This is a genomic window from Pedobacter sp. NJ-S-72 (assembly GCF_053890575.1).
The window spans coordinates 5355382-5579634 of the sequence record NZ_CM132681.1; the positions used below are offsets into that span (position 1 = coordinate 5355382).

Sequence of the window (224253 nt, forward strand, 5' to 3'; positions counted from 1 at the left end):
TGTTTTTCCCAAACTGATGTTTAGTCACCAGATCACAAGAAACAAGTAACTCCAGTGTATTGTACACCGTAGCCCTGCTAACTCTGTATTTCTTTTTTTTCATATGGATGTAGAGGGTCTCTACATCGAAATGATCATCTCTGGAATAGATTTCTTCTAAGATGGCAAAACGCTCTGGCGTTTTTCTCAGACTTTTATTTTCGAGATAAGCTTCGAATATTTTTCTAACCAACTCGCTGTTATGGTTTGTAGACATAGTTTTAAAACTCCTCTCAAAGGTATCATTTTTTATATAGAACCCCATGAAACTGTTTGAAATTTATCTGTTTATTGCTTCATTTTGACTCACAAGCAATTTAAACAGATAAATTTAAACGGTTTCTTTAATTTATTCAAATTTAGGCATCAAAACGTGTGACACCTGTCACGCCTTTTACTTCCAAAAGATTTTTGATCAGGTTATCCAGATGCTCTTTGTCATTGACAAAAATCATAATCGAACCATCAAAAATACCATTATCAGTATCTACGGTAATAGAACGCATATTCACTTTAAAATCACCGGAAATTACTTTAGTAATATTATTGATCAATCCTACATCGTCAATTCCTATGATATGTAATCCAGTAAGGAAAGTAAGTTCCTGTTGTTTGTTCCATTTCGCTTTCACTACCCTGTAACCATAGTTTGCCATCAGCTGTGCTGCGTTCGGGCAATTGGTACGGTGTATTTTAATCCCTTCACTTACCGTTACAAAACCAAATACGTCATCCCCTGGAATCGGGTTACAGCAGGCTGCAAGCGTATAATCGATCTTTTGCAGATCTTCACCAATCAATAAAATATCAGACTCAGGGCCTTTTACTTTATTTAACAGGGCTTCTATCTGTTGTCCGTCATTTCGTTCTGTACCTCTGTTTTCGATTTCTTTTTCACTGGCCAGGTATTCTTTTAAGTCTTTCAGTTCAATCTTTCCGGTAGCCACAGCAATGAAAAGCTCCTGTGTGGAGGTCAGCTTGAAGAAATAACTCAGTTTATTGAGATTATCTGTATTGTAGGTGATCTTTAAAGATTTAAGCTTACGCTCAAGCGTTCTTTTTTCCTCCTTCAGCAATTTTTCTTTTTTCCTCTTTCAGAGAAGACTTGATCTTAGATTTGGCTTTTGCTGTTACAACAATATTCAGCCAGTCTTCTTTCGGGACCTGTTTGCCCGAAGTAATGATTTCTACCTGATCTCCATTCTGCAATTTATAAGAAAGTGGAACCAGTTTATGATTTACTTTCGCACCGATACATTTTGCACCTACATCCGTATGGATTTCAAAAGCAAAATCTAACGCTGTTGCACCCAATGGAAGCTGTATTAATGCTCCTTTTGGGGTAAAGATGAAAATCTCATCCGAAAACAGGTTCATTTTGAAATCATCCAGAAAATCAAGTGCATTGGCTTCCGGGTTGTTCAGCATCTCTCTGACTTTCAGAATCCACTGATCAAGACCATTATCATTACTTGATTCTTTATATTTCCAGTGTGCTGCGAAACCTTTCTCAGCAATCTCATTCATTCTTTGTGTACGAATCTGTACCTCAACCCACTGCCCTTTAGGCCCCATTACTGTAGTATGCAAAGATTCATATCCGTTTCCTTTAGGGGAAGACACCCAGTCGCGTAAACGATCCGGATTGGGGCGGTATAAATCAGTAACTATGGAATAAGCTTTCCAGCAATCTGCTTTTTCATTTTCAGGAGAACTGTCCAGTATAATCCGGATAGCGAAAAGATCATATACTTCCTCGAAAGGAATATTTTTCTTTTTCATTTTATTCCATATCGAATGGATAGACTTGGGGCGGCCATATATACTCGCTACAAAACCTTGTTCAGCTAAAATCTCATTGATAGGATCAACAAAATGTTTAACGAACAGTGTACGTTCTGCTTTTTTCTCATTCAGCTTGGTGGCGATAAATTTATAAGTGTCCGGCTCCAGATATTTCATGGAAAGATCCTCCAGCTCAGACTTTATGGCATATAAACCCAGCCTGTGTGCTAAAGGAGCGTACAAGTAGATAGTTTCAGATGCGATCTTTTACTGTTTGTGCCTTGGCATAAAATCCATGGTACGCATGTTATGAAGACGATCTGCCAGTTTAATTAAAATTACCCTTACATCATCGGCCAGGGTAAGCAGCATTTTCCTGAAGTTTTCGGCTTGTAAGGAGCTGTTATAATCAAAAACACCTGCTATTTTAGTCAGGCCGTCAATGATCTTGGCAGTTTTCTTTCCAAACTCTCTTTCAATATCCTCGAGCGTAATTTCAGTGTCTTCTACTACATCATGCAATAGCGCACATACGATAGATGTTGTTCCGAGTCCGATTTCCTCAGCAGCGATTTGAGCCACAGCAATAGGGTGATAAATATAAGGTTCACCAGATTTTCTACGCATATCTTTATGACTTTCAAGAGCCATATCGAATGCTTTTCTGATTTCTTTTTTATCTCCTTTTTGTAATGTTGGCTTACAGGCACGCAAGAGGGCACGGTATCTCTTCAGGATTTCTTGCTTTTCTGCTTCTAAATCAATCACTAAGGTATTCTTCATTTGTATTATTTTCGTAATAATTATAGCTTGTTAATCGTTTAAGAATATATTAGATTTAGTTATAAACCTAATGTATTAAATTTGCTTTAACTTCGTGGGAGTATAAATTTATGAAATTTTGCAGTTTATTTATTCTGTTATTTGTCATTATTGCCGTAGGTGAGCTAAAGGCCCAGGAAAGTTCTGTGCCTGTCAAGTTCCCTGTAAGAGGCAAAAATGATACCATCAGAGTAGCCTCTACGAACGAAGACGGCGAAATGATTCCGTGGATACCTCTTAATGAGGTGGTTATCTACGGTGCCAGAATTTTTAAAACTCCGGCAGACCGCGCTGCCTTCAACAGACTCCGTTACAATGTCCTAAAAGTTATGCCTTATGCCCTTTTTGCAAAAAACAGATACGAGCAATTGGAGCGTGACCTTGCGGTAACCACAGATCGCAAAGAGCATAAAAAACTGGTCAAAGCCTGTGATGCTGAAATCAAGAAAATGTTTAACACCGAGATTAAGGAGCTGACAATTACGCAGGGCCAGATCCTTACCAAATTAATTGACAGGGAAGTAGGACGTACGACTTACGAAATCGTCAAAGAAACACAAGGAGGTGTAAAAGCCTTTATTTATCAGTCCGTTGCGAGAGTAGTGGGCCATAATTTAAAAAGTACTTATAACCCTGAAGAGGAAAGAGATATCGAATCTATTATTCAGAATTCGGGATTTTATCGTCAATAAGCAATTTTATAGTCAATAAGCATGGAAGAAAACCCTCAGAGTATTTACCAGTTCAACGCAAAATTAATTGATGGAAAAGATAAAAAATTAGCTGATTATAAAGGTAAAGTACTTCTGGTCGTAAATATTGCTTCGGCCTGTGGTTTTTCTCCTCAACTGAAAGAACTTCAGGAGCTTAGAGATTCATTGAATAACGAAGAATTTGAGGTTCTGGGATTCCCTTCCAATGATTTTGGCGGGCAGGAACCTTTAGAAGGAACTGCTATATCTATGAGTTCTGCGAAGCGAATTATGGCGTTACATTTCCCGTGTTCGATAAAATTATGGTCAGAGGTTCTCAGGCCAATCCAATTTATAAATTCTTAAGTAATAAAGACCTTAACGGTCATATCAAGTCCACCCCAAGATGGAACTTTCATAAATATCTGATTAACAAAAATGGCGAAGTAGTAGACTACTTTTTTCCCTTTACCAAACCTTTATCTTCAAAGGTCAGAAAGAAAATTCAGCGCCTTCTTTAAAGCTGTGCGTAAGCGCTCACAAATTATAAAATAAATGAAATTAGATATATTAGTATTAGCTGTACATCCGGATGATGCCGAATTAGGATGTTCAGGGACAATTTTGAAACATATTGCCGATGGTAAAAAAGTAGGCATTATTGATTTTACCAGAGGAGAATTAGGAACCCGCGGAACTGCTGAAACACGTGATCAGGAAGCTGCAGATTCGGCAAAAATCCTGGGTTTACACGCACGTGAAAAATCTAAGATTCAAAGATGGATTCTTCAAAAACGATGAAGAACATCAGTTAGAGGTAATCAGAATGATCCGTAAGTATCAGCCTGAAATTATATTAGGTAACGCTATACGTGACCGTCATCCAGATCATGGAAGGGCTGCTTCGTTAGCAAGTGATGCCTGCTTCCTTGCTGGTCTTCCTAAAGTTGAAACTATGGAGAATGGTGTTGCTCAGGAAGCATGGAGACCACGTTTATTCCTGCAATATATTCAGGACACCTATATTAAGCCTGATATTATCGTTGACATCACCCCGTATATAGAAACGAAAATTAGTTCTATCAAAGCTTTTAAGACACAGTTCCATAGTCCTGAGCTTAATAAAAATCCTGAATTGGATGGACCAGTAACTTATATTTCCTCGCCAGAATTTTTTGAAAGTGTAATTGCCAGAGCAAGAGAGATGGGAAAACCAATCGGTGCAACCTATGCAGAAGGCTTTACTTCCAATAAACTTTGCGTAGATAATCTTTTCGACCTGCGTTAGGGAACAAAATAGGGTATTAGCTGTTCTATATAAAAACAGCTTCAATTATGGCCGGTATATTCTCTAAAATAAAAAATGCCTATACACTTTTCCAAAGTGTGGATCTCGAAAAACTGGATGCACTATCTAAAAAGGTAGATCTTAAAAAGATAGTGGATTCAGTTGCAGGGTTGGATGAAACACAGCTTTCAGGTTTAATGAAAATGCTGGGAACTCCTCATAAAAAGAAGGAACTTCCACCCATTAACGGTGATTTTTATCATTTAGGAGACACTGCATTAAACGAAGAAGATCGTGCACTCCAGTTAAAGGTGCGTGCATTTTTAGAGAAAGAGGTTAAGCCTCTGGTAAACGATTACTGGCTGAAAGCTGAATTCCCTTTTGAACTGATCCCTAAGATTGCGGAGCTTAACATTTGCGGTTTAACTTATCAGGGCTACGGTTGTCCAGGTAAATCAAACGTGTGATGGGAAGGTATGCTGCTGGCCATGGAAATGGCTAGAGTGGATACCTCAATGTCTACCTTTTTCGGAGTTCAAAGTGGTTTAGCTATGGGCTCTATCTATCTTTTAGGCTCAGAGGCTCAGAAACAAGAGTGGCTGCCAGATATGCAGCAAATGAAAATCATTGGGGCTTTTGGTTTAACTGAACCAGAAGTCGGTTCAGCAGCTGCGGGAGGACTGACTACTACAGCCAAAAGACAAGGGAACAAGTGGATATTGAATGGTCAGAAGAAATGGATAGGTAATTCTACCTTTTCGGATGTGACAATCATCTGGGCGAGGGATGTGGATGATAATGAAGTAAAAGGCTTTTTGATCAGAAAAGGAAACAAAGGTTTTGCTGTTGAGAAAATGCACGACAAAATGGCTTTACGGATTGTTCAGAACGGCCTTATTACCCTGACCAATTGTGAGGTAGATGAAGAAGACCGTTTGCAAAATGCCAACTCCTTTAAAGACACTGCCAAAGTGCTGAGAATGACCCCGCGCGCAGGAGTTGCCTGGCAAGCCGTAGGCTGCGCGCGCGGAGCTTACGAAAGCGCTTTAGCCTACACGATGACCCGTAAGCAATTCGGCAAACCCATAGCTTCTTTTCAACTGATTCAAAACCATTTGGTAGAGATGCTGTCTAATCTGACAGCAATGCAAACCCTTTGTTTCCGTTTATCTCAATTACAAGACCAGGGATTATTGACCGACGAACATGCTTCGCTTGCCAAAGTCTTTTGTTCATTGCGTACCCGCGATGTAGTCAGCAGGGCCAGAGAGGTAATGGGTGGAAATGGAATCCTGCTTGAATATGATGTTGCCCGTTTTGTGGCTGATGCAGAAGCTATTTATTCATACGAGGGGACTAAAGAAATCAATTCCCTGATTGTGGGCCGTGCAATAACTGGATTTTCTGCTTTTGTTTAGGAAAGAATATCATCTGAATTTAGATAACTTCTTAATAAATGATACGTTTAGCGAAAATAGTTCGTTATATTTTGGTTACATGAGACCATCATCTGATATATTCCTTTAATTTTGGATATACACATGTATAAAACTAACACCTAAAAAATAAAATAAATGAAGAGATTAGTGCTGTCACTACTAATGACTACTCCAGCTTTTGTGTTCGCGCAAGCAGGAGATTTCACATTGAATGGAAAGATCGGTGCGCTTGGCGCTCCGGCAAAAGTATATCTTACTTACAGAAGTGGTGATAATTCAGTACTGGATTCTGTCGTAGCTAATAAAGGTGCATTTGTTTTTAAAGGAAAAGTGGCAGGGCCAACTATGGCAAGGGTTATTGTTGACCATAAAGGCGAAGGCTTGAAAAAACTGGGAAGATCAGCAGACAACGTTGTAGTTTATCTGGAACCAGCAACCATTAATCTGACTGCCAAAGATTCAGTGAAAACAGTAGTTGTTACCGGTTCAAAACTAAATGACGAGAATGCACGCTATATGAAACACATAGCTGCACCTTTAGCGGTATTAACTGCAGTAAACAAAGAATACGGCGATGCTTCAGAGGCACAGCAGAAAGATGAAAAATTCAGAAAATCACTGGAAGGCAGATATGAAAAAGCAGAAGCAGAGATGAATGGTCTTCAGGCAAGTTTCATTAAAGCCAATCCAGATTCTTACTTCAGTCTTTTGGCTCTTCGTGAATCAGCTGGACAATCAATCAACGTTGCCGAAATAGAACCAGTATATAAAGGTCTTTCAGAAAGAGTAAGAGCTACTCAGGCAGGTGTTGAATTAGCTAAGGCTATCGATGCAGCACGTGCAACGTCAGTAGGTGTAATGGCTCCTGACTTTACACAAAATGATGTAAACGATAAGCCGGTGACGCTATCAAGTCTCCGTGGTCAATATGTCCTGATAGATTTCTGGGCTTCATGGTGTGGGCCTTGCAGAGCTGAAAACCCTAATGTGGTTGCCGCTTACAATAAATTTAAGGACAAGAAATTCACTATCCTGGGTGTTTTTTTAGATCAACCGGGTAAAAAAGATGCATGGTTAGCAGCAATTAAGAAAGACGGTTTGGTTTGGACGCAAGTTTCTGACCTTAAGTTCTGGAACAACGAAGCAGCAGCACTTTATGGTGTGAGAGGTATTCCTCAAAACTTTTTGGTTGATCCGGCGGGTAAAATCGTCGCCACGAACTTGAGAGGAGAAGAGTTACACACTAAGCTTGCGGAGCTGTTAAAGTAAAAGGCGCTGTCTAATTGGGTGCATCGAAGTGTATCCTGATAGCTATCAAAAAAGGCCGTGCTATATTCGGACTACGTTCCATTCTGGAACTGATGTCCGAATATAGCACGGCCTTTTTTGATTCCTCAGGGTTCCCCCCCAGGATTGCGCTGCCTTAGAAGAACCTTTTACTTTAGCAGTTCTACAAGCTTCGCGAACGTAAACTTTAGGCTCCTCTTTGCGATTTGTTAAAAAGAGAGCCAAATAAAGCGGCCAGGTGCGAGTTTGATTTATGATGAGCTGGTGACCGGAGTTCTGGATATTGATTTATTATAATATTTAATTGTGATCTTAGGGGAAATTATCGAGGGTAAGCAGTTTTACCATTAAACGATTAAAAATCTTAATTTTAGAAAAAAAACTCAATGAAAAAGGTGCTCTTATCCATTACAATAATCTTAACAAACTATTGTGTATACGCACAAACTAATAAATTTCCTCCGGATGGTTTTGTAGGAATTGGTACGGACAACCCTTCGGAAACATTAACTCTACGGGATCCAAGAATCCCGTACGATTCAGGTTCTGGAATTGTAAAAATACGCTTTGAATCAGGTGGTGGTGGTGGCGGGCTTGGTTTTGAAAAAGAAACCTATAATACGGGGGGGCTGCGTTTTTATACTCAATATGGTTACGGTTCCATGCTGGAAAAATTAAGAATTACGGCTAATGGGAATGTAGGCATAGGTACAACAACGCCTGATGCTAAATTGGCAGTAAATGGACTGATTCATTCATACCCAGGAGGTTAAAGTAGATATGAATGGATGGGCCGATTATGTATTCAAGCCAGCTTATAAGTTATTATCCCTTACGGAAGTTAAAACTTACATTGATAAAAACCATCATTTACCAGAAATGCCATCTGAGCAACATGTAATCGAAAATGGCATTCAATTGGGTGAAATGAATAAATTGATGGTAAAGAAAATTGAGGAGCTTACCTTGTATCTTATAGATAAAGACGAAAAGGTAAGTACACTTGTAGCTCTTCTTGAGCAACAACAAAAAGTGAGTAAGATTCAACAGGAACAGATCAATCAGCTTCAGCAGCAATTGAATCATATTTCAAAATCAACTAGCCGCAAAATCCGTAATAAATAGACAAATACTGGCTTCAAAGGATTTTTGTCCTGCAAAAATCCTTTGCTATGATTGATTAGCTTTTATCAATTATTAACCAGATTCAGGCTAATCAACAACTCTTTCTTTCTTTCCTTCCTCTTTACAAATAAACGAAATCGCCTAAAATATTCATTGGAATAGGTACAGGGATTTTCCAGGGAAGGAGAAATTCTTAGGAAAATAAAATAGCCGTACTGTTTTTATGAACATTGCTCAATCGCTCTTCGCGAGAGAGCGCGGTTCATAAAAACAGTGCGGCTATTTTATTTCTATTTTCCCTGCAAAAAACTGTATTTATTTAAATGGCCGTTTAGAGATACTCGTGTAACCAGTGGCACTTTTTTCGTACAATCCTACACAAGAGCTGTTGAATTTAGGATCGAAATTAACTCCTCCGGCTCCTAAATCAGTTGGCACCTGCGTCCCTTCCATAAAGTAATAAACCTTAGTATTCCCGCCTTTGTGATGAGGCTTATAGTTTCCATAGGTTTCCATTTCCGACCAGATTGTATCCTTCACCGTTACGGCAAATACATATTGAATCGGGCCGGTATTATTCTCGTTTCTGTAGTGAGCAACCTCTTTGAAGCCGGCTTTAAGATCACCGGCTCCTGGTTGAAAGAACGTACCCTTAAGCATCCATACCACTAAAGCAAAAACGAGGATACCCAGGAAAATATTGATTTTTTTATTGCGCATTATATTTTATAAATCTGCTAGTATTTTATTTATAGATCAGCTAGTATTTTGTGCATGACGTCCAGGCCCTGATCAATATGGTTTTTCTCAATAATCAGCGCAGGACGGAAACGAACAGTTTGCGGGCCGCAACCCAGGAACATTACATTGTTTTCCATACCTTTTTGAATAAATGCGTTACGCATCTCTCCGCTAGGGAAATCAAAAGCACATAGTAATCCTTTACCACGTACGTTACTTACTTTATCGTATTTCTTAGCTAATCCATCCAGATTTTCTTTCAGATATCCGCCGATTTGAGCAGCATGGTCGCATAGTTTATCCTCTTCAATGATTTGGAGGATTTGTGTTGATCTAACCATGTCAACCAGATTACCGCCCCATGTAGAATTGATTCTTGATGGAACACGGAAAACATTGTTTTCAACTTCATCAACCTTTTTTCCTACTAATATGCCGCATACCTGCATTTTTTTACCGAAGGCAATAATATCTGGACGGGCTTTCTCACTATAATGCTGGTGACACCAGAATTTACCAGTTAATCCGACACCAGTTTGTACCTCATCATAAATCAGGAAAGCATCATTTTCATCAGCAATGCTGCGGAGTTGAATTAAGAACTCTTCGCGTAAATGGTTATCACCACCTTCAGATTGAATGGGTTCGATAATGATTGCACAGATATCATCTTTATGATCAGCAAATGCTTGCTTAATCTGGGCGATTGATATTTCTTCAGTACTGATTGCCGTAGCTAAATTATCATTCTCCAACGGAAACTTTACCGTAGGGACAGAAACCCTTGGCCAGTCAAACTTGGCGAACCATTTGGTTTTATCAGGCAATGTATTTGTTAAGCTTAAAGTATAGCCGGTTCTACCATGGAAGGCTTTTTCGAAATGGAGTACTTTAAATCCTTTTTCTTCTTTATATCCTTTGGAAAAGTTTTTCTGAACTTTCCAGTCCATCGCAACTTTAATCGCATTTTCAACAGCTAACCCACCGCCTGCTATAAAGAAAGCATGAGGAAGATAAGAAGGGATGCCTATCGCGCCAAAAGTTTTTACAAATTCTGCATACTGCTGTGTATATACATCCGAATTTGAAGGGTTAGCCATTGCAGCTTGCAACAGATTTTGTTTAAAGGCGGCATCATTAACCATTTTCGGATGATTGTATCCAAGAGGAACAGATGCGAAACAAGTAAAGAAATCCAGTAATGTCCGCTTGTACTTTGAGTCGTAAATATATGCTCCCTGGCTTTGTCCCATGTCGTAGGTCAAATCATATCCATCTGCTAAAACATGCTGACTTAAAATCTCATTGACCTGCTCAGGAGCTACAGTAAGTTGGTACATAATTCTTATATTTTGGTTTATCCAAATTTAGCAAAATGCGCCTAAATAACAAGTAGGGGCCATATTTTGAGTAAAAAACCAAAACCATGGTTTAAAGTGTTTAAACTATGGTTTTGGTTTTAATTTTTGAATTTTGACGGAAGATGACATTTTAATTTCATGTGTTTCTTCTTTTTATTACAGTTGTACCTGTGTATAGGTCACTTTATTTGATTCTTTTAAACTGTAATTATTGTCTTTTTGAGAAAGATAAAATTTGCCTTTTTTCCATACAGCATTCACTTTATCACCCGTCCTGTTGAGTATAATGCTCGATTTTGAATGCGGAACAAATAGCTCTGCTTTTTTGTTGTCTGAACTAAAAATGACCGTCGCATTTGAAGTATAAGAGCCTTTAGGATTAACCTCTTTTAATTGGATCTTTTGTTCGAAAAGCCTTACGCAGTCATTTTTTATAACAGAGAACGTATAACCGGCCGAACCAATACAACCATGTTTATCCCGGTCTCCACCAAGTGCTTTTGGAGATGGTTTCGCTGTTGACTGAGCGAATGTTAGTTAGTGTACAGAACATGGCAAATGTTAGACTGAGTAATGTTGTTTTTGTGATCATCTTTAGCATAGTGTTTTTTTTGTCTTTACATAAATCATGCCTGAATAGATATTGGCAGGGAAGGCTGCTAAACGAATTCCAAAATAAGTTCCTAGTAAACGGCTACTTCATCGCTGAATACAAAACCAGTCGTTTCATTCTTTCCTGTTATCCGTATAAAGCGTGTGGATACTCCCTTTAGACCTAAATCAAAAGTCTTGAATCTTAATGACGAATCTGTAGCAGGAACATCATTATCTATTTTTCTGATGGTTTTGAAATCTTTACCGTCTTTAGAAATGGATTCGCCTGAATACCTAGCACGTGTCTGAATTTTTATAAGATAAACCAGAGCAGGATAAATTTGGATAAACAGCTAATACCTCTTCACTATGCCCTGGCATTTTAATTTGAAGAATAATAGTAACCCCTCTTTTTGCAGCGTACTTAACCAGATCTCTTGCCTGTTCCCGGGTGTAAAATCCACCATTGGCATCTGTGGTTCGCCCATGTTTACATACTGGCGTCCATTATTCCACCAGTCTTTCCAGTTATGGTGTGTTCTTCATGCTGCTTTTTGGGTGAGTTCAGGATGTTTTTTAATCTCCAGCCTGCGCCATCAGTTAAATGCCAGTGAAAGGTGTTCAGTTTATATAAAGACATAATATCGATATATTTTTTTAGAAAACTGATTGGGAAAAAGTGACGGGAAACGTCTATCATCAATCCGCGAGAGCCAAATGCCGGGCTGTCTTCAATGAGGACCGCAGGAATTTTGTTGCCGTTTTTTCGCGTATAAGCTATCTGTCTTAAGGTTGAAATTCAATTGAGAATAGCTGCGTAGTTATGTGCAGTAATGGTAATTCTTTGGGTTTCTACCTGCAGCCGGTGACCATCCTGAGGCATAGGGTCTTTTGGAGCCGCCAGCAATAGTATAACTCTCTGTTTAGGGATCGGTTTTCCTTTGGTCAGCAGGGTCGCTGTTTTGAAATGTATGAAAGGATGCTCATGCAGTAAATTGGATGCTGCCAGAAATGTTTTGCTAACAAAGACTTTTTCCTGAACGGGGTAGGCTTAAAATCCTGGTTTTGTAATTTGTATGAGAGGTTTTGGAATGATAAACAGAGAATCCTGAGCAAAGAGTAATTGAGAGAACAGAATGATAAAGGATAGCAACAGGAGGTATCGTGTATATTTCATTTGGTTAGGCTTGTTAGTCGAATTTATCCTTCATCCCCATGATCCCGAGTAATCCTCCTGTATGTAAAGCTACAATTTTTTCCTCTGGGCCGAAATAGCTCCGCCCGGCTAAATCATCAAGAGCAAAGAACATTTTTGCAGTATAGACAGGGTCAATTAGAATTCCTTGTTTAGCAATAAAATTCTTCATGAAATTCAGTAATTCGGGTTTCGTTTTTGCATAACCGCCAAAGTGATAGTCCGTATGTAAAATCAACCTTTCGTCTTCTACAGAAACATATTTGCTCATTTCTTCCCTGATGAATTCACCGCCCTTCAACACCGGGATCACATGAAGTTTCGTTTTCAGACCCGCTTTTTGAATTCCCTGTAGTAAACCTGCCGCCGTTGTACCGGTTCCTGCTGCACAAAAGAGATGAGCTGCATCTTGCGGAAGCTCATCAATAATTTCAGCGCAACCTATCACTGCTTCGGCAGAAGCTCCGCCTTCGTCAATAAAATAGGTATCGGGGTGTTCTGCTAAATAGGTAGTATAAAAAGCTTGTTTGTCTTTATAAGCTTCCCTGTCGGTGAAAATCAATTTCATACCATACAGGGAACAAAGTACCAGCATTTCGTTGTTTACCTTTTCTCCTCTTACAAAAGCTGTCGCTTTTAATCCTGATCTCGCAGCTGCGGATGCGGTAGCGACAAGATGATTAGAATAAGCTCCGCCAAAAGTAACCAGGTGATTCTTGTTCTTTGCAGCGGCGTCCTGTAAAATATATTTCAGCTTACGCCACTTATTTCCCGAAATATAGGGATCAATTAAATCATCTCTTTTAACCCATAGCTGAGATAAATTAGCATGTTTTAATTGTTGTAAAGGGCTGTATAAATCTGTAAACATGAAGCAAATATAAATTAAAATAGATTCTACGCCCTTAAAGCCTAATTTCTTTCAGAAATGTCAACTTTTCTAATAGTTAAAGATTAGTTTTGTAAAATGGAATTAGTATAGGGTCTGCTCTCTTAAAGAGAGATAGGCTGTGTATTTGTCCATAACATTTGATAAAATAAATAATGGAAAACAATAACAGCGGACTGGAATTAGAAGAGCAGGATTTATACGAACATTTTAATATTGTTGTAGATAAAGGACAGTCCTTATTGCGGGTAGATAAATTTTTGATGCAACGTCTGGAAAATGCTTCAAGAAACCGCATACAAAATGCGATTGAAGCAGGTAACGTACTGGTGAATAAAGCAACAATAAAACCCAGTTATAAAGTTAAACCAGCTGATGAGATCTCTATCGTGTTCCCTCATCCGCCAAGAGATACAGAAGTTTATCCGGAAGATATTCCATTAGATATTGTCTATGAAGATGACGATTTATTGATCGTAAATAAGGTTGCAGGTATGGTTGTACATCCTGGATTTAACAATTATACAGGTACACTTGTCAATGCATTGGCTTTTCACTTTGAGCAATTGCCGCAATTACCTGGTAATGAAGGTAGACCTGGACTGGTACACCGTATTGATAAAGATACTTCAGGTTTACTGCTGATCAGTAAGAACGAAATTACGATGACTAAACTTGCTAAACAGTTTTTCGACCATAGCATCACCAGAAAATATATTGCATTAGCCTGGGGTGATATTAAAGAAAACGGTACAGTTTCTGGATATATCGGCCGCAGTGCCAAAAACAGAATTGTCATGGATGTTTATGACGAGGAAGATAAAGGAAAGTGGTCAGTTACACACTATACAGTTTTAGAACGTTTAGGTTACGTTTAGGTTACGTAACTTTAATAAGCTGTCAGCTTGAAACGGGACGTACGCACCAGATCAGGGCGCATATGCAACATATTGGTCATCCGTTATTTAACGATGCAAATTACGGCGGAGATAAGATCCTTAAAGGAACTACGTTTACAAAGTATAAACAATATGTAGCCAACTGCTTTGAGATGTTACCAAGACAGGCATTACATGCTCAGACTTTAGGTTTTATACACCCGACGACAAAAGAATACATGGAATTTGAAGCACCATTGCCTCCTGATTTCGATTCTGTACTTAATAAATGGAGAAACTACATCGTACAGCAATAAGAATTTAATGCAACAAGAATATATTTTACATAACGATCAGTACATTGCGGTAGACCAAGCTATCCTGACAGCCAAAAATAGAGGCTTCAGGTATGGTGACGGACTATTTGAATCTATGCGGATGTCTGGCGGCAAACTGAAGTTTGCTGAGTTGCATGCTGATCGTTTACAGGCGGGAATGAATGAATGCGTTGAAGATGGACGGTGGAATTTTGTTTGATGACTATTTCCTGAAACAGAAGACCGCAGAACTTTGTAAAAGAAATAAACTGAAAGATAATGTACGGTTCCGCCTGTCTGTTTACCGTGAAGGTGAAGGACTGTATACACCTGATAATAATAAATCGGGGTATATCCTGGAAGCCGGGCAGCTGGCCCCGGGTGGTTATGAACTCAATAAGAAGGGACTGATCATCAATGTTTATGATGAAATCACTAAACCGATTAACAAACTTTCAACTTATAAGACAAGTAACTCTTTACTTTATGTCATGGCTGGTTTATATAAACAACAGAACAGACTGGATGAAGCTTTTATCTTAAACCAGCATGGTTTTCTTTGTGAAAGTATCAGCTCGAATGTCTTTGTTGTTTATGACAAGCAAATTTATACTCCAGCTCTTTCCGAAGGATGTATAGCCGGGGTAATGCGTAATGTCGTGATGAAGGTGGCTAAAACTAACCAGATTCCTGTGATCGAAGCTCAGATTAATCCTGAGGTCTTAAATGAAGCAGACGAGGTTTTTATTACTAACGCGACATCTGGCATCCGCTGGGTGATGGGTTATGGTAAAAAACGTTATTTTAATGAAGTAACAAAATCTTTAAGTTCTTTACTCAATGCGTTATAGCTTAAAGCTATAAACGCATTCCTCTTAAAAATTCATCAACCATCATTCTTTTTTTACCCTCATATTGTAGATCCAGCAGTGTGATAAAGCCATCCTGAGCAGCAAATTTCAGATATGTTTTACCGTCGGTTAAAAATGTTCCAGGGCCCACCAGAGGGGTTGTTTCTTCATATCCTGCTTTGAATATTTTTACAGTCTTTTCGTTAAGTTCAGTAAATGCGGTAGGATAAGGGCTGAGACCCCTGATCAGGTTATAAATTGTTTTTACAGAATTATTCCAGTCTACTTTACAGAATTCTTTGAAAATCTTAGGGGCATGTTTTAGTTCTGCTGAAAATAGCTGAGGTTGTTCCGTATAGTTGCCAGCTTCAATAGCTTTTACTGTTTTAACCAATAAACCAGCTCCTGTTTCCATCAGATTGTCATGCAGGTCGCCAGCAGAATCGTCTTCAGCAATAGCTACCTTCTCTGAAAAAATAACGTCTCCGGTATCAATTTCATGGGTCAAAAAGAAAGTAGTTACACCGCTTTCAGTTTCCCCGTTAATGATCGCATGATTGATTGGTGCAGCACCACGGTATTGCGGTAAAAGAGAGCCATGTAAATTAATAGTGCCTTTAGCTGGCATATTCCAAACGATTTCCGGAAGCATACGGAAGGCAACTACTACGTGTAAATCTGCATTTAAAGCTTTCAGCTCCGCTATGAATTCAGGATCTTTTAATTTTAATGGCTGCAATACTTTTAAACCTTTTTCTACAGCATATTTTTTAACAGCACTTTCCTGTAATTTCTGACCTCTTCCTGCTGGTTTATCTGCTGCGGTAACGACACCGACGATTTCAAATCCAGCTTCTACTAAAGCATTTAAAGAAGCAACGGCAAAATCGGGCGTTCCCATGAAAACTATTTTCATATGTGTTTGTTTGGTTTATTCGTGATAATTATTGTTGTTATGGAACGTTGTGATGATTTGTACATCCTTCATTCTGTAGCAAAGTTAATGCATATTTTGCTTAATCTATATGGTACAGACTCCTGAAGAAATAAAAGAAATTGGTTTGGTATATGTTACTGACAGTATGCCTGGTCTTTACCGGAGGGGTAAACCAGGGAACTTTCATTACGAAGATCTAAATGGTCAGCCTGTGGAAGATGAAGTGCAGCTGGAAAGAATAAAAGCATTGGTTTTGCCTCCCGCATGGACCGAAGTCTGGATTGCAGCTAAAAAGAATGCTTATTTACAGGCAACCGGGCTTGATGTAGCAAAACGTAAGCAGTATCGTTATCATTCAAAATGGACGTCCAGAAGATCCGATCTTAAATATTACAGATTACTGGAGTTTGGGAAGGTTTTACCACAAGCCAGAAAGAGGATCGCTAAAGATTTAAGAAGACCCACGTACGATGAGCAGAAAGTTTTGGCTATTTGTGTACAACTGATGCAAAAAACGCTTATTCGTGTGGGGAATGAGGCCTATGCAGAACTTTATGGGAGTTATGGGTTATCTACCTTGAGGAATAAGCATGTTAAAATAAACGGAAATGTACTCAGGCTACAATTTGTGGGTAAGAAAGGGGTGAAGCAGGAGGTTGCATTGAATGATAGAAACATGGCAAAAATGGTGAAAAGGTGCATGGAGATTCCAGGACAGGATTTATTTCAATATTATACAGAGGGAGAGGTTCATAAAAGTATAGACTCAGGAATGATCAATAACTATATCAGGGAGATTACCGGAAGTGACTTTACTGCTAAAGATTTTCGTACCTGGGGTGGGACGCTTGAGGCTTTAAGACAACTGGCTATTTGTACCGGAAATGTAGAAGAAGAACGATCTAAGAAAAAAATCATTACCGAAGTTTTGAAATGTGTAGCCGGTAAGCTGGGTAATACGCCTGCGGTCTGTAAAAGTTCTTATGTCTATCCGATGTTGTTAGAAGCTTTTGAGAATGGCCAGCTGGCAAAATATCTAAAAAAAATACATGTTGGCAGCTCCGGCACTATTCAAGAGATTGAGAATGATGAAAAGGTACTTATGCAATTTCTGAAGGCAGTACAGAAAAAATAGTTATTTTGTTTATTCCAGCCTGATTCCCAGATCTCTGTAGCTTTTAAGGTTTTCGTGATTCGGGTCAGTATCAGTAATGATGATGTCCAGATCACTTGTACTGGTAATGTAGTAGGAGTCAGTTGTGTCTAGTTTTTCGAATGTAGCAATGGCGATGACCTGTTTAGAAGTTTCAATCATTGCTTTTTTGATCTGACAATCTTCATAGCCTCTCCCGGTAACTCCCGAAATCAGATCTATACTGCAAATTCCCAAGAAACAAATATCAGGACGGATACCTCTGATAGTTTGAATCACTTCAAAACCTGTAGTGGAAAAAGATGATTTATTTAATCTGCCTCCTAAAAAGATAACGTCTATGAGTGGATGATCTTCCAGTACGGTGGCCACAGGAAAACTATTAGTCACTACAGTAATTTGCAAATCTCTTGGCAAGTGTGTAGCAATTGCAAGTACCGAAGTACCGGAGTCAAATAAAACTACCTGTCCGTTTTTAATCAGCTTTACTGCTTTTTGCGCTATGATTTCTTTATGAGATAGATCGTAATGCTCTCTCTCCCGGAAATGCTGTGGAATAGAGGAACGGGAAATTGCACCGCCACGTACAGCTTTTAACAGACCTTGATCTGATAACTCTTTAATATCGCGTCTTACGGTATCTTCAGATACCTCTAATAGCATACTTAAATCCCCTAAAAGAACTTTTCGTTCCTTACGGATATGCTCAATAATCAGTTGTAATCTTTCTGCCTTAATCATCTTAGTTGCAAATATACAAATAAAAACGAGCGTAATATTGCAATATGTTGCAATGTATTGCTATATTTGTTGCAATAACTTACGAATTATGAATAGAAATAGAAAAACAATAGCTATCGATATGGATGGTGTAATTGCCGATACAGAAGCCCAGTTTATGAATTGGTACGAAAAAGAACATGGAATTATGGTTCCAAGAGAAGAAAGATTGGGTGTGCCGGAACCAGATGGATTTCCAGATAAAACTGCAATCAGAAGATATGTATATACTCCTGGGTTTTTCAGGACAATACCTGTAATGCCAGGCGCAATTGAAGCTGTAAAGACTTTAATGGAAGACTATGAAGTTTTCATCGTATCTGCCGCAACAGAATTTCCACAGTGTTTATCAGAGAAACTGGAATGGTTAAATGAATATTTCCCGTTTATCAACTGGACCAATATCGTTTTATGTGGGGATAAAAGTATTATCGATACTGATTACCTGATTGATGATCATTGTAAAAACCTGGATTTTTGCAAAGGAAAGCCCATTATGTTTAACGGATCGCACAATGTAAACCAATTACACCATACCCGTGTGATGAACTGGGATGATGTATTGGATTTATTTGAAAAAGAAAAAGTCTCAGCTGCTTAAATCTTAAAGACCTTTATTGGGTGCTTTTTTAATAGATTCAACTGGCTGCTCTTCCCGTTCTCTCTTTTTTGCAGGATCTTTAAAATGAGGTTCGTCTTTTGTGTAATCTTTATCCTCTGGTTTTTTTACCGCTTTATTACCTTCATCAACATCAGGAATAAGTTCCTGGAAGTTGCTGCTTGGTTTTTCGTTTTTTCTTTTAGGGTCCTTATTCATCAATGGTCAATTTAAGGTTAAGGATACAGCAAGTATTTCTTGCGCATCTTTTTATACTGACTTAATCCTGGTTCCCAGCTTGCCCTGATTTCTTTTTCAGATTTACCAGCAATAATTTGTTCTTTTAAACTATAAACACCTGCAAGCTTATCAAAGTTATTCATCTGCTTGCTTAGTTTGAAATTGAAAAAATCAGCTTTATCAGGATAAGCGTTGTACAATTCTATAAGCCAGTTAAGGTTTAACACTTTATCCTTCCTAAGGTTTGAAATATTATAATTTCTCAGATCCAGACCGTAACAAGCCTGATCCTGATGTAAAGGAGTTTCTGCCATTCCTTTGATACTTTTAGGAGTGAAAGAAAAACTATATTTCCCTTTTAAGGCAGGTGCACCCAACACGGTAAAAGGAAACTGAGTTCCGCGGCCCTGGCTAAGATAAGTACCTTCAAAAAGGCATAATGTGGGATAAAGCAGAATAGATTGCTGTGTATTTAGGTTAGGAGAAGGTTTTACAGGTAAATCATATGCCATATCATGAATATAATTAGCAACCTTAATAATGGTGATTTTACATTTCACTTTATTTTTCAGCCAGCCTTCACCATTTAGCATTTGTGCATATTCTCCAACGGTAAGTCCGTGTACAATAGGGATTGGTTTTAATCCAATACCCGATACGAGCCTTGAATCCAGGATAGGGCCATCTATATAAAATCCGTTGGGATTTGGTCTGTCCAGAATAATTAACTCTTTATTGTTTTCGGCACAAGCCTGCATTACATATTGCAAGGTATTGATGTAAGTATAGAAACGTACGCCAACATCCTGAATATCAAAAACCATGATGTCTACGTCAGCCAGATCTGCTGGAGTAGGAATTTCATGTTTACCATATAATGAAATGGCCTTAATTCCGGTTTTCTGATCTATATCATCAGCAACCTTAATTCCTGCGCTGGCATTCCCTCTGAACCCGTGTTCAGGACCAAAGATTTTAACAATCTTTATACCTCTTTGTAAAAGACTATCCACAGATGTAGTGTTCTCTATTACTGAAGTAGGGTTGACGACCATTCCTACCCGTTTTCCTTTAAGCAGCGGCAGATATTTTTCAGTTTGTGCTGCTCCGGTCAGAATTTCACCCTGGTGCAGTTTTATCACTGGCACATGCCTTTACACTAAGAATAGCCAGACAAATTGGAAGTATTATTGCGAAGGATAGTTTCATATTGACCTTTTTTTACTAATTATGGTTGAATTCAAAATCAAATAACCATTTTTGCTAAGTTACAAGTTTATCGAAAATTTTGAATACAGAATACTTTATAGCCAGGCGTATTGCCATTAAATCAGAACGTACATTTTCTAAGCTAATTGTCCGCATTGCTATTGCGGGGGTTATGCTCAGTCTTGCTGTGATGATGCTCTCGGTTGCCATTATTAAAGGATTTAAAACAGAGATACAGGAAAAAGTAAGAGGGTTTGTTGGTGATGTCAGGATTTTTAAACTGGACTTAAACAATTCATTTGAACTCACCCCTTTTGTTGCCAGTCCTAAAACGTTGTCTGATCTTAAAAAGAATAAAGATATAGCTTATTTTCAGCCTTATGCGACTAAACCAGCTATCATTTCGGCAAATGACGAGGTAGAAGGTATCAATTTTAAAGGTATCGACGGAAATTATAACTGGGATTATATCAGTAAGCACCTGGTTAGCGGCAGGATTATCAATTTTGCGGACAGCGCCAAAGCCACTAAAGAAATTTTAATCTCTTCTTTTACAGCCAACCGGCTGAAACTTAAAACCGGAGATAACTTTATCATGTACTTTGTACAAAATCCCCCGCGCAAACGTCCATTCAAGATTGTAGGGATCTATAATATAGGAGTCGAAGAGATTGATAAAAGTTTTGTACTTGGAGATATCAATATCATCAGGCGTTTAAATAACTGGCAGCCCAACGAGATTGGCGGTATAGAAATCAAACTTAAGGACTTTGGACGATTGCAAACTGCATCTGATAAGATATACTCGACTATGGAGATTAATTTGAAATCAGAGTCTGTAAGAGAGTATTTTCCAAACATTTTTACCTGGCTATCATTACTTGATGTCAATACAAGAGTGTTGCTCTCATTGATGATGATTGTAGGGGTAATCAATATGATTACAGCACTGTTGATTATGATTTTGGAAAGGACAAATATGATTGGTATGCTAAAGGCATTTGGGATGACCGATTACAGTATCATGAAGATTTTTTTATACAATGCACTGTACCTGGTTGGGATAGGCTTGTTATTGGGAAATATCCTTGGATTAGGATTGGCCTTTATACAGCAGTATACACATGTCTTTAAGCTTAATCAAGGTTCTTATTATTTGTCTTATGTGCCAGTAGAGTTACATTTTACAGATATACTGCTACTTAATGCTGCTACAATTGTTATATGTTTTACGGTATTGATTTTACCTTCGTTGCTGGTTAGCAGGGTATCGCCGCTAAAAGCGATACGATTTAAATAGATCTGTAAAATAGGTGTAAGAAAAGAGCGATGTCTTCCGGAAGACATCGCTCTTTTTTATTACACATCAGTAAATTATATACTGATTTAACCCTTTCTATTTTGCATTTTTACATACTTATCTAACCACGTATTCATTTCCCATAAGGTATGTAGAATATTTTCTTTGCCGCGGTAGCCGTGTGCTTCATAGGGTAAGAACACAAATCTTGTTGTTCCGCCGAAGCCCTTAATCGCGTTGAATAAACGTTCACTGTTCATTGGGAATGTACCCTGATTATCATCAGAATCACCGTGAATCAGTAAAAGCGGTGTTTTAATTTTATCAGCATAACTGAACGGACTCATTTCATAATATAACTGTGGAACTTCCCAGTAAGTACGGTCTTCGTTCTGAAATCCAAAAGGAGTTAAGGTTCTGTTATAAGCACCACTACGTGCAATACCGGCTTTAAAAAGATTGGTATGTGCTAATAAGTTGGCCGTCATAAAAGCTCCATAACTATGTCCGCCTACAGCCATTCTGTTCCTGTCTCCAATACCCAGATCTGCTAATTTATTAATAGCCGCTTCAGCATTTAATTTCAGCTGATCTACAAATGTATCATTAGGTTTTTTTTTCCTTCTTTCGCTACAATCGGCATCTCTGCATTGTCAAGTACTGCATAGCCTTGTGTCACCCAGAAAATAGGAGAGCCCCATTTGATTACCGTAAAACGGTTTTTAGAACCTCTGATCTGTGCAGCATCAGCTGCGGAGTTGAATTCTCTTGGATAAGCCCAGATTAGTGTTGGTAAAGGACCATCTTTAGCTTTATCGTAACCTTTTGGTAAATATAAATCACCCGTCAGGTCTACACCATCTGCACGTTTGTAAGAGATTTTCTCCTTAATAACTCCTGCAAGATCAGAATATGGATTAGTGAAATCAGTTATCTGACGATCAGCCATTCTCAGAACCAGGTTTTTGATGAAATAGTTAGGTACATCTTTTTGTGATTCTTTTCTGGTCAGCAAAACTAATTTATTTGCATCGAGTACATCAACAACATATTCATAGCTGTCTTCGGCACTACGCCAGATAATCTCATTCTTTTTGGTAGTCAAATCGAATTTAGCAAGAAGGAATGGAAGGTCTCCTTTTGGAGAAGAGCCAGCTGCATTGTTCATTAATAACTTACTTCCGTTATCTGTTGTCAATACGACCTGGCGTCCAAACGCATTTTTCTCTGTAACTGGCGTCCCGGGATTATTATATTTATCATTCTGGCTTAGCTCATACAAAGTCTCCATTGTTCCTGTAGCGGGATTATAACGGCTTACTTTTATGGTTTGTTTACTACGTAGTCCTTCTTCAACAAGGGCAAGCGTTGGATTCCCCCATCTGATGTTGCGGTAGCGTGTTTGTGTTTTAAACAATTCTTTAGCCTGACCATTGAAAGGTGCGTTCATCGCATAAACAGCATCATGGAAAGGAACTTGTTTTTTGATCAGTCCGCTGTCTAATGGTTGTGCCCATGTAATTGTTGCAGCTTCGTCGTCTCTCCAGTCATAGTCACGGGGGATATTTTGAGTGTTGTCATATCCAGATGGTCTGCCTTCAGCAGATGGAAGGTTGCTAAAACTTTAATCGATTTACCTGCCAGGTCAGTGATTTTTATTGTCGAAGGAAATCCCTCGAAGGGAACCAGGTAAGAAAAAGGTTTACTGATTGTTTCCTGCAGCAGATATTTTTTATCCGGAGAAACTTTTATAGTTGTATAAATAGCCGGCTGACCAATCGGGGTCTGCACACCATTTTTATATTGTATCAGTTGTGAAGTAGCAAGGAATTCAAATAGTTGCTCATCAAAAGGAGTTTTGATTAAATCCTGATAAGTTGGATTTGGCGCAGCTTTACCCAGGCTTTCCTGTATTGAGGGACCTTTAGGCATTAATGGCTTAACAGGAATTGAAGAAGCTGGTTTTGTTGCAACTCTATATAGTAATGTAGTTCCGTCTATCCAGGTAGTCCCTTTTCCAAGGACCACGTTTAACGGTTGTTTATTCACTTTTACTGCCTTTAACGTCGCAAGGTCTATGATATATAAATCAACACCTTTTGAAGTTGTTTGTGTAAAAAAGAGATCTTGTTTTGTCCAGGGTTCCATGTGGTATCAGCGGCAAATAGAGGGCTTGGCAGGCCAGTAATTGTTGCTGTTTTTCCTGTTTTTATATTTTTTAAAGCAAAGCTGCTGATGAATGTCTTTCTGCTTGGCGAAAAATTATCCGGATTGATACGTAATCCTGCAATGCGGAATTCAGGTCTTGCCAGTTCTTCGACCGAAGGATAAGAATATGGGGTACTTAATAACATCCATTCTGCTTTGCCATCTATGCTTACTGAAGGAATAGGTTTTGCAAGTAACAGGTCAGCTATTGCTTTTGGAGGCTGCTGGTAATTGACCGCATCTTGTGCAAATACAGCTGCTGAGGCAGTGAATAAAAATAAGGTCAGGAATGTTTTCTTCATATAAAGGGAATTTGATAATCTGGTAAAACTACGAAATCCCTGTTCTCAATGGCCTTTAATCATATCAAAATGTTGATACAATAGGAATTTAGACGTGTTTTTTGATGTTTCGTACAGATCATACCGGATATTGTGCTTATTTCCGTAAATTTGGCCGAATATCAATTTTAACTGAAATACTGTGTCGTTAGATAAATTAAAACTAAGTAAGCCCCTGATCACAGCAATGACTGATGCCGGGTACTTAACCCCCAAAGAAATCCAGGCGAAAACTATGTCTAGAATTCTGGGAGGGCAGGATATACTTGCTGTAGGTCCTGAAGGATCAGGTAAAACAACAGCCTATATTCTTGGCGTTTTAATGCGTTTGAAGTATACGAAAGATGATGCCCCAAAAGTGTTAATTCTTGTGGCTGATAAAGATCGCGCAATTGCGGTAATCGAGCAGTTTATTTCTTTGAGTAAAAACAGAGATCTTAACATCGTTGGCCTTTATGGTACAGGCGGTGTTGAAGCCGAAGTTAATGAATTGGTTTTGGGTATAGACATCGTTGTTGCTACGCCAACAAGAGCAAGAGCAATATACTTGAAACTAGGTTTAAACTTAAGTAAGTTAGTTACAAACTTTTATTGTTGATGATGCTGCGCTGATAGTACAGCAGGGAATGCAATTGCCTGTATGTGAATTAGCGAGAAGTGCTGGTAAATGTCAGCATTTGGTGTTCACTGAGGTTATCCATGAAAAGTTAACCAAAATGACAGACCAGTTCCTGAATTTCCCTACAGTAATTGAAGTCGAGGATTTTGGTGATACACAAACCGAAACTGTAGCCCAGGTGCTTTACCAGGTTCCAAATTATAAAACTAAAGTCAATCTGCTGCGTCATTTGCTGCGTGATGATGAAGTATTCGATAAAGTAGTAGTTTTTGTAAATTCAAGACTGACTGCCCAGAAAGTAGCCATAAGTATTGCAAGCCCTAAAGAAATGGAATTCTCGATGTTCAGACCTCTTCATTTCGATGAGAATGGTTTTGATGATTTTGAAGATTTCAAACAAACTCCCGAAGCAAGAGTACTGGTTGTAGCCAATCAGGGTGAAGGACCGACCGTTGATTTAGATGGTAGATGGTATTCCATTTATTTTCCATTTTGATGTACCTGAAGAAAAAGAAACTTTCTTAAGCCGTATCATTAAAAATAAAGAAAATGCAGAAGAAGTTGTAGCGATTACTTTTGCTACTGATATGGAATTAAGTCAGGTTAAAAAGATTGAACAATCAATTGGTCAGAAATTAGAACTGATGGATTTACCTGAAGAGATTTTGGTAGAGAAAACACTAAGACCAAAAGGTTTGGATAAGAACCGTATTGTAAAATTAAAAGCTGATGAACCAGCAGGCGGCGGTGCTTACCATGAAAAGAAAGAGAGTAATTCAAAGAATTACAATTATGGGATTGGCCAGAAGGCTAAAATGACCATGAAAAAGAAACACTCTTAATCCTTTTTAAGAATCAAAATATACTAAGAAACCTGTTTATTTCAAATAAACAGGCTTCTTTATGTTGCTTAGTTACGGACTATAATTTCTTGGCCTCGTTCCAGTAAACATCCATTTCGCTAAAGTCATATCCTGTAATGCCTTTCCGGTGTCCTTTGCTTTACTTTCAATATACTGGAAGCGCTTGATGAATTTTCTATTTGTTCTTTCCAACGCATTTTCGGGGTTAATCCCAATGAAACGCGCATAGTTAACTAAAGAAAAAATCAGATCTCCGAATTCAGATTCAGCTTTTTCAATATCTATTGCTTCATTGTCAATCACGTTATATTCGTTTTTGAACTCTTGCAGCTCCTCTTCTACCTTTTCCCAAACCTGTGTCTTGTTTTCCCAGTCAAAACCAATTCCTCTGGCTTTTTCCTGAATCCTGCTCGCTTTGACCAATGCTGGAAGTGAAGCCGGAACACCACCTAATACAGATTTGTTGCCTTCCTTAAGTTTAATTTGTTCCCAGTTACGTTTTACGTCATTCTCATCCTGTACTTTTACGTCGCCATAAATATGAGGGTGACGATTAATCAGTTTATCACAGACACTATTAAGTACATCCACTATAGTGAAATCATTGGTCTCAGAGGCAATCTTCGCATAAAAAACAAGGTGCATCATGACATCACCCAATTCTTTTTTGACTTCCGTTAAATCTCCATCCAGAATGGCGTCAGATAGCTCGTAGGTTTCTTCTATCGTCAGGTGACGCAAAGTTTCCATGGTTTGCTTCTTGTCCCACGGACATTCTGCTCTTAAAGTATCAAGTACAGTTAATAGCCTTTGAAAGGCAGAAGAAGGATCAGCTGCGGTTACAGGAGGGATGTTGTTTGGCATGGGTTTGTGTTTGAAATATAAAGCTCTAAAATACCAAACCCATCCTATTTAAAAGAATGGGTTTGGTATTTTAGTATTTTATATCGTATTATTCGGGTTCTTCAAGCTGAATCTTTTTAGTGATGCGATATACCTTTCGTTTTCGTTTTGGCTTTTCCTCTTCACCCAGTAAAACACCCCAGGGCTTTAATTCATCGACACGGTCAAATATAATTTTCAGCATCGCCAGGTATGGAATACATAAAAACATACCTGAAATTCCCCAGATCATTTCCCCAACAACAATTCCGACAAAAGCAAATAATGCATTGATCTTTACTTTGGAACCTACTACCAGAGGCATCAGGATATTACCATCTAAGGTGTGGATAGCTACATAAGCAATGATCACGAACAAAACCTTGGTTGCACCAGCAGTTGCGAAAGTAATCAGTACACTGATCAGTAAGGAAGAAAAAATACCAAGATAAGGTACAAGGTTAAAAATCCCTGTAATCAGCCCGAGTAACACCGCGTATTTTACTCCTAATAGTGATAAAACGATAATAGTCAAAGCAGTAACGATCAGCATCTGAAGGAACAGCCCCAGGATGTAACGCTTAATAATGTACTGAATTTGCTCCACTATTTGTTTAACTTTTTCTGAATGTTCTTCCTTAAAAACGGTAATCAGGAAAGTGAAAAGGATGCGGCGATAGTTTAAAATAAAGAAAGTGAACAGTAAAAGGAAAGCCAGGAATAAGAGCGTAGAAGACAAAGTCATTAACGTAGCGCCCACAACTGTAGCACTTGAGGCTAAGGCCTTGGTTGCACTTTCCTGTAGGTAATCAATTTGTTTATGTGCATTTACATTGAAATTCTGCGAAACCCAGACTTGCAGGGCTTCAAAGGAATGTACTGCCTGTTGCTTCAATAAAGGCCAGTCCTGACCTAAATCGCTCAATTGGCTGGCTAAAAAGAACATAATACTTGAGATTACAGCAATCATCAGGACAACTGAGACAATCGAGGCTAAACTCCTTTTAAACTTCCATTTATTTTCCAGAAAATTTGCCAGTGGTAATAAAAGCAATGCCAAAAGAAAAGACGCCAGTAACGGAGCAAGGAGGCTATGGCCTAAAATAGCCAGATACCCAAGGCAGATAATCGAAAATAAAACCAAAGCGAGTTTGGCATAGAAAGGAGGGGAGATGTATTTCATGTGTAGGTGAATTTAATAATAAAGTCTTGCTAAAAACAAATGCCCTGCCAAAATAATTGGCAGGGCATGATAAATATCTTGTTTTTAATGCTTTATTTCCACGCACTTGCTTCGTCCAGAATAGAGATATCCTCTACGTCAAGTTTTAAAGCTGCTGCCCTTGTCAGGTCTTTTAACTGCTTTAAGCTTGTTACACTTGCAATCGGCGAGGTAACTGAAGGTCTTGCGATTAGCCAGGCTATAGCAACACTTGCAAGAGAAGCATTGTATTGTTCTGAAACTTCATCCAGCGCTTTTAAAATTTTGAAGCCTCTTGGATTCATATACTCTTTTACAGTACTGCCTCTTTGACTTTTGCTCAGATCAGCTTCAGAACGGTATTTTCCTGTAAGGAACCCACTGGCTAAAGCATAATAATTGATTACGCCAATCTGATGGTCAAGACAAATCTGTTCCATCTCTTTTTCAAAACCTTCTCTTTGATATAAATTATATTCAGGCTGAAAAGTCTGATATTTTGGTAAAGTAAGACGTTCACTGGTCTCCAGAGACTCTTTAAATCTTTCAGGACTCAGGTTTGACGCACCAATCCAGCGTACTTTTCCTGCTTTGATCAATTGATCATAAGCTTCCAGTGTTTCCTGTACCGGAGTCACCGGATCATCATAGTGAGTTTGATAAAGATCGATATAGTCAGTTTTTAACCTTAACAGCGAAGCATCAACCTCTTCCAGTATATATTTTTTTGAAAGACACTTTTCCCCGTTTGGGTCCATATTACTACCTACTTTGGTAGCTAATATAATCTGACTACGGTTATTGCGTGCTTTCATCCAGTTCCCAATAATAGTTTCAGATTCACCACCTTTATTCTCGGGGACCCATCTGGAATATACATCCGCAGTATCAATAAAATTAAAACCCGCTGCTATAAAACCGTCAAGAATCTCAAAAGATTTCTTCTCATCTAACGTCCATCCAAAAACATTTCCCCCAAAAGTTACTGGCGAAACCAGTAAATCTGTATTACCTAATTTTCTTTTTTCCATCTGTAAATATTTGCTTTTCGTAGTAAATTGTCTTATTCGGGATCGCCATAATTGGTTTTCCAGAACAGATTTTTCAGGATTCAGATTAAAGAACCTGCTGAATTTTAAGATTACGCTAAAAACAAATTTAAATGGCAGAAGTTCAAGTTTAGTCTGGATTTTGTAAATTAAACCTCTGTTTGTTCATCCGGAACTTTAATCGCACGCAACATTTCTCTTTTTCCAGGTGCACCAGGAAGTTTTTCGATTTTCATACCGCAGCTTTTTAGTGCCCGTTTTAATTTTCCTGTAATTGCATAGGTAACAAAGATCCCATTTGGTTTTAGAAATGAGCAAACGTGGCAAATGATCTCGTCTGACCACATTTCGGGCTGATGCTGTACAGAGAACGCATCAAAGTAAACCAGGTCAAATAATTTTTCGGATTTAAAAGCATCCAGTGTCGTGTGCGCTATAGTCAATTCCTGATCTGCATTTAAAGCAGCAGCTGAACATAATGCATTTGCATAAACATTCATCAGGCTATTCCAGATCGGAGCAGGGACATATTGATTGTACTGGGTAGAGATAAGCTCTTCCTTACTTAAAGGATAAGCCTCAATTCCAGTGTAATTGAGTGAAAGTCCCTGTTCATCGGCATAGGCCGAAGTCAGCAGGAAATTTAAACCTGTACCAAAACCAATTTCCAGTATCGAAATGGTTTGCCCGGGGAAATTTAATTCAGCCAGTTTTAGTCCGGCATCAATAAATACGTGTTTACTTTCCTGTAATGCACCATGTTTGGAGTGGTAATGTTCACCGATGGTTTCATTATATAATGTGTTAGAGCCGTCTGCGGTTTGGGTGATGATATTCATTTCTACAAATTTAGAACATAAATTCTAAACAAGCTTTGTAGATTAGCACCGAATTATCAAGTTAAATTACATTTTATGATTAAAAAAGTCTACCTGATTATTATTGTTTCAATATTTTCAAGTACTATAGCATTAGCATTCGCGCAAGGAAGCCTGGATATCCATTTCAATGGCATGGGCTTTATGGATAACAGAGAGTATAAAGACTATGTATCCAGATCTAATACCTATTCTGGTACAAGACTGGCTCTTGATCTGGGGTTAAATCTTGACAGTAACAATCATTTTATTGTTGGGGTAAACGCATTGCATGAATTTGGTTCCAGGCGGTTCATGAAAGTTGATCCGGTTGCTTATTATAACTATACAAACAAGAACTGGAATTTTAATCTCGGTGCATTTTCACGTGAGGGTTTAATCAGCGATTATCCCCGTGCTTTATTAAATGATACTTTACGCTATTATCGTCCAAACGTACAGGGGATGCTACTGAGCTATAAAAATGAGCATTTCACGGAGACTGTATGGATTGATTGGCTGAGTAAACAAACAGCAACAGACCGGGAACAGTTTTTAGTTGGACTATCAGGTAAATACCGTCCTGTTACTACAGGGCCTTTTTATGTATCTCATTTTTTCCAGTTAATGCATAATGCCTATACCTCGAATGAACAGGCAGGTGATCATATAGAAGATAATGGAGGTTTACAGGTGAAATTGGGACTGGATTTTAGCCACAGGACCATATTAGATTCACTGACTATTGAAGCTGGAGCTATGATGTCTGTTGAAAGAATCAGAGATGTAACAGACCTGAATACACCAAAAGGATTTGTAGCCAGCGCTTACCTGGGATACAGGCGTTTTGCTTTATTTGATGAGTTTTATAAAGGTCAGGGTTCTCATATCAATTACGGAGATGGCTTCTATCAGAATAAAACTTATAACAGGCTTGATTTAATCTATACGCCCCTGATTTTTAAAAATATTAAAGGATCTTTTGTTTTTAGTTTACATAATACGCCATCACGGATGAGTAGTCAGCAGGCGTTCAGATTGACCTTTGATCTGGGCAGAAAAGTATTAACCAGGTTCTGACAAGGTTTTAGACTTTTGAACAAAAACACATAAAAAAGCGCCGCTCCGGGATTATACACTGCCCCCAAAAAGTTAGACATTATTTGGGGGCAGTGTAATTAACCAGAGCGGCGCTTTTTGCTAGCAAACCATTACCAGAGTCTGATTCTGTCTTCAGGTTTCTTGTATAATTTATCACCAGGCTTTACATCAAATGCTTTATACCAGGCATCCATATTTACAGGAGCACCAATAGTTCTGAATTCTCCAGGAGAATGCGGGTCAGTTTTAATTAACTGTGCAGCATTATCTGGTAAAATATTACCTCTCCATACCTGTGCCCATGAAAGGAAGAAACGCTGATCAGGAGTAAACCCGTCAATTTTCTCTTCAGACTGTCCTTGTTTAGTCAGCTTGAATGCCGTATAAGCCGCATTTAAACCACCTAAATCACCAATGTTTTCACCCATAGTCAGTTTACCATTCACATGAATTGTGTCCAGCACTGCATATGAATCATATTGCTCACCTAAAGCTTTTGTTTTCGCTTCGCTTCAAATTTAGTACGATCCTGATCTGTCCACCAGTTGCGCAGGTTACCATCTTTATCATATTGACTTCCGCTATCATCAAAACCATGAGACATCTCGTGACCAATTACAGCACCGATACCACCATAGTTAATCGCATCATCCGCATTTGCAGCAAAGAAAGGGAACTGTAAAATTCCGGCAGGGAATACAATTTCATTCATTGTAGGGCTATAATAAGCATTCACTGTCGGTGGAGTCATTCCAAATCTGGTACGATCTACTGGCTTACCCAACTGACTAACCATGTCATTATATCCCCACGTGCCTACATTTCTAAGATTCTGAAAATAAGTTTTACGATCAATATTTAAACCATCATAAGTTTTCCATTTATCAGGATAACCGATTTTAGGTACAAAGGCATTCAGTTTGGCTAAAGCTTTTTCTTTAGTTACATCACTCATCCATTCCAATCCTTTGATTCTGGTTTCAAATGCAGTACGCAGATTTTTGATTAGTTCTGTCATACTACGGGCTTTAGCCTCAGGTTTGAAATATTTGGCTACATATAACTGTCCTAGTAATTCACCTATAGATCCATCAGTTTTGGAAGACATCGTCTGCCATCTTGGTGTCTGTACTTTCTGGCCTGTTTGTGCCTGGTTAAAAGCGAAATTTGCTTTCACAAAAGGAGTACTTAAATTAGATGCCGAATTTTTAAGGATATTCCATTCCAGGTAAGTCTTCCAGTCTGATACCGGAACAGATGTCAGCATTTCATTCAGACTGACAAAGAATTTAGGTGATCCAACCAGAACAGTATCCTGTCCTTTGACCAGTAGCTTTGGCAAAGTGGCGGTCCAGTTAATATTTGGGGTTGTTTTATCGAAATCCGCAACCGTAAACTTATTATACGTTTTATAAGGATCACGCATTTCAAGACGAGACATCTGAGCCTCAGCAAGTTTTTTCTCTATCGAAAGTACGGTGTTTGCTTTTTGTTTCGCGTCAGTTGCAGAACTACCGGTCAGCGTAAACAAAGTAGTCATGTAGTTTAAATAAGCTTCGCGGATTTTTAATGTTCTGCTATCATCTTTCAGGTAATAATCACGATCAGGTAAAGTCGTTCCGCCCTGACCAAGTTGTGCAACATATTTATTTACATTTTTTCTGTCCTGTCCAACATAAAAGCCATATAGCGGAGCACCGATGCCCGAAGTGCGCATAGTGATAGCTTCGTCCAGTACACCTTGAATATCTTTAATTTTATTGATTCTTGACAAATCGGCTTTAATAGGCGTATAACCTAATTTTTCTATGGTTACGCTATCCATCGCAGCTGCGTAAAAATCACCAACGCGTTTTTTTGGAGAACCAGCAGGAGCAGAGCGATCTGCAGCAGCATTTTCAACAACACTTTTTACTGCATTAATATTAAAATCTCTTAGTTCATTGAAGCTTCCCCAGCGTGTTTCTTTGGCAGGAACAGGATTGTTTTTGATCCAGTTTCCACTTGCATATTCGTAAAAATTTATCTCCGGGTCTTACTGTAAGATCCATGTTTGCAGGATCTATAAAATTCTTGGGAGCTGTTTGTGCGTAGGAAGAATAGCTTGCTGCTAATATTCCTAAAATGGCAAAATAACCTTTCAGGTGTTTTGTATTCATCTTTTGTTTTTAATAAGGAGGCAGTATATGCGCTCAAAATAACAAATGAGATTTACAAAAGCTTATTCTATTAAAAATATTACTGAATGGGGGGCTTAATCGAATTACTTATTGAACCAGTAGTAGAGCTTGGTCAATCCCAGTTTTTTGATAATTAATCCTGGAAGAAGGAATACTTTGATCGTTTTCATAAAATGTAACCTGATGAACTGATACTGTATTAACATAATTTAACATTTATTATTGTGCAGATGTGAAAAATTAGATTATCAGAATATATTTCAAATTGGGTAAAATTCACCCCCGTGCACCATAATTGCTATATTTGGCCATTAAATTTAAATAAATGAAGAAACTAGTTTTATCCCCTCTTCTTGTTACTTTCTGCTACTGGAATTGTAAACGGTCAGCAGAAAAGCTTGAGTATGCTTGATGCGATGTCTAATATACGCACTACACTTGCTCCTGAAAAATTAGAAAAGCTGCAATTCCTTTATGGAACAGAAGAGTATGTATATATCAAAAAGGTCAATAACGAAGCGGTTTGGTTTAAAGGAAGCGCAGATGGAAAGGAAGATCAGCCTTTTCTGACTTTAAATCAACTCAATCAAAAACTAAGTTCAGCACAGCAGGCTACTCAAAAAGTAATGCCGGTTATTGAATTTAATAAAGGGAAGGATTGGCTTATTGATTCGAATGGCTCAGCTTTAGCTTATAACCCTGTGAAAAACACTTTTACTGTCCTGATGGATAGTCAATTGGCGGGTAAGGATAAAGCAGAAAGAAGTGTTGCGGGCTATACAGCTTACCTTGAACGTTATAATCTATTTGTGAGCGATGGTAAAACAGCTAAACAAGTAACCACTGACGGGACGGGTAATATCGTTTATGCTTCTTCCGTACACAGAGATGAATTTGGTATTTCAAAAGGAACTTTCTGGAGTAATAATGGAAAACAGCTTGCTTTTTACCGTATGGATCAAAGCATGGTTGCAGATTATCCTATTATCGACTGGACTAGTCGTCCGGCAAAAAATATCAATATTAAATACCCTATGGCAGGAGATAAAATCCATGAGGTAACAGTTGGTGTCTATAACACGGAGACTCAGTCCGTTATTTATCTTAAAACCGGGGAGCCCGCAGAACAGTATCTGACAAATATAGCCTGGAGCCCGGATGATAAATTTATTTATATCGCTGTTTTAAACCGTGGGCAAAATCACATGGAACTAAAACAGTTTGATGCGCAAACTGGTAATTATATAAAGACCCTTTTTGAAGAAAGAGATGCTAAATATGTAGAGCCACTAGTTCCTGTATTATTCTTGAAAAATGATCCGCAGCAATTTATATAGAGGCAGAGTAACCGTGATGGCTGGAACCACTTATACTTATATAGTACAAACGGTAAATTGATTAAACAATTGACCAAAGGCAATTGGGAAGTTCTGGAAGTGAAAGGTTTTGATGCAGCAGGAGATAACTTATTTTATGAATCTGCTGAAGAATCACCAATTACAAAGAACCTGTATGTTGTCAATATCAAATCTGGTAAATCAAAAAGAATTACCACAGGTTTTGCTGTACATAAAACAGAAGTAAGTACTTCAGGAAATACTGTTCTTGACTTGTTCAGCTCAACAAAAAATCCAGGAACTGTTGATCTGATTGAAGTGAAAAATGGCATAAAAAAACAATTGCTTCAATCAGCAAATCCATTAAAAGATTATAACCTGGGAGAGTCTTCCATTTTTACAATCAAAGGCAAAGCCGGAGATCCGATATACTGTAACCTGTTTAAACCAGTAGAGTTGGACAGCAGCAAAAAACATCCTGTTATAGTGTATTGGTATGGTGGCCCGCATGCACAGCTAAGCTAATTCATGAGCAATGGAATAGCGGTTCTGGTAATTATTGGTTCCAGTATCTTGCCGAACAAGGTTTTGTCGTGATGGTGATTGACACTAGGGGAAGTGATAACCGCGGAAAAGCATTTGAGCAATCTATGTTTAGAAAAGCGGGCGACGTACAAATGGAAGATATGATGACAGCTGTAGATTACCTGAAAGGGTTATCCTATGCAGATGAAAAAAATATGGGCCTGTTTGGATGGAGTTTCGGTGGATTTGGCACAGTAGATTTTATGCTTAACCACCCAGGCGTATTCAAAGCTGCGGTTGCAGGCGGAGCGGTAACAAAATGGAATTTCTACGAAGCCATGTATACAGAACGTTATATGGATACACCTACAGAGAATCCGGAAGGTTATGCAGCAACAGATCTGACCAATCAGATTCAGAAGCTGAAAGGCAAATTATTACTGATTCATGGATTACAGGATAATGTTGTTCTGCAACAACATACTGTTGACCTGGTTAAGAAAGCCGTAGATAATAATGTGCAGCTGGATTATATGATTTATCCAGGTCACGAACACAATGTAATAGGTAAAGACAGAACACATCTTTATCAAAAAGTAACAGATTATTTTATGCAAAATCTTAAATAGAGCATGGTAGTATTGAAATTTTTTACAGAAAGATTAAAACTGAGATTAGTAGAAATGGCTGATCTTGAAGCGATTCATGTATTGCATCATTTAGCAGAAACAGATCAGTATAATACATTGGGTATCCCTAAAGATCTGGAAGAGACTAATATAATTGTAGACGGCTGGATTAACGATCATCAAAAAAAAAAACGATAAAGAATTACACTTTCGCTGTTGAGTTTGAAAAAGGAGGTTTCATCGGACTGGTTTCCTTGAAATTATCCTCTTCTAAATTCAATAGTGCAGAAATATGGTATAAAATAAATGTAGATTTCTGGAATCAGGGATACGCTACAGAAGCTATCAGGGCAGTCATCAGGTGGGGTTTGACCGTTTAAAATTACATCGCATTGAAGCCGGTTGTGCAGTCGAAAACTTAGCCTCAATCCGTGTATTGGAAAAAGCCGGAATGACTCAGGAAGGTAGAAAACGACAAATTTTGCCTTTAGTAACCGGATGGATGGACAGTTTTGAATACGCCATTCTGGACGAAGAGTGGAAAGCCTAAATATTTTCCCTTAAAAACCTTATTTTTGCATTTTAATCAGCACCTTATAAATGAGCATTTCTACTAAATACGATCCCGCCGAAACCGAAGACAAGTGGTACAGCTATTGGCTGTCTAAAAAGTTCTTTCATTCTGAACCAGATGAACGTGAGCCTTATACAATTGTAATACCTCCGCCAAACGTCACTGGTGTTTTACATATGGGCCATATGCTTAACAACACCATTCAGGATGTGATGATTCGTCGTGCACGTATGCAAGGTAAAAATGCATGCTGGGTTCCGGGAACCGACCATGCTTCTATTGCTACAGAAGCAAAGGTAGTTGCTATGCTGAAAGAAAGAGGCATCAGTAAAAAAGATCTGACAAGAGAAGAATTCATGGCCTACGCATGGGAGTGGAAAGAAAAATACGGAGGTATTATCCTTGATCAGCTGAAAAAACTAGGTGCAAGCTGCGACTGGGACCGTACCCGTTTCACGATGGAAGAAGATCTTTCTGAATCAGTAGTTGACTGTTTTATTGACCTGTATAAAAAAGGTAAGATTTACCGTGGTGTCCGTATGGTCAACTGGGACCCTGCTGGTAAAACAGCTGTTTCTGACGAAGAAGTAATTCGTAAAGAAGTAAACCAGAAGCTATATTACATCAAGTATTCAATCTCGCCAGCTACAGGTGCAGATACAGAATTCTTAACAATTGCAACAACACGTCCTGAAACAATCATGGCTGATGCAGCGATCTGTGTCAACCCTAATGACGAGCGTTATACACATTTGAAAGGAAAAAAAGTATTTGTTCCTCTGATCAACCGTGAAATTCCGATTATTGAGGATGAATATGTAACAATGGATTTTGGTACCGGCTGTTTAAAAGTAACACCTGCACATGATCTGAATGATTATGAGCTGGGTGTCAAGCATAAACTTCCGGTAATCGATATATTAAATGATGACGGTACTTTAAATGAACTTGCCGTAATTCTGGTAGGCGAAGACCGTTTTATTGCCCGTAAAAAAATTGCCAAGCTCTTGGATGAGGCTGGTCATCTTGAAAAAGTAGAAGACTATAAATCACAAATAGGATTCTCTGAGCGTACAGATGCAGCTATCGAACCTAAGCTTTCTTTACAGTGGTTCTGTAAAATGGACGAAATGGCTAAACCCGCTTTAGCCGACGTATTGAATGGCGACGTAAAACTTATCCCAGAGAAATTTACCAATACCTATCGTCACTGGATGGAGAACGTAAGAGACTGGAATATCAGCCGCCAGTTATGGTGGGGGCAGCGTATTCCAGCCTGGTTTGACGATAAAAAAGGAGACTGGGTGGTTGCAAAAACCAAAGAAGATGCCTTAAATGAGTTCCTGAAACTAAAAGACATAGACGGTAAATTCACTGAAGAAGAAGCGCATGGCTTTAAACACCAGTTAGCTGCTTTCATCAGACAGGATGATGACGTCTTAGACACTTGGTTTTCTTCATGGTTATGGCCAATATCAGTATTCAATGGCCTGAAAGATCCGGGAAATAAAGATATCAATTACTATTACCCAACAAACGACCTGGTAACAGCCCCTGAGATTTTATTCTTCTGGGTAGCGCGTATGATTATGGCAGGCCATGAGTTTATGGGTAAAAAGCCATTTACAAACGTTTACCTGACCGGTATTGTTCGTGATAAACTGGGGCGTAAAATGTCTAAATCATTAGGTAACTCACCTGACCCTATTGGTTTGATCGAAAAATATGGTGCAGATGGCGTAAGAGTAGGGATGCTATTGTGTTCTCCTGCCGGAAATGACCTGATGTTTGTGAGAGCTACTGTGAGCAGGGGAGAAACTTCGCTAATAAAATCTGGAATGCATTCCGTCTGGTAAAAGGATGGGAAATAGATGAAACTTTAGCGAATCCTAACGAGCAGGCCATCTTGTGGTTTGAAAACCGTTTCAATGAGGCCTTAGCTGAAATTGAAGATAACTATAAACAATACCGTTTATCAGAAGCCTTAATGACTACTTATAAACTGGTGTGGGATGATTTCTGTGCATGGTACCTTGAAATGGTAAAACCTGCTTATCAGCATCCAATAGATCCTGCGACCTTGAAAGCAACACTTGGCTTTTTTGAGAAGATCCTGAGTTTATTACATCCATTTATGCCTTTCTTAACAGAAGAGCTATGGCATGACGAGATCTTTGGAACAAAAGGCGAGATGGACTGTATTATTGTAGCTGCATATCCTGTAATTGGAACCGCAGATGTACCATTGTTGAAGGATGCTGAAATTGTAAAAGGGATAGTTGCCGAAGTACGTAAAACATCCGTAACACCAAGCAAATTTCTCCAAAAGATGATTTACCATTAAGTATCAGAGTGAACTCTACAGTAGCTTACGATAAATGGGTAACCATTATTTCTAAACTGGCGAATATCGCAGAAATCAACTTTGTAAATGATAAAGTGGCCGGTGCTGCTGCATTTATGGTTGGGAACGACGAATTCTTTATACAATTGAATGAGACAATTGATGTAGATGCTGAGCGCGAAAGATTGAATGGAGAACTTACCTACTTACAAGGATTCCTGAAATCTGTAGACGCAAAACTGAGTAACGAAAGGTTTGTGCAGAATGCCAAACCAGAGATTATCCAGAATGAGCGTAACAAAAAAGCAGACGCTGAAGCTAAGCTGACGATCATCCGGGAGTCTCTTCTAAGTTTATAATAAAAAAAGCAGGTGCTGTATTTCGGGCCGACTTTCCAATAAAATGGAAAGATGCCCGAAATACAGCACCTGCTTTTTTTATTTCTATTCCTGCCTTTTCGAAATCTGACCTGGATGATGGTCAATCAGGAGCTTCCAGGTCTGGATTTTTGCCGGGATCATTTATAGATTATCAATTAGGTTACTGCATTCAGCTTTTAGAGTTGGGGAACGTGCAGACCTGTTTTGTGTGAATGATTAGCCATATAGATATTTAGATATAAGAAATTGAAAGCCTTTTTTTTTTTTATATGTTTAGATATCTAGATTTCTATATATAAGTATGCATATATGGTATAATGTCCGTTATTTCCTTTTAAGATCCTACTTGCAGATTTTCATGTCCGGCTAAATCTATGGCTATGGTACTTTTCGCGAATATTTTTCAATTATATAGGAAAATTGGTTTTTTATATAAACATGAATCCAGATGTGTTGATATCTAGATACTTTTAAGTCTAGATATCGTAAGTTTGATGTCGTTGAATTTTTAAGTAGGTGTATTTATGTATAGATATCCAGATATATTAGTTGGCTAGATGTCAGGACATCAATATATTTAGACAGTGTGTTCTATTAATTCTATAATTAGAAGCGTATGTAAACATGTATTGATATCTCTATGTATTTACATCTATCTATGCTGTAATGACTACTAAGAGGCTTTTTCTATTTTAAGAGTAAGATTGTACGTTGATTCTTCTATATATAGGTGTTTAGATATCTATATATAAATTCTGCCTGAAAGTACTGTCTAAGCTTTATCTGAAAAATACTATCTAATAGGCTCTATCTAACTAATAAACATTATCTAATAAAAACATACTAAAACAACCGCAAACCAGGTTTCCAAATAGGCGGAGTGTAAGTTTTCTGTGGATGATCAAATCTTTTCGGCTGAGGGATTTTCTGGGGGTATTCCTTTGGGGTTATAAAAAAACATTGCCAGGCTTTAAGACATTCAAGGCCCCTTCAGGTCTTGGCGGTCTTAAAGCCTGGCAATGTTTTTTTATAACAGAGAATACTCCGGAAGCTCCTCAACGAACAAGAATTGTGAAGAAGAAGCGTGGTTAATGATAGCGTAGCAATGTTTTAAGCCGTTGGTCACGACAAGCCACTTTGCTTTGTGCACAGAGTTATATCTTGATGCCTGATCAAACACCCCCTGAGAAATCTTAATTGACGGAGCCTTACACTCTATCACCATGATCCTTTCCCCAAGCGTATTAAAAATAACTATATCAGTTCGTTTTTGCAGTTGATTTAAACTCAGTCCTCCCTCAATCTGTATCAGAGATTTAGGGAACTTCTTATCATTGATAAGGTAATGGATAAAATGCTGTCTTACCCACTCTTCAGGGGTTAAAACAAGATGTTTCTTCCGCACTTCATCAAAAATAAAGTACTGCTCTTCCTTCTGGGTTATCCTGAAAGGGTGATGCGGTAAATTCAATGCTGTAGGTATAAATGCCATTTGTGCAAAAATAACCTTTAATAATTAGTAATTAGCCGTTACATTTGGATAATTATGACTGCTGCTGATATTATCAAAGACCTTAAAGCTAAAAAATTCAAGCCTGTTTATCTTCTGCATGGTGAAGAACCTTATTATATCGATCAGATTATTCATTATATGGAAGACCATATATTAAATGATATGGAGAAAGGTTTCAATCAGACCGTATTGTATGGGAAAGATACCGACATGGCTACTATCTTAAATGCGGCTAAACGTTATCCGATGATGTCAGATTATCAGTTGATAGTCGTGAAAGAGGCGCAGGATCTGCGGTGGTCAAAAGAAACAGAAGGAAGCAGTAAGGAAGCTGAGTTTATCCAGAATTATTTTGAGAAGCCATTAGACAGTACCATCCTGGTTCTTGGTTATAAATATGCCAATTTTGATAAGCGTAAAAAGATCTTTAAATCAATTACTAAAAGCGGCGTTGTTTTTCAGTCTGATCCCGTAAGAGATTACAAATTAGCACAATGGATCGAAGAGCTGGTGAAAGATATGGGCGCGAAAATTGCGCCTCAGGCATCAGCTTTAATGGCAGAATATTTAGGTGCGGATTTATCCAAGATCTCCAATGAAATAGAGAAACTATTACTAAATATCAGTAAGGAAACCACGATTGATACGGATCTCGTACAGCGGAATATAGGGATCAGTAAAGAGTATAATGTCTTTGAATTGCAGAAGGCACTGGCTTCCAGAAACGTACTGAAATGTAATCAGATTATTAATTACTTCTCTGATAACCCGAAGGCCAATCCGATGGTGATGGTTATGGCGAATCTGAATAGCTATTTCTCCAAGATATTAAAATATCATTATTTGCAGAATAAGGGAGACGCAGCCAAAGAATTAGGCGTAAATCCATATTTTGTGAAAGATTATGAGACTGCTGCCAGAAATTATAACCTCAATAAAACTTTTGATATCATCAGCTTACTCAGAGAATACGATTTGAAAAGTAAAGGCGTTGACAGCACAGGTAATGTAACAGACGGAGAATTGTTGAAAGAGCTGTTGTTTAAAATGATTCACTAATGGGTTATTAGTCTGATTTTTTTAGCGTGCAACAAATTGATTGAGTATTTGTCTTATATTCAAATGTAAATCAATCTGTTAAGGAAAATAACGTTGTCTCAAATGCTAATAAAAACTTTAATCTATACTTTTGTATCATTTGTACACTCCTACTATTCTTCACAGCTGCGACCAGGTCTTCTGCTCAGCAGCGTATCAACAGAATTGACGGGACTAAAATCAGTGCTGATTCCCTGAATAAATATCTTCCGGAACTGATTCGCAAAGGCAAAGTTACAGGATTAGGGATAACCATTTTTAATCAGAATCATATCGTCTATAAAGAAACTTTTGGGTACAGCCGTGCTGATCAGAAAAAACCATTAAAATCAAATACAAATATATACAGAGCTTCTTTAAGTAAATCTGTTTTTGCCGTTCTGATTATGAAACTGGTAGAACAGGGGAAACTCGATCTTGATAAGCCTTTACAGGATTATCTACCAAAACCTATTTATGAATACAAACATCAAAAGCGGTGGCATGATGACTTCAGCAGTCTCAAAGGCGATACATTATATGCGAAAATTACTGCCAGAATGTGTCTTGATCATACTACCGGCTTCGCGAACTGGAGATGGGATATGCCCGATCAGAAGTTAAAGGTTTTACAGATACCGGGCAAAAGATATAGTTATTCCGGTGAAGGTTTGGTGTATTTACAGGTGGTTCTTGAAAAAATGCTGGGTAAATCACTGGAGCAACTTGCTGATGAAATCATATTTACACCATTAAAGATGAAAAACTCAGCTTATACATTTCTTCCTGCCTATGAACAGGATTATAGTTTCGGACATAATGAAAAGGGCGCGATTTATGAAAAAGATAAAGATAATGAGGCGAGATCAGCAAGCACACTGGAAACCACTTTAGATGACTTATCTCTCTTTTTTGAAGGCGTAATGCAAAAGAAAACTATAAACAACAAGTATACAAATGAAATGTTCAGTCCGCAGATCCGTATCCATTCTGTAGAACAAATGGGGCCTTTATCAAGACGGGATACGACCGCAAATGATGCTATAAAATTAAGTTATGGTCTGGGCTTCGGTCTTTTAAAAACACCCAATGGATGGGGTGCATTTAAAGAAGGGCACGGAGAAGGGTTTCAGCATTATGTTATACTTTTTCCAAAATCAGGAACTGGAATATTGATTATGACTAATAGTGATAATAGTGAAAGTATATTTAAAGAGTTATTGGAGCTGGCTATTGCAGATAAATATACACCGTGGAAATGGCAGCGGTATTTTCCTTATAAAAATTAAGAGCATTATCTAAATATTTAACCACATATCCTTTCTCTTTTATTAGTTTTGGATTTGAATATACAAGCCCGGGAAGATTGGTCATTTTAACAGATTCTGTTTTCTTCCTGTCAGCTTTATTAAAGCAGATACATAATGAATTATTTCTTAGTCAAATCAGAACCTTTTAAATATAGCTGGGAACAGTTTAATAAAGAGACGTACCTTTTGGGATGGCGTACGCAATTATCAGGCACGCAATAACCTCAAATTGATGAAAGAAGGAGATCTTGTTCTTTTTTATCACAGTAATGAAGGTAAACATGTAGTAGGAATTGCTAAGGTGGTCAGAGAATTCTACCAGGACCCGACCACAGATGATGCAAACTGGGTTGTTGTAGACCTTGTTCCGGTAGAAACATTGAAACATCCCGTTACCCTGGAGCAGATTAAAGCTGAAGAAAGTCTTAAGGATATTTCATTGGTCAGACAGGGGCGTTTATCTGTAATGGAGCTAAGAGCTACTGATTTTGATAAAATACTGGAAATGGGCAGTTAAGCAGGCTGTTCCACTTTTATCATTTTTTTACTCGCCAGCAGACCTACACTCATCACTAAACTTGAACCTAATACGACAAGAAATAAGAAAGAAGTACCGATCTCCGGCAGTCTCAATGATGGAGGTAAATTATAATACAACAAGATACTGATCAGTCCGCGGGGAGCAATTACGCTCTCTGTGCCACTGTTCTCTTTTCTGAATAGCTTCAGGTAAATGATCCGGATCAGGTAGATGGTCATTAGAATGAATACCCCATTCATGATCGTTATACCATTGTTCAGCTCATAGATATTCATGGTGAAACCAAAGATCACAAAGAAAAAAGTACGGATAATAAAGGCCGTTTCAGCAGATAACTGATGCAGTTGTTCAAGATCCTTCGATAAATTCTTGTAGATAAAAAGACTCCTGAAATAGAAATGTTCAATTGCATCTGCATTGTTCAGAAACAATCCAAAAGACAATACCAGGACTAATGATGACAAATGATAAGACTGTCCTACTGCATAAACCAGGATCAGAATAGAGATGATCAGAAAGAATTTTATATGATGCGATATCTTTCCCATCAGGTATAGCAACAGGATACAGGAGATGATTGATAAGACAATAATGAGCAATGTGCTTAAGCCCAATCCTATAAATGACGATACAGAAATGTGTGAGGGTTGGAAACCGCAAAATTGAATAAAATAATTCCCAGGATATCTGAGAAAGAGGATTCATAGATAATAAACTCTTTGCTTTGTCCCATTAAGGCAGCAGCCGATGGTATTGCTATTGCCGAACTGATTACACTAAAAGGAATGGCATTTGTAAAACAGCGGTAAAAGTCCTGTCCTGTAATCTGATGGATGATGAGCGTGATTACCGAAACCGTTGTCGCCAGAATAAAAAAAGCAGAGAAAAAAGCCCCCCTGATCAGCTTATTCTTTTCCCGTTCATACCTTAATTCCAGAGCTCCTTCGAAAACAATTAAGATTAATCCGACTGTACCTAAAGTTGGCAGAACCTTTAAAAAATCAAAAGTCTGGAAATGCAGCTGATCAACTAATACACGTAAACCTATCCCCAATAACAGGAGGAGTAATACAGAAGGTAATTTTGTTTTGCTTGCTACTAAATCAAAAAGGTAAGAAAATATGACCAGTCCGCTCAGAATAATCAGTGTAGTGTACGTGGTCATATCATTCGTTTAAAATATTGAAACTCGTTTAAATTTATCAGATAAATTTAAACCGCCTGATTACTCGTTGAAGAATAAAGCTTTCAGCTCAATAGCATCATTAGCTTTCATTTTACCAGCTAAGATTAAACGTAATTGTCTTCTTCTTAATGCACCAGCAAATAATTCAATCTCATCTTCTGTTTCAGGTAACAACTCGGGAACAGGAATTGTTCTGCCGCTCTGGTCTACCGCTACAAAAGTATAGTAAGCTTCGTTTGATTTAACACGGGTTCCTGAAGGGATATTTTCAGCCCAGACATCCATTCTGACTTCTACAGAAGTATGAAAAGCACGGGTTACTTTGGCTTCAATCGTAATTACATCACCTAATTTAATAGGTTGTTTAAAAGATACATTGTCTACTGAAGCAGTCACTACAATCCGGTTACAGTGTTTCTGTGCAGAAATCGCAGCAGCGATATCCATCCAGTGCAGTAACCTGCCACCCATTAAATTGTTTAGTGTATTGGTATCATTGGGTAGTACCAATTCATTCATTACAGTGAATGAATTTTTAGGATTTTTAACTATTGTGCTCATATTGCTACAAAAGTAAACAAAATGTGAGACTTCATGTTATTCTATTGTTTCCATCCAATTAAGAAGCACACATCAATTATTGGTTTAATTTAACAGCTCCACGGGTGCATGATATAAATATGAGCAATCAGACCTTAATACAATATTTTCACTGGTATTACAACGAAGAAGAAAAGTTATGGCAAAAAGCTGCACATCAGGCTCCTGCACTTAAAGAGATAGGAATAACAGGAGCCTGGTTTCCGCCATCTTATAAATCTACAGAGGGTGCAAATTCTGTTGGTTATGATTGTTATGACCTTTTCGATCTGGGTGAATTTGATCAGAAAAATAGTGTGTCCACCAAATATGGTACTAAAGATGAATATTTACAGGCCATTCATGCTTTGCATGAGCAGCAGATCATGGTTTTGGCCGATGTAGTCTTTAATCATAAAGCAGGAGCTGACGAACTGGAAAAAATAGCTGTACGAAGGGTCGCTACAGAGAATAGAGAAGAATATACTTCTGATATTTTTGAGATTGAGGCCTGGACTAAATTCAATTTCCCGGGCAGGCAGGGTGAGTATTCAGAATTTATCTGGGATAAAACTTGTTTCAGTGGATTGGACTGGGCTGAAGATTTACAGGAGACAGCTATATTTTCTATACAAAATGAATATGGAGCAGGTTGGGAAGATGTACCTTCCAATGAACTGGGCAATTACGATTACCTGATGTTTAATGATATTGAATTCAGGAATCCGGCTGTTCGTGAAGAATTGAAAAGATGGGGAGAATGGTATTATGAAACTTGTGGTGTGGATGGATTCAGACTGGATGCGGTTAAACACATATCTCCGGATTTTCTGAACGAATGGCTCGATCACATGAATGCAAAGTACAATAAAGAGTTCTTTATTGTGGCCGAAAACTGGGTTGAAGATGATGTTATCCATTTAAGGAATTATATAGAGCTTTCTGAAGGCCGGATGCAGCTTTTTGACTCCATGTTACATCTTAATTTTTATAAAGCAGGGAAAGCCGGTGAAGCCTATGACTTAAGTACGATATTCGAAAATACGCTTGTAGAGTCTCATCCGCACCTGTCTATTACTTTTTTGGATAACCATGATTCACAACCTTTACAGGAATTGGAGGCCTATGTTGAATTTTGGTTCAGGCCGCTGGCTTACGCTATGATTCTGTTAAGAGAGCAGGGGATACCCTGTGTATTTTATCCGGATTTATATGGTGCTAAATATACAGATCAGGACGAAGATGGAAATGATACAGAAGTAGATCTGGTTAGTATTGACAGCCTGCCTTTAATGACTAAAATCCGCAGGGATCTGGCTTATGGTTTTCAGCGTGATTATCTGGATCATCCAAACTGTATCGGGTGGACGAGGGAGGGAATACCTGAACTTGAAAAATCAGGCATTGCTATTGTTTTAAGTAATGGTGATGACGGAGCTAAGAAAATGGAAATGGGTATTAGCCATGCGGGCAAAGTATTTATTGATGTTATGGGATACAGACAGGAAGAAATTACTATTGATGAAGATGGTTGGGCAGAATTCTTCTGTGAGGCTGGAAAAGTCTCTGTCTGGATTACAAAAGGTATTTAAGCTGAATATTATTTTTGTATATTATTAAACAGGCTATATCCGATGAGTTCATCCCATCTGCTGCCTGGTCTGCGGAAATATACAAAAGCCTGGTAGGTGTTTTCTGTCTCAAAGAAAGAACCTTCAAGCACAGTATTGTCAACATTTTCAGTAGTATTATCTTTCCATACATACTGATAATCATAGATACCCTGTTTCAAATACAAAGTGGCATAGTACTTCTTTTTAGACGCAACATAGTTCATTTTGTTTTCTTCAGTAAGTGTGTAATTGTTGAACCTGCTGCCTACTATATATACATCGCCATTAGCTCCTGGAGCAACGGTGTTCAGGCTAAATTGAATGCGGCCATAATCACTATCAGTTTCGTTATCTCTGTTATCCTGATTACGGATAAAGAAAGCGCCATTCTCATCAATTTGCTGGGTATATTTTAGTGCAGTGCCATTCTGATCAGTAAATAAGATAATGTTATTGGTACTGTCCATAAATACATCCTGTACATGTGCACCTTTATAGCGCAGACTGCGGAAATCAAATTTTCTGAATTCATTGCTTCCCTTATAGTCATTGCTACCTACTTCATTATAGATTAGTGAACCTGGTTTAACATAAGTAGGCTTGGAATTCAGTTTTGCAGTAATAGGATTTCCATTCTGCATCAATACCAGTTTAATATCCTGATATGGATTTTGTATTGGGTTTTTATGAAGAATAGTAATGTTTACTTTCTGGTTGCTGAACCTTAATGCAACGTCATTACTTGGGATTACCTCAGGCTAATATTTACTTGCTGGTCAGTAATATAAAAACGCTGTGATATCACAGGTTTGTTAACGTCACCATTCTCATAGACTTTTAACAAATAATTACCTGAAATTTTAGGTTTAATCTGATCGTTGGGAAAAGAAAGCGAGTAGTGTGTGAACTTTTGAAGTGTTTTTGAAGAGTAGGCATAATCAATAATCCTGTCCTCATTCATGCCTTCCAAATAATCGAGCGCAGATAAATTGGATGATTTCCAATCATATGTGCAATGTTCTACTGTATACCAGTAGTTTTTGCTTCCGCCTCTCAGGTCGTCAAAAGAGAAGCTCAGCTTCTCTGAAGTCCCAAGGGCAATTACCGGGATGGATTGCTCTTTTTGTGTATTGTAAAGCTGGACAGTCTTTATTTCTGTATTATAAACTTTGTTATCGTACTTAAATTCCTGCTGTGCCAGTGCTATTTGCAAACTAAACAAACATAAAAAGAGCAATACTCCGGATTTGATCATAATATTTATTCTAATTCCATGATTTCAGCTGCGAGATCTTCCCATTTATTCTGAGCACTATCTAACAATTGTTTTGCAGCTAAATATTTTTTATTTGCTTCAGCAAGTTTAGCCTGATCGCTGTATACAGATTCCTGCGCGAGTTCAGTTTCAATTGCCTTTACATTTATCTCTAATTCTTCAGTTTCAAGTTCTATTTTCTTTAACTGATCATTCAGCTTTTTCAATTGCTGCTGACTGCTTACTGTAACAGGTTTTACCTCCACTTTAGGTTTTACTTCCTTTTCTGCTTTCACAGGGATGTCTTTTGCCGGTGGAATAATTCTTTTACTGTTCCAGACTTCATACTCTGCGTAAGTACCTGGATATTGTTTGATTTGCTCTTCTTCGATAAACCAGATTTTATTGGCTACATTATCTAAGAAGTAACGATCATGGGATACTGCAATGAATGTACCTTCAAACTGGCACAAAGCCTGAATCAGGATGTTTACAGAGATTGTATGTCAGGTGATTCGTTGGCTCATCCAGGATCAGGAAGTTGGAATCAGTAGTCAATGACTTCGCCAAAGCAACCCTTGATTTCTCACCTCCTGAAAGGACTTTGATTTTCTTAAACACATCATCTCCTGTGAAAAGGAAACAACCCAGGATAGAACGAAGTTCTGTGTCTGTATGTTTAGGAGCAAAAGCCTGTAACTCTTCAAGAATTGTGTTTCCAAGGTGTAAAGACTCCAGCTGATGCTGAGCAAAGAAAGTCGTCGTTACATTATGTCCTGTTTCACAAGATCCTTCAAATTTTTCAACGCCTGCAACCATTCTCAATAAAGTAGACTTACCCTTACCATTGGCACCGATTAAAGCAATTTTATCTCCTTTTTCAATGACTGCTTCTGCATTTTCCAGAATGTCAATATTAGGATATCTCTTTGTTGCGTTCTCAATCCGGATCACGTGACGGCCAGAAGGTTTAGTGAACTTGAAACTGAAGTTTACAGTTGGATTATCATCATCCACATCTTCTACACGCTCCATTTTATCCAGAGCTTTCATACGTGACTGAGCCATTTTAGCTTTACTCGCTTTAGCTCTGAAGCGTTCAATCAGTTTTTCTTCCTGTTTGATCTTAGCCTGCTGATTCTTGAATTCTCCTTTTTGGATCTCTCCGCGAAGTGATTTCTCTTCCAGATAGAAAGTATAATTACCAGCGTAAGTAGTTAATTTTCCTTTCCGGGATTCTACAGTACGGTTAACGATCTTGTCAAGGAAATATCTATCGTGAGATACAATTACAATAGCACCTTCAAATCCTGCAAGATAAGTCTCTAACCATTTAATGGAAGGTAAATCCATGTGGTTGGTAGGCTCATCCAATAGTAAAATGTCCGGAGTCTGTAACAGAATCTTCGCAAGCATCACACGCATTCTCCATCCCCCTGAGAAAGTATTCAGTGGACGATGCTGATCGGCCGTGCTGAATCCTAAACCCGCAAGGATTTCATTTGCTTTATATTCAATGTTATAACCATCCAATGCTTCAAACTCCTGTTGCTTATCGCTCAGTTTGTTTAATACCTCTTCAGAATAATCTGTTTCTATCTTTTTTAATAGTTCTTCAATCTCATCATGTATCTGGTTTTGGCGTTCAAAAGCCTCCATTGCAACATGTAAAATGGTATGGTGAGATTCATACGAAAGCAAATCCTGGTTCAAATAGCCTATTTTTAAATCTTTAGACATTGAAATTGACCCGGATGAGGGTGCGTACTCTCCTACAATTATTTTTAAGAGGGTAGATTTTCCCGTTCCATTGGCACCAATAAGGCCAATTCTTTCTCCCGGTTTGATGTGCCAGTTCGCCTCGTCGTATAAAGCCCGGGAACCTATAAGGAATGTTAAGTCGTTTATCGAAATCATGTTGGTGCAAAAATACAATTTTTAGGCGCATATTGTTTGAACACAGCACATATAGCAAAGGATTTCTACGTTTTTTTACAAAGTTCATGCTATTTTTGTCTGAAAAAGATGGATACAGCAATTGTAATCCTATGAAATCGTTCCTATCTTCGCACTATGTATCGTTTAATTAAGCCTTTATTTTTCAAATTTGACCCTGAAAAAGTTCATTATTTTGTAGTCCAGAGACTCAAATGGTTCCATGAACATTTTCCATTAGGCAAAACCATCATCAGAAGCACCTTTGATATTCATATCAAAGGTCTGGAACGTGAAGTTTTTGGTATCAAATTCAGAAATCCTGTTGGTCTTGCCGCTGGCTTTGATAAAAATGGAGAATATATAGAAGCATTGAGTGATCTTGGGTTTGGTTTTATTGAAGTAGGAACGGTTACGCCATTGCCTCAGCCGGGTAATGATCAGCCAAGGATGTTCAGGCTTGCTGAGGATGAAGCGATCATTAACAGGATGGGTTTCAATAACAAAGGGGTGGATACGCTGGCTGAACGCCTTCGGGTCTTGAAGCTGAAAGATAAGAGCATTGTTATTGGTGGTAAACATCGAAAAAAAAACAAAAATACACCTAATGAAGACGCTGTTTCAGATTATGTAAAATGTTTCGATCGCTTATTTGATGTGGTAGACTATTTCGTAGTCAATGTAAGCTCGCCAAATACACCTGGTCTTAGAGCTTTACAAGAGAAAGAACCTTTAACATTATTACTTAAGACTTTACAGGAGCGTAACCATAAAGATGGTATCTCCAGACCAATCTTATTAAAGATTGCACCAGACCTGACCAATGAGCAGCTGGATGATATTGTTGAAATTGTAATGGAGTCTGGTATTGCTGGTGTAATTGCAACAAATACAACAATCGACAGAACGGGTTTGACTACAGCCGCAGAAATAGCAAACGAAGCGGGAGGACTAAGTGGCAAGCCTCTAACTGTTCGTTCAACTGAAGTCATCAGGTATTTATCTCAGAAATCAAATAAAGCATTTCCAATTATAGGTGTGGGCGGGATTCATTCACCACAGGATGCAAAAGATAAAAACTGGAAGCAGGAGCTTCTTTAGTACAATTATATACGGGCTTTATTTATGAGGGGCCGGGTATCGTGAAGAGAATTTGCAAAGCATTGGTTTAACAGACGAATGCACATGAAAAAAAATAAGAGACATAAAAAAAGCCTTTCTGAATATTCAGAAAGGCTTTTTTTATGTCTTAACTTTAGAACTTATGCTCTTAAAGCTGCAGAAAGTTGATCTAATAAAAGATTGTTTTTAGCTAACTGATCTTTTTTAGGTTGTTGTGAACGACTACCTAATTCAATGTTTGTAGCTAGTTTCAAAGTTTTAACTTCTAAACGTGAAGTTGTTTTATTCTTTCTGTCTTTTCTTTTTAGTCTTGTAACTGCCATGGTCTTAACCTTTAGTTTTTTTAATTTTATTATAAATCCTGAGGTCGAGAGCGGATTCGAACCGCTGTACGAGGTTTTGCAGACCTCTGCCTAGCCACTCGGCCACTCGACCTGTTTTTATTCAGGTTGCAAAAATAGCAATTAATACTTAATCCGCAATTTATTTCTGCAAATTTCTACTAATATCTGCACAAAAGATTGCTGCCGACACCGCAACGTTCAATGACTCAGCCTCTCCAACCCTTGGAATGGTCACCGGATTATTAATTAAAATATTCACTTCGTCACTCACTCCCTGTCCTTCATTGCCTAAAACAACGAGACCTTCGGTACCCCATTTTGTTTTGTAAAGACTATTTCCGTCTAACATTGCACCAAAAACAGGAAGTTTAATGTCTTTTAACCATACCGGCAGATCCTGATAACTTACATTCACCCTGCATAGTGAACCCATGGTTGCTTGTACTGTTTTAGGATTATAAACTTCTACAGTGTGCATAGAACAAATTACATTTTTAAATCCAAACCAGTCTGCGGTTCTGATAATAGTGCCCAGATTTCCCGGGTCCTGTATCCCATCAAGGACAAGTGAGAAGTTGTTATGCAGCGTACTTTTGTCGAATGTAGTAGTTTCAGTATATTTTACCAGTGCCAGAATACCTTGTGGCGCTTGTAGCGTACTAATCTTCTCTAATTCGGCATTGTTTACTTCAAATAACTTTATATTTGGAGGTAATTTAGGTAGTAAAGAATGATATTGGGCCAGAAAATAGATACTATGGATCTGGTAAGCGGAAGGAATAAATTCTACTATTGATTTTATTCCTTCAATAATAAATAACCCATGCTCTTTGCGGTACTTTTTTTGATGTAACGATTTTATAAAACTTATCTGAGACTTTGAAAGCATATTCTATTTATAAAGAGAAATTCCAGTTTCCCGCAATATTACTATTTATTATTCTTTTTGCTGCTGCCTGCTCCTCTACAAAATTCATTGAAGAGAATCAATCGATCGTGAAAGTTGTTGCAATAGACAGTATTCCTTCCAAATATAAAGAAGAAGCATTGAATTATATTCAGAAAGATATTCGTCCTTCATCCCGGTTAGGGATCAATGTAGGATTGTACAATATCTTCTATACTTTATTTAAAACAAAATCCGTGGGTAAAAAAGCACCTGTGCTGGATAGTACACTGGTTGAAATTTCCAGAGGACAGATCGAAAAATATCTGATGAGCAAGGGCTATTTTATGGCGAAAGTAAGAGCAGAGATTAAGGTGAAGAATCAGCGCGCCCAGGTCGATTTTATTGCAAGTACCGGACCGTCGTTTTCTATAGGTAAATTAAGTTATAATATTCCTGACCCGGACATCAGGGCGCTTTATATGGGCAATAAATCTTTTAGCAGCCATTTGCATGAAGGAGTACGGTACGATGATGATTCTCTTTCTCTTGAAAGAGAGCAGATCTATCAAATGATGAAAGAGCATGGCTATTATGATTTTTCCAGACCCTATGTGAGATTTGAAGTAGATTCTTCGCTGAATAAAAGTCAGGCTAATGTGGGACTCCTCATTGATACTCCTGCAAATGGAAAACATATACAATATGTAATTGGAGAAACGAATGTGTGGTTGGTTGCACCCTCAACCGAAGGTTTTACAGACTCGATAACCTTAAACCCACGTATATACAGAGGGATACGTTTTACTGATATGTCTAAACGTTTCAGGAGAAACCCGATTGTCCGGTATGATTTTTTAAAACAAGGTGAGACCTATGATGTGACTAAAGAGAGCTTGACCTATAATCGTTTATATGAGCTTAATGTTTTTAAAAATGTAAAGATTGAATATGTAAAATCTAAAGACAGTTCAAATGTACTGAACCCGTTAATTCAGTTAACACCTCAAAAGCGGATGAGTAACCGGGTAGAGGGAGAGGTGCCTTTTAATGCTGGTACTGTTGGATTTACAGTAAGTAATACTTTTGTAAATAATAATATTTTCAGAGGGGCTGAGCGTTTTGAGTTCCAGATCAAAGGGGGGCTGCAATCCAGAATCGGACAAGGAGGTAAATTGTTTAACGATATTTATCAGCGCGATTTCTCAGTAAGTGCTAACCTGGCAGTACCGCGCCTGATGGTTCCATTTAATATTCCGCTAATGGGAAAAAATGGGATGCCTTCTACTACATTCTCGACAAGTTATATCTACTCCCTGCAAAAAGACTTCTTTGTACGCAGGGTGATATTGAACTCGATTACTTACGACTGGGTAGAAACAAAATCGAAATTACATTCATTTACACCATTGAATTTTGAATACAGGTTTGGAGGATTACTTATTGATACGACTACCATAGATGGGAATAGTACCTATAACAGGAATAAATACAACATAAATCTATTGACCAGGAAAGATCTTACTATTGGGATGAAGTATGCGTATACGCTAAATGCAAATAAGCTGCTGCTGAACAAGAGCTTTATTTATTTTAGGGGGAATATAGATATCGCAGGAAATATGCTGTATGGGGTATCCAGGATTATTGATACTAAGCATGATCCTTCTAACGGGGATTATGCTAATATTCTGGGATTGCCTTTTAATCAGTATATACGTCCTGAAGTTGATGTACGCTGGTATAAAAGTTTAGGTGTTGATAAACAGTTTATTGCAAGGCTTAATGCAGGTGTTGGTTATGCCTATGGTAATTCTGTGTCTATTCCTTTTGAAAAGTTATTCTTTGCAGGTGGTGCCAGCGGGGTCCGTGCATGGCAAGCCAGAACCTTAGGGCCAGGGAATTACAATAGAGGGAACACATTGACTTCAGAAGAGCAAAGAAAGGTGTCTTATGGTATTGATCAGCTGGGGCAGATGCATATTGAAGCTAACCTGGAATACCGTTTTAAATTAATTGATAAGTTTTTCGGGGCAAAGCTTAAAGGTGCGGCGTTTCTGGATGCTGGTAACGTCTGGAACATTGCTCCGGGTAACCCGAATCCTGAAACTTATTTCAAATTCAAGAACCTTGCAAACCAGATTGGAGTTGGTACAGGAATGGGACTAAGATACGACTTGCAGTATTTTGTATTCAGATTTGATGTCGGTCTTAAATTAAGAGATCCTCAGTTTGCACCAGAAGATCAGTGGGTGATTACGAAATTGTTTAGCGGGAGGAGAGAGTTTCAGAATACATACAATACAGCAAATAGTCCGGATACTTACCGGTTCTTCCAGTATAATTTTGGTATAGGCCTGCCATTCTAAATAAAATCTTTTAAAACAGAAAGGGTGATATGTCATAATTGACATATCACCCTTTCTGTTTTAAAACAAGATCTGTTAACTAAAATGCTTTTTTCAGTGTGTCAAATATGGTTTCAAAGAAGGTTGATAAGTTCAGGCCGTTGCTGTGATTGAAGTAAATGAAGATCAGTAAAATAATAACCGCATAAATAATAAGTTTTCTGAAAGCGAAGGCAATGAAAACCAGCAATAACGGGAAAAGGACCATCCACATGCTATTGATAGTGAAAGGGTTCAGGCTTCCTTCTTTTTTATAAATATAAAGCAGTTTGCTATGCGTGCCTTTGTCGTTTTGATGTTTTACATAAACGAAAGCAGACTTATCAATTTTTGCAATGGCAGTATAGCAACACCATCGTTAAATTTCAGGGTTTGTGTAAAACCGCTTATAGTGAAAGTATAAAGTCCATTGATTTTTTCAAGCGGCTGATCAAGGGAGTCTGCGGCAATAATAGCTAGTTTACTATTTTTGAGCAGGCTTTCTTTAACAATAAAATTGTTGATGTCAGCTTTTTTTGAGCGTAGCCTGTGCTGGAAATTAATAGAAATAGTAAGCAGTAGTATATTGTTTTCATTGTGTTTTTTAGGGTTTATCCAAGAGCAGATGCCGAAAGACGATTACTCAATGGAGCGTTTATTGTAAATAAGATACCCCAAATGTAGTAAAACGCCGTTTCTTTTTATCGGATCATCATATAAATTATAGCTTAGGCTAACCGGACCCACCGGTGTATGATAAACCAACCCTGCTGTTCCTGCATAATGTATATGGTTAAAAGTAGAAGCGTTGTCAATCTTTTGAAAGCCATTTTGAGCAAATTCCTGATAAGGCATGCATGAAAAGGAAAGCCTCTACTCTGAGATCTAAGTTCTTATGTAATTTGTAAATATTTTTTAACCCACCAGCCAGGTAAGTGCTTGCTCTGAATTTTTCAAGGAAGAGAGACCTGCTGTCTTGCAGCGGGTAAAAGGCAGGGGCCGCAAGCAGGGTAGAGTAATAATTTGAAAAAAGAGGCTGATTTGAAATTACACCTTCTACCAGATAGCCAAGGGTGTACTTACCTTTGTGAAAGAAATAATTTTCGTCGCTTAGTTTGATGTTGAACCATTCCCGGTGTTTACGATTCTCTTCTATATCAGCTGACGCACCACTATTTCTGGAGATATTACCTGGGGTGTAGATCTCTCTGCCGTTAAAATAATTGAGACTGAGCAAGAAGTTTCTTCCTCTGGTAGCATATTGCTTACGGTTAAACGTGTTTTGTTCAAAGGCAACAGTAGTTCTTGATCCGTTGAAAACAGTTTTATCTAATATGTCACCAATGTTAAATGAATTGGTCGGGCTATAGTGGTCATTGTTATTGATGAAAGAAGTGCTTAATGTGATCCTGGTGTTCCTGTTGAGGGGGATTCCGCCTTTTAATTCAATCTTTCGGTCTGACTGTTCAATATAGGTAGGATGCGGGTTCTCAATGAAGATCTGGCTGGTATTGTAAAAGTTAAAGTGATTGTAAGTTACTTCGCCACTTAAAAAGAATGGTAGTTTTGAAGGGTAATCAATACGGCCATTGAGCTGAATAGACTCATAAAAGCGACCAGAGTAGAAGTTTGTACCGAAAGTATAAGCCTTTCGGTTAAGATAATTGTACTGTAAGCCAAGAAATACATTACTGATAGGTCTGCTGGAGATATTTCCTCCAAAATCAAGTTTAAAGCTCCTTTTAGGTTTTGCTATAATCCCAAAAGTATAACTGTCAGAAGCTGGATTATAACTTATCTTCGGATAAATGGTTTCGAAAGTTTCATCTGCTACCAGTTTATAATAACCTTGTTTGATATCAGCTAAATCAAAGGTTGGTTTGTCGCTTTTGAATAAACGTTCGATATAACGTTTCTGCTGTTTGTTTACGCCGGTTACAGCTACGTCGCTAAAAACCAGCTGAGGTTTTTTATTGTTAAAGCTATTTCTTTTGAGAACGATTTCTTCAGTACTGACTCTCCGTTTTACGGCATTTAGTATTTTAGGCATATCAGCCATTGTTGCATCGTATCCTTTTTTGATCAGGTCGGCAACGGGGCTGAAATTACTAGAACTAAAATCTTGTAAATCAGGCTGAATATAAACGCCGTTTTTTTTCCCTATCAGGGTAGAATCAGACTTAGACAGAAACATAAACAGCATTAGCCGGTTGACAAGCCGCTCGTCTCCGCTTTTAGGATATTCTTTGAAATTTTTGGAAGATACATTAGCCCCAATGATGTAATCAGGTTTGAATTCCTTCAGCATGACGTCGGCTGGGAAATTATTATATAATCCGCCATCAAATACATATTTGTTATCCAGCTTGATTGGTCTGTAAATTAGTGGAACAGTCATGGTAGCTCTCACGGCTTCGGCCAGACTGCCGTTTTTTTACAGTGATGCTTGTTTGTGAGAATACATCAGACACCATACAGCGATAGGGGACGAAAAGATTATCAAAGTTATCCTTTGATATAGCTGATGCCTGTGATAAGAGTTCAATTAAAGCAAAGTTTAACGGGATGTCATTCACCAGGTTAGATCTGAAATTTACTCTCAATGATGTGTCTACAGAAAGTTTTGCCGTAATGAGCGAGGCGTTAGTGCTGCCTTTCTGAAAGAAGAAGCTATAATCACTTTTGAATCGCCCGCTTACCCAATCCTGGAAATCATTAGTCAGGGCTATTTTTTCAATTTGCGCCGGAGAGTATCCTGCTGCGTACAGCGCCCCTACAATACCACCCATAGAAGTTCCTGTGATATAATCAATAGGAATATGATTTTCCTCCAGTGCTTTCAGTGTACCGATATGCGCCAGTCCTTTAGCTCCTCCTCCGCTGAGAACTAATCCTACCTTCTGTGCATTTGCCTGGAATGCACAAAAACAGAGTAAAACAAGAAGTAATTTTTTTAAGGAGATCACTTTCCTAAATTACACGTTTTCTTTTAGAAGCCTAAAGAATCGGGCCTTTTAATTTAACAGGTAAATGTTATAGGTTAGCAATGTCGCAAAGCACACCCATAAAAAATAAGGGATAAAGAGTAGTCCTGCAGTTTTGTCAATTTTATAGAAAACTATGCCATTCACAAGAATTGCTGCCAGCAAAGCTATGATTTCAATCAGAGAAGCACCGATCAGGTGATGGTAGAAAAATAAATAAGACCAGCATAAATTCAGGATCAGCTGAATAAAGTAAATGGCAATAGTTCTGGGAAGATGTACGATTTGTGATCTTTTAGACCATACCAGGTAAGCAGAAATCCCGATAAGAATAAATAATAAAGACCATACCGGAGGAAATAGCCAGTTTGGCGGGATTGAAAGAAGGTTTTTCGATATAAGGGTACCATGTTTTGATACTCATCTTGGTGATCAGGCCACCCACTACACCAAAACTTAGCGGAATCAGAATATTTATCAGGAATGCAACGAAACTAAAGGTTTTTTTTTTTGGCAATGGTCATGTACAGGTATTTATTTTCTTTTCGATCAATAATCATGCCCGCCAAATTTGTCTGTTTTGCAAAAAAAGCTAAATTGCAATCAAAAAATATAACATGTCAGCGTATAAACCAGTAGCAAGTTCTCAGATTACCTTAACAGAACTGATGATTCCGTCTTATTCAAATTTTGGCGGTAAGATACATGGAGGGATCATCCTTGGATTGATGGATAAGGTCGCTTATGTGTGCGCAGCAAAACATGCTGATGGCTATTGTATTACTGCCTCTATTGATGTGGTCGATTTTCTGGCGCCGGTAGAGGTGGGGGAGATTGTTTCGCTGATGGCATCTGTGAATTATGTTGGGAAAACGTCTATGATTATTGGGATCAGAGTAGTTTCAGAAAATCTTAAAACACATGTGATCAAGCATACCAATACCAGCTATTTTACTATGGTGGCTATAGGAGAAGATAATAAGCCAAAAGAAGTTCCTGCATTGATTTTGAAAAGCCGTGATGATATCAGACGTTTCTTTCAGGCAATGAACAGAAAGGAGCTTAAAAATACCTATAAAAAAGACGAAGCTATGTTGAAACAAACTGCTTACGAGCACCATAGTTTTATGGATGCGTTAAGCAGGGAGCGTTGTAAAGTCGAAATGGAATAATTTTCTGAAATGGTACTGGCCGGACCTAACTTCTTTCTTTAACAATGGTTACACTAATGCCCTTGTTTTCCATTAATTTAACCAGGGCTGGAGAGATCCCGTCATCAGTAATCACGTGCTGAATCTGGTCCATTGAACAGATCTTTCCTAAACCCCGTTTTCCCATTTTGGAACTGTCGGCCAGTACGACTGTAACCTGTGCTGCATTAATCATTTTTTTTGATTCAGGCGGGCTTCCATCAGACTTGTGGTGGTTAATCCGGTTTCGATATCAATCCCATCTACTCCTAAAAAAAAAAAAGCATACTACAAGAAACGTCAGCTAAAATCTGTTCTGCATAAGGCCCCATTACCGAAGATGAATTCTGTCTGAGCTGACCACCAAGCTGTAAAACCTCTACATGCAGGTGATGAGATAATTCCAGTGCAACATTTAAAGCTGAAGTAATCACGGTCAAATGTTTTTCCGGATGTATTGCTCTCGCTAAAGCTAACATAGAAGTTCCGGAAGCAATGATGATCGAATCATTATGACCAATCATTTCTGCGGCTGCGGTAGCTATCAGCCTTTTTTTATCCGCATGAATCTGTTCTTTCTCTGCTACAGGCTTATCATTTGTATAAGGGTTTGTTTTGGAACCGCCACCATGTGTCCGGAAAAGCAATTTTTTGTCTTCCAGAAGCTTCAGGTCCTTCCGGATGGTAACATCAGAAACTTTCATCATTTGTGCGCTGAGTTCCTGTACATTAACTGACCCGGTTTCCTGGAGTTTTTTTAAAATTAACTGATGTCTTTCGGTTATACTCTTCATTCCGGTTTGGTTAGTTAGGGGTTGCTGAATTCAAAAATAAGCAAAAACCATAAGTTTTTTTTTACAGATCGTCCTTAAATATTTTATCTGATGTTTCGTTTTGTTTCGATTTAAGGTTGTTGTTTTCTTCTTTTTGTTGATAAACGTTCTTTATATTGCGTTTATGACAGTTTTTGAAATAAATGAAGGTTCTTATTGATTTTAATTTGTTTTGAAATGTTTTATTTTATAAATTTGAGATACAAAGCGAAACAAATCGTTACAAAAAATATAAGGAGGCCCCAGAAGATGAACAAAAGTAGAAAAGAACTCATAGAAAGTATTGTTGATCCGGCAAAGGTTTGGGATGTAATTGTAGTTGGCGGTGGGGCAACAGGTTTAGGCGCCGCACTTGATGCAGCAGCCAGCCGTGGTTATCAAACGTTATTATTAGAGCAGGCCGATTTTGCAAAAGGGACCTCCAGCCGAAGTACCAAATTAGTTCATGGAGGCGTGCGTTATTTAGCGCAGGGTGATATCGGACTGGTCAGAGAGGCATTATATGAACGTGGTTTGCTTTTGAAAAATGCAGCTCACTTAGTAAAAAACGAATCCTTCATTATTCCTAATTATGAATGGTGGGGTGGTGCTTTTTATACCATTGGATTAACCCTTTATGATCTCTTAGCCGGTAAACTTGGTTTTGGCCGTGCAAAAAAACATATCTAAAAAAAAGATGTGATCAGTAAACTTTCTACGATCCAGCCTGAACACTTATACGGTGGGGTAGTTTATCATGATGGGCAGTTTGATGATGCCCGTCTGGCTGTAAATCTGGCTCAGACTAGTTTGGAGCAAGGTGCTACCGTTTTAAATTATATCAAGGTTACAAGCTTAATTAAAGATGCTAAAGATAAAGTAGCCGGGGTGATTGAATGATGTAGAATCAGGGATAAGCTATAACCTGAAAGGTAAAACTGTAATCAATGCAACCGGAGTATTTGTAGATGATCTTTTACAAATGGATAAACCCGGTAAAAAACCATTGGTCAGATCAAGTCAGGGGGTACACCTTGTTATTGAGCGTACTTTTATGCCGGGTGAAGATGCGATCATGATTCCTAAAACTGATGATGGCAGGGTATTATTTGTTGTGCCATGGCATGATAAATTAGTGGTAGGAACTACAGATACCCCACTTGATAAACACAGTCTGGAACCAGTAGCCCTGGAAGAAGAAATTGAATTTATCCTGCGTACAGCAGCAAAATATCTGGTTAAAGCACCAACCCGTAAAGATGTATTAAGTGTATTTGCTGGTTTACGTCCTTTGGCAGCACCAGAAGATGGTTCTTCAAAAACAAAAGAAATTTCAAGAAGTCATAAACTGATTGTTACGGCATCTGGTCTGATTACGATCACCGGAGGTAAATGGACAACAACATACCGCAGAATGGGAGAGGATACGATTGACAAAGCAATTGAAGTTGGTCATTTAGCTTCCCGTCCTACAAAAACAAAAGAACTTTCTATCCACGGTAGTAAAGCAGATGTTGACCGCAATGATCACTTATACGTTTACGGAAGTGATGAAGCGGCGGTGTTAGCTTTAGGAGATGAGAATCCTGTCTGGAAAGAAAAGCTTCACGTTCGTTTACCTTACCTGAAAGCCGAAGTCATCTGGGGTGTCAGACATGAAATGGCCCGTACTGTAGAAGATATTTTAGCCAGAAGAGTAAGAGCCTTATTTTTAGATGCACGTGCAGCTATTGATATGGCACCTGCTGTTGCAAAACTGGTAGCCTCAGAACTTCACTATGATGAAGCATGGGAAAAAGAACAGGTTACGGCTTTTAGAAAACTTGCTCAATCTTATTTACTTGTACCTTATACTCCTGAATAGAAATTATTTAGCGTCAATTAAAACCAATATAAATCAATAAGTTATGGAAGATTACATTTTGGCTCTGGACCAGGGCACAACGAGCTCGCGTGCGATTATTTTTGATCATAAAGGACAAATTAAATCTACAGCACAAAAGGAATTTACCCAGATTTTTCCACAATCAGGATGGGTGGAACATGACCCGAATGAAATTTGGTCGACTCAGGCCAGTGTAGCAGCAGAAGCAACCGTTAAAATGGGGATAAATGGGTCTAATATCAAAGCAATTGGTATTACCAATCAGCGTGAAACGACCATTGTATGGGATCGTGAAACTGGTGAACCTGTTTACAATGCGATTGTCTGGCAGGACAGACGTACAGCAGAATTCTGTGATCAACTTAAAAAAGACGGTAAAACTGATTTAGTCCGTTCTAAAACGGGATTAGTAATTGACTCCTATTTTTCAGGTACTAAAATAAGATGGATCCTCGATAATGTTGAGGGGGCGCGTGACAGGGCAAATAAAGGTGAGCTGGCTTTCGGAAGTAGATAGCTGGCTGGCTGGTATGGAAATTCACAAGAGGTCATGTACACGTTACTGATATTACCAATGCAGGCCGTACTATGCTTTTTAACATCCGTACCCAGCAATGGGATGATGAATTGCTGGAATTGCTGGATATTCCAAAAAGCATGCTTCCGGAAGTCAAACAATCAAGTGAAATATATGGTGAAACTACAACCACCATTTTTGCTTCTAAAATACCTATTGCAGGTATTGCGGGAGATCAGCATGCGGCGCTTTTCGGACAGATGTGTATAGAGAAAGCAATGGTTAAAAACACCTATGGTACAGGCTGTTTTATGCTGATGAATATTGGTGATGAATTTATCGAATCAAAAAATAACTTATTAACTACTGTTGCCTGGAAGATTAACGGTAAAATACAATATGCATTTGAAGGAAGTATTTTTATCGGTGGTGCTGTTGTGCAATGGCTTCGTGATGGTTTAGGGATTATTAAAAAATCTGCTGAGGTGGAAAAACTTGCCGCAAGCGTTAAAGATACTCAGGGTGTTTATTTTGTACCAGCTTTTGCCGGTTTAGGAGCTCCTTATTGGAGACCTGATGCCAGAGGTACAATTGTAGGACTGAGCAGAGGAACAACTTCTGCACATATAGCCCTTGCAGCGCTTGAATCTATTGCTTATCAGACAATGGATGTTTTAAAAGCGATGGAAGCCGATGCCGGAATGGAGATTAAAGAATTAAGAGTGGATGGTGGTGCAACAGCGAATGATTTGCTAATGCAGTTTCAGTCAAACTTGCTGAATTGTAAAGTTATACGTCCAAACGTAGTAGAAACTACTGCTTTAGGTGCTGCTTATTTAGCAGGACTGGCTGTGGGTTTCTGGGATAGTGTTGAAGAGATTCAGCAGTTATGGAAATCGGAGAAAGAGTTTGTTCCTTCTGGAGATCCTGCTGTCATTAAAAAAGGAATCAAGGATTGGAAGAGAGCTATTCATGCCACACAAAGCAAAGCTGAATGATAACTTCCTGAAACTGATTCAAACTAATTATTTACCTTAATTTTAATAGAATGAGTCCATTCATAGCAGAGCTTATAGGTACGATGTTACTTATACTTTTAGGCGATGGCGTAGTAGCCAACGTATTGTTAAATGATACCAAAGGAAATAATGGCGGCTGGATGGTAATTACCACGGCCTGGGGACTGGCAGTTTTTTTGTAGGGGTGACGGTGGCCGGCCCTTACAGTGGTGCACATTTAAACCCTGCCGTAACTATCGGTCTGGCCATTGCAGGGAAGTTTGCCTGGGCAAGCGTTTTGCCATATATAGCTGCACAATTAATTGGAGCGGGTATGGGAGCATTCCTGGTTTGGGTTATGTATAAAGACCATTTTAACCGCAACAATGATCCGGGAGCTATGCTGGCCTGTTTCTGTACCGGTCCTGCAATTCGTAATTATACATCTAATATAACCAGTGAAATTATAGGTGCATTTGTATTGGTATTTACGGTTTTCTATATCACCGGGTGCTGAAATTACACCTACAAAAGTACCAGTAGGTTTAGGGTCTGTTGGTGCTGTTCCAGTTGCCTTTTTAGTATGGGTAATAGGTCTGTCATTAGGCGGAACTACAGGATATGCGATTAACCCTGCACGTGATTTGGCACCGCGGATTATACATGCCTTAGTACCTATTAAAGGTAAGGGCGGCAGCGACTGGTCTTATGCCTGGGTGCCAATTGCAGGTCCTGTAATCGGGGCGGCAATAGCAGCGCTTATTTATATGCAGCTTCACTAATTATCAGCTAAATAAAAAACAGAATTCCTTAAACAGATTTTTATGAAAACTATTTATAAAGGTAGCCTTGGGGCTATACTGGGGCTATGCCTTTGCCTGTCCGCGATGGCTCAGGATGCTAAGCCATTGAAAATTGATACCATGCCAGTTAAAAAATATAAACCTTTTGATGTAAGCCTGCAGGTGCGTAATTTATACTTGTGGCGTGGATTTAAGGTTTCTAACAGTCCTATCACTGACGTTGATATGCATTATACGACCAAAGACGGGAGCTTCTCGGCGGGTATATGGGGCGGAGCAGGTTTTAATGGAGAATATAAAGAATTCGATTACTATGTGAGTTATGTTAAAGCCGGATTTAACTTTTCAGTCTGGGACATCAATAACTTCACTGATTTCCCTAACGCTAAGCTATTCGATTACAAAAGAGGGACTACGTCTCACTTTATTGATGTAACTGCCGGATATCAGTTCGGAGACGCCTTCCCGATTAGTGTTAATTGGAGTACCATAGTACAGGGACGTGATACACATGTAAAGAGTAATGGCGAACTGGCTAATAATTACTCCAACTATGTAGTGCTGGATTATAGAGTATGGAAAGAGGGAACTACCAATGTCCATCTTTTCGCTGGCGGCGGATTTGCTTTTGGCAGAGACGAAAACTTTTACGGATCTAAACCTAATGTTGTAAACGCCGGAATAACACTGAATAAAGAATGGTGGTTTTTTTTAACCATCATATGCCAGTTGCAGCTACTGCAATGTTTAGCCCTGAACATAATCATGGAGCGATCCAGTTGATCATCAATGCATTCTAGTTGTAAAGAGCTAATCTAATTCCTTTTAAAACACAAAAAACCAGCCATCCGGCTGGTTTTTCTGTAGTGTATTATATGTACATTACTGTCGTGTGTGTTCCATAGGTAGATGATTCACAATTCAATATTAAGCTTATCATATGATTAATCATTTCATTATTACACCAACGGCCGTTTTCCTTACGTGAATGGAGCATAAATCTCATATTTCTTCTGATAAATCGATATTTCTTAGGCTAAAGTGGTAACATTCGTTGTATTTGTTACGTTAAATATTTGGCAAATTCAATTCTGAATATATAGAACTATGTTTTTAGTTATTCTGAATCCCTAATTCTTTTGATTAATAACTTATAAAATTTACAGCTCAGTTCCGTTTGAATTCTCTCTCCAGGATTTACAAAGGGGAAAGGTGTGTCGGAGCATAGAAATTAATGAAGAGAGGTGTTAGAAAAGCCTGTTAAAAGGGTATTAGACCGACATTGGAAGGGGGTTGGAAGGACCTGGGTCATTGCAAGGTCCTTCCAACGTCCTTCCAACCCCCTTTCAACGTCTTTTCAACAGGGTTTCAGACCTCTATTCTTACCCTTGTTCTATGCCGAACCGCACGTAAAATAAAAGGCAAAAAAAAGAGGATATCCTGTTAACCGGGATATCCTCTTTTTACGTCATTTAAATCCTATCTTGGAATTGTAACTGTCATTTTTCCTTCTTTAGTTCCTAAAAAGAAATTTGTGCGTTTGTCTAATTTCCGGCCTTTGTATTTGATAGTGATCTCGCACTCGCAAAACATAGTATATGCGATATCAATGTTGTCTCCAGGAAGAACATCTTCGGTTTGATAATCTTCAGTACGTTTATCCCGTATACTTAATATGTTTCTTCCGGTTCTAAGATTAAAAACGTCTACTACGTAAGGGTTTCTGAAATCCCATGGGTCGTTGTTGCTGATTTCTACTTTTAATTTATTGGAATTTAAATCTTCTTTTTTGCAGCTGGTAAAACAGAATAGCAGGATTACTGAAATTGTGATCAGGTTTCTCATGAGCAAACATTTGTGTTTTGTTGTCTTTATTGTATTTTCTTAATTAAAGACGTTGTTCCTGAGGATACCCCTATTTGATCTGGCTGAATTTTTTATATCAGACCTTGCTGACACGGAGGGCATGTCCATAAAAAGACCTCTTAACAATCTTGTTAAGAGGTCTTTTGGTGTTCCCGAAGGGATTCGAACCCCCATCTTTGGTACCGGAAACCAAAATTCTATCCATTGAACTACAGGAACATTTCGGCGAATATAGGCATTCAAATGATTATTCCGTATGTTCGATTGAACATTTTTATCAAAGTTTGACTAAAGTTCCTCTTAGAGATAAGGTTCTGTCTGTTTAGGATTGTTTTTATCTGCTTAAGCCCTTAAGCCCCTTTTCTATCCTCCAGGCTTTTCATGAGCTGACTGTACAGATCGTCATTAGTCTGTTCACGGGGAGGTAATTTCTTAACAGTTGCCCTTTTGCCTTTAGCTTTGGCTTTGATGATTTTCAGGAGTTCTTTACTGTATTCATCTTTAAACCCTTTAATATCAAAGTCAGAAGTGTATTGTTTAATTAGCGCGAGGCCAACCTCGAGCTCTTTTTTGGTAATGGTTTCAATCTCAGGGATTTTAAGTTCTTCCTCAGACCGTATTTCTTCGGCAAAGCGTATTTTTGTGACCACCAGGATATTATTTAAGGGGTGTATCACGCAAAGGTTCTCTGTATTCCTTAAAACAAACCTTGCTACACCAGCTTTTTTAGCTATTATTAAAGCCTTTAATAATAATGCATATGCTTTTTTACCCTGTTTTTCAGGTTGGGCATAGTAAGACGTTTCATAATAAATTGGGTTGATTTCATTGATATCTACAAAGTTTCCAGTTCTATCATCTTTGTCTTTTCAGGTGATGCATCCTCAAAATCCTGATCATCCAGTACTACATATTTATCATTCAATAAAAATCCTTTGACAATTTTATCAAATGGAACTTCCATTTTCGTTTGCTCATTGATACGCTGGAACCTGATCCTGGAATGATCTTTACTATCCAGCATGTCCAGATCAAGCTGACTATTCTGCACGGCAGAAAAAAGTTTTACAGGGATATTTACCAATCCAAAACCAATTGCCCCATTCCAAAGTGATCTCATAATAAATGCTTTATGTCTGATTTAACAACGAGTTGTTTCTTTTGTTTAAGAGACCTGGTTTAAAATATTTTAAACAGACTCTCAAAACTTTGAATCTTTCTTGTTGTTATGCTCCTGATCCGAGTTTATAAACAATTGTTATATGAGTTTAGCAGCCTATAAAAAGAAACGGTCTTTTAATCAAACACCTGAGCCCAAAGGTGGAAAGGGAAATGGAGAAGAATTGCGGTTTGTCATTCAGAAACATAATGCATCACATCTGCATTACGATTTTCGACTTGAGATGGGAGGGGTACTAAAAAGCTGGGCAATCCCTAAAGGGCCGTCTACTGATCCTGAGATTAAGCGTTTGGCTATGATGGTTGAAGATCATCCCTACGATTATAAAGATTTTGAAGGGATTATTCCAAAAGGAGAATATGGAGGGGGGACGGTTATTATTTGGGATGAAGGAACTTATGAACCAGAGGAGCCGGTGGAAGGAGATCTTGAAAGTCAGGATAGAAATCTCAGACATCAGCTGTATGGCGGTAAAATTGGTTTCATCTTACATGGTAAAAAGCTAAAGGGATCTTTTGCCCTGGTTAAGGCTCCCGGACTTGGAGAGAATAGCTGGCTTTTAATCAAACATAAAGATAAATATGCAAAGGGGGATGATATCCTGCTGAAAGATAAATCTGTGGTTTCAAAAAAGACTATTGAGCAAATGACCAGTAAGCCGGATAAGGTTTATGCTCAAAAGACCATGAAACCGGATCATAAGATAAAGAATGTCAAAACTCAAAAAACTCCTTTTTATTGGAAAGTAAAACCAATGTTAACTACGCTTGTTAGTAAGCCAGTTGAGGAGGAAGGATGGGTGTACGAGGTTAAATGGGATGGCTATCGCGCAATCGCTTTGATGAATAAAGGAAAGGTCGAGTTTAAATCCAGAAATGATAAATCCTTTAATGATAAATTTTATCCGGTATACCAGGCGCTGCGGGAATGGAAAATTAATGCGATTGTGGATGGGGAGGTCGTAGTTGTCAACAAAAATGGGGAAGCTAGTTTTGGTGCTTTGCAAAACTGGCAGAGTCAGGATGAAGGGGAGCTGGTTTATTATGTATTTGATCTTTTATGGTATGATGGATATGAGCTGACCGGACTGCCTTTGATACAAAGAAAAAAGATTCTTTCAGAGCTTGTACCGGAAAATTCATTGATCAGGTTCAGCAAGGACTTTGAAACTTCGGGTGTAGAATTTTTGGAGGCAGCAAAAAAGGCGGGGCTGGAAGGTATTGTTGCCAAGCGCAAAGACAGTCTGTATCGTCCTGGTGAACGTACAAGTGACTGGCTTAAAATTAAAGCAAACAGGAGGCAGGAAATGGTCATTGGAGGGTATACGAATAATGCAGCTAGTGATAAGCCTTTCAGCTCACTGCTGGTTGGTCTATTTGATCAGGGGAAATTTATTTACACCGGAAAGATTGGTACTGGTTTTAATATCAGAACACAGAAGGAGTTACTTGCTCAGTTTCGGCCGTTGATTATAGTTAAACCAGCGTTTACTGACAATCCTGATGTGAATAAGCCGGGACCGTTCAGAGTTAACCTGCCAAAAACGAAAATAACCTGGTTAAAACCAGAACTTATTTGCGAGGTGAGTTTTGCAGAGATGACTGCCGGTGGGTTAATGCGCCATCCATCTTTTGCAGGTATGCGTGGAGACAAAGAACCTAAGTATGTTATTCTGGAAAAACCTGTGAATATGATTTTACTTAATTCTAATGAGGGTATTCAAGAGAAAAAAATAAACGGTCATACACTGAAATTTACTAATCTGAGTAAAATATTCTGGCCTGCTGAGAAAATAACCAAACGGGATCTGATCAATTATTATTCGCAAATGGCTCCTTTTATATTACCATATATGAAAGACCGGCCACTTTCATTAAATCGTTATCCTAATGGGATAAAGGGCAAGAGCTTTTATCAGAAAGATGTGACAGGAAAGGTGCCTGGCTGGATCAAAACCTATCTTTACCATGCCGAAGGAAATGAATCCGATAAACATTTTATGGTAGGCGACGATGAAGCGACTTTGTTGTATATGGCGGGTTTAGGCTGTATTGAAGTCCATCCCTGGAACAGTACAATCAGAAAACCTGATTATCCGACCTGGTGTATTATAGATCTTGATCCGGATAAGAATTCTTTTAACCAGGTGATCGAAGCGGCGAGAATGACTAAAACTGTATTGGATGATATGGGAGTGCCTTGTTATTGTAAAACGAGTGGTTCTACAGGGCTGCATGTTTACATTCCATTGGGCAATGAATATACTTATGAACAGAGTAAAGAATTTGCAAGAATAATTGTGACGTTGGTGAACCGGGAGATACCTGGGTTTACCAGCCTTGAACGGACTATTGCTAGCCGCGAAGGGAAAATGTACCTTGATTTTTTACAAAACCGGTCTCAGGCAACTATTGCAGCCCCATACTCTTTGCGTCCAAAACCAGGTGCTACGGTTTCTATGCCATTACACTGGGAGGAGGTGAAAAAAGGATTGAAAATGAAAGATTTTACGATTACCAATGCATTGGCAAGAGTAAACGAAACGGGAGATATTTTTAAACCAGTAATAGGTTCTGGAATTGATTTAAGAAAGATTCTGGAAGGAAAAATTAAGCAATAAAGATGTTCTATTAAACCTCTTTATTGCTGTTTACCTAAGTTTCCTGTTATTGATAAAATTTCAAAAGTATACGTAAGTTGTGTTTTGTTTTTTTCGTAACACTGCAATGCATCCCATAAACTTCTGAATTTTATAGGATTTAGGTTATTCTTTACGTCCCGGCAAAAAGCGACTACACCGTGATCTTTCCACTCGTTACTACTCGTAGAAAGTTCTACGAAGGGATAAGATTCTCCTTTTGATAGTAATGATATTTTAAAACTATCAAGGATATCTTTCAGCAGACGGAAACAAGACTCGCTGTCTCTGTATAAATCGGGATATAGCCCATCTTTGTGAATGCTTTCAATGTTTTGCTCGAGCGTTATCACCTGCCTTAAAAAGGCTACTCTGATCTGATCTGCTGATTCATCAGGAGTAGACAATTCATCTTGAAGTGTTTTTACTGTTTGCAGCGATTGTGCCATTGACTTCCTTGACTCCTCCGTGTTTTTTTTGAGAAAAAGCTTATGTGCAGATTGAAAGTTTTCGATTGCTTCCAGGTCTTTACCAATACTGAAGGAGCATTGTAATAATTTTTGGTAGAAGGTTTCATAAATGATCTATAGCTTACAGTTTCATTTGAATTTTCATAAAGAAAATGCACATGTTACCACTTACGTAAAAATAGTAATTTTGTTCAATGCATATCTTATTTTTTTAATTAAATTTTATCAGAACATATTGTTTTGAGTGGCATAGTAAATTGATGTGTCAATTGATTATACCGGCTGAAATTGATTCTTTAATTTGCCTATTTTCATCTTGATCCGCTTGGTCAGAAAATTATACATAATCATTTCATGCATACGCTGATTATCGTGAAAAAGCCTGTTTGTATGCATGTGAAATAAATCCGACAGCACACTGTTTTTTTCTTCCTGTTTACAGGCTTGTAAAGTATTTAAAAAAGCATGCGCTGTCTGCATTGCTTTTTTCTTCTGTAATTTATTTAATGCTATGGTAATTGCATCGAAATTGAAATCCTTATAGCTCTGATTAATCTTTTTAGTCCCTTCAGATTGTATCTCAAATTCGGCAGCAAAATTAATATGCATCCGTTCTGCATATTGTAATTGTTCTTCTAGTGTATATCCGGCATTATTTAAGACATTTTCAATCAATGTAATCGATAGGATATAGAGGTCATTAATTTCAAATGGTTTTGTAATAATGGTTAGCGTAAAATCACTGTCAATTCCGAAACAAGTCTCTACCAGGTTCATCCTTTCCAAGCCATAACGCTCTGTTTCCTGCCGGTAGATTTTAAGCTGAAGATCTGCTACTATACCAGAAGTAATATAGGGTGCAATTAAGTCTGAAAGACTGGCTGTCAATTCATGTCCATCTTTGATCTCTTTTAGCTGGAACCTCAGGCGGATATGATCGGCCGGATCATTATAACGGATAAAGAACCATTTTTTTATCTTTTTTCTGAAAGGAAAAATAAAGTGTCTGCTGATATGAAGAAGGAGTGCGTTGGATTTAGAAGAATGGCAGTAAATTTCAAAGTATAACCACTCTTCGCCGGGTAAAAACAGATTGGAAAAATACTGCTCACTGTTCCATAGGCCTCTTAACGGATAAGGTATATAAAGTAGTTCCTTATGTTCAATATTCACAATGAATTCCGGGAAATAGGGTTCGTTGTTCTCATCAATTACCTGGGGAATGACAGGAATAAAAGTTTCCTCGATATAAAGTTCTTTTTTATTCCTGCAGAAGAGCATAAAATAATGCATATCTTCTTCTATTTCTGGCTTAAAGATCAGAGTCTGATCACCATCGCCGCATTTAAAAGGGTTTTGTAAATTAATGTGTCGCAACCAATTGTATAATTCTGTTAAAGATGATGAACTTGATTCCTGGCAGACAGATTTAGGAACTAACCATTTTTCTGGAGAGAGAATTACATTTTTATATTGTACCCTGGGATAATGTAAAAGTCCTGGGAAAATGCCGGAAAGATTGATTCCTAAACTTGTGCGCAGACCCTGGTGTTGTATATCAGACAGGAACCGGTAAACAGGAAGATCTGAGCGTGCATAGTTATAGGCAGATGCTAGCTTTGGTATCATCCGTTTACCGTGTTTTACGGAATGGAGTACCAGCTCTTCACCTCTCACACTGACCATGATATCATCAAGGGCTAAAATATGTTTACTTTCTGGCCAGCTCAGTATTGGCAGTTCGTAATCGTAAATGGCTTTTCTCCTATTGATATTATCAGCATGTTTCTCAATCTGATAACCAATATCAAAAAATAGGATACCGGGATTCGCTTCCTGTTCAATTTGAACAAACCTTTGGCCAATTTTTGTGACTTCCTCACTTGCCAGGGAAAACCTTCCCAAAAGTGAGTTTGCAGTACAGCCACCAAGACTCCCTATAATCAGGTGTTCATCCGTACATTGCAGTAAAACGCTCATTGTATTTGGAAGTGGAAGTTGCGGAAATGTTCCCGAATCTTTAAAGTCATTTAACTGAACAGTTTTCTGCTGTATCATCTGGTTTAGCATGAACTGATACAAGGGAGTATAAGGGATATTGTATGTCTGTTTGTATGACCGGTTTTTTTTTTTTAGGTCATTAATCAGCTGTCCCTCATCCTGATTCACTGTCATTGACCTGTAACCAATTCCTATTTCGGGATCCATTGCAATTTGCAGGGGGACTTCTTTGTGTTCGAACTTCTTCTTGAATTTATGTCTGAAATCATCCAATGAAGAATTCGTATTAATTTCAGTATGTTTAGAAAGAAATTCGATCAGCTCAGTAAGTATCTGAAGCCTTCTCTCGGACAACTGTCCTTTTATTCTTTTTCTTTCAGCAATGATATAATCATTTTTCTTTTCGGTTTGTGTATAGCCAATACGTCCATAATAATCGGGGCCAATAATATTGGGCTGGAAATTCGTGATCAAAAGCTGAAAGGAAACCAGTTGTTCGAGGAAATAGTTAGTCATTGCCGGGCTTAGGCTATATTCACTGCGCAAAAAAAACTGTATTTCTTTAACAGTTCGTTTAGTACGGCAATAGTCTAAGGTCGATTGTGTTGTTTCTTCGGTCCCAATGGCTGAGAGCTCAAATGAGCCATTTTCGGTATTGATATAGCGCAGTTCATCACCTCCGGTATAAGCGGTGGTGTTGGTGGTTAAAAAGCCTGCATGGCGGATGAGCCACTTGGAATCAAAATTTAAATTTTCCTTCTCCTGCCAATTGATAAATCGATGAACGATGTGTTGTTTTGATAGAGTGACAGGGGCTGTGCTGTTTTCATAGCTGACCGGAATAACCGAAAACGCCGCGAAATTTCCGTAAGGCGTAGCTCTGAACTTTGCCCGGTTGAAATATTTCCAGATGGTAAATCTGATTTTCGGTTCCAAAGACTGTAGATCTGAATAGTCATAGTCTTTGATCATTTCAAAGAATGAAGGAGAAGACTCATGGATATAGTCTTTAAGTTCATTCCACACCATACATAGATCCTTTTGACAGGGAAATACGGCGTACGGGTGATACTCATGGGGGAGATCGTTAATTTCATAAAATAATGTCTAGATATTTATGTAAATAATTAAACAATAAGATACTTGTTTACCCCTGAATTTTAATTAACGCCTGAGCGTTATTTCGAGTTCTGTTTTAAATAGGTTGTCTGTTATAGTGTGGCTGAATTTGTAATCATTTTTGTAGAACTGATCCAGACGGGAGGTGATATTGGCTAGTCCTGTTTTACTGCTTTCTAGTGTGGTATCATAGTTAGGCAGGTTACTGGTTTGTATAATTAAATGTTCGTCTGTTGATTCAACCCGGATTTCTGCCGGATAGTCTTTTTCCAGCAGGTTACCGTGTTTAAAGATGTTTTCTACGAGTGTGAGTATAATTATAGGAATAATAGTGACCTGAGTATTAGCTAAGTTGATTACATAGTTAATTTTTAAAGTATGATTGAATCGCAACTGGTTTAAATTGATGATATTTTCTACCTGTTCCAGCTCTTTTGATACGAGGATGGTTTGACTATTGTTTTCTAATGCAAAACCCATGATGCCAGATAATCTCATAATGGCTTCATTAGCTTCCTCTGGATTTTTCTTAGCCGCATATTTAATAAAACTAAGAGTGTTGAATAGTAGATGAGGATTGATTTGTGCACGCAGGAAATCTTGTTCTGCACGGAGAAGGTCATTTTTTAGCTGTTCATTTTCTATGGTTTTAGTTAGTGCAGTTTGTCTTTTTCTGTGGTAGCTAAGAAAAATGTAATACGCTGAGGCATAAAGTATAAAATAGATTCCGCGCCAAAGCGTAATTCCGAAAAATTTACTGTTAAAGTATTCAATCTTTACCGGTTCACCTGCTAATACCATCGTTAGACTGCTTATAGCTACGGCAATTGTACAGTAAACGACAAGTTCCAGCGATGTAAATAAAGGAATGAACCATAAATAAGATATTGACTTTGTAGATATACGTGGCAGCACTAGCTGAGAATGGATGTAAAACAGGATAATAATATTCAGCAGATAGTACAATACGGTATGAAGTAAAGGACGTGGATTTCCGTATATAATTTCTAAAAGACTTATCTCATAAGAAATGAATATAAACCAGCACAACACGTGTATACGGATCGTTTTTGTTGGCTTTAGAAGGTCTTTATATAATAATTTTAGCATGTAATATAATAAAGGTGTGTAGTTTTTTTTGAAGGGATAACATTGGTTATAAACTAAAAAAAAATATAGCCATGAGTTTGACCAAAAAGAAACTAACACTAACAAAAAAAACTTTGTTTTTATATCAAAAACAATCAGGTGGTCGTCCTACAGTTGCACCACCTGATCCATCCGGAACATTTGCAGGAACTAGTATGTCAGGACTTTTAAAAGTATAAATCACCTGAAAAATGAATCTATCTAAGTATGAAAGTGTGTTTCTGAACTTGGTGATGAAGCACACTTTATATATTGTAACTTTTATGATTTCAAAGTGTGTTTCTTTAAGAAATCAAGGAACACACTTTTGTATTTATCTCCAATCTGATAACTTTCTCCATTAGATAGTCTTGCAATATTTCCGTCTACGCGATCAAGATGGTTCAGGGAAATAATAATGGACTTGTTTATTCTAAAAAAGATATCCATTGCACTTAATTTATCTTCCATAGCCTTCAGCCCAATGTAAGTTATTTCATTACCACTTGTAGTGTGAATCATGATATAATTCAGCATCGCCTCGATAAAAACAATGTCACTATATTTTATCTTAATATAACTGCTTTTCTGTCCGCCTTTAATAAATAAAAATTGTTGTTCATCTCTTTGCAGTTTGATGATATCCTGATATTTTAGTGACAGATCTTCTACTTTTTGCGTGAATGACATATAGCTAACGGGTTTGAGCAAATAACCATCTGCTTTAGCCTGAAATGCTTCAGGAGCAAAATTTCTGTGTGCAGTCACATAAACTAAGAAGTGACAATAGTTGTTTAATATTTCAGCAGCTTCTATTCATTCAGAACCGCCATACTGATATCTGAAAAGATAATATCTATATGTTCAGCTTCCTGCAAATAGGCAATAGCCTGTCTTGCATCCGAGAAACTCTCTACGAGATTCAGATGAGGTACCAGAGCAATCAGCTCACATAATTCATCAATAGCGTGGGGTTCATCGTCAATAACAATACAGCTCATAATCATATGCTATCCTTTTTTTAGTTTGAGAGATATTTAAGCAGTATAAATATACAAGCATTAATACAATGATTGCTTTTTTTGGTGAAATTATACCCTTTTATATAAAAAACGATCGGGTTAATATAAAATTTTCTTATTCCGTACCTCTGAATTATATCTTGTACGTAAACTGGCAGATCAGCTGCGGGGTACAATTATAGCAGAGTTTTGTGATCCCAGAATGAATGATAACCTACCTGTCTATTAGATAAACACTGGTGAAAAACAGTATATGAACCTGCATGAGTTTGCTAATAGCAACGCTCATATGCTTCATTGCTAATAAAACCACGTTTGCTCTTGAGAACTATTAAAAAATAAACACCACGAAAAAAATAATACCTGGCAATGAAAAATAAGGAAAATACAAAAAGGAAATTATTAGATGCAGTAGGAGTGATTCTTAAAAAAGATGGCTTTAGTGGATTAGGTGTTAATAAAGTTGCTAAACTATCAGGAGTATCAAAAATTTTGATCTATCGCTATTTTGGTGATTTTAATCAAATGGTCAGAGCGTATGTTGTAGAAAATAATTTTTGGACAAATAACCTGGCTGAGCCTTCAGTATCTGAAGGTAGTACGCCTTCGATTCAGGAATTGATTAAGACACTTTTAAAAGAGAGATTTAATTCTTTTTATGATCATTGTGAAATGGAGGCCATGGTACTGAACGGTACTTCTGGTTATAATATCGTTATTAAAAAAAAGTCTAATACAAGCCGTTTGCATAACCGAAAAAAACGCAGCCGATAAAAGAATCAGGTTTTAATAATTGTATCACTTATTTTAATATCGTTTCCACTTTACTTGTTGCTGGCACTAACCATCTTATTTTGGGAGGCTATACTGAAAAGAGGAATGAATTATTAAATTCTATAGAAAAAATCATAGAATGGACTTTCGGAGATAATCTAAAGGATAAGGATTACAATTAATTGTTTTTGCGTAATGCGTTTTTAAAAATAAAACATCACTTTTGCAATCTTGGTAAAGCAAAAGAAACATGTAAATAATAAAAGCGCTATTTATGGAAGAAAAAGTTGTTGAAGAAGTAGTTGAACTAATTGAGCGTGATGGTGATGGACAATTAAGGGAATATTTAGATGCGCTTAATATCTCGGACGTCGAACATCTTATAGACGAACTTCCTCAATATGCGGTTAAATTCATAGATACACTGTCAATTAAAAGGGCAGTTAACGTTTTTAGAATCCTGGATTTTCCTACTCAGGAGAAAATTATAAAGAAACTTCCCGGCGAAAAGCTTGCACAGCTGATCAATTTACTGCCTCCTGATGACAGGACTTCCTTGTTTTCTGAGCTGAAAGGGGATGCTGTAAAGAAACTGATTATCTTATTACCTGCCAAAGACAGGGTCGAGGCTTTGTCGCTGTTAGGTTATAAAGAAGATAGTGTCGGACGTTTAATGACGCCAGACTATATTGCTGTTAAGACAGACTGGACGGTTAAAAGGGTATTAGAGCACATCCGGAAATACGGAAAAGATTCAGAAACTATTGATGTTATTTATGTCATAGATGAGAGTGGGATTTTATTGGATGATATAAGAATCAGGGAAATTCTGCTTGCTAATCCTGATGTTCCTGTTGGTGAACTTACTGATAACAGATCTATTGCATTGAATGCAAATGATCCGCAAGAAGAGGCAATTAATGTCTTTAGGATGAATAACAGGGTGGCTTTACCAGTAACAGACGATAATCATGTATTACTTGGTATTGTAACTGTTGATGATATTTTGTGGATTGCGAATGAAGAATACACAGAGGATATGCATAAAATAGGGGGCACCCAGGCGCTGGATGAACCTTATTTGGATATGCCTATTTTTGGTCTGTTTAAAAGAAGGATCGGCTGGCTGGTTGTACTTTTCCTTGGGGAAATGCTAACGGCAACAGCGATGGCGCATTTTGAAGCAGATATTGCTAAAGCGGTTGTGCTTGCTATGTTTGTTCCACTGATTATCTCTAGTGGGGGTAACAGCGGATCTCAGGCATCAACACTGATTATTCAGGCAATGGCGTTAGGAGAGATTACAATTGGTGACTGGTGGCGTGTAATGCGCAGAGAGATCATCTCTGGATTGATGCTTGGTCTTGTTTTAGGTTCGATTGGTTTCCTGAGGATTTTTATATGGACTTTATTCTCTAATTTATATGGGCCGCACTGGGCATTGATAGGTGTTACCGTAGGTGTAGCACTGGTTGGAGTGGTATTGTGGGGTTCTCTTGCAGGTTCTATGCTGCCATTGTTACTGAAAAAACTTGGGGCTGACCCCGCAACTTCGTCTGCTCCTTTTGTAGCAACATTGGTTGACGTTACAGGATTGATTATTTATTTCTCGGTAGCGGTGATGTTCCTGACAGGGGTGTTGTTGTAAAAGACCTGATGAGAAATTTAAGGGATTTCTCCTAAAATAACAAAGGGCAAATAACTATCAGTTATTTGCCCTTTGTTATTTTTAATATTAACGGCTGCTTCTTTTATAACCTGGGTGGTTACAGGTTATAATTCTTCTACTTCATTTAATTGTAAATCCATAATTTCAGCTATCTGCTGAACTGATAATCCATTCTCTTTCATTTTGAGAACAGCTACACGGATTCCTTGTCTAACGCCTTGTTCGATGCCTTGTTCAATGCCTTGTTCACGACCTTCCTCAAGTCCCAGTTCAAGACCTTTCTCCTTTCCTAATTTTATCCCCTTCTCTGTGGCCTCCTCAATAGCCTTCCGAGTCTCCTCAATAGTCTGCTCAATAACCTTCCGAGTCTCCTCAGCAGCTTTCTCAGCAGCCCTCTCAGCCTCCTCAATAGCATAATCACTTGCATTCTTATTGTCCCATCTGCGTTTTGCATCGATATCCCACATCGTTTTTTCCTCCTTTGTTAGATTAGTAAATTGAGCAATATTAAATAATTTTTCAAATATTGGCTTACGAAGATAGACTGGTATTTTGTCCATACTACTCATGTTTTTGAGTACAAACAGCCATTTATCCAAACCCGTTTCCAATTGATCTGGTGTCTTTACAAACTTATGTAATTCAATGTAAATATAGCCCAGTCTGTCGTAAAATATTTCCCCGGTGTCCCTGTCACAGAGACAAATATCATGGAGAAACTGATCTTTGGGGAAATCATTAACTACTGAATCTTCCATTAAGGCAATCAGAAAAACTTCAGTCAAATCATATCTCCACTCACTCCTTTTACCTTTTGGTGCCTGATCGCTAATCAAACGGCTGGTGTAAATAACGAACGCTGCTTAAAATTTGGCTGTTTGCTACGCTGTATCTCAATAATAAAATGGTCATTATTATCCCCTGTGCAAAGTAAATCAAATATGACACCGCCTTCGTTCTTCAAATCGCCCGGATGTTCATTTTTATTGTAAATCAAATCGACAATATGTTTTCTGCCTCTAAAAACTTCATTCAGAAAATCGATCAATAAGTCTTTGTTAGGATCAGTCCCGAAGATTTTTTTAAAAGCAAAATCTATCAGAGGATCTATATATTTTGTGGCTTGCAGCATGTAAATAGGTTTAAAAGAAATATCTATATTTCTTTGCTGCAACTTAATCCCGTTTACGATAATACTGGTAATAAATAAATATTTAGTTATTGAGCCAATTTCTAAACAAGGAGAAGGTAAATTTATTGATCGCGATGATTTTAAAGCGCTGCTGGCTTTGAAAACCAGGACAATATAGCTACGAGAACCGTAGGATATTATGTTTAAAAGCGGTCTGCCCTCAGACAAACCGCAACTTGTTATTATTTACACGTTGAAACGGAAGTGCATAATATCACCATCCTCAACTACGTAAGTTTTACCTTCAACACCAAGTTTTCCAGCATCCTTACAAGCATTTTCTGATCCTAAAGTAATGAAGTCATTATATTTAATTACCTCAGCACGGATAAATCCTTTTTCAAAATCTGTGTGGATTACACCAGCTGCCTGAGGCGCAGTAAAACCTTTAGTAATTGTCCAGGCTCTTACTTCCTGAACACCTGAAGTGAAATAAGTATATAAGTTCAGCAAACGGTAAGCTGCAACGATCAATTTATTTACACCAGATTCAGCTAGTCCTAAGTCAGATAAAAATTCCTGACGTTCTTCATAGCTTTCCAGTTCAGCAATTTCAGATTCAATTTTAGCAGAGATAATCAATACTTCCGCATTTTCACCTTTAACATTTTCCTTAACCAGGTCAACGTAAGCATTTCCTTTAATTACAGAGTTTTCATCTACATTACAAACGTACATTACTGGTTTCTGCGTTAACAAACCTAAGTCCTGAATAAAGTCAAAATCTTCCTGTGTTAATGCTGCCGAACGAACTGATTGTCCACTTTCTAAATGTGGTTTGATTATACTTAAAATTTCGAAAGTCTTTTTCGCGTCTTTATCTGATTTTGCCAGTTTCTCTACTTTCTGAATACGTTTTTCAACAGTATCCAAATCCTTAAGCTGCAATTCAGTATCGATGATTTCTTTATCACGGATCGGATCAACAGAACCATCCACATGGATTACATTTCCATCGTCAAAACAACGAAGAACATGGATGATTGCGTTAGTTGCCCGGATATTTCCTAAAAACTGGTTTCCCAATCCTTCACCTTTGGATGCACCCTTTACCAAACCAGCGATGTCCACAATTTCGATTGTATTCGGAACTACGCGATTTGGTTTTACCAGCTCAGCAAGCTTGGTTAAACGATCATCCGGAACCGTAATGATACTATATTAGGTTCGATTGTACAGAAAGGAAAATTAGCAGCCTGAGCTTTTGCGTTTGATAAACAGTTAAATAAGGTAGATTTTCCAACATTTGGTAAACCAACTATCCCACATTGTAATGCCATGAATGATTTTTTTCTTGATTTGGCGCAAAGGTATCAATTTTTTTAAATCCATCCTGCAATAAACTTGCGCCACGACCAAATATTCTTTATGTTTAAAAAATTAAAATACATTTTTTAATACATTAAAAGATCATGGACAACTTTGAAGAAATAAAACCTGAATTGCAGGAGGATGCGGAGGTAGATGCATTATGGATTACTGAAGATATACGCAGTTATATCTATGATGCGGCGAAATGGACTAGATTTCTATCAATTGTAGGGTTTGTACTTACGGCAATGTTTGTGATGTCTGCCTTTAGCGTAGATGCCATGTTATCCACTTTAAGTAAAACAATGCCGGGTAACCCAATGCTGGGTTTGGGATCTGCCTGCCGGGTTACAATAATTTATTTATTGTTTGCATTATTACAATTCTATCCGAGTTTTTTACTTTATAAATTTTCTACTTCGGCCAATAAAGCTGTTTTATTTGCTGATCAGCCGAGCTTAGGTGAAGCTATAAGCAAGTTGAAATCATTCTTTAAATTCTGGGGGATACTAACCATTGTAATCATCGCACTTTATATACTGATGATAGTTATGTTTGTTGCTTTTGCGGGACATACTGCTTAAATCATTGATGAAATTACCTGTATATATTTTATACAGGTAATTCTATCTGATGTTTGAAGGCCTTGATCTCTTTAGTCAGCAAATGCTCTAAATAAGGATTTAATAACCTTCCAATACCTATTCCTAAACCTCCTGCGGGTGGATGATAAGATATGACTATCTTAAGGATTGTACCAAGCCCATCTTGTGTTTCCTCAAACTCAACCTTTCCAACATGGCGTAGTACCGAATCAGCGGTAGATCTCCAGCCAATCAAATGTCCGGGTTCATTTTACAATTTCTGCCTTCCAGTCTACAGGGATTAAATTACCCAGTACTTTACTCTTCCAAAGGGATAAATTTTCATCGAGCATTTTAACATCCATCAGATGATTTAAACTCCCTGGCAGATTATTCAGGTTACGCCAGTGACTGTATACTTCGTGTGCAGGTCTGTCGATTACAAATTCACCGCGAACGTTTATCGCCTGTGGCTTTCTGGCATCGATACCTAATTGCTCATAAAACAGGCACTGGCCGGTGAACCCTCTGTAAGTGAGATATGCACCATATAAGAACTTGGGTTTAAAAGGGTTTCTTAGCCCTTTACTTAATAATATCGCTCCGGCAAATACAGATACAAAACGTTCTGTCAAACCTACATTTGAATACTGATGTTTTTCAATGGAAAATTTGCCTGAACGTAACTTTAAATGGTGTGTTTTATGCTTCTCCATAATTATGATCTATTTTCAATTGCGTGTGCAATAATGTTAATGTCATTGATTGAGTTTACCCCATAACTGCTCCCATCTGCCATTCTCCTCTTTTCGGATCTGTGTAACCTGCTCACCATTTGATTTACATATAAAATACTCCACACCATCAGTAGTTTCATCGGGTTGTACCTGAATCGTTTTATTTGTGCCACTCAGTTCAATTGTAATTTCAAATTCCGGATTGTGTAATTCTAAGTCTGCCATAGCCCTGGGGTTTTATTCTTATTAGTTAACAGTTCAAAAGCTGGACTGTTTCACAAAACATATATAAATTTAAAAAGGGGTATCCGCTTTCGCGGCACCCCTTTAAAGTGTTTGCACAGATCAAGCTTTAAAAATCTGCCAATTCTTTTGCTTAATGCAAACACAACCCTAACCAACTGAAAAAAATCTTTTTATATGCTATTCAAAATATGTTCTTAATGATGTGCAACCCCAGCAGTATCCCTGGTTTCTGTCAGGTGTCTTGCTTTTTTATGATATGCCCAGTAAAACACTATCGGGTACACAAACAAACTAAATAATGTATTCGTAATTAAACCACCAATAACTACAATAGCCAAAGGTTTTGATGCCTCAGAACCAATACCGGTTGAAAGGGCTGCTGGCATCAGGCCGATAGCGGCCATCATTGCAGTCATAATTACCGGACGCAGTCTGGTGGCAATACCATCTTTCAAAGCATCAGGAAATGTCCAGGTAGGATGGTACTTCAGCTCTGCGATATTCGATTTAAACTTAGTCAGTAAAATCACTCCGTTCTGTACGCATATTCCAAACAGGGCTATAAAACCAATACCCGCAGAGATATTAAAGTTGACACCAGAAGCCAATAAGGCTAAAACACCACCAACCATGGCAAAAGGAACATTGTTTAATACCAGGAGCGAATCTTTGATATTTCCAAACAAGATAAACAGGATAAAGAAAATCAGTAATAAACTGATCGGCACTGCCTGAGATAATCTTGCCGTTGCACGCTGTTGATTTTCAAAATCTCCTGCCCATTGCAGTTTATACGCTTTAGGTAATTTGATTGCTGCATTTACTTTGGCCTGTGCCTCTGCAATAGTACTTCCCATGTCTCTGCCACGAATAGAGAACTTGATTGCACCATATCTTTGATGTTTATCACGATAGATAATACTTGGGCCTGTTACTTTTTTAATTGTAGAAATTTCACTCAAAGGCACTTTTGCACCAGAAAGACTTTGGATTCTCAGGTTACCAATAGATTCCTCATTCTGTCTGAATGAATCCGGATATCTGATTCTGAGATCAAACTTACGCTCACCTTCATAAATCTGGGTAGCTGCTTTTCCGCCAATTGCCATCTCGATAACTGCGTTTGCATCTTCAGTTCTGACTCCGTATAAAGCCATTTTAGTCTGATCAAGATTGATTTGTAATTCGGGCTGACCAAGATTTCTTAAGATCCCTAAATCTTCTATTCCTTTTACTGATTTCAGGATACTTTCAATCTTTTCTTCCTGTTTCTCAATGAAAACAAAAGTCGTTTCCAAACATCTTCACTACAATCGATCCTTTTACACCAGAGACCGCTTCTTCTACGTTATCTGAGATCGGCTGAGAAAAGTTAAGACTGATCCCCGGATAGCCTTTTAATCTGTCCTGCATGCGCTCGATCAGTTGTTCTTTAGTCTCATGGCGTTTCCATTCATCCTTTGGATAGATGTCTACCAGGAATTCCATATTGTAAAATCCTGTAGCATCTGTTCCATCATTAGGTCTTCCTGTTTGAGATACTACTTGTTTGACCTCATCAAAATGGAGGAAGATCTTACGGATCTCGTTAGAAAGTTTTTTAGTTTCATCTAATGAGATACTTAATGGGGCACTTGCTCTTACATAAATAGATCCCTCATCAAGCGAAGGTAAAAACTCTGTTCCCAGGAATTTGAAACTGAATAAGCCCAGAACAAGAATCACCAGTGATATACCGAATACCATTTTCCTCGCTTTGAAACAGGCATTGTAGAATCTGATTGTTCCGTTTGTAATTGCTCTGAGGAAGAAGTTGTGTTTCTCTTTTACATTTTTATTTAGCAGAACACTTGCCAGTGCAGGTACCAGCGTAAAAGTGAGGATCAACGCTCCCAATAAGGCAAAACTTAACGTCCATGCCAATGGTGAGAACATTTTTCCCTCTACTTTTTCAAAGGTAAAAATAGGTAGTAACCCTGTAATGATGATTAATTTGGCAAAGAATATACCTTTACCATTTTCTAAACAAGCTCTTTTAATAATCCCTAATTTACTCAGACCATTAAATTTCTGCATTCCGGTAGCCTGTGCACGATGGTCTAAAGCGACAAAGATCCCTTCGACCATGACCACGGCCCCGTCTATGATAATACCAAAGTCAATCGCCCCCATCGATAGTAAGTTGGCTGACATTCCCTTTAATTTTAAACAGATGAAAGCGAATAATAAAGCCAGAGGAATGATAATAGAGACGATCAGCGTTGTCCGCCAGTCTGCCATAAAAATAAGAACACAATAACGGTAACGAAGATGATTCCCTCCATCATATTGTGCATTACGGTATGGATAGCGAAATCGACCAGGTTCTCTCTGTCATAGAAAGTATTGATCTTCACATCTCCGGGCAGGATGTTATCATTAATATCTTTAATCTTCTCTTTTAACCGGGTTAGTACTTCGCTTGGGTTTTCCCCTTTACGCATGACTACAATACCCTCTACGACATCAGGATCATTATCCCTTCCTACTTGCCCTAGTCTTGGCAAAGCACTCTCAGTAACGTCCGCAATAGTTTTAACATATACGGGTGTACCGTTTACATTGTCAACAATAACATTATTGATTTCATCAATATTATTCAGTACGCCAATTCCACGAACCACATAGGCCTGCCCACCCTGGTTAATCACATCACCACCAACGTTAATATTACTTTTAGAGACAGCTTCAAAAAGTTCTGATGCTGTTACTCCATATTGGATGGATTTCTGCGGATCGACAGTGATCTGGTAAGTTTTAACCTCACCACCAAAACTTACTACATCGGCAATGCCGGGTACAGAAAGTAATTCTCTTTGAACTACCCAATCCTGCAATGTTTTGAGTTCTCTGACAGATTTTTTATTACTTTTTAAAGTGTAGCGGAAAATTTCACCTGTAGGTCCGTATGGAGGTTCAACTTCTGGATTTACGCCAGCAGGAATATCTGCTTCTGCAATGTGATTGTTAACCTGTACTCTGGCAAAGGCATAATCTACATCATCTTCAAAAGTTATTTTTACAATGGATAAACCGAACAGGGAAGAAGAACGGATACTTGTTCTTTTCTCAGTCGGGTTCATGGCAATTTCCAGTGGTCTGGTCACAAACTTTTCTACCTCTTCGGCACTGCGCCCAGGCCATTGGGTAATAATTGTAACGTTAGTATTGGTCACATCAGGAAATGCCTCAATGGTCGTGTGCTTAAAGCTCAGGTAACCAGCCAGGATCATCACCAGGGTAGCAAAGAAAATGAAGATCTTATTTTTTAGGGAAAAACCTATGATCGTCTTAATGAATTTATTCATTATAGTGGATTTTTATCTGGTGTAAGAAAATTAGTCTTTAAGGCTTTCGTAAAGGAATACCTGTTTTGAAGCAACGATACGGTCGCCAGGTTGCAGTCCTTTGCTGATATAGGCCTTATCTCCCGATTTTCTCCCTATTTCTACTTCTTGTATACGTACTTTTTTTACTTTATCCAGCACCAGTACATAATTCTTATTTTCATCAAAAATGATGTTATTGGTATTGATGGATGGCAGGCTGATATCTGACTTTGAAACAAGCTGAACGGTGGCCATCATACCTGGTTTTAATAAATAACCAGGGTTAGGAATACTTACTCTGGCATGCATTACTTTACTATCGGCATCCAGTATATTATATATCTTATCCACCTTACCTGTGAAAACTTTATCCGGGTAAGAAAGGATTGATATTTTAACAGGGTCACCCTGTTTCACGCTTGCGATATCGGATTCATAAATATTAATCATAGCCCATACGGTTGATAAATCAGCTACCGTAAATAAACTCTGACTATTGTCGGGTCTGAGCTGCATATTGCTGTTTACATTTTTCTCAATTATATAACCTGAGATTGGTGATTTTAAGGTATAAGTACCATTGGTACTTCCACCATTTAAGTTCAGCACTGCTTTACTGCGTTTTGCTTCGGCTTGTTTAACGAGGTAATTATTTTTAGCTTCTTCTACATCTCTGGCAGATGATAAGCCGCTTTTATATAGATCTTCGGCAAGTTTCATGCTTCTTGATGCGTTTCTGAGTTCAGCAGAAGAACTAATCGCTTCTTTATCAAATCCTGCCATCTCTGCACTTCCCATCGTTGCTAATACTTGCCCTTTAGAAACCTGATCACCTAGCTTTACAGGTACTGAACGTACATTTCCGCTCACCATCGGGAATATTTTGGCTGTAGTTTCATCATTCGGAGCTATCTTGGCAGAGAAGCTTAAATCCGTTTCGCTATTTGGGTTTCTGACAGTATCGATCAGCAATTTGCTGATCAGAGAGTCAGTAACGGTGAATTTATCATCTTTAGGCGGTTCTTTAACGTGTTCTGTACAGCTTTGTAATAATACGAAAGCCGCTATTACGCCAATGGTAAGCCTGCTGAATTGTTTGATTTGGGTTTGCATGTGTGTATTATTTGAAAATTGTAGTACCAGTTACATAATTGATTTCTTCCTTAGCATTCATTCGCTGATATTTCAGATCATTCATTTGCAGGGTGCTTTCTTTATAAGAATCGTAGAAATCCATAAATTCCAATAGGCTCAGGTTTCTGCTCTTGAAGTTTTTAATGACTTCGCCGATCAGTTTATCAAAGTCACTACTGAAATTCTTATCGAAGCCTTTATATAAACTTTCTGTTCTTAATGCTGATTTATAGCTGTTGAAGACCTCATTTTGTAAGGCAGATTCTTGCTGGTTTAATGGTTTTTTTGCCAGCATCAATAGCAATTTTCGCTTTTTTGATCTCTCCCTGGTTTCTGTTGAATAAAGGCAAAGGAATATGCATCCCTATACCGGTATAATTATTAGGATAACTGCCCTGTAAATCATAGGTTAAATTAAATTGTACGTCCGGTACTGCATTGGCTTTTTGTACACTCAAAGCTTTCTCTGCGTAAGTGATTCCTACTTGGGTAAGTTTTAAATCTGCCCGGTTAGCACGTGCTGAATCCAGCAGATTGGTGTAAACTGCTTTATCTAATTGATAAGTCTGTTCTTCTGAAGGATCCATAACCAATGCAAGATTAGCATCTGGTTTAATATTGGTCATCAGTTTAAGATCAGTTTCCATATCTTCAATGCTGTTTTCCAGGTTATTGTATTCTGTTTGCAGGCTATATACGAGTGATTTAATCCGGATAATATCTTTCATAGCGATATTACCCATTTTTAATTGTTGTTCTGAGGCCGAAAGTAGTTTCTGCAGTGAGAGATTTTTGCTGTTATATATTTAATTTGGCAGACTGCTGTGCGTAATAGGTTTTATAGAAATTCGAACGCAGATTGAATCTCAAGGTGCGCATCAGGTCAAAATATTGGTATTCTGCTAATTTTACTCCTGTTTTAGCCAGTTGAATATTTTTATTCCTTTTTCCGGCAAGCTTAATCAGTTGAGAAATAGAAGCCTGATATTCTCCATTGGTGTTTGAAGTTTCAAAGAATCGCTTGGTTTTAGAATTATATAACTGAGTTTCTACATTCAGTTCTGGGTTATCAAATAATTTAGCTGTTATAATTTCTGCTCTTGCCTGATCGGTCTGGTAGTTTTGAGCGATTAACTGGTAGTTATTCTGGATAAATAATTTTTCTGCCTGGGGAAGGCTGAGTGTGAGTGTGTCAGTAGCCTGAGCTGCTGCATTTCCGGAGATGCCTAGCAGAGCGAAGCCGAAGATTAACAGGTGATATTTCAGGAAGTTAGATGTCATTTGCTTAATATTTTAAACAAATCTAATTTTGAGAAATTAAAGGTGAATTAAAGGGGTATTAAAAACTGATTAAAATGAATAAAACTCGATGCGGAAAGTAGTGCCATTGCCATTTGATGACGTTACTGTGATTTTTCCGTTGAACAGGGTGATGATTTTATGGGCCATATATAAACCCATGCCATTGCCTGCATGTTCTACTTTATGAGAGGAGCTGTAAAAAGGCTTGAAGATCTCTTTTAATTTGTCCTCTGCTATCCCGACGCCTTTATCATTGATGGTAAGAACCATTCCCGCTGGGATAATCTCCAGGGTGCAGCTCACCGGTTGATTATCTGAGAACTTAAAGGCATTACTGATGATGTTGTCAAGTGCAATTTGTAATAGGGTGGGATTTGCATTAATGATTAATGGAGTATCATCTGTCATTGGCAGATTCTTCATTTCCACGATCAATTGATTAGGGCCTTTCCGCTGATTCCATTCAGACTGTAACTGCCAGATCAGTTCATCAACACGGATGTGCTCTGCCAGTGAGGAGCTATATTCTAAATCTGCCTGTGCGAGGTTAAGCAGGGCAGTAATGATGTTTTCTAGTTTTTCGGCATCTTCTAATACGGAGTGAAGTGCTTTTTCGTAATCTTCTTTCTGGCGTTCTTTAGAAAGGGCGATCTCCGCTCCGATAATCATCCTTGTTACAGGAGTTCTTAATTCGTGCGAAGCATTTGCGACAAATGTTTTTTGCAGGATAAAAGAATGCTCCAGATGTTCCATCAGGTTATTAAAGTTCTGTGCAAGTAAAGTGATTTCGTCTTTATTTGTACCTTCTTCAACTCTGAAATGCAGGTTGTTTGACTTGATAAGTTTTACCTGGTCAATAAACACATTCAACGGTGATAATATTCTTTTAGCGATCCACCTGCCGGAGAGCAGCAGGCCAAGAAAGATGATGATGAACACACCGATCATCACTTTTAATAATTTTTGAACTCTGACTGCTGACTCTGATCTATTGCAGAGGCGAGGATGACAAAGTCGCCCTGATTGTCTTTATAAAAGATCCCGACTACTTGTCTTTCTCCTTCTTTGAAACGGATTTTACCCATTTCTCTAACTTTATCTATAGTTTGACTGCTCCAGAATTGCTGATCATCACCTATAAAAGCAGCACTATTGCGGTTATTGTAAATGCGGATTACTTCACCGTTCAGTCTTTCCAGATATTCCGTTCTTACTTTATTTAAGGCTTCGTCCGAGATTTCATCCGCTTCGAGGTATAACTTGGCCGTCACCATGGTACGGTCAGTCAGGCGGTCAAAGAACTCGGATTCCATTACTTTTTTGAAAGTAAAGTAAGTAACAGACAGTACGCATAACAGCGTAATAGTGCTGATCAGAGTGAAATATAAGGCAAGGCGGTCTTTGATCTTCATCGACTTGTTTATTTCATGATATAGCCCATACCTATTTTTGTATGGATTATTTTTTTGTCAAACCCTTTTTCGATCTTGTTTCTCAGGAAGTTTACATAGACGTCAATTACATTGGTTCCGGTATCAAAACTGATATCCCAGGCATTTTCTGCAATGTATTGTCTGGATAAAAGACGGTTTGGGTTTTTTTTTTAGGAATAATTCTAATAGTGTGAATTCTTTCGCGGTTAGTGTGATATCCTTACCTGCCCGATGAACAGTTTTGGAATAGGTATCCATCAGGATATCTTCAAAGCTAAGGGTGTGTTTTAACTGGCTTTGAACAGTTTGCTGTCTCCTTAACATAGCCTCAATACGGGCTAGTAATTCTTTGAAGTGGAAAGGTTTAACAAGGTAGTCATCAGCACCGGAGTTTAAACCCAGTACTTTATCATCAATAGAACCTAATGCGGTTAACATTAGAATTGGAACGTCTTTATTGGTCTGTCTGATTTGACGGCAGACTTCAATACCATTCATCCCGGGCATCATCACATCGAGAATCAGCAGATCAAATTTTTCCTCCTGGAAGGTGTAAAGTGCCATTATTCCATCAGGAATGGTAGTGACGTTATAATTATGTTCTTCCAGTCCGGTTTTGACCAGGCTGGCTATTTTTACGTCATCTTCTGCTAATCCGATATTAAACATTGGTTGCTCGGGGTTGGTTGAGCTACAAAGGTAACTATCTAAACCCAAACTCATTCATTCCCTTTTTGTCCGTCTTTGAACTCTTTTACGCCCTGGCCCAGGCCTTTCATGAGTTCAGGAATTTTTTTACCTCCAAAAAGAAGGAGTACAACAACCAGGATGACAAGGATTTCTGGTGTGCCCAATGCGGCTAAAATAGGGTGTTGAAGCATGATTTTGTTAATTTTGGTGTGTAATTTAAGCCTGATTAGGTTTTATTGGTAAGACCTAAAAGACTAGGGTGTTTTTGTTGGATGGTAAAAGTAAAATGGGTTAATTAAAGTCTGATTAAAATGAGATTAAAACGGAGTTAAAATATTGGAGATTAGTGATTTTGAGTTATTCTACACACTGTGTAGAATATTGACCTTATTAATGAATTGAATTATTAGGAGGGATAGTGAGAATTGCTGCACTTGTGTAGCTCTTTGATCCAGAGGGATAGCAAGTTGATTTTAACTCTGAAAATGAGCAGTTTTAATATTTAATTTAATGATAATCAAAGCTTAATCTTTCTTTTGCATATTAAATTGTACCTTTGCAAAATTGTTTACCATTATTATAGGTTGATCCTGAATTTCAGCTTGTTAAATGAAGACAATAATTGCATTAAATATATTTATGAAGAAGATTGTCGATTACAGAAAATTGTTAGGTGTTCAGAAAGATGCCGAGCTGAAAGAGCTTAAAACCATTTACAGAAATTTAATGAAGGAATATCATCCAGATAAATTTCAGGAAAGTGATGAAGCTAAATTAGCTGCTGAAACAAAAAGTAAAGAAATTATTGAAGCTTATCATTTCTTGGTTAGTATTGCTCCTGAAACACTTGCTGTTTCAATTGAGGAGTATACAAGTACAATCACTTCATGTGGTATTGCTGATTATAACTGGGCTGGCCTGGTACTTACAGTTCATTTCCTTGATGGAAGCGGATATGAGTATTTTGAAGTTCCAAAAGCTGTTTACGTGAAATTGGTAAATGCAGATTCTCCAGGAAGATTTGCACGTCGCCATATCTTCAACTCTTTTCCTTACAGAAACATTGTAAAATTAGAAACTGCTTAATTCAGTTCTTCTGATTTAACGAATAGATTACCTTTTCCTGTTTTTGCAGGATAAGTTATATACCATCGGTCAGCGTGTTTTTTATAGCCTCCTATAAAAGACATACTGACCGATTATTTTTTTAAGCTTTTCCTGCAACAATATATTTGCATGATTGTTCAGCATAAAAGACGTTATTTGATTTTGTAAAGACTCTCAATTCGTACATTATGCAACATCTGATTAATGCCGATCATCAAAATATCCTTCCATCGCATGGTGAGGCAGTACTATTCCTGATTTCTTTACCACTGCGGAGAGCGATACCTACTTTGAATATTTCAAGAACGATGTTTCCTGGATGCAGGAACCTGTTATTCTATTCGGCAAAAAAAGAATGCAGCCTCGTTTAACTGCTTTTTTTGGTGAGGAAGATATGGAATATAGTTATTCAGGCTTAACCATGAAAGCTAAAAACTGGACTTTGCCCTTAGCAAAGATTAAAGAAAAACTGGAGACCAAATTTGAGGCTTCGTTTAATGTGTGTTTGCTGAACTATTACCGCGATGGGAAAGATTATATGGGCTGGTGCAGAGATAATGAACATACATTAGGAGAATATCCTGTTATTGTTTCGGTGAGTTTTGGTTCAACAAGGATATTTCAGTTCAGAGATTATAAAGAAAAAATGCCGGTTGTTTCTTTGGAGCTTGATCATGGCAGTGTATTGCTGATGAAAAGACAGACACAAGAGTATTGGGAGCACCGGGTTCCAAAAACGACACTCCCTGTTGGGCCAAGGATCAATTTAACTTTCAGACTGATTCTTAAAAAAGGGTAATTATTTTATGTTCCTACGCAAAACTTCTTCTTTACTGGCATCCCAGTAAGCACAATCTAACTGCATAAATACAGAAGTATATGGAATTGTTTCGTTGGTTTTGATGACCAGTACTTTAAATAACTTAGATTCTGAATCCAGGTTTTTAAATACTTCGTTATGCAGCAGACTCTGGACATGCTGATTGCCAAAAATCAACTTTGATTACTGTAGGAATTGTTTTACGCCTTTTGCCTGATATAACCTAGCTCTTTGTGCTGATAAATAATAGGTTTTACATGTGTAGAATGACTTATTTTAGCTAATACATGTTTTAAATACGGGCAGTAATTGTTCATCAGCATAGAGATAATCCATACCCAGAGCATTTTGCTCGGGAAATGCTGTGTCTACAATCCATTGTCAAAAGCCCTGCCTTTTTATGAAGTTTCTTCGATCTTTATTGTGTTCATACATAATTAATTATATTAAGTTAAAAAGTTTTTACCAGATTGCTGGCAATAGGTTAAAATCACTTAATCGTATCACAAAACAATTCCGGTTACAGGTAATTAATTGTTGCAGCTAAGTCAAAATTTTATCCGTTTTCTGAATGGTGTGATAATAGGTTTATATTTGCTAACAGTGTTAACTTATTGAAATAAATGGGAATAGTAGAGCGTAAGATGCGTCATAAAGAGGAAATTCGTACAGGAATTCTGGCTGCTGCGTGGCACATGGTGGTAACTGATGGCTGGCAGTCTCTTTCTATCCGAAAAATTGCTGATGCCATAGAATATAGTATTCCTGTAATTTACAATCATTTTGAAAATAAAGAAGCCATATTGCTTGAGTTCTCAAAAGAAGGCTATCAAAAACTGGCTGTTGTTTTGGAGAATGCAAGAAACTCTGTAGACTCACCTGTTCAGCAGCTCGAAGTTATGGCGAATGCTTACTGGGATTTTGCTTTTGAGAAAAGAATATTATCAATTGATGTTTGGTCTGGGAATTCCTGCATGTGAAATGGTTAATCAAATCACAGAGATCAAAGAAATGACTAGTATCCTGGTTTCTACGATAAAAGAGGCTTTAGTACAGGCTAAGAATGAAGACGCTGATTACTTCCTTAAATATCATGGCTACTGGTCTATTCTCCATGGTCTTGTTTCTATACAAATGATTGAGAACAGCGGGAAGACAGATGCTTTTAAAAAGATGATCCTGAAGGATGCAATAAGCGGTTTCTGCAGGTCCCTGGCTTTGTAAGAACGGGCTTGTTTTTTTAGAGTTCTAAGAAAAATATTACATTTACCTTGAACTTGATAAAAATTATAGCCTGATGAACCGATTATTTAACACCAATTACAATCACAGAGGCCTTGATTTTGTCTTACTAATCTTACGTATTGGTATTGCAGGGTTAATGCTTTCTCATGGAATACCTAAACTAGAGATGCTGCTTGCTGGTGGTGAAATAAAGTTTATGGACCCAATTGGTCTTGGAGATACTGCGACTTTAGCTTTAGCGGTTTTTGCAGAGGTATGCTGTTCAGTACTCATTCTTCTTGGAATTGCGGTACGTTTAGCGGTTGTACCCTTAATGGTAACTATGCTGATTGCGATTTTTATCGCCCATGGCAATGACGGACTGAAAGAAAAGGAACTGGCAATTCACTATTTGCTGACTTATATCGTATTACTTTTTGCTGGTGGCGGAAGGCTTAGCCTGGATAGTATGATCAGCAGCAGGTCGGCCAAAAGAAGAAGAAGTTATTAAGCGGGCAATAATTCCATATTAAACCGTTATTAGGGAAGAATATTAAAGACATATATATGAACCCGACATGATTAAAATAATTATTAAACCCGAAGGGCAATAATTATTTTAATCATCAAAGGCTCCATCTGACAAAAACTTAAAATAAATAACTAGATGAAAAGGATACTATTGGTTTGCCTGACGGTGATTACAGTGATGGGATGCGGGGTGAATAAACAAGCACAGCAAATCAAAGCACTTGAAAATTGCAGATACAAAATCATTTCGGCTGAAAATCTTTCAGTAGCGGGAGCTGATGTGAAAAAAATAGTCAATGGTCAGGACATTAACCTGGCAAGTTTACCGGGACTGGCATTTGGCTTATTGAGAAGAGATGTTCCATTCCGTGCAAGACTGAATATGGAAATAACTAACCCATCAGGTATCCTTGCTGCAATTAATCAGTTTGAATATAAAATACTGATTAATAAACAAGAGCTTGCAAACGGTTTTGTGAATCAGGAGGTTAGTATTCCTGCAGGTCAGTCGGTTGTCGTACCTGTAGATCTGAATGTAAATGTTTACCAGTTTATCTCCAATCAGAAAGTAATGTCTGAAATCACAGATTTCCTGCGTGGCGGTGCTAATGGCGGTTCAGAAAGAAAAGGTCTGGTAACACTTAAAATCAGACCAAGTATTATGGTAGGAGGGGGGGTTCTTGTGAAATATCCTGGATTCATTAGTATTGATAAAGAGGTAAGCAGCAAAATTTTGTTATAAACAGTATTGTTACTAATATTTAACGTTAAATAGAAGGTAGCGAGGGTTATTTTAATTATTTTCGACAATTGATCTAACCCAAATATGAAGTATCGTTTATCTTTCCTTTGTTTATTATCCTTTGTCCCGCTTTTTAGTCAGGCCCAGCAGGCCGAATTAAATGCTGCGGAAATCAGGCAGGGATTAGCCAGTTTGAACGTTACAGGTAGTGTATTATACATTGCTGCGCATCCTGACGATGAGAATACACGTTTGTTAGCTTATCTCGCTAAAGAGAAAAAGGTACGAACGGGTTATTTGTCATTGACCAGGGGCGATGGCGGACAGAACTTAATTGGTACAGAACAAGGAGAATTATTAGGACTGATCCGTACACAGGAACTCTTAGCCGCAAGGCGGATGGATGGTGCAGAGCAGTTCTTTACCAGGGCAAATGACTTCGGTTTCTCTAAAAATTCAGCAGAGAGTTTTAAAATATGGAATAAGGAACAGATCCTGTCTGATGTGGTATGGGTTATCCGCAAATTTCAGCCTGATGTAATCATTACCCGTTTTCCGGAAGATGCACGTGCAGGACATGGTCATCATGCTGCCTCTGCAATTCTTGCCAGAGAAGCTTTTACTGCTGCGGCAGATCCTAAACGTTTTCCTGAGCAGCTTAAACAGGTGAAAGTCTGGCAGACTAAACGGATCGTATGGAACACCTTCAACTTTGGTTCTACGAATACAACTGCCGATGATCAGCTGAAAATTGATGTTGGTGTCTTTAATCCTTTATTGGGTAAAGGTTATGGAGAAATTGCTGCCGAAAGCCGCTCTAATCATAAAAGCCAGGGGTTTGGATCTTCAAAACAACGTGGTACTGCGATAGAGTTTTTTAGCCCTGTTGGCGGACAAACAGCAAAGACGGATCTTTTTGATGGTGTAAACCTGAACCTTGACAGGAATAAGGAATAAGGAGAACAGAGAAAGCACAGCAAATGCTGGACGAAATTAATGCTGCTTATGATCCTTCGGATCCTTCAAAATCTATCAATGCTTTATTGCTGTTAAAAGAAGAAGTTAAGAATCTGCCTTTTAAACATCAGCAGCTTGATGAATTGATTCTTGCCTGTGCGGGTATATGGATAGAAACTACGGTTCCGGAACCATCTTATGCGATTAATGATTCTATTCCTGTAACGGTTAACGCGATATCCAGAGTAAGAAAATATTTCCCGGTAAGGATTTCTTTGGAAGAACTGGATCCAAATCATACCGAAGAACTGATACCTGATCATATGGTATCTCAAAATATAAGAATATCAGCTCGTCAGATTGGTCTTACACAGCCTTACTGGCTGGAGAAAAAAAACATCCGATAGGAAGTTACATCATTGATTCTATTGTAAACCTTGGGTTGCCTGAAGCTCCGGCCCCTCATGCAGGAGTATTCCGGGTGCTGTTTGGTAATCAGTATATATAGAGGTAACGCGTCCACTGGTTTATAAACATACTGATCCTGTAAAAGGAGAGTTGTATCAGCCATTAGTGATTGCGCCTCCGGTTACAGCTACGCTGGCTGAACATTCTTTTGTTTTTACCAATAACTCCCCTAAGACAATTACTGTACAACTGAAAAGTTTTAAGGCACATTCAAAAGGTATTCTTCAACCGGTAGTACCTTCGGGCTGGAAGGTTTCTCCCGAAAAAATTGATTTTGATCTTCAAAATAAAGCAGGGGAGCAAAATGTTGAATTTACTGTGACTCCTGCTGGTCAGGTTGATGAGGGACAGTTCTCCCTATCTCTGAAAATTGAAGGAGAAACTTATCAAAAAGGATTAAAAGTCATTGCATATGATCATATACCTGTACAAACTTTATTCCCTTTGGCAGAAGCACGTGTTGAGCGGGTTGACCTGAAGTTTGCTGGTAAAAATATTGGATATATCGCAGGTGCGGGAGATTTTATTCCTGAATCACTGATACAAATAGGCTATCAGGTTACCAGGCTGAATGAAAAGCAGGTGATCAATGGAGACCTGTCTGGTTATGATGCAATTATTACCGGTGTCAGGTTATATAATATAAATGAACAAATAGCCCTCATGCAACCTAAACTGATGAGTTATGTTCAAAATGGGGGCGTTTTGCTGATACAGTATAATGTCAATTCCCCCTTGAAAATTACTGATATAGGCCCTTATCCCTTCCAGCTGAGCCGTGACCGGGTGACTGAAGAAGATGCAAAGGTTAATTTTCTTACGCCAAACCATCCTTCATTAAACTTCCCTAACAAAATTACGGCAAAGGATTTTGATGGCTGGATTCAGGAACGTGGTTTGTATTTCGCTACAGGTATTGATGCGCATTATACACCTGTTTTACAGATGAATGATACGGGAGAGCAAGCCAGTAATGGTTCTTTATTGGTCGCTGATTACGGAAAAGGTAAGTTTGTGTATACCTCACTAGCCTTTTTTAGAGAATTACCTGCTGGTGTTCCGGGGGCATACAGACTATTTGTAAACCTGATTTCAAAAAATACAGCACTATAATGGAACCTGATAAACGCAATACAGAGTTGCCTCCTTTTGTGAAAAGCTGGAAACAATTTTACCTGTTGCTGGCGGGCTGGCTGGTGTTTCTGATCGTTTGTTTTTACCTGTTTACCCGATATTTTGAATGAGTTATATTGACTGGGCTGTTTTATGCTGTACACTGATTGCAATTATCGCTTATGGCGTTTATAAGAGCAGGGGTGCAAAAGATATTGATGGGTATTTATTGGGCAACCGATCTTTGCCATGGTACAGTGTGTGTCTATCTGTGATGGCTACACAGGCTAGTGCAATTACTTTTTTATCGGCACCAGGGCTTGCTTATTCTTCGGGAATGAGTTTTGTGCAGTTCTATTTTGGTTTGCCACTGGCGATGATTGTGTTGTGTGTGACCTTTGTCCCTATTTTTCACCGGCGGCTAAAAGTATATACGGCTTATGAATATCTGGAACAGCGTTTTGACCTCAAGACAAGAGCATTAACGGCTTTCCTATTTTTAATACAAAGAGGATTGTCTACAGGGATTACAATCTACGCACCCTCTATTATTCTATCAACTATTCTGGATATCAATACCACTTTTACGACACTGTTGATTGGTGGTATTGTTGTCGCTTATACAGTTTATGGAGGTACTAAGGCTGTTTCCTATACACAGATGCTGCAAATGAGTATCATTTTTTGCGGGTTATTTGCTGCGGGAATTATGGTGGTTCATTTGCTTCCGGGTGATATTGGGTTCAGCAAGGCCATTAGTATTGCCGGTAAGATGGGACGTACCAATGCGATTGATTTTAAGTTCGACTGGAATAATCCTTATACGGTTTGGAGTGGATTAATAGGTGGTTTTTTTCTTCAACTATCTTATTTTGGTACAGATCAGAGTCAGGTTGGAAGATATCTGACAGGTGCATCTGTAAGTCAGAGCCGTTTAGGTTTACTAATGAACGGACTGGTCAAAATACCTATGCAATTCCTGATTCTTTTGATTGGGGTATTGGTTTTTACTTTTTATCAGTATAATAAACCTCCAGTATTCTTTAATAGTTTTGAACTGAATAAACTGGAAAAAAGTAAATATAACCCTCAGTTAAATCAGCTGAAAAAGGATTATGAAAAAGCTTTTGATGAGAAACAGGCAGAGCTTAATAAGCTAAATACGGCTTTAGACCAGCAGAATAAACCTGTAATTGATCAGCAGCGGATTGCTTTAAAGAAAGCTGATGATCAAACTAAGGAAGTACGTAAAAAGGTCACTAAACTAATGGTGGATAATGACCCGGATGCTGATATCAATGATAGTAATTATATCTTTCTAAGTTTCGTGACTAAATATCTGCCTAAGGGGCTGATAGGACTGTTAATTGCAATTATCTTCCTGGCATCTATGGGGTCTACGGCAAGTGCTCTGAATTCACTGGCCTCGACTAGTGTAATTGATATTTATAAGCGGTTAATCAATAAGGACGCTACAGAAGAAAACTATTTAAAAGCATCCAGATGGTCAACAGTTATCTGGGGTGTGGTATGTATCGCAATGGCGCTGTATGCAAGTAAAATAGGAAACTTGCTTGAAGCGGTTAATGCCCTGGGATCTTATATTTATGGAACTATCCTGGGCGTGTTCCTGGTGGCTTTTTATCTGAAGCATGTAAATGGCAGGGCTGTATTTTATGCGGCTATTCTGACTGAAGCCATAGTTTGTGTTTTTGGCTTTCAGAAAATAGTAGCTTATTTATGGCTGAACGTTATTGGATGTTTACTGGTTATATTGCTTTCCCTTTTATTTCAGCAGGTATTAAAGAAAAAAGAGGCTTCTTAATTAATAGGAAGCTCTACAAAAAATGTAGACCCCTGATTTGTTTCACTTTCTACCCATATCCGGCCTCCATGGTTTTCAATAATTTGTTTGGATATGGCAAGCCCAAGTCCAAAAGGTTGTTCACCTGCGGTACCGGATCTTTTTGCCTGCCCGAACATATCAAAGATCTTATGCTGAATAGCAACAGGTATGCCTATACCGTGGTCTGCTATGGCTATTAATACAGATTCCTGTCTTTCTTCCATTGTTACTGTGATAGTTGCCAGTTCAGGGCTGAATTTAATTGCATTGCCAATAAGGTTACTCATTACTCTCCACATTTTCTCCTTATTTAAGGAGATCGTTATATGTACTGCATGCAGCATGATTTGTTGATTTTTCTCTTTTGCTTTATGACTAAGAAGATTCGCGCAATAATTTAGCAGGACATATAAATCAACCGGCTCTTTTTGCAGCTCTTCTGTTTTGCTATTTGATTTTAGCAGATCATTAACCAAAAAAAGAGAGTTTTGACCTGAGGTTTTAATCATGCCCAGCATCTGCAGGTCATCAAGGGTACGATCATCCTCTGCAAGCATCAGATTAGCCATTGAGGTAATATTTCCAATTGGATTCCGGAGGTCGTGGGCTACAATCATCATCATCCGGATATTTTCTTCCTGACTTTGTTCCAGGGAGTCCAATGTCCGCTGCATATTTATATTTTGCTCGCTAATTTGTCTGTTTAGCTTTTTAGATCTTTTTAAATTATGCCATATAAAGAAAAGAAGAATAATTACCATAAACATACAGACAATTGCAGCAGATAGATATGCAGTCTTTAGCTGATTATCTTTTCTTAATAATGTCATTCTGTATTTTTGGGCAGTATCTTTAAATGCCTCGTCTATATCTATTTTTTTTTTTTAGCTCTTTATCTAGCCTGTAAATTGAGTCGCGTCCTTTATAATACTTTTGCAGATAGGGATAAGCTGCCAGTATTTCTTTCCTTTTGTCGTGGTATTCATATTTGAGTTTGAACCATTTTAACCTGAGGTTTGTGTTCGTTTGATTCATACCAGCCTTACTTGATAAATAAGTTTTTAACTCATTTAACAGACTGTCTGTTTTAAAATTTGAATGCTGGATATACAGTTCAACTAATTTTAGTTTGGCTGTTTGTGCATCCTGGATTTCAAATCCAGGATGATCATTAATTGCTATACTTTTTGTGAGGTATTTTACTGCTTGTTCATAGTCGTCTTTTTTGGCGTAAATTCCTCCAATATTTCCATATATAACCCCATTGGCAGAAGACATAAAAGATTCTCTTTTTGGAAAATGACCTTTTTTACTGGCAATAAAATCAAGAGCCTTCTTATAGTAAATAATTGCACTATCTGGCTGATGAGATCGCTCAAAACACATTGCAATTGTATTCAAATAGGTTTGAGGAAAGATAAAAAGATAATCAAAGCCAGTATTCGGTTTACAATCTTTATTCTCTTTAATAGCCTCTTTAAAGAAAGGAATAGCGGTTTGATATTGTTCCTGATTAAACCTGACCAGTCCTAGTTTATTGCTGAATATAGAAAGAGAGCAATCATCCAGGTTTTCTTTCTTAGCAAAAGACCTTCCGTCATAATAACTCTTGAAAGCGTCAGTGTATCTCTTTTCTGCCATTAAGACTTCTCCAAGAAAGAACAGACTATTAGCATACTCATTTTTGTAAATATGCTCTTTGCCCTTTAGGAGATGAAATATACTATCTGTATATAACCAGGCTTTATAAGTACTGATATCATAATTCAGATAAATATTAATCAGATTCTCATACTTCCGGTAAACATCTTTAACTCCTGGATTTGGAAAAACTTTATAAGCTGAATCCAGAGAGACTATTGCGCTTTTATAGCGGCCATTTCCAATAAATGTTGTAGCGTGATTGATGACGGTGTCAAAATGGGCCTGGTGATTAGGTGGCTGTTCTGTGACCTGATTGCACGATACTATTGTTAAGATGTAAGCAAGACACAGGAATAAGTTTATAAATCCTTTAGAATAGATATTAGGTTGGCGGGGCATGGAGAGATAGGATAGTTAATGTACACCGGTAAATGGTAAGAACAATATACAATTTAGATATGAGTTCTTAACCCGGGATATTTATGTAATACATTAATCATTCTTTTTGTTTACACATTTTATTTTATTGCCGTCAAACAACGAAGCCAGGATATATATCCTGGCTTCGTTGTTTGAGTATATCAACCTGTTTCAATAGATAAATTGAAATTCCTTTACATCAGGATCACTACAACTTCAGTTCTCCTGTTCAATTGATGTTGGGCTTCGGTACATTTAACGCCATTTTTACAATCGTTCAGCAAATGCGTTTCACCGTAACCATCAGCTTTTATTCTATCTTTAACAATACCTTTACGAATGAGGTATGCTAGAGCAGCTGCGGCTCTTCTTTGAGAGAGTGCCTGGTTATAATTATCTTTTCCTCTGGAATCAGTATAAGAAGAAAGTGCGATAGTCATTCCGGGATATTTATTCATCAATTCTGCTAAACTATCTAATACGGGGATTGCATCTGGCCTGATTTTAGAGATATTATCAAAAATCGTATATATAATAAATTTCTCTCCTTTTTCAGGTTTATTGATCACAACTACAGGAACAACAGGAGGGATAGGAGGTACAGGTTTTTCAGGAACAACTGCAGGCTCCGGAATTTTATTATAAGTATAAATATCATCATCACCTAAGCCTCCTGGTCTGTTAGAAGCAAAATATCCTGTTGTCTGATCTTTCATAACCAGATAGAAATCATCACCCTGAGAATTTAAAGGACTTTTTTGATTTACAGCAGCAGACCATTGATTCTTTTGTCCTTTGCTGCTGAAAATATCAAAACCTCCCATTCCAGGATGGCCTTTACTTGAGAAGTATAAAACATCATCTGCCAGGGTAGGGAATTCCTCTTCCTCTGCCGTATTAATAGATGGACCGCAATTTTTAGGACTGTTCCAACTGCCGTCGCCCGATTTTTCGCTATACCAGATGTCAGTTTTACCTATTCCACCAGGCATATCACTTACGAAATATAAGGTGTTTTCATCTTTACTCAATGCGGCATGACCAACGGAGAAATTTGCCGGATCATTAAATGCAAAAGATACAGGTATTTGCCATTGCCCATCTTTGAACTTACTGATAAATAATTCCAGACGCCTTGATCCGTAAAAGCTATGGACTTTATCTTTCGTGTGATTAATGACTTCTGCATTGGTCACTGTAAAATAGGCAGTTTGCTGATCATTGCTAAAAACAAGAGGTCCGACATGGTATCTGAAACTATTGATGGCCCCGGAAAATTGTTTGATTGACGAAGCCCCTCCTCCAGTAAGCGGGTAGCTATATAGTTTCTGAAAGTTTCTCCCGGTACGGCCGTAAATATTTTTATTGATCTTGTCTTTTTTGTCAAAAAGGCCCGGTCGTAAAGAATCAGAACTGAAAATGATATTATTGTCTTTATCGGGCACAGCTCCCCATTCTGAAGCTGCAGAGTTGATAGCCGAAAGATTAGTTACTTTATCCAATCTTGGTTTATTTAACCACACCACAGACAGCAGAGTCACTCCCCGAAATCCGTGTGTTAACATCTGTAACACCTTTTCGCTTGTAAAGCGCATAGATCTCTTTGGCTTTAGCATAGTCACCTATACTTTTTAACATATCTCCATAGTTGAGATATGATTCAGCATTTGCATCGCTTCGCGTGATCACTAATTTATACCAGTCTGCAGACTTTTGATAATTATTTATCTCCAGGTAGCTTACTGCCAGTTTTTCCAGCAATGCGGTTTTTACCTTGTTTTTTTTTGCCAGCTTTTCATATATAGGGATGGCCTGCTTATAGTTGAAGCGATCATAGTATTCATCTGCTGTTTTCAGAGCTGGTTTTTGATCCTGTGCATTTGCAGTTAAGCTGGTGAAGATCAAAAGGATTGATAGTCCGCTATAATATTTTATAATTCTATACATAAACTCTTTGAATTAGGTTGGATCTTGTTTCATTAAAAATAACGGGGGCTGGATATCCTTTCACCTCTTTTCTTATTGAATAATAAATAACCAATAGAAATTTCATGTGATCCACTTTGATAGTTTGCCAGTTTACTTGTTGTAAAATCATAAGCATAACCTAAACGCAAACGATCAGTTGCCATAACCTCTACCATCACACTCGCAGCATCTGCATTTTCTAAATCACTCTGCAGATTACTTTTGCTCCATAATTTAACACCTGTGCGATAAGAACCACCTAACCAGAGACGTTCACCAAATAAGAAAAAAGCATTAAAATCAAGATTGGTAGGCCCTTTAAAATCATCTTTGATCATAATTGAAGGTTTCATTTTTACTCCTGACGACAAGTTGAGCATTGTTCCTGCAGTAAAATAATAATGGCGGGTTTTCTTGATGGAAATATTGCCATAGTTATTGCTTCCTATAAATATATTATCATATATGTTGTTTGGAAACAGGTCCAGTACAGATAATCCGGCATAGAATGATGGATTATAATAATAGATACCAAAATTTGCATTGGGCTTTACACAGTACTTATTTTTCCCGTTGGAATATTTGGGTCATTCTGGTCAATAGGTGCAAATTTGTTTCCGTCAATAGAATATTGATTGATCCCTAAACCTAGTCCAAGTGACAGCCTGCTGTCATCTGCTGCATTCAATCTTATCCTATAGGCATAGGAGCCATAGAAGGATAATGACTGCTGAGGGCCGAGTTTATCAAATAATACCTGAGCTCCCAATCCTACAGTTTTACTGCCGGATAAGTTGGCGACGCCATCAATTGAAGCAGTTCCGGTTTCGGGTGCGCCAGGGAAGTTCACCCACTGTTTTCGGTAGGTACTATTCAGATATATATCCTCTTTGTAGCCTGCATAGGCGGGGTTTACACTTAAACCATTGAATATATACTGGCTAAACTGTATGTCCTGCTGCGCTGTAGCTACCAGGCTGTAAGTTGTAAAGAACAACAGTAAAAACAGTTTCGATCTCATTAATCTAACCTTTCTCATAACAAGTCAAGTGTTTATAAGAGTCCCGGATTACCGGGACTCAATCTATTTTTCTGTTATTTTAATAATTCAATCCAGCCTTTGTAACCTTTGGTATTCTGGCCGATTTTTAACTGAAGTATATAGTAGTAAGTACCTCCGCTTAAACCATCGCCGGTCCAGCTGTTGTCATAATTAGTAGCACTATAAACCTGGTTACCCCAACGGTTATAAATCATCAGTACTGAGCCTGGATAATGCTCAATTCCTACAATGACAAATCTGTCATTTTTACCATCACCATCTGGCGTGATAACGTTCGGAATAATGATATCAGGCAGAACCGGACTTATTGGGGGAGTGGTACAATTAGGGCAGTCAGCAGAGTTAGGATTTGATGTTCTGCTATTCACTGCAACGGTATTGATTAAGCTACCTGTGAAGTTGATTGGCGTTTGAACTGTTACTTCATAAATAGCAGTCAATGCATTTGGCAGAACAGCTATTGTTTCGTTGAGATCAGTAGTTCCGCCTATATTAGGATAAGTTACTCCTGTAGTTGGCACCGCGACCCACTTGGTGATCCTGGTACCTGTTGGAGCTATATCCTTAATATTAACATCCAGTGCATCGTTTGGCCCGTTATTGGTCACCTTAATGGTGTAAACTACTGCATCTCCTGTAACAAAGTTTTTCTGAGCAGGGTCTTTCAGTGTTTTTACAATTACCAATGCTGCTTGTGGGTTTGAACTGATTGGTGTCGTTGTACAAGTGGTACAAGGCCCTGGAGTAGGGTCTGTAGTTGTACTTGTTGCTGTGACTGAATTGCTCAGGTTACCTGTGAAGCTTGTAGGTGTTTGTACTGTAACTTCATAAGTTGCAGTTTTACCGTTGGCTAAGGTAGTAAGTGTTTCGTTCAGGTTACCAGTACCCGAAGCGTTCGGATAAGTTACCCCTGCAGAAGCAATGGTTGTCCAGCTGCTGATGGTAGTTCCTGCCGGAGCCGTATCAGCGATGGTTACCGCCGCCGCATCATTGGCCCATTATTGGTCACATTGATTCTGTATACGACAGCCTGGCCAGGAATAAAGTTTGTTTGTGACGGGTCTTTCAGTGTTTTTACCGTATTCAGATGTGCCATGCCATTTGGTGGTATCCCTGGAGTTGTACAGGTTGTACAAGGTCCTGGGGTAGGATCGGTGGTTGTACTTGTCGCAGTTACTGAATTACTCAGGCTGCCTGTATAGCTTGAAGGGGTTAGAACAGTTACTTCATATGTAGCAGTCAGTCCGTTAGCTAATGTAGCAATCGTTTCGTTCAGATTACCAGTACCCGAAGCATTCGGATAAGTTACACCTGCAGAAGCTATTGTTGTCCAGCCAGTAATTGTAGTTCCTGCCGGAGCAGCATCTGCTATTGTTACTGCCGAAGCATCACTAGGTCCGTTGTTGGTTATATTGATCCTGTATACAACTGCCTGACCCGGAACAAAATTCTGTTGTGCCGGGTTTTTAAGTGTTTTTACGGTATTCAAATGCGCCATACCACCAATCGCTGGCAAACCTGGGGTTGTACAGGTTGTACAAGGTCCCGGGGGGGTAGGATCGGTAGTTGTGCTTGTCGCTGTAACTGAATTACTCAGGTTACCAGTGAAGCTGGATGGTGTTTGTACCGTAACTTCATAAGTTGCAGTTTTTCCATTGCTTAAGATAGCCATCGTTTCGTTCAGATTGCCAGTACCCGAAGCGTTCGGATAAATTACTCCTGTGGAAGCGATGGTCGTCCAGCTACTGATTGTAGTTCCTGCCGGGGCAGTATCTGCAATAGTAACAGCAGATGCATCACTTGGTCCGTTATTGGTTACATTGATTCTGTATACCACGGCCTGACCAGGAACAAAGTTTACTTGCGCAGGGTTTTTTAATGCTTTGACTGTATTCAGATGTGCCATGCCAATCGCTGGTAAACCTGGGGTTGTACATGTTGTACATGGTCCCGGAGTAGGATCAGTTGTTGTACTTGTTGCTGTTACCGAATTACTCAAAATTACCGTGTGAAGCTGGATGGTGTAAGTACGGTAACTTCATAAGTAGCAGATAAACCGTTTCCTAATGCAGTTAGTGTTTCATTCAGATTGCCAGTACCCGAAGCATTCGGATAAGTTACGCCAACAGAAGCTATGGTTGTCCAGCTGCTGATAGTAGTCCCTGCTGGAGCAGAATCTACGATAGTAACAGCTTGAGCATCACTCGGTCCATTATTAGTTACATTAATTCTGTATACGATAGCCTGCCCCGGAACAAAGTTTGTTTGTGCATTTTTTTTTTAATGTTTTTACTGTGTTTAAATGTGCACGCGGACTTGGTGTTGTGGTTACGGTAGAAGTGTTATTTGCCAGCATCGGATCGTTTTCAGTACCGGCAATAGTAGCGGTATTGGCATATGGGCCAGTCGCATTCACCGTAGCCGTAATGGTCAGAGTAGAAGTAGCTGTATTAGCGAGTGTACCAATTGTCCATAGACCTGTTGCAGGAACATAAGTTGTACCAGAGGAGGAGGAGTAGAACTTACATAAGTATATCCAGCCGGCAGCAGATCGGTTACTGTAATTCCTGTACCAGCACTTGGGCCGTTATTAGTGGCAACCAGTGTAAAGACTACGTTGCTTCCAACTGCAGGGGCAGAGTTGTCTACGGATTTGGCAAGGTCTAAGTTCGTAGTTGGTGTCGGTACCGGCGTTGAGGTCGAGGTATTATTACCCGGAGTCGGATCATTTTCAGTACCGGTAATAGTAGCGGTATTGGCATATGGGCCAGTCGCATTCACCGTAGCCGTAATGGTCAGAGTAGAAGTCGCTGTATTAGTGAGTGTACCAATTGTCCATAGGCCGGTTGCAGGAACATAAGTTGTACCAGCCGGAGGAGTAGAACTGACATAAGTATATCCAGCCGGCAGCAGATCTGTTACCGTGATTCCTGTCCCGTCACTAGGACCTTTGTTTGTAGCAACCAATGTAAACACCACATTGGTTCCAACTGCAGGGGCAGAGTTGTCTACAGATTTGGCAAGGTCTAAGTTCGTAGTTGGTGTCGGTACCGGCGTTGAGGTCGAGGTATTATTACCCGGAGTCGGATCATTTTCAGTACCGGTAATTACAGCGGTATTGGCATATGGGCCAGTCGCATTCACCGTAGCCGTAATGGTCAGGGTAGAAGTAGCTGTATTAGCGAGTGTACCAATTGTCCATAGACCTGTTGCAGGAACATAAGTTGTACCAGCCGGAGGAGTAGAACTGACATAAGTATATCCAGCTGGCAGCAGATCTGTTACCGTAATTCCTGTACCAGCACTTGGGCCGTTATTAGTGGCAACCAGTGTAAAGACTACGTTGCTTCCAACTGCAGGGGCAGAGTTGTCTACAGATTTGGCAAGGTCTAAGTTCGTAGTTGGTGTCGGTACCGGCGTTGAGGTCGAGGTATTATTACCCGGAGTCGGATCATTTTCAGTACCGGTAATAGTAGCGGTATTGGCATATGGGCCAGTCGCATTCACGTAGCCGTAATGGTCAGGGTAGAAGTAGCTGTATTAGCGAGTGTACCAATTGTCCATAGACCTGTTGCAGGAACATAAGTTGTACCAGCCGGAGGAGTAGAACTGACATAAGTATATCCAGCTGGCAGCAGATCTGTTACCGTAATTCCTGTACCAGCACTTGGGCCGTTATTAGTGGCAACCAGTGTAAAGACTACGTTGCTTCCAACTGCAGGGGCAGAGTTGTCTACAGATTTGGCAAGGTCTAAGTTCGTAGTTGGTGTCGGTACCGGCGTTGAGGTCGAGGTATTATTACCCGGAGTCGGATCATTTTCAGTACCGGTAATTGCAGCGGTATTGGCATATGAGCCAGTCGCATTCACTGTAGCCGTAATGGTCAGGGTAGAAGTAGCTGTATTAGCGAGTGTACCAATTGTCCATAGACCTGTTGCAGGAACATAAGTTGTACCAGCCGGAGGAGTAGAACTGACATAAGTATATCCAGCCGGCAGCAGATCTGTTACCGTGATTCCTGTCCCGTCACTAGGACCTTTGTTTGTAGCAACCAATGTAAACACCACATTGGTTCCAACTGCAGGGGCAGAGTTGTCTACAGATTTGGCAAGGTCTAAGTTCGTAGTTGGTGTCGGTACCGGCGTTGAGGTCGAGGTATTATTACCTGGAGTCGGATCATTTTCAGTACCGGTAATTACAGCGGTATTGGTATATGGGCCAGTCGCATTCACCGTAGCTGTAATGGTCAGGGTAGAAGTAGCTGTGTTAGCGAGTGTACCAATTGTCCATAGACCTGTTGCAGGAACATAAGTTGTACCAGCCGGAGGAGTAGAACTGACATAAGTATATCCAGCCGGCAGCAGATCTGTTACCGTGATTCCTGTCCCGTCACTAGGACCTTTGTTTGTAGCAACCAATGTAAACACCACATTGCTTCCAACTGCAGGGGCAGAGTTGTCTACAGATTTGGCAAGGTCTAAGTTCGTAGTTGGTGTCGGACCGGCGTTGAGGTCGAGGTATTATTACCCGGAGTCGGATCATTTTCAGTACCGGTAATTGCAGCGGTATTGGCATATGGGCCAGTCGCATTCACCGTAGCCGTAATGGTCAGAGTAGAAGTCGCTGTATTAGCGAGTGTACCAATTGTCCATAGACCTGTTGCAGGAACATAAGTTGTACCAGCCGGAGGAGTAGAACTGACATAAGTATATCCAGCCGGCAGCAGATCTGTTACCGTGATTCCTGTCCCGTCACTAGGACCTTTGTTTGTAGCAACCAATGTAAACACCACATTGCTTCCAACTGCAGGGGCAGAGTTGTCTACAGATTTGGCAAGGTCTAAGTTCGTGGTTGCTATAGGTACCGGAGTTGCAGTCGAGGTATTATTACCCGGAGTCGGATCATTTTCAGTACCGGTAATTACAGCGGTATTGGCATATGGGCCAGTCGCATTCACCGTAGCCGTAATGGTCAGGGTAGAAGTAGCTGTGTTAGCGAGTGTGTACCAATTGTCCATAGACCTGTTGCAGGAACATAAGTTGTACCAGCCGGAGGAGTAGAACTGACATAAGTATATCCAGCTGGCAGCAGATCTGTTACCGTGATTCCTGTCCCGTCACTAGGACCTTTGTTTGTAGCAACCAATGTAAACACCACATTGCTTCCAACTGCAGGGGCAGAGTTGTCTACAGATTTGGCAAGGTCTAAGTTCGTAGTTGGTGTCGGTACCGGCGTTGAGGTCGAGGTATTATTACCCGGAGTCGGATCATTTTCAGTACCGGTAATTGCAGCGGTATTGGCATATGGGCCAGTCGCATTCACCGTAGCCGTAATGGTCAGAGTAGAAGTCGCTGTATTAGCGAGTGTACCAATTGTCCATAGACCTGTTGCAGGAACATAAGTTGTACCAGCCGGAGGAGTAGAACTGACATAAGTATATCCAGCCGGCAGCAGATCTGTTACCGTGATTCCTGTCCCGTCACTAGGACCTTTGTTTGTAGCAACCAATGTAAACACCACATTGCTTCCAACTGCAGGGGCAGAGTTGTCTACAGATTTGGCAAGGTCTAAGTTCGTAGTTGGTGTCGGTACCGGCGTTGAGGTCGAGGTATTATTACCCGGAGTCGGATCATTTTCAGTACCGGTAATAGTAGCGGTATTGGCATATGGGCCAGTCGCATTCACCGTAGCCGTAATGGTCAGGGTAGAAGTAGCTGTATTAGCGAGTGTACCAATTGTCCATAGACCTGTTGCAGGAACATAAGTTGTACCAGCCGGAGGAGTAGAACTGACATAAGTATATCCAGCTGGCAGCAGATCTGTTACCGTGATTCCTGTCCCGTCACTAGGACCTTTGTTTGTAGCAACCAATGTAAACACCACATTGCTTCCAACTGCAGGGGCAGAGTTGTCTACAGATTTGGCAAGGTCTAAGTTCGTAGTTGGTGTCGGTACCGGCGTTGAGGTCGAGGTATTATTACCCGGAGTCGGATCATTTTTTCAGTACCGGTAATTGCAGCGGTATTAATTGCAGCGGTATTGGCATATGGGCCAGTCGCATTCACCGTAGCCGTAATGGTCAGGGTAGAAGTAGCTGTATTAGCGAGTGTACCAATTGTCCATAGACCTGTTGCAGGAACATAAGTTGTACCAGCCGGAGGAGTAGAACTGACATAAGTATATCCAGCTGGCAGCAGATCTGTTACCGTGATTCCTGTCCCATCACTAGGACCTTTGTTTGTAGCAATCAATGTAAACACCACATTGGTTCCAACTGCAGGGGCTGAGTTGTTTACAGATTTGACAAGGTCTAAGTTCGTAGTTGCTGTAGGTGCTGTCGTTACAGTCGATGTATTATTTCCAGTAGTCAGATCGCTTTCTGCACCTGTAATAGTTGCAGTGTTGGCATATGGGCCAGTTGCATTCACTGTTGCCGTAATGGTCAGGGTAGAGATAGCTGTATTAGCGAGCGTACCAATTGTCCATAAACCGGTTGTTGGTACATAGGTTGTGCCAGCCGGAGGAGTAGAACTCACGTAAGTATATCCTGCTGGAAGCAGATCTGTCACTACAATCCCTGTACCATCACTAGGACCACGGTTAGTAGCTGTAAGTGTAAATACTACATTGTTACCTACTGTCGGAGCAGCATTGTCAACAGTTTTTGCAATTTCTAAATCAGTTTCTTTTCCGATTATAGTAGACGATGTACTGGTATTATTGGCCAGATTAAAATCAGTCACTGCACCAGAAGATGTAACGGTTGCTGTATTGTTAATGGTTGCTACAGTTGGTGAAGCACTCACTGTTCCGTTTACTGTAATCAGGATGTAATTTGCTAAACCAGCTGCGATGTCGCCTGTAAGGTTAATATTACCCGATCCCGGGGGGGCGCTGACTGTAGCAGTACCAACAGTTGTTGCTGACCAGGTTACGCCTTGTATATCAGTTGGAATTATATCATTAATTGTTAAACCGGGAACATCTCTCGGACCCGCATTACTTACCTTAAGTGTATAAGATATGGCAGAACCTGCTGTTGCATTTTGAGGCCCGCTTTTATCAATGACCAGATCTGTCGATTGATTGACAGCTGTGGTTACAGAGCTTGTAGTTGATGTTGTAGTCGTTACTGTAACGGTGTTTGTAAATGAAGGCAGTGCACCTGTATTGATTGTTCCGTTGATGGTCAGGGTTAAAGTTCCCGGTACAGGAAGGTCTACTCCAGGTATATTTATTGCTGGGCCTGTACCATTACTTGGTCCGCCAAATGTTGCTCCTCCTGCAGTAGTGATTGACCAACCACTAACAGTTACTGAGGAAGGAACATTATCTTCAATCATAGCACCAGTTATATTTCCCGCACCACCATTTGAAACCACAATCGTGTAAGTGATTGGGTCATTGATATTCACCCTTGTAGGACCATTTTTAGAAACCCTTACGTCTGCCGAATTTGTTACTTTTGTAGGTATTGTACTGGTATTTGAAGAGACGTCAGGATCTGTTACAGGACTTAAAGCGGGGAAGTCTGCTGTAGCAGTATTTGTAAATGGAGTGTTATCCGGGGTAGCCGGATTGATTGTTCCGCTGATCACAATGTCGATTATACCAGTGCCAGATGGAATATCTCCGGTGATATTAATATCACCAGATCCACTTGAAGCACTTACAGTAGCCAGATTTTGTACTGTTGCTGTCCAGGTTGGCAATAATATTTGTGAAGGGATTTGGTCTTTAATGATTACGCCAGGTGCATCACTAGGCCCGTCATTTACAATACGTATGGTGTAGGAAATAGCCTCACCAGCTGCAATGTCGGCGGGGCCTGATTTCGTTATACGTACATTAGCCTGTCTGGAAACCGTTGAAGTCACTGTACTCGTAGCAGGTACCGGATTATTCACCCCGGCTTCCGGAGTTGCTGTTGCCGTATTCGTGAGTGTAGTTCCTGTGTATGTTGAACTCAGTATCCCATTGATAACCACCTGAACAGAAGCTGTTCCAGCAGGGATTTAGCAAAATTTAGATTTGCACTTCCGATTCCTGAGGCAGCACCATTGATGACCGCGCCATTGAGTGGGGTAGCATTCCAGGTTACACCCGATAAACCAACTGGGATATTATCAACAATGTTCACATTGTTTACATCCGATGGACCAGTATTAGTTACATTCAGCGTATAACTAATGTTATTTCCAGCAACTAATGTTGCCGGACCTGTTTTTTGGATTTTTACGTTAGCATCCTTGCTAATCGTAGTAGTAACAGTATTGGAGTTGATAACTGGACTTCCGATTGCGTTCACGTTAGCCGTATTAGAGAAAGAGGTTGCCACCGATGAAGAAGGAATTGTTCCGGTAATTGTGATTTTTATCTGATTACCCGCGCCGGCTGGAATGTTACCTGTAACAAGTACATTAGGTCCTGTACCTGTCAGACCAGTAGTTACATTCGCGGTACCTAGCTGTGTTGCGATCCAGCTTATATTGGTTAATGCAGCTGGCACATTATCAGTAATAGACTGTGCAATCGCATTTCCTGTGCCATTATTGCTTACTGTTAATACATAATTAACCGTATTTCCAGCACTAGCAGTAGCGGGGCCGGTTTTTAATAGCTTAACATTTATTGGTGTTGTTGTCGCTGTTGCTGTATTATTTCCTGGTACAGGATCGTTTTGCGCACCAGATACGGTTGTTGTATTTGCGTAATTACCTGTTGGATTTACAGTAGCTGTAATTGCCAATGTAGCATTGGCACTATTATTTAAATTGCCAACTGTCCATACACCAGTTCCGCTGTTATACGTGCCAACAGATGGGATAGCTGATACATAGGTATATCCAGACGGCAACAGATCATTTACAAGGACGCCTGTAGCATCACTTGGGCCGTTATTAACTGTGGTTAGGGTGAAAATAACCTGATTGCCAACGTAAGGCGATGGGATATTAACTATTTTGGCAATATTTAAGTCTGTTGTTGCTGTTGGTGTTGGCGTAATTGTCGAACTGTTTTGCCAGAAGTCGGATCATTTTCAATACCTGTAATAACGGCAGTATTTACATAAGGACCAGTTGCTTTCACTAAAGCGGTAATGGTCAGGGTTGAAGTTCCATTGTTGGCCAAGGTGCCAATATTCCATACGCCAGTCGCAGGAATATAAGTGGTGCCAGCCGGTGGGGTAGAACTCAGGTAAGTATATCCTGCCGGAAGCTGATCAGTCACTATAATACCGGTGCCGTCACTAGGACCGTGATTGGTAGCAACAAGTGTAAATACCACATTACTTCCTACATCGGGTACCAGATTATTAACTGTTTTCATTACTTCTCTATCAGTAGTCGGTATAGGTGTTGGTGTAATTGTTTCAGTATTATTACCAATATTAGGGTCATTCTCAGTTCCTGTGATCGTCGCTGTATTACCATAAGGACCGGTTGCTTTAACAGTAGCGGTAATGGTTAATGTCGAGGTAGCTCCACTAGTTAAAGTACCTATTGTCCATAACCCGGTATAGCCGGAGTATAAGTTGTACCTGCCGGTGGAGTAGAACTTACGTAAGTATAACCTAAAGGAAGCACATCAGTAACTGTAATTCCTGTTCCTGTACTTGGACCGGTATTAGTAGCGATGAGTGTAAATACCACATTACTTCCAACTGCCGGTGTTGCGTTGTTTACCGACTTCGATATTGACCTGTCAGTGGTCGGTATAGGTGTTGGTGTAATTGTTTCAGTATTATTACCAATATTAGGGTCATTCTCAGTTCCTGTGATCGTCGCTGTATTACCATAAGGACCGGTTGCTTTAACAGTAGCGGTAATGGTTAATGTCGAGGTAGCTCCACTAGTTAAAGTACCTATTGTCCATAACCCGGTAGCCGGAGTATAAGTTGTACCTGCCGGTGGAGTAGAACTTACGTAAGTATAACCTAAAGGAAGCACATCAGTAACTGTAATTCCTGTTCCTGTACTTGGACCGGTATTAGTAGCAATGAGTGTAAATACCACATTACTTCCAACTGCTGCTGGTGTTGCGTTGTTTACCGACTTCGATATTGATCTGTCAGTAATGGGAACAGGGACAGGTGTGATTGTCATACTATTATTTCCGGTTGCCGGATCATTTTCTGTACCCGTTATCGTAGCTGTATTGGCGTAAGTACCTGTTGCTTTTACCGTAGCGGTAATTGCTAAAGTTGAACTTGCTCCATTTGCTAAAGAACCTATTGTCCACACACCAGTACCAGAGTTATAGGTTCCGGCCGAGGGGATTGCATTTACAAAGGCATAACCAGTAGGAAGTAAATCCGTAACCGTGGTTCCTGTACTTGTACTGGGACCATTATTGGTCGCAGTCAGGGTAAACACGACATTGCTGCCTACAGCTGGTGTTATATTGTTTACAGACTTTGATATTGATCTGTCTGAGGTAGGAACTGGTACCGGAGTAATCGGAGAACTATTATTCCCTGCAACCAGATCGGTCTCGGTTCCGGCAATAGTTGCCGTATTGGTGTATGGGCCGGTGGCATTGACTTGAGCTGTAATGGTCATATTGCCACCTGCTGCACTTGCCAGGTTTCCAATAGTCCATATTCCTAAGAGATTATTGAAAGTGCCTACTGTTGGTGTAGTATTGCTGACAAAAGTATAGCCGGCAGGAAGAACATCAGTTACAGTAACTCCTGTAGCCGGACTAGGCCCGTTGTTCAATGCGTTTAAAGTAAAAACAACATTGCTGCCTACTGCCGGAGTTGAATTATCTACTGTTTTTGTGATCTGACGGTCTGTTCTCAAAACCGGAACCGGAGTTATAGTTGAAGTATTGTTCGTACTTACAGGATCATCCTCATTTCCAGTTATGGTGGCTGTATTTGAATATGGACCGGTTAGATTCACTTTGGCGACAATACTTAATGTGGCATTGGTACCAGTAGCGAGGCCACCTATATTCCATACGCCGGTACCTGGGGTATAGGTTCCTGCAGAAGGGGTTGCACTTACAAAGGTATATCCTGCGGGGAGTATATCATTAACAGTAACCCCGGTTGCATTATTATTACCCAGATTGCTGGCAGTGAGTGTAAAAGTCATATTACTGCCAATTGCAGGCGACGGGCTACTTTGGGTTTTAGCAATAGATAAATCTATTGGTGTATTAAGTGAAACACCCAAAGTTGCGGCATCACCCGCACCTTGTGGGTTACCTGCCCATATTGTTCCAGGCCCGGTAGATCTTAAGTAGACTCTCAGTGTTATTGCGGTTATATTTTTACCACTGAATAATACACTTCCACAGGCACCACCGGCACCACAACCTGCATTCGGCGCAGCTGAACCATTATTAATCTGGGTTCCGCTTACACTTAATTCCGTTGTACCAGATAGTTTAGATAGGGTTATACCGGGCGTAAGTAAGGTGAACTCCTGAGACAGGGATGTAACTAATGTACCGGATGTAACCGAAGCCCCCAATCCACCAAAATGTAAAACTGGATTGCTAACAGCCCTGCTAAAAGTGATCGTTAAATCTGCCATTTGGATTCTGCCTGGAACAGGGATTGCAGCATTCCTTAGAACTGTAGAAGAGGCGAAAAGTGCTATGGAATAGTTATTAGCAGCACTTATACCATTACCTGGCCCTCCTGTGTTTAATGGACTGGATGTAAACATCGCATCTGTTGCACCGCCAAACGCTCCTGTGGTTTGAAATAAACTACTGGCTGCATATTGATCACTTCCTGCTGTAGTTGTACCTCCAAAGAAATAACCTGGATTGGTTGCTGCTGGTACTAATGGCCATGATGCTGTATTATATTGTTGGTTAGCAAGGCTAAAAGTGACTGTAACAGGAGAACCTCCGGTAGTGTATGGTGCTGAGGTCAAACCAGTAGGATTATTGGTGTTTTCCAATAAGGTAAAGGTTTGTGCACTTACTGTAGGGCCTGTTGCCAGAGTACTGCCAGAAGCAGCAAAAAACTCAAGAGTCTTCGGGTTTTGAGCCAAACTCAAAAAGGGAAGAAGAAAAGAGAGAGTGCAAGTATTTTTGCAGACAGAGGTCGAGTAGATAGTTTTTTCATCGTAGAAGGGCTTTAATTACTTCTATGGTAGTATGACCATATAGTAATGACTACGTGGATTCTATATCACCTCTCTCCGTCCTTTTGATAAAAAGGATCGCTTTACAATAAAATTTTATGACGTAGCGTTAATTTATATTTTTTTAAAATATTTAGTTGCAATTAGTTAATTGCATACTTGAGAAATTGGATTGGAAAATAATCAGGGGGTAACTGGGTGAAGAATTCTTATTAGACAATTGTCCTGATATTCCTTAGGAAGGAAAGTAGAATTTTTCATAGGCGTAGATTTAGATGTCAGGTATTATAAAATTTTAAATCGTCAATTATATATTCACAATGAGATTTATAATACTAATTATAAATCTAAAATAAATAACTGATAGATTGATATTTACGTTTTGTTCATTTTATTCATTTTAAGAATTTGCGTATCAGGAAAACTAATAAATAAAAAAGGCGTGTCTTAATTTAAAATTAAAACACGCCTTCTGCAGGAATTGCTAATTGGTTTATTTCTTTGCGTCAGCTAATAAAGCTGTATTTAAACGAATGTATTCAGGGTTTTTTATTTCTGTAGCTATTTTAATACCAGCAGCTGCACTTTCCGCTGCACCTTTTTTGTCGCCCATTTTAAGTTGAACGCGGCCTTTCCATAGTTTGATCCACGGACCTTTACCGCCATCAGCTGCATCCGCAGCATTCATCCATTCCATTGCCTTGTTCAGGTCCTTTCCATTTTCAAGGTAATAAATAGCTGACTGGAAGTATGGTTTTTTATCACCTTTCATTGCTTCGTCAATACTTGACATTACTTTAGCATCAATATCAGTGGTCATATTCACCGATACTAAAGTATTATCCCATGCTAATTGCATGACAGCTTTTGTTGGCAATACATCAGTAAATCCAATAGTAAACGTTTCTACCTTGTCTTTTACTGTACCCGCTTTAACTTTGAACCTTAAAAAATCCTCAGACTCTTTGTAATCATAAGCACCCCATTGTTTCGTGGTTTTGTTTAAAATTACTGTCCATTCAGTTTTGCCTGGAATAGTAAATAATGCATAATCACCAGCAGGAACCGGCTGACCTTCCAAAGTTACATTGTCTGTGAAGGTAATCGTTGTTGCACTGTTAGCACCTGTACGCCAAACTGATCCGTAAGGCTCCAGTTCGCCAAATACTTTACGTCCTTTGGTATTTGGACGGGAGTATTTAACTGTGATTTTCCCAAGACCGAAATCTTGTATTAAGGTTTGACCAGAGCTAGGCTGAGGGATGTTTATACCTTGTGCTTTCAGGTCTGCATTCAGGCTCACCGCCAGAATAAGCAGTAACGTTGTTTTGAGTAATGTTTTCATTAGAATAAGTTTTGTTTATACGAAATTACAGTTCTGTTTTGATTTATAGTACAAACCTTTTCCATTAATAACTGTTAATTCGTAAACAAAACTTATTTTAATTATAAGATTATGAAACAATTAAGTTTATTTGGCTTGTTAGTTATCGGAGCCTGTTCTATTCAGGCATGTACAAGTCCAGAGAACCGTGGTGTAAAAGGTGATTCTACCGCCATGGATTCAAGCAAATCAGACAGTTCAAAAATGGGTTCAAAGATGAGCGGAACAACGCCTTCTGACCCAACCAATCAATCAAAAGTTGACGGTGATGAAGCTACTTTTATGAAAAGTGCGGCTTTGGGTGGAATGATGGAAGTGGATTTAGGGCAGATTGCTCAAAAATCGACTAATCCGGATGTGAAAGCATTTGCAGAAGAAATGGTGAAAGATCATTCTAAAGGCAATGCAGAACTTAAAGCATTGGCGGAAAAAGAGAAAATTATCTTGCCAACAGCATTTCCGGCGGAAGATAAAGCGCACATGGATATGATGAAAACCATGACTGGTACTGCTTTTGACCATCACTATATTGATATGATGATGGTTACCGACCACGATAAGACTATAGCTTTATTTAAATCAGCAGCAGCTTCTCAGACAAAAGAAGTAAGTGAATTTGCAAAAAAAATGTTGCCAGTTATTACTGGTCACTTTGAAAAAGCAAAGGCTATTCAGGCAAAACTGAAATAGTTTGCTAATTAGTTCAGTTTACAATTGATCAGTATATACTAGTCAAAAGGGCATTTTGTAATTAAACAGAATGCCCTTTTCTTATCCCTGAACTCTAACAGGGTCAAGTACCTGAGTAATCAATTTTAGTTTCTCTTCAGCTTTTTGTAATTGGAGGTGTAATTCCTGAGTGGCAATATCTGTCTGAAGTTTTAATTCAGGAATCAGATCTCTGTAATAGTTGATCCCTTTGAATAATTCTTCTCTGAATTTTTCGAAATATTTGGTCTTTTTTGCATTCAGATCATGCAATTGCGCACTTAGATCTTTCTTCAGATAATCAACATATAAATGCAGTTCATTGATAAATAAATTTGGGCGATTGAATTTAAAGGTGATCGTTTCCCTTCCATAAATATGACCTATCATTTCTTTCAATGTATACTGTCTGGAAAAGTAAGCGAGGTTTGGGCCCGGGCAAATACTTACCGCTTTATTCTCTCTTGGTTTCAGCATGTCGTTCTTTAAATAAGCTGATGCACACAAACCTTCACAAAGACATATTTTCTCTGTAATAGCCTCAAATTTTTCAGCAAAAAGTGCAGGATCTGGTTCTGTGGATTCCAATTGTTTGATTTTCAACCGCTGATATTCTCTTGAAGCGGTGCAGATAGGCAATTCTGTAAACTCCGTATTGGTAGATAAGAATTTTTTAGTACATGGGCTGCCTGGTCTTCCTTTTGCTATCCGTTGCAAACGCTGTTCTTCTATCGTGCTGTTTTTGAAATTATTAAACAATACACCCAAAGGCGAAGAATTGCTTACATAAAAATCCTCCTGTTGCGCTGTGACCAGAGCCGCTAGAGTTTGCGTATCGTATCAACATTAGTCGCTTCAGGAACCAATAAAAACGGACTGCCCCATCCGGTGGCATCCAGCTGGTAATAATTAAGCAGAAAAGCATTTTCTCCCGCAGTACCAATTCCTCCCTGGGCAGTAAATTTGAGTATTGGATCTTTAGTTAATGCTATCCCTTTATTGAGCAGTGCAGTTTGATAAATACCTGATAATTCTTCCCGCAGTTCATTTCTCTTTTGCTTAAATTCTTCTAAAATCGGGCCTAACAATAGACCTTCAGTTGCGAAAGCATGACCTCCACAGTTCAAACCAGATTCTACTCTGAATTCTGCTACCCACAGTCCTTTTTTGGCGAGCATTTTTGCCTGTATCAAAGCCGATCTGAAATCACTGACTTTGAGAATGATTTTCTTTTTAATCTGTCCGTTTAAATCAGGATAAAAATCTAAACAGTTCTCCATATAAGTGTATAACCTTGGATTCAGACCCGCAGAGATTACAACGGATGAAGATAAAGTACTGTTTCCAAACCCTCTCATTGCCGCCAGTGCATCTGTATAGTCATTTCCTAAATTTTCATGGCTAGCCGTATAATTGGCTTTATCTACCTTGGACATGATGTTCACATCAATATTTCCCGCTTTCATCTGCAGGCGTAATTCCTGTTGCAGCTTGTTTTTTTCTGTTCCCTCTGCCAGTCCGAGCATTTGGAGATACTGAACTTTTAACGCGGAATTTTCCGGAAGAAGTTCAAAATAAGTATGGATATCTGCACCCGCTATAAACGGTTCATCCCTTAATGATATGAACTGCTGATCAACCAATTTACTGATTAAATCAAGGTAAGCAGTTGTCCGCCTTGCACGGCCATCATTTTCTTCTTTTTTAATCAATATATAATCAAGACCATTTGCTGTGCAGTGGAACTTTCTCATTCGCTCAGTCAATTCATCATCAACGATAGAAAGAACAGAGGAAATGCCATATCTGGCCACTTTTAATGGGGTGTCAATGGAGTAACCTAATCCCAAAACGGGTATATGAAAGGTGTGGTTCATGCAATTCTGTTTTATCTGTAGGCCGGCAAAATAGCGGAGAAATCCGGATATAAAATATGACATGGATCATTATTTTCTATGATTTATACCTGTCCCGGGGATGACAGACGTCATAGATAGGGTCAACTAATGAATAGATATTTGTCTAATAAAAACGACATATTATGGCAACTTTAATATTGAACACCGCAGATAGTCAGAAACCAAATTACTTAGGCATATTTTATTTAAGCTTATTGGTCCATACTGTTATACTTTTAATTACAGTTGCTGGTGTGTAGACGTTATATAGTCTCTTAATAGATTTTCTATATTTGTAAAAATCGATTATGGAAAAAGCAAGGTTATTAGAGGCAATTATTGAAACAGCCATTGATGGAATTATTACCATCGATCAAAGAGGGAAAATAGAAAGCCTTAACCCTGCTGCTCTTAAGCTTTTCGGATATACACTGGACGAAGTTATCGGACAGAATATATCTAAATTAATGCCTGAGCCTGATAAAGGCAGGCATGACAGCTATCTGGCTAATTACCATGACACGGGTGAAAAACATATAATTGGTAAGGGAAGAGAAGTAAAAGGATTGAGAAAAAATGGTTCTACTTTTCCTTTCAGGCTTGCCGTTAGTGAAGTGCAGTATGAAAGCCGTAAAATATATACCGGTTTTATCCACGATTTATCCAAAGAAAAAGAAGCGGAAGAACGTCTGCAGGAATACGCAGCTGAGCTGGAAAGCCTGGTTGAAGAACGGACTAAATCCCTCAAGAAAACTGTGACTGCTTTAAGGGAAGCAAAAGAGGAGGTAAGTTTGTCACTTGAAAAAGAAAAAGAGCTCAACCAGATGAAAAGCAGGTTTGTCTCTATGGCATCACACGAGTTTCGTACACCACTGAGCTCCGTACAGCTTTCTGCTTCGCTTATTGAAAAATATGCCGAGCCCTTTCACAATGAAAATATTGAGAAACATGTACACAAAATAAAGAACGCAGTTGGTAACCTGACCACTATCCTTAATGACTTCCTTTCTCTGGAAAGATTAGAGGCGGGAAGGGTAGAACCTGCATTTCAACCTTTTGACCTGGTTAAACTATCAGAAGAAATTACAGAAGAAATGCAGATGATTGCCAAGCAGGATCAAAATATTATTTATCAGCATACAGGACTGGAAAGTGTAGTTTCACTGGATCAGAACCTGCTGAAAAACTGCATGATCAACCTGATCAATAATGCGATCAAATACTCAGGAGAAAATACTTTTATTGAGTTCAATACTGAAATTAATGATCAGCAGTGTCTGGTTACGATCAAAGACAATGGAATCGGTATACCAGATACAGATCAGAGACATTTGTTCCAGCCATTTTTCAGGGCGCATAATACAGGAAATATTCCCGGTACAGGCTTAGGTCTGAACATTGTACTTCGTTACGTCGGTTTAATGAATGGTGAAGTACAGTTTGAAAGTGAAATTAACAAAGGGACTAAATTTACCTTATCTTTCAATAAACCGGGTTAATTCAATAGGATAGAATTCAATAAATAGCATGGAACACAGGAAACAAAGGATATTGATTATTGAAGATAATGACGATATCAGAGAAAGCACAGCGGAAATACTTGAACTTGCCGATTACGAGGTTTTTCAGGCTGATAACGGAAAAAAAGGTGTGGAAACGGCCCATAGTCATTTGCCGGATTTGATTTTGTGTGATATTATGATGCCTGAGCTGGATGGTTACGGTGTTCTTTATCTATTGAATAAAAATCCGGAAACGGCCGCAATACCCTTTATTTTCTTAACTGCAAAAGCAGAGCGGATGGACATGCGTAAAGGTATGGAGATGGGGGCTGATGATTATCTGGTTAAACCTTTTGACGATGTGGAACTGTTGAATGCCATAGAAAGCCGGTTCAGTAAAAGAGAAAAACAAGAGCTTTTTTATAGCAAGTCAATTTGTTCAGTTAAACAATCTTATTTCTTCCAATCAAGGAGTCAAAGAGCTGGATAAACTCATGCTCGACCGTAAAGTCCGTACGATTAAAAAGAAGCAGATCATTTACTACGAAGGAGATACTGTTTCGGGAATTTACCTGGTATTGAGCGGAAAGGTAAAAACTATTAAACTCACAGAGGATGGCAGAGAGCTTTTAACGGGGATGTATGGTGCTGAAGAATATTTCGGTATCCCGGCTTTGTTATTGAATGAACCTTATGCCGAAACAGCTGAAGCATTAGAAGATACTACGATTTGTCAGCTTCCAAAAGAGATGCTGGAAGAGTTGCTTAACCGTTACCCGGATGTAGCCAGACAGTTTATTCACATCCTGTCTAATAACCTGCTTGACAAAGAAGAACAACTCTTGCAATTAGCCTATCATTCTGTCCGTAAAAGGATGGCAGAGGTACTTATGCGTCTGTGTAAACTTGAAAAACAAGAAGGACAGATTATCTTGCGCGTATTTCCAGAGATAACCTTGCTGCAATGGCTGGAATGGCTACAGAAACAGTCAGCCGGATTCTAAGTGATTTCAAAGATGAGGGGATCATTGAAAGAAAAGGAAGTCAGATCGGGATACTCGATCATGTGAAGCTTCAACAGATGAAAAACTGATCCAGATCATATTTATGGCTGACTAACCTCATTCTCTCCGACCTGTTTTCGAGTTAATTTTGCTCATTAACAAATCGATCCGAATGAGAGTAGTAGCCTATAGTATAAAATCTTTTGAAAAAGAGCCACTGGCAATCGCCAACCATAAAAAACACGATATTACATTAATATCCAATTCGCTGAGTCCTGATACTGTAAGTTATGCGGCAGGAAAAGAAGCTGTTATCGTCTTTACGGAAGATGAAGTTTCAGAAGCAGTGATTAATAGTCTGGCCGATCTGGGGGTGAAATATATCGCTACCCGATCTACTTCAACTGTTCATATTAATCAGCAGCAGCAGCCAGCCGTAATATTAAAATAGCCAATGTTCCGGCAGTCTCGCTGATGGCAGACACAGCTGATGAACTATCCCTTGCACTTGCCAGAGAGACGATCTTAAATCTTGATAAATTGCAGCAGAACCGTTGTTTAGGTTCTGCTTGTGTTTGTTCAAAATCCTGTGATCAGATTCATCCTAAAACGCCAGATCATGAGCATTAAAGCACTGATAGCGAAATATCACGTTGCCGCTCCGCGGTACACAAGTTATCCTACAGTTCCTTATTGGGATTCAGAAGGGTTTGATCAGGAAAAATGGGCCTATGCAGTAAGTAACTCATTTACACATAGCAATCATCAGGACGGAATCAGTATCTATATTCATTTACCTTTTTGTGAAAGCCTATGTACTTATTGTGGTTGTAATACACGTATTACGCGTAACCACAAGGTAGAAGACCCATATATTGAAGCTGTACTGAAAGAGTGGAAGTTATATCAAAAACTCTTCGATCTTAAACCTGTGATCCGTGAACTGCATCTGGGCGGGGGAACACCTACGTTTTTTAGCGCTGAAAATCTTGAACTGTTAATCGAGGGGATTCTTAAACCAGCCATCATTCATGCAGAAGCTGAATTTAGTTTCGAAGCTCATCCTTCGAATACAACCCATGCCCATTTAGATACTTTATACCGATTGGGTTTTAAACGCCTGAGTTTGGGTATTCAGGATTTTGATCCAAAAGTACAACTGGCTATTAATAGAATACAGAGCGTAGAAGAAGTTGCTTTGGTGACAGCACAGGCGAGAGCTGTGGGGTATCATTCAGTGAACTATGATTTGATTTATGGTCTGCCTTTACAAAATATAGAAGGATTAACCGATACTATAACATCCGTACTAACCTTAAGACCAGACAGGATTGCTTTTTACAGTTATGCACATGTGCCATGGGTAAGACCCGGACAGCGCAGATATACAGAACTGGATCTTCCATCTGCTGCGGAAAAACAGGAATTATATGACTGGGCCGTGAAATGCTGAAAGCAGGTGGGTATATAGAGATTGGAATGGATCATTTTACATTGGCTACCGATAGCTTATATACCGCAGAAAAGGAAGGCAGGTTACACCGTAATTTTATGGGTTACACCCATCAGTACAGTAAACTGATGATCGGGCTGGGCGTATCTTCTATCAGTGATAGCTGGACTGCTTTTGCCCAGAACGTGAAAAAAGTAGAAGATTACATCAGTCTGGTTAATGAAGGTCAGATTCCTGTTTTTAAAGGCCATATACTGGATCAGGAAGACCTGGTGATCAGAAGACACATCCTAAACCTGATGTGTAAAGGGGAGACCTCATGGGCTAAACCTGAAGAACAAAGTGCTGGTTTCAGCAAAGGTCTGGAACGGATGACTTTAATAGCTGATGATGGATTAGTGATTATAAAAGGTACTGAGTTAAAAGTAACTTTATTAGGGAAGCGGTTTTTAAGAAATATTTGCATGGCGCTTGATTCAAGACTCTATGCCAATCAGCCACAGACACAACTATTCAGTATGGCCGGTTAATACAAATGCCTGTGACAGCAGGAATTATTTAGATCAGACACATATTACGGTTCCGGCTTTGGCCGGGCTTAAATATGGAATATCCAATTCCATTCCCCGCAGGATAAACCAGATTCCTAACAGGATCATCAGATAAGGAATCACCTTATTAATCTTTCTTCTGAAAATTGCAGAAGTAAAACCTGCACTTATTCCAGCAATAAACATCAATGGGACTGTTCCCAGTCCATACCAGAACATATATCCCACTGCTGTATTTATCTTACCGGTATTCAGTGCACCGGTTAAAGCCAGGTAAACTAAACCACAAGGCAGAAAGCCATTCACAATTCCTATAATCAGATGATTTGCTTTGTGCTTTAGTGCATAACCAAACAAACGGTTAAAAGGTTGCAGTAATTTAGCATTAGCTCTGCCAGCAGAGAAATTAAATAGTTTTGAAGCTGCGGCAACAAGAATAAGCAAGCCACTCAGTACACTTAAATACTGCTGCGCACCTGCGAGCCATATTTGCTGGCCGATCAGACCAATAACAGCCCCCAGGATACAATAAGAAATAATTCTGCCACCCTGATAACTCAGCTTATCCAACACCAGGAATCCCCAGCCCTTATGCAGAGTGGGGACAGCAAAAGCTAACGGGCCGCACATGCCTAAACAATGTACACTGCCCATCAATCCTATCAGAAATGCCAGATACTGGTCGCTCATTTGATATTAATTTCCTGTTCGTAAAGATATTTTTTAGACAGACTTTCCCATTCGATAATTAGCCTCCATGATCCTTTTGGCAAATTCACAGCAGGGATCAATACCTGTTTGTTCTGATTGGTTTCAAAAGGCATAGCTCTATCCAGGCGTTTATCTGAAGTACGCATTAACCGTACATTTCCTTTAGCCTGCTTCTTAAAGGTCAGTCTGATTGTTTCACTACTTATTACTATTCCCGGCTTTGCATGATCAAGGTTAACCTGTTCTTTCAGGTTGTAAACTTTATTATAGTTGATCCCCTTTTCATAATAATCGTTGTCCGCCAGTGCATCAGTTTTACTGTTAAACATGATAACCACCAGTACAGTAATGAAGCTCATAAAAGTGCCCATACCTATCAATACTTTTACTCCCCAGTTCATCTCTTATTCATTAGAAGGTGCAATAAATGTAGTCTTAAACTGTCCTGCAATTTTATGCTCAGACATCAGTTTAAAACCAATAGCTGTTTTATATTTCTGAATAGATTTTTGTGGAAGGATCACAAAAAAAGTAATCTTTATGGTTTCTCCAGGTTTCACTATGTTTTCCTTCTGGATATACTGTATTTTAGCTTCCTTGTTATCCGGCACGATCTCAAACTGAATCGGACGGGTAGTCTTGTTCATCAGCTCTGAATTATAAAGGTTACTGACGGTCTTATCTTTGTCCCTGAGCTGATATAATGTACCACACTCGCTCTGAGTAGTATTGTTGTTTCCACATCGCTTCGGCTGATCAGCAAATAGCCCAGAACAGTCATCAGCATCAATAAAACCCCGGCATAACCATAAATCCGTTTATTTAAGTGGAAAGGTTTTTTAGTGGCAATTTCATCTTCAGATTTAAAGCCGATTAAGCGAAGCGGACGGTCAATTTTCTCCATCACCATATCACAGGCATCAATACAGGCTGTACAGTTCACGCATTCCATTTGAGTACCATTCCTGATATCTATCCCGGTAGGACAAACCTGTACACATAACTTGCAATCAATACAATCCCCTTCTGGCTGTTCTATTTCTTTAACCCGTTTTCCACGAGGCTCTCCACGCTGATAATCATAAGCGACAATAATGCTCTGATTATCTAACAACACACCCTGTAAACGTCCATAAGGACAAGCTACCGTACAAACCAGCTCTCTCATTCTTGAAAACACAAGATAGAATGCCAATGTAAATACACAGATCGCAATAAACCCGGTTACGTTACGTGCATAGCAATGGGTTCGGTCATTATTTTCCAGAGTACCGCACTACTGATCAGGTAAGAAAGGAAGATGTTGGCAATCAGAAAGGAGATGGCCAGGAACAATACATGTTTAATTGTTTTCTTCCTGACCTTTTCAAAATTAAGCGGCCCTTCGTCCAGTTTCCTTTGTTTCAAATGATCACCTTCTATCCAGTTCTCAATTTTCCGGAAAACCATTTCCAGGAAGATGGTTTGAGGGCAGGCCCATCCGCAGAAGACCCGCCCAAAAACTACCGTGAACAACACCACACCTATGATAAAAATCAATAATGCCAATACAAAAAGGTAGAAATCCTGTGGCCAGAAAATAATACCAAAAAAGACAAATTTCCTTTCCAGCACATTCAGCAGGATCAGCTGTTCTCCATTCAGTTTCAGGAATGGAGCAGAAAAAAGTACAGCCAGGAAAAAATAACTGACCGCAGCACGGTACTGATAAACCTTTCTTTCCTTTAATAATAATTTTAGGATAGATCCACTTTTTTTTTTTCCGTCATCGGTAATCGTACCAGGCTGATCTCTGAAATGTGCAGGACTTTGTGACATATCTTATTCTTTGTTACCCTGTGGTGCTTTTGCACCCGCAGGTTTTGTTCCTTTTAATGACAAAACATAATTCGTTAAGTCAGACAGCTGTTGTGCACTGAGTGATTTTTCCCAGGCAATCATTCCCTTTTCTGGAACTCCATACTTGATTGTTTTGAAAACATCTTTTGCTGTGCCACCATGCAACCAGTATTCATCAGTCAGGTTTGGCCCTACAATACCTTCGGCATGCTCTCCATGACAAGGGGTACAGCGATTAGCAAATAAAGACGCCCCCCGTTTTTAATCACAGCCTCATCCTTACTTTGTTCCATATTGTTTTCATTTACCGCATTTGCTGCATTCGCAGGATTTGCCAGGAAAGCAACTTTAGCTTCTGCCGCCTGTTCTATCTCTGCGATATACTCCTCTTCCTCTGTTTATTTACCATAGCCCAGTACATCATAAGTCAGTAAATAGCCAATGGCGAAGATGATTGTACCATAAAACAGGATCATAAACCAGGCAGGTGTAGGATTGTTCAATTCTGCGATGCCATCAAACTGATGCTCCATGACCAGGTTTTTCTCCTCCTCCATAGGTTTTAGCTGCATCAGCTTAGTCCATATCGAAGGTTTTTTGTCTTTTTGATAACCTGTAAAGCTTCTTCTTCCAGTCGTCTTTTCTCTCTCTCTGCTGGTGTAGCAAAAGGCGTAGGGTTAACAGACTCCCTTACATAAAACTTAATCACCTTTAGCATCAGTATTGCTACGCAAAGGATCATAACCGCAGTAATGAGCATTAAAACGATTACAATGTCTGCTGATGTACTGCCAGTAGACCAGCTGCTGTTAATTACCTCTTTCATCCTGATCGTCTTTTATTGGGAGTTCGCTCATATATTTTATTTCGTCCTTTTTCATAGTCAGCAATAAGATGCCGACCAGTAAGAAAAATAGCATGAAGATGCCGAGTGAGCTGAGCAGATACCCTTGGTTTCCATCAACCTTATCTAAAAATTGCTTAAACATGTTTTATTTTGCTTTAATATCTGTTCCCAGGCGTTGCAGATAAGCGATGATCGCGATGATCTCCTTATCACTTTTTACCTTAATATTATTCTGTTGTAAATCTTTGGCGATTGCTTTTGCCTGTTCATCCAGATCGGCATTTGCTTTATGCTCATAACCTGTTTCGTAAGGAACACCCAAAGTGCGCATCGCATTGATTTTTACACGGGTCGTTGTTGTATCCAGTTTCTGTTCAGCAAGCCATTCATATGGAGGCATAATACTACCTGGTGACATCGTTTGCGGATCATACAAGTGATTATAATGCCATGCGTTACCATACTTGCCACCTTCACGCTGTAAATCAGGTCCTGTACGTTTCGATCCCCATAAAAACGGATGGTCATAAACAAACTCTCCAGCTTTACTGTATTCTCCGTAACGTAACGTTCAGTTTCAGAACGGAATGGGCGGATCATTTGAGAGTGACAGTTCACACAACCTTCTCTGATATAAACATCCCGGCCTTGTAATTCTAATGGTGTATAAGGCTTTACACTTGATATGGTTGGGATATTAGATTTAATGGTAAATGTTGGCATCATCTCAATCATTCCACCAATTAAAATTACAATCAATGAAAGCACCATGAAGATCATTGGTTTACGTTCCAGCATGCGGTGTAATTTCTTATCATCGCCTTGCGCAACATAAACCTGAGGTAAAGGCTGTGCTTCGGCTGGTTCATTAGCTACCAGCTTACCTGATTTCATTGTTTTGATCAGGTTATAAGTCATCACAATTACTCCTGTCAGATATAATGCACCACCAATAGCTCTCATAACATACATTGGCAGAATCTGGATAACGGTTTCCAGGAAGTTAGGATATCTTAATACACCTTCAGGAGTAAACTCTTTCCACATTAAACCTGCGTAAACCCGGCAAAGTAAAGAGGGACAGCATAAAATATAATTCCCAGTGTACCTATCCAGAAGTGGAAGGAAGCAAGTTTTACAGAGTATAAAGTTGTGTTGTAGATTCTTGGAATCAACCAGTATAAAATAGCAAACGTTAAAAATCCATTCCAGCCTAAAGCACCAACATGTACGTGTGCAACTATCCAGTCTGTATAATGGGCAATCGCATTAATCTGTTTAAATGCTAATAGCGGGCCTTCAAAGGTGGCCATACCATAGGCTGTTAAACCTACTACCATGAATTTCAGTTTAGGATCTTCCCTTACTTTATCCCATGCACCACGTAAAGTAAGTAGTCCGTTGATCATACCACCCCAGCTTGGAGCGATCAGCATGACAGAGAAAGCTACTCCTAAAGATTGTGCCCATGAAGGCAGTGAAGTATATAATAAATGGTGAGGCCCTGCCCAGATATAAATGAAAATTAGTGACCAGAAATGCAGGATACTCAGTTTATAGAATATACAGGGCGATTAGCCATTTTTGGTAAAAAGTAGTACATCATACCCAGATAAGGGGTAGTCAGGAAGAATGCCACGGCATTGTGTCCATACCACCATTGTACCAGGGCATCCTGTACACCTGCATATACATAGTAACTTTTAAATGCAGAAACTGGTAACTGAATAGAGTTGACAATATGTAATACAGCGACTGTAACGAAGGTGGCGATGTAAAACCAGATAGCCACATACATGTGTTTCTCCCGTCTTTTAATAATCGTTCCAAACATATTGTAACCGAATACGACCCAGATTACTGTAATTGCAATATCTATCGGCCATTCCATTTCTGCATATTCATGTGAGCTGGTCATCCCCAGTGGCAGGGTAATCACCGTTGCGATGATAATTAATTGCCAGCCCCAGAAATGTATTTTACTTAATACATCACTGTACATCCTTGCTTTAAGGAGCCGCTGTAAAGAATAATAAACGCCCATAAAAATGGCATTACCTACAAATGCAAAAATTACTGCATTGGTATGTAGTGGCCTGATACGGCCAAAAGTCGTGTATTGGGAACCCAGATTCATAGCAGGCTTGAAGAGCTGCATGGCAATCAATAGTCCAATCGTCATTCCCACTATACCCCAGACGATGGTGGCTAATGCGAAGTTTCTGACGATTTTGTTGTCGTAATGGAATTTTTCAGTCATGAGAAAAAACTGGTTGGTTTATGGGGGTAAAATTAGCTTGCAGGGGTGTTCCCGGGCGTGACAGGGGTTATCTCAGGGAGTGATCTTCATCACTTTTTTCTTCGTTTATGGTTTCCTGAGGCTCTTTTTCTTCTTCAAAAAGTATTCGCATACCAGGGGTAAAGAGATCGTCGTGCTGACCGGATTTATTAGCCCAGAAAAAAGCGAGCAGAAATAGCAAAGCCAATAAAATACTGAAGCCAATCAGCATGTAGATCATGTTCATAGCAAATGGTTTTTACGGGCGTAAAACCGGCGGTTAAACTGGTGAATAAAATAATGGTGACTGTGCTCATTGGCATGAGTATCGCGGCCATTAATGGAGAAAGCAAACCCTGTACTGCAAAAAAAAAATAATCCGACTACATTATAAAGCAGAGAGATAGCAAAACTCATGTGAATCACCTTTACTGCATCTTTGGCCTGTTTAATAAATTGCGGGATCTTCTTAAAAGCAGCACCATCCAATATGGCATCGCAACCTGGAGAGAAATTATTAATATCGTCTGTGACTGCTATACCAAGGTTACTTTGCTTTAGCGCACCGGCATCATTTAAGCCATCGCCAAGCATCATTACTTTAGCTCCGTTTTGTTGTAACTGAAGGATGTAATCCAGTTTTTGCTGCGGACTTTGCTGGAAATTCAATTGCTGTGCTCTTGGAAAAAATGGGGTCAGGAGCTTTCGGTCGTGATCCTGATCTCCGGATAATAAATGCAGATCTGATTTTTGACCCAGCTTCAGGGCCAATTGTTTGAAATCCTCTCTCCAGCGTTGCGAAGAGCGGAAATAACCACAATAATGATGTTCAATTAAGATATGAACTACACTTCCCTGATCTTGCGTTTTTAAACCTAAGTATGCTGCACTTCCCAGTTTTACTTCGTGACCGTCTACACAGCCAGTAATCCCACGGCCTACTTTTTCTTTATATTGTTCTACCTGAAACTGAGGTTTAAGATTTAGCCATTTAACCAACTCCCTGCTTAGCGGATGCCCCGAATTTCTTGCCAGATCAGCAACCAGTTGTTTTTCATAATTGTCCATTTCCCCGCTAAAATCAAATCCCGCAGCTTCGGGGTTGGTAATTGTCCCGGTTTTATCAAAAACGATCGTATCAACTCGAGCTAGTTCTTCTATAACTGCCGTGTTTTTTAAATAGAATTTGTTCTTGTCAAAAATGCTCAGTACCGCTGCTAATGTGAAAGGGGAACTCAATGCCAGTGCGCATGGGCAGGCAATAATCAATACAGCCGTAATGAAGCTACGGCCTTGTTGATATCTGTATTGATCCAGTACAGACCTGCTGCCAGCGCTATAGCTACCAGGATGATACTAAAATAACGGCTTGCGGTATCACTAAAGGTCTTAATCGGGTCTCTTTGTCCTGAAAAGGCTTCGTTATTCCATAATTTGGTAAGATAACTCTGAGAAACGGGTTTGACGACTTCAAGTTCAATCGCCCCTTTTAATTGTCTTCCTCCTGCGTAAACTATCTCGCCCAAAATCTTTTCTACAGGAAGTGATTCTCCGGTAACAAAACTGAAATCAAGTCTGGCATCACCTTTTAGTAAAATAGCATCCGCAGGAATAATTTCATTGCTGCGGATCAGAATCCGATCACCAGTTTTTAGTTCATTTAAAGGAAGAGGTTTTTCTTTTCCATTTTTTAACTGTGTCACTGCTACCGGGAAATAAGAACGAAAGTCACGCTCAAAAGACAAGTAGTGATAAGTCCTTTTCTGCATCCATTTCAATCAAAAGAAAAAAACAAAAAAAAAAATACAAGCGAACATAAAGTATCTACAAAGCCGGCGCCAGTCTGCGTTATGATTTCGTAAGCGGAACGGATAAACATGACAGCAATACCTAAGGCAAGCGGGAAATCCAGGTTCAATACTCCGTTTTTGAGATTTGTCCATGCGGAGATAAAGTAATCCTTAGCACTATAGAATAATACTGGAATAGCGAAGGCAAGGTTAATCCATCCGAAGAAGTTTTTGAAATCCTGTTCGAAACTATTGAGGCCAAAGTAATCGGGAAAACTTAATAACATCACGTTTCCAAAACAGAAGCCGGCAACTGCAATTTTAGTAAACAGATTGCGCTCAGAATGATCAGTTCTTTGTTTTTTGATCATATCCTGTAAGCTGATCAGTGGTTCGTAACCGATCGCACTCAAAGTCTCTACTACCTGACGCAATGAAATCTGCTGATTTCTGAAAGTTATACTGACCTGCTTTTTAAGGAAATCTACACGTGACTGTAAATGCAGCAGCATTGATTTTATGCAAATGTTCCAGTAACCAGATACACGAACTGCAGTGGATAACCGGAATAAAAAGTGTAATTACAGTGACCTTGTCATCTGTATAATCAACCAGTTCGGCTGCTATACCTGGTTCATCAAGATAATTGAAATGCTGTTTTTTTTTTTTTGCTGTGAGCTTCCGGGTACATCATTGTACAGGTAGTAACTTGATAGGTTATGAGTAGAAAGAATTTGATAAACTCCTTTACAACCCAGGCAGCAAAACTGCTTATCATCAGCAGGATAGGGGTTCTCAGGAAGATTATCGCCGCAGTGAAAACAATGCGTCTCTACCGTTAAGCTATTTGTTTCGTTCATTAGAAATTCTTTCCCCAAAAGTGGGAGGATAATCTCCATCTTAAAATGATACCCGAAACCTTAAAAAGTGATGCAAGTCACTTTTATTTCCATAACTTTATACTTTATTTCGTAGAATTAAAAACTATTGCCCGTTACGGCTGCTTATTATATAAGAAAAAAGAGATACAATGCAATTCTGGATAAAACTTATGGGAGGCCCTGATACCCATTCGCTGGAAGCAATCATATTTCATACTGCTTGTATTTTTACTGGTTTACTTTTTACATGCAGTATAGTTTTTAATTACCTGATTGGCTTATACACTTTATCAATACTGCTGGTTCCTGCTGTTTTTGCTGTTTGTTTTGTGTATTACTTATCGAAATTCAGATACAAACTTAATTTAGCAACGACTATTTTCTGTGTATTAGGAAATCTCCTGTTTATCGCTTTTTTTCTGAACAACTCCGGGGTTAATGGCCCTGGTCTGGTTGTATACCTGCTTTTTTTCTTTCTGGTAATTAGTATTGTGCCTAAAAATCAGCGTTTTGCGTGGATGTCCGTTAATATCATTGTAGCGATAAGCCTGATTATTTTTCAATATTACTACCCTGCTGCTGTTCCTTTAAATTATAAGGATGATTTCAGCAGACATATTGATTTGAGCTATGCTATATATTTTTCTTTACGCTGATCATTATCTATTTTATTCTTACCAGCATTATTACGAGTTATAACAGGGAAAGGTTATTGGCCGAGAAGCGTGCGGAACAATTGGAAATTGCCAATCAGTCAAAAAATAAGTTGTTCTCTATACTGGCACATGATCTCAGATCTCCTTTAAATTCTATTCAGAGTTTTCTGGAAATTTCTATGGAAGTTGAAATTGAGGAGGATGAAAAAAGAACTATAAATTCCAGTCTGCTGAGGGAAACGAAGTACACCGGTCAGATGCTGATTAATTTACTTTCCTGGAGTAAAACACAGATGGAGGGGGTAAATGTCAGACTGATAAGAATCGATCTCGCAAAAGTGCTGGAAACGACTTTGCTTTTACAGACCAGTTTGGCAGAAGAGAAAGGGTTGATCCTTAATAACTGTATTCAGCAAAATATCCAGGTTATTGCGGATAGAGATATGATGGAGCTGATCATTCGCAACCTGATTAATAATGCGATTAAATTTACGCCTCCAGGTGGTGAGATTACTGTTTCTTCTGAAATTCATGGTTTGGAATGCTGGATTAAGATAGAAGATACAGGAGTAGGAATTGCCAGACAAGACTACGATAACATCTTCTCTCTGCATTCTGAGAGTACTTATGGAACGAACCAGGAGAAAGGTGTGGGCCTCGGGCTGGTTTTATGTAAGGAATTTATAACCATGCAGGATGGCAGAATCTGGGTGGAGAGTACACTGAATGTGGGTACTACATTTTTTGTAAGCATCAATCTTTCTGCAAAAGCTGATTTATTCCCTTTGCATTTGAATTGAAAGTTTAATTAATCACCTTTGCACGGTCAAAAGAAAACTAAATATATATATGGAAGATCATTATGAGCTGTCCCGTTTCGGAAAGGATTTTAAGGAAAGAGTTGAGAATGCACTGGACTGCCTGAGAAAAGGTAAAGGGGTATTGGTTGTTGATGACGAAAGCAGAGAAATGAGGGTGACCTGATCTTTCCTGCAGAAACCATGACGGTGCCGGATATGGCTTTAATGATCAGAGAATGCAGTGGCATTATCTGTTTGTGTTTAAAACCTGATAAGGTTGATGCATTGGAGTTACAGCCTATGGTTCAAGTGAATACGAGTAAATATCATACGCCGTTTACGGTGTCTATAGAGGCTAAAGAAGGGGTAACTACAGGGGTTTCTGCAGCTGACCGCTTACAGACGATCAGAACGGCAATTTCTGATCAGGCTAAACCTGATCATCTTTCAAGACCTGGTCATGTGTTCCCGCTAAGGGCTAATGAAGACGGTGTTTTTGGAAGACGCGGTCATACTGAAGGCAGTATAGATTTAGTGGTCCTTGCAGGATTCAGACCTGTTGCTGTGCTTTGTGAGTTGACTAATGAGGATGGAACTATGGCAAGGCTGGCTGAGATTTCTGTTTTTGCTGAGAAATATGAGTCAACGGTTGTTTCAATTGAATATATTTCAGTATCGGTTATCCCTAATAAAGTAATTCTCTGCGCGTTCTGAGAATTAAAAAAAAGTTATGCTATGTTCGGCCGGCATTATTTTTCCTGAAGAAAAAAAAAAAAAAAAAACGCTATGTCCTCACATTAGCCTAACTTTTTTTTTAGTTTCTCCTGTTGCTGGATTCATAGTCTGGCATGGTGCATAGCTTGGTTATGGTTGGTGGTCGTATGATGTATCAGATGATTATACAATTTGCAAGTACTAAAATTCTTCTCTGTTGTACGCTTTATAATTTGTCTGTTTAACAGATAAGTAATTACTAGGTAGGAAGAGAAGGTCGTTAGGAATTGTAAGGGGTTTATGTTGGAAGGGGGTTGGAAGGGGTAATCGCCCTTCCAACCCCCTTCCAACATAAACCCCTTACAGTTCACAAACACTAAGAAAACTTGTCAACTAGAAATAGCTGGTTTAAAATTATAGAGGGTTGTATAAAGGAAATGAATTAGGTGTAAGATGAATAAAATAATATATAGACAGACGCTTGTTATTCGATGGAATAGAAGACCATTTGTTTGATGGAGAATTCTGCATCGCAGTAGAAAATATTACCGTTAAATTTATTCCCGATGAAATCATTTCGGGGAGATTCAATGAATTACAAAATAAACAAGAAATAATAGATCAATCTGATTTTTCTGAAAATTCGACCTGTAATACATGGACAAGTGAGGACGGGCTAACAATTTACTACTATAAAGTAGATGCTTATTTGTTGATCTTTTCTTTAGGCGAATTTCAACCAGCCAGATATAAATTCTATTTGGAAAGTGTCTGGCGCTTATGATATCGAATATTTTAGATAGGATGCTGAGTTTACATAAATCTTAAAAATAGAATTCGTTTCTTTATTTAACCAATCTCAACAAGGATTGTATTACCTTTGAATTCTAATCTTTATTAATATGAGTACTACTGAAAATCATCCAAAGAAGGTACATGAGGGCAGAAATGTTAAGCGCTTTCGAGAGAAATGATGAATATTAAACAAGAGGGCCTAGCATATGAATTAGGTGGGGAGTGGAGTCAAAAAAAGATATCTGTTTTGGAATCTAAAGAAAAAATTGAGGATGATCTTTTGGCTGAAATAGCAAAGGTGCTAAAGGTTCCAGAAGAGGCGATTAGGAATTTTGATGAAGAAACGGCAATCTGTAATATTCAGAACAATTATGAAGGTTCGAATTCTGGGTCTGGCGCATTAGTAACTGTAGGAAGTAGTATTACTTATACAGATTGTGCTATTAACCCTATTGAAAAATGGGTTGAAACTCTTGATCAGCTAAAAGTAGTACAGGCTGAAAATAAAGACCTTTACGAACGGTTATTGAAAAGTGAAAAAGAAAAAAATGAGCTGCTAAAAGCAGGTCGTTGACACGAAGCATCTTGGGAGTGTAAATTGTACTGTCGTCAAGCCCCAATTGCACATTGTCATCATCCATTTTTTATGAATATTTTAGACCGCCCGGATTCATAGCTGGGCAAGGTGGATAGTTTGGTTATTCAACCAGAACATTATTTTCACACCTGACTGAAATTGTGTAATTCAGATGGTATGTGTAAATTGCAATATAATTCAGGAGCGATATGAAAAAAGAAACGAAAGACAATCTTAACGAATTTCCGAAAATATGCGTTACCGAATTATCTGATAATGAGCGTTTGCTTAAAGATATATTTCGTTCAGATCTTGATAAACTTAAACTCTTTACAAAAATGTTACGTACAAATAATCTTTTTAATAACGCGGTGATTATTCATAAGTAATTTGTATGGACGTCCTGGATGAAGTATTACTGAGATTTTGGAGTTCTTTAAATAATCATGATGTTAAATATATTATGGTTGGGGGATTTGCTACTAGATTTCATGGTTTTAACCGAAGTACGGATGACTTGGATATTTGGCTATATGATACGTTAGAGAATAGGAGAAATCTTAGAGCTGCATTTAATGAATTGGATTATGGAGATTTCCCTTCTTTTGAAAAGATGGAATTTGTACCCGGATGGACAAGTATCTATATAGATAATGCAATCGAACTGGATATTATGACATCCATGAAAGGACTAGAATCCCTTTCTTTTCTGGAGTGTCTTGATCTTGCTTCTATTGCAGCTTTTGGAAATGTAAAAGTTCCTTTTTTGCATATTAATCAACTAATAGCAAATAAAAAAGCTGTAAATAGACCAAAAGATCAAATCGACGTAATTGAATTGGAAAAAATCAGAGAATTAAGAGATCATAAATAATTCTGTTTTACACCACCTTCATAAACTCTTCTACGAATAGCATAGCTGATTTCTTACGGTACACCCCCTTTTGCCAGAGGATGAAAGCTTGTTTGTAAAGCTTTTTATCTGAAATGGGCACTGCCACCAGGTTCTCCCATGTGCTAAGCGCTTTTTCATTGATAATTGTCGCCCAGTTTCCGGATTCTACCATGGACAACAGGGAATGGACATCATTTCATTTCAATTCTGGTGTTGGCGGTAATGTTGTTTTTTCTAAAGATTTCATCGAATAAATCACGCGAGCTAAAGCCTTTGCTTGGCAGGATCAGGTCTAATTTTCCGAGTTCTTTTAAAGAGATTTTTGGGAGCTTAGCCAACGGGTTATCTTTGGAAACGGCCATGATGATTTTTGAAGAGAATACGGGCTGCATCTCGAAGCCACCACTATCTTGCTGTTCATGGAATGCAAGGATGATGTCGAGATCGGCCATTTTAAGTTTTGTTTCCAATTCTCCCGCTGTTCCATATTCAATGTGGATCATGATGCCAGGATATTTCTCGGAAAATGGGGTCAGGGCAGGTAATAGTAAAGAGCTGAAGGCATAGGTTACACCAATTTTCAGTTCTCCGTTGATCATGTTGGCCAGCTCAAAAATAGCTTGTCGTGATTTTTTGATGTCAAGCATAATCTGGTAAGCATGAGTCAGGAAAACATTCCCGGCCTCGGTTAGCTTTACCTGTTTTCCCATTCTGTCAAACAAGAGCATGCCTAAGTCTTCTTCCAGCTGCTTGATCTGCTGGGATAAAGTTGATTGGGTAACGAAACAAGCAGCTGCGGCATCTGTAAAATGCAGGAGTTCTGCTGCCTTAATGAAATAATTGAGTTGTCTGATTTCCATAGAAATAAAGATAATCGATCGTTAAAACTAATCAATATCATTAAAAGTATCAATTTTATAAATAGATAGTTTATGCCGAAATTTGTATCAGCCTGTCAGATGAAGCTGCTTTTGAGATAATTAGATACAAATGAGCAGATCAGGCGCTCAAATCAGTAAAATAATAACATGAATGTCTTCCGATCACTAAAATCACGCAATTTCAAACTCTTCTTTTATGGACAATCAATTTCCCTTATAGGCACATGGATGCAAAAGACGGCAGTCAGCTGGCTGGTTTATCAGCTTACAGGATCTGCGGTTTTATTAGGGGTAGTTGGTTTTGTCAGTTTGATTCCTTCTTTGATTTTATCACCTTATGCAGGTAGTTTGGTTGACAGACATAACCGATACCGCATTCTGGTTATTACACAAGTTATCTCTATGATCCAGGCTGGTGCACTAGCCGCAATTATCTACTTCGGATTTAATAATATACTTTTTATTATCGGGCTCAGCCTTGTACAGGGAATTGTCAATGCTTTTGATGTAACCTGCAGACAATCGCTAATGGTTGAAATGGTGAATGATAAGAATGATTTGCCTAATGCCATCGCATTAAACTCATCCATGGCCAACTTTGCACGTATTGCCGGCCCCGCAGTAGCAGGGATCATCCTGAGTACTTTTGGTACTGATATTTGTTTTCTGGGAAATTTCCTGAGCTATATTCCTGTACTGATCTGTTTGTTTATGATGCGTTTGCCAGTGCAGATCATCACTAAATCGACTAAGAGTATTTGGGTAGAACTGGAGGAGGGATTCAGGTATGTTGCCGGAGATAAAGAGTTGAGCAGCATGATTATGATGATAGGGATCAGCAGTCTTTTTGTAATCCCTTTCAATACGCTGATGCCAATTTTTGCTAAAGATATATTTAATGGGGACGCTAAAACTTTCAGCTGGTTTGAAAGTGCGGCCGGACTAGGGTCGATTATCAGTGCTATTTACCTGGCTAATTTAAAAGACAGTAGCACGATGATCAAACTAACCACTATCGCAGGAGCAGTAATGGGAGGCAGTTTATTATTTCTGGCTTATGCACCACAATTGCCGATTGCATTATTGTTTATGGGATTATCAGGAGTTGGGATGATGGCTCAGTCATCTGCCATTAATACTTACATACAAACGCATGCTGTTCCTGAGATGCGTGGACGTGCTATTAGCTATTATGTGATGGCTTATCAGGGGTTAATTCCGGTAGGTAGCTTATTGATCGGATGGGTAGCCCATTTGATTGGCCCAAGACCAGCTGTACTCATTGAAGGACTAATAGGAATAACTGCTACCGGCATCTTTGCCTATTACAAAAGCAGACAGGCAGCAGTTAAAACTATATAATTTAAATACTCAATCCGCCGAATGTGCTGAACAAAATAATGGAAAGTACAATCAGGGTAATCAATACGTAAAGCTTATCTCTTTCAAGCCCAAAAGCTACCAGAGAGAATACAATTCTCACTATGGGTGTTGCAATCAGAATGACCACACCTAACTGTATGATTTCAGTTGCACTCCCTTTGCCTAATCCCTGAATGATTCCTGTCAGACTCGTGTACCCTTCTCCTTCACCATGAAAAGTGCCATAATCTGGAATACCTGTCCCTTGTTGATATAAATACCAGATTCCTCCAATGATTGCAACCAGCCCGGAGATTAGAACCCCATATCTTAAGACCTGACCAATCAGCTGCTGCATATCGTAGTCAGTTACTCTTTTAGTTTCTTTATTCGTATTCATGTTTCCTAGAATTTATGATTAAAACCATTGTATATCATATTGAGAGCGATCGCTGTAATGGCGAAACTGAAAATGATCTTCAACCATTTTACATCGATTTTCATCAGTAATTTCGAGCCTGTAAAAGCCCCTGCAAGTACACCGATAATTACCGGGAAGGCAATTCCCGGATCTATATAGCCCCTTTGTAAATACACCACAGCACTCGCAGCAGCTGTTACACCTACCATGAAATTACTGGTTGTGGTACTTACCCTGAACGGAACGCGCATTGCACTGTCCATCGCTAAAACTTTCAATGCGCCAGAGCCGATACCCAATAAGCCTGAAAGCATTCCTGCAAGAGTCATAATGGAGAATCCACCGCCAATGTTTTTTAGCTTATATTCTACTACACCTTCTTTTGTAGGATAACTGCTGTTTAATTTAAGCAGATAGGAGAGCTTACTGCCTTCTGCCAATGCACCTTCATGTTTCTTTCTCAGAGTCATTGCCGCTGAAAATATCAGGGTAACACCAAACAGAATAGCCACAATATTAACTGGTGTGTAGATGGCAAGGAAGACAGCACCCATTACCGCACCCGCCGTTGTTGCAATTTCAAGAAACATACCCAAACGAATATTGGTAATCCCTTCTTTTACATAAGCACTCGCAGAGCCGGATGAAGTAGCGATCGAAGCGACCAGTGCCGCACCAATTGCGTAACGAATGTCAACGTGAAAAAATAAGGTCAGTAATGGAATAATTACTACTCCGCCTCCCAGACCGGTCAGTGAACCGGCAAGTCCGGCAAGATAAGCCCCTAATAACAGGATCAGGGTAAAGGTTAAAATAGTCATGAGCTGTGTGATTAGTAATTATTGTTTAATAAGGTTTGTATAAGCTGTTCTGCGGCTGGCTGATCTCTATTGACAATAGCCGTTGCAAGCTCTTCGTGCCAGTTATGACTTCTGGCGAAATAAGTCATGTTCTGCTCTTTCCGCTTCGTGAAGAAATCGCGGATAACCGTGGTGAAATTCTGATATAAATCAACTAATACCTTGTTTTTTGAAGCCTTCGCAATGCTGACGTGAAAAGCGATATCGGCATCTGTACATTTCTGTTGGTGATCCGCATCTATTGCTTTTTTTCGCTGAATTAAATAGTTCTGCATGACCGTGATATCTTCCTCTGTCCTATTTTGACAAGCCAGTTTGACAATTTCTTTTTCAAGTAATGAACGGACGGTATTTATTTCTTCGAAGTCCGCACGGCGTAAACGCTGAGAAAGCGTCTCATCTTTTATTTTTGAAGCTACAAAAGTTCCTGAACCCTGCTGTACTTTAAGCACTCCTGAGATTGCCAGCGTTTTTTTTATAGCTTCCCTGATAGTAGAACGGCCAACTTCATAACGCTCCATCAGTTCGGGTTCTGATGGGATCTTAGTGCCTTTTTTAAGTTTGCCAGTGGCGATATCGCTCTTGAGCGCGGTAATCACTTTATCCGATAAATTTATTCTTTTCATCTTTTAAACATCTGATGTTTCAAAGGTAAATCATCTTAGCATACATCTGATGTTTGTAATGTAAAAGTGACAGTTCAAACAACAGCTTTTGAGATGGAATTTTTAATAAATTTCTTTTCTTATTAAAAATGTTATAGGTTTACAAAAAACTTTAGGGGTGCCTTGTGCTGAGATATACCCTTTGAACCTGATGCAGTTAGTACTGCCGAAGGGAAAAGTAAGGCCACAACTCTGTTGTTGGTTTTTCATTCCTTATACAGGTCATTCCTATCGTTGTTAAAAAATGAAGAGAATGGAAATTACTGTAAATCATCAAACTTATTCTATTGCCGGTTCTTGTTCTGTAGTACAGCTGTTAACTGCTGTTTTGCAGGTTTCTGCAAGCGGTATTGCGGTCGCTGTCAATCAGTCAATCGTGTCTAAATCTGACTGGTCTGCTTACCATCTTCAACCCGGGGATCAGGTCATGCTGATCAAGGCAACCCAGGGGGGATAATTCTCTATTTCTGTTCTTAACCTAACAAAAATCACATAAAGATGAAAGTAGAAAAAATTCCAGATGGCCAGGTCATCAGCAGGACGCCTTTTCCGGCATCCCGTAAAGTTTTTGTAAAAGGTCAGCTTCATGATATTGAAGTTGCCATGCGTGAAATCAGCCTTAGCGAAACCAAAATACATAACGGTTTTGGCCTGACAGAGAAAAACCCATCTGTAACTGTTTACGATACAAGTGGGCCTTACACAGATCCTGACGCACATATTGATGTTAAAGCAGGACTGCCAAGAATCAGAGAAAGATGGGTTACTGATCGGGGTGACGTAGAAAAACTGGACCATATCACCTCTGCTTATGGTGCACAAAGACTTGAAGATCCATCGCTTGATGCGTTGCGTTTCGCCTTTCAACATCAGCCATACCGTGCAAAATCCGGACAGAATGTATCTCAGATGCACTATGCAAGAAAAGGGATCATTACTCCTGAAATGGAATACATTGCGATCAGAGAAAACCAGAGGATAGAACTGTGGAATAAAGAAAAGGGTGAACAGGTGAAGCCATGAGCCACCAGCATCCAGGAAATAGTTTTGGAGCCAATACGCCGAAAGAATTTATTACACCAGAATTTGTACGAGAGGAAGTAGCTCGTGGCAGAGCTGTTATTCCATCAAATATCAATCACCCTGAATCTGAGCCGATGATTATCGGCCGTAATTTTCTGGTTAAAATTAATGCAAACATTGGTAATTCTGCCGTGACTTCCAGTATCGAAGAAGAAGTTGAAAAAGCAGTATGGGCATGCCGATGGGGTGCAGATACTATTATGGATTTGTCAACAGGTAAAAATATCCATGAAACCAGAGAATGGATTATTCGTAATTCACCGGTTCCAATCGGTACAGTTCCAATCTATCAGGCTCTTGAAAAAGTGAATGGTAAAGCAGAAGACCTGACCTGGGAACTATTCAGAGATACGCTGATTGAACAGGCTGAGCAAGGGGTTGATTATTTTACTATCCACGCCGGAGTGTTGCTAAGATATATTCCATTGATGCCAAAAGGATTACTGGTATCGTTTCAAGAGGTGGATCCATCATGGCGAAATGGTGTTTAGCGCATCACAAGGAAAGCTTTTTGTACACGCATTTTGAAGAAATCTGTGAGATTATGAAAGCCTATGATGTTGCCTTTTCATTAGGTGACGGATTAAGACCAGGCTGTCTGGCCGATGCGAATGATGCTGCGCAGTTTGCAGAACTGGAAACATTGGGCGAACTAACTAAGATTGCCTGGAAACACGATATCCAGACTATTATCGAAGGCCCGGGGCATGTGCCAATGCACCTGATTAAAGCCAATATGGAGAAACAGCTGGAACATTGCGGAGAAGCTCCTTTCTATACTTTAGGCCCTTTGACAACGGATATTGCACCTGGATATGATCATATTACTTCGGCAATCGGAGCAGCCATGATTGGCTGGTATGGAACAGCCATGTTGTGTTATGTAACGCCAAAAGAGCATTTGGGTTTACCCAATAAAAAGGACGTAAAAGACGGGGGTAATCACTTATAAAATTGCTGCGCATGCTGCGGATTTAGCCAAAGGACATCCCGGAGCTCAATATCGTGATAACGCTTTGAGTAAAGCAAGGTTTGAATTCAGATGGGAAGATCAGTTTAACCTGTCTCTTGATCCCGATACTGCTAAAGAATTCCATGATGAAACGCTTCCTGCTGATGGCGCTAAAATCGCCCATTTCTGTTCGATGTGCGGTCCGAATTTCTGTTCGATGAAAATCACACAGGATGTGCGGGAATATGCAGCTAAACAAGGATTGGATGAAGCTGCTGCACTGGTAAAAGGGATGGAAGATAAATCACGTGAATTCACAGAAAAAGGAAGTGAAATCTATTTATAAATGGAACTTATAGTCATCACTCATCCGGATTATTTAATCGGGGAAGGTAAATTGATTAACGCACTTTTTGATGCGGGACTTCAATTGTTGCATCTCCGGAAACCTGGAAATGATGTGGTGAAATTTATGCTTGATGAAGGAAATCAACCCGGTTTATTATCCGGCAATTTCCATTCATCAGCACCATGAACTGGCAGATATGTTTTTAATCAAACGTCTTCACTATCCGGAGAAACTCTGGGAAATTACTGGTGAACAAAAAAGAATAGAACTTTTTACCAGAGGATTTCATTTAAGCCGTTCAATCCATGAATGGGGGCCTCCAACTGATACTGCCTTTTTGGATTATGTCTTCTTTGGCCCTGTGTTTAACAGTATTTCCAAAGAAGGATATCAAAGTATAGTGGATAAGGATTTTTATTTGTCCGATGTCCCGGCAGGATTAAAGGTTTTCGCTTTAGGAGGAATTACAGCAGATCTGTTTCCCGCATTGAAAAGAATGAATTTTGATGGTGCTGCTGTTCTTGGCGCACTATGGAACCATCCATCCAATGCGCTGGAAGAATTTGAAAAAATGCTCAAATCAATAAAAACATGTTAATTGATCAATTACATTATATATCACAACCCCCGGAAAATGGGACGCATCTGACTGCTATAGAAAAAGTATTACGTGCCGGAGGTAAATGGATACAACTTCGGGTAAAAGAGCAGGAGGAAGAGACTGTTCTTGAACTGGCGATTCAGGCTAGTCGCTTATGTGAACAATATGGTGCGAAGCTAATCGTCAATGACTATCCTGAACTGGCATTGAAATCGGGCGCCTATGGTGTACACCTTGGTTTGGATGATATGCCTATACCAGAAGCACGAGCTATTCTGGGGAAGAATAAATGTATTGGCGGTACCGCAAATACATTTGCTGATATATGCAGAAGAGTAGAAGAAGGAGCTGATTATATCGGTCTGGGGCCATTCAGGTTTACCAGTACTAAAAAAAATCTAAGTCCTGTTCTTGGTCTTGATGGCTATAAACGACTTTTACAGCAGGTTTTTGATGCTGATATTAAACTACCAATTATAGCCATAGGAGGTATACAAATCAGGGATACTCCGGCTATACTTCAAACCGGAATTTATGGTATTGCAGTTTCTGGTTTACTGACACAGGATGCTAATCCTGCTGAAAGTATCAGCTTGCTTTACCAGGAAATGAACCTTAATTCAAAACAAACGTTATGTTAACCATCGCAGATAAAGTATTTAATTCCCGCTTATTTACAGGAACAGGGAAATTCAGTTCGGCAGTGATCATGGAAAATGCATTGCTGGCTTCTGGTTCCGAATTGGTAACTGTAGCTTTAAAAAGAGTTGATCTTAAAGCTGTAGAGGACGATATACTGAGCCGGTTAAATTATCCTCAGATAAATCTGCTCCCTAATACTTCTGGAGTCAGAAATGCGAAGGAGGCTGTTTTTGCTGCCCAGATGGCCAGAGAAGCATTGGAAACAAATTGGGTTAAACTAGAGATTCATCCTGATCCTAAATACCTGATGCCTGATCCGATTGAAACCTTAAAAGCAACGGAACAACTGGCGAAATTAGGTTTTATCGTATTGCCTTATATTCTGCTGACCCGGTTTTATGCAAACATTTAGAAGATGCAGGAACGGCTGGGGTAATGCCTTTAGGTTCACCAATTGGGAGTAATAAAGGGTTAAAGACTATTGATTTTTTAGAAATCATTATCAGTCAGAGTAATGTGCCTGTGATTGTTGATGCAGGAATTGGCTCACCATCGGATGCTGCAAAAGCTATGGAAATTGGAGCAGACGCGGTACTGGTCAATACGGCAATTGCTGTTTCCAGGGACCCTGTTAAAATGGCAGAAGCTTTTAAAATAGCTGTAATCGCCGGAAGGATGGCTTTCGAAGCGAAATTAGGATCTATCAATTCATATGCTGTTTCAAGCAGCCCTTTAACTTCTTTTCTGGATGACTGATAACTTCACAACACTTTTTAATACTTACGACTGGGAACAGACCAAACAGAGTATCTATGAGAAGACAGCACTGGATGTTGAGTATGCTTTGGGGAACAGCGGGAAAAGAACTTTAGAAGATTTTAAAGCGCTGATCTCTCCGGCTGCAGCTCCATATCTGGAGCAGATGGCACAACTGAGCAGAGCAGCTACACTGAAGCGTTTTGGTAAGGTGATGCAGTTATATGTACCACTTTATCTTTCTAATGAGTGTAATAATATTTGTACTTATTGCGGCTTTAGCCTGGATAATAAGGTGAGGCGTAAAACGCTGTCTCCTATGGAGATCATGCAGGAGGTTGCTGTGTTGAAAGAAATGGGATATGATCACGTATTGCTGGTAACTGGTGAGGCTAATCAAACTGTGCATACTGAATATTTTAAAGGGGTTCTTGAACTTTTACGTCCTCATTTCGCGCTTATTTCAATGGAGGTACAGCCGCTGAATACGGAGGATTATGAGGAACTGATTCCTTTAGGACTAAATACAGTACTGGTTTATCAGGAAACTTATCACCGGGAGGATTACAAGAAGCATCACCCAAAAGGAAAGAAATCTAATTTTGAATACAGACTGGAAACTCCGGACAGGTTTAGGGAAGGCTGAGGTTCATAAAATGGGACTAGGGGTGCTGATTGGTCTGGAAGACTGGCGCACAGACTCGTTTTTTACCGCACTGCATTTGAGCTATCTTGAGAAGAAATATTGGAAGACGAAGTATAGTTTGTCTTTTCCCCGCTTGAGACCGTTTAGTGGCGGGTTGGAGCCTAAAGTGGAAATGTCTGACAGGGAACTGGTTCAACTGATCTGTGCATACAGATTGTTTAATGAAGAGGTCGAGCTTTCTATTTCTACAAGAGAATCTATTGTTTTTCGCGACCATATTATTGGCTTAGGGATTACTTCTATGAGTGCGGGATCGAAGACGAATCCTGGGGGGTATGCAGTGGAACCGGAATCACTGGAACAGTTTGAGATCAGTGATGAAAGGACTCCGGGTGAGATTGTGGAAATGTTGAAGGAAAAGGGGTATGAGGCGGTGTGGAAGGACTGGGATTGGGGACTCGTCAACCAATAAAAAAAACTTATACTATGTTCGGGCGACATTGCCTTCGCCGAAGAGGCTCGGAACGAATGCCCTCACATTAGTATAAGTTTTTTTTTTTTTCGATATCCAAGCCTGAGATGGTGGCTGGGAAGAATGGCTGGGAAGAATGGCTAGGAAGGAGGATTTATGGAGGGTGGTTAGGAGGGATGATTTTATAATCTTAAATTAGCGGCATGAATTTAATTGACTTTACCCTTCCTGAAATAGTTTTCTTAGAGCCAAGTGAGCATCTTGAAAATGAAATGGAAGGCCGCACAGTAATACAGCATACAACCTCGCACACGATCATGGAAGTTATAGCGTCAGATGAAGTTGAAGGACTTAATTTTAAAGCCGGAACTAAAACATATGACTTTGAATACCTGAATCTTTATGGAGTGGTTGAAAATCATTTATTCGCAGTTCACTTTACTTTAAATGAGGGCGATTTGACTGATGTGTTTAAACAATGTGCTGAATGGTACAGGGCTTATCTGAGCTGGGAAGATAGAAATAGAAATATATTGGAAGACGGAGAATAAGGCTTTTTTACTGACACATGAATAAACTTTTCTTTACTGCGATTTTTTCGTTCTCTTTTATGGCCGCTATAGCCCAAAAGCCTATGAACAATATTTATCAGTCTGATGCTTATACTTTATCTTTTGATAGGGTTACACAGGGGGTATTTGAAGCTGTGGCTTTGTCTCCGGCAATGCTGCATTCTAACTATCAAAGCCCGGTTAACCTGGATATCAGCCCAGACTTATCTTTTAAATTCAGTATCAATGGTAAGGACAATGAAATGGTTTCGGGAAAGAACCACGAGGTTAGCATTATTGCTCTAAATGGGAAATTTGAAACTCCTGTTATTCGCTTTGGTCAACAATTAAAAGGACTAAATCCTTTGGCAAAAGGAATATTCCTTAAGCCTGATAGCAAGTTCACGATTAAACTGGATATGCGTGAAGTGCTTGCCGCTTTTGCTTCAAAAGGTTTTTATACGGCATACGATGGAACTAAAATCTACAAAGCAGACTTTAAAGGTGTCTTTGTTGCGGGAAGCATCAGTCCGCTGATCTGGGATTTTGATAACCTGAGCAATCATAAGGAACTCGAATTAAAAGATAGTGACGGTGATGGTATTTATACTGTCACCCTGGAAATGAATAAGGCGCAGGAGAAAAAAACTACGGCTTCTTCATGGAAACTGACAAAAGATGTCTCTGCTTTTCCTCAGTATAAATCTTCGGTTCCAATGATGGATGCGCTGTATAACCTTGGTTTAGAGGAGATGGAGAATGCGGTGGAACCAGATAGTACTTTCAGAACAGGGAAAGAATGGGCAGGGGTGTGGACAAGAGATATTAGCTATAGTATTATACTTTCTATGGCTACGCTGCAACCTAAAGTTGCCCAATATAGTTTACTGAGAAAAGTTAAAAATAACCGTGTTATTCAGGATACTGGTACGGGTGGTTCATGGCCGGTTTCTTCTGACAGAATGATCGGCTGTTGCTGCCTGGGAAGTTTATAAAACTACGGGGGATCAGGCATGGCTGAGTAAAGCATATGCGATCATTAAGAATTCTGTAGAGGATGATCTGAAAAATGTATATGATCCTCAAACTGGTTTGGTTAGAGGTGAGTCATCATTTTTAGACTGGAGAGATCAGACTTATCCTAAATGGATGCAATCTGCTGATATCTACGCTTCTGAAAATTTAGGGACTAATGCAGTCCATTATCAGACAAATAATGTACTTGCTCAAATGGCTGTACTGATGAAAGATCAGGCAGCTGCTACAAAGTATGCCGGGATTGCTAAACAGATCAAAGAGGGAATTAATACGCATTTATGGATGCCGGAAAAAGGTTATTACGGTCAATATCTGTATGGCAGACAATTTAAAATACTGTCTCCCCGCTCCGAAGCATTAGGAGAAGCATTGACAGTGTTATTTGATATTGCTGATCAGGACAGACAACAATCTGTGGTTGCAAAGACACCGGTAACTAATTTTGGTATTCCGTGCATCTATCCGCAGATTCCAAATATCCCTCCTTATCATAATAACGCCGTATGGCCTTTTGTACAGGCCTACTGGTCGCTTGCTGCAGCAAAAACCGGGAACGCTGAGGCTCTTATCCAGAGCATGAGCGCAATTTATCGCCCTGCAGCTTTGTTTTTGACCAATAAAGAGAATTTCGTTTCTACTTCTGGCGATTTTGCCGGAACACAGGTCAATTCAAGTAATATGTTATGGAGCCTTGCCGGAAATATAAGCTTGGTTTATAAGGTGTTATTTGGTATGGATATGCAGGCAAACGGATTGGTATTCAAACCGTTTATTCCTGAGGTTTTAGAGGGGAACGTACACTGACTAATTTTAAATATCGTAAAGCTGTAATGGATATCAAGCTGAGCGGATATGGAAATATAATTAAATCGATTACTCTTGATGGTAAGCCTTTGCCACAGGCGATGATCCCTGCAAACTTAAAGGAAAACATACGGTTGATATTGTATTGGCTGATAATCAATTGAAAAAGGGTAAGATTGGCCAGTCTGAAGATTATGTCTCTGTTGTTGCACCGTTAATCAAGAAGGAGAATACATGGATTAGCTGGGAGAAGGTAGAAGGGGCGCAAACTTATAGTGTGATCCGCAACGGAAAAGAAATCGTTAAATCTGCCGGCCTGAATTATGCAGCTAAACTTAGCGGAGAATACCAGGTGATTGCAATTGATAAAAATGGAGTGCCTTCATTTGCAAGCGAGCCGGTACTGATTGGCGAAGCTGGAGAAATACAACTCGTTGAGATGAAAAAGTTTGCACCAAAATCGAACCTTCCTTATCAGGGCTCAGCAGCAGATGGATTTATCGAGATCAGTAAAACGAAAAATAAAAATGTAACTATTAAGGTTAATATTGCGGAGACAGGTACCTATGCAGTCGATTTCAGATATGCAAATGGAAATGGCCCAACAAATACAGAGAATAAATGCAGTGCAGTAAGGACATTTAAAGTTGATGGCTTATTTGCCGGGACTTTCATATTCCCTCAACGTGGAAAAGAAGAATGGTCTGACTGGGGTTTCAGTAATGTCAATTCAGTGCAACTGAAAAAGGGAGAACATGAGTTCAATCTTTCATTTGAAGACTGGAACGAAAATATGAATGGTGAAATTAATCAGGCTATGCTCGATTACCTGAGACTAATCAGAATCAACTAAATAAATAAAACAGGCCCCGTCAAGGGGCCTGCTTTATTTCGGTTCTTTCAGTGGGCGGCGTAAAAAGAAGTATTCGCTTTGATGTTCCAAATATTCCTGGAAGCCCGGAGAAGTCTCAATGCCTTCCGGAGTCTTTTTGAAATTCTCAGGTGTTATATATTTCCAGGTTACCCCGTTTGACTCGTCTAAAGAAATTATTTCAATAGGAAAGTTCAGCACAAATTCATTCAGAAATTCCAGTTTATTTGCAGTCCACTCTTTAGTACTGCCAAGGTTGCGGGGCCAAACATATAGTTTATGCGCTTCAAGCACCTTTCCGTCATCATCTATGAAAGTTGATTGTTTCAAAATCAGATCGCTCATTTTTACGGTTGCAATGTCACCCTTTATTGAACCATCATTGGCTGTGATCAGGATTGCTTTTGCAGTAATAAAAGGAACGCTTGCGCCTTCGGGATGTACCTCTTCTAAGTGGTCAGTAAATACATACTTGCCTTTTTGGAACGTTAAAACACTTGCTGAACTCTGATCTTTGCTGCTCATTTTTTTTTTTTTAAACTGAATAGTTTTGTAAACTTAACAAAATTGTCCGCGAATATAAGAAAGGAAAAGGTGACCTGTTTTTATTCATCAGGCTCTTAGTCTTTTAGATTCAGCAATAAAATCCCGTGTGGAGGAATCTTTGAGCTGATTTTCTGAAGCCCCCTGCCCAGATCTTTTTTCTTCCATAGATCCCGTACTTTGTATTTTCCATTTTTCCCAATCAAGGCAAAAGAGAAATTTGTATCCTGCTCCTGATCTGTAGGATTTAAAAGACCAACTGTAAATCCGCCACCATATAGATCTTTACTCCAAACCTCTACTTTATTATCCAGCGTATGTTGCAAACCCGCGGCTTTACCCAGTGCATCCTGATTAATCGCAATCACTTCGTTATTTGTTAAAAGTGACAGGGTAAACGGGTCCATATGTTCAATATTTGCTCCTATTAACAAAGGCGCACTTAACAAACACCACATACTCATTAAAGTCTGCTGCTCCTGACCATTCAGATGATTACTATTACCTTCGCGGCTTTCGGCACCTACAGCACCAATTTGTAAAATATCAGGATCATTCCATCTGCCAGGTTGTACATAAGCGCTTTTATCTGCCAGCATTTTAAAAGCATGATAAACAGATTTCCAGTTATCCCTGACATCATCACCAGTTCTCCATAACTGCCCATCCGTTTCATATCCCCATTTCCAGACATCACCCATTCCATATTGACATAGCGAGAAGATAATATCACGGGACTGATTCTTCAAAGCTGCCCCCATTAATTTGTATGGTTTTTGCAGTTCCCCCAAAGAATTGTCTTTCGCAAAAATGCCGTAACTGCACCAATCATATTTCAGATAATCAAAGCCTGTTTTAGCAAAGTATGCTGCATCCTGTATCTCATGCTGATAACTCCCGGCAACACCCCCACAAGTCAATGGGCCTGGTGAACTGTAAATACCAACCTTAAAACCTAAGAAATGAATGTCTTTGACTGTTTTAGCAATGTTTTTGAAATACTTATTTGGTAAAAGAACTCCGTTTTTATCGCGTGTTGGGCCGATTCTGTCTGTCAGGTTTCCCGGGCCTTCATGGTATTCATAAACCTTATTCTCTGATTTGGTTTTGAATGCTGACCATACCGCATCTTTTTCGCCGGGTTGATTTGTCCAGGGATCATCAATTTCAAGAATACTCCATCCATATTGATCCAAACCATATTGCTTCATCCAATTTTGCTGTTACTAAAATATCCTCTTCTTTGACCTTTCGACCATAACTATACCAACTGCTCCAACCCATTGGTGGGGTTAAAGCCAGTTTATCTCCTGCTACAAATGTTAAATCTTTAGTGGCATTACCTTTTCCATTCTGAACGAAGATCCTGACCTTATATTCACCTGTTTTTTTCAGTTTTCCAGAAATAATTCCCGTCACTCTGTCCAAAATAAGACTCTCAGGTAAATTTCCAGCTTCAAACCTCATCGGCCGTTGCCCGCTAACAGGTAATTGATAGAAGAATTCTTTCCCTGTCCGGGTTCCAAAAAAATCAGGACTATTGATCTGAGGCTTTTCATTTTCTGACGGTGATGCTGCTTTTAAAGATGATGGCGTCCTTCTGAAAGTCGATTGTGCATAAACTGTAAAACTGCCATTCATAGAAAGGATAAATAACAACAGGAATATTCTTTTCATAGTTGTCAAGTTACAGATTTATTTGACCTCTAAGACTGTTTAAAATTCATCTGATAATTTGTTTATGCTTCTTTTTAGCTGCAGCTTCGTCCTATTCATTTCAGGTAGGAAGGCTACCAGAAACAAATCGGACTTGTTTCGCTTAAAAATAAGCTATAAACAATTTTATCATCTAAATTTAAACAGGCTCTACCACACAAAATATTATTCTGTTTTTTAAAACATAGCACGTTTATTGCTGTTTTAAGGCTAGTAGAAGATCAATTTGAACAGCTCTTTAATATTTTAAATCTCAATCATATGCCGAAAAAAGTAGTCATTATAGGTGGTGGATTTGCAGGTGTGAACCTTGCTAAAAAGTTAGCCGGTAATGAATCATTTGATATAACTCTTGTAGATAAAAATAATTATAATTTTTTCCCTCCGCTGCTTTATCAGGTAGCCACGGGTTATCTGGAAACTTCTAATATTACTTATCCGTTCCGTAAGCTTTTCAGGGGTAAGCGAAACTTTATGTTCAGGTTAGGAGAGCTTGAAGAAGTTTTACCAGAACAAAAGAAAGTAGTGCTTTCTACAGGTCCTGTCAGTTACGATTACCTGGTCTTTGCCACAGGCTGTGAGACCAATTACTTTGGAATGGAGAATGTCGAAAAACATGCTATCCCAATGAAGACCGTTTCTGATGCGCTCCAAATGCGGAATACCTTATTAGAGAGGTTAGAAGAAGCTTCCCGTTCAACAGATCCCGCAGAGCGTAAAAAGCTTCTGACTGTAGTCGTTGCCGGAGGTGGCCCTACAGGCGTGGAGATCTCGGGGATGTTTGCTGAAATGAAAAGAACAATTCTTTCTAAAGATTACCCTGAATTAAAAGGAGGCGGCGGTGAAATTTATCTTGTGGACGGACTGAAATCAGTCCTGGCACCAATGAGTGAAAAATCACAGCAGTATACCTATGATACCCTGACAAAAATGGGAGTGAAAATAAAACTCAATGTGATGGTCAAAGATTTCGTAGATGATACCGTTCATTTCGCTGATGGAACTACCATTGCGGCTAAAAGTATGATCTGGGCTGCCGGAGTCACTGCAATCGTCTTCAAAGGAATGCCGAAAGAAGCTTATGGAAAGGGTAAAAGACTACAGGTTGATGAATTGAATAAAGTCCAGGGACTAGAGGATATTTATGCCATAGGAGATACCTGTATCCAGTTGACAGATCCAGGTTTCCCGCAAGGCCATCCGCAGTTAGCACAGGTGGCACTTCAACAAGGGGATAACCTGGGCAAGAATCTGATCCGGATAGCAGAAAACCAAATCCCAAAACCTTTCAGCTATGTAGACAAAGGAACAATGGCCATTATTGGAAGAAATAAGGCTGTCACTGAACTGCCAAAGCCTAAAATGTTCTTTCATGGATTTATAGCCTGGGTGATGTGGTTATTTATCCATCTGATCTCGCTGATTAACTCCGGGAACAGGATCAAAACATTGTATAACTGGATGATTGCTTACTTTACAAAGGACCAGTCTTTGATGATCGTCAGACCTGCAAGCAAGAAGTTATAACCGCGTAATATTACAATTATAAGGCAATTTAGACCAGCTGATTTATGGCTTCATAAGCCATAAATCATACATTTGTTTTTATGGATGATTTCTTAGCCGCACGACTCCAAATGGCCTTTTCACTAGGCTTCCACATCGTTTTCTCCTGTATCGGAATGGTCATGCCATTCTTTATGTGTACCGCCCATTATCTTTGGTTAAAAAGGAAAAAAACAGTATACCTCGATGTCACTAAAGCATGGAGCAAAGGGGTTGCAATTTTCTTCGCCACGGGTGCAGTTTCAGGAACTGTATTGTCTTTTGAACTCGGACTGCTCTGGCCTAAATTTATGGAACATGCAGGCCCGATTTTCGGGATGCCGTTTTCATTGGAAGGGACAGCATTTTTTATTGAGGCAATAGCCCTTGGTTTTTACTTGTACGGATGGAATCGCTTTCATCCCTGGTTTCACTGGTTTACAGGAGTAATTGTAGGAATCAGCGGATTGCTATCAGGGATTCTCGTTGTTGCAGCTAATGCCTGGATGAACAGTCCTTCAGGTTTTGACTTTGTAAACGGACAATACCTCAATATAGATCCGATGAAAGCCATGTTTAACGAAGCATGGTTTTCGCAGGCATTGCATATGTGTGTTGCGGCTTTCGTCTCTACAGGTTTTGCTGTAGCCGGAGTCCATGCCATGATGATTTTAAAAGGTAAAAATGTAAACTTTCACCGTAAAGCATTTCAGATTGCAGCGATCTTTGGTACGGTCGCTGCTTGTCTTCAACCCATTAGCGGGGATATTTCTGCTAAGGATGTCGCACAACGCCAACCCGTTAAACTTGCCGCGATGGAAGCCCATTTTCATACTGAAAAAGGTGCGGGGCTAATCATCGGAGGAATTCCTGATACAGCTTCTAAAACAGTAAAATATGCATTGAAAATACCTAAAGCTCTGAGTTTTATGGCTACCGGTGATTTAATGCAGAAGTTAAAGGGCTGGATCAGTTCGCTAAAAAAGATCAGCCACCAGTTGCAGTTGTCCATTATGCTTTCCAGATTATGGTTGGTTTAGGGATGGCCATGCTGGGCTTAGCTGTAGTTTATTTCATCGCCCTGCTGAAAAAGAAAAACTGGGCAGAGAGTAAATGGATGCTTAAACTATTTGTTATTGCGACTCCTATGGGATTCCTTGCACTCGAGGCAGGATGGACAGTGACCGAAGTGGGCCGTCAGCCATGGATTATCTATGGAGTGATGCGTACAGCAGATGCTGTTACACCAATGCCGGGAATTGCTTACTCCTTTTATCTTTTTACAGCTGTTTATATTTCACTGGCCATTATTGTGAGTCTGCTATTATTCCGCCAGATCACCATGGTCGACAAACTTTATGATTCTTCATCCGATAAAAACACAAAATAGCATATGGTATACGTCGTAATAATTTTCCTGTGGACTGCCATTCTGTTATATATCTTATTGGGAGGGGCTGATTTTGGTGCCGGAATTATAGAATTGTTTACTTCCAGGGCTAACAGACCAAGGATGCGTAAGAAAATGTATGAAGCCATTGGCCCCGTTTGGGAAGCTAATCACATGTGGCTGATTATTGTGATCGTTATCCTCTTTGTTGGTTTCCCGAAGATATATACCACCGTTTCCATTTATCTGCATATCCCACTGGTCTGTATGCTGATGGGGATTATTGCCAGAGGGACCGCTTTTGTTTTCAGAAATTACGATGCCGTAAAAGACGATATGCAGAAAGTTTATACTCCGATATTTGTTATTTCAAGCGCAGTTACCCCTTTCTTTTTAGGGATAATTGCTGCAAGTGCAGTTTCAGGACAGATAGATTTACACGCGCAGGACTTTGTTTCGGCTTATATTTTAAGCTGGTTAAGCTGGTTCTCCGTAAGCGTTGGACTATTCACCATAACTATTTGTGCCTATCTGGCTACTGTATTTATCATTGGGAGGCAGAAGATGAGCAGGACAGACAGCTTTTTACCCGTAAAGCAAGACGTACAATCTTTGTGGTTATGGCAGCAGGCGGATTGGTGTTCTTAGCTGCTCATTCGGAAGGGATTCCGTTATTAAACTGGATTTTTAGTGATGTTCCGGGTATTATCGCCCTGATTATGGCTACTATTTCATTGGTCATTACCTTTGTTTTACTGAACAGAAATAAGCCAGTTATACTGCGTCTGCTGGCAGGTTTCCAGGTAACAATGATTCTTTTCGCAGCTACATACAGCCATTTTCCAGATATTATACTGCTTAAAGGAGGGGACAACCTTTCTCTGCTGACCCATCAGGGGCAGTTTAAAACGATAGAAACTTTAGGCTATGCACTGCTGATTGGCAGTATTTTCATTATTCCCGCACTGGTTTACCTGATTTATAGTTTTCAGCAGAAAAAAGGGAGTGCAGAAACACATTAATTGCCTGTTTAAACAGGCTCTAAATATTATTTTATGGAGAGACTAATTTTGCAAGACTCAGCAAATTAACAGAGGGAGATTACGAAGCATTTTTATACGACTGTGATGGTACACTGGCAGATAATATGCCTGCACATACAGAAACTTATGTAGCCATAGCTAAACAATACAATGTGGATATGGACCCGGCAATTATAGATGAACTGGCGGGCTGGCCAATTTTCAATGTGGTCGAAGAGTTAAACCTCCGCTATCAGGCAGATATGGACCCTGCGGAATTCACTGCCAGAAAAGCTAAGCTTTATTTTGAAGACTATATCAGTAAAGCATTGCCTATTACTTATGTAACAGACCATTTAAAAGCTAATGCTGGCCGGGTGCGTATTGCAGTAGTTTCTGGTGGGGACCGCAGAGCGGTACAACATACATTGGATACGATCGGAGTGAGCGAGTACGTAGAAGTATTAGTTTGCGCAGGGGAAACGCCAAGAGGCAAGCCTTTTGCAGATCCATTTCTGAAAGCAGCAGAACGGCGTAGATCCTAAGAAATGCCTGGTATTTGAAGATGGAAATCCCGGGACACAAGCTGCCGAAGCTGCCGGAATGCATTGGGTAAGAATTGATCAATTTAAGTTCGGATAATTGAACAGATGAAAAGGTCAGATACAGCAGATTTGCCGCTCCACTATGGCCATATTCCAAAATGGCTCGCTGAAAGAATGTCACGTCTTGGACTGGCTATTACAGAAGCTATTATTGCTGAATATGGTAGCCACTACAGCAAACCTTGCCCGCAAATCTATGCTGTCCATGACCAAAGAGCATCCTTCGCGGATGATCGCTGAAGTTCAGCAACTGATTCTGCCCAGACATCATGATGTTAAAGCTAAGGATGTAGATCTAAAACGTCTCGGCGCTATGTTATGGCTTACACATGAAAAGCAACCCTCAGATTTTGAAGAATTACTTTTACTTCAGGGGATGGGGCCAAGGACGCTGCAATCCATGGCACTGGTTAGTGAAGTGATTTATTTAGTATAGTACACCTTCCAGGTTTAAAGACCCGCGCGCGTTTCTCATTTGCTCATGGTGGCAAGGATGGGCATCCTTTTCCTGTGCCCCTGAAAGTTTATGATGAAACAATCGCTGTTTTGACCGGCGCAATCAATAAAGCTAAGATAGGACAATCAGATAAATTGCAGGCCATTCAAAAACTTGGAGAATTCTCCCGGCAGGCAGAAGAAGATTTTATACCAAATAATAATTTTGATGAACTTGTTGCAGAAGAAAGGAATAACTCCTGGAAGTATGGTGGGAAAACTGTTTTTGGGGATGCAAAACCACCTAAAGGACATCAATTAGACCTTTTTTAGACTTTAATCTTTTATCTTTAAGCGAATCGGGGTTAATTTCTGATGACCATTAAACTTTAAGGTGGGATTGTTGTCAAAAATATATCCTATACACCCAATTTATAATATTTTGAAGCTATAATGAATTATTGGCAACGAGGTTTATGCCTTATTTTTTTTTTTTCTTTTTTTCTGGCTGCGGAATCCTGATGAAGACCAGAGCTACAAATCATCATGGTGTTGAAACTGATGATTTTAACCTCCCGGTTATAAACTATCCGAGTGCTATTCCATCCTCTAAAAGATTACTTATTCTTTTATCGGGCGATGGGGGGTGGCTTGATTTTGAAGATCAGCTCTCCACTGGTTTTGCGCAAAAGGGTTTCCATACAATCGGTTTCAATTCCAGAAGTTATTTCTGGAGTGGTAAAACGCCACAGCAAACGGCAGATGATATCGCATTACTGATCTATAAATATGCTACGCTTTATAAAACGAGGGTGATCTATTTAGCAGGTTACTCTTTTGGTGCAGATGTAGTTCCTTTTATCTATAACCGCTTACCAGAAGCGATGAAAAGTAAAGTCGTTGCACTGGAGCTGATGTCCCCTTATTCTACCTCAGATTTTAAGGTACATACCTCCGATCTGCTGAACATTGCTGGTGATGACCGGCAATATAAAGTACAGCCCCGAAATTGAGGCGGTAAACGTCCCTGTTTTCTGTTTTTACGGAGAAAAGGAAGATCCCCGGCCGATGGAGAAACTACAAAAGAAAAATTTTACACTAAAGATTTTACCGGGTGACCATCATTATGATGTAAACTCCCATCAGGAGATCTTTAAAGCATTACGCGGATTAAGAAGAAATCAATTTTTTAGAGAACACGGATTATGGATGCTATAGTAATTACAGAAAAAGGTGGGCCTGAGGTTCTTAAATTAGAACAAATTGAAACGCCTGTACCCCGGGGAAACGAAGTTCTGATTAAAGTGCATGCTGCGGGACTGAACCGGAGTGATGTGATTTCCAGACAAAGTAATCCTTATGGAACTGATACCGTAAGAGAGATCCCCGGACTGGAGATTTCTGGAACAGTTGAAGCTATAGGCCCCGATGTGAAGCGCTGGAAAACGGGTGATCGTGTATGTGCATTAATTGCTGGCGGCGGATATGCCCGGTACAGAGCTGTAGATGAAAGACTATGTCTTCCTGTACCGGGTGGATTATCCTTTGAAGAGGCCGCATCTTTACCAGAAACTATTTTTACAATATGGTCTAATGTGTTCAAAGATGCAGGTTTTAAAGCAGGTGAGAACTTCCTTATTCATGGCGGAACAAGCGGAATAGGAGTAACTGCGATACAAATGATAGTGGCTATGGGGGGTAAAGCTTATGCAACCGCAGGTACAGAAGAAAAGTGCAGGTTCTGTGAAGAACTAGGTGCAACAAGAGCTGTTAATTATAAAACAGAGGATTTTGTGGCAGTACTTAAACCGATCGGTATCGACGTGATTTTAGATATGATAGGGGGAGAAAATACCTTAAAAAATATGGATATTCTGAATCCTGATGGACGTATTACTTTCATTAATGCTATGAATGGATCTAAATCAGAGATTGATATTTTGCAAATGATGACTAAAAGGATTCTGATTACCGGAAGTATGCTGAAACCCAGAACAGATGATTTTAAAGCCATTCTGGCAACAGAAATTGAACAGACAATCTGGCCGTTAATTGCAGCAGGAAAGATCAGGCCAATTGTTTACAAAGTGTTCCCTTTAGCGCAGGCAGCTGATGCACAGCGCTTATTGGAAAGCAGTACACATATCGGTAAAATTATCTTGAAAGTAGGATAGTACTGGTAATAAATTCTAAATCCTTTGTTGGAAGGTAATATTTTTCACAAGTGTTTAAAAAAAGAGAATTAACGGACATAAAAAACCAATTGATTAAGATAGATTTGCTTATCTGATTTTAACCAAATAAAAGAAAAATGAATCACCACATCACACGAATTCAAAAGGTAATCGAACCATTAAGGCATGAGATTATCAATCACAAAGTTTATTCGGTAATCAATAACCTGGATGATCTTAAAGTTTTTATGCAATACCACGTTTATGCGGTATGGGATTTCATGTCCCTGCTTAAATCTTTACAAATCGGATTAACCTGTACCACTACTCCGTGGTTTCCGGTAGGAAACGCAAATACAAGATATTTGATCAACGAAATCGTTGCAGGTGAAGAATCTGATGCAGACGGAGCGGGTATCCGTAAAAGTCATTATGAAATGTATCTGGAAGCCATGACTCAATGCGGTGCTGATACTGCTCCGATCCATAAATTCATCAATACATTAAAAGAAACCAATTCTCTGACGACTGCTTATGAAGCGGCAGGTGTACCAGAAGAAGCACGCGCTTTTGTAGATTTTACTTTTGAAGTAATCGATGGTAAACAATCTCATTTACAGTCTGCGGCCTTTACTTTTGGCAGAGAAGATCTTATTCCAAATATGTTCATCTCTATTGTCGGTGACCTGAACAAAAAATTCCCTGATCAGTTATCTTTAATTAAATATTATCTGGACAGACACATTGAGGTGGATGGAGATCACCATAGTCATCTTGCATTGGAAATGACTGCTGAACTTTGCGGAGATGATGAAGCTGCATGGAAAAAGCTGCAGAAGAGGTAACAGTAGCTTCACTGCAACAGAGGATCAATCTTTGGAACGGTGTTTATAAAGAGATAACAGGAAATAAATAATTTTCTGTTTAAAGACTTATTTGTCTAGTCATAGAGATAAGTTCTCTTGAATTTCAGGTCTGTTAACTTTACATAGCCAAAGAGTTGTTTCCCTTCAGACATAAAGGTTGCAAAGCCCCAGTTCCCTTCAAAAAGCTCTTCAATATTTAAGACTTCCGGGGTATGAGCAAAACCCTTTTTTCTTGATTTTTCGTCCGGTTTACTGTAGAAATAACAAATATCAGCGGTCACAATATATTCGCCGGTTACATCATCCGCAATTTTGGTGTAAATGCCAGAGAAACTCTTTGGAAGCTGGTAGTTTTCACAATCCTGAAAATCAGCATCCAGAGAGTCTTTTGAAAAAGTCAGGTTTACCCGGCATAATTGTGATTTCCTGTCGGTCTTTATGATGGCCTTATTATCAGCTATTATCCCTTTTCCTGTAAACTGCCCGTAGGTTCCAGCTTTATTATTCCAGTTCGCAAGCACATTTACTTCTACCTGATCATCTGTTCTTCTGATTGAAATATTGCCTGAGGTGCCGTCTTCCTTATTGATTAATTTATAAGTCGCTGACTGAGAGAACATTTTTTCAGAGCCAAATAAAAGGAATAGGATAAAGAGATACTTCATTAATTATTAATAAGGGATAATTGATAATGATGGTTAATTTTTATGCTGATAAACTATAACAAGGGCTAATAGCTATTGTTTTAAAGAATGGTTTTATTTTTTTAATCTTTTTACTAGATTGGGCCTATGAGCATAACTATAAGGGAGATCCAGCCACAAGATAATGCTGCGATGGCTGTAATTATAAAAACAAGTTTAGAAGAGTTTGGTCTTAACATTCCTGGTACTGCTTATTTTGATGAAAGCACCAATCATCTTTACGAATCGTTCCGGATAACCGGCAGTAAGTATTATGTTGCCATTGAAAATGACGAAGTAATTGGTGGTGTAGGGGTTTACCCCTCAAACGGGCTGCCTGCAGATACTGTCGAACTCGTGAAAATGTATCTTGCTCCTGCACACAGGGGTAAAGGTCTGGGGAAAATGTTAATGCAAAAATGTATCGCTTTAGCCGGAGAATCAGGCTATAAAAATGTTTACCTGGAATCTATGCCAGAACTCGCAGCCGCAGTTTCTGCTTATGAAAAGCTTGGCTTTAAATTGTTAGATAAGCCAGTTGGCGATACCGGGCATTATTCATGTTCAATCTGGATGCTATATGAAATCAGACATTAGAAAATTCTAATTTAAACTATCCTGAACTATTCAACTCCTATAAGTATGAAATTTAAAACTCATACATATGAAGAAGATTGCGAAAATTGGTCTTTTGCTTTTAGCAATGACTTTTGCCAGTGCTGTTGCATTTGCACAGCTTAGTGTAGGAATTAATATATCTGCAAGGATTGCACCGCCGGCGCTTCCTGTTTATGCACAGCCCCCATGCCCCGTTGAAGGTTATTTATGGACTCCAGGTTATTGGGCTTATGACAATACTGATGGCTATTATTGGGTACCAGGAGTATGGGTACACCCTCCGCGTGCTGGCGTATTATGGACTCCGGCTTACTGGGGGTTTGATGGTGGTATCTATAGTTTTCATACCGGTTATTGGGGTCGCCATATTGGCTTTTATGGTGGTATTAATTATGGTTATGGCTATGGTGGTTCAGGTTTTTATGGCGGTAGATGGGAGAGGGGAGCATACAGATATAATACAGCTATTACTAATGTAAACACTACTGTTATCCATAATACCTATGTAAACAAGACAGTAATTAATAACAATACCGTTAATAATAACCGTACAAGTTTTAATGGCCGGGGTGGTGTAAATGTGCAACCGGGAGAACAAGAGCGCCATGCAATGAGCGAAGAGCATATACAGCCAACTTCATCTCAGTTAACCCATCATCAATCAGCGGGTCAGAACCGTAATCAGTTTGCCAATGTAAATCATGGTAAACCGGCAAATTCCGCAATGGATAGAGTGAATAGAAACAGGTTTGATGAACGTCAGGGTAATGGAGGTAAAGTCTCTCAGCCGTGGCATCCTGGTATTAACAGGAAGGCGCATAATGCGCAAGAACAAAACCGTATTCAGCCCCGACCTCATGCTAATCCTCACAGAGCAGAAAACGAGCGCAGATCATAAAACACCAAAAAAGCGGCTGTTCCTTTTGGAAACAGCCGCTTTTTTGGTGTTTTATTCAGCTAAAAGACGTTACTCAGATAACAACCTGATCTCATGATCACCGATCGTAATCAAACGCTCTTTATATAGTGCACCAGTTGTTTTCTTAAAAGCTTTCTTACTAATCTTCAATAGGTCATAAACCTCTTCTGGTGAACTTTTATCACCTAAAGCGATCAGACCCTGGTTTTCTTCAAGCATCTTAATCAGGACTTCTTTAGTATCGAGAATATGACCATAACCCATAGGTTGTAAACTCAAGTCAATCTTTCCTTCTACTCTAACCTTTTTAATCCACCCTTTTCTGATTTCTCCAGGGTTTAGCTGATCAAATAATTCATTCTGATATAATAATCCTATATACTTATTATCAACAATAGCATTATAACCAAGATCACTGCGGTCAGCTATTAATAAGCTTACCTCATCACCTTCTTCAAAATTAATTTCTTCTTCTTCTACATAGTTGGTTAATCTGGATGAAGCTACCATACGGTCATTGCTGTCATCAAGAAAAAAACATAAACTACATGTTTATCACCCTTAAACATCGGGCGTTTTTGTTCCTTTTCAGGTACATATACATCTTTATCAATGCCAATGTCCATGAAAACACCATTCTCACCATCTTCAACAACAGTCAGGTAAGCAAAATCGCCTACACAAGCCAGAGGTTTCTGTGTGGTTGCATGAAGTTTTCCGTCTTTATGCATGTAAACAAACACGTTGATATTATCTCCAATTTCCGCATCCTTAGGGACATGGTTATAAGGCAATAGCGCTTCTTTATCGCCATCAGACAGTATTAATCCTGATTCTGTCTTATTTGTAATTCTCAACTCGTTGTATTGTCCTATCTGTATCATTGGTATTTCTTAATATTCAATCTGCAAAGGTAGCAATATCAGCAAGAATATGAGAACATCTTTCTGGCTTGCGTGTTATATTATATCAAAGTATAAGAGCCTGTTTAAAATTCATCTGGTAATTTGTTTATGCTTCTTTTTAGCTGCAACTTCGTCCTATTCATTTCAGGTAGGAAGGCTACCAGAAATAAATAGGACTTGTCTCGCTTAAAATTAATCTATAAACAATTTTATCATCTAAATTTAAACAGATTATAAGAATGGGTAAACTAATTATTCCTCCCGTAAAAATGGCCTTTCCACCAATTGTCGATCAAAATTGTAAAATCCTGTTATTGGGAACGATGCCAGGAGACCGGTCTTTGAGTCTTCAGCAATACTATGGACATTCAGGTAATCATTTCTGGAAATTGATATATTCCATTTTTAACCAGCCGGTTGAATCCGATTATGAAGCCCGGAAAAGCTTTCTGCTCCGACATGGAATTGCTTTATGGGATGTACTGGAATCCTGTACCTGTGAAGGTAGCCTGGATACTAATATAAAGAATGAAGTAGTGAATGACTTTCAAGCCTTTTACAAACAGTATCCAACTATCACAGAGATATTTTTTGATAGTAGAAAAGCAGAACAGCTTTATCTCAGGCATGTGAAAAAAAGTGAGGATAAAAACTATCATTTATTACCCTCACCAAGCGGTGCAAATGCCACAAAAACATTTCAGCAAAAACTAGAGCAATGGAAACAGCTTCTTATATTTGTATCATAAATGAATGATACAATCACTAAAAACAAACACAGGATATTTCTTAGTACTTTTTTCTTTATGTCTGGTTTCAGCTTTGCGACCTGGGCATCTCAAGGATACCAACCATCAAAATGGCCTTTAATTTTAATGAGGCTGAGTTAGGGACAATTTTACTGGCTTTGCCTATCGGTTCTTTAATCGGTTTGCCAATCTCAGGATGGCTGGTCTCCAGGTATAACAGCCGTGTTCCTCTTGCTGTTGGGTATGGTCTGAATGCTGTTGCATTAGCGATGATCGGATTTACGCAGAATGTCTTTAGTCTGGTTGTTGCTGTAGTTCTGTTTGCTTTTACGACCCGTATTTTTAATATTTCAGTAAATACACAGGCGATTACCTTGCAAAAGCAATTCGAAAAGAAAATCATTGGTTCTTTCCATGGTTTCTGGAGTACCGGAGGGATTGCAGGTGTTGCATTTTCTACCCTGCTTTTGACTTATAATGTTTCACTGCATGTACACTTACTCCTGGTAGCCATCATTAGTTTGCTGATCACCTGTTATTCTTATCAGTTCCTGTTAAAAGGAGACAGATCTGAAAGCGGCAATAAGATCATTGTAGGTAAGCCGGACCCATACATTTTGTATCTTGGTCTTGTCGTTTTCTTTGCCGCGATATGCGAAGGAGGGATGTTTGACTGGAGTGGCATTTACTTTCAGGAAGTACTGCATGTGAAGATATTCACTTATGGATATTTGATCTTTATGACCTTTATGGCTGCATCAAGATTCTTGTCTGACCTGATCATTGCAAAGATAGGAATGCCTGCTACTTACTTAATGAGTTCACTCTTCATTGTTTGTGGAATTTCGCTGGCAATTATATTCCCGCAATTCTGGACTGCAATGATTGGCTTTTCCCTGGTTGGTTTTGGTACAGCAGCTGTAGTGCCAATGTCTTATGCCTTAGCAGGAGCTTCCAGTAAATATTCGCCGGGAATGGCAATTTCTATTATTGCCACATATACGATTACCGGGATGTTGCTGGGTCCACCAATTATAGGCTACCTGGCACATGCTTTTGGTTTGCGGATAGCATTTGTTATTTTTGGTATTCCGGATTAATGCTGATACCAATTTCACAAATGTTCTTTAGATATCAGAAGTTGATTGCAGTTACACCTGAGAAAATTTAAAAATAGATATGGACCACATCATTAATAACGTCAAACAAGTCAGAGCGCACTCTATTGAAAGTATCAGTGGATTATCAGCTGCCCAATTAAATGAAATACCAGAAGGGTTTAACAATAATATTATCTGGAATCTGGCGCATCTTGTTGCCGCCCAGCAAGGTATTTGTTATTTAAGAGCAGGACTGGAAACTTTTGTTGATAAAGAATTTTACCTGAGCTATACAGGAGGCACTAAGCCCAATGGTATCGTTTCTGAAGAGGACATTGCGCATATTAAAACCTTATTGATCTCTACGCTTGATCAGTTCAAAATAGATTATCATAATCAGATATTTGAGAACTATAAAGGATGGACTACCCGTTACGGCGTTGATTTAAATAGCGTTGATGATGCTGTAACGTTTCTTTCCTTCCATGAAGGACTGCATTTAGGTTATATTATGGCCCTTAAAAGAATAATCTTAAAAAATATTTAAGGCCGTACATAATAATATTAAATAATTAGCGTCTATATACTTGAGAGCGTTAATTTAGATGGCGGGGATACTGCGAAAGTGGGATCCCCGCTTCTTTTTTCTTAAATTTACGGTTATGGCAAACTTCGCAGAATTAATTCAATCCGATAAACCCGTCTTAGTAGATTTTTCCGCAGAATGGTGTGGCCCTTGTAAAATGATGGCTCCGATTTTACAACAACTGAAAGGGATGCTTGGTGACAAGGCCACAATTTTAAAGGTTGACGTAGATAAAAACCCGGCAGTTTCCAGTAAATATCAAATTCAGGGTGTACCCACCTTAATTCTGTTTAGAAACGGAGAAATCAAATGGCGTCAGTCTGGAGTAATTCCTGCAAATCAGTTACAGGGGATTATCGAAAGACACCTGGGATAATCATTTCTCTAAAAATCCGGAGCTGATTATTTAAGCACATTTACTTTATACTTTTGAAAGTCTATGTCAGAAACATAGAAGTATCCTTGTGCATTTCCTGATATATTCCCATTGACATTTACCGGCACACTTGAAAAAAGCCCGTTCCAGTCTGTTTCCAGAAAAACACCATAAAGGTATTTCGCATATTCTTTGGAAAGGGAGAATTTATAAATAGTAATTTCGTCGTTGCCCTTTAAAGAGAAAGTACGTTTAAGATTATTAAGCGGATATAAAGAGTTCGGAGAGCCTAAGAAATGTGTATAGCTGAAATATAGCGATTGTGTCTCCGTTACATCAAATCTTGATGGATTCCATGCTGGAACACCAGGATAACTTATCCACCATTTATTAGGATTAAGATAGCCAAATGTATGTTTGGGAATGGTGCCTTCGTAAACCCCACTTTCATTTTTTTTGATCTTGAATGGTAAAAAGTCATCTGCAATATTCACTACCTGTCTTAAAGTATCTACTGCCGTATATGTTATTGTTGTATCGGATCGTTAGTGTATAAGCATAATTGTAATTAGGGATTTTAGGCTCATTTGAGCTAGAATAAACCCCGGGGATAGTAGCAGACTCTTTAAAAACAATATCTTTTTTACCGTCATTTACAGTGACGGTAGCTTTTGAAATAGCAGAAGGCTTGCCGTCAGGCGTCAAAGAGGGTTTAGTCAGTCGTATAATTTGTGTTTGTGTTAAAGTGTTTATTCCTCCTTCTACAGCAAGATCATATTCACGTTTAGGTTTGTCAAACGAGATCTTGTCTGTAACTTTTTTACAGGAGCAAATCAGCAATGGGAACAAAAGAAAGAGAAGAATATGTCTTGTGTTCATATTAAAGTTTAAAACTATAAGCAACCCACGGAAAAAAACCAAAAGCATACTCTAGTGAGCTTGTCTGAACAGACTGAGGGCCTGTATTCAAATGATAGTATAATGGGTTCTTTCTATTATATAAGTTATATATTCCAACAGAAATAGTGCTCGCTCGATAACGATCTTTTTCTGGATAAAGGAGTTTCTAAATGATATTGACCTGAAATATCCCACCTGCTGTAATCAGGGAAACGGGAAGTATTTCTCCCTTCAAAGATAGGAATATTTATACCGTCATGTTGATAATAGCCTACTGGCAGTGTTAATGGTCTTCCTGTAGCATAAGTAAAAAAAGTCTGAACAGAGAACTGTTTATTGAAAACATAAGAGGCACTCAGTTTTAACTCGTGCGGAATATCATAATTAGCAGCAAAACGATTGCCGTCATTTATTCCCTGAATAGTACGAAAAGCCCTCGAATAAGTATAAGCCAGACTACCAGTAAATTTACCTTCGGTTTTGTTAATTTCCATCTCAATACCGTAAACATCAGATTTTCCTGCTTTAAGCTGATTCCTGATATCCGGATTCTGAATAATCTGCGCATGCCCAATCAGGTCCAGCTGATTGTTTAATTTTTTATAATAAGCATTCATTGAAAAAGTATACCGCTGGGTGAATAACGGTATCCTGCCGAAAACAGATCTGAATGCTGAGGTGCAATTGTTCCCGATGCAGGAACCCAGGGTTCAAGAGAAGAGAATGCCAGCGTACTGTTTTGTACTAATTGTAAATACTGGAAATTGCGGTTATAAGTAATAAAAAGCCGTTGTTTATCATTTAATAAATAACTCACATTGATTCTTGGCTCAGGATTGATAAATGTTTTATAATCATTTTTTTTAATCCTGTTTCCCTGCGGATCAAAAATATCAAGACGTTCCTGTGCATTTTGGAACATTCCAATACGCAGGCCATAATTCAATTCAAAAGAATTACCAAAAGAAAATTCCTGATTGAAATAAATGGCAGATTCTATAGACTTATCTTTTGCAATATTAAATTCATTGTTTGCTTTGTTTTTTGTCTGTCCTGGAGTAAATTGATGATAGGTGCTTGATAACCCAAATTTGATCAGATTCACAGGACTGCTATAAAAAGTATAATCGGCTTTAATGGTGATGTCTTTTACACCTGTACTCCACTGACTTTTTTGCGACAATGTATCCGAATTCAAATCCAGCAGGTTACTATAATTGCTATAAATGGCAGATGTATTCAAAAACAATCTGGAATTAAAAATATGATTCCAGCGTAAGGTCGAAGTCAGGTTTCCCCAGTCATTGCGAAATGAATTTTCTGAGAGCAACCGATCCTGACCGGCATATACGGAGTAATACACACTATTGTTTTTGTTAAGCTTGTAATTGGCCTTGGCATTTACATCATAATAAATAGAATTCGGGTTAAACAGCTTAAACTTATTCCTGAAAACATCCAGTAAACTTCTTCTGAATGCGATGATAAACGAACCTTTATCTTTTACAATAGGGCCTTCAGCAGAAATCCTGGCAGACATCATACTGATTCCTCCATTGAGATGAAATTCTTTATTATTCCCTTCTGCCATCCGGTTAACGATTACTGAAGAAAGTCTTCCACCAAATTAGCCGGCATATAATCTTTGTATATTTGTATATTATTAATCGCATCAGGATTGAACACCGACACCAGCCCATACAAATGTGAAGGGTTATAAACCACTGCTTCATCCAGTAGAATTAGATTCTGATCAGAATTTCCACCCCTGATGAACAACCCTGAGCTTCCTTCAGAAATTGCTTTTATCCCATTCTGCATTTGCAGTGCCTTTATTACATCTGTTTCACCTGCATAATAAGAAATCTTATCCAATGCTTTAGGACTGAAATTCTGCTCATTCTGCAACAGCGGATTTGGGGTCAGCGGTTGTTTGACCTCTATTTCATGCAGTAATTTCGTTTGTGGGGTTAACTCTGTTTCCATCTCCATATTCTGATTGAAATAGATGTTTTTTTGCTGGGTTTCATAACCAACGCTTGAGATCAAAACATCATAAGTCCCGGCAGGAACACTGAGTGAATAAAAACCATATTGGTTTGTAGTTACACCTGTTTTAAGTTCTGGAATATATACTGTAGCACCAACCAGGTCTTCGCCATCTTCTGTATTACGCACATGACCGTGAATGACCCAGACAGCAGGTTTCGACCTTGTAATCACGATATTATTTCCAATAAGCGCGAAGGTTAAAGGTGTTCCCTTAAAGATTTTCTTTAATACTGCTGCCATTGGTGTATTGACAAATTGAAGGGCGGGTGTTTGATAAGTTCTGAGTAAATCGGGGTCAAAAGAAAAAATCACCTGATTACTGTGCTGTAATCTGTAGAGTACCTTAATTAAAGAGTCAGCTTTCAGATCAAGGCTTATTTGTTGTTCAAGAACTGTTTTTTTTTGGGCGTAAAGTTTACCGGTTTGCAAAAAGCATACAAAAAGGAGCAACGCGAAAAAAATTTATTCACTTATTTCTCGGCTAAAATATAGTTTCCTTCTTCATGAGTCATTTTACACTGCAAAGTTGCTGTAATGACTTTTAAAGCGCTGTCAGGCGTTTGGTAATGCAGATGTGCAGTTAGCTTCCGGGTTTCTAATTTATCACCATCAATGATGATAGACGTTTTATATACTTTATTTAATTGATTAACCACCTCAAATAAAGGTGTTTCTGTAAATACAAAGTCTTTGTCTAACCATGATTTATAATTGAGGTCAGTATTCTTTTCAGCGGTAATTCTGCCTGTTGCCGAGAAGTAACGGCCGGTAGTTCCAGCCGTCAGCCGGATTGATTTAGACGCTAAATGCTGTTGTAAAGCAACTTCACCATCTGCAACAGTCAATGTGATATCACGGTTGCGTTTAATAATGTTGAAACTTGTACCCAGATCCAGCGCATGTACATCGCCAAGATCTACCAGGAAAGGATGTTTTTGCTCATGTACAACCTTAACAAAAACCTCACCGTTTAGTAGTTGAAGTTTTCTATTTGTTTTGAAGCTGCGGGCAGCGTATTTTATGGTTGTCCCTCCGTTAAGCTGTACCAGTGTGCCATCAGGAAGGGTAATGTTTTTTATAGCTGCATTTTTTTGTTCATTGCTAACTACTGTATAAGAGGTCTTATTGATGAAATAATAACCTAAAGAAACTACTAAAAGAACCGAAGCTGCAATACTGTACCAGATCCTGGTATGATTGTCTCTCTCTCTTTGTAACCATTTACCTTCAATCTGATCGATCTTTTGATCCAGCGTCTCCCAGGAAGACTGAACAGTATAAGGCTGATCGTTATATAATTGACTAATATTTTGTTCAACCTGAACAAATTCCTGGTATGTTTTTTCATTCTGCTCACTTGCTGCTCTCCAATTTTGCAGGAGAATTTTATGCGCAGGGCTGATCGTATCATCGAGGTCATCAATGATGAGTGAATAAATAAACTGTTCATTAGTTTCAAATGCTTTCATGGTATGCTTCTTTATTGGCTCCAATATTTATGTAGTATCAGCAGTAGCAATAACAAATTTTGCTGCTGTTTTTCCAATTGTTCTCTCAATTTCTGGAAACCGTAGGTCAGATGATTTTTTTTTACTGTTTTAATAGATATATTCATCTGCGTTGCAATTTCCTGTTGTTTCAATTTTCCAAAACGGCTTAAATACATCACTTCCCTGCATTTTGGCGGCAAAATAGCCAGTGCATTTTCAAGACTGTTCAGTAAAGATTCTTTTCTCCTGTTCAGCTCATTTTCAGTCTCGTCATCGCTTTCGACCACCATGTAGGCACTTTGCTTTCCATGTTCAATCTTTTCTTTTTTTTTTATAAAATTGAGTGATGAGTTTATCACAGCTCTGGACAGATAACTTTTTATCGAAGACTGAACAGTAAGCCGTTCAGCCATTTTCCAGATTGTTAAAAACACATCATGCACAATTTCTTCAGCAACTGGAGGCTGGCCAACATAACGATATGCCAGTGCAAACAGTTGTCTGTAGTATTGTTTATACAGTTTTTCGAAAGCTTTCCGGTCTTGCTTTTTTACCGCAGCTATCAATTCCTGTTCTTCATACGGAAGAGAGTTTTTTGTTCTTCGCTCATCCGTTTACTATTTTTGTTTTAAGGTCAGTACTCCGGAAATATCAGGAGAGGCAGAGACCGTGTTCATGGCTACAAACCATAATCCTTTCAGTAAATTACGTTCCTGTAAAGGCGTTAAAGTGAATCCTCCACTAATTTCGAGTGTTGAAATCTGTCCTTTGCTTTTGTAAACCTCTTTGACCAGTTCTCCGACTGACCCTTTAATACCACTTCTGATGGTAATTAAAGTAGGTGCAATGTTCTTAAAACTGAGTGTATACGATAATTGTTTTGAACCCTCATCGTATGAACCGCTTAAAACACCCGTACCTTCAGCATTTGTATTTGTTCCCTTTTTATCAATCCTGGCTGTAATGATATAAGCTCTTACTGGTGGATTAATCCTGGTTTCTTCTGTTGATGAATTTTTCTTACACGATAAAAGCACAAAAACTATTAAAAATAAAACCTTTCCTAAAGCCGCGTATAAGCTTGTTTTCTCTCACCTTCTTCATTTCATTTGATACAGAAGGCTAAAATACTAATTCTCTCTTAATTAAGTCTAAAAGTTTTCATACTTAGAAAACCATATTCCATTGAGCGTTTCGTGTAAAAATTTTTATAATATCCCATTAAGAAGAAAAGAACAGCTCTACCAATAACCTGGTTGATCCCACTGTTGTTTTCTGATAATTCATGAGATGATATCTCTGCATTTACTGCATATATTTCGGCTTCCGCTACCGAAAGTGCTTTGGTATATGGTTTGTAAATTTGCTTGATTACTTGACGATCTAAATGATAAGCAGGGGCAGATAAGCGGTAAGTATTACCTTTGATATACTGAAAATCATGGAAATGATAAAAAACAAGTTCAAAAGAATTCTCAGCCGCCGTCTCTTTACCCTGAATGTGGTGTGCATTATTTTTAAAAGTATATTGTTGTACGTTCCATGGAGCGACGCCGCCACCATGATTTTTTAGTACATGGACAGTATCAAAGCGTGTAGTCCAGTCATCAAGATATTTCTGATCACCAAACTTGTTATCTTCAAAGCGGTTAAAACACCATTCTATACAAGCATCAACCCACCAGTTTAGTACTTCCATTCCCGCTGTGGTGTTCTTAAACGTCATAAACTGTACACAGTAAATGCCACTTGTTAACGATTGATCATAGCGGGGTGTATATCTGTGTTCAGTAATTAACACAGATTTTTCACCCATTTCTGCTAGTAAACAGGCAGGGTCACTAAAGAATAACAGATCAGCATCAATATAGGTGCAATGATCCAGCTCATATTTCTCTAAACAATACTTAATCGTAGAAGACGCACAGGTCCAGCAATATTCTCCGGCCGTGCGGTCATTTTTTATGGCTAGGAGCCTGTCATTTTCAAATGCGGTCAGGCTGATAATACTTGCATGCTTCAAAGCCATTTTAGTAAGCAGATCATAGCAGTTTGTGTCAAAAGCAAAAATATACAAGTGAAAACTTTCACTATGCTGTTCTAGTGAATTATACATTGCTAGTCCGCGGGAAAGGTAAGTCGTATTGAATAGTGTGCAGAATTTAAGCATATTTTGATGTATTAACTAAGTAAAATCCTTTATCATAGCCCACTGGCTCGTGATCAATATCCATCAGCGATTCACCTTCTACATAAGAAGTGAAGTCGCAGATAACGGTGTAACCGGATGTGAAGTGATTTAAAAATGATTCTTCATGGAAAAACCAGGAAGGGTAAGCTGCTTTATAAATTTCAGGAGGTACTATTTGTAAGGTTAACCTGTCTTTTTTGCCATGATGAAAAGCAGTGCGGTCAAAAACAATAAAATCAAAGTTGTAACCGGCTAATTGCTCAAGGAGAAGATGAGGTTCAGGTAAATACTGCACAGAACCAGAAAGCAAGATTAAATCTATTTTTTGAACTTGCAGACAGGATTCAATAGATGGGAAGAATTTTAAATGATCATCCTCAAAATATTCTTTTCCTGCCGCTACATAATGTTCTTGTTCAACAATATTCCAGCTGGCGCAGATATCTTTTCCCAGAAGATTTTTAGTTTGAAAATAGGTGCTTCCTAATGATCCTCCAAAGTCGAGGATATGCAGCGGTCTTTTCAGTAAAGCCGCACTGCGAAATAAACAAGTTAACAGGGGGAAAGGATGTACTATTTTATCAAACAAAACTGAATCACGTTCGTAAACAGCAGTGCCATTTTTCACCTGTAATAATGCATCTTTGGTTTTACCCAGTATATTGACTGAGCTGTAACCATCGACAGATTCAATTAGATCGTCCCAGTTGGTATAATTTCCAAACCAGCCATATGGAGACTTTCTGGATTTTGAGGTAAATAGTTTAAACATTATAAGCTCTGAATAATCGATTTTCATTTACATGACAACCGATTATTCAAAAAGTCCTATAAGGCTTTTAAGAAATTTAATGCATGACTTGTACCAGTGTAATCTCGAAGCTGGTGCCGCTTCCTATTTTTGAATGGATATATTGAAATTTCCATGCAAACTATTGACCAGATGTTTGACCAGGGAAAGGCCAAATCCATATCCTTTTTCACCGACAGTACCCTTTGTTGAAGAAGTTTTTCCTTCCATGATACAGGCAATAGCGACCTCGTCCATACCCACTCCCGAGTCTTCAACCCTGATGATCAGTTTATACTGACCAACATCTACTTCCAGATCCAGATTTACAGTTACCTTCCCGTTCTGCGGTGTAAATTTTATCGCATTTGAGATCAGGTTTCCAGTAATCTGTAACAGTTTATTCTTGATAAAAGGAATGTGTTCATTCTTTTCATTGATATTAATCTGAAAGTTGATGTTTTTATTCATGGACTGAGGCAGGTATAACCGCTCCAGTTTTTCTTTAAATATCAACAGGTTAAATTCATCGGCTTTTAAAGGATGCACCTTTCCTTCAGTCAGGATTTCATCCGCAAGCTCAAGTACAGATCTGCCGCTTTTATGAATCATAGCAATATCCTCCAGAACCTCATCCAGGTTATTGTGATTTCCCTGCTCTTCAATGATTGCAGCGAGTCCAACAATACCAGCAATTGGGCCTCGAATATCATGGGCCACTTTTTTCTGAGTCTCTCTAACTTTATCCAGTTTATATTTCAGTCCGTCAATAGCCTTTAAGGCTTTCAGTCTGTTAACTACCTCATCAGCCACAATTTTAAGCAGCTCTATTTTTTCCGGACTTTGCTCCCTCAGGTTTTTATCCAGAACACATAGTGAACCAATATGTATCCCATCCGCAGTGGTTAAAGGAACACCGAAATAATAGCGCAAATTGGGTGGGCCGCTTACATATGATTTTTCTTTAAACCGATCATCCGCTGATAAATCAGGGACCTCAAAATACTCATCACCGGATATCGTATATTGACAAACGGAGTCCTCTCTAGGCAATTGTGTCACCTCATCGGCTCCATAACTCGAATAAGTCCACTGTGTAAATGAGTCAATCAGATTAACCAGGATATTTCTGTACCAGCAATTTTTGCTGCTAAATGAGCCAGATCTTTGAAATTATTCTCCATGCAGGAGTAGTCAATATCAAACTCTGCCAAACTGAATATTCGCTCCAGCTCATCTGCGGGTATAGGGGGACGGGATGATTGCATATAAGACTGATTATGAGTTTCGGTTTAGTCTGCTTATTAGCTCTGCACTTTGTTTTCTGCCCTGTTCCAGTCTGTCATTGAAAAAATCTTTAGTTTGATCAAAGTGCTGTTTATAACCACTAATATCTCCGTAACCGATTATAGATGACCATTCTCTTACCGAAGAGTGAAATTCCAGATCATCTGCACGAATCTGTTTGTCATAGATCGCAGCCATAATAGATTCTTCCAGTAACTCTTCATTTCTGAATAAATACTCCACAATTCCCAGGCGTAAACGAAAGGGAGGGGTTTGACAGATCAGGTTATCATAAGGATTTATTTGCAGATGATACCAGGCATCAGCCATGCTGAGCAAACTTAAATGTGAATTTGGAGTATGAGGTGCACCAGTGCCAGATAAGGAGAATTCTTTCATGATCTGGTTATCAAGCAACAGAAACTGTTTGTCATCCGGAAAAAGAAAATTCTTAACCTTTTTAATACGGTCTCGGAACTCTGTTTCTTTTTCCATAATCATCAGCTTGAAAAGCTCAGATTCTGACTGCGCATAACGTTTGATTTGCTGGCGTGCATAAGGGTTCATAATTGCAAGGCCAGCATAGATGTGTGATTTGTAACTAAAAATCCGCAGCATCGTCAATATTTTTACATTGTCGATTCCGCCAAGATAAGATGGGTTCTCCCATGGAAAAAATCCAGCTTCTTTCCATGCTGTACCCATACTTTCAAAACCCATATGGGTTACAGCCTGTGTATCGGCAACGATTTTATCATGCTCATGATAGTCTTTCATTTCTACCATGTCAGAGCCTAAAATAGCAAGCAGATCAGTCATGCGTGTATATGCCGCCTCATCACAGCGATGAGGAATCACAATTAATGTTTGTCCTTTGGGATCAAAACCCGGGCCATGCAGAGAGTGGCAGGTGATAATATTGATATCCTTAGGAAGGTATTTTTCAAAAGCTTCGATTTCAGGATGTTTTACAGAGGTTTGTCCTGCCACAATAGCACCGTATTTAGTTGCAGCACCATAAAGGGCTACTACTTCGGCTATTTTTTCAGCTTCAACTGCATAAAATATCACGTCGCATCTTCGGGATACCGCATTTCCATCAGCTAATATTTCTATACCCAATGGAGCTAATTCTTCTTCAAGTTTTTCCCGGAAAGCCGGTAAATCTGCACCGCAAACTTTGTGACCCGCTTTAGCAAAATGCTTTGCATAAAGTTTGCCCATGTCTCCCAATCCAATAATTCCTATATCCATCTCAATATTATATGTGGCAAATAAGCGAAATTCTATGGGAAAAGGAATGATTATCGTCATTTTTATCGTAACACTTTCAATATAGACTTGTTTGGGGAATGATCTTCTTTCTTTAATTGCTTATACTTGTGCCTTATTTGTAAAATTATGGCACGTCAATTTCTTTACGGTATCCTTTTTATAGGTTTAATGAATATTACCGAAAATAGCAGCGCGCAGGCTCCTATGGCGCAGAATAACAAAATTGTTAATTCAATGACCGCAGTAGTAGCGGGTGATGAAAACAAAAATATCAAAGCCTCCGGAGAGGAGGATGTATCGCTTGGGTTTTTGAAGTTTACTAAAACCAGTGTTGGCCCGATCACAATTGGAGGAACAGTAAAAGGAAAAGATGGTACTTCGTATAAAGCTTTTATTGTAATGCCAGTAACATTACAGACCGGAATTGAGCAAAAAGGACAATTTGGTTCCTATGTGATAGAGAATGATACGCAGACGAAAACCTATAGCACAACATTGTATTGGACTTTTTTTGATACAACCAGTGAAGGGGCAAATAGTAATGTATCGCTTACTTTGAGTGAGATTACTGAGCTGAAAAGCTATGTGAAGGTTACAGGAACATTTCGTTTTAATGCGGCATATGATCCCAATCCAGAATCTGAGAAGGGGAAAGAACCTCATGAGGGTTATCCTCTAATTAATGGTACGATCCGTGGCTCGAAAAAAGTAAGCGTAGCTGGTACATTTACTGTTTATCTGAACAAAATTCTGAGAGATTAATAAGAAATTTGAAGGATTAATTACAAAGCCTAACAAATGATGAGTCAAAAGAAAAACGAGACCGATATTATCCGGGCATCCCGTGAAAACTCGAATGCAGCTATTCTTAAAGCAGATGCAGCTGGTGTTGCACAATACTGGATGGATGATATTATTGTTATTTCTGGAGAAGGCGGACAGTATGCAGGAAAAAAACTATTGCTGGAAGTCTTTCAGGAGATGTTTGAGGCTAATCCGCCTGTTTTTGAACGGATCCCTGGTGTCATTACTATTGGCGATAGTGGGGTACTTGCCTGGGAAACGGGCGAATGGAATTATAAAACAGAAAAGTTCAGAGGTAATTATTCTGCTATGTGGCGCAAAATTAAAGGGAAGTGGTTAACACAGTCTGAACTTTTTGTTTCATTGGATTAAGAGCTTGTCTGAACAAGCTCTTAATCATTATTGACTCATTAAGAGGTTTAGCATTTCTTTAACTTCTTCCAGTTCCTGTTCTAATTTGATAATTCTGTTCTCCAGATCTGGCAAATGTTGCTGACTGATTTCAGGTTCAGGAGTTTCTTCTTCTTCCGTATTACCTCCAAACAGATGTTTATACCTTGCTTCTTTTTGTCCGGGTTTTTTAGGCAGGTGTTTTACATAGACCGGGTGCTCAGAGGCTAGCTTATGCAGAATTTCCTGTATCTCTTCTATAGTTTCAAACTCGTATAATCTTGCAGAATTACTATTGATCTCGCCAGGTGTTAAAGGTCCCCGTAAAAGTAGCAGACAGATTACAGCCAGCTCAGCAGGGATCAGTGGATAAACAATAGCAAGATTGTGTTTGTATTTTGTACTCCTGCTGCTTCCACCCATAGCTGTGCTGGTCAATCCTTTGATTTTTAAAGCATTCAGTGTAAGTGTAACAGTTTCTTCGTCATAATTTACAATAGGGTTCCTCGATGTTTTCTGGTTACATGCAGTGGTCAGTGCAGAAATAGTCATGGGATAATAGTCTGGGGTAGTTCTGCTTTTTTCAAGAAGGACACCTACAATACGCTGTTCTGCTGCATTTAGTGAAATTAAGGGCTGATCATTTTCCATGTAATAAATATAGAAGATTTGCTACAAGACAAGAAACCTTGTTCATGGTTTTATATAGCTAAATCATTTTTGTAACAAAAATGTGTTTGTTTATCTTTTTTGCTGAAAAGTTCTATCTTAGAATTGTAATCGGTGTAAAATGCTGATATAGTTTTAATTCGCTCTCTTTTTTTGAATTATCACTCCTGATTTTAATATATGCTATTAAGCTGCTTAATAGATCTTAACATTTAAAATATGCAGCTGAATAGCTGCGAAAGAGATAGGCTTCGGCTTATAAATAGGTAGTTAAAAAAAATGCTGATGGATGTCAGCATTTTTCTTTGTTACCTGTTTCATCATATTGTAGCGTTATTCCACACAAAATTTTTCCTTGATATTTATTATTATATTGATTTTCAGTATGTTGAATTATGCGTCTGGTTTTGGCACCATTATGAAACAATACTATTCAGATTAAATAACTGAATCAGACACACCAGTAGCGAAATTAAATATAAATAGATTTCAAAACTTTAAACGAATCATTATGAAAAGTATCATTTTAACAGCAGCAGCATTATTAGCAATTACAGGTATATCTACAGTAAAAGCAGCAGAAATTAAAGCTCCATTAGCAATTACTATGAGAATGGATAGTACTCAAAAAGTACAGCAAGATAGTACTCAAAAAGTGCCTGTTAAATTGGAAGAACTTCCAGCTCCAGTGATTACAACTTTAAAAGCAGAGATGCTTACAAAGACTGGAAAGCTACAGAAGCATTCCTTGCAACTGCGGCTGACAAATCGCAATACTACATTGTTAACGTAGCGAAAGGTACTGAAAAAGCTTTCATTAAAATTAACAAAGACGGTGTAGTAGTTCAATAGACATCACCAATTGTTTAACAATAAATGGGGAGCCGGATTTATGAGGGCACTGAAAAAGTTCCTCTTTAATGGGTAACATTCTAAAGCGATTAAGTAAAACATGATTTTTACTTAATCGCTTTTTTTATTGGCTATGGAATCGTGAGTAATACCTGCGGATGAACTGGCGCTAAAAAAGGGCGATAACTGGTCTGATAGCCCGTTTCCTTTCGGTTTTACAGACTTAGGTGGTTAATTTGATGATTCTCTTTAAATTAACAGTGAATATGGCGATTGCTCCCTGCATCTGCATATTTGTAATGCCATAGGATGTCGCCCGTCCATAACCATGTACATTTTTTAATCACTATTTTTCGCTTCGATTTTATATCGATGTTTGGCCTTTTCTTTAAAGTAATCTGTTTGCTGGAAAGCTTGTTGCTCCTGATGTATGGTTGATTTTATAGTTACTGCATAAGTTTTTGCCTTAGCTCCAGGTTTATAACACCCCTGTTTTAATGGACAGGTCTTACATTTTTCAACGTCAAAATAGTAAGTGTACGATTGATTTTGACCAATATTCTTCTTCCCCTGCCGCGCTTTTCGGATGGCCATGTGTCCGGCGGGACATACAAACATATCAGCATCTTTATTATAATCGAACTTGTCTTCTTCCTTTCTAAACCCCTGGGTTATTGAAGGGTTCAGCTTTGCTACTATCTTTATGTTCTGATCGTCGTTGTCTTTCAGTATAAGGTTTTCCTTACCGGAATAAGCTGAATCACCGATTATCGTATCTACCTCGATTCCATTATCCTGACTTATTTCCAATAGCATTGGCAGTTCAGGGCCATCACCTTTTTCACCAGAGGTGAGGTGACCACTGCAGCTGTAATGATGCGTTCCTCTGTCATGGCCAGGTGGGTCTTGTAGCCAAAGAATTTGCTGTCAGCTGATTTATGACCGGTTCTGGCATCCGTATCTTTAGAGAGCGTATAGTTTTCCTGTGTATCTTCCACAGTCTCTTTCAATAGATTTAACTTCTCTTTGATCGCTGGAATTGAACTTAATGTATGATCTGATTCAATAAGCTTTTCAAGCTCCTTACAGTAAGCCAATTCCTTTTCCAGCTCAGCCGAATCGTTCTTTTTCGGCATGCGCTCTTTCATCTCTTCATCTATACTGTAAACCGCTTTTCGCAACAACTTTGAGCGTTCTCTCAGCACCTCAACTACGGAATATGGATTTGATCTGGACAGAGAATGGGTAGCATCAACAATAATAGATCTGGACTTAATAATACCCTTTTCAAGGGCTATAGCGACCGTTTTTCCGATCAGCAGGTTCAATAAATCTGTATCTGTATCCTTCAAACGGAGCTTTCGGAACTTAGTCAATGAACTGGAATTGATAACTTCATCCTCAGGAGCCATGTCAAGGAAATATTTGAAGGACATATCGTAGCGCGAGCGCTCAACCACATCAACGTCCGAAACAGTATAGATTGTTTTCAACAACAGGTATTTGAACATGCGCACGGGACTTTCCGCCATACGCCCATTATTTGAACAGTATTTGTCCAGCAGTTCTTCGTAGATAAAGGTGAAATCTATCAGTTCGCTGATCTTGCGAAGCAGATTGTCCTTGGGAATGATCAGGTCATATAACCTCGAAAAGGAACTGAACTGAAGTTCTTGTTGGTGAGCTAACATCTAAAAGCATTTCTAAATCGAACTTTAAGATAAAAAAAAGCGAGCAGTAAACCTTAGTTTTTCTGCTCGCTTTTTAACCTTTAAATCTAAAGGACTTTTTCAGTGCCCTCGGATTTATTCGGCTCCTTTTTATTTTAAAGGATTTGTCTGGTTTTATTTTAAAGAGATTTTTGGTTAATTCAGATTTTTGATAAACCTCTGCAAGGCAGGCATTTTTCCCGAACGGATCAGGTAGCCTATAATTATAGCGATCAGCATATCAGGTTATTTAACCAGTTTAGCAAACCGCTGATAAAATGCAGTAGGGCTGTTCTCGTGCTTAGGTTCATATTTGCCAGCAATAATAGGTAAATAGATTACCCGTCTGCGGCTTTCTTCTCCGGTCACGGATGACTGAGCAACACGATGCCATAAACGTCCGTCGTGTATAGTCAGATCACCAGCCTCTGGCACAATAGCAACCTCTTGTAAATCTGCCTTATTGTCTACGAAATACTTTTTACGGAATAACAAGTTGTATAAACTCTGTTTATGTGTACCGGCCAGTACTCTTAGTCCGCCATTTTCAGGTTTTAATGTGCTGAGGTGTATTCCGGCATTTAGCATCGGATTTAATTTCTGACCATGAAAAATATCACGTAACCCATCTGTATGCCAGCCCATTTGTGTGAATTTACTTTCAGGGCCGTTAACGTAGTGATTTAAAACCATTCCGTCTTTTTCTCCCGTTCCAAATCTTGCGCCCGGGCCAATAAGATTTAACAATACGGCCAAACGTGGGTCATGAGTAAGCTCTTCAAATAGAGGATGATGTTGATTTACAAAAGCAAAACGCTGTACAATAGTTGATCCGTCCAGATCTTTACCGTATTTAATGGGGATGCCGTTTACTTTGACTTTCTCTTGTGTAAGCCAATCCTGCTGCACTTTTACAGAAGCCTTGATGATATCATTTACCGTCTCTGGTTTGATAAAGTTCTTAAAATGTATAAAACCATTTTTATTGAAAAAGTAGTTCTGTTCGTCAGTAAGCGTTTCACCTAAGGTGAATTTTGTATAAGCGTGGTTCATGGCTGATAGGTTTAAGAGTTGAAAATTCTGGATATGGCAATTCTGCTGCTGGCTTAGCAGGTTTTGTGGTTTATAAAATCAGGATTTGGAAAAAGATTTTAACAACAACAACAATAACAACAACCTGCCCATTCAGAAACGGGCATTCGCATGGTGTATGCGCTATAGATATGGTTGTTGATGTTCATATGTAATAATGTATACTAAATTAGTATACATTACAAATGTAGGAAAATATTCCGTTTAAAAAATTTATTTGAAAATAAATCTGATTTCTTTTTTATTGTTTGTATAATCCAGCTGTTATCCTTTCAATCAATGACTTAGGAAGAAGGCCTGCACCAAATACAGAGACCTTATTCAGGAAACCCGGAACGATTTCAGCTCTCTTTCTAAACATGGCTTTTAAACCGGTTTCGGCCACATTTTTTGAAGTCATATTAAATTTTTCGGCAAGTTCTGCTAATGCGTCCATTCCGGCACGACTCGAAAAGCCTGTAGCAGTGGGGCCTGGACAAAGGCAGCTTACGGAAACCGGACTATCTTTTAATTCGTAGCGTAATGCTCTGCTGTAGGAGAGGATAAATGATTTTGCTGGTGCATATAGTGCGAGCGTGGGAATAGCCTGATAGGCAGCAGTACTTGATACATTTAAGATGTAAGCCTGCTTTTGCTTTTTTAGAACAGGTAGTAAATGATAACTCAATTCAACCACTGCATCTATATTTAGTTTAATCATATTCAGTTGTTCGTGGATTTTGAGTTCATCAAAATTGCCCCATAAACCATAGCCTGCGTTGTTGATTAGTATAGATAAATCTGTTGTTTTACTGTTACACCAGTTTGCAATCTCAACGGGGGCAGTACTTGCCGAAAGATCAACTGGGAAATAATGCACTTTCACTTTATATTCTTCTGTGATGCTTTCTGAAAGTAGCTGCAGATCGCTTTCAGAACGGGCAACGAGTAATAAATTATAACCCAAACGCGCAAGTGATAATGCGATAGATTTTCCTATTCCTTTACTAGCACCAGTAATTAAAGCGTATTCATTCATAACAGCGATATATAATCCGGTGTAAAATAGCGTTTTTTTTGCTTTTTAACAGGTTTATCCACATTAACTGTTGAAAAGCTGTTAGTTACGTAGTTTTTAATGTGGATAGATGTTAAGAACATTGCTGAGTTTATAAATTACGAGGCTGAATAGTATGTATTTAGGTATCAGAACAGTACTTATTCACAATAATTGTTGATAAATATGTTAAGTGTCTGTAGGTCAGTGATGTGTTTCTGTTGATAAGTCTTTGAAATGGATTAAAGTTTTATAGAAAGCAAATACATACGGTTCGGCTAAAGAACAGGGTTTAAATAGTAGTCTGAATCGCTGTTGAAAGGGCATTGGAAGGGGGTTGGAAGGACGTTGGAAGGACCTTGCAATGACCTGGGTCCTTCCAACCCCTTTCCAATATCCCTTTAATGCCCTTTAAACACCGAAAGAGACCCTTATTCAAACAGACCCTGACAGGTAGAAGGGGAGTTTTAAATAAATAACTTGTTTTGCTAAATAATTAAAATAAATAAATATGTATTATGATGATTATTTTTAATTAACTTGTTTTTGTTCTGTATTTATATTAAAAAATTCACCTAAACTAAAAACTATGGCGATTGTTACAAACAGCTATCTGGGCACTTTTACAGGGAAAATCGGAAGAATGGTTATTTATCCGCTTAATGGACAAATAATAGCACGTGGTATTGGATTCTCAAATAAACCAGCTACCATTAACCAGCTTACCGCGCGTACTGGCATTAAAAAGTTGAATATCTTTTTTAGAGATATTAAAGACTTTATTAATATTGGTTTTGAGCTGGAAGCCAGAGGTACGACCTCTAATGAATCTAATATGGCTATCAAATATAATGGTAAGCATATTAAAGGAGTTTATCCGGATGTCGAAATAGATTTTGAGAAAATAGTAGTTACAAAAGGAGTAATGCCGGTTGTTAAAAATGCGAAAGCTAAAATAATAGCCACAGGGTTAAAAGTGACCTGGGATAGTCAGTCAGACGAAAAAGGAATGCGTAAGGATGATCAGGTATTGTTATTAGCTTATTTTCCTGGTAAAATAGTTAAGACACGTGTTTTTACTTCAGAAGTCAGAAGGGCAGACGGGAAGTATACTTTTAAGCTGGACAGAGATGCTGTGATGCCTAATGCACATATCTATTTATCCTTTATCTCTGATAACTGTAAAAGTATATCCGATAGTCAGTATCTTGGAGAAATGACCTGGGATAAAGCTGTTAAATAGAAGGGGTTCTGCCTCCGTCTACCCGGATACTTGTACCTGTTACGTACGAGGCAGCTGGTGAGGCAAGAAAAGCAATTACATTTCCGATTTCTTCCGGAGTGCCTATTCTTTTCATAGGAACAGTATTAATTAAGCCCTTTTCTACTTCAGCCTTATTTGCTGTGTTAGAAAGACTATCCAGCAGATTTGTATAACGTATTGTATGGGTTAAGCCAGGCAGTACGTTATTTACTGTAATGTTGTATTGTCCAACTTCATTTGCCAGTGTTTTCGCCCATGAAGCTACTGCAGCAGCCCTGATTGTATTCGATACACCCAGATTTGGAAGGGGTGTTTTTACAGAAGTAGAAATGATATTGATAATCCTGCCGTATCCTGATTTTTTCATCCCTGGTAAAACGGCGTTCACCAATAAATGATTGCAAATCAGGTGCTGAGAAAATGCTTGTTCAAAATCAGTGCTTAATGCAGCTGTAATCGGCCCTGGTTTAGGTCCACCACTGTTGTTTACCAGTATTTCGATCTGTTGTTGCGAAACAATTTTCTGTATTGCGGCATCGGCCGATGCCGGGTTTGAAAAATCTGCAACTGCATAAGCATGCTGCTGTCCTTCGGTTATTGGCAATTCCTTTAAAGCGTTGATTAATGACTCTTCATTTCTGGCAATCAGTATGCAATTTGCGCCTAAGCGGGCTAGAATAATGGCTGTAGCCAATCCAATACCCTGTGTACTTCCACAAATCACCGCAGTTTTATTTAAAAGGGATAAGTTCATTGTTTCAAATTTTAAAGGAAGGATCAATAATAAATTCTTTGGTCTTTAAAGGTACAAATAAAAAAAAGCCGGCCTCGTAAATGAGACCAGCGATTTTTGCGTGTGTGCAACGGTATTATCTTTATCTATCGCCTCTTTGAGACTGGTTATTTCCTCTACTGTCATTTTTTTTGTTTCTCTGATCGCCTTTTCCCTGAGATTTGACAACTGTACGGGTTTCTCTCACCTGTACAGGTCTGTTATTTCTTGCAGCTGCATATCTGTTGTCTTTGCTATCCCTGATATTTCCCTGTTTACCATTATAGTTTTTATACCTGCTATATTGTTTGATATTCTGGGTATGATTCAAATAAGGTTTTGGTGTATTCATTACCACTTTATAACCATTATATAAATTATATCCACTATATCTTGCAGGAAGGGTTTTTCTGAATACCCACTGGTTGTTTACCTGGTAGACATATTGCTGTGTGGAGACATTGTAATACGAATCTACATCATCAGGCAGATAGTAATAATCAACATGATTGTATCCGGCCGGGCCCCAGTTTGGCTGAGATCCTATATTTATATTCAGGCTTACCTGTGCATTGGCTTTGATGCTGCTAAACGAAGCTACTCCGATAATTACAGCTAAAATTATTCTTTTCATTTGTGTGTGTGTTATCTGCATAGGGTAGCCCAAACCAGGTGCCAGCATTAGCATGATCTGTCTATGTGTCTATGAAGGTTAAGTATTTGCCGATGAAGGATGAATACTTATCGCCCATGGCAGATTTTTTTAATATTTTAGCCTCATGATAGATGTATCCTGTGCTCTGATTATTAGCCATGAAGGACAAATTTTAGTTGCACAAAGAAGCCTGAATATGCATTTGCCACTTAAATGGGAATTTCCGGGTGGTAAAGTGGAGCCAGGCGAAAGCGCAGAAGATTGTCTGATCCGTGAAATTAGAGAAGAATTAGCAGTGGAGATTAAAATTGTAAAAAAGATGACTCCTTCTATTCATGACCAGGGAAACAAGTCATCCGCCTGATTCCTTTTCAATGTACATTAGTTAGCGGAGAAGTGCTGTTAACTGAACATGCAGCTTTTTTGTGGCTGGACCCGGCAGAATTAGATAAGCTGGATTGGGCGGAGGCAGATATTCCGATCGTGAAAAACTTTATGGAGGATAAGATGTTATAGAATGAAATCTATCTTATGAACTCATTTTTCAAAGCTATCATAGCAGGCTGGGGCGCTAAAAAACTTGGCGGAGGCTGTCTCTCTACTATTTTGATTTTCGTCCTGATTTATGTTGCATTAGGACAATGCAGCAGGACCCCTCAACGAACGGCATTATTGCATAAAACAGTACCCGCTGTAGAAAACAGAAGGTAGCTGTCCATAAATTTATTTGCTATTTTTTGATTGCGTCAAAAAGCTTTTGTAACTCTTTATCACCACTGGTATTAAATACGAGTGTGTTTTTTGGAGAGTATAAAAACAGAGATGGATATTTTGCAGGCTTGAACAAAGGGATGAATGAATACGTGATCACGGTCTTCAAGCAACAATACATTTTTCTTTCCGATCAGGTTTTTCCCATATTTACTCATGAAATCGTTCATGGTGATATGCTGATCAAGGGAAACAAGATAGATGTTCAGTTTTTTGATCTCTTCATATCTTTTTGACAATTCGAGCATTGTTTTTTGGCAATGACTGCAAGTGGCATCAAAAAACACGAAAAGTGATTTGTGGTCAGGAGTAATTTGCGTATTGGTGAATGCTTTTCCATCAGCTTTATAGAACTGAAAAGCTGGTACAGTCCCGGCAGGCATTTGGGCCGAAGCGGTCATGGAAAGGAAGACTATCAAAAAGCCGAATAAATATTTTTTCATATTGTAGTTGTTTACCCAAATATAATAAATGTGGAAATAGAATTATTTGATTAACGATTATTTAGCTATGATAATTTTAGTTTTTCTGTAATTGATAGTAATTTAAGTATAATTCGGCTAGTCTGCTGAATTGGTAGATTAAATTAAATTAGGTGATGAATTGGTGTCAATTGTTATATTCGCAGACTCAGGATGTTAGCACGCGATTTATACACGGACAAAGAGCTTCTTCTTTTACTAAAAGTAAATAGGCTGGAAAAATGAAGTGTCTCAATATTATGGCATTCAGGGTATTCCATCAAATTACCTGGTTGATCCAAATGGGATAATTGTAGCAAGAAATCTTAGAGGTGATGAACTGACAAAAAAGCTTGAAGAGTTATTGAAATAAAAGATATTTAAAAAAGAAACGGGGACCATCCAGGCGGACGGTCCCCGTTATCTAATTAACGCTCTCGTATATAAGACGCTGAAATCTGCTGTTTATTGTGTACGAAAAAAATAAATTGTAAAATTTATAGCAGCGCCTGGTTAAATCTTAATTAGCCCGGAAAGAAGCAATAGGTTTGGCCAGTTCATATTTAATCCAGAAATCAGATGCTGTTGCGTTCTGACTACCTGATCCTTCAGGGGTACGGGCTTTTTCCGCCTCCCATACCGCCACCACCGTGCCTTCCTCCTCCACCGCCGCCTCGCATACCTCCACCGCCCATACCACCACCTTTTCCACCACCCATGCCACGACTACCAGAAGGGGCACTTTCGCCAGTGGGCATATCTTTATGATGATGTTCTGCACCGCTGTTTTATTTTTATATTATAAGCGATTGCTTTTGTTTCATTGCCTTTTAATCCTAGTTGAGCAAATGGGATAGCCAGCTCGCAGATGTAATCTCTTTGTTTATTGAAAGCTGCTGCCACTTCTATACCATCTTTATTGGGCATAGCTAAACTTCCGTCAGGAATATTCTTGAAGCCGGAAACCTGTATCACATGTACTCCGGCGTGTTCTTCGGCATCCATGCCAGGTTCGCTGTGATGTAAAGAGTCATTTTGTTCATGCGGTGGCGGGGGCTGGTTCATGCCCAGGAAATTGAGTTTGATCCCGTCTTTCTTTTTTCCGGCTATATTAATATCCAGGGTGAGGCCAGCTGACATTAATTTCCTGGTTGTTGCATCATCCATTGACTCAATGATCAGATAAAGATTCTGCTGATCATTGGCCAGCCCAAATGCAAGCTTAGTCTCCGTATTGTAATTGTTAAGTGGCTCATGCCATTCATCCGAAACCCCGTCTACTTTGACTGGCTGCTGAACCCATAAATTTACATCTGCATCTGGATCAGTTTTTTGTGCGTAAAGCGCAGGATGAATTGCGGTAATACTGGTAAAGAGTAATAAACTCAGTATGGTTTTTTTATCCATATTTATTTGGCAAGGGGGACAAAATACCTTGCTTATCAAAATTATCTGATCGCTATTACATTCCACATAAATTAACATTATTTAACGCATTAAAAGCTTGGAGAATAGCAGGATCTTTTGTTCCTTTCGTTCATAATATACTTATGGGACTATTGACTATTGCTAAATTTACAGGGACACTGTATCTTGGCCTAAATACTAAATATAAACATGACAGCTGCTGCTGACCTCCATAAGAGACAGGATTTATTCTATAGTGTTATAGATCAGATAGAAAAGGATTATCACTTGTACTTTGGGCTGAAATCTATTCAAAAAAAGTTATGCCGGACCGAGCGTATTTATGATCATTTTATATTGAGTCATGATACTTTTGAATTATCTTTTGATAATGATAGCGATTTACCTCAGGAAATCAGAGATCTGATCATTAATGCTTATCACCAGACATTTTTGCAGGAGAAAGTGTGAGCTGAAAATTGACTTTATAATTACGTTACTAAACGCCTTTAGTTGGTAATTCATAGTTTAAATTTGGGGTTTTGTCTTTAATTTAGGTTTCTCTAACCTAATCATATGAAAACTCTCTTTACCATTGTTTTATGGCTGTTTACTGTCCATACTTTTGCTCAAAAGAGTGAAAGGGTTTTAGTAAGTGATTTATATAAAATCAAAACAGCTTCGGGTGTTAAATTTTCCCCTGATGGAAAATGGTATATCTCTATAGTGTTCAGGCCATTGTCAATGATGCTAAAACAGGTGAATATGATTATCAGAGACAGTGGTTTCTGGCCCCTGCCGATTTAAGCGCAGCCCCAAGACCAATCACTAATCAAAAAGATAATAGCGGCAATGTTTGCTGGTCCGGAGATAACAAACAATTATTTTTTACAAGAATTGTAAAGGGTAAATCTCAACTTTTTAAACTACCATTGAATGGTGGAGAAGCAGTACAGCTGACAGATTTTGAGTATGGGGTAAGTGATCTGGAAGTCAGCCGGAATAACCAGACAATCGTTTTTTCTGCTTCAATCAGCCTTGCTGAGTTAGAAAAGGATTCTATTCTTAATCCAGAGAAGAAATCACCGTTATGGGACCTGGAGAAACCTAAAGTTACTGCAGATCAGGTTTATGGTAACGTGGTCAAAGGAAATGCCGATGGCAGTTTGCAGGAGATCAGATCTTATTTGCAGCAGAATGAGAAAGATAAAAAAGCGAAAGTATTTAACCGGTTAGATTTTCAGGGAGAAGCTGTGACTAATCCTGAGCTTAGTTTTAAGCATTTGTTTTCTTTATCACTGGTCAATAAAAATGCATCCCCTGTAGCTTTAACTCATGGGTTTTACAATTATAATCTGGTAGAAATCAGCCCGGATAGCAAGTATCTCCTGGTCAATGCAGATCTCAATCCAGCATTACATCCCGATAGAAGTGTCGAATCGGCTATTTATCGGATCAGTTTGACGGGAGGAAAACCAGAACTGATTTTGGGTGGAAAAGATCAGCGTTTTGAGGCAACCAGTATCTCTGGTGATGGAAAATGGATGAGTTATACGCTTGTGCCTGGAAGAGGAATATATATAGAAAAGGCATTTGTTTATAATCTCGAAAGTAAAAAACAGCGAAGCATTCCTATAGATCGTAACTGTAATAGCTGGACCTGGGGCAAAGATAATCAGCAGTTATATTTTACGGCAGGTTCAAATGGAGGGAATGTATTATTTACTTATAGATTATCTAATCAATCTGTTCATTATTTGTCGGCTTATGATACAGGGATAACATCATTTGATGTAAATGGGACGCAAATTATTTATTCTCTGATGAATACGACCGATCCTTCGGAAGTATTCTCGGCCGATCTGCTGAATAAAAAACCAAAAAGGATTACCAGTTTGAACAGAGACTGGCTCGCAAATAAAAGTCTGAGTATACCTGTGAAAAAGACATTTATAAATGATCAGGGTATGGAAGTGGAGTACTGGGTGATGAGACCTGTCGGAGCAGAAGCTGGTAAAAAATATCCTGTGATGCTGGAAATTCATGGCGGGCCTTCTGCAATGTGGGGACCCGGAGAATCCAGTATGTGGCACGAGTTTCAGTATTATACTGGTCTGGGTTATGGGGTTGTTTACTGTAATCCCCGGGGATCGGGTGGTTATAGTGAAGCTTTTTTACGGGCAAATATAAAAGACTGGGGCGCGGGACCGATGCGGGATGTGATTAAAGCGCTTGATCTGACCATTGAAGAAGGCTGGGCTGATATCAATAAACAATTTTTGTTACCGGTGGTTCTTATGCTGGATATCTGACTGCATGGATTGTTTCTCATACAGACCGGTTTAAGGCAGCCTGTGCACAGCGTGGCGTTTATGACCTGACTACTTTTTTTGGTGAAGGTAATGCCTGGAGACTTGTGCCTGAATACTTTGGAGGTTATCCATGGGAAAAGGAGGCTGGCAAATTGCTCAGAGCTGAATCGCCATTTACTTATGTAGATCAGATCCATACGCCATTGATCATCTTTCATGGAGAAACAGATTTGAGAACAGGAGTTATTCAATCCGAAATGATGTACAAAGCCCTGAAAGTTTTAGGCAGAGAAGTAGAATATGTAAGACACCCCGGAGCGACTCATGAGCTCACCAGGTCTGGAAACAACAGGCAGCGTGCTGACCAGATGTTGAGGACCATGGAATTTTTTGAACGATACAAATAATGATAAAAAAAATATATACCACCTATAAAGATTCTTTTTCCGGATTAAGTACTGAAACATGGTTATTAAGTATAGTAATGCTCATCAACAGGAGCAGCAGCATGGCTGTACCATTTATGAGTTTATACATGACACAGTATCTGCACAGACCACCTTCTGATGCAGGATTGATCATTACATTATTTGGCGTCGGCTCTATTATGGGCGCAACGGCTGGCGGGAAACTGACTGATGTTATTGGTTTCAGGGCTGTCCAGATTATATCTGCCATTGTGGGGGGGATATTTTTTATCCTCTATTCTACAATCACACATTTCCATGCGTTGTGTATGCTGACTGTAGTGATCAGTTTTTTCTCTGAAGCATTCAGACCAGCAAATTTTGCCGCTATTGCAACATATGCGAAAGAAGGGACTCAAACGCGTTCTTATTCTTTAAACAGACTGGCCACCAATATGGGCTTTGCCGTGGGCAGTGCAATCGGGGGGATTGTTGCTTCTTTCAGTTATCCTTTACTTTTCGTGGTAGACGGATCTGTAAGTGCACTTTCGGGCCTTGCTATTTTACTGCTTTTACCTGCAACGGCAAAAGGGGCACGTAAAGCAGTAGCCGAGAAAATTAAAAGGATACAGGTGCGTAAACCCTGGGAGGACATTTTGTTTATTAAATTCTTATTACTGACTACAATGTTAACGACTTGTTTCTATCTGATGTTCAGGGTAGTCCCATTGTTTTATAAAGAAGTATGGCATATTAATGAGATGAAGATTGGTTTAATCCTGGGGATGAATGGTTTGATTATCGCGTTGTTTGAAATGGTGATGATCAGCCGGATCGAGAATAAGCGATCTCCAATTCATTATATTGTTAAAGGTGTGCTGTTCATCGGAGGTGCCTATGTCATGTTATTATTACCGGGTATTACTCCTGTAATGGTTGCTCTTTTATCAGTGCTGCTGTTTACAATCGGAGAAATGTTTGCACTTCCTTTTATCAATACTTTCGTCATGAGCAGGACAAATGAATTTAACCGCGGACAATATGCTGCGGGATATACATTAAGCTGGTCAGTTTCGCAGGTAATTGGTCCCTCGGCTGGTTTTTATCTTGCTGAAAAATATGGATATAACTGGTTGTGGATCATGCTGATCTTGTTGTTAGTCGTTTGTGCGTCAGGATTTAAATTACTGAAGCATAAGATGGATTAATATTTTAAATTGCTGCTATTATCATCTAAAAAAAAACAAAACTATATGAAACGTAATGCAACAGCCGTTTGGAATGGCACAATCAAAGAAGGTAAAGGTCATCTGACTACTGACAGTACTGTTCTGAACCAGACACAATATTCATTTAACAGCCGTTTTGCTGATGGGGTAGGGACTAATCCCGAAGAGTTGATGGCTGCTGCACATGCAGGATGTTTTACCATGAAATTAAGTCTTGATCTGACCGAAGCTGGTTTTAATCCAGCGTCATTGGAAACTAAGGGCACAGTATCCTTAGATAATGGCGTAATTACAAGTTCTAATCTGGTTTTGAAAGCTGATATACCTGGAATTACAGAAACTCAGTTCCAGGAAATTGCTGCCGGAGCTAAAGAAAACTGTCCTGTGAGTAAAGCTTATAATGTAGCTATTACTTTGGAAGCCAGTTTGGTTTAAGTTCTTTCTGTTCAATAATTAATCTGATTTTTTTAAGGAATGCTTTCTGTGAAGAAGGCATTCCTTATTTAATTATTACCTGGAATTAATATTTAGGAGGAGCGATAATATTCCGTGCTACTAAAAAAATAATGATAACTGCCAGCATGATGATCATTATTTCTGAGAATCCGATATTAGTACCATTAACCATATAGAGTATTGTGTTCATATTTCTGTGGATTTTATGTAAGACAAAACGTCCTGGTGATGGTTTAATTGATCTTCTTGGTTTTCAATGTATTGAATATTAAAGTAAACGGGCTTTAATATTTAATCTTTAACCAAACAATATGTCTTTTCATTCCTTTTTAGGGTATACATTTCTAAAGAATTAAATTATGGACAGGTTAGTCATAGAATCAATACTGGCAGAGGCCGAAAAGATATACTTATCAGATGATAGTGAAAATGCTGAATCGGGCTCTTCTTTAATGCTTGGCTTTAAGGCAGATCACGCTGAACAGGTTGCTCATGCATTTACGGCTTTGAAAAACGTAACGCATAACAAAGTAGTGGAACTGGTCATCTGTAAGACACTGGTTTCCGGAATTTACGATCTGGAGATTAAAACAGATGCGCTGGATGAACCTGTCAGAATTTTAAATAAGGCTATCGCTAATGATTTACTGGAGCTGATTGAAAAGCAATTGCAGCAAAATAGTGAGATTGTCCTTGGTACTAATGTAGCAGAACAGGAAAGCTGGATCACTTTAACTGATGCACAGGTAAAGGAGTGCACAGTTAAAGGATCGTAAGATTATTTATTTTTCAAAGCGCCCAAGGTAGCCACCTTCGGGATTCAATTCTAGAGTGAGGGTAGATTTTGCTGAGATTTTTGTGTTTTCGAGGATAACATTAGCTTGTTTCTCTTTATCGTCTTTGACAGCAGATAGCTTGTAATTCCCTTTGCCCAAAAATGAAAGATCAGGTTTTATAGTTATAGGGGTATGTAAGCCGTTCATTGCTGCAAGAAACCAGGTATTGCCTTTTCGACGGGCATATAAAACCAGTTCGCCTATTTTACTTTGAGGCAGGACAATTGTTTCGTCCCATGTTGACGGAATACTGAGCATCATTTCTTTGGCGGGATTATCCAGGATATCCTGAGGGTTTGCCCCTAAACATAGAAATGGGGATGTGAAAACAGTCATACTGGCAATATGCTGTGCCCAGCTTATTTCACCCAGACGCTTACCAAAGTTAACAGGAGTATAATCTGCATGGCCTGCAAGATAGCGGGTAAAAGGCAGTGTAGTATTTCCTGGTGCCCAGGGTGGTCGGCCTTCCATGCCTCTTATGGCTTCTCTTTGTCAGTTCATTTGGCCAGGTACGTACTTCTCCTGTAGGCTTATTTGCACCATGAAAATCCATCATCAGGTGATATGTTGCTGCATCTTTTAAAGCGGCCTGGTAAAAGTCAATAATTTCCTGAGATTCAGAATCGAAGAAGTCTACTTTAAGTCCTGCTATTCCGAGATCTTTACATTTCTTGAAAAACTCTTTCCGCTTTTCGGGATCTTTAATACCGGCAATTCCTTTTCGGTCAGGATAGGCTTTCCATACCCAGATCTTTACATTCTTTTTGGCGGAATAATCTACCAGTTCTTTCATCATATCCCACTGGTCTTTGTCTCCATCTTTCCAGTTGCCCCAGCCTTCATCTACCAGGTTATATTCGAAACCCAAAGCTGCGGCTAAGTCCGAGAATTTTTTCATGTTCTCTAAGGTTACTTTACCACTTTCTGCCAGCCAGGACCATACACTACGGCCAGGTTTAATCCAGTCAGTGTCATAATAATTTTGGAAATAGCTGAGGATCAAAAGCAGAGAGACATTAGCAATAATATCACAGTTAACCAGTGTATTCAGGTCTTTACTAATTTCTATGATTCTCCATGGAGATTCTATATTTCCTGATTTACTGGTCACTCCAGATAGGTGGGCATAGAAATTTCTTTTACCGCCTGCCCTGAGTGACATACCTGCGAAATCTGTGAGGCCACCTTCTGTAATTGCAGCATATCCATTATTTTCGGGTAATAATATCGTAATCGGCGGGCCTGCTAATTCGTCCTGTTTAAAGGCTTCAATCGTGCTTTTTTTGTAAGTGCCTTCGTAATATTTAATGTTAGACTGAGACCATAATATACTGCCGGCTGGAATCGTGAATTCTGTGGTGTCTTTTTCAATTACAGTCTGATTTTTATTGTTAATCAGATAGCGAAAAGCAACACCATCATTAAAAACCCTTGCTTCGATAGTGAACGGAGATGTTGTCGCGTCGATAGTAATTTTTGCACCATTACATTGATTAACAGCCATGCTGTGAATACCTCTGTATGGATATTTCTCATTTATTGTATATTTTTCAATTTTGCCTGGTTTGGCATGATCCCCAAATACTTTTCCATCTATTACCATTCCTAAACGGGAAGATTCGATAACGGGTTTTTTATTGAAGTTAATGGAGTAGGTTATTGATCCGTTTTTTTGCTGGAGCAGTAACTTTATTTTTCCATCAGGGCTGGAAATTGTAATGGGTTTTTCGGCCCTGGAATAGACGGGGGGATTGGCTGAAACCGCTGTGTAATGAGCAATGCAAAATGAGAGTGTACAAAAAATCATTTTAGCTATAGGTCTTCTCATAATCTGTTTAATATTTGGTTAATCGGTTAATGCTCTAAGTTCCAGCATTTTTGTCTTAGTTTTTTGGCAAAATAGTATGAGAATTTGGCATTTGTCAGACTTTGTCTGCTGAATTATTTTAATTTAATTTTCACGAAAGAGACCGGGTTAAATAAAATCGATATGTTATCTTCGTTTTTTGTTATTTTAGTGATAGATAAATTAAATTATGAGTGAGGAACCAGCAAACAACTCCTTTGGGATTTTAAAAAGCTTAAAGAAATTAATCTTTGAGGATAGCCCTGAAACCGATATTCCTGAAACAAAGCAGGTATCTGGCCAGCCAGTAGCAGAAACTAAAACAAGCGAAAATGTAACTAAAAACCCTCAGACGAATCTAACACAAAACACTTCAGATCTGCCACCTGCTGATGTGAAGCAGATGAAGATTAAAGTACTTGAAATACTGGAAAGAATTAACGAGCCGGGACTAGATTTCTTTGAGGTATGGAATGCTGCCGCTGAAATGGGCAGTGTCAATGCTGGTTCAATAAAAGCGGCTTTCACTTCTTTGAAATATGTAGATAAAACACTGGATAAAGATAAACTGATTAGAACTGGTCAGAATTATGCCGTTGAACTTCAGAAGGTTATTGATAAGGAAACCAGCCGAAGCAGTTACAGAAGGATAGTATTGAACAAAATCAGGTAGCAGAAAAAGCTAACCTTACTGCCGAAGTTCAACGGATTGAACAGAATATTGATGAACTGCGCGAAACATTGAGTGCCAGACAAAAAGAATTGAAAGAGATCAATAGTAAATATGAACCACAATTGCAGGATATCGATGCAAAGATAACTATTGGCAATACTGCCGTTGCCGAAGTGATCACAGATATCAAAAACGCCCTTAACATAATCCAAACCAATATAAACTAATAAAAAAATGGAAAATAAGTCCCAATTTGTAAATATACCGGCCGAATTGAAGAGCCAGTTACCAATATTCCAGGTACTGGGTGATCATTTACCTAGCCAGATGCAGACACCAGAAGCCAAGAAGACCATAGCTAATATATTTTTCTGGGTGATTGTTTTAGGTGGTGCTTTTGCCTTTTTTAAATTTCTGCCATTGATGCTGGAATATGCAGCGAAAAGTATCCTGCTGGTTTTTTTTTTAGTATTATTCTGATTGTTTTATTATTACTGGCTCCAAAAAAAATCATTGCACTATTGCACCGTTTGGGTACAATCCTGATTTTTAAAGGGGAGAAGGCTATTATCCGTAATAACCCAATTGAAACGCTTCAACTGTTATCTAAAGATGCGAAGGACACTTTAAAGCGTGTGAAAGAGAAAATCACTAATGTGGATGGTGTACGTATTGATATGATCCAGAGCGGTGAAACTGCACAGAAAACAGCAGAAGAGAAGTATACTTATGCAAAACGTTTTACTGTTGAAGCTGCTAATCTGGATGAAAAAGGAAAACAGGAGGCTGCTAATAATAATACGGAGAAAGCTAATGGATACGGCAGAGATGCAAAGGAAACGCGCACTAAAGCATTTTTACTAGGTAAAGAAGGCGAATCTGAAGAACAGAATGCGAGAAGTTATGTGCAGTATGCAAATCAGTTTGCTAAAGTTCTGGAAGTACTGAAAGACAATGAAAGTGCTGCCCCGTTTTTATGTAAGTACGCTTGATAGCAGTATTTCTATCATTTCTAAAAAACTGGAAGCTACTCAGAAAATGAAAAATGCGACTGATGGTTTAGCAGAGGTATTTAATATTAAGGATAGCTGGGTATTCCAGGAAGCAATGAACGCAGCCACAGGGGCAATCAGCCAGAATATAGCTTCTATACGTTCCAACCTGGATTTCCTTGATCAGAATAACAATATAACTGTCGGTGGTGCACCAACACAGGGCGAACTGGAAGAATTTATTCAGAAGGTTGATCAGCGCAATCTGAAAATGCTTAATGTTAGCCAGATGTCTGATGCTTCCTATGAATTGAAAACAGAAGAGAAAGTTGATAAAGGCTTTACTTTACTGGATTAAGCTGGTAATTGAATTAAGGGAAAGTTTTAAATTGAATTTTTAACAATAAAATTATTATACAAAAAAGAATATGGAAGAGAAATCAACATGGGGCAGATTACGCTGGCCGATAAAGGCAAATAATTATTGCTATTCCAATTATAGGATTAGGTTACTGGGCATCTGAAAGTGGTAAACTCGATGGTATAGGAACTAAATCAATTCAGGATAGTACTGGCATTAGCCGTACAGCAAGTACTACAGGTTCATCATCTTCTTCTGCGGCAACCAGTGATGAGAAACGTACTTTCAATTATACTCCGGAAAAACCCGTTAATGGTGAATATAAAGGTGTTGTTGAAGTAGGTGCTTCTGGCTTTAACTCTTTTGTAGTTAATATTGATAAAGAAAAGCGCTGGGAAATTATTTCTAAGGACTTTGGGAAATCTTTCGTGTATGAAGGTATGGCCACAACTGCTGATATCCGTACCGGATTAAAAGATTATATAGGTGCTATGTTTGATAAAGGTGTGAAATCTAAAAACATTCATTTTGTGATTAGTTCTGGTGCACAGAAAGAACCTAAAACTGCTGCCATTACTTCTGAATTGAAAAAAATGGGTTATGTAGTCAACCTGTTACTGCTGAGCAGGAAGGTAAACTAGCTTTAAAGTGTGTATTGCCTGCATCTTATTATGATAACTCTTTTGTTGTTGATATTGGTTCTGGTAACACTAAGATTTCATGGATGGATGGTGATGTTAAATCTGCTGAAGCACCGGGTGCTAAGTATTATGAAAAAGATTTAAAGGATGCTGCTGTTTATGATCAGGTTAAAGCTATCGCTGAAAAAATACCTTCTACTAAACGTGAGGTTTGTTTTATCATTGGTGGTGTTCCATTTGAACTGGCTAAACAGACGCGTAATGGTGAAGAAAGATTTACAGTTTTAAATAATCCTGAAAAGTATAACACTGATAAAGTAAAGATTAAAAGCGGTGTGAATATTTACAAAGCGATTAAATATGCAACTCATTGCGATACTTTCGTATTTGACTGGGATGCTAACTTTACAATTGGATTTTTGCTGTCAGTTAAGTAAGAAATTTAAGATTTTTAAAGGCTGCTCTCATCGTTGATGAGGCAGTCTTTTTTGTTTAATATTAACTAGCTGTACAATTATTATATTACATTTGAGTCCTTATCCAAATAATTATGAGCACTACTACAAATCGTCCAAATAAGGTCCACGAAGGCCGAAATGTAAAACGTTTCAGAGAAATGCTTGGGATCAAGCAAGAGGGACTTGCATTTGAATTAGGAGAGGAATGGACTCAGAAAAGGATTTCAGTTTTAGAATCGAAGGAAAAGATCGAAGATGATGTTTTGGCTGAAATAGCTAAGGTTTTAAAAGTACCTGAGCAAGCAATCAGGAATTTTGATGAAGAAACTGCGATTTATAATATTCAGAATAATTACGATAATTCGGGACCAAACTCTGGCCCTAATTATGAGTGTATATTTAATCCGTTAGAAAAAGTATTTGAACTGGTTGATGAAATTAAAAAACTTCATGCCGAGAAAGAGGCTCTTTATGAGCGATTGTTATTGCAAAGTGAGAAGAAAGGGTAGAACTGGATTTTGAGGGCATTAGTTCTAACCACGAATTTTGTAGCCAGGGATAATCTCTGGCTTTACTTCTTCTGCATTATCTGCCATTCCTTTAAATTTATTTACTTCTGCGCGGATACCCACTGTGTTGTAACAGGATGAGCAGTACCATTGTATTTGATAGAAGCAAATTGTTCTGACATCTGTCCATTAGTTTGTTTCCGAGAAGACTTTTTCATAATTGCTAATAATTAAATCCTTGTTCCAGGCCTGATCGTTAGGTATTACAAAAATAGCGCTATTATCTTTATTTCCAAAGACTTTGTGATTTTGAAAGTAAGATCTGCTCAATATTTTCTTATATATCACGAAACGTTTATTATTATAGTTTGTCTTTTCATCTGGTAGGTTAGCCGCAAGAAATCCCCAAACATTGATTCCTGTAAGATTCTGCAGATCATACATGATCTGTAAAATCGTTCCGCCGATATAGCCAAAAGAATTTTGTTTTGTCAGCATCCTGTATCTTAGATCTTGTATAGATTCGGCAGAGTATGGTTTAGCAGTAAGATTGATCTTAGGACTAGCGGATCATTAAAGATGTTTACTTCACAAACTCCATTAAAGGTTCAAGGATTTCCGCTTCGAACTCCAATTGTTTTCTCAGCCCTTTTTTGCTGTTTGAAAAGGTATCGCTAATCGGATAGTTTTTTATAAAACGAGTACTTTTAGCACCAATGGTATAGGTCAATGTACCATAGCTGGTATCATTTACCAATCTTATTTCTTCAAAATCCATCAGCGTTTTTGTGTAAATGCCGGGTATCTTTTTATATACTTTACGTGTACCCTGATCAAAAATCATGGTTACGTTTGCTAAAAATAGAAACTCATAAACAACATAACAGCAAAGCCCTGTCCCAACCATGTAAAGGAAAGGTTTTACATCGTTTTGTATGGGTGAAAATAGAGCGATACCAAAACATAGAAGAATTCCCACTAAAAAGATTTTAATTTTAGTGTGGTAACTCAGATTGGGCTGAATAGTCAGCTGTCCGTTTGAGATTTGAAAGTTATAAAGCGCCATATATTATTCTTCGTTATGAACCTAATCTTCAATTTTCATAATCTGCAGTGCTTCATTAACCATATGGTTAAGTGGTGCCACAGTAAATATGGACTGGTTTAGCATTATGTTTTTCTCTTTTCCATTGATATCAAGGATTATGCTGGCTGTGCCATTCATGGTAATCCCAAATATGGAAACTGTACTTGCTACAAGGAACGTTTCGAAATTGTCCAGACTATAGGCCACTTCAGAAGTGAATAAATGTCTTTTGATCAGGATCTGGCGCGTCTGCATATCAATGGTTGCTTTTGCCGTAAGACGGAGTAGGTTCATTGCTCCCAGTAATGCCATGCCATAGCCGACCCACATTACAGCATTATCAGCAGCGCCTTTTGTCAAAGCAAGTAATAGGCCGCCTATGAAGAAAATGCCACCAAGAATGGTAATAAATACGAATTGTGCTTTTAAATGATATTTGTCACCATCTTGTTCAAAGTACTTGTAGTTGTCCATTTTTTTTTTGTTTAAAGAGTTAATTAGAATTTGAAACAATAGTAAATTTTATTGAAGCGGATATTGTGTATTGTTAAAATATACTTTTTTTTTTTATCTGATAAAGAATTTGTAACGACAAAATTAATGCCATACATCTTGTTAAACGTGCCGAATTTGGCTGTTTTAAGGTAACTGGTTAGTTTATTGGTTGATAGGAATTGTTTTTTAGACTCTTTTAGAGTGTTAATGTGTATTAGGTTGTAGTTAAAACAGGTGAGGTTTATCTTCTTCTATTGACTTAAGAATCTGGTTATAAAAGAGAAAGCCGTTCCTATTTTATAGAAACGGCTTTCTCTTTTATAACATGATGTTTTAATTCACATTGATCTTCACTTTTATAATATTATTGATTGAAGGTAAAGTGGTAAAAGGATTTGGGTTCGGTACTTCTGCAATCACATTGCTCTGTGAAGCTGTAGCTCCTCCAAGATTAAATTGTGTATTTCCAGCTCCTGGAAACTGATCAATAGCAGTACCATTATCGAAGAGTTTAATAGAACCGGAAATATCTGCTGTTTGCGTCGCATCCACCCCGTTTTCAGCAGAAGCAAAAAACCAGTCATTTGAAAAGCCATACATTGTAGCAATAGCAATCCGGTCGCCTTTGGTTACGGAAAGTTCTTGTGTAACACTGCCACCAGCCTGACCGCCAATTACAGGTAGCAGAATGGTAGATCCCGGAGCGGGTAATACATATACATTTTTAACTCCTGTTCTGCCTTTCAACGCTGCGGCCAGCAGGGTTGCATTTCCTTGCTGCGCCAATTCTTTTAATCCTTCGTTACGGTCTTTCTCGCCAAGCTTGTAAATTGGGTTTTCTATCCCATTATAAATAACAACCAGGATTGGAGACAGTGGTGTGAAAATTCCGGTGTTACTTTTGATATAAGTGTATAATGGTGCATTTTCCGGCTTCGGCAATTTGAGTTAGCCCATTCGCTGTAGGTTGGCCTGCTGTGAATATAGGTGCGGCATTGAGTAATTTGCCGCCTGCAATATACGATATTGCCCATACGCCAGGGCTTAAAGGAGTTTCATTGGCTGTACCGCCTGAAGTATTCAGCAAGGTTAAGGTGAAGTAAGAATCGCCTTCATATTTTAAGGTAGCTTTAACCAATGATGAAGCCGGAAGATAAGTGTTTCCCTGAGCGTCTTTGCCATTCACTTCTGTAACCGGACTGTTTTCTGTAATCCCCGGATGATTAACTGCAATCCCCGGTTTTTGATTTACCCGGGTTCCGTTATCCCATAATTTGATTTGTGAAGAAACATCCCCTTCAATTGGTTTTTTGTTCTGATCGTAAAGTGTAATACCTGGGTTTGCTGGTGCGAAGAACAAATCGTTAGACCAGCCGTACATAGAAGCAAAAGTAACAGCCTGGCCAATAGATGCGGAGAACCTGAAAGAAACAGATTGCCCCGGCAGTATAACAGGTGGAGTACCTGTACCTTGAAAAGTACCAGATTCTACAAGACTGCTTGAGTTTAATACATTTTCTACAGTTATTGTAGTCTTATTGCTTAATGTGGGAGCAGCTGCATCTTTTTTGCAAGCTGTAAATGTTAAGGGTAAAATAGCTGCGATCAGCCATAGCCAGTTGTTTTGAAGTGAATTCATTTTGTGTTTCTTTTAGATTGTTTTATACCCCTTTGTCGGCGTATTACACAAAACCTTACAGCAATTGGAAATTAATTTTTTAATAGTTTCTTTCATCTCTTTGGGGTTTGTAACCCCACTAGCCTATGGTCAGGAAAAAGAAACTTTATTGCTCCGGACTCCTTCAACCAGTAAAAATTATGTTGCTTTTGCTTATGCGGGGGATATTTGGGTGGCCAATCGTGACGGCAGTTCACCGTGCCGGCTGACTGTTAACCCCGCACAGTAGAACAGAATCCTGTGATCTCTCCTGATGAGCGTAATATTGTTTTTACGGGTAATCAGGATGTTTATGTAATTCCAATTGATGGGGAAACGCCCAAAAGGCTAACCTATCATCCGGCAGGAGATATAGTTCGCGGATGGATTAATAATGATGAAGTATATTTTACCTTTACGCGTAATTTCGATTATGGATTGACTGCGCGTTTATATAGCGTAAGTGTAAAAGGCGGGGCAACTCAAGTGTTACCTATGCCGGAAGCTTCTCAAGTCGCTGCATCGCCCGATGGCAAACAATGGGCCTATTATTAATGAAAATGCCGGTTCTGGTGGTGATATGCTCCCCTATATGTTCAAATTTAAAAAAACTGGGTAAACTTGTTGGCAGGACTACCATGGGGATTTTGGTTGGGATAAGTGATTATCCTTCGTTAATTGATGGGGAAACTGTTACAGCGTCTGATTTTGGTATATACGGGACTGATGGTAAATGGATTGTTGAAAACCGGGGTGTAGCACCTGATGTTTTTGTGTGGAACAAATGCCTAAGGATCTGATTGCTGCAGAGATCCTAAATTAGAGGCGACGGTAAAGATTTTATTGGATGAAATGAAGATTTATCCTTATCAACAGGTGAAGAAACCTGCTGATAAGGACAGGACACACGAATAGCATTTGACAGGAATAATAAAAAACCGGACAATTTTTTTTTGGTTTTTTATTAAGGTTTTGCCTTGTATTTTCTGACAAATTCTACCCAGTCAGGGACGCTATCGGGGATGATTATATTCGGGGTAATGCCTACGTTATCTAATTTGCGCCTGTCTAATCTGTTTGATCTGAAAGCAGGGTAGCCAAGCTGAAAGTAATTACATGGCATTGTTGTAATGACAATTTCGGTGTAATCTATGGCACCGGAACTGTTCTGACCAAACAAGGTTACTTTTTTACTTTGCTCTGCTCTTAGGATGAGATGCTCGGCTGAACTTGCACTATTTCTGTTCATTAGAATGGAAACACGCTGAGGGGTTCTTAAGCACTGTAGTGAATTTAATTGTATCGGCAGCGTAAAGCGGATAAAATTCGCCTAAATGTGCCCTGAGTTTTTTTGCATCCTCTGCAAGTGTTTTGTTAACCTCTTCTGACAATTCTGGATATGTTTTTCCATAACTATCTTTGATGTTGTCTGCTGTTGCCCAGACTACTCCACCATCTGTATAAATAGGATTGGTATAGATATATGGTAATAGTTTTTCGAAGTTGGGCGTTAGTCCGCCTGAATTATTTCTGAGATCAATAATCAGGTGTTTACCGTTTTTTTTAGTAGCTTTTCGTTGCTTTCAATCAGGCTGTCTGTTGCTTTTTTATACCGGGCTTTAAAACTAGGTAAAGTGATTAAGTTTGTTTCTTTGTCCAATGCCGTAAACGATGGGGAGTAGTCTGTTACTGTTGTTGGAGTATGGATATTATCATCTTCGAGGGTACCGCGTTTAAACCAGTCTCCATAATAACCTAGATTAAATTTGTCCCCGGTTTTTATGAACTTAGTGTGGTATTTGGAATGATCTATCAATCTGAAATATAAGAGCTGATAATTATCAGCTTTTTTTTTGATTCTTATTTTTGTTTGTCCAGGTGTCCAGGTTGCATTGTTTGCACTGATTATAAAGCCTGCAAATTCACCGGGCCTTTGTATGGAATCTTTTACTATTCCGATCTCGTAGCTGTCATTGTACCAGATTCCTTCTATTTCATCAAGCTGGTTTTTGTGACGTTCAAGATAGGCTTTGAAAGCTACTTCGTTCCAAGCTGTCTTTTCTGATCCGGCAAAGAAGTTTCTGATGTCTTCTTTAGTGGCATTTTCTGGTGCGGAGTAATTGATACCTATATGTCTGTCTTTAAAAAATGACAGCCATTCTTTGCAGATTTCTATACAAGTCATTTGATCTGCTGAACTTGCGGCCCTTTGAAGACTATCAGTGAAAAAGTCAAAACGCTGCTGAGTTGCGGGGATCACTTTATCTCTGTATCCGGGGTAATTATTTTTTATTCTTTCAATTACAAATTTGAAGTTATCGGGACAGTTACAATTTTGGGCTTTGGTTAGAAATGGGATGGAGATCAGAAATAGTAAAAATAGTTTCTTCATTTAGGTGTATCAGATATTTTTTTTAAAGATATGATGTTTAATTACCAATTCTATTAATTTAACATTAATGCTGTAAGTGTGTCTTTGAAATTATAAGCCATGATTTCGGATAACAGGACTGTTATCAATTTTTGGGCATAAAAAAAGCCCCTGAAAGGAGCTTCTAAAAGGTCTTAAATCCTAGAAAGAAAAATCATCATTCTGGCCTTTTGCAGCACCTTCATGGTTTTCCGAATATTCATAGCGTTTTTCAACTACTTCCTGGTGATTCTTGATATAATCAACTGTCTCATTTAATCCTTCAGCAAACTTTTCAAAATCTTCTTTGTATAAAAAGATCTTATGTTTTACAAATACACCGTCTTCCAGTCTTTTCTTTTTCTTGTTTCAGTAAGGGTTAAATAATAATCTCCTGAACGTGTTGCTTTAACGTCGAAAAAATAAGTTCTTTTACCGGCCCTTACTTTTTTAGAAAAAACCTCTTCTCTCTCTTTGTTGTCAAATTCTCCCATGTTTGGTATTGCTGTTGGTTTTTGGTTCGGGTAAATATAAAGCATTAATTAGATAAGATCAAAATAGAAATTAAAGAGATTTATTTTCTTCTTCCAATAACTGATTTTGATACATTTCTTCGTAGATCCCATGAAGGTTAATTAGTTCATCATGAGTGCCTTGTTCTGCAATACGTCCTTCTTCCAGGACTAAAATTTTGTCTGCTTTTTTGATCGTGGAAATCCTGTGGGCAATTAATATGCTCGTCTTTCCTTTCATGACATTGCCCAGGTTATTTAAGATTTCTTCCTCAGTTTTGGTATCTACTGCAGAAAGACAGTCATCAAAAATCAATATTTTAGGCTCTTTAATGAGTGCCCTTGCAATGGATACCGTTGTTTCTGACCGCCGGACAAGGTAATTCCACGTTCGCCCAGCATCGTGTCAAACTTGAGCTCAAAGTCCATTATATTATGGTATACGGCCGCATTCCGGGCGGCAGTTTCAATTTCCAGGTCAGTTACCTGGTCTAAACCAAAGGCGATATTATTCTTAATATTATCAGAAAAGAGAAAAACTTCTTGCGGAACGAAACCGACTTGATTTCTGAACGAATTCAGATTTACTTTTTTCAGGGGTGTTCCGTCAATCGAAATCTGGCCGGAATCGGTATCATACATCCTCATAATCAGGTTTGCTAATGTTGATTTCCCTGAGCCCGTTCGGCCGATAATGGCCACAAACTGACCTGCCTTAATATCAAAACTTACATCTTGTATCGCTTTGATACCAGTATCCTGGTAGGTGAAACTAACGTGATCAAAGCTGATATTACCATTCAGATCTGCAACTGGTGCATCGCCGGTACGGATATCTGGCTGTAACTCGAGGAATTCATTGATCCTTTTTTGTGATGCCGAAGCACGCTGAATAAGTGTAGTTACCCAGCCAAGCATGGTCACAGGGAAAGTCAGCTGATTTACATAAACGATGAATTCTGCAATATTACCTGCAGTTATAGAACCATCCAGTACTTGCTCTCCACCTATATATACTGTCAGAATAGTGCTGAGCCCAACTAAAAGAAGCATGGTAGGGTAGAAGAGTGCTTGTACACGGACAAGCCCCATTGCACTATTTTTATAAGCGCTGCTTTCATTAGCGAAGATTTCCCTGGTGTAATCTTCACGGACATATGATTTGATCACGCGGATACCTGAAAATCTTTCCTGCACAAAACTTGATAAACGGGAAAGCTGTTCCTGGATCTGCTCGCTTTTATTATTGATCTGGGTGTTGACAAAGTAAATAATCACGACCAATACTGGCAGGGGCAGTAAACAGAAAGTCGCAAGTTTTGCATTTACTGAATACATAGATGTAATAATCAGCAGAAACAAAACAAGTGTATTGATGGCGTACATAATTGCGGGGCCAACATACATTCTTACCCTGTTTACATCCTCTGTAGCCCGGTTCATTAAATCACCGGTATTGTTACGGCGGTAAAAGCCAAGACTTAGCTTTTGATAGTGAGCGTAAATCTCATTCTTCATGTCAAATTCAATGTGTCTGGACATTAAAATAAGGGTTTGACGCATAAAAAAGAGGAATAACCCTCTAATCAGATAAAGAATAAGGACCAGTGAGCCGAAATAAAGCAGGCTGTAACTGAAGATATCATATATAATCTGCTGTCTCTGGAAATCATTAAACAGGTAGTAGATCTGAATATTTTCAGTAATCAGGTTAAAAGCATGACCAATTACCTGTGCTGGAATTACGCCGAAAATATTAGAAATAATAACGAAAAACACACCCGGTATGATCCACCATTTATATTTATAGAAATGTTTATTTAAAAAACGAAGGTGCTTCATGTGGCGTAAAGTTAGCCAATTGAACATGATTTTTGAAAACTGTTTGGTTAAAACAATGTAAATAATGTTTTTTATCCTTAGTTTTGCGAGCTGTCTGATAAACGAAATCTTATGTCTGGTAATAGTTCTGTGGTAACCTCAATTTTAGATCAACTAAGTGCTTTAGGACACAAAAAAGTTGTTTTTTGTAATGATCCCGATACCGGTTTAAAAGCCATTATTGCTATTCATGATACTACATTGGGTCCGGCTTTGGGTGGTACAAGAATGCTTAATTATGCTACTGAGACTGAAGCACTGGAAGATGTGCTGCGGTTATCGAGGAGTATGACTTATAAAGCTGCAATAACAGGGCTTAACCTGGGAGGCGGTAAAGCTGTCATCATTGGTGATTCCCGTAAAGGTAAATCTGAAGCAATGATGCGTAGTTATGGTCGTTTTATCCAAAATCTGAATGGTGAATTTATCACTGCCGAAGATGTGGGTACAACAACTAAGGATATGGAGTATATATCAGCATGGAAACCAAACATGTGACAGGAGTTCCTGAATCAATTGGTGGTATGGGTGATCCTTCACCAACTACTGCTAAAGGTGTTTTCCTTGGAATAAAAGCCTGTGTTAAAGAAGTTTTTGGTACGGATATGCTGGCAGGACGTTCTGTTGTTGTTCAGGGTATTGGTAATGTAGGAGAGCAGCTTGTTGAATTGCTGAGAAATGAAAACGTTGAAGTTTTTATCAGTGATATTAACGAAGAGCGTTTACATCATATTGCCAGAAAATATAAAGCAAAACCCGTAGAGGCCAATAAAGTGTTCGGTCTTGACGTTGATATATATGCGCCTTGTGCGTTAGGTGCTACAGTGAATGACGTAACTATTCCAAGAATGAAATTTGCGATTATCGCTGGTTCAGCTAATAATCAGCTTGCAGATGAGCAGGTTCATGGTAAATTACTATTGGAAAAGAATATACTTTTCGCACCGGATTACCTGATTAATGCAGGTGGTTTGATTTAATTGTTATTCGGAACTAACAGGTTTCGGAAGAAAACGTACGATGCAGCTGACAGAAAATATCTATCAGGCCACACGTAACGTTATTAAACTGTCTAAGGCAGAGAATATCCCAACTATCCTGGCAGCAAACAGGATAGCAGAACAAAGAATAATAGACAAAAAAAAAATAAAATCATCATTTTAATAACCGGTATACTACCAACTCGTTCTTACATTCATGTTAAATAGAAGGCACCTACGAATTAAAGTCCTGCAAAACATCTTTGCGTGGCAAATGACAGACAAAAAGGATCTACTTTCTGCAAAGAAAGAATTGATGCACAGTATTGATAATGTTTATGAAATGTATGTCAGAATGCTGGCATTACTTTCTGAAATTACTGAATACACATCAGTTGATGCTATTGAAAGAGCTAACAAGCATTTTCCTACTGCTGAGGATTTGAATCCTAACAAGAAATTACTGCGAAATAAGTTCATTATTCTGCTGCAGGAAAATCCTGAATTTAAATCGGCTGTAAACAAATATCAGATCAACTGGCATGCTGATCCTGAATTTATCAAAACAATCTACAATAAGCTGAAAACTACTCCTGAGTATGTCGCTTATCTTGCGGATTCTGATGATAGTCTGGAAGGATCAAAAGAAATTATCAAATTTATCTTTAGAAAAATTATTCTTAAAAGCCAGAATATCATCCAGGCTTTTGAAGATAAGTTTATCAACTGGCCTGTAGATAAAGAAGTTATGCAGGGTATGGTTGCGAAAACGCTGAAAAATTTCACTTCAGAAGATCCATTCAAAAATAAGCTTACTCCAATCAGTGCAGACTGGAAAGAAGATAGTAAGTTTGTGGAAGACCTTTTTACTTATACGCTTAAAAATAATACTGAATACCAGAATTTAATCGCTGAGCGTACTAAAAACTGGGAATCAGAGCGTATCGCATTAATGGATACTATCCTGATGAAAATGGCTATTTGTGAGTTGATGAGTTGAATTTCCCTTCAATTCCGGTAAAAGTAACCATCAATGAGTATCTTGACCTGTCGAAAGATTACAGTACACCGAAAAGTAATTCATTTATTAACGGTATATTGGACAAAATTTTAGGCGATTTGAAACGTACAAACAGTATCAAAAAAATTGGCCGCGGATTAATAGAAGAAAAAAAAAAACATATTAATGAAGAAGATCTTTTTACTTGCATTTGCAGCAGCTTCATTAGCTGCCTGCCAACAAACAAAACCTACAGCAGCTACTGATAGTGTAGTGACAACTACAACTACTGCTAAAACTAATACTGTTGTTGCTTCACCAGATGCACCGGTTATGAGCTTTGAACAAGGAATGTATAACTTCGGTAAAATCATACAGGGAGAATCAATACACTACGAATTCAAATTTAAAAATACTGGAAAAAGTCCTCTGATTGTTACCAATGCAACTGCAACTTGTGGATGTACTATTCCTGAAAAACCAAATGCGCCTATTAAACCAGGTGGTGAAGGTGTTATTAAAGTAGTATTCAACAGTGCTGGTAAAATGGGAATGCAGGATAAAGTGATTACAATCACATCAAATGGTAATCCTTCGACAAGTGAAGTACACCTGATTGGTGAGGTTAAAGAAAGAACATAATTATATAATAATACAATCAATATGACATTAACAGTAATTTTAGATGCTGCTGCCGGCGGAAGCAGTATGTTAAGTACCTTGGTCCCAATGGTATTAATCATGGTAGTTTTCTATTTCTTCATGATCAGACCACAAGTTAAAAAAGCTAAAGACCACAAGAAATTAGTTGCTGACTTGAAAAAAGGTGATAAAATCGTTACTACTGCTGGTATACATGGTAAAATCATTGATATGAACGAGCTTACTTTCTTAATTGAAGTTGAAGGCGGTACTAAAATCCGTTTTGACAAGTCTGCTATTTCTTTGGATGCAACTAAAGCATCTACTGAATTGCCTAAGGCTTAATTCGTTAACAGACATTATAAGCCGCTCCATTATTTGGCGCGGCTTTTTTGTTTTTTAATAGCCTGTTCTAAGAGATTTCAGACTTTATCATCATCTAAAGTTTAAATTCTCTAAATTTGATTAATTACAGCCATATGCCATTCATTAAACTTACAAAAATAGAGCGAAAGCGCTTTTTAGTATTGATCACTTGTGTGCTTCTGGCTATTGCAGGATGGCTTTTTCTGGCATTAAACAATAAATATGTTTATACGGCCAAAACTGTCCTGATTTATAAAAAAACTTTCCTCAGAAAAAAGCTTTCCACCCTTTACAATCTGATACGGTAGATTTATTAGTGGAGGGAACGGGCTGGCAGTTGTTATTTGCACGTTTGAGAGTGAACCCGCAATTTATAAGTATCAGTCTTGATAAGCTGAATAACAGGAATTATATCCTTTTCTCGGAGCAGTTGTACAGTGTGAATAATCAATTGGAAACTTCACAGAAAATTATATCTGTCAGGCCGGATACTTTGTATTTTGATTTCTCTAAACGGACAGTAAAAAGAGTTCCTGTTAAACTGGTATCTAACTTATCTTTTGTGAAGCAATTCGGGATTTCTGATGTGATACAGTGCACACCTAATTACGTCACTGTGTCTGGTCCGCAAGAAGAACTTGAAAAGATTAATGAATGGAAAACTGATACACTTACACTTCGGAATATTCAGAATCAGGCCGTCACAAGGGTTGCTATGAAGCAAAACCTGCTGAAAAATGTAAATATATTTCCGGCTAGCGTTGAAGTTAAGTTACCGGTAGATGAGTTTACCGAAAAAACACTGGAAATACCGCTGAAAATTATCAATAATAACGAGTATTATAATGTTAAGCTATATCCGAAAAAGGTAAAGATTACTTTTATGGTCGCATTGTCCAGCTATCAGCAGGTCAATGAGGATTTTATTGAGGCTGTAGTGGATCTTAATGAATGGAAATTAAAACATCATGGACAGCTGACTGTCAAACTAACCCGCTTTCCTGATTATTGCAGGAAGGTCAGAATGGATCCGGAAAAAGTTGATTTTATTATAGAGAAATAATGATTAAGATAGGGATTACAGGTGGTATTGGAAGTGGGAAAACTACGGTTTGCAGAATATTTGAAGAACTGGGTGTCCCTGTGTTTTATGCCGATACAGTAGCTAAAGAGATTATGATTACTGACCTGGTATTGAGGGAGGAAATTATAAATACTTTTGGAAAAGATAGTTATGGGCCTTCCGGGGAACTAAATAATAAATATATCGCTCAGATTGTATTTAATGACAAACAAGAGCTGGAGAAGCTGAATGGGCTGGTTCATCCGGCTGTATTCAGGGCATTTGACAGCTGGGAGGAAACTATATCTGCTGCTGTACCTTATACATTGAAAGAAGCTGCGCTTTTATTTGAGAGTGGATCTTATAAAATGTGTGATAAAACTATTTTAGTAACCGCACCTGCGGACATCAGGATACAGCGTGTAATGGAGCGTGATGGCGTGACCAGAGCACAGGTAGAAGCCAGAATGGATAAGCAGCTGAGCGATGATGAAAAGAAAAAAATGGCCGATTTCCTGATTACGAATGATGAAAGCAGGCCGGTGATACTCCAGGTATTGGAGCTGCACCATCAATTTATAAACCTTACAAAATAAATGATATTAGAGGATTTTTTAGTGCCAACTAAAATTGGACTGTTTTGCGCTTATGGCAATTTTTACCTTGATCCAAAGGAAATGGTAAAGGATGCGGTAATTTCACATGCACATGGTGATCATGCGATTAGCGGGAATTTTAATGTGTATTGTACGCAAGCAACCTCGTTGTTTATGATTCAGCGTTATAAGAAGTTTGCAGCTGGTGAATTTCATCTTTATGATTTTCATGCTGAGTTTGTACTGAATGGGGTTAAGATCAGCTTTATCCCTGCTGGTCATATTTTAGGCTCTGCGCTGGTTATGATGGAGTATAAGGGGGTCAAATATTTATATACTGGTGATTATAAGCTTCAGCCGGATACAACTTGTGAGCCTATAGAATTCGCTGAGGCAGATGTACTGATTACTGAAACGACTTTTGCGAATCCTGATACTAAACATCCTGATGTGGAACTGGAAATCAAAAAATTGAATTCAACAACTAGCAATATTATGCTTGGTGCTTATGCTTTAGGTAAAAGCCAGCGGTTGATTAAATTGATTAGTGATCATTGTCCGCAGAGAAGGATACTTGTGCATCATAGCATCCTTCCATTTGTGAAAATTTATGAGCAAATGGGAATTGATATGGGGAAATATGAAGTTTATGACAGGAAAGTAATGAAAAATAATAAAACTGATATGGTTTATCTTGTTCCTCCTTTAGTTTACAGGAGTTATATCAGAGCTATTGATGTAATCAGGGTTTTTGCTACCGGATGGAAACATTTACAGAATAATAATGAGTTACAGTTGTTTATTTCTGACCATGTTGATTGGGATGATATCATTTATTCAATTGAAAAAATCAAGCCAAAGGAGATCTGGACTACACATGGGAGTGGAATTCAATTAAAAAGTTATTTTACAAACATTATTACTGTTAAATTGCTTAACTAATGAAACAGGATGCAGATTACTATTTCAATGAACAGGGTTTGATGGTTTTTACCGAAGCATATCATCGCAAACGTGGTTATTGCTGTAAAAATGGTTGTAAACACTGTCCCTGGAAATAAAAAAAAAAAAAAGAATGATAGTAATGATAATGAAAAAAAAAAAGAAAATTAAGTAATTGATGCAGTTGCAGAAAGAAAAAAAGGCTCCCCGTTACGAAAGTGCATTTCATGAGGCTATGGTCAATGTGGCGTTTACGCAGAACTGGTGTAATGAACAGGTGAAACAGGCAGTTTCATCTTATGATATTACTAATCAGCAATTTAATGTGCTAAGAATTTTGCGTGGTCAACATCCTGATCCTTCAACTATCAATTTATTGAAATCCAGGATGCTGGATAAAATGTGTGATGCATCAAGGATTGTGGACCGTTTAGTGCAGAAGGACCTGGTCTGTAAAAAGATTAATCCTTATGATAAACGAGCAGTAGATATCCTGATTAATGAAAAGGGACTGGCGCTTTTAAAAAGAATGGATAGAGAAATGGATCTTTCTGCTATCCTTTCGTGCAATTTAACAAGGCAGGAGGCTGAATTATTAACTACGTTGCTGGAGAAAGCAAGGGGTAGAGATTAATACCCCTAGTGGCTATGTCCTGAACTGTAAAATCCAATCAGGGCAATGCCGATACCTAGTAAAACAGCAATCATTTTTCGTTTGGAAACTTTGTGATCTACGCTGGACTCGAACAAAATAGTGGTCGAAATGTGTAAAAATATCCCGATCACAATTCCCATCATTTTATGGAAGTAAATCTCAATACCTCCAATACTGCCAGTACTGATTCCATTACTTACCCAAAATCCGAGAGGAGCCATAATTGCAAAAATGGCGAGGAAAAGACACAATTCCAGCTGGTTTAAATTTATTCTGCATCAATATACTCGCTAATGCAAAAGCAGCCGGAATATGGTGTAATGAGATACCGAAAATTAATGCGTTATGCTGGTCCGCAGCAAGTGGCATTCCTTCCAGAAAAGCATGTAAACATAAACTGATCATAATTCCATAAGGAAAGATCTGTGTATCATTGTGTTTATGAATATGACCATGTTCTACTCCTTCAGAAAACTGTTCCAGTAAAATTTGTAAAAGGAATCCAACTAGTATATATATACCTATTTCTGCATGATCAGGCCCACTATAAGCATCCGGTATAAGGTGTAATACGGTGATGGCGAATAAGTAAGCGCCACTAAAAGAAAGGATCAGTTTTAGTAATTGTGATTTATCACTTTTGACTAAAAATATAGACAGCCCTCCTAAAAAAGCGCAAAAGAATAGTATTAAAATTTTCCAAACTTCCATTAAGTTACGGGTTGTAATTTTTTATAAAGAAGGGATACTAAAAATCCAATGGTTGAACCTAAAGCAGCACCTGCAATGGTATCTATCGGATAATGTACGCCAACATATATTTGTGCAAAAGAAATAATAAATGCCCAGGCAAGGCCGATAGGCAAAATCGGTTTCCATTTTGGATAGAAAACCATAATCAGGAACACGGCAATACCAAAGTGGTTGGTTGCATGTGCTGATGGAAAACTAAATCCGCTGCCACATGGCACACGGTGAATAATATCGTTAACCAGGGCAGGTTCATTACAAGGCCTTAATCTGCTGACAAATGGTTTAATGAATCTTGATGAGATCATATCGCCCATGGCAAAGGTCAGTAATATACCTCCTATAATGTACCAGCCTCTTTTTTTATATTCTTTGAAACAGAAAATGATAATAAAAAGATATAGGGGAGCCCAGAAATAACGATTCCGCATCAATGGCAGAAACCAATCAAAAAAGCCATTGGAGAGACCTCTGTGGATTTTCAGAAATAGATCTACATCAAAGGTATGTAAGCTTTCTATCATGCTTTTTTACAAACAAGGATCAGTCTGTCAGATTTGGCTAAATCAAAAGCTTCCAGATTATAGCTGCCAAACGTATTAATAATAGTCAATCCGCTTTTTTCAAACATACGCTCAAAATCTGCTAGTGTAAAAGCTTGCACACGCTCTTCAAAAGCATAGTGTTTACTCTTGTGCTCAAAATTGATATGTTTAATAATCTTTCCTTCAGCAACGAATTTATGAAGATCAAAGTCAATACCTTCTACGGTTTTTGTTTCTCTGTGCGTAAGATTACTAATGATTTTCTGTGTGTTGAAGTAATCAATAACTACTGTTCCGTCTTCTTTGATACTTTTTCTGAAAGACTTCAATGCGTTTACATGATCTTTTTCTGTATCAAAATACCCGAAGCTGGTGAAAAGGTTCAGGGCAATATCGTAATAGTTGATGTAGCCCAGTTTACGCATGTCATGAACAAAAAAGTGAAGGTGTTTCTGTTCAAACTGCTTGGCGTACTTTATACTTTGTTCGGAAAGATCAATTCCAGTAACGTCAAAGCCTTTTTTATTTAAATAAACTGAATGACGGCCTCTTCCACAGGCAATATCCAGTATACGGGAGTGTAATGCGGGTTTTAAATAAGCTGTTAGATTATCAATTAAGAACTCTGCTTCAGCATCATTACGCTGACTATATAAAATATGATAATAAGGAGAATTGAACCAATACTGAAACCACTTACGCTGCATAAAGACCGTCTTAAATTTAAAAAAAACAAATATAGTGATTAGGAATGCAACTGGGTGGATATTCAGGGCAATTTATCCTGACGCCTGTCTAATATCAATGTAATAATCTGTTTATGCTTAATTTTGGCTGCAACATCGTTAAATGTTTCGAGGTAGAAAATGCTACCTCTGTAACATTTGCCTCGTTTCGTTCAAAATTAAGCAATAAACATTTTTATTACATTGACATTAAACAGGCTATAATATATGACAAGCCCTTCTTAAATTTTTACTATTTTTGGAAAACAAAATTCATAGCAGTTGACACTTATAAAATCTATTTCAGGAATCAGGGGAACTATCGGCGGAATCGCTGGAAATGGGCTAACACCTATTGATATAGTGAAGTTTACCGCAGCTTACGGCTCGTGGGTAATTAAAAATACGAATATTAAGAAAATCGTACTTGGACGGGATGCACGAATCTCAGGAGACATGGTAAATAACCTGGTAACCGGTACTTTACAAGGACTGGGGATTGAGGTGATAGACTTAGGTTTATCTACTACGCCAACTGTCGAAATTGCTGTTCCGATGGAAAAAGCAGGTGGTGGAATTATTCTGACAGCCAGCCATAATCCTAAACAATGGAACGCTTTGAAACTCTTAAATGAGAAGGGTGAATTTATCAATGATGAAAATGGTAAAGAAGTATTAGAAATCGCTGAAAGAGCTGATTTTTCTTTTGCTGAAGTGAATGATCTTGGAAAAAAAGTCATTTATGATGATTCTTATCTGCAGAAACATATTGATGTAATTCTTGCCCTGCCTTTGGTTGATATTGAGCTGATCAAAAAAGCGAATTTTAAAATTGCGATTGACTGTGTAAATTCTACAGGTGGTATTTTTATTCCTGCTTTGTTAAAGGCTTTGGGAGTAAAGACTGTATTTGAATTATATTGTGAGCCAAACGGAGAGTTTCCTCATAATCCGGAGCCTCTTCCTGAAAACCTTACTGAAATTGCCAAAGTAGTACAAAGTAAACAAGCTGATTTGGGTATCGTTGTTGATCCGGATGTAGACCGTTTATGTTTTGTATGTGAAGACGGAACTATGTTTGGTGAGGAATATACTTTAGTTGCGGTAGCAGATTATATCCTTAAAAACCAACCGGGTAATACGGTTTCCAACTTGTCGTCTACAAGAGCTTTAAAAGATGTTACCCTAAGAGCGGGCGGAGAGTATCATGCTTCTGCTGTGGGTGAAGTAAATGTGGTCAATCAGATGAAAGCTACAAATGCAATTATTGGTGGCGAAGGTAATGGAGGGATAATTTATCCTGAATTGCATTATGGCCGTGATGCTTTAGTTGGAATTGCTTTGTTTTTAACACATCTGGCTAAATTTGGAAAATCTGTATCCTTATTGAGAAGCAGCTATCCAAACTATCATATTTCGAAAAATAAGATAACATTAACACCTGAAATGGATATTGATGCGTTGTTGATTAAAGTACAGGAAAAGTACAGAAATCAGCCGAACAGTACCATTGACGGACTGAAAATAGAATTTGATAATGAGTGGGTTCACTTGCGTAAATCAAATACAGAACCAATTATCCGTATCTACAGTGAGGCGGAAAATGAAACTGTAGCTGAAAACCTGGCGAATAAAATTATATCAGATATCAAAGAAATTTTAAAATTGAATTAATACAGATGAACAGGATCTATTTAGATAATGCTGCAACAACACCTCTTGACAAAGAGGTAATGGCTGAAATGATTAATGTGATGGAGAATTATTATGGGAATCCATCTTCAATTCATGCGCAGGGCCGTGAGGTGCGCACATTGATTGAAAAGGCCCGTAAAACTGTAGCTGGATTACTGAATGCGACACCTGCAGAAATATTTTTTACTTCGGGTGGTACAGAGGCTGATAATACAGCTATACGTTGTGGTATTGCGGCCTTTGGAATTAAACATGCAATTACTTCAAAAATCGAACATCACGCGGTTGAGCATACGCTTGGACAGCTATTAAAAGATGGGGTTATTGATAAGCTAAGTTTTGTAAATATTGATTCAAAAGGTAATGTTGATTATGATCACCTGGAACAACTGCTAAAAGAGAATTCGCGTTCTTTTGTTTCTTTAATGCATGCAAATAATGAACTGGCAACTTTGACTGATATGGAAAAGGTTGGTGATATCTGTGAGCGTTATGAAGCTATTTATCATAGTGATACGGTACAGACCATGGGCCATTATGTACATGATGTCAGAAAGATAAAAGCCCATTTTATTGTTTGTGCGGCGCATAAACTGCATGGTCCTAAAGGTGTAGGCTTTCTATTCGTAAACCATAACGTGAAAATCAGTCCATTCATTTTTGGTGGAGCGCAGGAACGTAATATGCGTGGCGGAACAGAGAATGTATATGGAATTGTAGGTCTGGCTAAAGCATTGGAGATGGCATACGGACATATGGCTGAGCATCAGACTTATATCCAGGAACTGAAAACATATATGAAGGATAAACTGGTAGCAGAAATTCCTGCAATTAGTTTTAATGGTGAAACTGATCCTGAAAAAAGTTTATATACGGTTCTTAACGTATCATTCCCGGCTATGGAAATGTCTGATATGTTATTGTTCAATCTTGATATTAACGGGATCTCTGCTTCTGGTGGGAGTGCCTGCTCTTCTGGTTCAAATATCGGTTCACATGTATTGACTGCTATAGGAACTGATCCTAACCGCCCATCGGTAAGGTTCTCTTTCAGTAAACTGAATACCAAAGAGGAAATCGATTATGTAATAGAAAAAGTGAAACATATTGTAGAGCAGAATATCGCTGTATAGTAATTTATAAAATAAATACAAAAGCTCTGACCGCTGGTCAGAGCTTTTTTTTTAAGAATCAATTATGCAATACTTATCAATAGAAAATAATAAGAGTCCATATTTGCCATTTGTTGAGGAATTATATCATTCCGCTTTTCCATTAGAGGAGAGGAGAAACTGGGATCAATTACTAAAAATGATTGGTATGGTTCCGGAGATGTCTTTTCAGGTAATTTTATCCGAAGAAAAAGCTATTGGGTTTATAACGAGCTGGATGTTTGATGACTGGTGTTTTATAGAACATCTGGCAATTGACCCGATCAACAGAGGGAAAAAAATATGGTGAACGGGTAATGAAAGATTTCATGGCAAACCGTAAATTATTATTAGAGGTTGAGCCCCCTTTATCTGTAGATGCAGTAAGAAGAATTGGTTTCTATGAAAGATTAGGATTGATTTGTTTACCCTTCGATTATCTTCATCCTTCTTATCATGATTCTCATGTTTCTCATTCTTTGTTACTGATGACTAATGTACCGGAACGTGCAGAACTGTATTTCAACGAAATCATCTGCAGGGTTAAAAAACAGGTTTATTTATATCATCCTTTATAAATGGTTTTTTAGGATTAAATTTTTAAACAGAAATATTTAATGAATTCTATCCTGTAAATATTACCGGATTTATTTGTCTGTTAATGTTTTCTCCATTACATTAGAGGATACATTTGGCTTTTAGTGAAAGGATAATATAAGTGTTCAATTGTTTGCTAAATCGTTTTTAATATCGTAACCATATATAACTCTCATCCGGACTTTAACTTAGACTACTATTATAAACCACACAAAAAAAAATGATGAAACATTTCTTATCAGCGTTGCTTATTTCTGCCACTATGCCTGTTTTGGCGCAGCAAGCGGGTAAAGTGACAGATCCGGTAGACTGGATTAATCCGCTAATGGGGACAGCAAGTAAACCCAGCTTGTCTAATGGTAATACTTATCCTGCGATTGCAGTTCCATGGGGAATGAATTTCTGGACTCCACAGACGGGTAAAATGGGTGATGGATGGGCATATACTTATGATGCTGATAAAATCCGGGGATTCAAACAGACCCATCAGCCTTCTCCGTGGATGAATGATTATGGACAGTTTTCGGTGATGCCTGTAACTGGCAAGATGAAATTTAACCAGGATGAGCGTGCAAGCTGGTTTTCTCACAAGGCGGAAGTGGTAAAACCTTATTATTATAGTGTTTATCTTGCTGATGCTGATGTAACAACTGAGATTACACCAACAGAAAGAGCTGCACAGTTTCGTTTTACATTCCCGAAATCTGATAGTTCTTATGTAGTGATTGATGCTTTTGATAAAGGATCCTATATCAAGGTTATCCCAAAAGAAAGAAAAATTATAGGTTACAGCAGCACGCGTTATGCAAGCGGCCCGCTGCCTGCAAATTTCAAGAACTATTTTGTTATTTATTTTGATAAAGCGATTACTTCTGCAAATACATGGCATGGCAATACACTGGCGAAAGATACGCTTGAGCTAAAAAGTGATCATTCTGGTGCTATTGTAGGATTTAAGACTGAAAAGGGAGAAAAGGTGGGCATGAAAGTGGCTTCTTCTTTTATCAGTGTGGAACAGGCCGAGATCAGTTTAAAAAGAGAATTGGCAAATGATACTTTTGAGGCAACTCAACAGAAATCAAGAGCGGTATGGAATAAAACTTTAAGTAAAATTGCTATAGAAGGTGGAACGGTTGATCAGACGCGTACTTTCTATTCAAGTTTGTACAGGACTTTATTTTTCCCGAACAAGTTATATGAAATAGATGCGAATAATAAGATTGTTCACTGGAGCCCTTATAATGGTAAAACTATGCCAGGGTATATGTTTGCTGGTACAGGATTCTGGGATACGTTCAGAGCTTTATATCCATTCTTAAACCTTGTTTACCCTGCTATCAATAAAGAGATGCAGGAAGGTCTGATTAATGATTATAAAGAGGGTGGATGGTTGCCTGAATGGTCTAGTCCGGGTTATGCAAACTGTATGATTGGTAATAACTCTGCTTCTGTAGTTGCTGATGCCTATATTAAAGGTCTTCGCGGATATGATATTGAGACTTTATACGAAGCGCTTAAACATGGTGCAAATAATGAAGGGCCAAATGAAGCAGTTGGAAGGGCAGGGGTTAAATATTACAATGAGCTTGGTTATGTACCTTATGATGTGAAGCTGAATGAAAATGCAGCCAGAACGTTAGAATATGCTTATGATGATTTTACAATTTATCAATTGGGAAGAGCATTAAAGAAACCAGCAGCTGAAATTGATATCTATGCAAAAAAAGAGCGATGAACTATAAAAACATTTTTGATCCTTCTACCGGTTTGATGCGTGGAAAGAATAAGGATGGTTCGTTTCAATCACCGTTTAATCCGTTTAAATGGGGAGATGCTTTTACAGAGGGAAACAGCTGGCATTATTCGTGGTCAGTTTTTCAGGATGTAAACGGACTGGTAGGGTTAATGGGTGGCAAGAACAAATTCGCAGAAAAACTTGATTCTGTATTTACGATGCCTCCTGTTTTTGATGCGAGTTATTATGGTTCTGTGATCCATGAGATCAGAGAAATGCAGATTGCAAATATGGGACAGTATGCGCATGGTAATCAGCCTATACAGCACATGATTTATCTGTATAACTATGCCGGACAACCCTGGAAAGCGCAGTACTGGGTTAGAGAAACGATGAATAGAATGTATAAGGCTACGCCTGATGGATATTGTGGAGATGAGGATAACGGGCAGACTTCTGCGTGGTATGTTTTTTCTTCATTAGGCTTTTATCCGGTTACACCTGCTACGGATCAATACGTGATTGGTGCGCCGTTATTTAAAAAAGTAACGTTGAATCTAACCGATAACCGAAAACAGATCGTGATCAATGCTGCTGCAAATAGTGCGGATAATAAGTATATCAATTCGTTGAAATACAATGGTAAGAATTATGATAAAAACTGGTTAAGCCACTCTGAGTTAGTAAAGGGAGCGACGCTTGATTTCGACATGACGTCTGCACCAAATAAGAACAGAGGGATTGTTGAAGCAGATTTTCCTTATTCAATGTCAACAGAAAAAAAAAATAGAGGATATGCTCCGGTTTAGTTCGGGGCATATGTGTTAAAAACATATGGCTTGATAATTTCATTTGATTAAAATGGGGTTATCAGGCCATTTTTTTGTTTGTAAGCATTTCTAATCGGGTCTTTGTATCGGTGTAAATTGTCTTTTTTTAAAATTGATATGATACATAGGGAAATTTAAATTAACTATGAATGTTGGTTGTGGATTTTTTTAGGGGTTGTGTCTTTTGAGTGTTAATTTAATGTATCTGTTTGTTAATTTTATTTTACTCAAAGTATTGTATTGTGATTTCATTTTATATGTTTAATATTGAGTACACAAATGAAACCATTGTATGAAAAAATTATTAACAATAGCGATGCTTTGTGCATCTGCTCTGGCAACTAATGCCCAAACTGAAAAAGGTAAATTTATATTGGGAGGAACCATAGGTTATTCCAGTGATAAAATGGATCAGCAACAGACACTGAACAAACATAACAATTTGACCATACTTCCAAGCGGGGGGTACTTTGTAAAAGATAATCTTGCCCTGGGTTTGGGGATAGGTTACTCAAGAGTTATAGATAAATACACTTATAATACTAATAACATATCACAGACATATAGTCAAAAAGGTACAACAGATTACTTTATGATAAGTCCTTTTGTGCGCCATTACATAAATATCTCAGATAAATTTAAATTTTTCAGTCAGTTTTCAGTTCCTATGAAATGGGGAAATATAAAATCGGAAACGGAGAGTAAAAACCCAGCCATTGAATTTACTCCTGACTCAACTAAAACTACGTCAATCGGAGTAGGTATAGAACCAGGATTTGCTTTTTTCCCAACTAAAAAGATTGGTATACAGCTTTCTGTAGATGGCCTGTCATATGTATGGAGTAAAACTGAAGATAAGGCTAACTCTTTTAATAAAGATCAAAAGAGTCATGCTTTTAATTTGGGGACTAATTTTTTTGCTCCAAGAATTGGTATTCAATTTTATTTCTAGCCTCTAAAATCTTCACAACATGGGAAAAATAGTGTCATTTTTTATTGCTTTAATAGCAATATCATTTAGTTGTATGGCTCAAACCGAAAAAGGAAAAGTACTTGTAGGCGGGTATACTTATATTTCGTCTTTTAGGCCTACAAATAATGTTACAAAATATACAACCGACGTCGTAATTAGCCCAACAGTCGGGATTTTTGTTGCTAAGAATCTCGTCATAGGAACAGGTATTATATACAGTTATCGTGATTACCATTCAAATTATGAAACTAATCTTGGTATTCGGGATTATAAATACAAGACGAATGGTATAGGCTTTGCACCATTTGGTAGATATTATATTGATTTAACACCACAAGTTAAGTTTTTTGGCCATTTGAATGCCTCTGTAAATTGGCTTAAATACAAAACTACTGATCTTAGCGGAAAAGAGGAGGAGCAAAATACAAAGGGTAAAGTCTATAGTGCAGCCTTAGCTCCTGGTTTTGCAGTTTTTCCTTCTAAAAGGATCGGAATAGAGCTATCAATTACTGGGTTTCAATTTACAAAGAATGACTTGGAATTTACCAAAAACAATTCCTATCATACGGAGAGTTTTAATTTCGGATCTGACTTCTTTAATCCCCGTTTAGGTATTCAGTTCTACTTGTAATCAACCTAGCCTTATAAGCAAAAGAAAAATCCCCTGCGGAAAAGAAAGCGTTAAAGCTATCTTTCTACAGGGGATTTCTTATGTTATATTAATTTCTAGTTCTTTACCATTTTAAGGAAAGTAGCCAGTTTAGCTTTCATGCCTCTGCGGTCTACAATAAAATCAAGGAAACCATGTTCCTGTACAAACTCAGCAGTCTGGAAACCTTTAGGTAAATCTTTTTTGATAGTTTCTTTAATTACTCTTGGACCGGCGAATCCGATTAATGCACCTGGTTCAGCAATATTAATATCACCAAGCATTGCGTATGATGCGGTTACACCTCCAGTAGTCGGATCAGTTAATAAAGAGATGTAAGGTATTTTTGCCTGATTCAACAAAGCTAGTTTAGCCGATGTTTTAGCCATTTGCATTAATGAGAATGCGGCTTCCATCATTCTGGCTCCTCCTGATTTGGAGATCATCAGAAACGGAATTTTATGTTTGATACTGTAATCGATAGATCTTGCGATTTTTTCTCTCCTACTACAGAACCCATTGAGCCACCGATGAAGTTAAAATCCATACAGGCAATTACCAGGTCTTCTCCTTCTATTTTACCTACTGCTGAACGGATAGCGTCTTTCAGGCCTGTTTTAGCCATTGTATCAACCAGACGTTCTGTATAAGGTTTACTGTCAGTAAAGTTGAGTGGATCACCAGATGTCAGGTCTGCAAAAAGCTCCTTAAACTGGTTGTTATCAAATAATACCTGAAAATATTCTTTAGAACCAACTCTCAAATGATAATCACAATAGTGACAAACGTATTTATTTTCGATCAGGTCTGCGCTGTGTAATGCTTTTTTGCAATTAGGACACTTGTTCCATAAGCCATCCGGCGCTTTTTTTTTTTTCTTCTGTCAGCGTACTGATACCTTTTTTTTCTCTCTTAAACCAAGCCATGTTATTCGTTGAAAAATGCGATTACAAAGAAACGAAAAAAAATCATAACAGCTTTACCTAGATTTCGTATAAATTATGTGAGGTTTTTATCACCAGTAGCCAGAAGACAAGTTATTGAAAATATTACCCTCATAGGTTTGCCCGGGCTAATTTTTTTCCTAACTTCGGCTTACATAAAATCTAATAACAATGTTTAAAAGGCTATAAAGGCGTAATTTACGGAGATGCTGTTCAGGAATTATTTGAACAGGCAAAAAAAAAACATCAGTTTGCATTGCCTGCAGTAAATGTTACCGGAACAAATACCATCAATGCGGTTATGGAAACTGCTAAAGCGGTGAATTCACCAGTTATGATTCAGTTATCAAATGGTGGTGCGCAATTTTATGCAGGTAAGACATTAAATAATGATAACTTAAATGCATGTGTATTGGGCGCGGTATCTGCTGCAAAACATGTTCATTTATTAGCGGAACACTATGGTGTTGCGGTAGTATTACATACTGACCACGCAGCTAAAAAATTATTGCCATGGATTGACGGTCTGTTAGATCACGGAGAAAAATTCTTTGCTGAAACCGGTAAGCCACTGTTCTCTTCACATATGTTGGATCTTTCTGAAGAATCAATCGAAGAAAACATGGAGATCTCAGCTAAATATTTGGCACGTATGGCTAAAATGGGCATGACTATCGAAATCGAGCTGGGTGTAACTGGTGGTGAAGAAGATGGTGTGGATAACAGTGATGTAGATAGCTCTAAATTATATACTCAGCCTTCGGAAGTAGCTTATGCTTATGAAGAATTGAGTAAAGTAAGTGATAAATTTACTGTAGCGGCTGCTTTTGGTAATGTTCACGGTGTTTATAAACCAGGTAACGTTAAATTACAACCAGTGATTCTTAAAAATT

General features: G+C 38.7%; 250 protein-coding genes, 2 tRNA genes, 38 pseudogenes and 1 riboswitch (2 of these 291 cut by a window edge). Of the genes and pseudogenes, 138 read left to right on the top strand and 152 right to left on the bottom strand.

Translation table 11 applies throughout. The features are described from left to right. Positions 1-256, bottom strand: the 5' portion of a protein-coding gene (locus tag ACWYN3_RS35205; protein ID WP_456218365.1) for a Fur family transcriptional regulator. The gene continues 233 nt to the left of window position 1, outside the view; the window shows 256 of its 489 coding nt (coding positions 1-256); its start codon is at positions 254-256; its stop codon lies off the left edge, out of view. 142 nt (positions 257-398) lie between these two features. Continuing rightward, positions 399-2607, bottom strand: a pseudogene (locus tag ACWYN3_RS35210) (RelA/SpoT family protein). Positions 2608-2717: 110 nt separating this feature from the next. Between ACWYN3_RS35210 and ACWYN3_RS35215 the strand changes: the two are divergent. From ACWYN3_RS35215 to ACWYN3_RS35250, 8 genes and pseudogenes are all read left to right on the top strand, one after another. Further along, the gene (locus tag ACWYN3_RS35215) at positions 2718-3338 is read left to right on the top strand and encodes a DUF4294 domain-containing protein (RefSeq protein ID WP_456218366.1); all 621 of its coding nucleotides are present in this window, start codon (positions 2718-2720) and stop codon (positions 3336-3338) included. Between the two features lie 21 nt (positions 3339-3359). Then, complete coding sequence (locus tag ACWYN3_RS35220) at positions 3360-3704, top strand: hypothetical protein (RefSeq protein WP_456218367.1); 345 nt, start codon at positions 3360-3362, stop codon at positions 3702-3704. Further along, positions 3647-3859, top strand: a complete 213-nt coding sequence (locus tag ACWYN3_RS35225; protein ID WP_456218368.1) for a hypothetical protein — start codon at positions 3647-3649, stop codon at positions 3857-3859. Before ACWYN3_RS35220 ends, ACWYN3_RS35225 begins: the two co-directional genes overlap by 58 nt. Before the next feature lie 34 nt (positions 3860-3893). Then, a pseudogene (gene bshB1 / locus ACWYN3_RS35230) lies at positions 3894-4626 on the top strand (bacillithiol biosynthesis deacetylase BshB1). Between the two features lie 47 nt (positions 4627-4673). Continuing rightward, a pseudogene (locus ACWYN3_RS35235) lies at positions 4674-6044 on the top strand (acyl-CoA dehydrogenase family protein). Positions 6045-6200: 156 nt separating this feature from the next. After that, positions 6201-7334 carry a redoxin domain-containing protein gene (locus ACWYN3_RS35240; protein WP_456218369.1) on the top strand — a complete coding sequence of 378 codons (1134 nt, stop codon included), beginning with the start codon at positions 6201-6203 and terminating at the stop codon, positions 7332-7334. Positions 7335-7738: 404 nt separating this feature from the next. Continuing rightward, positions 7739-8125 carry a hypothetical protein gene (locus tag ACWYN3_RS35245; protein WP_456218370.1) on the top strand — a complete coding sequence of 129 codons (387 nt, stop codon included), beginning with the start codon at positions 7739-7741 and terminating at the stop codon, positions 8123-8125. A 7-nt stretch (positions 8126-8132) separates the two neighbouring features. Next, entirely contained in the window at positions 8133-8477 is a 345-nt protein-coding gene (locus ACWYN3_RS35250; RefSeq protein WP_456218371.1) for a hypothetical protein, read from the top strand. A gap of 315 nt (positions 8478-8792) precedes the next feature. Here the strand turns inward: ACWYN3_RS35250 and ACWYN3_RS35255 are convergent, their stop codons facing one another. The 5 genes and pseudogenes from ACWYN3_RS35255 to ACWYN3_RS35275 form a co-directional block, all read right to left on the bottom strand. Then, positions 8793-9197: a hypothetical protein gene (locus ACWYN3_RS35255; protein ID WP_456218372.1), complete on the bottom strand. Its 405-nt coding sequence runs from the start codon at positions 9195-9197 to the stop codon at positions 8793-8795. Between the two features lie 29 nt (positions 9198-9226). Continuing rightward, positions 9227-10558, bottom strand: a complete 1332-nt coding sequence (gene lat / locus ACWYN3_RS35260; RefSeq protein ID WP_456218373.1) for an L-lysine 6-transaminase — start codon at positions 10556-10558, stop codon at positions 9227-9229. Between the two features lie 909 nt (positions 10559-11467). Then, positions 11468-11635: pseudogene (locus ACWYN3_RS35265) on the bottom strand (family 20 glycosylhydrolase); the annotation flags it as partial. 28 nt (positions 11636-11663) lie between these two features. After that, a complete protein-coding gene (locus ACWYN3_RS35270; protein WP_456223263.1) occupies positions 11664-11972 on the bottom strand; it encodes a family 20 glycosylhydrolase in 309 nt (102 codons plus the stop codon). A gap of 391 nt (positions 11973-12363) precedes the next feature. Next, a complete protein-coding gene (locus tag ACWYN3_RS35275) occupies positions 12364-13239 on the bottom strand; it encodes a 1-aminocyclopropane-1-carboxylate deaminase/D-cysteine desulfhydrase (RefSeq protein ID WP_456218374.1) in 876 nt (291 codons plus the stop codon). 173 nt (positions 13240-13412) lie between these two features. Here ACWYN3_RS35275 and ACWYN3_RS35280 point away from each other — a divergent pair. The 3 genes and pseudogenes from ACWYN3_RS35280 (at position 13413) to ACWYN3_RS35290 (ending at position 15303) form a co-directional block, all read left to right on the top strand. Then, positions 13413-14452 (top strand): annotated as a pseudogene (locus ACWYN3_RS35280) (RluA family pseudouridine synthase). A gap of 7 nt (positions 14453-14459) precedes the next feature. Next, positions 14460-14672: a hypothetical protein gene (locus tag ACWYN3_RS35285; protein WP_456218375.1), complete on the top strand. Its 213-nt coding sequence runs from the start codon at positions 14460-14462 to the stop codon at positions 14670-14672. Further along, the gene (locus tag ACWYN3_RS35290; protein ID WP_456218376.1) at positions 14635-15303 is read left to right on the top strand and encodes an aminotransferase class IV; all 669 of its coding nucleotides are present in this window, start codon (positions 14635-14637) and stop codon (positions 15301-15303) included. The genes ACWYN3_RS35285 and ACWYN3_RS35290 overlap by 38 nt, the downstream gene beginning before the upstream one ends. A gap of 7 nt (positions 15304-15310) precedes the next feature. Here the strand turns inward: ACWYN3_RS35290 and fmt are convergent, their stop codons facing one another. After that, entirely contained in the window at positions 15311-16219 is a 909-nt protein-coding gene (gene fmt / locus ACWYN3_RS35295; RefSeq protein ID WP_456218377.1) for a methionyl-tRNA formyltransferase, read from the bottom strand. A gap of 109 nt (positions 16220-16328) precedes the next feature. On the opposite strand from fmt, the gene ACWYN3_RS35300 reads away from it, so the two are divergent. After that, entirely contained in the window at positions 16329-17375 is a 1047-nt protein-coding gene (locus tag ACWYN3_RS35300) for a DNA topoisomerase IB (protein ID WP_456218378.1), read from the top strand. 9 nt (positions 17376-17384) lie between these two features. Here the strand turns inward: ACWYN3_RS35300 and ACWYN3_RS35305 are convergent, their stop codons facing one another. After that, positions 17385-18134: a DeoR/GlpR family DNA-binding transcription regulator gene (locus tag ACWYN3_RS35305; RefSeq protein ID WP_456218379.1), complete on the bottom strand. Its 750-nt coding sequence runs from the start codon at positions 18132-18134 to the stop codon at positions 17385-17387. Positions 18135-18222: 88 nt separating this feature from the next. Between ACWYN3_RS35305 and ACWYN3_RS35310 the strand changes: the two genes are divergently transcribed. Continuing rightward, entirely contained in the window at positions 18223-18774 is a 552-nt protein-coding gene (locus ACWYN3_RS35310) for a 5' nucleotidase, NT5C type (RefSeq protein WP_456218380.1), read from the top strand. A 3-nt stretch (positions 18775-18777) separates the two neighbouring features. On the opposite strand, the gene ACWYN3_RS35315 is transcribed toward ACWYN3_RS35310, so the two are convergent. Together ACWYN3_RS35315 and ACWYN3_RS35320 are read right to left on the bottom strand one after the other, a co-directional pair. Continuing rightward, positions 18778-18990 carry a hypothetical protein gene (locus ACWYN3_RS35315; RefSeq protein ID WP_456218381.1) on the bottom strand — a complete coding sequence of 71 codons (213 nt, stop codon included), beginning with the start codon at positions 18988-18990 and terminating at the stop codon, positions 18778-18780. A 17-nt stretch (positions 18991-19007) separates the two neighbouring features. After that, entirely contained in the window at positions 19008-20159 is a 1152-nt protein-coding gene (locus ACWYN3_RS35320) for an exo-beta-N-acetylmuramidase NamZ family protein (RefSeq protein WP_456218382.1), read from the bottom strand. A 140-nt stretch (positions 20160-20299) separates the two neighbouring features. Between ACWYN3_RS35320 and ACWYN3_RS35325 the strand changes: the two genes are divergently transcribed. Beyond that, positions 20300-21520 (top strand): ABC transporter permease, encoded by a 1221-nt coding sequence (locus ACWYN3_RS35325; RefSeq protein WP_456218383.1) that lies wholly within the window; start codon positions 20300-20302, stop codon positions 21518-21520. Between the two features lie 86 nt (positions 21521-21606). Here ACWYN3_RS35325 and ACWYN3_RS35330 read toward each other — a convergent pair whose 3' ends face one another. The 4 genes from ACWYN3_RS35330 to ACWYN3_RS35345 form a co-directional block, all read right to left on the bottom strand. Beyond that, a complete protein-coding gene (locus ACWYN3_RS35330; protein ID WP_456218384.1) occupies positions 21607-22041 on the bottom strand; it encodes an alpha/beta hydrolase family protein in 435 nt (144 codons plus the stop codon). A gap of 71 nt (positions 22042-22112) precedes the next feature. After that, positions 22113-22970 carry a hypothetical protein gene (locus ACWYN3_RS35335; protein WP_456218385.1) on the bottom strand — a complete coding sequence of 286 codons (858 nt, stop codon included), beginning with the start codon at positions 22968-22970 and terminating at the stop codon, positions 22113-22115. A 50-nt stretch (positions 22971-23020) separates the two neighbouring features. Then, positions 23021-23668 (bottom strand): hypothetical protein, encoded by a 648-nt coding sequence (locus ACWYN3_RS35340; RefSeq protein WP_456218386.1) that lies wholly within the window; start codon positions 23666-23668, stop codon positions 23021-23023. Next, entirely contained in the window at positions 23596-24030 is a 435-nt protein-coding gene (locus ACWYN3_RS35345; protein WP_456218387.1) for a hypothetical protein, read from the bottom strand. The genes ACWYN3_RS35340 and ACWYN3_RS35345 overlap by 73 nt, the downstream gene beginning before the upstream one ends. Before the next feature lie 181 nt (positions 24031-24211). Between ACWYN3_RS35345 and ACWYN3_RS35350 the strand changes: the two genes are divergently transcribed. Genes ACWYN3_RS35350 through ACWYN3_RS35360 form a run of 3 tightly spaced genes read left to right on the top strand, consistent with a single transcriptional unit; the run spans position 24212 to position 25530 of the window. Next, on the top strand, positions 24212-24667 hold the full coding sequence (locus ACWYN3_RS35350) for a DEAD/DEAH box helicase (RefSeq protein ID WP_456218388.1): 456 nt from the start codon (positions 24212-24214) through the stop codon (positions 24665-24667). A gap of 28 nt (positions 24668-24695) precedes the next feature. Further along, the gene (locus ACWYN3_RS35355; protein WP_456218389.1) at positions 24696-25184 is read left to right on the top strand and encodes a hypothetical protein; all 489 of its coding nucleotides are present in this window, start codon (positions 24696-24698) and stop codon (positions 25182-25184) included. Next, the gene (locus ACWYN3_RS35360; RefSeq protein WP_456218390.1) at positions 25150-25530 is read left to right on the top strand and encodes a hypothetical protein; all 381 of its coding nucleotides are present in this window, start codon (positions 25150-25152) and stop codon (positions 25528-25530) included. The genes ACWYN3_RS35355 and ACWYN3_RS35360 overlap by 35 nt, the downstream gene beginning before the upstream one ends. A gap of 79 nt (positions 25531-25609) precedes the next feature. Here the strand turns inward: ACWYN3_RS35360 and mazG are convergent. The 4 genes and pseudogenes from mazG to mnmD all read right to left on the bottom strand — a co-directional run bounded on the left by mazG (position 25610) and on the right by mnmD (position 29522). After that, positions 25610-26415, bottom strand: a pseudogene (mazG, locus tag ACWYN3_RS35365) (nucleoside triphosphate pyrophosphohydrolase). A gap of 88 nt (positions 26416-26503) precedes the next feature. After that, positions 26504-27616 (bottom strand): AI-2E family transporter, encoded by a 1113-nt coding sequence (locus tag ACWYN3_RS35370; RefSeq protein WP_456218391.1) that lies wholly within the window; start codon positions 27614-27616, stop codon positions 26504-26506. Positions 27617-27708: 92 nt separating this feature from the next. Beyond that, complete coding sequence (locus ACWYN3_RS35375; protein ID WP_456218392.1) at positions 27709-28665, bottom strand: aldo/keto reductase; 957 nt, start codon at positions 28663-28665, stop codon at positions 27709-27711. A gap of 167 nt (positions 28666-28832) precedes the next feature. Further along, positions 28833-29522: a tRNA (5-methylaminomethyl-2-thiouridine)(34)-methyltransferase MnmD gene (gene mnmD / locus ACWYN3_RS35380; protein WP_456218393.1), complete on the bottom strand. Its 690-nt coding sequence runs from the start codon at positions 29520-29522 to the stop codon at positions 28833-28835. 75 nt (positions 29523-29597) lie between these two features. Between mnmD and ACWYN3_RS35385 the strand changes: the two genes are divergently transcribed. Continuing rightward, complete coding sequence (locus ACWYN3_RS35385) at positions 29598-30620, top strand: hypothetical protein (RefSeq protein WP_456218394.1); 1023 nt, start codon at positions 29598-29600, stop codon at positions 30618-30620. 131 nt (positions 30621-30751) lie between these two features. Here the strand turns inward: ACWYN3_RS35385 and ACWYN3_RS35390 are convergent, their stop codons facing one another. The 3 genes from ACWYN3_RS35390 to ACWYN3_RS35400 are packed head-to-tail and all read right to left on the bottom strand — an operon-like array spanning position 30752 to position 32800. Further along, a complete protein-coding gene (locus ACWYN3_RS35390; protein WP_456218395.1) occupies positions 30752-31105 on the bottom strand; it encodes a M13-type metalloendopeptidase in 354 nt (117 codons plus the stop codon). Between the two features lie 23 nt (positions 31106-31128). Continuing rightward, positions 31129-32667 (bottom strand): M13 family metallopeptidase, encoded by a 1539-nt coding sequence (locus ACWYN3_RS35395; protein WP_456223264.1) that lies wholly within the window; start codon positions 32665-32667, stop codon positions 31129-31131. Continuing rightward, positions 32582-32800, bottom strand: coding sequence for a hypothetical protein (locus ACWYN3_RS35400; protein ID WP_456218396.1), 219 nt, complete (start codon positions 32798-32800; stop codon positions 32582-32584). The genes ACWYN3_RS35395 and ACWYN3_RS35400 overlap by 86 nt, the downstream gene beginning before the upstream one ends. Before the next feature lie 647 nt (positions 32801-33447). On the opposite strand from ACWYN3_RS35400, the pseudogene ACWYN3_RS35405 reads away from it, so the two are divergent. From ACWYN3_RS35405 to ACWYN3_RS35425, 5 genes and pseudogenes are all read left to right on the top strand, one after another. Next, positions 33448-34683: pseudogene (locus tag ACWYN3_RS35405) on the top strand (DPP IV N-terminal domain-containing protein). Continuing rightward, the gene (locus tag ACWYN3_RS35410; protein WP_456218397.1) at positions 34650-35312 is read left to right on the top strand and encodes an alpha/beta hydrolase family protein; all 663 of its coding nucleotides are present in this window, start codon (positions 34650-34652) and stop codon (positions 35310-35312) included. The pseudogene ACWYN3_RS35405 and the gene ACWYN3_RS35410 overlap by 34 nt, the downstream one beginning before the upstream one ends. A gap of 3 nt (positions 35313-35315) precedes the next feature. After that, positions 35316-35510, top strand: coding sequence for a hypothetical protein (locus ACWYN3_RS35415; protein ID WP_456218398.1), 195 nt, complete (start codon positions 35316-35318; stop codon positions 35508-35510). A 47-nt stretch (positions 35511-35557) separates the two neighbouring features. Further along, positions 35558-35862 (top strand): annotated as a pseudogene (locus ACWYN3_RS35420) (GNAT family N-acetyltransferase). Between the two features lie 50 nt (positions 35863-35912). After that, positions 35913-38589 (top strand): annotated as a pseudogene (locus tag ACWYN3_RS35425) (valine--tRNA ligase). A gap of 1048 nt (positions 38590-39637) precedes the next feature. Here the strand turns inward: ACWYN3_RS35425 and ACWYN3_RS35430 are convergent. Beyond that, positions 39638-40102, bottom strand: coding sequence for a type I restriction enzyme HsdR N-terminal domain-containing protein (locus ACWYN3_RS35430; RefSeq protein ID WP_456218399.1), 465 nt, complete (start codon positions 40100-40102; stop codon positions 39638-39640). A 54-nt stretch (positions 40103-40156) separates the two neighbouring features. Here ACWYN3_RS35430 and holA point away from each other — a divergent pair, with 54 nt between their 5' ends. The 3 genes and pseudogenes from holA to ACWYN3_RS35445 all read left to right on the top strand — a co-directional run bounded on the left by holA (position 40157) and on the right by ACWYN3_RS35445 (position 43027). Continuing rightward, on the top strand, positions 40157-41182 hold the full coding sequence (holA, locus tag ACWYN3_RS35435) for a DNA polymerase III subunit delta (protein ID WP_456218400.1): 1026 nt from the start codon (positions 40157-40159) through the stop codon (positions 41180-41182). Between the two features lie 233 nt (positions 41183-41415). Continuing rightward, positions 41416-42489, top strand: coding sequence for a serine hydrolase domain-containing protein (locus tag ACWYN3_RS35440; RefSeq protein ID WP_456223265.1), 1074 nt, complete (start codon positions 41416-41418; stop codon positions 42487-42489). A gap of 135 nt (positions 42490-42624) precedes the next feature. Continuing rightward, positions 42625-43027: pseudogene (locus tag ACWYN3_RS35445) on the top strand (EVE domain-containing protein). Here ACWYN3_RS35445 and ACWYN3_RS35450 read toward each other — a convergent pair. The 3 genes from ACWYN3_RS35450 to ACWYN3_RS35460 all read right to left on the bottom strand — a co-directional run bounded on the left by ACWYN3_RS35450 (position 43024) and on the right by ACWYN3_RS35460 (position 44798). Further along, on the bottom strand, positions 43024-43599 hold the full coding sequence (locus ACWYN3_RS35450) for a hypothetical protein (RefSeq protein WP_456218401.1): 576 nt from the start codon (positions 43597-43599) through the stop codon (positions 43024-43026). The pseudogene ACWYN3_RS35445 and the gene ACWYN3_RS35450 sit on opposite strands and share 4 nt — an antisense overlap. Positions 43600-43667: 68 nt before the next feature. Beyond that, the gene (locus tag ACWYN3_RS35455) at positions 43668-44216 is read right to left on the bottom strand and encodes a hypothetical protein (protein WP_456218402.1); all 549 of its coding nucleotides are present in this window, start codon (positions 44214-44216) and stop codon (positions 43668-43670) included. Between the two features lie 60 nt (positions 44217-44276). Continuing rightward, positions 44277-44798: an acyl-CoA thioesterase gene (locus ACWYN3_RS35460; RefSeq protein ID WP_052496366.1), complete on the bottom strand. Its 522-nt coding sequence runs from the start codon at positions 44796-44798 to the stop codon at positions 44277-44279. A 119-nt stretch (positions 44799-44917) separates the two neighbouring features. On the opposite strand from ACWYN3_RS35460, the gene ACWYN3_RS35465 reads away from it, so the two are divergent. After that, a complete protein-coding gene (locus ACWYN3_RS35465) occupies positions 44918-46408 on the top strand; it encodes an alpha-amylase (RefSeq protein ID WP_456218403.1) in 1491 nt (496 codons plus the stop codon). 8 nt (positions 46409-46416) lie between these two features. Here the strand turns inward: ACWYN3_RS35465 and ACWYN3_RS35470 are convergent, their stop codons facing one another. From ACWYN3_RS35470 to ACWYN3_RS35480, 3 genes and pseudogenes are all read right to left on the bottom strand, one after another. Next, positions 46417-47178, bottom strand: coding sequence for a type IX secretion system plug protein (locus ACWYN3_RS35470; protein WP_456223266.1), 762 nt, complete (start codon positions 47176-47178; stop codon positions 46417-46419). After that, complete coding sequence (locus ACWYN3_RS35475; protein ID WP_456218404.1) at positions 47178-47684, bottom strand: type IX secretion system plug protein; 507 nt, start codon at positions 47682-47684, stop codon at positions 47178-47180. Before ACWYN3_RS35475 ends, ACWYN3_RS35470 begins: the two co-directional genes overlap by 1 nt. Before the next feature lie 5 nt (positions 47685-47689). After that, positions 47690-49601, bottom strand: a pseudogene (locus ACWYN3_RS35480) (ABC-F family ATP-binding cassette domain-containing protein). A 156-nt stretch (positions 49602-49757) separates the two neighbouring features. On the opposite strand from ACWYN3_RS35480, the pseudogene ACWYN3_RS35485 reads away from it, so the two are divergent. Beyond that, a pseudogene (locus ACWYN3_RS35485) lies at positions 49758-50791 on the top strand (quinone-dependent dihydroorotate dehydrogenase). A 90-nt stretch (positions 50792-50881) separates the two neighbouring features. On the opposite strand, the gene ACWYN3_RS35490 reads toward ACWYN3_RS35485, so the two are convergent. From ACWYN3_RS35490 to ACWYN3_RS35500, 3 genes are all read right to left on the bottom strand, one after another. Then, entirely contained in the window at positions 50882-51064 is a 183-nt protein-coding gene (locus tag ACWYN3_RS35490) for a spore protein (protein ID WP_068402833.1), read from the bottom strand. A gap of 41 nt (positions 51065-51105) precedes the next feature. After that, positions 51106-51176 (bottom strand) — tRNA-Cys (locus ACWYN3_RS35495). A 48-nt stretch (positions 51177-51224) separates the two neighbouring features. After that, the gene (locus ACWYN3_RS35500) at positions 51225-51974 is read right to left on the bottom strand and encodes a TrmH family RNA methyltransferase (protein WP_456218405.1); all 750 of its coding nucleotides are present in this window, start codon (positions 51972-51974) and stop codon (positions 51225-51227) included. On the opposite strand from ACWYN3_RS35500, the gene tamL reads away from it, so the two are divergent. Next, positions 51965-54340 carry a translocation and assembly module lipoprotein TamL gene (gene tamL / locus ACWYN3_RS35505; RefSeq protein WP_456218406.1) on the top strand — a complete coding sequence of 792 codons (2376 nt, stop codon included), beginning with the start codon at positions 51965-51967 and terminating at the stop codon, positions 54338-54340. The two genes, ACWYN3_RS35500 and tamL, sit on opposite strands and share 10 nt — an antisense overlap. 829 nt (positions 54341-55169) lie before the next feature. Here tamL and ACWYN3_RS35510 read toward each other — a convergent pair. Genes ACWYN3_RS35510 through ACWYN3_RS35525 form a run of 4 tightly spaced genes read right to left on the bottom strand, consistent with a single transcriptional unit; the run spans position 55170 to position 57859 of the window. Beyond that, the gene (locus tag ACWYN3_RS35510; RefSeq protein ID WP_456218407.1) at positions 55170-56756 is read right to left on the bottom strand and encodes a hypothetical protein; all 1587 of its coding nucleotides are present in this window, start codon (positions 56754-56756) and stop codon (positions 55170-55172) included. Further along, complete coding sequence (locus ACWYN3_RS35515) at positions 56716-57324, bottom strand: patatin-like phospholipase family protein (protein WP_456218408.1); 609 nt, start codon at positions 57322-57324, stop codon at positions 56716-56718. The genes ACWYN3_RS35510 and ACWYN3_RS35515 overlap by 41 nt, the downstream gene beginning before the upstream one ends. A gap of 48 nt (positions 57325-57372) precedes the next feature. After that, positions 57373-57741, bottom strand: a complete 369-nt coding sequence (locus ACWYN3_RS35520; protein WP_456223267.1) for a TspO/MBR family protein — start codon at positions 57739-57741, stop codon at positions 57373-57375. Next, positions 57638-57859: a tryptophan-rich sensory protein gene (locus ACWYN3_RS35525; protein WP_456218409.1), complete on the bottom strand. Its 222-nt coding sequence runs from the start codon at positions 57857-57859 to the stop codon at positions 57638-57640. The genes ACWYN3_RS35520 and ACWYN3_RS35525 overlap by 104 nt, the downstream gene beginning before the upstream one ends. Positions 57860-57959: 100 nt before the next feature. Between ACWYN3_RS35525 and ACWYN3_RS35530 the strand changes: the two genes are divergently transcribed. Beyond that, complete coding sequence (locus tag ACWYN3_RS35530; RefSeq protein WP_456218410.1) at positions 57960-58514, top strand: acyl-CoA thioesterase; 555 nt, start codon at positions 57960-57962, stop codon at positions 58512-58514. Between the two features lie 25 nt (positions 58515-58539). Here the strand turns inward: ACWYN3_RS35530 and ACWYN3_RS35535 are convergent, their stop codons facing one another. After that, positions 58540-58728, bottom strand: coding sequence for a hypothetical protein (locus ACWYN3_RS35535; protein WP_456218411.1), 189 nt, complete (start codon positions 58726-58728; stop codon positions 58540-58542). Positions 58729-58801: 73 nt separating this feature from the next. After that, positions 58802-59326, bottom strand: coding sequence for a DeoR/GlpR family DNA-binding transcription regulator (locus ACWYN3_RS35540; protein WP_456218412.1), 525 nt, complete (start codon positions 59324-59326; stop codon positions 58802-58804). A gap of 288 nt (positions 59327-59614) precedes the next feature. Here ACWYN3_RS35540 and ACWYN3_RS35545 point away from each other — a divergent pair. The 5 genes and pseudogenes from ACWYN3_RS35545 (at position 59615) to ACWYN3_RS35565 (ending at position 64330) form a co-directional block, all read left to right on the top strand. After that, positions 59615-60244, top strand: a pseudogene (locus ACWYN3_RS35545) (FAD-dependent oxidoreductase). Then, positions 60237-61208 (top strand): glycerol-3-phosphate dehydrogenase/oxidase, encoded by a 972-nt coding sequence (locus ACWYN3_RS35550; RefSeq protein WP_456218413.1) that lies wholly within the window; start codon positions 60237-60239, stop codon positions 61206-61208. The pseudogene ACWYN3_RS35545 and the gene ACWYN3_RS35550 overlap by 8 nt, the downstream one beginning before the upstream one ends. Before the next feature lie 43 nt (positions 61209-61251). Then, positions 61252-62744 (top strand): annotated as a pseudogene (glpK, locus tag ACWYN3_RS35555) (glycerol kinase GlpK). A 50-nt stretch (positions 62745-62794) separates the two neighbouring features. Then, a pseudogene (locus tag ACWYN3_RS35560) lies at positions 62795-63526 on the top strand (MIP/aquaporin family protein). Positions 63527-63568: 42 nt separating this feature from the next. Beyond that, complete coding sequence (locus tag ACWYN3_RS35565; RefSeq protein WP_456218414.1) at positions 63569-64330, top strand: hypothetical protein; 762 nt, start codon at positions 63569-63571, stop codon at positions 64328-64330. A gap of 696 nt (positions 64331-65026) precedes the next feature. Here ACWYN3_RS35565 and ACWYN3_RS35570 read toward each other — a convergent pair. From ACWYN3_RS35570 to ku, 3 genes and pseudogenes are all read right to left on the bottom strand, one after another. Continuing rightward, positions 65027-65392: a hypothetical protein gene (locus ACWYN3_RS35570; protein WP_456218415.1), complete on the bottom strand. Its 366-nt coding sequence runs from the start codon at positions 65390-65392 to the stop codon at positions 65027-65029. Between the two features lie 165 nt (positions 65393-65557). Then, positions 65558-65632 (bottom strand) — tRNA-Arg (locus tag ACWYN3_RS35575). Between the two features lie 131 nt (positions 65633-65763). Beyond that, positions 65764-66533: pseudogene (gene ku, locus ACWYN3_RS35580) on the bottom strand (non-homologous end joining protein Ku). A 142-nt stretch (positions 66534-66675) separates the two neighbouring features. Here ku and ligD point away from each other — a divergent pair. Next, on the top strand, positions 66676-69213 hold the full coding sequence (ligD, locus tag ACWYN3_RS35585; protein ID WP_456218416.1) for a DNA ligase D: 2538 nt from the start codon (positions 66676-66678) through the stop codon (positions 69211-69213). A 20-nt stretch (positions 69214-69233) separates the two neighbouring features. On the opposite strand, the gene ACWYN3_RS35590 is transcribed toward ligD, so the two are convergent. From ACWYN3_RS35590 to ACWYN3_RS35600, 3 genes are all read right to left on the bottom strand, one after another. Further along, positions 69234-69680: a hypothetical protein gene (locus ACWYN3_RS35590; RefSeq protein WP_456218417.1), complete on the bottom strand. Its 447-nt coding sequence runs from the start codon at positions 69678-69680 to the stop codon at positions 69234-69236. 294 nt (positions 69681-69974) lie between these two features. Further along, positions 69975-72731, bottom strand: coding sequence for a thiopeptide-type bacteriocin biosynthesis protein (locus ACWYN3_RS35595; RefSeq protein WP_456218418.1), 2757 nt, complete (start codon positions 72729-72731; stop codon positions 69975-69977). 135 nt (positions 72732-72866) lie between these two features. Next, the gene (locus ACWYN3_RS35600) at positions 72867-73931 is read right to left on the bottom strand and encodes a sensor histidine kinase (RefSeq protein WP_456218419.1); all 1065 of its coding nucleotides are present in this window, start codon (positions 73929-73931) and stop codon (positions 72867-72869) included. A 71-nt stretch (positions 73932-74002) separates the two neighbouring features. Here ACWYN3_RS35600 and ACWYN3_RS35605 point away from each other — a divergent pair, with 71 nt between their 5' ends. Beyond that, positions 74003-74149, top strand: a complete 147-nt coding sequence (locus ACWYN3_RS35605; protein ID WP_456218420.1) for a hypothetical protein — start codon at positions 74003-74005, stop codon at positions 74147-74149. 82 nt (positions 74150-74231) lie between these two features. On the opposite strand, the gene ACWYN3_RS35610 is transcribed toward ACWYN3_RS35605, so the two are convergent. Both ACWYN3_RS35610 and ACWYN3_RS35615 read right to left on the bottom strand, forming a co-directional pair. Beyond that, positions 74232-74717 (bottom strand): LytR/AlgR family response regulator transcription factor, encoded by a 486-nt coding sequence (locus tag ACWYN3_RS35610; protein ID WP_456218421.1) that lies wholly within the window; start codon positions 74715-74717, stop codon positions 74232-74234. A gap of 44 nt (positions 74718-74761) precedes the next feature. Then, the gene (locus tag ACWYN3_RS35615; protein WP_456218422.1) at positions 74762-74950 is read right to left on the bottom strand and encodes a hypothetical protein; all 189 of its coding nucleotides are present in this window, start codon (positions 74948-74950) and stop codon (positions 74762-74764) included. Positions 74951-75340: 390 nt separating this feature from the next. On the opposite strand from ACWYN3_RS35615, the gene ACWYN3_RS35620 reads away from it, so the two are divergent. Together ACWYN3_RS35620 and mgtE are read left to right on the top strand one after the other, a co-directional pair. Continuing rightward, entirely contained in the window at positions 75341-75745 is a 405-nt protein-coding gene (locus ACWYN3_RS35620) for a TetR/AcrR family transcriptional regulator (protein ID WP_456218423.1), read from the top strand. A gap of 274 nt (positions 75746-76019) precedes the next feature. Further along, positions 76020-77393, top strand: a complete 1374-nt coding sequence (gene mgtE / locus ACWYN3_RS35625; RefSeq protein WP_456218424.1) for a magnesium transporter — start codon at positions 76020-76022, stop codon at positions 77391-77393. 125 nt (positions 77394-77518) lie between these two features. On the opposite strand, the pseudogene ACWYN3_RS35630 reads toward mgtE, so the two are convergent. Both ACWYN3_RS35630 and ychF read right to left on the bottom strand, forming a co-directional pair. After that, positions 77519-78546, bottom strand: a pseudogene (locus ACWYN3_RS35630) (Rpn family recombination-promoting nuclease/putative transposase). Between the two features lie 246 nt (positions 78547-78792). After that, positions 78793-79886 (bottom strand): annotated as a pseudogene (ychF, locus tag ACWYN3_RS35635) (redox-regulated ATPase YchF). Positions 79887-80018: 132 nt separating this feature from the next. On the opposite strand from ychF, the gene ACWYN3_RS35640 reads away from it, so the two are divergent. Next, complete coding sequence (locus ACWYN3_RS35640; RefSeq protein ID WP_456218425.1) at positions 80019-80501, top strand: DUF5362 family protein; 483 nt, start codon at positions 80019-80021, stop codon at positions 80499-80501. A 28-nt stretch (positions 80502-80529) separates the two neighbouring features. Here the strand turns inward: ACWYN3_RS35640 and ACWYN3_RS35645 are convergent, their stop codons facing one another. The 13 genes and pseudogenes from ACWYN3_RS35645 to tatA form a co-directional block, all read right to left on the bottom strand. Then, positions 80530-80757, bottom strand: coding sequence for a hypothetical protein (locus ACWYN3_RS35645; protein WP_456218426.1), 228 nt, complete (start codon positions 80755-80757; stop codon positions 80530-80532). 10 nt (positions 80758-80767) lie between these two features. Beyond that, a complete protein-coding gene (locus tag ACWYN3_RS35650) occupies positions 80768-81217 on the bottom strand; it encodes a YgaP-like transmembrane domain (protein WP_456218427.1) in 450 nt (149 codons plus the stop codon). A 42-nt stretch (positions 81218-81259) separates the two neighbouring features. Continuing rightward, positions 81260-81463, bottom strand: coding sequence for a hypothetical protein (locus ACWYN3_RS35655; RefSeq protein ID WP_456218428.1), 204 nt, complete (start codon positions 81461-81463; stop codon positions 81260-81262). Between the two features lie 215 nt (positions 81464-81678). Beyond that, a pseudogene (locus ACWYN3_RS35660) lies at positions 81679-84831 on the bottom strand (efflux RND transporter permease subunit). 30 nt (positions 84832-84861) lie between these two features. Next, positions 84862-85965: an efflux RND transporter periplasmic adaptor subunit gene (locus ACWYN3_RS35665; protein ID WP_456218429.1), complete on the bottom strand. Its 1104-nt coding sequence runs from the start codon at positions 85963-85965 to the stop codon at positions 84862-84864. Between the two features lie 7 nt (positions 85966-85972). Beyond that, complete coding sequence (locus ACWYN3_RS35670; protein WP_456218430.1) at positions 85973-86281, bottom strand: hypothetical protein; 309 nt, start codon at positions 86279-86281, stop codon at positions 85973-85975. After that, the gene (locus ACWYN3_RS35675) at positions 86232-86729 is read right to left on the bottom strand and encodes a TolC family protein (protein WP_456218431.1); all 498 of its coding nucleotides are present in this window, start codon (positions 86727-86729) and stop codon (positions 86232-86234) included. Before ACWYN3_RS35675 ends, ACWYN3_RS35670 begins: the two co-directional genes overlap by 50 nt. A gap of 55 nt (positions 86730-86784) precedes the next feature. After that, on the bottom strand, positions 86785-87267 hold the full coding sequence (locus ACWYN3_RS35680; protein ID WP_456218432.1) for a TolC family protein: 483 nt from the start codon (positions 87265-87267) through the stop codon (positions 86785-86787). A 69-nt stretch (positions 87268-87336) separates the two neighbouring features. Then, positions 87337-88236 (bottom strand): sensor histidine kinase, encoded by a 900-nt coding sequence (locus ACWYN3_RS35685; RefSeq protein WP_456223268.1) that lies wholly within the window; start codon positions 88234-88236, stop codon positions 87337-87339. A 5-nt stretch (positions 88237-88241) separates the two neighbouring features. Next, positions 88242-88700, bottom strand: a complete 459-nt coding sequence (locus tag ACWYN3_RS35690; protein WP_456218433.1) for a hypothetical protein — start codon at positions 88698-88700, stop codon at positions 88242-88244. An 8-nt stretch (positions 88701-88708) separates the two neighbouring features. Next, entirely contained in the window at positions 88709-88855 is a 147-nt protein-coding gene (locus tag ACWYN3_RS35695) for a helix-turn-helix domain-containing protein (RefSeq protein WP_456223269.1), read from the bottom strand. Then, positions 88824-89390: a response regulator transcription factor gene (locus ACWYN3_RS35700; protein ID WP_456218434.1), complete on the bottom strand. Its 567-nt coding sequence runs from the start codon at positions 89388-89390 to the stop codon at positions 88824-88826. The genes ACWYN3_RS35695 and ACWYN3_RS35700 overlap by 32 nt, the downstream gene beginning before the upstream one ends. A gap of 50 nt (positions 89391-89440) precedes the next feature. Next, a complete protein-coding gene (tatA, locus tag ACWYN3_RS35705) occupies positions 89441-89602 on the bottom strand; it encodes a twin-arginine translocase TatA/TatE family subunit (RefSeq protein ID WP_111634333.1) in 162 nt (53 codons plus the stop codon). 448 nt (positions 89603-90050) lie between these two features. On the opposite strand from tatA, the gene ACWYN3_RS35710 reads away from it, so the two are divergent. Together ACWYN3_RS35710 and ACWYN3_RS35715 are read left to right on the top strand one after the other, a co-directional pair. Then, on the top strand, positions 90051-90497 hold the full coding sequence (locus ACWYN3_RS35710) for a KTSC domain-containing protein (protein ID WP_456223270.1): 447 nt from the start codon (positions 90051-90053) through the stop codon (positions 90495-90497). A gap of 271 nt (positions 90498-90768) precedes the next feature. Beyond that, positions 90769-91317, top strand: coding sequence for an alpha-ketoglutarate-dependent dioxygenase AlkB family protein (locus ACWYN3_RS35715; RefSeq protein ID WP_456223271.1), 549 nt, complete (start codon positions 90769-90771; stop codon positions 91315-91317). Here the strand turns inward: ACWYN3_RS35715 and ACWYN3_RS35720 are convergent, their stop codons facing one another. Further along, positions 91318-91515, bottom strand: coding sequence for a hypothetical protein (locus tag ACWYN3_RS35720; RefSeq protein WP_456218435.1), 198 nt, complete (start codon positions 91513-91515; stop codon positions 91318-91320). A gap of 446 nt (positions 91516-91961) precedes the next feature. On the opposite strand from ACWYN3_RS35720, the gene ACWYN3_RS35725 reads away from it, so the two are divergent. The 9 genes from ACWYN3_RS35725 (at position 91962) to ACWYN3_RS35765 (ending at position 98198) form a co-directional block, all read left to right on the top strand. After that, complete coding sequence (locus ACWYN3_RS35725) at positions 91962-92318, top strand: TetR/AcrR family transcriptional regulator (RefSeq protein ID WP_456218436.1); 357 nt, start codon at positions 91962-91964, stop codon at positions 92316-92318. Position 92319: 1 nt separating this feature from the next. After that, positions 92320-92562, top strand: coding sequence for a hypothetical protein (locus ACWYN3_RS35730; RefSeq protein WP_456218437.1), 243 nt, complete (start codon positions 92320-92322; stop codon positions 92560-92562). Positions 92563-92635: 73 nt separating this feature from the next. After that, positions 92636-93073: a DoxX family protein gene (locus tag ACWYN3_RS35735; RefSeq protein WP_456218438.1), complete on the top strand. Its 438-nt coding sequence runs from the start codon at positions 92636-92638 to the stop codon at positions 93071-93073. Between the two features lie 156 nt (positions 93074-93229). Further along, complete coding sequence (locus tag ACWYN3_RS35740) at positions 93230-93835, top strand: hypothetical protein (protein WP_456218439.1); 606 nt, start codon at positions 93230-93232, stop codon at positions 93833-93835. Between the two features lie 84 nt (positions 93836-93919). Continuing rightward, the gene (locus ACWYN3_RS35745; RefSeq protein ID WP_456218440.1) at positions 93920-94792 is read left to right on the top strand and encodes a PIG-L family deacetylase; all 873 of its coding nucleotides are present in this window, start codon (positions 93920-93922) and stop codon (positions 94790-94792) included. 23 nt (positions 94793-94815) lie between these two features. Beyond that, positions 94816-95199, top strand: coding sequence for a hypothetical protein (locus tag ACWYN3_RS35750; RefSeq protein WP_456218441.1), 384 nt, complete (start codon positions 94816-94818; stop codon positions 95197-95199). A 151-nt stretch (positions 95200-95350) separates the two neighbouring features. Continuing rightward, positions 95351-96373: a hypothetical protein gene (locus ACWYN3_RS35755; protein ID WP_456218442.1), complete on the top strand. Its 1023-nt coding sequence runs from the start codon at positions 95351-95353 to the stop codon at positions 96371-96373. Then, on the top strand, positions 96373-96504 hold the full coding sequence (locus ACWYN3_RS35760) for a hypothetical protein (RefSeq protein ID WP_456218443.1): 132 nt from the start codon (positions 96373-96375) through the stop codon (positions 96502-96504). The genes ACWYN3_RS35755 and ACWYN3_RS35760 overlap by 1 nt, the downstream gene beginning before the upstream one ends. Further along, entirely contained in the window at positions 96501-98198 is a 1698-nt protein-coding gene (locus ACWYN3_RS35765; protein WP_456218444.1) for a sodium:solute symporter family transporter, read from the top strand. Before ACWYN3_RS35760 ends, ACWYN3_RS35765 begins: the two co-directional genes overlap by 4 nt. On the opposite strand, the gene ACWYN3_RS35770 is transcribed toward ACWYN3_RS35765, so the two are convergent. The 22 genes and pseudogenes from ACWYN3_RS35770 to ACWYN3_RS35875 all read right to left on the bottom strand — a co-directional run bounded on the left by ACWYN3_RS35770 (position 98195) and on the right by ACWYN3_RS35875 (position 116766). Beyond that, on the bottom strand, positions 98195-98893 hold the full coding sequence (locus ACWYN3_RS35770) for a sensor histidine kinase (protein WP_456218445.1): 699 nt from the start codon (positions 98891-98893) through the stop codon (positions 98195-98197). The genes ACWYN3_RS35765 and ACWYN3_RS35770 overlap by 4 nt on opposite strands. A gap of 178 nt (positions 98894-99071) precedes the next feature. Beyond that, positions 99072-100262, bottom strand: coding sequence for a tetratricopeptide repeat protein (locus ACWYN3_RS35775; protein WP_456218446.1), 1191 nt, complete (start codon positions 100260-100262; stop codon positions 99072-99074). 215 nt (positions 100263-100477) lie between these two features. Next, on the bottom strand, positions 100478-101824 hold the full coding sequence (locus tag ACWYN3_RS35780) for an OmpA family protein (protein WP_456218447.1): 1347 nt from the start codon (positions 101822-101824) through the stop codon (positions 100478-100480). After that, complete coding sequence (locus ACWYN3_RS35785; protein WP_456218448.1) at positions 101793-102230, bottom strand: tetratricopeptide repeat protein; 438 nt, start codon at positions 102228-102230, stop codon at positions 101793-101795. Before ACWYN3_RS35785 ends, ACWYN3_RS35780 begins: the two co-directional genes overlap by 32 nt. A 32-nt stretch (positions 102231-102262) precedes the next feature. Further along, positions 102263-103290 (bottom strand): annotated as a pseudogene (locus ACWYN3_RS35790) (PorP/SprF family type IX secretion system membrane protein). A gap of 56 nt (positions 103291-103346) precedes the next feature. Then, positions 103347-104000: a T9SS type B sorting domain-containing protein gene (locus tag ACWYN3_RS35795; protein WP_456218449.1), complete on the bottom strand. Its 654-nt coding sequence runs from the start codon at positions 103998-104000 to the stop codon at positions 103347-103349. Between the two features lie 114 nt (positions 104001-104114). Continuing rightward, positions 104115-104285: pseudogene (locus ACWYN3_RS35800) on the bottom strand (hypothetical protein); the annotation flags it as partial. 2 nt (positions 104286-104287) lie between these two features. Then, positions 104288-105313 (bottom strand): hypothetical protein, encoded by a 1026-nt coding sequence (locus ACWYN3_RS35805; protein WP_456218450.1) that lies wholly within the window; start codon positions 105311-105313, stop codon positions 104288-104290. Between the two features lie 2 nt (positions 105314-105315). Then, positions 105316-105555: a hypothetical protein gene (locus ACWYN3_RS35810; protein WP_456223272.1), complete on the bottom strand. Its 240-nt coding sequence runs from the start codon at positions 105553-105555 to the stop codon at positions 105316-105318. Next, positions 105539-105850: a DUF11 domain-containing protein gene (locus ACWYN3_RS35815; RefSeq protein WP_456223273.1), complete on the bottom strand. Its 312-nt coding sequence runs from the start codon at positions 105848-105850 to the stop codon at positions 105539-105541. Before ACWYN3_RS35815 ends, ACWYN3_RS35810 begins: the two co-directional genes overlap by 17 nt. After that, on the bottom strand, positions 105745-106821 hold the full coding sequence (locus tag ACWYN3_RS35820) for a DUF11 domain-containing protein (protein ID WP_456218451.1): 1077 nt from the start codon (positions 106819-106821) through the stop codon (positions 105745-105747). The genes ACWYN3_RS35815 and ACWYN3_RS35820 overlap by 106 nt, the downstream gene beginning before the upstream one ends. Beyond that, positions 106818-107510 (bottom strand): DUF11 domain-containing protein, encoded by a 693-nt coding sequence (locus ACWYN3_RS35825; RefSeq protein WP_456223274.1) that lies wholly within the window; start codon positions 107508-107510, stop codon positions 106818-106820. Before ACWYN3_RS35825 ends, ACWYN3_RS35820 begins: the two co-directional genes overlap by 4 nt. Before the next feature lie 6 nt (positions 107511-107516). Continuing rightward, positions 107517-107771: pseudogene (locus tag ACWYN3_RS35830) on the bottom strand (DUF11 domain-containing protein); the annotation flags it as partial. 20 nt (positions 107772-107791) lie between these two features. After that, entirely contained in the window at positions 107792-108331 is a 540-nt protein-coding gene (locus ACWYN3_RS35835; RefSeq protein ID WP_456218452.1) for a hypothetical protein, read from the bottom strand. Further along, on the bottom strand, positions 108286-108963 hold the full coding sequence (locus ACWYN3_RS35840; protein WP_456223275.1) for a DUF11 domain-containing protein: 678 nt from the start codon (positions 108961-108963) through the stop codon (positions 108286-108288). The genes ACWYN3_RS35835 and ACWYN3_RS35840 overlap by 46 nt, the downstream gene beginning before the upstream one ends. Positions 108964-108969: 6 nt before the next feature. Then, positions 108970-109224 (bottom strand): annotated as a pseudogene (locus ACWYN3_RS35845) (DUF11 domain-containing protein); the annotation flags it as partial. 20 nt (positions 109225-109244) lie between these two features. After that, a complete protein-coding gene (locus tag ACWYN3_RS35850; protein WP_456218453.1) occupies positions 109245-111302 on the bottom strand; it encodes a hypothetical protein in 2058 nt (685 codons plus the stop codon). Beyond that, positions 111281-112321, bottom strand: coding sequence for a hypothetical protein (locus ACWYN3_RS35855; RefSeq protein WP_456223276.1), 1041 nt, complete (start codon positions 112319-112321; stop codon positions 111281-111283). The genes ACWYN3_RS35850 and ACWYN3_RS35855 overlap by 22 nt, the downstream gene beginning before the upstream one ends. Next, entirely contained in the window at positions 112288-112644 is a 357-nt protein-coding gene (locus tag ACWYN3_RS35860) for a DUF11 domain-containing protein (RefSeq protein ID WP_456218454.1), read from the bottom strand. The genes ACWYN3_RS35855 and ACWYN3_RS35860 overlap by 34 nt, the downstream gene beginning before the upstream one ends. 93 nt (positions 112645-112737) lie before the next feature. After that, positions 112738-112818, bottom strand: a pseudogene (locus ACWYN3_RS35865) (hypothetical protein); the annotation flags it as partial. Next, entirely contained in the window at positions 112815-115334 is a 2520-nt protein-coding gene (locus ACWYN3_RS35870; protein ID WP_456218455.1) for a DUF11 domain-containing protein, read from the bottom strand. The gene ACWYN3_RS35870 and the pseudogene ACWYN3_RS35865, both read right to left, overlap by 4 nt. 580 nt (positions 115335-115914) lie before the next feature. Further along, the gene (locus ACWYN3_RS35875; RefSeq protein WP_456218456.1) at positions 115915-116766 is read right to left on the bottom strand and encodes a DUF2911 domain-containing protein; all 852 of its coding nucleotides are present in this window, start codon (positions 116764-116766) and stop codon (positions 115915-115917) included. A 111-nt stretch (positions 116767-116877) separates the two neighbouring features. On the opposite strand from ACWYN3_RS35875, the gene ACWYN3_RS35880 reads away from it, so the two are divergent. After that, positions 116878-117495: a DUF4142 domain-containing protein gene (locus ACWYN3_RS35880; RefSeq protein ID WP_456218457.1), complete on the top strand. Its 618-nt coding sequence runs from the start codon at positions 116878-116880 to the stop codon at positions 117493-117495. Between the two features lie 81 nt (positions 117496-117576). Here ACWYN3_RS35880 and ACWYN3_RS35885 read toward each other — a convergent pair whose 3' ends face one another. Both ACWYN3_RS35885 and ACWYN3_RS35890 read right to left on the bottom strand, forming a co-directional pair. After that, a complete protein-coding gene (locus ACWYN3_RS35885) occupies positions 117577-118281 on the bottom strand; it encodes a hypothetical protein (RefSeq protein WP_456218458.1) in 705 nt (234 codons plus the stop codon). A 53-nt stretch (positions 118282-118334) separates the two neighbouring features. Further along, positions 118335-119390 carry a hypothetical protein gene (locus ACWYN3_RS35890; protein WP_456218459.1) on the bottom strand — a complete coding sequence of 352 codons (1056 nt, stop codon included), beginning with the start codon at positions 119388-119390 and terminating at the stop codon, positions 118335-118337. A 329-nt stretch (positions 119391-119719) separates the two neighbouring features. On the opposite strand from ACWYN3_RS35890, the gene ACWYN3_RS35895 reads away from it, so the two are divergent. From ACWYN3_RS35895 to ACWYN3_RS35930, 8 genes are all read left to right on the top strand, one after another. Beyond that, on the top strand, positions 119720-120910 hold the full coding sequence (locus tag ACWYN3_RS35895; RefSeq protein ID WP_456218460.1) for a PAS domain S-box protein: 1191 nt from the start codon (positions 119720-119722) through the stop codon (positions 120908-120910). Between the two features lie 28 nt (positions 120911-120938). Further along, positions 120939-121403 (top strand): response regulator transcription factor, encoded by a 465-nt coding sequence (locus ACWYN3_RS35900; RefSeq protein ID WP_456218461.1) that lies wholly within the window; start codon positions 120939-120941, stop codon positions 121401-121403. A gap of 4 nt (positions 121404-121407) precedes the next feature. Beyond that, on the top strand, positions 121408-121917 hold the full coding sequence (locus ACWYN3_RS35905) for a Crp/Fnr family transcriptional regulator (RefSeq protein ID WP_456218462.1): 510 nt from the start codon (positions 121408-121410) through the stop codon (positions 121915-121917). Continuing rightward, positions 121887-122006, top strand: a complete 120-nt coding sequence (locus tag ACWYN3_RS35910; RefSeq protein WP_456218463.1) for a helix-turn-helix domain-containing protein — start codon at positions 121887-121889, stop codon at positions 122004-122006. Before ACWYN3_RS35905 ends, ACWYN3_RS35910 begins: the two co-directional genes overlap by 31 nt. Positions 122007-122089: 83 nt before the next feature. Then, positions 122090-122368: a hypothetical protein gene (locus ACWYN3_RS35915; protein ID WP_456218464.1), complete on the top strand. Its 279-nt coding sequence runs from the start codon at positions 122090-122092 to the stop codon at positions 122366-122368. A gap of 23 nt (positions 122369-122391) precedes the next feature. Next, positions 122392-122547, top strand: a complete 156-nt coding sequence (locus ACWYN3_RS35920; protein WP_456218465.1) for a hypothetical protein — start codon at positions 122392-122394, stop codon at positions 122545-122547. Next, positions 122537-123370, top strand: a complete 834-nt coding sequence (locus tag ACWYN3_RS35925) for a coproporphyrinogen-III oxidase family protein (RefSeq protein ID WP_456218466.1) — start codon at positions 122537-122539, stop codon at positions 123368-123370. The genes ACWYN3_RS35920 and ACWYN3_RS35925 overlap by 11 nt, the downstream gene beginning before the upstream one ends. Continuing rightward, positions 123364-123900: a hypothetical protein gene (locus tag ACWYN3_RS35930; protein WP_456218467.1), complete on the top strand. Its 537-nt coding sequence runs from the start codon at positions 123364-123366 to the stop codon at positions 123898-123900. Before ACWYN3_RS35925 ends, ACWYN3_RS35930 begins: the two co-directional genes overlap by 7 nt. Before the next feature lie 33 nt (positions 123901-123933). Here ACWYN3_RS35930 and ACWYN3_RS35935 read toward each other — a convergent pair whose 3' ends face one another. The 14 genes and pseudogenes from ACWYN3_RS35935 to ACWYN3_RS36000 all read right to left on the bottom strand — a co-directional run bounded on the left by ACWYN3_RS35935 (position 123934) and on the right by ACWYN3_RS36000 (position 132285). Beyond that, a complete protein-coding gene (locus tag ACWYN3_RS35935; RefSeq protein WP_456218468.1) occupies positions 123934-124611 on the bottom strand; it encodes a sulfite exporter TauE/SafE family protein in 678 nt (225 codons plus the stop codon). After that, positions 124608-125033, bottom strand: a complete 426-nt coding sequence (locus ACWYN3_RS35940; protein WP_456218469.1) for a FixH family protein — start codon at positions 125031-125033, stop codon at positions 124608-124610. The genes ACWYN3_RS35935 and ACWYN3_RS35940 overlap by 4 nt, the downstream gene beginning before the upstream one ends. Before the next feature lie 3 nt (positions 125034-125036). Next, positions 125037-125279, bottom strand: a complete 243-nt coding sequence (locus tag ACWYN3_RS35945; protein ID WP_456218470.1) for a FixG Ig-like domain-containing protein — start codon at positions 125277-125279, stop codon at positions 125037-125039. Continuing rightward, a complete protein-coding gene (locus tag ACWYN3_RS35950) occupies positions 125279-125827 on the bottom strand; it encodes a 4Fe-4S dicluster domain-containing protein (RefSeq protein WP_456218471.1) in 549 nt (182 codons plus the stop codon). The genes ACWYN3_RS35945 and ACWYN3_RS35950 overlap by 1 nt, the downstream gene beginning before the upstream one ends. Before the next feature lie 29 nt (positions 125828-125856). Continuing rightward, complete coding sequence (locus ACWYN3_RS35955) at positions 125857-126450, bottom strand: 4Fe-4S binding protein (protein ID WP_456218472.1); 594 nt, start codon at positions 126448-126450, stop codon at positions 125857-125859. Between the two features lie 3 nt (positions 126451-126453). Further along, positions 126454-126672: pseudogene (locus tag ACWYN3_RS35960) on the bottom strand (c-type cytochrome); the annotation flags it as partial. Between the two features lie 197 nt (positions 126673-126869). Next, positions 126870-127043, bottom strand: a complete 174-nt coding sequence (locus tag ACWYN3_RS35965; RefSeq protein WP_456218473.1) for a cbb3-type cytochrome c oxidase N-terminal domain-containing protein — start codon at positions 127041-127043, stop codon at positions 126870-126872. Continuing rightward, positions 127043-127297: a hypothetical protein gene (locus tag ACWYN3_RS35970; protein WP_456218474.1), complete on the bottom strand. Its 255-nt coding sequence runs from the start codon at positions 127295-127297 to the stop codon at positions 127043-127045. Before ACWYN3_RS35970 ends, ACWYN3_RS35965 begins: the two co-directional genes overlap by 1 nt. Before the next feature lie 166 nt (positions 127298-127463). After that, a pseudogene (gene ccoN, locus ACWYN3_RS35975) lies at positions 127464-129578 on the bottom strand (cytochrome-c oxidase, cbb3-type subunit I). A gap of 67 nt (positions 129579-129645) precedes the next feature. Beyond that, on the bottom strand, positions 129646-129843 hold the full coding sequence (gene ccoS / locus ACWYN3_RS35980) for a cbb3-type cytochrome oxidase assembly protein CcoS (RefSeq protein WP_456218475.1): 198 nt from the start codon (positions 129841-129843) through the stop codon (positions 129646-129648). Beyond that, positions 129840-130835: an HAD-IC family P-type ATPase gene (locus ACWYN3_RS35985; RefSeq protein ID WP_456218476.1), complete on the bottom strand. Its 996-nt coding sequence runs from the start codon at positions 130833-130835 to the stop codon at positions 129840-129842. The genes ccoS and ACWYN3_RS35985 overlap by 4 nt, the downstream gene beginning before the upstream one ends. Positions 130836-130861: 26 nt before the next feature. Then, positions 130862-131365, bottom strand: a complete 504-nt coding sequence (locus tag ACWYN3_RS35990; RefSeq protein ID WP_456218477.1) for a P-type ATPase — start codon at positions 131363-131365, stop codon at positions 130862-130864. 5 nt (positions 131366-131370) lie between these two features. Next, positions 131371-131898 carry a hypothetical protein gene (locus ACWYN3_RS35995; protein WP_456218478.1) on the bottom strand — a complete coding sequence of 176 codons (528 nt, stop codon included), beginning with the start codon at positions 131896-131898 and terminating at the stop codon, positions 131371-131373. A 111-nt stretch (positions 131899-132009) separates the two neighbouring features. Then, positions 132010-132285, bottom strand: coding sequence for a heavy metal translocating P-type ATPase metal-binding domain-containing protein (locus ACWYN3_RS36000; protein ID WP_456218479.1), 276 nt, complete (start codon positions 132283-132285; stop codon positions 132010-132012). Between the two features lie 131 nt (positions 132286-132416). Here ACWYN3_RS36000 and ACWYN3_RS36005 point away from each other — a divergent pair, with 131 nt between their 5' ends. The 7 genes from ACWYN3_RS36005 to ACWYN3_RS36035 all read left to right on the top strand — a co-directional run bounded on the left by ACWYN3_RS36005 (position 132417) and on the right by ACWYN3_RS36035 (position 136683). Continuing rightward, positions 132417-132923, top strand: a complete 507-nt coding sequence (locus ACWYN3_RS36005) for a hypothetical protein (protein ID WP_456218480.1) — start codon at positions 132417-132419, stop codon at positions 132921-132923. Between the two features lie 56 nt (positions 132924-132979). Then, on the top strand, positions 132980-133723 hold the full coding sequence (locus tag ACWYN3_RS36010; protein ID WP_456218481.1) for a sensor histidine kinase: 744 nt from the start codon (positions 132980-132982) through the stop codon (positions 133721-133723). 49 nt (positions 133724-133772) lie between these two features. Beyond that, positions 133773-133907, top strand: a complete 135-nt coding sequence (locus ACWYN3_RS36015) for a hypothetical protein (RefSeq protein ID WP_456218482.1) — start codon at positions 133773-133775, stop codon at positions 133905-133907. A 17-nt stretch (positions 133908-133924) separates the two neighbouring features. Beyond that, positions 133925-134437 carry a 3,4-dihydroxy-2-butanone-4-phosphate synthase gene (locus ACWYN3_RS36020; protein WP_456218483.1) on the top strand — a complete coding sequence of 171 codons (513 nt, stop codon included), beginning with the start codon at positions 133925-133927 and terminating at the stop codon, positions 134435-134437. 508 nt (positions 134438-134945) lie between these two features. Further along, the gene (locus ACWYN3_RS36025; protein WP_456218484.1) at positions 134946-135221 is read left to right on the top strand and encodes a hypothetical protein; all 276 of its coding nucleotides are present in this window, start codon (positions 134946-134948) and stop codon (positions 135219-135221) included. 186 nt (positions 135222-135407) lie between these two features. Next, positions 135408-135806 carry an XRE family transcriptional regulator gene (locus tag ACWYN3_RS36030; RefSeq protein WP_456218485.1) on the top strand — a complete coding sequence of 133 codons (399 nt, stop codon included), beginning with the start codon at positions 135408-135410 and terminating at the stop codon, positions 135804-135806. Between the two features lie 520 nt (positions 135807-136326). After that, positions 136327-136683: a hypothetical protein gene (locus ACWYN3_RS36035; RefSeq protein ID WP_456218486.1), complete on the top strand. Its 357-nt coding sequence runs from the start codon at positions 136327-136329 to the stop codon at positions 136681-136683. A 7-nt stretch (positions 136684-136690) separates the two neighbouring features. On the opposite strand, the gene ACWYN3_RS36040 is transcribed toward ACWYN3_RS36035, so the two are convergent. Continuing rightward, on the bottom strand, positions 136691-136876 hold the full coding sequence (locus ACWYN3_RS36040; RefSeq protein WP_456218487.1) for a hypothetical protein: 186 nt from the start codon (positions 136874-136876) through the stop codon (positions 136691-136693). A gap of 19 nt (positions 136877-136895) precedes the next feature. Continuing rightward, positions 136896-137564, bottom strand: a complete 669-nt coding sequence (locus tag ACWYN3_RS36045) for a LysR substrate-binding domain-containing protein (RefSeq protein WP_456218488.1) — start codon at positions 137562-137564, stop codon at positions 136896-136898. Between the two features lie 168 nt (positions 137565-137732). On the opposite strand from ACWYN3_RS36045, the gene ACWYN3_RS36050 reads away from it, so the two are divergent. After that, the gene (locus ACWYN3_RS36050; protein WP_456218489.1) at positions 137733-138947 is read left to right on the top strand and encodes an MFS transporter; all 1215 of its coding nucleotides are present in this window, start codon (positions 137733-137735) and stop codon (positions 138945-138947) included. A gap of 1 nt (position 138948) precedes the next feature. Here the strand turns inward: ACWYN3_RS36050 and ACWYN3_RS36055 are convergent, their stop codons facing one another. From ACWYN3_RS36055 to ACWYN3_RS36065, 3 genes are read right to left on the bottom strand one after another with little or no spacing between them, the layout of a single operon-like run. Beyond that, positions 138949-139347, bottom strand: a complete 399-nt coding sequence (locus tag ACWYN3_RS36055) for a DUF1634 domain-containing protein (protein WP_456218490.1) — start codon at positions 139345-139347, stop codon at positions 138949-138951. 5 nt (positions 139348-139352) lie between these two features. Then, positions 139353-140189, bottom strand: coding sequence for a sulfite exporter TauE/SafE family protein (locus ACWYN3_RS36060; protein WP_456218491.1), 837 nt, complete (start codon positions 140187-140189; stop codon positions 139353-139355). Positions 140190-140200: 11 nt separating this feature from the next. Then, complete coding sequence (locus ACWYN3_RS36065) at positions 140201-140854, bottom strand: FadR/GntR family transcriptional regulator (RefSeq protein WP_456218492.1); 654 nt, start codon at positions 140852-140854, stop codon at positions 140201-140203. 143 nt (positions 140855-140997) lie between these two features. Then, positions 140998-141085, top strand: a riboswitch (TPP riboswitch). 52 nt (positions 141086-141137) lie between these two features. Between ACWYN3_RS36065 and thiS the strand changes: the two genes are divergently transcribed. From thiS to ACWYN3_RS36120, 11 genes and pseudogenes are all read left to right on the top strand, one after another. Continuing rightward, positions 141138-141350 (top strand): sulfur carrier protein ThiS, encoded by a 213-nt coding sequence (gene thiS, locus ACWYN3_RS36070; RefSeq protein ID WP_456218493.1) that lies wholly within the window; start codon positions 141138-141140, stop codon positions 141348-141350. 41 nt (positions 141351-141391) lie between these two features. Beyond that, positions 141392-143274 (top strand): annotated as a pseudogene (gene thiC, locus ACWYN3_RS36075) (phosphomethylpyrimidine synthase ThiC). Then, entirely contained in the window at positions 143275-143463 is a 189-nt protein-coding gene (locus ACWYN3_RS36080) for a hypothetical protein (protein ID WP_456218494.1), read from the top strand. Further along, positions 143408-143875 carry a thiamine phosphate synthase gene (locus tag ACWYN3_RS36085; protein WP_456218495.1) on the top strand — a complete coding sequence of 156 codons (468 nt, stop codon included), beginning with the start codon at positions 143408-143410 and terminating at the stop codon, positions 143873-143875. Before ACWYN3_RS36080 ends, ACWYN3_RS36085 begins: the two co-directional genes overlap by 56 nt. Then, positions 143869-144519 (top strand): thiamine phosphate synthase, encoded by a 651-nt coding sequence (locus ACWYN3_RS36090; protein ID WP_456218496.1) that lies wholly within the window; start codon positions 143869-143871, stop codon positions 144517-144519. Before ACWYN3_RS36085 ends, ACWYN3_RS36090 begins: the two co-directional genes overlap by 7 nt. Then, a pseudogene (locus ACWYN3_RS36095) lies at positions 144513-145276 on the top strand (HisA/HisF-related TIM barrel protein). The gene ACWYN3_RS36090 and the pseudogene ACWYN3_RS36095 overlap by 7 nt, the downstream one beginning before the upstream one ends. Continuing rightward, a pseudogene (gene thiH / locus ACWYN3_RS36100) lies at positions 145269-146394 on the top strand (2-iminoacetate synthase ThiH). The pseudogenes ACWYN3_RS36095 and thiH overlap by 8 nt, the downstream one beginning before the upstream one ends. A gap of 203 nt (positions 146395-146597) precedes the next feature. Then, complete coding sequence (locus tag ACWYN3_RS36105) at positions 146598-146945, top strand: hypothetical protein (RefSeq protein WP_456218497.1); 348 nt, start codon at positions 146598-146600, stop codon at positions 146943-146945. A 17-nt stretch (positions 146946-146962) separates the two neighbouring features. Next, a complete protein-coding gene (locus tag ACWYN3_RS36110) occupies positions 146963-147940 on the top strand; it encodes a hypothetical protein (RefSeq protein ID WP_456218498.1) in 978 nt (325 codons plus the stop codon). Positions 147941-147962: 22 nt separating this feature from the next. Beyond that, the gene (locus tag ACWYN3_RS36115; protein WP_456223277.1) at positions 147963-148787 is read left to right on the top strand and encodes an alpha-L-rhamnosidase-related protein; all 825 of its coding nucleotides are present in this window, start codon (positions 147963-147965) and stop codon (positions 148785-148787) included. 160 nt (positions 148788-148947) lie between these two features. Further along, the gene (locus ACWYN3_RS36120; RefSeq protein WP_456218499.1) at positions 148948-149640 is read left to right on the top strand and encodes a hypothetical protein; all 693 of its coding nucleotides are present in this window, start codon (positions 148948-148950) and stop codon (positions 149638-149640) included. Positions 149641-149673: 33 nt separating this feature from the next. Here the strand turns inward: ACWYN3_RS36120 and ACWYN3_RS36125 are convergent, their stop codons facing one another. From ACWYN3_RS36125 to ACWYN3_RS36135, 3 genes are all read right to left on the bottom strand, one after another. Continuing rightward, positions 149674-150183, bottom strand: coding sequence for a hypothetical protein (locus tag ACWYN3_RS36125; RefSeq protein WP_456218500.1), 510 nt, complete (start codon positions 150181-150183; stop codon positions 149674-149676). A 95-nt stretch (positions 150184-150278) separates the two neighbouring features. Next, the gene (locus tag ACWYN3_RS36130; RefSeq protein ID WP_456218501.1) at positions 150279-151412 is read right to left on the bottom strand and encodes a glycoside hydrolase family 27 protein; all 1134 of its coding nucleotides are present in this window, start codon (positions 151410-151412) and stop codon (positions 150279-150281) included. Then, on the bottom strand, positions 151369-151878 hold the full coding sequence (locus ACWYN3_RS36135; RefSeq protein WP_456218502.1) for a putative Ig domain-containing protein: 510 nt from the start codon (positions 151876-151878) through the stop codon (positions 151369-151371). The genes ACWYN3_RS36130 and ACWYN3_RS36135 overlap by 44 nt, the downstream gene beginning before the upstream one ends. A 300-nt stretch (positions 151879-152178) precedes the next feature. Here ACWYN3_RS36135 and ACWYN3_RS36140 point away from each other — a divergent pair, with 300 nt between their 5' ends. From ACWYN3_RS36140 to ACWYN3_RS36190, 11 genes and pseudogenes are all read left to right on the top strand, one after another. Next, positions 152179-153444 carry an NAD(P)/FAD-dependent oxidoreductase gene (locus ACWYN3_RS36140; RefSeq protein WP_456218503.1) on the top strand — a complete coding sequence of 422 codons (1266 nt, stop codon included), beginning with the start codon at positions 152179-152181 and terminating at the stop codon, positions 153442-153444. 80 nt (positions 153445-153524) lie between these two features. Then, positions 153525-154852: pseudogene (locus tag ACWYN3_RS36145) on the top strand (cytochrome ubiquinol oxidase subunit I). 3 nt (positions 154853-154855) lie between these two features. After that, positions 154856-155874: pseudogene (locus ACWYN3_RS36150) on the top strand (cytochrome d ubiquinol oxidase subunit II). A 125-nt stretch (positions 155875-155999) separates the two neighbouring features. After that, positions 156000-156419, top strand: a complete 420-nt coding sequence (locus ACWYN3_RS36155) for an HAD family hydrolase (protein WP_456218504.1) — start codon at positions 156000-156002, stop codon at positions 156417-156419. 105 nt (positions 156420-156524) lie between these two features. Further along, positions 156525-156719, top strand: coding sequence for a DUF763 domain-containing protein (locus ACWYN3_RS36160; RefSeq protein ID WP_456218505.1), 195 nt, complete (start codon positions 156525-156527; stop codon positions 156717-156719). Continuing rightward, positions 156685-156915, top strand: coding sequence for a DUF763 domain-containing protein (locus tag ACWYN3_RS36165; protein ID WP_456218506.1), 231 nt, complete (start codon positions 156685-156687; stop codon positions 156913-156915). The genes ACWYN3_RS36160 and ACWYN3_RS36165 overlap by 35 nt, the downstream gene beginning before the upstream one ends. Positions 156916-156989: 74 nt before the next feature. Beyond that, positions 156990-157247 (top strand): hypothetical protein, encoded by a 258-nt coding sequence (locus ACWYN3_RS36170; RefSeq protein ID WP_456218507.1) that lies wholly within the window; start codon positions 156990-156992, stop codon positions 157245-157247. A gap of 188 nt (positions 157248-157435) precedes the next feature. Next, positions 157436-157927, top strand: coding sequence for an AcvB/VirJ family lysyl-phosphatidylglycerol hydrolase (locus ACWYN3_RS36175; protein WP_456218508.1), 492 nt, complete (start codon positions 157436-157438; stop codon positions 157925-157927). Next, complete coding sequence (locus ACWYN3_RS36180) at positions 157893-158132, top strand: AcvB/VirJ family lysyl-phosphatidylglycerol hydrolase (protein ID WP_456218509.1); 240 nt, start codon at positions 157893-157895, stop codon at positions 158130-158132. The genes ACWYN3_RS36175 and ACWYN3_RS36180 overlap by 35 nt, the downstream gene beginning before the upstream one ends. Beyond that, entirely contained in the window at positions 158120-159088 is a 969-nt protein-coding gene (locus tag ACWYN3_RS36185) for an NAD(P)H-quinone oxidoreductase (RefSeq protein WP_456218510.1), read from the top strand. The genes ACWYN3_RS36180 and ACWYN3_RS36185 overlap by 13 nt, the downstream gene beginning before the upstream one ends. A gap of 137 nt (positions 159089-159225) precedes the next feature. Beyond that, on the top strand, positions 159226-159933 hold the full coding sequence (locus ACWYN3_RS36190) for a DUF3050 domain-containing protein (RefSeq protein ID WP_456218511.1): 708 nt from the start codon (positions 159226-159228) through the stop codon (positions 159931-159933). A gap of 95 nt (positions 159934-160028) precedes the next feature. On the opposite strand, the gene ACWYN3_RS36195 is transcribed toward ACWYN3_RS36190, so the two are convergent. Then, the gene (locus ACWYN3_RS36195; RefSeq protein ID WP_456218512.1) at positions 160029-160619 is read right to left on the bottom strand and encodes a hypothetical protein; all 591 of its coding nucleotides are present in this window, start codon (positions 160617-160619) and stop codon (positions 160029-160031) included. A gap of 126 nt (positions 160620-160745) precedes the next feature. Here ACWYN3_RS36195 and ACWYN3_RS36200 point away from each other — a divergent pair, with 126 nt between their 5' ends. Next, complete coding sequence (locus tag ACWYN3_RS36200) at positions 160746-161234, top strand: GNAT family N-acetyltransferase (protein WP_456218513.1); 489 nt, start codon at positions 160746-160748, stop codon at positions 161232-161234. Positions 161235-161301: 67 nt separating this feature from the next. After that, positions 161302-162153, top strand: a complete 852-nt coding sequence (locus ACWYN3_RS36205; protein ID WP_456218514.1) for a YXWGXW repeat-containing protein — start codon at positions 161302-161304, stop codon at positions 162151-162153. A 69-nt stretch (positions 162154-162222) separates the two neighbouring features. Here ACWYN3_RS36205 and ACWYN3_RS36210 read toward each other — a convergent pair whose 3' ends face one another. After that, positions 162223-162684, bottom strand: a complete 462-nt coding sequence (locus ACWYN3_RS36210; RefSeq protein ID WP_456218515.1) for a hypothetical protein — start codon at positions 162682-162684, stop codon at positions 162223-162225. After that, positions 162678-163058 (bottom strand): S1-like domain-containing RNA-binding protein, encoded by a 381-nt coding sequence (locus tag ACWYN3_RS36215; RefSeq protein WP_456218516.1) that lies wholly within the window; start codon positions 163056-163058, stop codon positions 162678-162680. Before ACWYN3_RS36215 ends, ACWYN3_RS36210 begins: the two co-directional genes overlap by 7 nt. Before the next feature lie 260 nt (positions 163059-163318). Between ACWYN3_RS36215 and ACWYN3_RS36220 the strand changes: the two genes are divergently transcribed. The 4 genes from ACWYN3_RS36220 (at position 163319) to trxA (ending at position 165890) form a co-directional block, all read left to right on the top strand. Then, positions 163319-163828, top strand: coding sequence for a DNA-deoxyinosine glycosylase (locus tag ACWYN3_RS36220; protein WP_456218517.1), 510 nt, complete (start codon positions 163319-163321; stop codon positions 163826-163828). Positions 163829-163938: 110 nt separating this feature from the next. Further along, positions 163939-164928 (top strand): MFS transporter, encoded by a 990-nt coding sequence (locus ACWYN3_RS36225; protein ID WP_456218518.1) that lies wholly within the window; start codon positions 163939-163941, stop codon positions 164926-164928. Positions 164929-165007: 79 nt separating this feature from the next. Beyond that, on the top strand, positions 165008-165475 hold the full coding sequence (locus tag ACWYN3_RS36230; protein ID WP_456218519.1) for a DinB family protein: 468 nt from the start codon (positions 165008-165010) through the stop codon (positions 165473-165475). Positions 165476-165590: 115 nt separating this feature from the next. Then, the gene (trxA, locus tag ACWYN3_RS36235) at positions 165591-165890 is read left to right on the top strand and encodes a thioredoxin (RefSeq protein ID WP_456218520.1); all 300 of its coding nucleotides are present in this window, start codon (positions 165591-165593) and stop codon (positions 165888-165890) included. Positions 165891-165916: 26 nt separating this feature from the next. Here the strand turns inward: trxA and ACWYN3_RS36240 are convergent, their stop codons facing one another. From ACWYN3_RS36240 to ACWYN3_RS36300, 13 genes are all read right to left on the bottom strand, one after another. Next, positions 165917-166384 carry a hypothetical protein gene (locus ACWYN3_RS36240; protein WP_456218521.1) on the bottom strand — a complete coding sequence of 156 codons (468 nt, stop codon included), beginning with the start codon at positions 166382-166384 and terminating at the stop codon, positions 165917-165919. Beyond that, positions 166368-166769: a hypothetical protein gene (locus ACWYN3_RS36245; RefSeq protein ID WP_456218522.1), complete on the bottom strand. Its 402-nt coding sequence runs from the start codon at positions 166767-166769 to the stop codon at positions 166368-166370. Before ACWYN3_RS36245 ends, ACWYN3_RS36240 begins: the two co-directional genes overlap by 17 nt. A gap of 125 nt (positions 166770-166894) precedes the next feature. Beyond that, a complete protein-coding gene (locus tag ACWYN3_RS36250) occupies positions 166895-167407 on the bottom strand; it encodes a TonB-dependent receptor domain-containing protein (RefSeq protein WP_456218523.1) in 513 nt (170 codons plus the stop codon). Beyond that, the gene (locus ACWYN3_RS36255; protein WP_456218524.1) at positions 167404-168381 is read right to left on the bottom strand and encodes a TonB-dependent receptor plug domain-containing protein; all 978 of its coding nucleotides are present in this window, start codon (positions 168379-168381) and stop codon (positions 167404-167406) included. The genes ACWYN3_RS36250 and ACWYN3_RS36255 overlap by 4 nt, the downstream gene beginning before the upstream one ends. 11 nt (positions 168382-168392) lie before the next feature. After that, positions 168393-169154: a carboxypeptidase-like regulatory domain-containing protein gene (locus tag ACWYN3_RS36260; RefSeq protein ID WP_456218525.1), complete on the bottom strand. Its 762-nt coding sequence runs from the start codon at positions 169152-169154 to the stop codon at positions 168393-168395. Positions 169155-169312: 158 nt separating this feature from the next. Next, the gene (locus ACWYN3_RS36265) at positions 169313-170311 is read right to left on the bottom strand and encodes a FecR family protein (protein ID WP_456218526.1); all 999 of its coding nucleotides are present in this window, start codon (positions 170309-170311) and stop codon (positions 169313-169315) included. Between the two features lie 11 nt (positions 170312-170322). Further along, positions 170323-170898 carry an RNA polymerase sigma factor gene (locus ACWYN3_RS36270; RefSeq protein WP_456218527.1) on the bottom strand — a complete coding sequence of 192 codons (576 nt, stop codon included), beginning with the start codon at positions 170896-170898 and terminating at the stop codon, positions 170323-170325. 51 nt (positions 170899-170949) lie between these two features. Further along, positions 170950-171369, bottom strand: a complete 420-nt coding sequence (locus ACWYN3_RS36275; protein WP_456218528.1) for a CHRD domain-containing protein — start codon at positions 171367-171369, stop codon at positions 170950-170952. Between the two features lie 104 nt (positions 171370-171473). After that, entirely contained in the window at positions 171474-172502 is a 1029-nt protein-coding gene (locus ACWYN3_RS36280) for a glycosyl transferase (protein WP_456218529.1), read from the bottom strand. Further along, a complete protein-coding gene (locus ACWYN3_RS36285) occupies positions 172495-173295 on the bottom strand; it encodes a methyltransferase, TIGR04325 family (protein WP_456218530.1) in 801 nt (266 codons plus the stop codon). Before ACWYN3_RS36285 ends, ACWYN3_RS36280 begins: the two co-directional genes overlap by 8 nt. 123 nt (positions 173296-173418) lie before the next feature. Continuing rightward, the gene (locus ACWYN3_RS36290; protein WP_456218531.1) at positions 173419-174375 is read right to left on the bottom strand and encodes a GAF domain-containing sensor histidine kinase; all 957 of its coding nucleotides are present in this window, start codon (positions 174373-174375) and stop codon (positions 173419-173421) included. A gap of 47 nt (positions 174376-174422) precedes the next feature. Continuing rightward, positions 174423-174581, bottom strand: coding sequence for a hypothetical protein (locus tag ACWYN3_RS36295; RefSeq protein WP_456218532.1), 159 nt, complete (start codon positions 174579-174581; stop codon positions 174423-174425). Between the two features lie 10 nt (positions 174582-174591). Next, entirely contained in the window at positions 174592-175854 is a 1263-nt protein-coding gene (locus tag ACWYN3_RS36300) for an NAD(P)-binding domain-containing protein (protein ID WP_456218533.1), read from the bottom strand. Between the two features lie 147 nt (positions 175855-176001). Here ACWYN3_RS36300 and ACWYN3_RS36305 point away from each other — a divergent pair, with 147 nt between their 5' ends. Next, positions 176002-176637, top strand: a complete 636-nt coding sequence (locus ACWYN3_RS36305; RefSeq protein ID WP_456218534.1) for a hypothetical protein — start codon at positions 176002-176004, stop codon at positions 176635-176637. Positions 176638-176673: 36 nt separating this feature from the next. Then, positions 176674-177051, top strand: a complete 378-nt coding sequence (locus tag ACWYN3_RS36310; RefSeq protein ID WP_456218535.1) for a YybH family protein — start codon at positions 176674-176676, stop codon at positions 177049-177051. A 27-nt stretch (positions 177052-177078) separates the two neighbouring features. On the opposite strand, the gene ACWYN3_RS36315 is transcribed toward ACWYN3_RS36310, so the two are convergent. Beyond that, entirely contained in the window at positions 177079-177720 is a 642-nt protein-coding gene (locus ACWYN3_RS36315) for a YceH family protein (protein ID WP_456218536.1), read from the bottom strand. Positions 177721-178249: 529 nt separating this feature from the next. On the opposite strand from ACWYN3_RS36315, the gene ACWYN3_RS36320 reads away from it, so the two are divergent. After that, positions 178250-178531 (top strand): hypothetical protein, encoded by a 282-nt coding sequence (locus ACWYN3_RS36320; RefSeq protein WP_456218537.1) that lies wholly within the window; start codon positions 178250-178252, stop codon positions 178529-178531. A gap of 282 nt (positions 178532-178813) precedes the next feature. On the opposite strand, the pseudogene ACWYN3_RS36325 reads toward ACWYN3_RS36320, so the two are convergent. The 3 genes and pseudogenes from ACWYN3_RS36325 to ACWYN3_RS36335 all read right to left on the bottom strand — a co-directional run bounded on the left by ACWYN3_RS36325 (position 178814) and on the right by ACWYN3_RS36335 (position 182409). Next, positions 178814-180281, bottom strand: a pseudogene (locus ACWYN3_RS36325) (IS1182 family transposase). A 264-nt stretch (positions 180282-180545) separates the two neighbouring features. After that, complete coding sequence (locus tag ACWYN3_RS36330; RefSeq protein WP_456218538.1) at positions 180546-181352, bottom strand: phytanoyl-CoA dioxygenase family protein; 807 nt, start codon at positions 181350-181352, stop codon at positions 180546-180548. Between the two features lie 280 nt (positions 181353-181632). Continuing rightward, positions 181633-182409 (bottom strand): SDR family NAD(P)-dependent oxidoreductase, encoded by a 777-nt coding sequence (locus ACWYN3_RS36335; RefSeq protein WP_456218539.1) that lies wholly within the window; start codon positions 182407-182409, stop codon positions 181633-181635. A 607-nt stretch (positions 182410-183016) separates the two neighbouring features. Here ACWYN3_RS36335 and ACWYN3_RS36340 point away from each other — a divergent pair. Then, a complete protein-coding gene (locus ACWYN3_RS36340; RefSeq protein ID WP_456218540.1) occupies positions 183017-183670 on the top strand; it encodes a DUF6266 family protein in 654 nt (217 codons plus the stop codon). Here ACWYN3_RS36340 and ACWYN3_RS36345 read toward each other — a convergent pair. Further along, the gene (locus ACWYN3_RS36345) at positions 183663-184445 is read right to left on the bottom strand and encodes an SDR family oxidoreductase (protein WP_456218541.1); all 783 of its coding nucleotides are present in this window, start codon (positions 184443-184445) and stop codon (positions 183663-183665) included. The two genes, ACWYN3_RS36340 and ACWYN3_RS36345, sit on opposite strands and share 8 nt — an antisense overlap. Positions 184446-184566: 121 nt before the next feature. Continuing rightward, positions 184567-185097: a hypothetical protein gene (locus tag ACWYN3_RS36350; RefSeq protein WP_456218542.1), complete on the bottom strand. Its 531-nt coding sequence runs from the start codon at positions 185095-185097 to the stop codon at positions 184567-184569. A 145-nt stretch (positions 185098-185242) separates the two neighbouring features. Here ACWYN3_RS36350 and ACWYN3_RS36355 point away from each other — a divergent pair, with 145 nt between their 5' ends. Both ACWYN3_RS36355 and ACWYN3_RS36360 read left to right on the top strand, forming a co-directional pair. Further along, on the top strand, positions 185243-185482 hold the full coding sequence (locus ACWYN3_RS36355) for an NUDIX domain-containing protein (RefSeq protein ID WP_456218543.1): 240 nt from the start codon (positions 185243-185245) through the stop codon (positions 185480-185482). Positions 185483-185649: 167 nt separating this feature from the next. Continuing rightward, positions 185650-185829, top strand: coding sequence for a hypothetical protein (locus ACWYN3_RS36360; protein ID WP_456218544.1), 180 nt, complete (start codon positions 185650-185652; stop codon positions 185827-185829). Positions 185830-185900: 71 nt separating this feature from the next. On the opposite strand, the gene ACWYN3_RS36365 is transcribed toward ACWYN3_RS36360, so the two are convergent. Beyond that, a complete protein-coding gene (locus ACWYN3_RS36365) occupies positions 185901-186332 on the bottom strand; it encodes a TlpA family protein disulfide reductase (protein WP_456218545.1) in 432 nt (143 codons plus the stop codon). Positions 186333-186597: 265 nt separating this feature from the next. Here ACWYN3_RS36365 and ACWYN3_RS36370 point away from each other — a divergent pair, with 265 nt between their 5' ends. Further along, on the top strand, positions 186598-186723 hold the full coding sequence (locus ACWYN3_RS36370; RefSeq protein ID WP_456218546.1) for a TlpA family protein disulfide reductase: 126 nt from the start codon (positions 186598-186600) through the stop codon (positions 186721-186723). A 147-nt stretch (positions 186724-186870) separates the two neighbouring features. Here ACWYN3_RS36370 and ACWYN3_RS36375 read toward each other — a convergent pair whose 3' ends face one another. Genes ACWYN3_RS36375 through ACWYN3_RS36385 form a run of 3 tightly spaced genes read right to left on the bottom strand, consistent with a single transcriptional unit; the run spans position 186871 to position 187757 of the window. Next, on the bottom strand, positions 186871-186996 hold the full coding sequence (locus tag ACWYN3_RS36375) for a hypothetical protein (RefSeq protein ID WP_456218547.1): 126 nt from the start codon (positions 186994-186996) through the stop codon (positions 186871-186873). After that, positions 186959-187108, bottom strand: coding sequence for a hypothetical protein (locus tag ACWYN3_RS36380; protein WP_456218548.1), 150 nt, complete (start codon positions 187106-187108; stop codon positions 186959-186961). Before ACWYN3_RS36380 ends, ACWYN3_RS36375 begins: the two co-directional genes overlap by 38 nt. Positions 187109-187112: 4 nt before the next feature. Continuing rightward, positions 187113-187757, bottom strand: a complete 645-nt coding sequence (locus tag ACWYN3_RS36385; RefSeq protein WP_456218549.1) for a hypothetical protein — start codon at positions 187755-187757, stop codon at positions 187113-187115. Between the two features lie 210 nt (positions 187758-187967). On the opposite strand from ACWYN3_RS36385, the gene ACWYN3_RS36390 reads away from it, so the two are divergent. From ACWYN3_RS36390 to ACWYN3_RS36410, 5 genes are all read left to right on the top strand, one after another. Beyond that, the gene (locus tag ACWYN3_RS36390) at positions 187968-188228 is read left to right on the top strand and encodes a hypothetical protein (RefSeq protein ID WP_456218550.1); all 261 of its coding nucleotides are present in this window, start codon (positions 187968-187970) and stop codon (positions 188226-188228) included. 239 nt (positions 188229-188467) lie between these two features. Further along, positions 188468-190069 (top strand): S9 family peptidase, encoded by a 1602-nt coding sequence (locus tag ACWYN3_RS36395; protein ID WP_456218551.1) that lies wholly within the window; start codon positions 188468-188470, stop codon positions 190067-190069. An 8-nt stretch (positions 190070-190077) separates the two neighbouring features. Continuing rightward, positions 190078-190476 (top strand): alpha/beta hydrolase family protein, encoded by a 399-nt coding sequence (locus ACWYN3_RS36400; protein WP_456223278.1) that lies wholly within the window; start codon positions 190078-190080, stop codon positions 190474-190476. Next, positions 190476-191684, top strand: coding sequence for an MFS transporter (locus tag ACWYN3_RS36405; protein WP_456218552.1), 1209 nt, complete (start codon positions 190476-190478; stop codon positions 191682-191684). The genes ACWYN3_RS36400 and ACWYN3_RS36405 overlap by 1 nt, the downstream gene beginning before the upstream one ends. 45 nt (positions 191685-191729) lie before the next feature. Further along, complete coding sequence (locus tag ACWYN3_RS36410; protein WP_456218553.1) at positions 191730-192140, top strand: OsmC family protein; 411 nt, start codon at positions 191730-191732, stop codon at positions 192138-192140. An 85-nt stretch (positions 192141-192225) separates the two neighbouring features. Here ACWYN3_RS36410 and ACWYN3_RS36415 read toward each other — a convergent pair whose 3' ends face one another. Continuing rightward, a complete protein-coding gene (locus tag ACWYN3_RS36415; RefSeq protein ID WP_456218554.1) occupies positions 192226-192351 on the bottom strand; it encodes a hypothetical protein in 126 nt (41 codons plus the stop codon). A gap of 169 nt (positions 192352-192520) precedes the next feature. Between ACWYN3_RS36415 and ACWYN3_RS36420 the strand changes: the two genes are divergently transcribed. After that, positions 192521-192937, top strand: a complete 417-nt coding sequence (locus tag ACWYN3_RS36420; RefSeq protein WP_456218555.1) for a hypothetical protein — start codon at positions 192521-192523, stop codon at positions 192935-192937. A gap of 6 nt (positions 192938-192943) precedes the next feature. Here the strand turns inward: ACWYN3_RS36420 and ACWYN3_RS36425 are convergent, their stop codons facing one another. Then, complete coding sequence (locus ACWYN3_RS36425) at positions 192944-193471, bottom strand: glycoside hydrolase family 97 C-terminal domain-containing protein (RefSeq protein WP_456218556.1); 528 nt, start codon at positions 193469-193471, stop codon at positions 192944-192946. Next, positions 193383-194828 carry a glycoside hydrolase family 97 N-terminal domain-containing protein gene (locus ACWYN3_RS36430; protein WP_456218557.1) on the bottom strand — a complete coding sequence of 482 codons (1446 nt, stop codon included), beginning with the start codon at positions 194826-194828 and terminating at the stop codon, positions 193383-193385. The genes ACWYN3_RS36425 and ACWYN3_RS36430 overlap by 89 nt, the downstream gene beginning before the upstream one ends. A 208-nt stretch (positions 194829-195036) precedes the next feature. On the opposite strand from ACWYN3_RS36430, the gene ACWYN3_RS36435 reads away from it, so the two are divergent. The 8 genes from ACWYN3_RS36435 to ACWYN3_RS36470 all read left to right on the top strand — a co-directional run bounded on the left by ACWYN3_RS36435 (position 195037) and on the right by ACWYN3_RS36470 (position 198480). Next, positions 195037-195519 (top strand): hypothetical protein, encoded by a 483-nt coding sequence (locus ACWYN3_RS36435; RefSeq protein ID WP_456218558.1) that lies wholly within the window; start codon positions 195037-195039, stop codon positions 195517-195519. Between the two features lie 68 nt (positions 195520-195587). Further along, positions 195588-195746 (top strand): hypothetical protein, encoded by a 159-nt coding sequence (locus tag ACWYN3_RS36440; RefSeq protein ID WP_456218559.1) that lies wholly within the window; start codon positions 195588-195590, stop codon positions 195744-195746. A 7-nt stretch (positions 195747-195753) separates the two neighbouring features. Next, complete coding sequence (locus tag ACWYN3_RS36445) at positions 195754-195999, top strand: hypothetical protein (RefSeq protein ID WP_456218560.1); 246 nt, start codon at positions 195754-195756, stop codon at positions 195997-195999. 41 nt (positions 196000-196040) lie between these two features. Beyond that, positions 196041-196511, top strand: a complete 471-nt coding sequence (locus tag ACWYN3_RS36450) for a hypothetical protein (RefSeq protein WP_456218561.1) — start codon at positions 196041-196043, stop codon at positions 196509-196511. After that, the gene (locus ACWYN3_RS36455; RefSeq protein WP_456218562.1) at positions 196474-196869 is read left to right on the top strand and encodes a hypothetical protein; all 396 of its coding nucleotides are present in this window, start codon (positions 196474-196476) and stop codon (positions 196867-196869) included. The genes ACWYN3_RS36450 and ACWYN3_RS36455 overlap by 38 nt, the downstream gene beginning before the upstream one ends. 443 nt (positions 196870-197312) lie before the next feature. Beyond that, on the top strand, positions 197313-197513 hold the full coding sequence (locus ACWYN3_RS36460; RefSeq protein ID WP_456218563.1) for a hypothetical protein: 201 nt from the start codon (positions 197313-197315) through the stop codon (positions 197511-197513). 14 nt (positions 197514-197527) lie between these two features. Beyond that, entirely contained in the window at positions 197528-197950 is a 423-nt protein-coding gene (locus tag ACWYN3_RS36465) for a hypothetical protein (RefSeq protein WP_456218564.1), read from the top strand. A 113-nt stretch (positions 197951-198063) separates the two neighbouring features. Continuing rightward, complete coding sequence (locus ACWYN3_RS36470; protein WP_456218565.1) at positions 198064-198480, top strand: helix-turn-helix domain-containing protein; 417 nt, start codon at positions 198064-198066, stop codon at positions 198478-198480. Positions 198481-198669: 189 nt separating this feature from the next. Here the strand turns inward: ACWYN3_RS36470 and ACWYN3_RS36475 are convergent, their stop codons facing one another. The 5 genes from ACWYN3_RS36475 to ACWYN3_RS36495 form a co-directional block, all read right to left on the bottom strand. After that, on the bottom strand, positions 198670-198978 hold the full coding sequence (locus tag ACWYN3_RS36475) for a hypothetical protein (RefSeq protein ID WP_456218566.1): 309 nt from the start codon (positions 198976-198978) through the stop codon (positions 198670-198672). An 85-nt stretch (positions 198979-199063) separates the two neighbouring features. Beyond that, positions 199064-199546: a hypothetical protein gene (locus tag ACWYN3_RS36480; protein WP_456218567.1), complete on the bottom strand. Its 483-nt coding sequence runs from the start codon at positions 199544-199546 to the stop codon at positions 199064-199066. Between the two features lie 21 nt (positions 199547-199567). Then, a complete protein-coding gene (locus ACWYN3_RS36485) occupies positions 199568-200041 on the bottom strand; it encodes a hypothetical protein (RefSeq protein ID WP_456218568.1) in 474 nt (157 codons plus the stop codon). 354 nt (positions 200042-200395) lie between these two features. Then, positions 200396-201004 carry a spondin domain-containing protein gene (locus ACWYN3_RS36490; RefSeq protein WP_456218569.1) on the bottom strand — a complete coding sequence of 203 codons (609 nt, stop codon included), beginning with the start codon at positions 201002-201004 and terminating at the stop codon, positions 200396-200398. Next, entirely contained in the window at positions 200958-201701 is a 744-nt protein-coding gene (locus tag ACWYN3_RS36495; RefSeq protein ID WP_456218570.1) for a spondin domain-containing protein, read from the bottom strand. The genes ACWYN3_RS36490 and ACWYN3_RS36495 overlap by 47 nt, the downstream gene beginning before the upstream one ends. Before the next feature lie 64 nt (positions 201702-201765). On the opposite strand from ACWYN3_RS36495, the gene ACWYN3_RS36500 reads away from it, so the two are divergent. The 3 genes from ACWYN3_RS36500 (at position 201766) to ACWYN3_RS36510 (ending at position 202519) form a co-directional block, all read left to right on the top strand. Further along, positions 201766-201969: a hypothetical protein gene (locus tag ACWYN3_RS36500; RefSeq protein WP_456218571.1), complete on the top strand. Its 204-nt coding sequence runs from the start codon at positions 201766-201768 to the stop codon at positions 201967-201969. 11 nt (positions 201970-201980) lie between these two features. Then, positions 201981-202274 carry a hypothetical protein gene (locus ACWYN3_RS36505; protein WP_456218572.1) on the top strand — a complete coding sequence of 98 codons (294 nt, stop codon included), beginning with the start codon at positions 201981-201983 and terminating at the stop codon, positions 202272-202274. Positions 202275-202357: 83 nt separating this feature from the next. Continuing rightward, positions 202358-202519, top strand: a complete 162-nt coding sequence (locus ACWYN3_RS36510) for a hypothetical protein (RefSeq protein ID WP_456218573.1) — start codon at positions 202358-202360, stop codon at positions 202517-202519. 164 nt (positions 202520-202683) lie between these two features. Here ACWYN3_RS36510 and ACWYN3_RS36515 read toward each other — a convergent pair whose 3' ends face one another. The 5 genes and pseudogenes from ACWYN3_RS36515 to ACWYN3_RS36535 form a co-directional block, all read right to left on the bottom strand. Further along, positions 202684-202968, bottom strand: a complete 285-nt coding sequence (locus ACWYN3_RS36515) for a hypothetical protein (protein ID WP_456218574.1) — start codon at positions 202966-202968, stop codon at positions 202684-202686. Next, complete coding sequence (locus ACWYN3_RS36520; protein ID WP_456218575.1) at positions 202955-203110, bottom strand: hypothetical protein; 156 nt, start codon at positions 203108-203110, stop codon at positions 202955-202957. Before ACWYN3_RS36520 ends, ACWYN3_RS36515 begins: the two co-directional genes overlap by 14 nt. 152 nt (positions 203111-203262) lie before the next feature. After that, on the bottom strand, positions 203263-204111 hold the full coding sequence (locus ACWYN3_RS36525; RefSeq protein ID WP_456218576.1) for a hypothetical protein: 849 nt from the start codon (positions 204109-204111) through the stop codon (positions 203263-203265). 180 nt (positions 204112-204291) lie between these two features. Continuing rightward, a pseudogene (locus tag ACWYN3_RS36530) lies at positions 204292-204623 on the bottom strand (DUF3276 family protein). A 70-nt stretch (positions 204624-204693) separates the two neighbouring features. Beyond that, positions 204694-206483: pseudogene (locus tag ACWYN3_RS36535) on the bottom strand (ABC transporter ATP-binding protein). 111 nt (positions 206484-206594) lie between these two features. Here ACWYN3_RS36535 and ACWYN3_RS36540 point away from each other — a divergent pair. From ACWYN3_RS36540 to ACWYN3_RS36585, 10 genes and pseudogenes are all read left to right on the top strand, one after another. Next, positions 206595-207686 (top strand): annotated as a pseudogene (locus ACWYN3_RS36540) (Glu/Leu/Phe/Val family dehydrogenase). A 90-nt stretch (positions 207687-207776) separates the two neighbouring features. Further along, on the top strand, positions 207777-208502 hold the full coding sequence (locus tag ACWYN3_RS36545) for a transcription antitermination factor NusB (RefSeq protein ID WP_456218577.1): 726 nt from the start codon (positions 207777-207779) through the stop codon (positions 208500-208502). Continuing rightward, positions 208499-208768: a transcription antitermination protein NusB gene (locus ACWYN3_RS36550; protein ID WP_456218578.1), complete on the top strand. Its 270-nt coding sequence runs from the start codon at positions 208499-208501 to the stop codon at positions 208766-208768. The genes ACWYN3_RS36545 and ACWYN3_RS36550 overlap by 4 nt, the downstream gene beginning before the upstream one ends. Further along, positions 208689-209144: a DUF1573 domain-containing protein gene (locus ACWYN3_RS36555; protein WP_456218579.1), complete on the top strand. Its 456-nt coding sequence runs from the start codon at positions 208689-208691 to the stop codon at positions 209142-209144. Before ACWYN3_RS36550 ends, ACWYN3_RS36555 begins: the two co-directional genes overlap by 80 nt. Before the next feature lie 21 nt (positions 209145-209165). Beyond that, entirely contained in the window at positions 209166-209489 is a 324-nt protein-coding gene (gene yajC / locus ACWYN3_RS36560; protein WP_456218580.1) for a preprotein translocase subunit YajC, read from the top strand. Between the two features lie 337 nt (positions 209490-209826). After that, positions 209827-210573, top strand: coding sequence for a CdaR family protein (locus tag ACWYN3_RS36565; RefSeq protein ID WP_456218581.1), 747 nt, complete (start codon positions 209827-209829; stop codon positions 210571-210573). Beyond that, positions 210573-211169, top strand: a complete 597-nt coding sequence (coaE, locus tag ACWYN3_RS36570; RefSeq protein ID WP_456218582.1) for a dephospho-CoA kinase — start codon at positions 210573-210575, stop codon at positions 211167-211169. Before ACWYN3_RS36565 ends, coaE begins: the two co-directional genes overlap by 1 nt. Beyond that, complete coding sequence (locus ACWYN3_RS36575; protein ID WP_456218583.1) at positions 211170-212111, top strand: exonuclease; 942 nt, start codon at positions 211170-211172, stop codon at positions 212109-212111. 41 nt (positions 212112-212152) lie between these two features. Further along, a complete protein-coding gene (locus tag ACWYN3_RS36580; protein WP_456223279.1) occupies positions 212153-212230 on the top strand; it encodes a DUF5522 domain-containing protein in 78 nt (25 codons plus the stop codon). A 59-nt stretch (positions 212231-212289) separates the two neighbouring features. Beyond that, positions 212290-212745: a MarR family winged helix-turn-helix transcriptional regulator gene (locus ACWYN3_RS36585; RefSeq protein ID WP_456218584.1), complete on the top strand. Its 456-nt coding sequence runs from the start codon at positions 212290-212292 to the stop codon at positions 212743-212745. A gap of 5 nt (positions 212746-212750) precedes the next feature. On the opposite strand, the gene ACWYN3_RS36590 is transcribed toward ACWYN3_RS36585, so the two are convergent. From ACWYN3_RS36590 to ACWYN3_RS36605, 4 genes are read right to left on the bottom strand one after another with little or no spacing between them, the layout of a single operon-like run. After that, complete coding sequence (locus tag ACWYN3_RS36590) at positions 212751-212987, bottom strand: hypothetical protein (protein ID WP_456218585.1); 237 nt, start codon at positions 212985-212987, stop codon at positions 212751-212753. After that, positions 212959-213477 (bottom strand): hypothetical protein, encoded by a 519-nt coding sequence (locus tag ACWYN3_RS36595; protein WP_456218586.1) that lies wholly within the window; start codon positions 213475-213477, stop codon positions 212959-212961. Before ACWYN3_RS36595 ends, ACWYN3_RS36590 begins: the two co-directional genes overlap by 29 nt. Next, complete coding sequence (locus tag ACWYN3_RS36600) at positions 213477-214040, bottom strand: phosphatase PAP2 family protein (RefSeq protein WP_456218587.1); 564 nt, start codon at positions 214038-214040, stop codon at positions 213477-213479. The genes ACWYN3_RS36595 and ACWYN3_RS36600 overlap by 1 nt, the downstream gene beginning before the upstream one ends. Continuing rightward, positions 214037-214768 (bottom strand): class I SAM-dependent methyltransferase, encoded by a 732-nt coding sequence (locus ACWYN3_RS36605; protein WP_456218588.1) that lies wholly within the window; start codon positions 214766-214768, stop codon positions 214037-214039. Before ACWYN3_RS36605 ends, ACWYN3_RS36600 begins: the two co-directional genes overlap by 4 nt. Positions 214769-215068: 300 nt before the next feature. On the opposite strand from ACWYN3_RS36605, the gene glmM reads away from it, so the two are divergent. From glmM to ACWYN3_RS36640, 7 genes and pseudogenes are all read left to right on the top strand, one after another. Further along, positions 215069-216460 (top strand): phosphoglucosamine mutase, encoded by a 1392-nt coding sequence (gene glmM / locus ACWYN3_RS36610; RefSeq protein ID WP_456218589.1) that lies wholly within the window; start codon positions 215069-215071, stop codon positions 216458-216460. A gap of 5 nt (positions 216461-216465) precedes the next feature. Further along, positions 216466-217614, top strand: coding sequence for a cysteine desulfurase family protein (locus ACWYN3_RS36615; RefSeq protein WP_456218590.1), 1149 nt, complete (start codon positions 216466-216468; stop codon positions 217612-217614). Positions 217615-217678: 64 nt separating this feature from the next. Then, the gene (locus ACWYN3_RS36620) at positions 217679-217942 is read left to right on the top strand and encodes a GNAT family N-acetyltransferase (protein WP_456218591.1); all 264 of its coding nucleotides are present in this window, start codon (positions 217679-217681) and stop codon (positions 217940-217942) included. Positions 217943-217949: 7 nt separating this feature from the next. After that, positions 217950-218210, top strand: a complete 261-nt coding sequence (locus ACWYN3_RS36625) for a hypothetical protein (protein WP_456218592.1) — start codon at positions 217950-217952, stop codon at positions 218208-218210. A 242-nt stretch (positions 218211-218452) separates the two neighbouring features. Then, positions 218453-220773, top strand: a pseudogene (locus ACWYN3_RS36630) (GH92 family glycosyl hydrolase). 313 nt (positions 220774-221086) lie between these two features. Further along, entirely contained in the window at positions 221087-221746 is a 660-nt protein-coding gene (locus tag ACWYN3_RS36635) for an outer membrane beta-barrel protein (RefSeq protein ID WP_456218593.1), read from the top strand. Positions 221747-221765: 19 nt separating this feature from the next. Then, on the top strand, positions 221766-222398 hold the full coding sequence (locus ACWYN3_RS36640; protein WP_456218594.1) for an outer membrane beta-barrel protein: 633 nt from the start codon (positions 221766-221768) through the stop codon (positions 222396-222398). Between the two features lie 95 nt (positions 222399-222493). Here the strand turns inward: ACWYN3_RS36640 and accD are convergent. After that, a pseudogene (accD, locus tag ACWYN3_RS36645) lies at positions 222494-223342 on the bottom strand (acetyl-CoA carboxylase, carboxyltransferase subunit beta). Positions 223343-223556: 214 nt separating this feature from the next. Here accD and fbaA point away from each other — a divergent pair. Then, positions 223557-224253 (top strand): annotated as a pseudogene (fbaA, locus tag ACWYN3_RS36650) (class II fructose-bisphosphate aldolase); it runs 358 nt beyond the window's last position.

Excerpts from the sequence above, each read along its gene's own strand:
- ACWYN3_RS35215 (WP_456218366.1), top strand. The coding sequence starts at position 2,718 with ATGAAATTTTGCAGTTTATTTATTCTGTTATTTGTCATTATTGCCGTA.
- ACWYN3_RS35220 (WP_456218367.1), top strand. The coding sequence starts at position 3,360 with ATGGAAGAAAACCCTCAGAGTATTTACCAGTTCAACGCAAAATTAATT.
- ACWYN3_RS35240 (WP_456218369.1), top strand. The coding sequence starts at position 6,201 with ATGAAGAGATTAGTGCTGTCACTACTAATGACTACTCCAGCTTTTGTG.
- ACWYN3_RS35245 (WP_456218370.1), top strand. The coding sequence starts at position 7,739 with ATGAAAAAGGTGCTCTTATCCATTACAATAATCTTAACAAACTATTGT.
- ACWYN3_RS35250 (WP_456218371.1), top strand. The coding sequence starts at position 8,133 with ATGAATGGATGGGCCGATTATGTATTCAAGCCAGCTTATAAGTTATTA.
- ACWYN3_RS35255 (WP_456218372.1), bottom strand. The coding sequence starts at position 9,197 with ATGCGCAATAAAAAAATCAATATTTTCCTGGGTATCCTCGTTTTTGCT.
- lat (WP_456218373.1), bottom strand. The coding sequence starts at position 10,558 with ATGTACCAACTTACTGTAGCTCCTGAGCAGGTCAATGAGATTTTAAGT.
- ACWYN3_RS35275 (WP_456218374.1), bottom strand. The coding sequence starts at position 13,239 with ATGTTTACAGATTTATACAGCCCTTTACAACAATTAAAACATGCTAAT.
- ACWYN3_RS35285 (WP_456218375.1), top strand. The coding sequence starts at position 14,460 with ATGCAACAAGAATATATTTTACATAACGATCAGTACATTGCGGTAGAC.
- ACWYN3_RS35290 (WP_456218376.1), top strand. The coding sequence starts at position 14,635 with ATGAATGCGTTGAAGATGGACGGTGGAATTTTGTTTGATGACTATTTC.
- fmt (WP_456218377.1), bottom strand. The coding sequence starts at position 16,219 with ATGAAAATAGTTTTCATGGGAACGCCCGATTTTGCCGTTGCTTCTTTA.
- ACWYN3_RS35300 (WP_456218378.1), top strand. The coding sequence starts at position 16,329 with ATGGTACAGACTCCTGAAGAAATAAAAGAAATTGGTTTGGTATATGTT.
- ACWYN3_RS35305 (WP_456218379.1), bottom strand. The coding sequence starts at position 18,134 with ATGATTAAGGCAGAAAGATTACAACTGATTATTGAGCATATCCGTAAG.
- ACWYN3_RS35310 (WP_456218380.1), top strand. The coding sequence starts at position 18,223 with ATGAATAGAAATAGAAAAACAATAGCTATCGATATGGATGGTGTAATT.
- ACWYN3_RS35315 (WP_456218381.1), bottom strand. The coding sequence starts at position 18,990 with ATGAATAAGGACCCTAAAAGAAAAAACGAAAAACCAAGCAGCAACTTC.
- ACWYN3_RS35330 (WP_456218384.1), bottom strand. The coding sequence starts at position 22,041 with ATGGCTGTAGGCGGACATAGTTATGGAGCTTTTATGACGGCCAACTTA.
- ACWYN3_RS35335 (WP_456218385.1), bottom strand. The coding sequence starts at position 22,970 with ATGAACGCACCTTTCAATGGTCAGGCTAAAGAATTGTTTAAAACACAA.
- ACWYN3_RS35340 (WP_456218386.1), bottom strand. The coding sequence starts at position 23,668 with ATGGAACCCTGGACAAAACAAGATCTCTTTTTTACACAAACAACTTCA.
- ACWYN3_RS35345 (WP_456218387.1), bottom strand. The coding sequence starts at position 24,030 with ATGAAGAAAACATTCCTGACCTTATTTTTATTCACTGCCTCAGCAGCT.
- ACWYN3_RS35355 (WP_456218389.1), top strand. The coding sequence starts at position 24,696 with ATGCAATTGCCTGTATGTGAATTAGCGAGAAGTGCTGGTAAATGTCAG.
- ACWYN3_RS35360 (WP_456218390.1), top strand. The coding sequence starts at position 25,150 with ATGGTAGATGGTATTCCATTTATTTTCCATTTTGATGTACCTGAAGAA.
- ACWYN3_RS35370 (WP_456218391.1), bottom strand. The coding sequence starts at position 27,616 with ATGAAATACATCTCCCCTCCTTTCTATGCCAAACTCGCTTTGGTTTTA.
- ACWYN3_RS35375 (WP_456218392.1), bottom strand. The coding sequence starts at position 28,665 with ATGGAAAAAAGAAAATTAGGTAATACAGATTTACTGGTTTCGCCAGTA.
- mnmD (WP_456218393.1), bottom strand. The coding sequence starts at position 29,522 with ATGAATATCATCACCCAAACCGCAGACGGCTCTAACACATTATATAAT.
- ACWYN3_RS35385 (WP_456218394.1), top strand. The coding sequence starts at position 29,598 with ATGATTAAAAAAGTCTACCTGATTATTATTGTTTCAATATTTTCAAGT.
- ACWYN3_RS35400 (WP_456218396.1), bottom strand. The coding sequence starts at position 32,800 with ATGAATACAAAACACCTGAAAGGTTATTTTGCCATTTTAGGAATATTA.
- ACWYN3_RS35415 (WP_456218398.1), top strand. The coding sequence starts at position 35,316 with ATGGTAGTATTGAAATTTTTTACAGAAAGATTAAAACTGAGATTAGTA.
- ACWYN3_RS35430 (WP_456218399.1), bottom strand. The coding sequence starts at position 40,102 with ATGGCATTTATACCTACAGCATTGAATTTACCGCATCACCCTTTCAGG.
- holA (WP_456218400.1), top strand. The coding sequence starts at position 40,157 with ATGACTGCTGCTGATATTATCAAAGACCTTAAAGCTAAAAAATTCAAG.
- ACWYN3_RS35450 (WP_456218401.1), bottom strand. The coding sequence starts at position 43,599 with ATGGGAAAGATATCGCATCATATAAAATTCTTTCTGATCATCTCTATT.
- ACWYN3_RS35455 (WP_456218402.1), bottom strand. The coding sequence starts at position 44,216 with ATGACCACGTACACTACACTGATTATTCTGAGCGGACTGGTCATATTT.
- ACWYN3_RS35460 (WP_052496366.1), bottom strand. The coding sequence starts at position 44,798 with ATGAGCACAATAGTTAAAAATCCTAAAAATTCATTCACTGTAATGAAT.
- ACWYN3_RS35465 (WP_456218403.1), top strand. The coding sequence starts at position 44,918 with ATGAGCAATCAGACCTTAATACAATATTTTCACTGGTATTACAACGAA.
- ACWYN3_RS35475 (WP_456218404.1), bottom strand. The coding sequence starts at position 47,684 with ATGATCAAATCCGGAGTATTGCTCTTTTTATGTTTGTTTAGTTTGCAA.
- ACWYN3_RS35490 (WP_068402833.1), bottom strand. The coding sequence starts at position 51,064 with ATGGCAGTTACAAGACTAAAAAGAAAAGACAGAAAGAATAAAACAACT.
- ACWYN3_RS35500 (WP_456218405.1), bottom strand. The coding sequence starts at position 51,974 with ATGCTTTCAAAGTCTCAGATAAGTTTTATAAAATCGTTACATCAAAAA.
- ACWYN3_RS35510 (WP_456218407.1), bottom strand. The coding sequence starts at position 56,756 with ATGACTGTTCCACTAATTTACAGACCAATCAAGCTGGATAACAAATAT.
- ACWYN3_RS35530 (WP_456218410.1), top strand. The coding sequence starts at position 57,960 with ATGTCAGCGTATAAACCAGTAGCAAGTTCTCAGATTACCTTAACAGAA.
- ACWYN3_RS35535 (WP_456218411.1), bottom strand. The coding sequence starts at position 58,728 with ATGATTAATGCAGCACAGGTTACAGTCGTACTGGCCGACAGTTCCAAA.
- ACWYN3_RS35540 (WP_456218412.1), bottom strand. The coding sequence starts at position 59,326 with ATGAAGAGTATAACCGAAAGACATCAGTTAATTTTAAAAAAACTCCAG.
- ACWYN3_RS35565 (WP_456218414.1), top strand. The coding sequence starts at position 63,569 with ATGAAAACTATTTATAAAGGTAGCCTTGGGGCTATACTGGGGCTATGC.
- ACWYN3_RS35570 (WP_456218415.1), bottom strand. The coding sequence starts at position 65,392 with ATGAGAAACCTGATCACAATTTCAGTAATCCTGCTATTCTGTTTTACC.
- ligD (WP_456218416.1), top strand. The coding sequence starts at position 66,676 with ATGAGTTTAGCAGCCTATAAAAAGAAACGGTCTTTTAATCAAACACCT.
- ACWYN3_RS35590 (WP_456218417.1), bottom strand. The coding sequence starts at position 69,680 with ATGGCACAATCGCTGCAAACAGTAAAAACACTTCAAGATGAATTGTCT.
- ACWYN3_RS35595 (WP_456218418.1), bottom strand. The coding sequence starts at position 72,731 with ATGGTGTGGAATGAACTTAAAGACTATATCCATGAGTCTTCTCCTTCA.
- ACWYN3_RS35600 (WP_456218419.1), bottom strand. The coding sequence starts at position 73,931 with ATGCTAAAATTATTATATAAAGACCTTCTAAAGCCAACAAAAACGATC.
- ACWYN3_RS35605 (WP_456218420.1), top strand. The coding sequence starts at position 74,003 with ATGAGTTTGACCAAAAAGAAACTAACACTAACAAAAAAAACTTTGTTT.
- ACWYN3_RS35615 (WP_456218422.1), bottom strand. The coding sequence starts at position 74,950 with ATGAGCTGTATTGTTATTGACGATGAACCCCACGCTATTGATGAATTA.
- ACWYN3_RS35620 (WP_456218423.1), top strand. The coding sequence starts at position 75,341 with ATGAAAAATAAGGAAAATACAAAAAGGAAATTATTAGATGCAGTAGGA.
- mgtE (WP_456218424.1), top strand. The coding sequence starts at position 76,020 with ATGGAAGAAAAAGTTGTTGAAGAAGTAGTTGAACTAATTGAGCGTGAT.
- ACWYN3_RS35640 (WP_456218425.1), top strand. The coding sequence starts at position 80,019 with ATGGACAACTTTGAAGAAATAAAACCTGAATTGCAGGAGGATGCGGAG.
- ACWYN3_RS35650 (WP_456218427.1), bottom strand. The coding sequence starts at position 81,217 with ATGGAGAAGCATAAAACACACCATTTAAAGTTACGTTCAGGCAAATTT.
- ACWYN3_RS35655 (WP_456218428.1), bottom strand. The coding sequence starts at position 81,463 with ATGGCAGACTTAGAATTACACAATCCGGAATTTGAAATTACAATTGAA.
- ACWYN3_RS35665 (WP_456218429.1), bottom strand. The coding sequence starts at position 85,965 with ATGCAAACCCAAATCAAACAATTCAGCAGGCTTACCATTGGCGTAATA.
- ACWYN3_RS35670 (WP_456218430.1), bottom strand. The coding sequence starts at position 86,281 with ATGCTGGCAAAAAAACCATTAAACCAGCAAGAATCTGCCTTACAAAAT.
- ACWYN3_RS35675 (WP_456218431.1), bottom strand. The coding sequence starts at position 86,729 with ATGGGTAATATCGCTATGAAAGATATTATCCGGATTAAATCACTCGTA.
- ACWYN3_RS35680 (WP_456218432.1), bottom strand. The coding sequence starts at position 87,267 with ATGACATCTAACTTCCTGAAATATCACCTGTTAATCTTCGGCTTCGCT.
- ACWYN3_RS35685 (WP_456223268.1), bottom strand. The coding sequence starts at position 88,236 with ATGATCGGTGTGTTCATCATCATCTTTCTTGGCCTGCTGCTCTCCGGC.
- ACWYN3_RS35690 (WP_456218433.1), bottom strand. The coding sequence starts at position 88,700 with ATGAAGATCAAAGACCGCCTTGCCTTATATTTCACTCTGATCAGCACT.
- ACWYN3_RS35700 (WP_456218434.1), bottom strand. The coding sequence starts at position 89,390 with ATGTTTAATATCGGATTAGCAGAAGATGACGTAAAAATAGCCAGCCTG.
- tatA (WP_111634333.1), bottom strand. The coding sequence starts at position 89,602 with ATGCTTCAACACCCTATTTTAGCCGCATTGGGCACACCAGAAATCCTT.
- ACWYN3_RS35710 (WP_456223270.1), top strand. The coding sequence starts at position 90,051 with ATGAAGAAGATTGTCGATTACAGAAAATTGTTAGGTGTTCAGAAAGAT.
- ACWYN3_RS35725 (WP_456218436.1), top strand. The coding sequence starts at position 91,962 with ATGGGAATAGTAGAGCGTAAGATGCGTCATAAAGAGGAAATTCGTACA.
- ACWYN3_RS35730 (WP_456218437.1), top strand. The coding sequence starts at position 92,320 with ATGGTTAATCAAATCACAGAGATCAAAGAAATGACTAGTATCCTGGTT.
- ACWYN3_RS35735 (WP_456218438.1), top strand. The coding sequence starts at position 92,636 with ATGAACCGATTATTTAACACCAATTACAATCACAGAGGCCTTGATTTT.
- ACWYN3_RS35740 (WP_456218439.1), top strand. The coding sequence starts at position 93,230 with ATGAAAAGGATACTATTGGTTTGCCTGACGGTGATTACAGTGATGGGA.
- ACWYN3_RS35745 (WP_456218440.1), top strand. The coding sequence starts at position 93,920 with ATGAAGTATCGTTTATCTTTCCTTTGTTTATTATCCTTTGTCCCGCTT.
- ACWYN3_RS35750 (WP_456218441.1), top strand. The coding sequence starts at position 94,816 with ATGCTGGACGAAATTAATGCTGCTTATGATCCTTCGGATCCTTCAAAA.
- ACWYN3_RS35760 (WP_456218443.1), top strand. The coding sequence starts at position 96,373 with ATGGAACCTGATAAACGCAATACAGAGTTGCCTCCTTTTGTGAAAAGC.
- ACWYN3_RS35765 (WP_456218444.1), top strand. The coding sequence starts at position 96,501 with ATGAGTTATATTGACTGGGCTGTTTTATGCTGTACACTGATTGCAATT.
- ACWYN3_RS35770 (WP_456218445.1), bottom strand. The coding sequence starts at position 98,893 with ATGCAGCGGACATTGGACTCCCTGGAACAAAGTCAGGAAGAAAATATC.
- ACWYN3_RS35775 (WP_456218446.1), bottom strand. The coding sequence starts at position 100,262 with ATGCCCCGCCAACCTAATATCTATTCTAAAGGATTTATAAACTTATTC.
- ACWYN3_RS35785 (WP_456218448.1), bottom strand. The coding sequence starts at position 102,230 with ATGTATAGAATTATAAAATATTATAGCGGACTATCAATCCTTTTGATC.
- ACWYN3_RS35835 (WP_456218452.1), bottom strand. The coding sequence starts at position 108,331 with ATGGACAATTGGTACACACTCGCTAACACAGCTACTTCTACCCTGACC.
- ACWYN3_RS35860 (WP_456218454.1), bottom strand. The coding sequence starts at position 112,644 with ATGAAAACAGTTAATAATCTGGTACCCGATGTAGGAAGTAATGTGGTA.
- ACWYN3_RS35875 (WP_456218456.1), bottom strand. The coding sequence starts at position 116,766 with ATGAAAACATTACTCAAAACAACGTTACTGCTTATTCTGGCGGTGAGC.
- ACWYN3_RS35880 (WP_456218457.1), top strand. The coding sequence starts at position 116,878 with ATGAAACAATTAAGTTTATTTGGCTTGTTAGTTATCGGAGCCTGTTCT.
- ACWYN3_RS35890 (WP_456218459.1), bottom strand. The coding sequence starts at position 119,390 with ATGAACCACACCTTTCATATACCCGTTTTGGGATTAGGTTACTCCATT.
- ACWYN3_RS35895 (WP_456218460.1), top strand. The coding sequence starts at position 119,720 with ATGGAAAAAGCAAGGTTATTAGAGGCAATTATTGAAACAGCCATTGAT.
- ACWYN3_RS35900 (WP_456218461.1), top strand. The coding sequence starts at position 120,939 with ATGGAACACAGGAAACAAAGGATATTGATTATTGAAGATAATGACGAT.
- ACWYN3_RS35905 (WP_456218462.1), top strand. The coding sequence starts at position 121,408 with ATGCTCGACCGTAAAGTCCGTACGATTAAAAAGAAGCAGATCATTTAC.
- ACWYN3_RS35910 (WP_456218463.1), top strand. The coding sequence starts at position 121,887 with ATGGCTACAGAAACAGTCAGCCGGATTCTAAGTGATTTCAAAGATGAG.
- ACWYN3_RS35915 (WP_456218464.1), top strand. The coding sequence starts at position 122,090 with ATGAGAGTAGTAGCCTATAGTATAAAATCTTTTGAAAAAGAGCCACTG.
- ACWYN3_RS35920 (WP_456218465.1), top strand. The coding sequence starts at position 122,392 with ATGGCAGACACAGCTGATGAACTATCCCTTGCACTTGCCAGAGAGACG.
- ACWYN3_RS35925 (WP_456218466.1), top strand. The coding sequence starts at position 122,537 with ATGAGCATTAAAGCACTGATAGCGAAATATCACGTTGCCGCTCCGCGG.
- ACWYN3_RS35930 (WP_456218467.1), top strand. The coding sequence starts at position 123,364 with ATGCTGAAAGCAGGTGGGTATATAGAGATTGGAATGGATCATTTTACA.
- ACWYN3_RS35935 (WP_456218468.1), bottom strand. The coding sequence starts at position 124,611 with ATGAGCGACCAGTATCTGGCATTTCTGATAGGATTGATGGGCAGTGTA.
- ACWYN3_RS35940 (WP_456218469.1), bottom strand. The coding sequence starts at position 125,033 with ATGAACTGGGGAGTAAAAGTATTGATAGGTATGGGCACTTTTATGAGC.
- ACWYN3_RS35945 (WP_456218470.1), bottom strand. The coding sequence starts at position 125,279 with ATGAACAAGACTACCCGTCCGATTCAGTTTGAGATCGTGCCGGATAAC.
- ACWYN3_RS35955 (WP_456218472.1), bottom strand. The coding sequence starts at position 126,450 with ATGTCACAAAGTCCTGCACATTTCAGAGATCAGCCTGGTACGATTACC.
- ACWYN3_RS35965 (WP_456218473.1), bottom strand. The coding sequence starts at position 127,043 with ATGCAGCTAAAACCTATGGAGGAGGAGAAAAACCTGGTCATGGAGCAT.
- ACWYN3_RS35970 (WP_456218474.1), bottom strand. The coding sequence starts at position 127,297 with ATGAAAGAGGTAATTAACAGCAGCTGGTCTACTGGCAGTACATCAGCA.
- ccoS (WP_456218475.1), bottom strand. The coding sequence starts at position 129,843 with ATGAACATGATCTACATGCTGATTGGCTTCAGTATTTTATTGGCTTTG.
- ACWYN3_RS35990 (WP_456218477.1), bottom strand. The coding sequence starts at position 131,365 with ATGCAGAAAAGGACTTATCACTACTTGTCTTTTGAGCGTGACTTTCGT.
- ACWYN3_RS35995 (WP_456218478.1), bottom strand. The coding sequence starts at position 131,898 with ATGCTGCTGCATTTACAGTCACGTGTAGATTTCCTTAAAAAGCAGGTC.
- ACWYN3_RS36000 (WP_456218479.1), bottom strand. The coding sequence starts at position 132,285 with ATGGAGATTATCCTCCCACTTTTGGGGAAAGAATTTCTAATGAACGAA.
- ACWYN3_RS36005 (WP_456218480.1), top strand. The coding sequence starts at position 132,417 with ATGCAATTCTGGATAAAACTTATGGGAGGCCCTGATACCCATTCGCTG.
- ACWYN3_RS36015 (WP_456218482.1), top strand. The coding sequence starts at position 133,773 with ATGGAAGATCATTATGAGCTGTCCCGTTTCGGAAAGGATTTTAAGGAA.
- ACWYN3_RS36020 (WP_456218483.1), top strand. The coding sequence starts at position 133,925 with ATGACGGTGCCGGATATGGCTTTAATGATCAGAGAATGCAGTGGCATT.
- ACWYN3_RS36030 (WP_456218485.1), top strand. The coding sequence starts at position 135,408 with ATGATGAATATTAAACAAGAGGGCCTAGCATATGAATTAGGTGGGGAG.
- ACWYN3_RS36040 (WP_456218487.1), bottom strand. The coding sequence starts at position 136,876 with ATGGTAGAATCCGGAAACTGGGCGACAATTATCAATGAAAAAGCGCTT.
- ACWYN3_RS36045 (WP_456218488.1), bottom strand. The coding sequence starts at position 137,564 with ATGGAAATCAGACAACTCAATTATTTCATTAAGGCAGCAGAACTCCTG.
- ACWYN3_RS36050 (WP_456218489.1), top strand. The coding sequence starts at position 137,733 with ATGAATGTCTTCCGATCACTAAAATCACGCAATTTCAAACTCTTCTTT.
- ACWYN3_RS36055 (WP_456218490.1), bottom strand. The coding sequence starts at position 139,347 with ATGAATACGAATAAAGAAACTAAAAGAGTAACTGACTACGATATGCAG.
- ACWYN3_RS36060 (WP_456218491.1), bottom strand. The coding sequence starts at position 140,189 with ATGACTATTTTAACCTTTACCCTGATCCTGTTATTAGGGGCTTATCTT.
- ACWYN3_RS36065 (WP_456218492.1), bottom strand. The coding sequence starts at position 140,854 with ATGAAAAGAATAAATTTATCGGATAAAGTGATTACCGCGCTCAAGAGC.
- thiS (WP_456218493.1), top strand. The coding sequence starts at position 141,138 with ATGAAGAGAATGGAAATTACTGTAAATCATCAAACTTATTCTATTGCC.
- ACWYN3_RS36080 (WP_456218494.1), top strand. The coding sequence starts at position 143,275 with ATGGAACTTATAGTCATCACTCATCCGGATTATTTAATCGGGGAAGGT.
- ACWYN3_RS36085 (WP_456218495.1), top strand. The coding sequence starts at position 143,408 with ATGAAGGAAATCAACCCGGTTTATTATCCGGCAATTTCCATTCATCAG.
- ACWYN3_RS36090 (WP_456218496.1), top strand. The coding sequence starts at position 143,869 with ATGTTAATTGATCAATTACATTATATATCACAACCCCCGGAAAATGGG.
- ACWYN3_RS36105 (WP_456218497.1), top strand. The coding sequence starts at position 146,598 with ATGAATTTAATTGACTTTACCCTTCCTGAAATAGTTTTCTTAGAGCCA.
- ACWYN3_RS36110 (WP_456218498.1), top strand. The coding sequence starts at position 146,963 with ATGAATAAACTTTTCTTTACTGCGATTTTTTCGTTCTCTTTTATGGCC.
- ACWYN3_RS36125 (WP_456218500.1), bottom strand. The coding sequence starts at position 150,183 with ATGAGCAGCAAAGATCAGAGTTCAGCAAGTGTTTTAACGTTCCAAAAA.
- ACWYN3_RS36130 (WP_456218501.1), bottom strand. The coding sequence starts at position 151,412 with ATGAAGCAATATGGTTTGGATCAATATGGATGGAGTATTCTTGAAATT.
- ACWYN3_RS36135 (WP_456218502.1), bottom strand. The coding sequence starts at position 151,878 with ATGAAAAGAATATTCCTGTTGTTATTTATCCTTTCTATGAATGGCAGT.
- ACWYN3_RS36140 (WP_456218503.1), top strand. The coding sequence starts at position 152,179 with ATGCCGAAAAAAGTAGTCATTATAGGTGGTGGATTTGCAGGTGTGAAC.
- ACWYN3_RS36155 (WP_456218504.1), top strand. The coding sequence starts at position 156,000 with ATGCCTGCACATACAGAAACTTATGTAGCCATAGCTAAACAATACAAT.
- ACWYN3_RS36160 (WP_456218505.1), top strand. The coding sequence starts at position 156,525 with ATGAAAAGGTCAGATACAGCAGATTTGCCGCTCCACTATGGCCATATT.
- ACWYN3_RS36165 (WP_456218506.1), top strand. The coding sequence starts at position 156,685 with ATGACCAAAGAGCATCCTTCGCGGATGATCGCTGAAGTTCAGCAACTG.
- ACWYN3_RS36175 (WP_456218508.1), top strand. The coding sequence starts at position 157,436 with ATGAAGACCAGAGCTACAAATCATCATGGTGTTGAAACTGATGATTTT.
- ACWYN3_RS36180 (WP_456218509.1), top strand. The coding sequence starts at position 157,893 with ATGACCGGCAATATAAAGTACAGCCCCGAAATTGAGGCGGTAAACGTC.
- ACWYN3_RS36185 (WP_456218510.1), top strand. The coding sequence starts at position 158,120 with ATGGATGCTATAGTAATTACAGAAAAAGGTGGGCCTGAGGTTCTTAAA.
- ACWYN3_RS36190 (WP_456218511.1), top strand. The coding sequence starts at position 159,226 with ATGAATCACCACATCACACGAATTCAAAAGGTAATCGAACCATTAAGG.
- ACWYN3_RS36195 (WP_456218512.1), bottom strand. The coding sequence starts at position 160,619 with ATGAAGTATCTCTTTATCCTATTCCTTTTATTTGGCTCTGAAAAAATG.
- ACWYN3_RS36200 (WP_456218513.1), top strand. The coding sequence starts at position 160,746 with ATGAGCATAACTATAAGGGAGATCCAGCCACAAGATAATGCTGCGATG.
- ACWYN3_RS36205 (WP_456218514.1), top strand. The coding sequence starts at position 161,302 with ATGAAGAAGATTGCGAAAATTGGTCTTTTGCTTTTAGCAATGACTTTT.
- ACWYN3_RS36210 (WP_456218515.1), bottom strand. The coding sequence starts at position 162,684 with ATGGTAGCTTCATCCAGATTAACCAACTATGTAGAAGAAGAAGAAATT.
- ACWYN3_RS36215 (WP_456218516.1), bottom strand. The coding sequence starts at position 163,058 with ATGATACAGATAGGACAATACAACGAGTTGAGAATTACAAATAAGACA.
- ACWYN3_RS36220 (WP_456218517.1), top strand. The coding sequence starts at position 163,319 with ATGGGTAAACTAATTATTCCTCCCGTAAAAATGGCCTTTCCACCAATT.
- ACWYN3_RS36225 (WP_456218518.1), top strand. The coding sequence starts at position 163,939 with ATGGCCTTTAATTTTAATGAGGCTGAGTTAGGGACAATTTTACTGGCT.
- ACWYN3_RS36230 (WP_456218519.1), top strand. The coding sequence starts at position 165,008 with ATGGACCACATCATTAATAACGTCAAACAAGTCAGAGCGCACTCTATT.
- trxA (WP_456218520.1), top strand. The coding sequence starts at position 165,591 with ATGGCAAACTTCGCAGAATTAATTCAATCCGATAAACCCGTCTTAGTA.
- ACWYN3_RS36245 (WP_456218522.1), bottom strand. The coding sequence starts at position 166,769 with ATGAACACAAGACATATTCTTCTCTTTCTTTTGTTCCCATTGCTGATT.
- ACWYN3_RS36250 (WP_456218523.1), bottom strand. The coding sequence starts at position 167,407 with ATGAATGCTTATTATAAAAAATTAAACAATCAGCTGGACCTGATTGGG.
- ACWYN3_RS36255 (WP_456218524.1), bottom strand. The coding sequence starts at position 168,381 with ATGGCAGAAGGGAATAATAAAGAATTTCATCTCAATGGAGGAATCAGT.
- ACWYN3_RS36265 (WP_456218526.1), bottom strand. The coding sequence starts at position 170,311 with ATGAAAGCATTTGAAACTAATGAACAGTTTATTTATTCACTCATCATT.
- ACWYN3_RS36280 (WP_456218529.1), bottom strand. The coding sequence starts at position 172,502 with ATGCTTAAATTCTGCACACTATTCAATACGACTTACCTTTCCCGCGGA.
- ACWYN3_RS36285 (WP_456218530.1), bottom strand. The coding sequence starts at position 173,295 with ATGTTTAAACTATTTACCTCAAAATCCAGAAAGTCTCCATATGGCTGG.
- ACWYN3_RS36295 (WP_456218532.1), bottom strand. The coding sequence starts at position 174,581 with ATGCAATCATCCCGTCCCCCTATACCCGCAGATGAGCTGGAGCGAATA.
- ACWYN3_RS36300 (WP_456218533.1), bottom strand. The coding sequence starts at position 175,854 with ATGGATATAGGAATTATTGGATTGGGAGACATGGGCAAACTTTATGCA.
- ACWYN3_RS36305 (WP_456218534.1), top strand. The coding sequence starts at position 176,002 with ATGGCACGTCAATTTCTTTACGGTATCCTTTTTATAGGTTTAATGAAT.
- ACWYN3_RS36310 (WP_456218535.1), top strand. The coding sequence starts at position 176,674 with ATGATGAGTCAAAAGAAAAACGAGACCGATATTATCCGGGCATCCCGT.
- ACWYN3_RS36315 (WP_456218536.1), bottom strand. The coding sequence starts at position 177,720 with ATGGAAAATGATCAGCCCTTAATTTCACTAAATGCAGCAGAACAGCGT.
- ACWYN3_RS36320 (WP_456218537.1), top strand. The coding sequence starts at position 178,250 with ATGAAAAGTATCATTTTAACAGCAGCAGCATTATTAGCAATTACAGGT.
- ACWYN3_RS36330 (WP_456218538.1), bottom strand. The coding sequence starts at position 181,352 with ATGAACCACGCTTATACAAAATTCACCTTAGGTGAAACGCTTACTGAC.
- ACWYN3_RS36335 (WP_456218539.1), bottom strand. The coding sequence starts at position 182,409 with ATGAATGAATACGCTTTAATTACTGGTGCTAGTAAAGGAATAGGAAAA.
- ACWYN3_RS36340 (WP_456218540.1), top strand. The coding sequence starts at position 183,017 with ATGGCGATTGTTACAAACAGCTATCTGGGCACTTTTACAGGGAAAATC.
- ACWYN3_RS36345 (WP_456218541.1), bottom strand. The coding sequence starts at position 184,445 with ATGAACTTATCCCTTTTAAATAAAACTGCGGTGATTTGTGGAAGTACA.
- ACWYN3_RS36350 (WP_456218542.1), bottom strand. The coding sequence starts at position 185,097 with ATGAAAAGAATAATTTTAGCTGTAATTATCGGAGTAGCTTCGTTTAGC.
- ACWYN3_RS36355 (WP_456218543.1), top strand. The coding sequence starts at position 185,243 with ATGATAGATGTATCCTGTGCTCTGATTATTAGCCATGAAGGACAAATT.
- ACWYN3_RS36360 (WP_456218544.1), top strand. The coding sequence starts at position 185,650 with ATGAACTCATTTTTCAAAGCTATCATAGCAGGCTGGGGCGCTAAAAAA.
- ACWYN3_RS36365 (WP_456218545.1), bottom strand. The coding sequence starts at position 186,332 with ATGAAAAAATATTTATTCGGCTTTTTGATAGTCTTCCTTTCCATGACC.
- ACWYN3_RS36380 (WP_456218548.1), bottom strand. The coding sequence starts at position 187,108 with ATGCCCACTGGCGAAAGTGCCCCTTCTGGTAGTCGTGGCATGGGTGGT.
- ACWYN3_RS36385 (WP_456218549.1), bottom strand. The coding sequence starts at position 187,757 with ATGGATAAAAAAACCATACTGAGTTTATTACTCTTTACCAGTATTACC.
- ACWYN3_RS36390 (WP_456218550.1), top strand. The coding sequence starts at position 187,968 with ATGACAGCTGCTGCTGACCTCCATAAGAGACAGGATTTATTCTATAGT.
- ACWYN3_RS36395 (WP_456218551.1), top strand. The coding sequence starts at position 188,468 with ATGGTATATCTCTATAGTGTTCAGGCCATTGTCAATGATGCTAAAACA.
- ACWYN3_RS36405 (WP_456218552.1), top strand. The coding sequence starts at position 190,476 with ATGATAAAAAAAATATATACCACCTATAAAGATTCTTTTTCCGGATTA.
- ACWYN3_RS36410 (WP_456218553.1), top strand. The coding sequence starts at position 191,730 with ATGAAACGTAATGCAACAGCCGTTTGGAATGGCACAATCAAAGAAGGT.
- ACWYN3_RS36415 (WP_456218554.1), bottom strand. The coding sequence starts at position 192,351 with ATGAACACAATACTCTATATGGTTAATGGTACTAATATCGGATTCTCA.
- ACWYN3_RS36420 (WP_456218555.1), top strand. The coding sequence starts at position 192,521 with ATGGACAGGTTAGTCATAGAATCAATACTGGCAGAGGCCGAAAAGATA.
- ACWYN3_RS36425 (WP_456218556.1), bottom strand. The coding sequence starts at position 193,471 with ATGGAAGGCCGACCACCCTGGGCACCAGGAAATACTACACTGCCTTTT.
- ACWYN3_RS36430 (WP_456218557.1), bottom strand. The coding sequence starts at position 194,828 with ATGAGAAGACCTATAGCTAAAATGATTTTTTGTACACTCTCATTTTGC.
- ACWYN3_RS36435 (WP_456218558.1), top strand. The coding sequence starts at position 195,037 with ATGAGTGAGGAACCAGCAAACAACTCCTTTGGGATTTTAAAAAGCTTA.
- ACWYN3_RS36445 (WP_456218560.1), top strand. The coding sequence starts at position 195,754 with ATGGAAAATAAGTCCCAATTTGTAAATATACCGGCCGAATTGAAGAGC.
- ACWYN3_RS36455 (WP_456218562.1), top strand. The coding sequence starts at position 196,474 with ATGAAAGTGCTGCCCCGTTTTTATGTAAGTACGCTTGATAGCAGTATT.
- ACWYN3_RS36460 (WP_456218563.1), top strand. The coding sequence starts at position 197,313 with ATGGCCACAACTGCTGATATCCGTACCGGATTAAAAGATTATATAGGT.
- ACWYN3_RS36470 (WP_456218565.1), top strand. The coding sequence starts at position 198,064 with ATGAGCACTACTACAAATCGTCCAAATAAGGTCCACGAAGGCCGAAAT.
- ACWYN3_RS36475 (WP_456218566.1), bottom strand. The coding sequence starts at position 198,978 with ATGCTGACAAAACAAAATTCTTTTGGCTATATCGGCGGAACGATTTTA.
- ACWYN3_RS36480 (WP_456218567.1), bottom strand. The coding sequence starts at position 199,546 with ATGGCGCTTTATAACTTTCAAATCTCAAACGGACAGCTGACTATTCAG.
- ACWYN3_RS36485 (WP_456218568.1), bottom strand. The coding sequence starts at position 200,041 with ATGGACAACTACAAGTACTTTGAACAAGATGGTGACAAATATCATTTA.
- ACWYN3_RS36495 (WP_456218570.1), bottom strand. The coding sequence starts at position 201,701 with ATGAATTCACTTCAAAACAACTGGCTATGGCTGATCGCAGCTATTTTA.
- ACWYN3_RS36510 (WP_456218573.1), top strand. The coding sequence starts at position 202,358 with ATGGGGATTTTGGTTGGGATAAGTGATTATCCTTCGTTAATTGATGGG.
- ACWYN3_RS36515 (WP_456218574.1), bottom strand. The coding sequence starts at position 202,968 with ATGAACAGAAATAGTGCAAGTTCAGCCGAGCATCTCATCCTAAGAGCA.
- ACWYN3_RS36525 (WP_456218576.1), bottom strand. The coding sequence starts at position 204,111 with ATGAAGAAACTATTTTTACTATTTCTGATCTCCATCCCATTTCTAACC.
- ACWYN3_RS36545 (WP_456218577.1), top strand. The coding sequence starts at position 207,777 with ATGACAGACAAAAAGGATCTACTTTCTGCAAAGAAAGAATTGATGCAC.
- ACWYN3_RS36555 (WP_456218579.1), top strand. The coding sequence starts at position 208,689 with ATGAAGAAGATCTTTTTACTTGCATTTGCAGCAGCTTCATTAGCTGCC.
- yajC (WP_456218580.1), top strand. The coding sequence starts at position 209,166 with ATGACATTAACAGTAATTTTAGATGCTGCTGCCGGCGGAAGCAGTATG.
- coaE (WP_456218582.1), top strand. The coding sequence starts at position 210,573 with ATGATTAAGATAGGGATTACAGGTGGTATTGGAAGTGGGAAAACTACG.
- ACWYN3_RS36575 (WP_456218583.1), top strand. The coding sequence starts at position 211,170 with ATGATATTAGAGGATTTTTTAGTGCCAACTAAAATTGGACTGTTTTGC.
- ACWYN3_RS36580 (WP_456223279.1), top strand. The coding sequence starts at position 212,153 with ATGGTTTTTACCGAAGCATATCATCGCAAACGTGGTTATTGCTGTAAA.
- ACWYN3_RS36585 (WP_456218584.1), top strand. The coding sequence starts at position 212,290 with ATGCAGTTGCAGAAAGAAAAAAAGGCTCCCCGTTACGAAAGTGCATTT.
- ACWYN3_RS36590 (WP_456218585.1), bottom strand. The coding sequence starts at position 212,987 with ATGGCTCCTCTCGGATTTTGGGTAAGTAATGGAATCAGTACTGGCAGT.
- ACWYN3_RS36595 (WP_456218586.1), bottom strand. The coding sequence starts at position 213,477 with ATGGAAGTTTGGAAAATTTTAATACTATTCTTTTGCGCTTTTTTAGGA.
- ACWYN3_RS36600 (WP_456218587.1), bottom strand. The coding sequence starts at position 214,040 with ATGATAGAAAGCTTACATACCTTTGATGTAGATCTATTTCTGAAAATC.
- ACWYN3_RS36605 (WP_456218588.1), bottom strand. The coding sequence starts at position 214,768 with ATGCAGCGTAAGTGGTTTCAGTATTGGTTCAATTCTCCTTATTATCAT.
- ACWYN3_RS36615 (WP_456218590.1), top strand. The coding sequence starts at position 216,466 with ATGAACAGGATCTATTTAGATAATGCTGCAACAACACCTCTTGACAAA.
- ACWYN3_RS36620 (WP_456218591.1), top strand. The coding sequence starts at position 217,679 with ATGCAATACTTATCAATAGAAAATAATAAGAGTCCATATTTGCCATTT.
- ACWYN3_RS36625 (WP_456218592.1), top strand. The coding sequence starts at position 217,950 with ATGAAAGATTTCATGGCAAACCGTAAATTATTATTAGAGGTTGAGCCC.
- ACWYN3_RS36635 (WP_456218593.1), top strand. The coding sequence starts at position 221,087 with ATGAAAAAATTATTAACAATAGCGATGCTTTGTGCATCTGCTCTGGCA.
- ACWYN3_RS36640 (WP_456218594.1), top strand. The coding sequence starts at position 221,766 with ATGGGAAAAATAGTGTCATTTTTTATTGCTTTAATAGCAATATCATTT.